This is a genomic window from Methylophilus sp. DMC18 (genome assembly GCF_056314005.1).
Map to the genome: position 1 here is coordinate 513,479 of NZ_JBQUZE010000001.1, position 219,691 is coordinate 733,169.

The 219,691-nt window shown below is 49.4% G+C and carries 192 protein-coding genes, 5 tRNA genes and 2 pseudogenes; 122 read left to right on the plus strand and 77 right to left on the minus strand.

Going from position 1 to position 219,691, the window contains the following annotated elements:
* On the plus strand, window positions 1-3,188 hold a 3,188-nt coding region (locus tag ACT53G_RS02305; RefSeq protein WP_476168588.1), incomplete at its 5' end, for a type I secretion C-terminal target domain-containing protein.
* 134 nt (window positions 3,189-3,322) lie between these two features.
* Here ACT53G_RS02305 and ACT53G_RS02310 read toward each other — a convergent pair.
* The 6 genes from ACT53G_RS02310 to ACT53G_RS02335 form a co-directional block, all read right to left on the minus strand.
* Window positions 3,323-4,783: a bifunctional 2-methylcitrate dehydratase/aconitate hydratase gene (locus tag ACT53G_RS02310; protein WP_476168589.1), complete on the minus strand. Its 1,461-nt coding sequence runs from the start codon at window positions 4,781-4,783 to the stop codon at window positions 3,323-3,325.
* A gap of 95 nt (window positions 4,784-4,878) precedes the next feature.
* Window positions 4,879-6,054, minus strand: a complete 1,176-nt coding sequence (gene prpC / locus ACT53G_RS02315) for a bifunctional 2-methylcitrate synthase/citrate synthase (protein ID WP_476168590.1) — start codon at window positions 6,052-6,054, stop codon at window positions 4,879-4,881.
* Window positions 6,055-6,086: 32 nt separating this feature from the next.
* A complete protein-coding gene (gene prpB, locus ACT53G_RS02320; protein WP_476168591.1) occupies window positions 6,087-6,965 on the minus strand; it encodes a methylisocitrate lyase in 879 nt (292 codons plus the stop codon).
* Window positions 6,966-7,100: 135 nt separating this feature from the next.
* On the minus strand, window positions 7,101-8,099 hold the full coding sequence (locus tag ACT53G_RS02325) for an HpcH/HpaI aldolase/citrate lyase family protein (RefSeq protein ID WP_476168592.1): 999 nt from the start codon (window positions 8,097-8,099) through the stop codon (window positions 7,101-7,103).
* 2 nt (window positions 8,100-8,101) lie between these two features.
* Entirely contained in the window at window positions 8,102-9,160 is a 1,059-nt protein-coding gene (locus ACT53G_RS02330) for a MaoC family dehydratase (protein WP_476168593.1), read from the minus strand.
* Between the two features lie 9 nt (window positions 9,161-9,169).
* Window positions 9,170-10,051: an HpcH/HpaI aldolase/citrate lyase family protein gene (locus ACT53G_RS02335; RefSeq protein ID WP_275354849.1), complete on the minus strand. Its 882-nt coding sequence runs from the start codon at window positions 10,049-10,051 to the stop codon at window positions 9,170-9,172.
* Window positions 10,052-10,232: 181 nt separating this feature from the next.
* Between ACT53G_RS02335 and ACT53G_RS02340 the strand changes: the two genes are divergently transcribed.
* The 13 genes from ACT53G_RS02340 (at window position 10,233) to ACT53G_RS02400 (ending at window position 24,918) form a co-directional block, all read left to right on the plus strand.
* Window positions 10,233-10,967: a GntR family transcriptional regulator gene (locus tag ACT53G_RS02340; protein ID WP_194746977.1), complete on the plus strand. Its 735-nt coding sequence runs from the start codon at window positions 10,233-10,235 to the stop codon at window positions 10,965-10,967.
* A gap of 192 nt (window positions 10,968-11,159) precedes the next feature.
* A complete protein-coding gene (locus tag ACT53G_RS02345) occupies window positions 11,160-12,362 on the plus strand; it encodes a malic enzyme-like NAD(P)-binding protein (RefSeq protein WP_313988722.1) in 1,203 nt (400 codons plus the stop codon).
* A 4-nt stretch (window positions 12,363-12,366) separates the two neighbouring features.
* Window positions 12,367-12,759, plus strand: a complete 393-nt coding sequence (gene sdhC / locus ACT53G_RS02350; protein ID WP_379077958.1) for a succinate dehydrogenase, cytochrome b556 subunit — start codon at window positions 12,367-12,369, stop codon at window positions 12,757-12,759.
* Window positions 12,760-12,765: 6 nt separating this feature from the next.
* A complete protein-coding gene (gene sdhD / locus ACT53G_RS02355; protein WP_379077956.1) occupies window positions 12,766-13,119 on the plus strand; it encodes a succinate dehydrogenase, hydrophobic membrane anchor protein in 354 nt (117 codons plus the stop codon).
* A gap of 10 nt (window positions 13,120-13,129) precedes the next feature.
* Window positions 13,130-14,917: a succinate dehydrogenase flavoprotein subunit gene (sdhA, locus tag ACT53G_RS02360; protein ID WP_338657417.1), complete on the plus strand. Its 1,788-nt coding sequence runs from the start codon at window positions 13,130-13,132 to the stop codon at window positions 14,915-14,917.
* A gap of 1 nt (window position 14,918) precedes the next feature.
* Complete coding sequence (locus ACT53G_RS02365) at window positions 14,919-15,665, plus strand: succinate dehydrogenase iron-sulfur subunit (protein ID WP_228518643.1); 747 nt, start codon at window positions 14,919-14,921, stop codon at window positions 15,663-15,665.
* Window positions 15,666-15,674: 9 nt separating this feature from the next.
* Complete coding sequence (locus tag ACT53G_RS02370) at window positions 15,675-15,965, plus strand: FAD assembly factor SdhE (protein WP_476168594.1); 291 nt, start codon at window positions 15,675-15,677, stop codon at window positions 15,963-15,965.
* Entirely contained in the window at window positions 15,962-17,092 is a 1,131-nt protein-coding gene (locus tag ACT53G_RS02375; RefSeq protein ID WP_194746971.1) for an HpcH/HpaI aldolase/citrate lyase family protein, read from the plus strand. The genes ACT53G_RS02370 and ACT53G_RS02375 overlap by 4 nt, the downstream gene beginning before the upstream one ends.
* Before the next feature lie 225 nt (window positions 17,093-17,317).
* Complete coding sequence (locus ACT53G_RS02380) at window positions 17,318-18,967, plus strand: acetate--CoA ligase (RefSeq protein ID WP_476168595.1); 1,650 nt, start codon at window positions 17,318-17,320, stop codon at window positions 18,965-18,967.
* Between the two features lie 24 nt (window positions 18,968-18,991).
* On the plus strand, window positions 18,992-20,497 hold the full coding sequence (locus tag ACT53G_RS02385) for a fumarate hydratase (RefSeq protein WP_476168596.1): 1,506 nt from the start codon (window positions 18,992-18,994) through the stop codon (window positions 20,495-20,497).
* A gap of 78 nt (window positions 20,498-20,575) precedes the next feature.
* Entirely contained in the window at window positions 20,576-20,908 is a 333-nt protein-coding gene (locus tag ACT53G_RS02390) for a hypothetical protein (protein WP_379077940.1), read from the plus strand.
* Between the two features lie 205 nt (window positions 20,909-21,113).
* Complete coding sequence (gene acnB, locus ACT53G_RS02395) at window positions 21,114-23,693, plus strand: bifunctional aconitate hydratase 2/2-methylisocitrate dehydratase (protein WP_476168597.1); 2,580 nt, start codon at window positions 21,114-21,116, stop codon at window positions 23,691-23,693.
* A 241-nt stretch (window positions 23,694-23,934) separates the two neighbouring features.
* Window positions 23,935-24,918, plus strand: a complete 984-nt coding sequence (locus ACT53G_RS02400) for a crotonase/enoyl-CoA hydratase family protein (protein WP_476168598.1) — start codon at window positions 23,935-23,937, stop codon at window positions 24,916-24,918.
* A gap of 41 nt (window positions 24,919-24,959) precedes the next feature.
* Here the strand turns inward: ACT53G_RS02400 and ACT53G_RS02405 are convergent, their stop codons facing one another.
* Window positions 24,960-27,152, minus strand: a complete 2,193-nt coding sequence (locus ACT53G_RS02405; RefSeq protein WP_476168599.1) for an ATP-binding protein — start codon at window positions 27,150-27,152, stop codon at window positions 24,960-24,962.
* A gap of 233 nt (window positions 27,153-27,385) precedes the next feature.
* Between ACT53G_RS02405 and ACT53G_RS02410 the strand changes: the two genes are divergently transcribed.
* Window positions 27,386-28,501 (plus strand): DUF2914 domain-containing protein, encoded by a 1,116-nt coding sequence (locus tag ACT53G_RS02410; protein WP_379077928.1) that lies wholly within the window; start codon window positions 27,386-27,388, stop codon window positions 28,499-28,501.
* A gap of 60 nt (window positions 28,502-28,561) precedes the next feature.
* On the opposite strand, the gene ACT53G_RS02415 is transcribed toward ACT53G_RS02410, so the two are convergent.
* On the minus strand, window positions 28,562-29,398 hold the full coding sequence (locus ACT53G_RS02415; RefSeq protein ID WP_476168600.1) for a 23S rRNA (adenine(2030)-N(6))-methyltransferase RlmJ: 837 nt from the start codon (window positions 29,396-29,398) through the stop codon (window positions 28,562-28,564).
* Window positions 29,399-29,710: 312 nt separating this feature from the next.
* Between ACT53G_RS02415 and ACT53G_RS02420 the strand changes: the two genes are divergently transcribed.
* The 14 genes from ACT53G_RS02420 (at window position 29,711) to ACT53G_RS02485 (ending at window position 38,394) form a co-directional block, all read left to right on the plus strand.
* Window positions 29,711-30,442, plus strand: a complete 732-nt coding sequence (locus tag ACT53G_RS02420; RefSeq protein WP_476168601.1) for a cation diffusion facilitator family transporter — start codon at window positions 29,711-29,713, stop codon at window positions 30,440-30,442.
* Window positions 30,443-30,481: 39 nt separating this feature from the next.
* A complete protein-coding gene (locus ACT53G_RS02425) occupies window positions 30,482-30,661 on the plus strand; it encodes a tautomerase family protein (RefSeq protein WP_018985002.1) in 180 nt (59 codons plus the stop codon).
* Window positions 30,662-31,403: 742 nt separating this feature from the next.
* On the plus strand, window positions 31,404-31,832 hold the full coding sequence (locus tag ACT53G_RS02430; protein WP_476168602.1) for a hypothetical protein: 429 nt from the start codon (window positions 31,404-31,406) through the stop codon (window positions 31,830-31,832).
* An 82-nt stretch (window positions 31,833-31,914) separates the two neighbouring features.
* Entirely contained in the window at window positions 31,915-32,283 is a 369-nt protein-coding gene (locus ACT53G_RS02435; RefSeq protein WP_476168603.1) for a transposase, read from the plus strand.
* Window positions 32,247-33,086, plus strand: coding sequence for an IS3 family transposase (locus ACT53G_RS02440; protein ID WP_476168765.1), 840 nt, complete (start codon window positions 32,247-32,249; stop codon window positions 33,084-33,086). Before ACT53G_RS02435 ends, ACT53G_RS02440 begins: the two co-directional genes overlap by 37 nt.
* Window positions 33,087-33,916: 830 nt before the next feature.
* Complete coding sequence (gene uvrC / locus ACT53G_RS02445) at window positions 33,917-35,716, plus strand: excinuclease ABC subunit UvrC (protein ID WP_476168604.1); 1,800 nt, start codon at window positions 33,917-33,919, stop codon at window positions 35,714-35,716.
* Between the two features lie 30 nt (window positions 35,717-35,746).
* Window positions 35,747-36,328, plus strand: a complete 582-nt coding sequence (gene pgsA, locus ACT53G_RS02450) for a CDP-diacylglycerol--glycerol-3-phosphate 3-phosphatidyltransferase (RefSeq protein WP_476168605.1) — start codon at window positions 35,747-35,749, stop codon at window positions 36,326-36,328.
* Between the two features lie 106 nt (window positions 36,329-36,434).
* A tRNA-Gly gene (locus ACT53G_RS02455) sits at window positions 36,435-36,510 on the plus strand.
* A 61-nt stretch (window positions 36,511-36,571) separates the two neighbouring features.
* Window positions 36,572-36,645 (plus strand) — tRNA-Cys (locus ACT53G_RS02460).
* 18 nt (window positions 36,646-36,663) lie between these two features.
* Window positions 36,664-36,739 (plus strand) — tRNA-Gly (locus ACT53G_RS02465).
* Between the two features lie 78 nt (window positions 36,740-36,817).
* Window positions 36,818-36,904 (plus strand) — tRNA-Leu (locus ACT53G_RS02470).
* Window positions 36,905-37,312: 408 nt separating this feature from the next.
* A complete protein-coding gene (locus tag ACT53G_RS02475) occupies window positions 37,313-37,654 on the plus strand; it encodes a hypothetical protein (protein ID WP_476168606.1) in 342 nt (113 codons plus the stop codon).
* Entirely contained in the window at window positions 37,651-38,025 is a 375-nt protein-coding gene (locus tag ACT53G_RS02480) for a hypothetical protein (RefSeq protein ID WP_476168607.1), read from the plus strand. The genes ACT53G_RS02475 and ACT53G_RS02480 overlap by 4 nt, the downstream gene beginning before the upstream one ends.
* A gap of 66 nt (window positions 38,026-38,091) precedes the next feature.
* Complete coding sequence (locus tag ACT53G_RS02485; RefSeq protein WP_476168608.1) at window positions 38,092-38,394, plus strand: hypothetical protein; 303 nt, start codon at window positions 38,092-38,094, stop codon at window positions 38,392-38,394.
* Between the two features lie 103 nt (window positions 38,395-38,497).
* Here the strand turns inward: ACT53G_RS02485 and ACT53G_RS02490 are convergent, their stop codons facing one another.
* Window positions 38,498-38,998: a hypothetical protein gene (locus ACT53G_RS02490; RefSeq protein ID WP_476168609.1), complete on the minus strand. Its 501-nt coding sequence runs from the start codon at window positions 38,996-38,998 to the stop codon at window positions 38,498-38,500.
* A 167-nt stretch (window positions 38,999-39,165) separates the two neighbouring features.
* Here ACT53G_RS02490 and ACT53G_RS02495 point away from each other — a divergent pair, with 167 nt between their 5' ends.
* On the plus strand, window positions 39,166-39,426 hold the full coding sequence (locus tag ACT53G_RS02495; RefSeq protein ID WP_476168610.1) for a hypothetical protein: 261 nt from the start codon (window positions 39,166-39,168) through the stop codon (window positions 39,424-39,426).
* Window positions 39,427-39,437: 11 nt separating this feature from the next.
* Window positions 39,438-40,433, plus strand: coding sequence for a hypothetical protein (locus tag ACT53G_RS02500; RefSeq protein ID WP_476168611.1), 996 nt, complete (start codon window positions 39,438-39,440; stop codon window positions 40,431-40,433).
* 17 nt (window positions 40,434-40,450) lie between these two features.
* Here ACT53G_RS02500 and ACT53G_RS02505 read toward each other — a convergent pair whose 3' ends face one another.
* The 4 genes and pseudogenes from ACT53G_RS02505 to ACT53G_RS02520 form a co-directional block, all read right to left on the minus strand.
* Window positions 40,451-40,627 carry a DUF4113 domain-containing protein gene (locus ACT53G_RS02505; RefSeq protein WP_476168766.1) on the minus strand — a complete coding sequence of 59 codons (177 nt, stop codon included), beginning with the start codon at window positions 40,625-40,627 and terminating at the stop codon, window positions 40,451-40,453.
* Between the two features lie 256 nt (window positions 40,628-40,883).
* Window positions 40,884-42,040: pseudogene (locus ACT53G_RS02510) on the minus strand (IS3 family transposase).
* 138 nt (window positions 42,041-42,178) lie between these two features.
* Window positions 42,179-42,637, minus strand: a complete 459-nt coding sequence (locus ACT53G_RS02515; protein ID WP_476168612.1) for an N-acetyltransferase family protein — start codon at window positions 42,635-42,637, stop codon at window positions 42,179-42,181.
* The gene (locus ACT53G_RS02520) at window positions 42,622-43,275 is read right to left on the minus strand and encodes a helix-turn-helix domain-containing protein (RefSeq protein WP_476168613.1); all 654 of its coding nucleotides are present in this window, start codon (window positions 43,273-43,275) and stop codon (window positions 42,622-42,624) included. Before ACT53G_RS02520 ends, ACT53G_RS02515 begins: the two co-directional genes overlap by 16 nt.
* Window positions 43,276-43,625: 350 nt before the next feature.
* On the opposite strand from ACT53G_RS02520, the gene ACT53G_RS02525 reads away from it, so the two are divergent.
* The 18 genes from ACT53G_RS02525 (at window position 43,626) to ACT53G_RS02610 (ending at window position 70,537) form a co-directional block, all read left to right on the plus strand.
* Window positions 43,626-44,867 carry an FAD-dependent oxidoreductase gene (locus ACT53G_RS02525; RefSeq protein ID WP_476168614.1) on the plus strand — a complete coding sequence of 414 codons (1,242 nt, stop codon included), beginning with the start codon at window positions 43,626-43,628 and terminating at the stop codon, window positions 44,865-44,867.
* An 18-nt stretch (window positions 44,868-44,885) separates the two neighbouring features.
* Complete coding sequence (locus ACT53G_RS02530; protein ID WP_275354890.1) at window positions 44,886-45,146, plus strand: sarcosine oxidase subunit delta; 261 nt, start codon at window positions 44,886-44,888, stop codon at window positions 45,144-45,146.
* The gene (locus tag ACT53G_RS02535) at window positions 45,143-48,037 is read left to right on the plus strand and encodes a 2Fe-2S iron-sulfur cluster-binding protein (RefSeq protein WP_476168615.1); all 2,895 of its coding nucleotides are present in this window, start codon (window positions 45,143-45,145) and stop codon (window positions 48,035-48,037) included. Before ACT53G_RS02530 ends, ACT53G_RS02535 begins: the two co-directional genes overlap by 4 nt.
* Before the next feature lie 2 nt (window positions 48,038-48,039).
* Window positions 48,040-48,714 carry a sarcosine oxidase subunit gamma gene (locus ACT53G_RS02540; RefSeq protein WP_476168616.1) on the plus strand — a complete coding sequence of 225 codons (675 nt, stop codon included), beginning with the start codon at window positions 48,040-48,042 and terminating at the stop codon, window positions 48,712-48,714.
* A gap of 42 nt (window positions 48,715-48,756) precedes the next feature.
* Entirely contained in the window at window positions 48,757-50,091 is a 1,335-nt protein-coding gene (gene glnT / locus ACT53G_RS02545; protein WP_476168617.1) for a type III glutamate--ammonia ligase, read from the plus strand.
* Window positions 50,092-50,149: 58 nt separating this feature from the next.
* Window positions 50,150-51,046, plus strand: coding sequence for a class II glutamine amidotransferase (locus ACT53G_RS02550; RefSeq protein WP_476168618.1), 897 nt, complete (start codon window positions 50,150-50,152; stop codon window positions 51,044-51,046).
* On the plus strand, window positions 51,034-51,726 hold the full coding sequence (locus tag ACT53G_RS02555) for a protein glxC (RefSeq protein ID WP_476168619.1): 693 nt from the start codon (window positions 51,034-51,036) through the stop codon (window positions 51,724-51,726). The genes ACT53G_RS02550 and ACT53G_RS02555 overlap by 13 nt, the downstream gene beginning before the upstream one ends.
* 2 nt (window positions 51,727-51,728) lie before the next feature.
* Window positions 51,729-53,066 carry an FMN-binding glutamate synthase family protein gene (locus tag ACT53G_RS02560; protein ID WP_476154932.1) on the plus strand — a complete coding sequence of 446 codons (1,338 nt, stop codon included), beginning with the start codon at window positions 51,729-51,731 and terminating at the stop codon, window positions 53,064-53,066.
* Between the two features lie 253 nt (window positions 53,067-53,319).
* Window positions 53,320-53,508: a hypothetical protein gene (locus ACT53G_RS02565; protein ID WP_194746949.1), complete on the plus strand. Its 189-nt coding sequence runs from the start codon at window positions 53,320-53,322 to the stop codon at window positions 53,506-53,508.
* Window positions 53,509-53,510: 2 nt separating this feature from the next.
* On the plus strand, window positions 53,511-54,290 hold the full coding sequence (locus ACT53G_RS02570) for a hypothetical protein (protein WP_476145936.1): 780 nt from the start codon (window positions 53,511-53,513) through the stop codon (window positions 54,288-54,290).
* A gap of 260 nt (window positions 54,291-54,550) precedes the next feature.
* On the plus strand, window positions 54,551-55,405 hold the full coding sequence (locus ACT53G_RS02575) for a YihY/virulence factor BrkB family protein (protein WP_476168620.1): 855 nt from the start codon (window positions 54,551-54,553) through the stop codon (window positions 55,403-55,405).
* 201 nt (window positions 55,406-55,606) lie between these two features.
* Window positions 55,607-55,855 (plus strand): helix-turn-helix domain-containing protein, encoded by a 249-nt coding sequence (locus ACT53G_RS02580; protein WP_194746946.1) that lies wholly within the window; start codon window positions 55,607-55,609, stop codon window positions 55,853-55,855.
* Window positions 55,856-56,206: 351 nt separating this feature from the next.
* Window positions 56,207-63,349 (plus strand): O-linked N-acetylglucosamine transferase family protein, encoded by a 7,143-nt coding sequence (locus tag ACT53G_RS02585; RefSeq protein ID WP_476168621.1) that lies wholly within the window; start codon window positions 56,207-56,209, stop codon window positions 63,347-63,349.
* Entirely contained in the window at window positions 63,346-66,798 is a 3,453-nt protein-coding gene (locus ACT53G_RS02590) for a tetratricopeptide repeat protein (protein WP_476168622.1), read from the plus strand. Before ACT53G_RS02585 ends, ACT53G_RS02590 begins: the two co-directional genes overlap by 4 nt.
* A 1-nt stretch (window position 66,799) precedes the next feature.
* Entirely contained in the window at window positions 66,800-67,729 is a 930-nt protein-coding gene (locus ACT53G_RS02595) for a GNAT family N-acetyltransferase (protein WP_476168623.1), read from the plus strand.
* Window positions 67,726-68,484: a class I SAM-dependent methyltransferase gene (locus ACT53G_RS02600; protein ID WP_275354908.1), complete on the plus strand. Its 759-nt coding sequence runs from the start codon at window positions 67,726-67,728 to the stop codon at window positions 68,482-68,484. The genes ACT53G_RS02595 and ACT53G_RS02600 overlap by 4 nt, the downstream gene beginning before the upstream one ends.
* Window positions 68,485-68,486: 2 nt before the next feature.
* Window positions 68,487-69,941, plus strand: coding sequence for an NAD(P)-binding protein (locus ACT53G_RS02605; RefSeq protein WP_476168624.1), 1,455 nt, complete (start codon window positions 68,487-68,489; stop codon window positions 69,939-69,941).
* A gap of 185 nt (window positions 69,942-70,126) precedes the next feature.
* The gene (locus ACT53G_RS02610; RefSeq protein WP_275354910.1) at window positions 70,127-70,537 is read left to right on the plus strand and encodes a sugar 3,4-ketoisomerase; all 411 of its coding nucleotides are present in this window, start codon (window positions 70,127-70,129) and stop codon (window positions 70,535-70,537) included.
* Window positions 70,538-70,624: 87 nt separating this feature from the next.
* On the opposite strand, the gene ACT53G_RS02615 is transcribed toward ACT53G_RS02610, so the two are convergent.
* Complete coding sequence (locus tag ACT53G_RS02615) at window positions 70,625-71,476, minus strand: 2OG-Fe(II) oxygenase (protein WP_476168625.1); 852 nt, start codon at window positions 71,474-71,476, stop codon at window positions 70,625-70,627.
* 413 nt (window positions 71,477-71,889) lie between these two features.
* Here ACT53G_RS02615 and ACT53G_RS02620 point away from each other — a divergent pair, with 413 nt between their 5' ends.
* The 10 genes from ACT53G_RS02620 (at window position 71,890) to ACT53G_RS02665 (ending at window position 81,083) form a co-directional block, all read left to right on the plus strand.
* The gene (locus tag ACT53G_RS02620; protein WP_313988799.1) at window positions 71,890-72,690 is read left to right on the plus strand and encodes a flagellin N-terminal helical domain-containing protein; all 801 of its coding nucleotides are present in this window, start codon (window positions 71,890-71,892) and stop codon (window positions 72,688-72,690) included.
* Between the two features lie 245 nt (window positions 72,691-72,935).
* Window positions 72,936-74,039: a DegT/DnrJ/EryC1/StrS family aminotransferase gene (locus tag ACT53G_RS02625; protein WP_476168626.1), complete on the plus strand. Its 1,104-nt coding sequence runs from the start codon at window positions 72,936-72,938 to the stop codon at window positions 74,037-74,039.
* A 235-nt stretch (window positions 74,040-74,274) separates the two neighbouring features.
* A complete protein-coding gene (locus ACT53G_RS02630) occupies window positions 74,275-75,075 on the plus strand; it encodes a flagellin N-terminal helical domain-containing protein (protein WP_313988804.1) in 801 nt (266 codons plus the stop codon).
* Between the two features lie 818 nt (window positions 75,076-75,893).
* Window positions 75,894-76,694, plus strand: coding sequence for a flagellin N-terminal helical domain-containing protein (locus ACT53G_RS02635; protein ID WP_275354917.1), 801 nt, complete (start codon window positions 75,894-75,896; stop codon window positions 76,692-76,694).
* Between the two features lie 73 nt (window positions 76,695-76,767).
* Window positions 76,768-77,115 carry a flagellar protein FlaG gene (locus ACT53G_RS02640; protein WP_194746937.1) on the plus strand — a complete coding sequence of 116 codons (348 nt, stop codon included), beginning with the start codon at window positions 76,768-76,770 and terminating at the stop codon, window positions 77,113-77,115.
* Window positions 77,116-77,145: 30 nt separating this feature from the next.
* Window positions 77,146-78,834, plus strand: a complete 1,689-nt coding sequence (gene fliD / locus ACT53G_RS02645) for a flagellar filament capping protein FliD (RefSeq protein WP_275354919.1) — start codon at window positions 77,146-77,148, stop codon at window positions 78,832-78,834.
* A 24-nt stretch (window positions 78,835-78,858) separates the two neighbouring features.
* Window positions 78,859-79,347 carry a flagellar export chaperone FliS gene (gene fliS, locus ACT53G_RS02650; protein ID WP_228518641.1) on the plus strand — a complete coding sequence of 163 codons (489 nt, stop codon included), beginning with the start codon at window positions 78,859-78,861 and terminating at the stop codon, window positions 79,345-79,347.
* Window position 79,348: 1 nt separating this feature from the next.
* Window positions 79,349-79,681: a flagellar protein FliT gene (locus ACT53G_RS02655; RefSeq protein WP_194746935.1), complete on the plus strand. Its 333-nt coding sequence runs from the start codon at window positions 79,349-79,351 to the stop codon at window positions 79,679-79,681.
* A complete protein-coding gene (gene fliK / locus ACT53G_RS02660) occupies window positions 79,682-80,818 on the plus strand; it encodes a flagellar hook-length control protein FliK (protein ID WP_194746934.1) in 1,137 nt (378 codons plus the stop codon). It abuts the gene before it with no gap.
* Window positions 80,805-81,083: an EscU/YscU/HrcU family type III secretion system export apparatus switch protein gene (locus ACT53G_RS02665; protein ID WP_194746933.1), complete on the plus strand. Its 279-nt coding sequence runs from the start codon at window positions 80,805-80,807 to the stop codon at window positions 81,081-81,083. Before fliK ends, ACT53G_RS02665 begins: the two co-directional genes overlap by 14 nt.
* Before the next feature lie 73 nt (window positions 81,084-81,156).
* Here the strand turns inward: ACT53G_RS02665 and ACT53G_RS02670 are convergent, their stop codons facing one another.
* Window positions 81,157-82,752 (minus strand): tetratricopeptide repeat protein, encoded by a 1,596-nt coding sequence (locus ACT53G_RS02670; protein ID WP_476168627.1) that lies wholly within the window; start codon window positions 82,750-82,752, stop codon window positions 81,157-81,159.
* Between the two features lie 64 nt (window positions 82,753-82,816).
* On the minus strand, window positions 82,817-83,182 hold the full coding sequence (fliE, locus tag ACT53G_RS02675; RefSeq protein ID WP_194746931.1) for a flagellar hook-basal body complex protein FliE: 366 nt from the start codon (window positions 83,180-83,182) through the stop codon (window positions 82,817-82,819).
* 277 nt (window positions 83,183-83,459) lie between these two features.
* On the opposite strand from fliE, the gene fliF reads away from it, so the two are divergent.
* From fliF to fliR, 13 genes are all read left to right on the plus strand, one after another.
* The gene (gene fliF, locus ACT53G_RS02680) at window positions 83,460-85,181 is read left to right on the plus strand and encodes a flagellar basal-body MS-ring/collar protein FliF (protein WP_476168628.1); all 1,722 of its coding nucleotides are present in this window, start codon (window positions 83,460-83,462) and stop codon (window positions 85,179-85,181) included.
* Window positions 85,182-85,184: 3 nt separating this feature from the next.
* Window positions 85,185-86,180, plus strand: a complete 996-nt coding sequence (gene fliG, locus ACT53G_RS02685) for a flagellar motor switch protein FliG (RefSeq protein ID WP_194746929.1) — start codon at window positions 85,185-85,187, stop codon at window positions 86,178-86,180.
* Window positions 86,181-86,204: 24 nt separating this feature from the next.
* Window positions 86,205-86,873: a flagellar assembly protein FliH gene (locus ACT53G_RS02690; protein ID WP_194746928.1), complete on the plus strand. Its 669-nt coding sequence runs from the start codon at window positions 86,205-86,207 to the stop codon at window positions 86,871-86,873.
* Window positions 86,874-86,903: 30 nt separating this feature from the next.
* Window positions 86,904-88,385, plus strand: coding sequence for a flagellar protein export ATPase FliI (gene fliI, locus ACT53G_RS02695; protein WP_476168629.1), 1,482 nt, complete (start codon window positions 86,904-86,906; stop codon window positions 88,383-88,385).
* An 18-nt stretch (window positions 88,386-88,403) separates the two neighbouring features.
* Window positions 88,404-88,850 (plus strand): flagellar export protein FliJ, encoded by a 447-nt coding sequence (fliJ, locus tag ACT53G_RS02700; RefSeq protein WP_194746927.1) that lies wholly within the window; start codon window positions 88,404-88,406, stop codon window positions 88,848-88,850.
* Between the two features lie 18 nt (window positions 88,851-88,868).
* Window positions 88,869-90,263 (plus strand): flagellar hook-length control protein FliK, encoded by a 1,395-nt coding sequence (locus ACT53G_RS02705; protein WP_476168630.1) that lies wholly within the window; start codon window positions 88,869-88,871, stop codon window positions 90,261-90,263.
* A gap of 150 nt (window positions 90,264-90,413) precedes the next feature.
* A complete protein-coding gene (locus tag ACT53G_RS02710; protein ID WP_275354932.1) occupies window positions 90,414-91,028 on the plus strand; it encodes a flagellar basal body-associated FliL family protein in 615 nt (204 codons plus the stop codon).
* Window positions 91,029-91,043: 15 nt separating this feature from the next.
* Window positions 91,044-92,048 carry a flagellar motor switch protein FliM gene (gene fliM / locus ACT53G_RS02715; RefSeq protein WP_194746924.1) on the plus strand — a complete coding sequence of 335 codons (1,005 nt, stop codon included), beginning with the start codon at window positions 91,044-91,046 and terminating at the stop codon, window positions 92,046-92,048.
* A 59-nt stretch (window positions 92,049-92,107) separates the two neighbouring features.
* Window positions 92,108-92,533, plus strand: a complete 426-nt coding sequence (fliN, locus tag ACT53G_RS02720) for a flagellar motor switch protein FliN (protein ID WP_194747501.1) — start codon at window positions 92,108-92,110, stop codon at window positions 92,531-92,533.
* 21 nt (window positions 92,534-92,554) lie between these two features.
* Entirely contained in the window at window positions 92,555-93,076 is a 522-nt protein-coding gene (gene fliO / locus ACT53G_RS02725; protein ID WP_476168631.1) for a flagellar biosynthetic protein FliO, read from the plus strand.
* A gap of 111 nt (window positions 93,077-93,187) precedes the next feature.
* The gene (gene fliP / locus ACT53G_RS02730; RefSeq protein WP_476168632.1) at window positions 93,188-93,952 is read left to right on the plus strand and encodes a flagellar type III secretion system pore protein FliP; all 765 of its coding nucleotides are present in this window, start codon (window positions 93,188-93,190) and stop codon (window positions 93,950-93,952) included.
* A gap of 23 nt (window positions 93,953-93,975) precedes the next feature.
* Window positions 93,976-94,245, plus strand: coding sequence for a flagellar biosynthesis protein FliQ (fliQ, locus tag ACT53G_RS02735; RefSeq protein ID WP_194746923.1), 270 nt, complete (start codon window positions 93,976-93,978; stop codon window positions 94,243-94,245).
* A gap of 18 nt (window positions 94,246-94,263) precedes the next feature.
* Window positions 94,264-95,031, plus strand: a complete 768-nt coding sequence (fliR, locus tag ACT53G_RS02740) for a flagellar biosynthetic protein FliR (RefSeq protein WP_194746922.1) — start codon at window positions 94,264-94,266, stop codon at window positions 95,029-95,031.
* A 108-nt stretch (window positions 95,032-95,139) separates the two neighbouring features.
* On the opposite strand, the gene flgL is transcribed toward fliR, so the two are convergent.
* The 11 genes from flgL to flgB all read right to left on the minus strand — a co-directional run bounded on the left by flgL (window position 95,140) and on the right by flgB (window position 105,228).
* Window positions 95,140-96,045 (minus strand): flagellar hook-associated protein FlgL, encoded by a 906-nt coding sequence (gene flgL, locus ACT53G_RS02745; RefSeq protein WP_194746921.1) that lies wholly within the window; start codon window positions 96,043-96,045, stop codon window positions 95,140-95,142.
* Window positions 96,046-96,085: 40 nt separating this feature from the next.
* Entirely contained in the window at window positions 96,086-97,729 is a 1,644-nt protein-coding gene (flgK, locus tag ACT53G_RS02750) for a flagellar hook-associated protein FlgK (protein ID WP_476168633.1), read from the minus strand.
* A 102-nt stretch (window positions 97,730-97,831) separates the two neighbouring features.
* Window positions 97,832-98,908 (minus strand): flagellar assembly peptidoglycan hydrolase FlgJ, encoded by a 1,077-nt coding sequence (gene flgJ, locus ACT53G_RS02755; RefSeq protein WP_476168634.1) that lies wholly within the window; start codon window positions 98,906-98,908, stop codon window positions 97,832-97,834.
* Window positions 98,909-98,921: 13 nt separating this feature from the next.
* Window positions 98,922-100,007: a flagellar basal body P-ring protein FlgI gene (locus tag ACT53G_RS02760; protein WP_476168767.1), complete on the minus strand. Its 1,086-nt coding sequence runs from the start codon at window positions 100,005-100,007 to the stop codon at window positions 98,922-98,924.
* An 87-nt stretch (window positions 100,008-100,094) separates the two neighbouring features.
* Window positions 100,095-100,745, minus strand: a complete 651-nt coding sequence (locus tag ACT53G_RS02765) for a flagellar basal body L-ring protein FlgH (protein ID WP_194746918.1) — start codon at window positions 100,743-100,745, stop codon at window positions 100,095-100,097.
* Window positions 100,746-100,785: 40 nt separating this feature from the next.
* Window positions 100,786-101,568: a flagellar basal-body rod protein FlgG gene (gene flgG / locus ACT53G_RS02770; protein ID WP_194746917.1), complete on the minus strand. Its 783-nt coding sequence runs from the start codon at window positions 101,566-101,568 to the stop codon at window positions 100,786-100,788.
* Between the two features lie 53 nt (window positions 101,569-101,621).
* Complete coding sequence (gene flgF, locus ACT53G_RS02775) at window positions 101,622-102,365, minus strand: flagellar basal-body rod protein FlgF (RefSeq protein WP_194746916.1); 744 nt, start codon at window positions 102,363-102,365, stop codon at window positions 101,622-101,624.
* Between the two features lie 44 nt (window positions 102,366-102,409).
* Window positions 102,410-103,648, minus strand: a complete 1,239-nt coding sequence (flgE, locus tag ACT53G_RS02780) for a flagellar hook protein FlgE (protein WP_275354942.1) — start codon at window positions 103,646-103,648, stop codon at window positions 102,410-102,412.
* Window positions 103,649-103,686: 38 nt separating this feature from the next.
* Window positions 103,687-104,358: a flagellar hook assembly protein FlgD gene (locus tag ACT53G_RS02785; RefSeq protein WP_194746914.1), complete on the minus strand. Its 672-nt coding sequence runs from the start codon at window positions 104,356-104,358 to the stop codon at window positions 103,687-103,689.
* A 20-nt stretch (window positions 104,359-104,378) separates the two neighbouring features.
* Complete coding sequence (gene flgC, locus ACT53G_RS02790; protein WP_194746913.1) at window positions 104,379-104,786, minus strand: flagellar basal body rod protein FlgC; 408 nt, start codon at window positions 104,784-104,786, stop codon at window positions 104,379-104,381.
* Window positions 104,787-104,805: 19 nt separating this feature from the next.
* The gene (flgB, locus tag ACT53G_RS02795; protein ID WP_476168635.1) at window positions 104,806-105,228 is read right to left on the minus strand and encodes a flagellar basal body rod protein FlgB; all 423 of its coding nucleotides are present in this window, start codon (window positions 105,226-105,228) and stop codon (window positions 104,806-104,808) included.
* 276 nt (window positions 105,229-105,504) lie between these two features.
* Between flgB and flgA the strand changes: the two genes are divergently transcribed.
* The 3 genes from flgA (at window position 105,505) to ACT53G_RS02810 (ending at window position 107,242) form a co-directional block, all read left to right on the plus strand.
* The gene (gene flgA / locus ACT53G_RS02800) at window positions 105,505-106,272 is read left to right on the plus strand and encodes a flagellar basal body P-ring formation chaperone FlgA (RefSeq protein WP_194746911.1); all 768 of its coding nucleotides are present in this window, start codon (window positions 105,505-105,507) and stop codon (window positions 106,270-106,272) included.
* Window positions 106,273-106,433: 161 nt separating this feature from the next.
* Window positions 106,434-106,754 (plus strand): flagellar biosynthesis anti-sigma factor FlgM, encoded by a 321-nt coding sequence (gene flgM, locus ACT53G_RS02805; RefSeq protein ID WP_275354946.1) that lies wholly within the window; start codon window positions 106,434-106,436, stop codon window positions 106,752-106,754.
* A 5-nt stretch (window positions 106,755-106,759) separates the two neighbouring features.
* Window positions 106,760-107,242, plus strand: coding sequence for a flagella synthesis protein FlgN (locus tag ACT53G_RS02810; protein ID WP_194746909.1), 483 nt, complete (start codon window positions 106,760-106,762; stop codon window positions 107,240-107,242).
* Window positions 107,243-107,314: 72 nt separating this feature from the next.
* Here ACT53G_RS02810 and ACT53G_RS02815 read toward each other — a convergent pair whose 3' ends face one another.
* Both ACT53G_RS02815 and ACT53G_RS02820 read right to left on the minus strand, forming a co-directional pair.
* Complete coding sequence (locus ACT53G_RS02815) at window positions 107,315-109,222, minus strand: ATP-binding cassette domain-containing protein (RefSeq protein ID WP_476168636.1); 1,908 nt, start codon at window positions 109,220-109,222, stop codon at window positions 107,315-107,317.
* 1 nt (window position 109,223) lies between these two features.
* Window positions 109,224-110,798 carry a polysaccharide biosynthesis protein gene (locus ACT53G_RS02820; protein WP_476168637.1) on the minus strand — a complete coding sequence of 525 codons (1,575 nt, stop codon included), beginning with the start codon at window positions 110,796-110,798 and terminating at the stop codon, window positions 109,224-109,226.
* Window positions 110,799-110,976: 178 nt separating this feature from the next.
* On the opposite strand from ACT53G_RS02820, the gene ACT53G_RS02825 reads away from it, so the two are divergent.
* Window positions 110,977-111,153: a hypothetical protein gene (locus tag ACT53G_RS02825; protein WP_476168638.1), complete on the plus strand. Its 177-nt coding sequence runs from the start codon at window positions 110,977-110,979 to the stop codon at window positions 111,151-111,153.
* 4 nt (window positions 111,154-111,157) lie between these two features.
* Here ACT53G_RS02825 and ACT53G_RS02830 read toward each other — a convergent pair whose 3' ends face one another.
* The 18 genes from ACT53G_RS02830 to ACT53G_RS02915 all read right to left on the minus strand — a co-directional run bounded on the left by ACT53G_RS02830 (window position 111,158) and on the right by ACT53G_RS02915 (window position 133,476).
* Complete coding sequence (locus ACT53G_RS02830; protein ID WP_476168639.1) at window positions 111,158-111,727, minus strand: sugar transferase; 570 nt, start codon at window positions 111,725-111,727, stop codon at window positions 111,158-111,160.
* Window positions 111,728-111,739: 12 nt separating this feature from the next.
* The gene (locus ACT53G_RS02835) at window positions 111,740-112,678 is read right to left on the minus strand and encodes a glycosyltransferase (protein ID WP_476168640.1); all 939 of its coding nucleotides are present in this window, start codon (window positions 112,676-112,678) and stop codon (window positions 111,740-111,742) included.
* A 23-nt stretch (window positions 112,679-112,701) separates the two neighbouring features.
* Window positions 112,702-113,748, minus strand: a complete 1,047-nt coding sequence (locus ACT53G_RS02840) for a glycosyltransferase family 2 protein (RefSeq protein WP_476168641.1) — start codon at window positions 113,746-113,748, stop codon at window positions 112,702-112,704.
* Window positions 113,745-115,076 (minus strand): lipopolysaccharide biosynthesis protein, encoded by a 1,332-nt coding sequence (locus ACT53G_RS02845; RefSeq protein ID WP_476168642.1) that lies wholly within the window; start codon window positions 115,074-115,076, stop codon window positions 113,745-113,747. Before ACT53G_RS02845 ends, ACT53G_RS02840 begins: the two co-directional genes overlap by 4 nt.
* Before the next feature lie 83 nt (window positions 115,077-115,159).
* Complete coding sequence (locus ACT53G_RS02850; protein ID WP_476168643.1) at window positions 115,160-117,127, minus strand: hypothetical protein; 1,968 nt, start codon at window positions 117,125-117,127, stop codon at window positions 115,160-115,162.
* Window positions 117,124-119,100 carry an ArnT family glycosyltransferase gene (locus ACT53G_RS02855; protein WP_476168644.1) on the minus strand — a complete coding sequence of 659 codons (1,977 nt, stop codon included), beginning with the start codon at window positions 119,098-119,100 and terminating at the stop codon, window positions 117,124-117,126. Before ACT53G_RS02855 ends, ACT53G_RS02850 begins: the two co-directional genes overlap by 4 nt.
* 29 nt (window positions 119,101-119,129) lie before the next feature.
* Window positions 119,130-121,547: a hypothetical protein gene (locus tag ACT53G_RS02860; RefSeq protein WP_476168645.1), complete on the minus strand. Its 2,418-nt coding sequence runs from the start codon at window positions 121,545-121,547 to the stop codon at window positions 119,130-119,132.
* Between the two features lie 29 nt (window positions 121,548-121,576).
* Complete coding sequence (locus ACT53G_RS02865) at window positions 121,577-122,515, minus strand: glycosyltransferase family 2 protein (protein ID WP_476168646.1); 939 nt, start codon at window positions 122,513-122,515, stop codon at window positions 121,577-121,579.
* A 4-nt stretch (window positions 122,516-122,519) separates the two neighbouring features.
* Window positions 122,520-123,443 carry a class I SAM-dependent methyltransferase gene (locus ACT53G_RS02870; protein WP_476168647.1) on the minus strand — a complete coding sequence of 308 codons (924 nt, stop codon included), beginning with the start codon at window positions 123,441-123,443 and terminating at the stop codon, window positions 122,520-122,522.
* On the minus strand, window positions 123,440-123,880 hold the full coding sequence (locus ACT53G_RS02875; RefSeq protein WP_476168648.1) for a GtrA family protein: 441 nt from the start codon (window positions 123,878-123,880) through the stop codon (window positions 123,440-123,442). The genes ACT53G_RS02870 and ACT53G_RS02875 overlap by 4 nt, the downstream gene beginning before the upstream one ends.
* A 5-nt stretch (window positions 123,881-123,885) precedes the next feature.
* A complete protein-coding gene (locus ACT53G_RS02880; protein WP_476168649.1) occupies window positions 123,886-125,688 on the minus strand; it encodes a thiamine pyrophosphate-binding protein in 1,803 nt (600 codons plus the stop codon).
* A complete protein-coding gene (locus ACT53G_RS02885) occupies window positions 125,685-126,734 on the minus strand; it encodes an NAD-dependent epimerase/dehydratase family protein (protein ID WP_476168650.1) in 1,050 nt (349 codons plus the stop codon). The genes ACT53G_RS02880 and ACT53G_RS02885 overlap by 4 nt, the downstream gene beginning before the upstream one ends.
* Before the next feature lie 55 nt (window positions 126,735-126,789).
* Complete coding sequence (locus ACT53G_RS02890; RefSeq protein ID WP_476168651.1) at window positions 126,790-127,902, minus strand: 3-dehydroquinate synthase; 1,113 nt, start codon at window positions 127,900-127,902, stop codon at window positions 126,790-126,792.
* Complete coding sequence (locus ACT53G_RS02895; RefSeq protein WP_476168652.1) at window positions 127,886-128,593, minus strand: SDR family NAD(P)-dependent oxidoreductase; 708 nt, start codon at window positions 128,591-128,593, stop codon at window positions 127,886-127,888. Before ACT53G_RS02895 ends, ACT53G_RS02890 begins: the two co-directional genes overlap by 17 nt.
* A 23-nt stretch (window positions 128,594-128,616) precedes the next feature.
* Window positions 128,617-129,429 carry an aldolase/citrate lyase family protein gene (locus ACT53G_RS02900; protein WP_476168653.1) on the minus strand — a complete coding sequence of 271 codons (813 nt, stop codon included), beginning with the start codon at window positions 129,427-129,429 and terminating at the stop codon, window positions 128,617-128,619.
* Between the two features lie 54 nt (window positions 129,430-129,483).
* Window positions 129,484-130,563: a CDP-glucose 4,6-dehydratase gene (rfbG, locus tag ACT53G_RS02905; RefSeq protein WP_476168654.1), complete on the minus strand. Its 1,080-nt coding sequence runs from the start codon at window positions 130,561-130,563 to the stop codon at window positions 129,484-129,486.
* Window positions 130,545-131,318, minus strand: coding sequence for a glucose-1-phosphate cytidylyltransferase (gene rfbF, locus ACT53G_RS02910; protein ID WP_476168655.1), 774 nt, complete (start codon window positions 131,316-131,318; stop codon window positions 130,545-130,547). Before rfbF ends, rfbG begins: the two co-directional genes overlap by 19 nt.
* Before the next feature lie 133 nt (window positions 131,319-131,451).
* Window positions 131,452-133,476, minus strand: coding sequence for a UvrD-helicase domain-containing protein (locus tag ACT53G_RS02915; protein WP_476168656.1), 2,025 nt, complete (start codon window positions 133,474-133,476; stop codon window positions 131,452-131,454).
* Window positions 133,477-133,701: 225 nt separating this feature from the next.
* Between ACT53G_RS02915 and ACT53G_RS02920 the strand changes: the two genes are divergently transcribed.
* The gene (locus ACT53G_RS02920; protein WP_228518704.1) at window positions 133,702-134,889 is read left to right on the plus strand and encodes a GGDEF domain-containing protein; all 1,188 of its coding nucleotides are present in this window, start codon (window positions 133,702-133,704) and stop codon (window positions 134,887-134,889) included.
* Window positions 134,890-134,920: 31 nt separating this feature from the next.
* Here the strand turns inward: ACT53G_RS02920 and ylqF are convergent, their stop codons facing one another.
* Together ylqF and ACT53G_RS02930 are read right to left on the minus strand one after the other, a co-directional pair.
* On the minus strand, window positions 134,921-135,856 hold the full coding sequence (gene ylqF, locus ACT53G_RS02925; RefSeq protein ID WP_313988877.1) for a ribosome biogenesis GTPase YlqF: 936 nt from the start codon (window positions 135,854-135,856) through the stop codon (window positions 134,921-134,923).
* 162 nt (window positions 135,857-136,018) lie between these two features.
* A complete protein-coding gene (locus ACT53G_RS02930; RefSeq protein WP_275354967.1) occupies window positions 136,019-137,017 on the minus strand; it encodes a DUF481 domain-containing protein in 999 nt (332 codons plus the stop codon).
* Window positions 137,018-137,377: 360 nt separating this feature from the next.
* Between ACT53G_RS02930 and ACT53G_RS02935 the strand changes: the two genes are divergently transcribed.
* Window positions 137,378-138,208 (plus strand): class I SAM-dependent methyltransferase, encoded by an 831-nt coding sequence (locus tag ACT53G_RS02935; RefSeq protein ID WP_476168657.1) that lies wholly within the window; start codon window positions 137,378-137,380, stop codon window positions 138,206-138,208.
* 118 nt (window positions 138,209-138,326) lie between these two features.
* Here ACT53G_RS02935 and ACT53G_RS02940 read toward each other — a convergent pair whose 3' ends face one another.
* The gene (locus ACT53G_RS02940; RefSeq protein ID WP_194746891.1) at window positions 138,327-139,028 is read right to left on the minus strand and encodes an OmpW/AlkL family protein; all 702 of its coding nucleotides are present in this window, start codon (window positions 139,026-139,028) and stop codon (window positions 138,327-138,329) included.
* A gap of 180 nt (window positions 139,029-139,208) precedes the next feature.
* Window positions 139,209-139,520: a hypothetical protein gene (locus ACT53G_RS02945; RefSeq protein WP_476168658.1), complete on the minus strand. Its 312-nt coding sequence runs from the start codon at window positions 139,518-139,520 to the stop codon at window positions 139,209-139,211.
* Between the two features lie 242 nt (window positions 139,521-139,762).
* Here ACT53G_RS02945 and ACT53G_RS02950 point away from each other — a divergent pair, with 242 nt between their 5' ends.
* On the plus strand, window positions 139,763-140,818 hold the full coding sequence (locus ACT53G_RS02950) for a M14 family metallopeptidase (protein ID WP_476168659.1): 1,056 nt from the start codon (window positions 139,763-139,765) through the stop codon (window positions 140,816-140,818).
* Here ACT53G_RS02950 and ACT53G_RS02955 read toward each other — a convergent pair.
* The 14 genes from ACT53G_RS02955 to ACT53G_RS03020 form a co-directional block, all read right to left on the minus strand.
* Window positions 140,815-142,110, minus strand: coding sequence for a DUF3526 domain-containing protein (locus ACT53G_RS02955; protein ID WP_476168660.1), 1,296 nt, complete (start codon window positions 142,108-142,110; stop codon window positions 140,815-140,817). The two genes, ACT53G_RS02950 and ACT53G_RS02955, sit on opposite strands and share 4 nt — an antisense overlap.
* A complete protein-coding gene (locus tag ACT53G_RS02960) occupies window positions 142,107-143,513 on the minus strand; it encodes a DUF3526 domain-containing protein (protein WP_476168661.1) in 1,407 nt (468 codons plus the stop codon). Before ACT53G_RS02960 ends, ACT53G_RS02955 begins: the two co-directional genes overlap by 4 nt.
* Entirely contained in the window at window positions 143,510-144,220 is a 711-nt protein-coding gene (locus ACT53G_RS02965; protein ID WP_313988897.1) for an ABC transporter ATP-binding protein, read from the minus strand. Before ACT53G_RS02965 ends, ACT53G_RS02960 begins: the two co-directional genes overlap by 4 nt.
* Complete coding sequence (locus tag ACT53G_RS02970; protein ID WP_476168662.1) at window positions 144,217-146,274, minus strand: TonB-dependent receptor; 2,058 nt, start codon at window positions 146,272-146,274, stop codon at window positions 144,217-144,219. The genes ACT53G_RS02965 and ACT53G_RS02970 overlap by 4 nt, the downstream gene beginning before the upstream one ends.
* Before the next feature lie 319 nt (window positions 146,275-146,593).
* Window positions 146,594-148,708 (minus strand): TonB-dependent receptor, encoded by a 2,115-nt coding sequence (locus ACT53G_RS02975; RefSeq protein WP_476168663.1) that lies wholly within the window; start codon window positions 148,706-148,708, stop codon window positions 146,594-146,596.
* Window positions 148,709-148,772: 64 nt separating this feature from the next.
* Entirely contained in the window at window positions 148,773-149,117 is a 345-nt protein-coding gene (locus ACT53G_RS02980) for a hypothetical protein (protein WP_194746885.1), read from the minus strand.
* A 101-nt stretch (window positions 149,118-149,218) separates the two neighbouring features.
* Complete coding sequence (locus tag ACT53G_RS02985; RefSeq protein WP_476168664.1) at window positions 149,219-149,923, minus strand: DUF1826 domain-containing protein; 705 nt, start codon at window positions 149,921-149,923, stop codon at window positions 149,219-149,221.
* 1 nt (window position 149,924) lies between these two features.
* Window positions 149,925-151,187, minus strand: a complete 1,263-nt coding sequence (gene zigA, locus ACT53G_RS02990; protein ID WP_476168665.1) for a zinc metallochaperone GTPase ZigA — start codon at window positions 151,185-151,187, stop codon at window positions 149,925-149,927.
* The gene (locus ACT53G_RS02995; protein ID WP_476168666.1) at window positions 151,175-152,155 is read right to left on the minus strand and encodes a CobW family GTP-binding protein; all 981 of its coding nucleotides are present in this window, start codon (window positions 152,153-152,155) and stop codon (window positions 151,175-151,177) included. Before ACT53G_RS02995 ends, zigA begins: the two co-directional genes overlap by 13 nt.
* On the minus strand, window positions 152,152-152,943 hold the full coding sequence (locus ACT53G_RS03000) for a ZIP family metal transporter (RefSeq protein WP_476168667.1): 792 nt from the start codon (window positions 152,941-152,943) through the stop codon (window positions 152,152-152,154). The genes ACT53G_RS02995 and ACT53G_RS03000 overlap by 4 nt, the downstream gene beginning before the upstream one ends.
* A gap of 200 nt (window positions 152,944-153,143) precedes the next feature.
* Window positions 153,144-154,253, minus strand: a complete 1,110-nt coding sequence (locus ACT53G_RS03005) for an aminomethyl transferase family protein (RefSeq protein WP_476168668.1) — start codon at window positions 154,251-154,253, stop codon at window positions 153,144-153,146.
* A gap of 206 nt (window positions 154,254-154,459) precedes the next feature.
* A complete protein-coding gene (locus ACT53G_RS03010) occupies window positions 154,460-156,148 on the minus strand; it encodes an APC family permease (RefSeq protein ID WP_379076939.1) in 1,689 nt (562 codons plus the stop codon).
* A gap of 348 nt (window positions 156,149-156,496) precedes the next feature.
* The gene (gene narL / locus ACT53G_RS03015) at window positions 156,497-157,138 is read right to left on the minus strand and encodes a two-component system response regulator NarL (protein WP_272227256.1); all 642 of its coding nucleotides are present in this window, start codon (window positions 157,136-157,138) and stop codon (window positions 156,497-156,499) included.
* A 14-nt stretch (window positions 157,139-157,152) separates the two neighbouring features.
* Entirely contained in the window at window positions 157,153-158,997 is a 1,845-nt protein-coding gene (locus ACT53G_RS03020; RefSeq protein WP_476168669.1) for a histidine kinase, read from the minus strand.
* Window positions 158,998-159,038: 41 nt separating this feature from the next.
* On the opposite strand from ACT53G_RS03020, the gene ACT53G_RS03025 reads away from it, so the two are divergent.
* Window positions 159,039-160,418, plus strand: a complete 1,380-nt coding sequence (locus ACT53G_RS03025) for a PAS domain-containing protein (RefSeq protein ID WP_476168670.1) — start codon at window positions 159,039-159,041, stop codon at window positions 160,416-160,418.
* Window positions 160,419-160,443: 25 nt separating this feature from the next.
* Here the strand turns inward: ACT53G_RS03025 and ACT53G_RS03030 are convergent, their stop codons facing one another.
* From ACT53G_RS03030 to ACT53G_RS03045, 4 genes are all read right to left on the minus strand, one after another.
* Window positions 160,444-161,481, minus strand: coding sequence for a heme-dependent oxidative N-demethylase family protein (locus tag ACT53G_RS03030; protein WP_476168671.1), 1,038 nt, complete (start codon window positions 161,479-161,481; stop codon window positions 160,444-160,446).
* Between the two features lie 11 nt (window positions 161,482-161,492).
* Entirely contained in the window at window positions 161,493-162,446 is a 954-nt protein-coding gene (locus tag ACT53G_RS03035; protein WP_476168672.1) for a PDR/VanB family oxidoreductase, read from the minus strand.
* Window positions 162,443-163,048 carry a dimethylamine monooxygenase subunit DmmA family protein gene (locus tag ACT53G_RS03040; RefSeq protein ID WP_476168673.1) on the minus strand — a complete coding sequence of 202 codons (606 nt, stop codon included), beginning with the start codon at window positions 163,046-163,048 and terminating at the stop codon, window positions 162,443-162,445. The genes ACT53G_RS03035 and ACT53G_RS03040 overlap by 4 nt, the downstream gene beginning before the upstream one ends.
* Window positions 163,049-163,149: 101 nt before the next feature.
* A complete protein-coding gene (locus ACT53G_RS03045) occupies window positions 163,150-164,616 on the minus strand; it encodes an NAD(P)-binding domain-containing protein (protein ID WP_476168768.1) in 1,467 nt (488 codons plus the stop codon).
* Between the two features lie 332 nt (window positions 164,617-164,948).
* On the opposite strand from ACT53G_RS03045, the gene ACT53G_RS03050 reads away from it, so the two are divergent.
* Complete coding sequence (locus ACT53G_RS03050) at window positions 164,949-167,273, plus strand: DUF1989 domain-containing protein (protein ID WP_476168674.1); 2,325 nt, start codon at window positions 164,949-164,951, stop codon at window positions 167,271-167,273.
* A 179-nt stretch (window positions 167,274-167,452) separates the two neighbouring features.
* Here ACT53G_RS03050 and ACT53G_RS03055 read toward each other — a convergent pair whose 3' ends face one another.
* The 3 genes from ACT53G_RS03055 to ACT53G_RS03065 form a co-directional block, all read right to left on the minus strand.
* The gene (locus ACT53G_RS03055) at window positions 167,453-167,869 is read right to left on the minus strand and encodes a thiol-disulfide oxidoreductase DCC family protein (RefSeq protein ID WP_313988935.1); all 417 of its coding nucleotides are present in this window, start codon (window positions 167,867-167,869) and stop codon (window positions 167,453-167,455) included.
* Between the two features lie 123 nt (window positions 167,870-167,992).
* Window positions 167,993-168,466 (minus strand): Fur family transcriptional regulator, encoded by a 474-nt coding sequence (locus ACT53G_RS03060; protein ID WP_476168675.1) that lies wholly within the window; start codon window positions 168,464-168,466, stop codon window positions 167,993-167,995.
* Window positions 168,467-168,474: 8 nt separating this feature from the next.
* On the minus strand, window positions 168,475-170,061 hold the full coding sequence (locus ACT53G_RS03065) for a protein adenylyltransferase SelO (RefSeq protein WP_476168676.1): 1,587 nt from the start codon (window positions 170,059-170,061) through the stop codon (window positions 168,475-168,477).
* A gap of 182 nt (window positions 170,062-170,243) precedes the next feature.
* Here ACT53G_RS03065 and ACT53G_RS03070 point away from each other — a divergent pair, with 182 nt between their 5' ends.
* The 9 genes from ACT53G_RS03070 (at window position 170,244) to ACT53G_RS03110 (ending at window position 181,102) form a co-directional block, all read left to right on the plus strand.
* Window positions 170,244-170,741, plus strand: coding sequence for a hypothetical protein (locus ACT53G_RS03070; RefSeq protein ID WP_476168677.1), 498 nt, complete (start codon window positions 170,244-170,246; stop codon window positions 170,739-170,741).
* Window positions 170,726-171,286: a hypothetical protein gene (locus tag ACT53G_RS03075; RefSeq protein ID WP_476168678.1), complete on the plus strand. Its 561-nt coding sequence runs from the start codon at window positions 170,726-170,728 to the stop codon at window positions 171,284-171,286. Before ACT53G_RS03070 ends, ACT53G_RS03075 begins: the two co-directional genes overlap by 16 nt.
* Before the next feature lie 139 nt (window positions 171,287-171,425).
* Window positions 171,426-173,549 (plus strand): IPTL-CTERM sorting domain-containing protein, encoded by a 2,124-nt coding sequence (locus tag ACT53G_RS03080; RefSeq protein WP_476168679.1) that lies wholly within the window; start codon window positions 171,426-171,428, stop codon window positions 173,547-173,549.
* Window positions 173,550-173,642: 93 nt separating this feature from the next.
* Window positions 173,643-175,544 carry a ribonuclease catalytic domain-containing protein gene (locus tag ACT53G_RS03085; protein WP_476168680.1) on the plus strand — a complete coding sequence of 634 codons (1,902 nt, stop codon included), beginning with the start codon at window positions 173,643-173,645 and terminating at the stop codon, window positions 175,542-175,544.
* Window positions 175,537-176,328, plus strand: a complete 792-nt coding sequence (locus ACT53G_RS03090; protein WP_476168681.1) for a polyamine aminopropyltransferase — start codon at window positions 175,537-175,539, stop codon at window positions 176,326-176,328. The genes ACT53G_RS03085 and ACT53G_RS03090 overlap by 8 nt, the downstream gene beginning before the upstream one ends.
* The gene (locus tag ACT53G_RS03095; RefSeq protein ID WP_476168682.1) at window positions 176,321-177,472 is read left to right on the plus strand and encodes a THUMP domain-containing class I SAM-dependent RNA methyltransferase; all 1,152 of its coding nucleotides are present in this window, start codon (window positions 176,321-176,323) and stop codon (window positions 177,470-177,472) included. Before ACT53G_RS03090 ends, ACT53G_RS03095 begins: the two co-directional genes overlap by 8 nt.
* A 291-nt stretch (window positions 177,473-177,763) precedes the next feature.
* Window positions 177,764-180,007 carry a putative bifunctional diguanylate cyclase/phosphodiesterase gene (locus tag ACT53G_RS03100; protein WP_476168683.1) on the plus strand — a complete coding sequence of 748 codons (2,244 nt, stop codon included), beginning with the start codon at window positions 177,764-177,766 and terminating at the stop codon, window positions 180,005-180,007.
* Between the two features lie 34 nt (window positions 180,008-180,041).
* The gene (locus ACT53G_RS03105; protein ID WP_476168684.1) at window positions 180,042-180,416 is read left to right on the plus strand and encodes a nucleotide pyrophosphohydrolase; all 375 of its coding nucleotides are present in this window, start codon (window positions 180,042-180,044) and stop codon (window positions 180,414-180,416) included.
* A 191-nt stretch (window positions 180,417-180,607) separates the two neighbouring features.
* The gene (locus ACT53G_RS03110; RefSeq protein WP_313988961.1) at window positions 180,608-181,102 is read left to right on the plus strand and encodes an aminoacyl-tRNA deacylase; all 495 of its coding nucleotides are present in this window, start codon (window positions 180,608-180,610) and stop codon (window positions 181,100-181,102) included.
* A 109-nt stretch (window positions 181,103-181,211) separates the two neighbouring features.
* Here the strand turns inward: ACT53G_RS03110 and ACT53G_RS03115 are convergent, their stop codons facing one another.
* A complete protein-coding gene (locus ACT53G_RS03115; RefSeq protein WP_476168685.1) occupies window positions 181,212-181,655 on the minus strand; it encodes a hypothetical protein in 444 nt (147 codons plus the stop codon).
* Here ACT53G_RS03115 and ACT53G_RS03120 point away from each other — a divergent pair.
* The 9 genes from ACT53G_RS03120 (at window position 181,654) to ACT53G_RS03160 (ending at window position 187,886) form a co-directional block, all read left to right on the plus strand.
* Entirely contained in the window at window positions 181,654-181,857 is a 204-nt protein-coding gene (locus tag ACT53G_RS03120) for a hypothetical protein (RefSeq protein ID WP_194746865.1), read from the plus strand. The two genes, ACT53G_RS03115 and ACT53G_RS03120, sit on opposite strands and share 2 nt — an antisense overlap.
* A 9-nt stretch (window positions 181,858-181,866) precedes the next feature.
* On the plus strand, window positions 181,867-182,706 hold the full coding sequence (pabC, locus tag ACT53G_RS03125; RefSeq protein ID WP_476168686.1) for an aminodeoxychorismate lyase: 840 nt from the start codon (window positions 181,867-181,869) through the stop codon (window positions 182,704-182,706).
* The gene (mltG, locus tag ACT53G_RS03130) at window positions 182,693-183,697 is read left to right on the plus strand and encodes an endolytic transglycosylase MltG (RefSeq protein ID WP_476145754.1); all 1,005 of its coding nucleotides are present in this window, start codon (window positions 182,693-182,695) and stop codon (window positions 183,695-183,697) included. Before pabC ends, mltG begins: the two co-directional genes overlap by 14 nt.
* Window positions 183,698-183,726: 29 nt before the next feature.
* Window positions 183,727-184,332, plus strand: coding sequence for a dTMP kinase (gene tmk, locus ACT53G_RS03135; RefSeq protein ID WP_476168687.1), 606 nt, complete (start codon window positions 183,727-183,729; stop codon window positions 184,330-184,332).
* Window positions 184,326-185,336 carry a DNA polymerase III subunit delta' gene (holB, locus tag ACT53G_RS03140; protein ID WP_476168688.1) on the plus strand — a complete coding sequence of 337 codons (1,011 nt, stop codon included), beginning with the start codon at window positions 184,326-184,328 and terminating at the stop codon, window positions 185,334-185,336. The genes tmk and holB overlap by 7 nt, the downstream gene beginning before the upstream one ends.
* Before the next feature lie 124 nt (window positions 185,337-185,460).
* Window positions 185,461-185,823, plus strand: coding sequence for a PilZ domain-containing protein (locus ACT53G_RS03145; protein WP_275355029.1), 363 nt, complete (start codon window positions 185,461-185,463; stop codon window positions 185,821-185,823).
* Between the two features lie 25 nt (window positions 185,824-185,848).
* Window positions 185,849-186,625, plus strand: coding sequence for a TatD family hydrolase (locus ACT53G_RS03150; protein ID WP_476168689.1), 777 nt, complete (start codon window positions 185,849-185,851; stop codon window positions 186,623-186,625).
* Window positions 186,616-187,380, plus strand: coding sequence for an MBL fold metallo-hydrolase (locus ACT53G_RS03155; RefSeq protein ID WP_275355034.1), 765 nt, complete (start codon window positions 186,616-186,618; stop codon window positions 187,378-187,380). The genes ACT53G_RS03150 and ACT53G_RS03155 overlap by 10 nt, the downstream gene beginning before the upstream one ends.
* A gap of 137 nt (window positions 187,381-187,517) precedes the next feature.
* Window positions 187,518-187,886: a hypothetical protein gene (locus ACT53G_RS03160; RefSeq protein WP_194746858.1), complete on the plus strand. Its 369-nt coding sequence runs from the start codon at window positions 187,518-187,520 to the stop codon at window positions 187,884-187,886.
* 592 nt (window positions 187,887-188,478) lie between these two features.
* Here the strand turns inward: ACT53G_RS03160 and ACT53G_RS03165 are convergent.
* A tRNA-Leu gene (locus tag ACT53G_RS03165) sits at window positions 188,479-188,563 on the minus strand.
* A 35-nt stretch (window positions 188,564-188,598) separates the two neighbouring features.
* Here ACT53G_RS03165 and rnr point away from each other — a divergent pair.
* From rnr to ACT53G_RS03180, 3 genes are all read left to right on the plus strand, one after another.
* Complete coding sequence (gene rnr, locus ACT53G_RS03170; RefSeq protein ID WP_476168690.1) at window positions 188,599-191,076, plus strand: ribonuclease R; 2,478 nt, start codon at window positions 188,599-188,601, stop codon at window positions 191,074-191,076.
* Between the two features lie 188 nt (window positions 191,077-191,264).
* On the plus strand, window positions 191,265-192,017 hold the full coding sequence (gene rlmB, locus ACT53G_RS03175; protein WP_476154768.1) for a 23S rRNA (guanosine(2251)-2'-O)-methyltransferase RlmB: 753 nt from the start codon (window positions 191,265-191,267) through the stop codon (window positions 192,015-192,017).
* An 18-nt stretch (window positions 192,018-192,035) separates the two neighbouring features.
* The gene (locus tag ACT53G_RS03180; RefSeq protein ID WP_476154766.1) at window positions 192,036-193,814 is read left to right on the plus strand and encodes an ABC transporter ATP-binding protein; all 1,779 of its coding nucleotides are present in this window, start codon (window positions 192,036-192,038) and stop codon (window positions 193,812-193,814) included.
* A gap of 47 nt (window positions 193,815-193,861) precedes the next feature.
* Here ACT53G_RS03180 and ACT53G_RS03185 read toward each other — a convergent pair whose 3' ends face one another.
* Complete coding sequence (locus ACT53G_RS03185; protein WP_476154764.1) at window positions 193,862-195,610, minus strand: adenylyl cyclase; 1,749 nt, start codon at window positions 195,608-195,610, stop codon at window positions 193,862-193,864.
* Window positions 195,611-195,751: 141 nt separating this feature from the next.
* A complete protein-coding gene (gene mqo, locus ACT53G_RS03190) occupies window positions 195,752-197,239 on the minus strand; it encodes a malate dehydrogenase (quinone) (RefSeq protein ID WP_476154762.1) in 1,488 nt (495 codons plus the stop codon).
* A gap of 535 nt (window positions 197,240-197,774) precedes the next feature.
* Between mqo and ACT53G_RS03195 the strand changes: the two genes are divergently transcribed.
* The 5 genes from ACT53G_RS03195 (at window position 197,775) to cimA (ending at window position 203,532) form a co-directional block, all read left to right on the plus strand.
* Window positions 197,775-198,266 carry a urate hydroxylase PuuD gene (locus tag ACT53G_RS03195; protein WP_275355042.1) on the plus strand — a complete coding sequence of 164 codons (492 nt, stop codon included), beginning with the start codon at window positions 197,775-197,777 and terminating at the stop codon, window positions 198,264-198,266.
* A 62-nt stretch (window positions 198,267-198,328) separates the two neighbouring features.
* On the plus strand, window positions 198,329-199,519 hold the full coding sequence (locus ACT53G_RS03200; protein WP_476168691.1) for an acetylornithine/succinylornithine family transaminase: 1,191 nt from the start codon (window positions 198,329-198,331) through the stop codon (window positions 199,517-199,519).
* Window positions 199,520-199,540: 21 nt separating this feature from the next.
* Window positions 199,541-200,455: an ornithine carbamoyltransferase gene (argF, locus tag ACT53G_RS03205; protein WP_476168692.1), complete on the plus strand. Its 915-nt coding sequence runs from the start codon at window positions 199,541-199,543 to the stop codon at window positions 200,453-200,455.
* Window positions 200,456-200,722: 267 nt separating this feature from the next.
* Window positions 200,723-201,946 carry an argininosuccinate synthase gene (locus tag ACT53G_RS03210; RefSeq protein WP_275355048.1) on the plus strand — a complete coding sequence of 408 codons (1,224 nt, stop codon included), beginning with the start codon at window positions 200,723-200,725 and terminating at the stop codon, window positions 201,944-201,946.
* Between the two features lie 5 nt (window positions 201,947-201,951).
* A complete protein-coding gene (gene cimA / locus ACT53G_RS03215) occupies window positions 201,952-203,532 on the plus strand; it encodes a citramalate synthase (RefSeq protein WP_476168693.1) in 1,581 nt (526 codons plus the stop codon).
* A 22-nt stretch (window positions 203,533-203,554) separates the two neighbouring features.
* Here cimA and ACT53G_RS03220 read toward each other — a convergent pair whose 3' ends face one another.
* Complete coding sequence (locus ACT53G_RS03220; RefSeq protein WP_194746848.1) at window positions 203,555-204,343, minus strand: helix-turn-helix transcriptional regulator; 789 nt, start codon at window positions 204,341-204,343, stop codon at window positions 203,555-203,557.
* 150 nt (window positions 204,344-204,493) lie between these two features.
* Here ACT53G_RS03220 and leuC point away from each other — a divergent pair, with 150 nt between their 5' ends.
* From leuC to ACT53G_RS03295, 15 genes and pseudogenes are all read left to right on the plus strand, one after another.
* Window positions 204,494-205,900 (plus strand): 3-isopropylmalate dehydratase large subunit, encoded by a 1,407-nt coding sequence (leuC, locus tag ACT53G_RS03225; RefSeq protein ID WP_476168694.1) that lies wholly within the window; start codon window positions 204,494-204,496, stop codon window positions 205,898-205,900.
* Between the two features lie 12 nt (window positions 205,901-205,912).
* A complete protein-coding gene (leuD, locus tag ACT53G_RS03230; protein WP_194746846.1) occupies window positions 205,913-206,551 on the plus strand; it encodes a 3-isopropylmalate dehydratase small subunit in 639 nt (212 codons plus the stop codon).
* A gap of 177 nt (window positions 206,552-206,728) precedes the next feature.
* Entirely contained in the window at window positions 206,729-207,793 is a 1,065-nt protein-coding gene (gene leuB, locus ACT53G_RS03235; RefSeq protein ID WP_476168769.1) for a 3-isopropylmalate dehydrogenase, read from the plus strand.
* 107 nt (window positions 207,794-207,900) lie between these two features.
* A complete protein-coding gene (gene ppnP / locus ACT53G_RS03240) occupies window positions 207,901-208,212 on the plus strand; it encodes a pyrimidine/purine nucleoside phosphorylase (protein WP_194746844.1) in 312 nt (103 codons plus the stop codon).
* 103 nt (window positions 208,213-208,315) lie between these two features.
* Window positions 208,316-208,810: a YajQ family cyclic di-GMP-binding protein gene (locus ACT53G_RS03245; RefSeq protein WP_194746843.1), complete on the plus strand. Its 495-nt coding sequence runs from the start codon at window positions 208,316-208,318 to the stop codon at window positions 208,808-208,810.
* Window positions 208,811-208,844: 34 nt separating this feature from the next.
* Window positions 208,845-208,967 carry an entericidin A/B family lipoprotein gene (locus ACT53G_RS03250; protein WP_313989020.1) on the plus strand — a complete coding sequence of 41 codons (123 nt, stop codon included), beginning with the start codon at window positions 208,845-208,847 and terminating at the stop codon, window positions 208,965-208,967.
* 63 nt (window positions 208,968-209,030) lie between these two features.
* Window positions 209,031-210,143 (plus strand): aspartate-semialdehyde dehydrogenase, encoded by a 1,113-nt coding sequence (asd, locus tag ACT53G_RS03255; protein WP_476168695.1) that lies wholly within the window; start codon window positions 209,031-209,033, stop codon window positions 210,141-210,143.
* A gap of 209 nt (window positions 210,144-210,352) precedes the next feature.
* Window positions 210,353-213,325 carry a motility hub landmark protein FimV gene (locus tag ACT53G_RS03260; protein WP_476168696.1) on the plus strand — a complete coding sequence of 991 codons (2,973 nt, stop codon included), beginning with the start codon at window positions 210,353-210,355 and terminating at the stop codon, window positions 213,323-213,325.
* 77 nt (window positions 213,326-213,402) lie between these two features.
* On the plus strand, window positions 213,403-214,191 hold the full coding sequence (gene truA, locus ACT53G_RS03265; protein ID WP_476168697.1) for a tRNA pseudouridine(38-40) synthase TruA: 789 nt from the start codon (window positions 213,403-213,405) through the stop codon (window positions 214,189-214,191).
* Between the two features lie 16 nt (window positions 214,192-214,207).
* Window positions 214,208-214,855 (plus strand): phosphoribosylanthranilate isomerase, encoded by a 648-nt coding sequence (locus ACT53G_RS03270; RefSeq protein ID WP_476168698.1) that lies wholly within the window; start codon window positions 214,208-214,210, stop codon window positions 214,853-214,855.
* A 22-nt stretch (window positions 214,856-214,877) separates the two neighbouring features.
* Window positions 214,878-216,080, plus strand: a complete 1,203-nt coding sequence (trpB, locus tag ACT53G_RS03275; protein WP_338657548.1) for a tryptophan synthase subunit beta — start codon at window positions 214,878-214,880, stop codon at window positions 216,078-216,080.
* Window positions 216,081-216,159: 79 nt separating this feature from the next.
* A complete protein-coding gene (trpA, locus tag ACT53G_RS03280) occupies window positions 216,160-216,960 on the plus strand; it encodes a tryptophan synthase subunit alpha (protein WP_313989032.1) in 801 nt (266 codons plus the stop codon).
* A 50-nt stretch (window positions 216,961-217,010) separates the two neighbouring features.
* Window positions 217,011-217,877, plus strand: a complete 867-nt coding sequence (accD, locus tag ACT53G_RS03285) for an acetyl-CoA carboxylase, carboxyltransferase subunit beta (RefSeq protein WP_476168699.1) — start codon at window positions 217,011-217,013, stop codon at window positions 217,875-217,877.
* On the plus strand, window positions 217,877-219,172 hold the full coding sequence (folC, locus tag ACT53G_RS03290; RefSeq protein WP_476168700.1) for a bifunctional tetrahydrofolate synthase/dihydrofolate synthase: 1,296 nt from the start codon (window positions 217,877-217,879) through the stop codon (window positions 219,170-219,172). Before accD ends, folC begins: the two co-directional genes overlap by 1 nt.
* 62 nt (window positions 219,173-219,234) lie before the next feature.
* Window positions 219,235-219,691: pseudogene (locus ACT53G_RS03295) on the plus strand (SPOR domain-containing protein); the annotation flags it as partial.

Here is a 219,691-nt window from a genome sequence, read left to right on the forward strand (position 1 = left end):
ATGGTGGCGTAGCAGATGACCCAACCCCAACTTTGAGTGGTAAGGCTGAAGCAGGTAGCACTGTGACTGTTTATGACGGCAAAAATGCGATTGGTACAGCTATCGCCGACAAAAACGGTAACTGGACATTCACACCATCGACTGATATTGCTAAAGGCTTGCATAACTACACGGTGACTGCAACAGACAACGCTGGCAACACCAGTGTGCCAAGCGATAACTATGCTTACACTTTGAACCAGTCACCAGTTTTTGTGACTTTAGATGGCAGTGCCTCTGTGTCTGAAGATGGATTACCAAGTGGTATTCTGGATCCAGGTGAGCCTTCAAACATTATTGCTTCTGGTGATTTAGGTATCTCAGATCCAAATGGTGACTTGCAGAGTGTGACATTGACTGCACCAACTCAAACCTATACGTCTGGTGGCGTGGCAATTACCTGGGCTGGAAGCAACACCGGGACGCTGATCGGTTCTGCTAATGGTCAGGAAATCTTGCGCATATCCATTGATAACTCAGGCAAGTACGCTGTCAAGCTGTCTGGTCCGCTGGATCACCCTGCTCAAGGTGAGGATACGCTTGCCCTGAAGTTTGGTGTAAATGCTAAAGACTCTGATACCACAACTACTGGTTCTATCACTGTTAATGTGGTTGATGATGCGCCGATTGCTACCAATCAGACGGTCACTGCTCAGGGCGACAAAGGCACAAACATCATGTTTACCATTGATGTCTCTGGCAGTATGGCGACATTGGATGGTATCAATGGTACCTCACGTCTTGCTAGTGAAGTGAAGTCCATCAATACCTTGTTGGATCAATATGCTTCATTGGGCGGTGATGTCCGCGTCATGATCGTGACTTTCTCTGATGGCTATTATCAGAAAACACCAACTTGGGTGACCATCTCAGAGGCAAAACAAGTGCTTGCTTCACTGCAAACGTTATCTGGCACCAATTATGATGCGGCGCTGGATGGAAGCAAAACAGCCTTTAACTCTGTCGGTAAGATCTCAGGCGGACAGAACATTGGTTACTTCTTCTCTGATGGCGAGCCAAATAGTGGCCGTGAAGTAGGGGATAGCGATAGACAGGCATGGGAGGCCTTCCTGAAAGCCAATAACATCAATGAATATGCAATTGGTGTGGGTAGCAGTGTTTCTGCAACGCAGGTGGCAAACAGCATGAACCAGGTTGCGTACAATGGCTCAACTGGCACGGATACAAATGCAATTCAGGTATCTAACTTTGCGCAATTGGATGCTGTACTGAGCCAGACTGTACCAACCCCTGTTGTTGGCAGTTTGACCAGTGGCGGTGGCTTCGGCGCAGATGGTGGCTATGTCAAATCGGTGGCGATTGAGGGGACCACTTACACCTTTGATGCTAAAACAGGTTCAATTGCCGTCGCTGGGACGAATAATAGCTCTTACAATGCGACGACTCATCAGCTGACAGTGGTTACCAAAGCTGGCACATTTGTTGTAGACATGGACGATGGTAAATATGCCTTCACCCCAGGACAGACAAAAGTAACTCTCATCAACACCACTTTTGATGCCAATGGCAGTAGTCAGCAAACGCCAGTGCCTTTAGGCTGGTACACAGACAACAAGAGTGGCACGATTGAGATTATGCCAAGTACTATTTATGGCTTGTCTGCAAGTTACGGCAATGTGCTTGAGATTGAAAACTATAACGGTGATGGAAATCTATACACTTATATCAATCCAAGCAAAGATGCAGTGGTGACATTAAGTTTTGATTATGCGGCACGTGCTGGTCATACATCAGGCGTTGACTCTGCAATTCAAGTAATTGTGAATGGTAAAGTCATTGATACGGTCAATACTGGAAGCTTGAACATGAGTACATTCTCATACAGCTTCACAGGGACTGGTAGCCAGATGCGCGTGGAGTTTAAATCAGTGGATACGAACAGTACCGGTGGTTTGCTTGATAACATTAAAATCACGACGTCAAGCACTACCCAGCCTGCAGACAGCACTAAAGTTACTTATACATTAAGTGACAAAGATGGTGACACCAGCACTGCTGATTTGACGGTGAATGTGGCGAAAAATAATACCTATACACCTACACCGCAGGTGGCGCCTGATGTCTCTACGGCTGTCGGTGCGGCTGGCTTGATTACCTTGCCTGGCCTGTTGAATGTTGATTTGCTGGATTTCTCTAGCCGCCAGAGCTTCACTGCAAGTGATGCCAATAACAACATTACTAACGTCAATATTGCTTTCAATGCTGGGATTGGTGTGATCATCGGCTCTACACTGATGAGTTACTCGCAAGCGGTAGCGAATGAGTTAGGCTTAAAAGTAAGCTATACAGAAAGTAGCGGCTTCCTTGGCTTAATCGGTGCAAATGGCAAACTGGTGGTTACAGCTGCTGACGGTGGCACGATCGACAACCTTGCTCTGAATGAATTCCTGTCAACGGTGAAGGTGAATCCGCAGCTTCTTGGCGTCAATGTGTTGGAAAACTTTACGATCACTGCAACTGACAGTACTGGCCTGCAAGATAGCGCAAGTGCAAGCAATCTGCTCAATCTCAGCTTGTTGAGTAGCAATAACACTACGCCAATTATCGGTGGTGATGCAGGTGACAACGTTGTTAACGGTACCTCCGGCAATGACATTATCTACGGCTACGCTGGCAACGATACCTTGAATGGTGGCGATGGTAATGACATCCTGCGTGGTGGTGCTGGTAATGACACCTTGAACGGCGGTAATGGCAATGACATACTGATCGGCGGTAAAGGCAACGATACCCTGACCGGCGGCGCGGGTGTGGATGTGTTCAAGTGGGATCAAGGCGATGATGGCTCTGCTGGCGCGCCTGCACGTGACACGATCACAGATTTCAACAAAGCGCCTGTCAACCAAGGCGGTGATGTATTGGATATCCGTGATTTGTTGCAAGGTGAAAATCCAAACAACTTAGTCAACTACATGCACTTCGAGAAATCAGGCAGCGATACCATTATTCATATCAGTTCGAATGGTGGCTTTGCTAATGATGCACACAATGTTTCAGGTGCATTCAATAGTGGTCAAGAAACGCAGACCATTGTGGTGGCTGGTGTCGATTTAACCAACGGCCAAACCAGCGATGCAGCCGTGATCGCAAACTTGCTGACACAGCAAAATATTGTTGTGGATCACTAATCGCAGCAGTATTGCTAATAGCAGTTCAAGAGCGACCCTTGTGGTCGCTCTTTTTTATTCAGCGTTTGGGTTTGATACAGGTAATAAAAAAGAGCGCTGCTTGAGCGCTCTTTTTAGAGACTGAGTTTGCGTTGTTAGAGCGCCAGCATATCCACAAACGCATTCACAGCAGTGGCTTCCAGCTTGGCCTGATCCTGACACAAGGCCAAAATGTCGGCTTGTCTTGATGTGTCAAAGCGACGCGCCAGATTGGTTTTGAATTTCTTCACCAGTTCCGGGATGCCTTCGCCACGGCGGCGGCGATGGCCAATCGGGTATTCCACCGCAATGTTGCTGGATTGCGTGCCATCCTTAAAGAAAATCTGAATGGCATTGGCAATGGAACGTTTTTCCGGATCCAGATAGTCATGCGTATATTCTGCTTTTTCGACGCAAGTCATCTTGTCACGCAGTGCATCTATGCGTGGATCAGCGGCTGCGGCATCTTCGTAATCCTGTGCAGTTAAACTTCCTTTGAGCAAACCAACGGCTGCCATATATTGAATACAATGGTCGCGGTCAGCAGGGTTATCCAACGGGCCGGTTTTATCGATGATGCGAATGGCGGACTCGTGTGTGGTGATAATAATCTTGTCGATGTTGGCAATGTCTTCCATGGTTTGCAGACGGCTGCCCACTTCCTTGTTGAGCTGGAAAGCGCACTCCACCGCTGTTTGCGCGTGAAATTCGGCCGGGAACGAGATTTTGAACAATACCTGCTCCATCACATAGCTGCCGTAAGGGCGCTGGAACTTGAAGGCATTACCTTTGAACAAGACGTCATAAAAGCCCCAGGTTTTCGCCGTGAGTGCACTTGGGTAGCCCATTTCGCCTTGCAAGGTCATCCAGGCCAGGCGCACCGCCCGCGAGGTGGCATCACCTGCTGCCCAGGATTTACGTGAACCGGTGTTTGGACTATGACGGTAGGTACGCAAGCTTTGACCATCAACAAAGGCGTTAGACACAGCATTGATAATATCCTGCTTGTTGCCCCCCAGTAATTTGGTCACGACAGCGGTAGAGGCAATTTTAACCAGAATGACGTGGTCCAGACCCACTCTGTTAAAGCTGTTTTCCAGCGCCAGTACGCCCTGAATTTCATGTGCCTTGATCATGGCGGTAAGTACGTCTTTCATGGTCAATGGCGCTTTGCCTTCGGCCACATTTTTGCGCGACATGTAATCCGCTGAAGCCAGAATCCCGCCCAGGTTGTCAGATGGATGTCCCCATTCTGCAGCTAGCCAGGTGTCATTAAAGTCCAGCCAGCGGATCATGGCGCCAATATTGAAAGCGGCCAGGATAGGGTCCAGCTGATAAGGGGTGCCGGGAACTTTGGCGCCATTCGGCACAACCGTACCGGCAATCACGGGGCCTAGTAATTTGGTACAGGCTGGATAATCCAGTGCCTCGAAACCACAGCCCAGCGTATCCATCAGGCAGTTGCGGGCGGTATCGTAAGCTTCATGAGAGTTGATTTCAAAATCTGCCACGTAGTTGGCGATATCTACAATGACTTGATCGGGATCGGGACGTACATTAGAAATATGGGCGGACATAAGAGATTCTTTCAAGTAAAAATTTAAGCAACAGAGGCTACAGCAGAGTTTTCTCTGTGCTCTCTGAGTCCTCTGTGGCTAAAAAATGGGTAAGACTAACGTTTGTCTAAAGGCACAAACGCTCTGTTATCCGGGCCGTTATACTCTGCATTCGGGCGAATAATCTTGTTATCGATACGCTGTTCTATGGCATGCGCGACCCAGCCGGTGGTGCGTGAAATCACAAAAATGGGTGTGAACATGCCAGTCGGGATGCCCATCATGTGATAGCTGGAGGCACTGTACCAATCCAGGTTAGGGAACATCTTTTTCTCGGTCCACATGATTTCTTCAATACGGGCCGAGATATCAAACAATTTCATATTGCCGGCATCTTCACAAAGGGATTTGCTTACGCCCTTGATGGATTCATTACGTGGATCGGCAATGGTATACACGGGATGGCCAAAGCCAATAATGATTTCTTTGCGCGCCATACGAGCCTTGATATCTGCTTCAGCTTCATCTGGTGTTTGGTAACGCTCAATAATCTCCATGGCGGCTTCATTGGCGCCGCCATGTTTGGGCCCCCGTAGCGCGCCAATGGCACCGGTGACGCAAGAATACAAGTCGGAGAGGGTGCCAGCGATCACGCGTGAGGTGAAAGTGGAGGCGTTAAATTCATGTTCGGCATAGAGCACCAGTGAGGTGTTCATGGCTTTGATATGCAGCTCGGATGGTTTTTTGCCATGCAGGAGATGCAGGAAGTGCGCCGCGATAGAGTCGTCATCAGTTTCTACCTCAATACGTACACCGCGATGGCTAAAGTGGTACCAGTAAATGAGGATAGAGCCGAAACAGGCAATCAAGCGGTCCCCCAGAGCTTGTGCGCCAGCAGTATTGCGGTCGGTAGCTTCTGGTTCCAGTGTCCCCAGCATCGAGCAGCCTGTGCGCATCACATCCATTGGATGCGCATTGGCTGGAATCTGTTCCAGTACGGCTTTAAGTGCACTGGGCAGGCCGCGTAGCTTTTTGAGCTTTTGATGATAAGCAGTGAGTTGTGGTTGGGTGGGCAGCTCACCGTGAATCAGCAAATAAGCGACTTCTTCAAACGTGGCATGTTTAGCCAGTTCGATGATATCGTAACCGCGGTAATGCAGGTCATTACCGCTATGGCCCACGGTACAAATGGCCGTGGTGCCCGCAGCCACACCCGCCAGCGCGACGCCTTTTTTACGCTTGGGTGCTTCACTAGCGGGAGCCGTGTTGATAGGATCAGTGGTGGTGTTCATAACTAACCTCCTTTATCTCTGGTCGCGTGCGCTTATTTTTTATAAAGCGCGTCTAGTTTCTGTTCAAAAGCGTGATAGCCAAGATGCTCGTACAGGTCCGCACGTGTCTGCATCAAATCCAACACATGTTTCTGTGTGCCATCCTTGCGTACGCGCTGGTACACCTGAAGCGCCGCCTGGTTCATCGCGCGGAAGGCTGACAGTGGGTACAAGACCATGCCAACGCCTGCCGTGGCCAGTTCCTCTACGGTGAATAAAGGGGTAGAGCCAAATTCGGTGATATTGGCCAGTACCGGCACCTTGACGGCCTCGACAAACTGCTGATACATCCCCAGCTCAGTCATCGCTTCCGGAAAAATCATGTCCGCACCTGCTTCTACGCAAGCACAGGCGCGGTCTATGGCAGATTGCAATCCTTCCACCGCCAGCGCATCCGTGCGCGCCATGACCACGAAGTCATCATAGGGCTTGGCATCGACGGCGGCTTTTACCCGGTCTACCATTTCCTCCAGGCTCACAATCGCCTTGTTAGGCCGGTGGCCGCAGCGTTTGGCACTGACCTGGTCTTCAATATGCACGGCGGCTGCGCCTGCCTTGGCGACACTTTTAATCGTACGTGCAATGTTGAATGCGCCGCCAAACCCGGTATCAATATCGACCAGTAATGGCGTATCCACGGCATCGGTAATCCGGCGGACATCTACTAGCACGTCTTCCAGGCCAGAAATGCCAAGATCGGGCAGGCCTAAAGAACCTGCCGCCACGCCGCCACCAGACAGGTAGATGGCTTTAAACCCGGATTGGGTGGCCAGCATGGCGTGGTAGGCATTAATCGCACCGATAATTTGTAATGGTTTTTCGGCTGCCAGTGTGGCGCGGAAGCGTCCGCCAGGGGTATTGGATTGCTGCATGATGAACCTTTGTAAAATTAAACTCTATTTAACCGCCGATAAACGCAGATGCACGCCGATAAGCTTTAAAAGTGAATTGGCTAACAATCTTTAGTATCGGCGTTAATCTGCGTTTATCGGCGGTCGTCAAACATCTCAAAAGAATGCGTGCTCTGCATCTTCCGGCATGGCCACCCCGGTTTGCTTGGCTTTTTGCAACACTTCCCAGAAATAACGGTAGGTGGCGCGGTCATGCAATTCACCTGCGTACTGAATCGGCCCCCAGTCAGCTGCCTGCGCGGCCAGTAAAATGCTGGCCGCATCCGTTACTTCGTCATAGTTGGGCTTCATGGCGTCGACGATGGCCTGAATCTGGGTCGGATAAATACTCCACATACGCATAAAACCAAACTCGTTACGGGCGCGGGAGGCGTCGCTGAACGTGACCTCCACATTTTTGAGGTCCAGTGTCACGTTATGAGCAGGTACCACACCATTGGCCAGCGCGGCAGAAACCACTTCTGTTTTGGCGCGCGCCAGCAAGCGATGATCAAACTGGCCAGGGCTACGCATGGCGCTGGCAGGAATCGCGCCATGGTGGGCGCTGACAAAGTCCATCAGGCCAAAATCCAACACTTGTAACCAGGGAAGCTGTGCAATTTCATGAACCTGACGCAGTGCGCCATGGGTTTCAATCAGGATATGTACCGGGATTTCACGGCGGATGTCATGCTGTTTGGCCACAGTCTGGATGTAGCTGATCATTTCACGCGCTTGCGCAATGTCAGTACATTTGGGAATGGTAAGGTAACTCAGCACTTCACCGGCCCCACCGACCAGAATGTCGATATCCTTTTTCCAATGCGGATGGGTGTAGTCGTGAATGCGTGCCCCGGCCATTTTGTATTTGTTGGCGTCAGAATTAAGGACACGCACAATCATCTCGGCATGTGCCTGTTCCTGCCCGCTGGCGGCCCCATCTTCACAGTCGCAGGTGATATCAAACACAGGACCCACAGCATTCGGATTGGCCGGATCTTGTAAGGATAAGGCTTTCAGGATCAGTTTTTCACTGCCTGCAAAGTGCTCACAAGCCGGGATCACCGGAAAGGGTTTTTCGCCACCAAAGAGCGCCTGGTTAGGATGAACGGCCATGGTTAGTTTCCTTTTCGTGGAATTAAAACGGTGTAATCGAGGTCGAGCACCACATTCGGGTGATAGCCCTGGGTGGTCTTGATGTTTTCAACATGATCCGGCGGAATATTCTTCAGGCCGATCATGCGTAATCTGAGTGCCCCCAGTTGTGGATGGGGGAGGGTCCATTGATCCAATACTTCTGTCATGCAATAAATCGTGTCGCCTGCATAACTTGGATTGGCGTGGGTGCCACCATTAATCGCAGCGATGGATAAGGCATTTTCCAAGCCCTCATAGCTCAATGCGCGGCAGGCTGAAATCACCACACCTCCATACACTAGGCGCTGTCCCTGCGGGGTGGATTGCATCATGTGTGCATCAAAATGCAGCCTGGCGTTGTTCTGATAAAGGTGGGTTGCCAGCGTGTGGTCGCTGTCGTTAATCGTGAGCCCGGAAGGATGGCGCAATCGCTCACCCACGGCATAGTCTTCCCAGAAATAGTGGCCGCCAGTGGCAACGGCGATTTCCTGGTGCACATTAAACGGTGCAGGCAGGCGCAGATTCTCGGCTGCGACAAATGCCGGTAATTCGGGGATCACCGTTTCCGGGGCTGGCGCCTCCAGATTTTTCTTGTGCACCATGACCCAGCGTACCCAGCTTAAAACTGTCTGCTGGTCTTGATTGACCGAGGTTGAGCGCACCCAAACCACGCCATTTTTGCCACTGGAGTTTTGCTTGAGACCAATCACTTCGCTGGAGGTGGTCAAGGTATCACCCACAAATACTGGCTGGATAAAACGCACATCGGCATAGCCAAGGTTAGCCACAGCATTCACGGAGATATCCGGCACGGTTTTGCCAAATGCAATATGAAAGGCAAGCAAGTCATCAATCGGCATCTGCGCGTAACCCAAGGACAAGGCAAACGGCGCGCTGCAATGCAGCGGGTTGCGGGCGCCTGTCAAGGCGATATACAGCGCGGTATCGCCGCTGGTGATGGTACGGGGCGTCGCATGCTGGATGACTTCACCCAGCTGGAAGTCTTCAAAAAAACGCCCGGCGTTGATTTTGCCTGTCATGTTGATTCCTTAAATGAATTCTTCTTCTAGCTCTGCAATCGCTTCTGATAACTTGATGAGTCGTTGCGCAGCTTTAATATGGTGGTGTTCCACCAGTTTGTCGTTGACCACGACCGTCCCTTTACCGCCTTCGTTAGCCTCTTTCAGGGCTTTAATGATCAACCTTGCATGTTCGACCTCAGACCTTTGCGGGGTATACGCATCATTGCAATAAGCAATTTGTGCCGGATGCACCAGTGACTTGCCATCCATGCCTATGTCGCGCCCCAGGCGGCAGGCATATTCAAACGAATGCATGTTCTTAAAATCAGACGTAATGCCATCAATCACGCCTTTGCCATACGCACGCGCCGCCAGAATGACCAGCGATAAGGAGGTGAGGATGGCAGAGCGTTCATGCGTCACACGTGCATGCAGTTGCGAAATGAGGTCAGAGGTGGCCATTACCATGCAGATCACGCGCTCAGAGGCGGCCGCAATTTCCTTGGCGTTTAATACTGCCAGCGGGCTCTCTATCATCACCATCATCGGCACATCCTTGCCGCCGGCATCGTCCAGCAGCTGTTGTGCCTGCAACACGTCTTCGCGAGACTCGATATTGGGGAACAGAATGGCATCTGCGCCAATATTGGCCACTGCCTTGATATCGTCATGCCCCCAAATCGAGTGCAGATCATTGACGCGCACCACCACTTCACGTTTGCCATAGCCACCTTGCTTGACAGCATTGACAACGTTATCCCGTGATTGCACTTTGACATCCACCAGAATCGGGTCTCCCAGATCCAGAATGACGGAATCGGCCGCTAATGTGCGCGCACGCTCCAAATAGTGCTGATTACAGCCAGGGACATATAGCATCGAGCGTCGTGGTCTGAGTGCATATGACATGGGTTTTCCTTTGTTGCAGCGAGAATTGAATTCATTATTCATGAATAAAAAAACTCTGTCAACAAATATCTTATGTCTTATATAAGATATAAAATAGTAGACAACAAAAAAGCGCTGTGATATAAATTGAATAACTAATTTTTTGGCGTCTTGTGATGCCTGCAAGTGTGGAGTCAAGGATATGGATAAACAAGTCGGATCAGCCAGTTACAGGCCGTTATATGACCAGATTAAGGTGTTGATCACCCAGAGCCTGATTGGTGGGGAGTGGCGCCCGGGTGACATGATCCCGAGTGAGATTGATCTGGCTCAGCGTTACAAGGTCAGTCAGGGCACGGTGCGTAAGGCAATAGATAGTCTGGCTACTGAAAATATCCTGATTCGTCGTCAGGGCAAGGGTACGTTTGTCGCGACCCACAATCAGGATGATGTGAAGTTGCGCTTTTTGCGTCTGACTGCTGAAACCGGCCAAAAAGAATTGTTACAGAATGAGTTTATCTCCTGTGTCAAAAGCAAAGCCAGTGTGCATATCGGCAAGGTGCTGGAAATGAAGGCGGGCGCGACCACCATAGAGGTTAAGCGCTTGCTGACTTTTTCCGGACGGCCTCTGATTTATGACCACATTATTGTGCCCGCTGCGCCATTCAAAGGCTTGAATCGCGCCAAGGTGGAAGAAAGCAATGGCTCCATGTACAGCATGTATGAGTCGCAGTTTGGCATACGCATGATCCGTGCTGAAGAGCGGATCAAAGCGGTGGCCGCAGATGCTGAAGTGGCGAAAGCCCTGGGGCTGAAAGAGGGATATCCGCTGCTGAGCATAGAGCGCGTGTCGTTCACCTATGGTGATAAGCCAATGGAGTGGCGGTTAGGTTTGTGCCTGACCGATGACCACCACTACATGAGTGAATTGGAATGATTGAAAAATCTTCATCAGCGGCGTTGAGCTGCGCTTGTCCGTCTGGCTGCTGAAGTTTTTGAATTATTCGGGATAAAAGAAATGACTTTTGAAAACACATTTTCGCGTTGTTGGGCTTTGCTTGCCTAGCCAACATGTATTTTGAAAAGTCTTGGTCGACGCAAAGACTGGTGAATAGAAAGAGGTTAATGAATGGATGACTTGAAAAAACGCGCGCTGGACTACCACCAGTTTCCCAAGCCGGGCAAGCTGAGCGTGGAGTCGTCCAAGCCATGCGCAACGCAACAGGATTTATCCCTGGCCTACACGCCAGGGGTGGCCGCGCCAGTGCTCGAAATAGAGGCGGATCCTGCCAATGCCTACAAGTATACCAACAAGGGAAATTTGGTGGCGGTGATCACTGATGGAACAGCCGTGCTCGGACTGGGCAACGTCGGTGCTTTGGCCGGCAAGCCGGTGATGGAAGGCAAGGGCGTGCTGTTTAAACGCTTTGCAGATATTGATGTGTTTGATATCGAAGTCAATGCCGCCACGCCTGACGAGTTTATCCAGACTGTCGTCAATATCGCGCCGACTTTTGGCGGGATCAATCTGGAAGATATCGCTGCCCCGCACTGTTTTTATATTGAATCCGAACTGAAAAAACGCCTGGATATTCCGGTGTTTCATGATGACCAGCATGGTACGGCCGTGATTGTGGCAGCAGCCTTGTTAAATGCGCTTGAGCTCCAAGGCAAAACCTTGCCCCGCGCCAAAATTGTGTTTTTAGGTGCGGGTGCGGCGGGTTGCTCATGTGCCAAGTTGCTTAAGCTGATGGGTGCCACCGATATCACCATGGTGGATCGCAAAGGCGTGCTCGATTTGGCGCGGGATGACTTGCATGACAACAACCGTGCGTTGGCGATTGCGGCTGGCAAGGTGAGCTCGCTGGCCGAGGCCATGCAGGGCGCAGATGTATTTATCGGGGTGTCGGCCAAGAATGGCTTGCCAGCAGAGCTGGTGGCCAGTATGGCGGCCAAACCGGTGATTTTTGCACTGGCCAATCCAGATCCTGAAATTTTACCCAGCCAGGTTTTCGCAGTGCGTGATGACGTGATTATGGCCACTGGCCGCAGTGATTTCCCGAATCAGGTCAACAACGCCTTGTGTTTCCCTTATTTGTTCCGTGGTGCGCTGGATGCCAAGGCCAAACAGATTACCGAGCAGATGAAAGTGGCGGCAGCAAAAGCGCTCAGTCAACTTGCGCGCGAGCCTGTGCCGCAGCAAGTGCTGGAGGCGTACCAGTTAACGTCTTTATCGTTTGGCAAGGAATACATTATTCCCAAGCCGTTTGATCCACGCTTGATGGAATACGTGGCCGGTGCAGTGGCACGTGCAGCGCAGGCAGACGAGTAGCAGCATGATTGTTAAAAAGCAGAAAAAACAGCGGCCCAAGAATCTGGATTTATTTACGATCCGGCTGCCGGTCAATGCCGTGGTGTCTATCATGCATCGGGCCAGTGGCGTCGCACTGTTTTTGATTCAGCCATTGCTTTTATGGACCTTGTATCTGTCATTGTCTAGCGCTGCTGGCTATCAAAGCGTGGCCGGCCAATTGCAAACATGGCCAGTCAAGTGTCTGGTCACGGGCTTGGCCTGGGCGTTTTTTCATCATTTTTATGCAGGTATTCGTCATCTGGCGATGGATGTGCATTGGATGACCACCCTGCAAAAGGCAAGGTTCTCCAGCCGCGTTGTGCTGGGACTGGTGGCATTCACCATGTTGTGGATGTTATGGGCGATTTGGGGCTGAGTCAGCATGCTATTTGAACTGCTTACGGCGAAATACCCTGGCATGCGTCGCTGGCTCACGCAGCGGCTGTGTGCCTTGTCCATGGCCTTTGGGCTGTTGTTATTCTGCATGCGGCTGCTGTGGTTGTCGCCAGCAAGTTATCACGACTGGGTGGCCTTGTTTGCGCCCTGGTGGTGGCGCCTGCTGACACTGTGGTTTTTTATCTGCATGTTACTGCATGCGTGGCTGGGTGTGCGTGATGTGCTGCGGGATTACGTGCCGCATCTGGGCGTACGGTCCGTGCTGCAACGATTGGTAGATATTGCGGTGTGGGGAAATGCACTCGCAGTATTGTGGATTTTATTTGGAATGAAGATTTAAGGTGAATGGCATGACCAAGACAGCGCAGGGGACAGGTGCAAGCAAACTACAGCATCATCAGGTAGATGCAGTCATCGTCGGCGGTGGTGGGGCTGGCTTGCGTGCGGCATTGCAGCTGGCGGAATCCGGCGCCGATGTCGCTGTGCTGTCCAAAGTGTTCCCCACCCGTTCACATACCGTGGCGGCACAAGGCGGCATTGCCGCCGCGCTCGGTAATGTGTCTGATGACAACTGGTTGTGGCATATGTATGACACCATCAAGGGTTCGGACTACCTGGGCGACCAGGATGCGATTGAGTTTATGTGCCGCAATGCGGCCAAGGCCATTATTGAACTGGAGCACTTTGGCATGCCGTTCGACCGCCTCGAAAATGGCCGCATCTTTCAGCGTCCGTTTGGCGGCATGACCCGCAATTTTGGCGAGCAAGCCATTTCGCGGACCTGTGCTGTGGCGGACCGCACCGGCCATGCCATGCTGCATACGCTGTATCAGCGCAACGTCAAGGCCAACACTCAATTCCTGATTGAGTGGTTTGCCCTGGACCTGATTCGGGATGCCGATGGGGATATCTTGGGCGTGATTGCGCTCGAAATCGAAACCGGCGACATTCATGTGATTCATGCCAAAGCCACCATGCTGGCCACGGGTGGCGGTGGCCGCATCTTCCAGGCCAGTACCAATGCCTATATCAATACGGGGGATGGCTTGGGCATGGCCGCGCGCGCAGGCCTGCCGTTGCAGGATATGGAGTTCTGGCAGTTTCACCCCACCGGGGTATTGAATGCCGGCGTATTGATTACCGAAGGCGTGCGTGGCGAGGGCGGTTATTTGGTGAATAGCGAGGGCGAGCGTTTTATGGAGCGCTATGCTCCGAACGCAAAAGATTTAGCCAGCCGCGATGTGGTGTCGCGCGCCATGGCGACCGAGATTAAAGAAGGCCGCGGCGTTGGCAAGCATAAAGACGCGGTGTACCTCAAACTAGATCATTTAGGGGAAGACATCATCAGCAAACGCTTGCCTGGCATCCGCGAGATTGCCAAAACCTTTGCCGGTGTAGACCCAACCCAGGCGCCTATCCCGGTGGTGCCGACCGCGCATTACATGATGGGTGGCGTGCCCACCAATCTGGATGGTCAGGTTGTGGTACATGACGGCCAGTCTGAGCGTGTCGTCAATGGTTTGTATGCGGTGGGCGAATGTGCCTGCGTCTCTGTGCATGGCGCCAATCGTCTGGGCTCTAACTCTTTACTGGATCTGGTGGTGTTTGGCAAAGCGGCAGGTGACAAAATGGCGGCGGAGATTGCTGCCAACCGTGCGCACAAGCCGCTGCCAGCGAATGTCGCGGATGCAACGCTGGCGCGTGTTAACCGCCTTGAAAATGGCGGGGGCGAGAAAGTGGCTGAGGTGGGCTTGGCGATGCGCCAGACCATGCAAAAACATTGCGGGGTATTCCGTTTTCCTGATTTATTGGCCGACGGCGTAGACGCCATCAAGCAGGTGGCCCAGCGTGCCGGGCAGTTAAGAATTGCTGATACGAGCAAGGTGTTTAACACGGCCAGGGTCGAAGCACTGGAGTTGGATAACCTGATGGAGGTGGCGCTGGCAACCATGCAAGCGGCCCATGCGCGTCAGGAAAGCCGCGGCGCCCATGCCCGTGAGGATTATCCCGAGCGTGACGATACGCATTGGCTCAGTCATTCGCTGTATTTTGCCCGCGAGCAAAAGCTGGTGTACAAGCCGGTGCGCCTCAAACCATTGACCGTAGAACCATTCGAGTTGAAGAAAAGGGTGTATTGATATGCGTTTCTCTATTTACCGGTTTAATCCCGACGTAGACAAAAAACCCTATATGCAGGACTACGAGGTCACGCTGGAAGACAGTGACCAGATGTTATTGGACGCGCTGATGCGGATTAAAGAACTGGACGAAACGCTCAGTATGCGCAAGTCCTGCCGTGAAGGTGTGTGTGGCAGTGATGCCATGAATATCAACGGCAAAAATGGCCTGGCCTGCATTACCAAACTCAGTGATCTGCAAGAACCTGTGGTATTGCGTCCCATGCCTGGCTTGCCTGTGATTCGCGATCTGGTCGTGGATATGACGCAATTCTTTGATAACTATCATTCGGTGATGCCTTATTTGCAAAACCACGACACGCCGCCGGAAACCGAGCGCCTGCAAAGCCCGGAAGACCGTGCCAAGCTGGATGGCTTGTATGAGTGCATTTTGTGTGGGGCTTGTACAACCTCTTGCCCCAGCTTCTGGTGGAACCCCGACAAATTTGTCGGTCCGGCAGGGCTGATGCAGGCTTACCGCTTTATTGCCGACAGCCGTGACCAGGAACAGGATGCGCGGTTGGAGAATCTGGAAGACCCTTACCGTTTGTATCGTTGCCACAACATCATGAACTGTACCGATGTCTGTCCGAAAAAGCTGAATCCAAACGCTGCCATTGCAGCGATTAAAGACCTCAAGATCGAAAAAGCCAAGGCCCATCAAGACAGCAAGCCGGGTAAGAAGATCTTTGGTATCAAAGTGTTATAGGGGGAATTTATGCTAAATGCTGAGATTTTACGTGACGCCGAGCAGCGGCGACTGACCTGGCGCTGCCGCCGCGGCATGCTGGAACTCGATATCGTATTGCAACGCTTTGTCAGTGAGCAATTTGGCAACCTGACACTGGCAGAAATGGAGCAACTGGATGCCTTGCTGGAACTGCCAGATAACGTGTTTTGGGACTTGATTCAGGGCGTAAAAGCCCCGACCGGAGACCTCAAGCCTATGGCAGCCCTTCTTCAAAAATTGAGTGCGAGCCGGCCGACGGCAGAACAGGAGACCAGATGATTCAGCATATGGGAGAAGAGCCGATTGCACTGGATGCCAGTGCCTTGGGGGATTACTGGCCAGGCATACAGTTGTATTACCCGCCAGTGAAATATGCGCCCAGCTTGGGCATTTATGAAGACATGGAGCAGGCGGCCAACCGCATGGTCAAGCATGCGCACTTTACCAATGCGCATACGCTGATTTTTGACCTGGAAGATGGTTGTCGGCAGAAAGAAATGAGCCGCACCTTGCTGCGGCAGGAGCTGCCCAAACTGCGCAAGGTCAATGAGCGCGTCACCATTGCCATCCGCGCCAACTCCTTCCGTACCGATGAGTACGAAGAAGACATGAAGCTGGTACGCGACATGGGCGAATTTATTGATGTCGTCATGCTGGCCAAGGCGGGTGAATCCTACGGTGCCGCCGAGGTGCGTGATCTGTCTAGCTTTTTGTTGAGTATTAACCCGCAAATCACCATACAGCCGATTATCGAACACCCTAAATCGCTCAAGATTGCACCTGAACTGATGCAATACGACACCGTGAAACATGTGGTGTTCGGTATCCATGACTTCTCTAAAGCTTTGGGGATCCACATCACGCCCGAGCATTGGATAGAAGAGCTGTTCTATTTTATCAACCAGCTGATTTTTGAAGCCAGGATCGCCGGTAAAGGTGTGATTGGCGGTGTGGAAACGCTGATTGGCAGCAACATCATGCCGGACAAATTTGTGGAACCGCACGACGTGCGTCGCTGGCTGGATTTGCATGGCGATAACGAGTCGCGCGTGGTGTACAAACACGCTTGCCAGGAAGCGGCCATGGGCCTGACCGGCAAGCAGGTGATCCATCCCGGGCATATTCATTTGTGTAAAACCGCTTACACGCCATCGCCGACCGAGATCAACCAGAAGGTGGCGATTTTGAAAGCGGCGATTGAAGCCGATGCCTTGTTGGGTGGGGCGATCAAGTTTGAAGGCGAGATGTTGGACCCGCCCATGTTTGGGAAGGCGTTGCAGACGCTGCTGAGAGCGCATGCCTTACGCGCGCTCAAGGTCAGCGATATGGAGTTTGCCTTGCATGTGCTGCAGTTGATGCCGGCGCAGGTAGTACGCCAAAACTGGCCCTACGGCATTCTGCTTTAAATCAATGGCTGCGCGGGCGAATCACGGCGTTGCGCGGTACTCGAAATCCTCATGTACTTTTAGTACATTCCGGTTTCTGTGTTCCGTGCGCCTTGTGCTTCATCCCGCTCGCTCATTGATGAGCGTTTAAGCGTCATTGAAGATTTAAAAAGCATTTTCAAAAGAAATGCCTATAACAGCATCGCATCAACCGTGCGTGCATAGAGTGATTGGAAAGGTTTGAACATGACACAGTTAGCCCCTTATCCACAATGGCAATGGGACATCCCTGAGTTTTTCAATATCGGGGTGGCTTGTAGTGACCGGCACTTGGGCACACCGACAGCCGATGAAATTGCCATGATTGTGGAGGATGACAGTTTTGGTACCAGCATTATCACCTTTGCCGAACTGGCGGCTAGGACAGACCGTTTTGCGCAGGTGTTGCGTGAATTGGCTGTCAAGCCAGGGGATAGGGTGCTGATTCGCCTGCCGAACAGCCTGGATTACCCGACGGCCTTTCTCGGCACCATGAAAACCGGGGCGATTTCCGTGCCGACGTCTACTTTGCTCACTGCAGAAGAAGTGGCTTATCTGGCCAAGGATTCCGGCGCCGTGGTCCTGGTAACTGACGCGGCCGCCTGGCAGGCGATGTCTGCCAAAATGCAGCAGAATATCGCGCAAACACCCCATCTGAAGCATGTCTTGCTGACACAGTTATCCGGGGAGGTCTCACCCGTGGATGGGTTTAATGTGGTGTCGCTGGAGGCAGCCCTGGCGAATGTGACTGACGCAGCGCCCGCCTATGCCACGCGGGCAGAGGATCCGGCTTATTTGGTCTATACCTCAGGTACGACTGGTTATCCTAAAGGCGTGCTGCATGCGCATCGTGCCTTGTTGGGGCGCCAGCCAGCCGCCCAATACTGGTTTAACTACAGCGACACGGTGCAAGACCGCATCATGCACTCCGGTAAGTTTAACTGGACCTATGTGCTGGGCACTGGGCTGATGGACCCGTTATACCTGGGTAAAACCGTGATTGTGCATGAAGGCAAAAATGATGCGCAAAAGTGGCTGGATTTGATTGCCAAACACAAAGCCACCATCTTTATTGGTGTCCCGACCATTTACCGCCAGTTATTGCAAAAAACCACCGCTATACAGGCAGATATCCCCAGTGTGCGTCACTATATGAGTGCGGGCGAGCATTTGTCGGATGAGGTGTTGACCCAATGGCGTGAGCGTTTTGGGTTGGATATTTATGAAGCGGTAGGCATGAGTGAGTTTTCCTACTATCTTTCACAAAGTGTGTATCGGCCGATTCGTGCGGGCTCTGCCGGTTTTCCGCAACCTGGGCACCAGATTGTATTGCTCAATCCCGACACCCGTGAGCCGGTGGCCGAAGGCGAGGAGGGCATGATCAGCGTGCCGGATAATGATCCTGGCTTATTCCTGAACTATTGGAACTTGCCGGAAGAAACAACCAAATACAAGCATGATGGCTATTTCTTTACCGGCGATTACGCCAAGTATGATGCCGATGGCTATCTCTGGTTTTTGGGCCGTAAGGATGACATTATCAAGAGCTTTGGCTACCGGGTGTCGCCATATGAAATCGAGCGCGTCTACAAAGGCCATCCGGCCGTGGCAGATTGCGCGGCCGTCGGCGAAGAGATTGAAAAAGACAAATTGCTGGTGGTGATTTATGTGATCCCCAAACCGGATGCCGAGATTGCCCCAGAAGAACTGATGGTGTTTGGCAAGCAGCATCTGGCGGCGTATAAAGCACCGAAAACAGTCTACCTGGCCAAGGAGTTTCCACGCACCAAAAATGGTAAAATCTTGCGTAAAGATGTGAGTCCTGCCATTGCGTATCAGAAAAGCAATGCGCGCTAAAACGCCCGCCTGAAAGACCAAAACATGGCCCTGATTAAAACCCAAGACTTTATCGAGAGCATTGCAGATGCCTTGCAATATATCTCCTACTATCATCCTGAAGATTATATCCAGGCTCTGGCGGCGGCTTATGCCCGTGAGGAATCGGCAGCGGCCAAAGATGCGATTGCCCAGATTTTGACCAACTCACGCATGTGTGCAGAAGGCAAGCGTCCGCTCTGCCAGGATACAGGCATTGTGGTGGCATTTATCAAGGTTGGCATGCATGCCAGATTTGAAGGCGACATGACGCTGGAAGCCATGGTCAATGAAGGCGTACGCCGGGCCTATCTGCATCCTGACAATACCCTGCGGGCTTCTATCGTCAACGATCCGGCTGGGGCACGCAAAAACACCAAAGATAATACGCCAGCGATTACCCACGTGGAAATGGTCGCAGGGGATAAGGTCGACGTGCAGGTGGCAGCCAAGGGTGGCGGCTCCGAGAACAAGTCCAAACTGGCGATGCTGAACCCGAATGAAAGCATTGTCGATTGGGTGCTTGAAGTGGTGCCGGAAATGGGCGCAGGTTGGTGTCCGCCAGGCATGCTGGGCATAGGCATAGGCGGTAGCGCTGAAAAAGCCATGTTGTTAGCTAAAGAGTCACTGATGGCGCCGATTGATATTCAGGCGCTGCAGGCACGAGGCGCGCAAAACCGTATTGAAGAACTGCGTTTGGAGCTCTACGAGAAGGTCAATCGCTTAGGCATAGGCGCACAGGGTCTGGGTGGCTTAACCACGGTACTCGATGTGAAAATTCTCGATTACCCCACCCATGCAGCCAGTTTGCCGGTGGCGATTATCCCCAACTGTGCCGCCACCAGACATGTGCACTTCACGCTGGATGGCTCAGGGGTGGCGGTGCTGACTCCGCCCAGCCCTGAGGTTTACCCGGATGTGCATTGGGCACCTAGTCCGCAAGCCAAGCGCGTGAATCTGGAGACGGTGACGCGCGAAGAAACCCAGCGCTGGAAAACCGGCGACACGCTGTTGCTGACCGGCAAGATTCTGACCGGTCGTGATGCCGCGCATAAACGGATTCAAACCATGCTGGCCAAGGGCGAGCCCTTGCCGGTGGATTTCACCAACAAGTTTATCTACTACGTCGGCCCGGTGGATGCCGTGCGCGATGAGGCGGTAGGCCCTGCTGGCCCGACCACCGCCACTCGGATGGATAGCTATACCGACATGATGCTGAACACCGGCTTGCTTGGCTCCATCGGTAAAGCTGAACGCGGTGACGAAGCGCTGACTGAGATTGCCAGACACAAGTCGGTCTACCTGATGGCGGTTGGTGGTGCGGCTTACCTGGTCAGCAAGGCTATTAAACATGCGCGCATGCTGGCATTTGAAGATTTAGGCATGGAGGCCATCTATGAGTTTGAAGTGGAAAACATGCCGGTGACGGTGGCAGTGAGTGCCGATGGCGATTCTGCGCACAAGAGCGGCCCAGCCCTCTGGCGCAAGAAGATTGCGCTCAAAGCGGTTTAATGTGCTTTCAATCACAGAACATGCGCACGATTTGCTAAACACTACGTCATACTACTAAGCGTCAGAATGGGGGTAAGTATGATAAAAGGATTAAAAGCAAATACAGGTGTCAGCATGTGTTGCGCCGTTGCGCTGATGATGTTGACTGTGCAAGCGCACGCAGAGTCTGCCCTGGAGTATTTTACGGATAGCACTGGCAAATATGCCGGACCGAGTCTGGAAGACCAGGTGGCGTTAATGGACACCGACCATAATGGTTTTGCCGATGTGTTTGAGGTACGTGCCTACCTGGAAAAGCAACATGGCAAGGGCTATCAGAAAGAGCTGCTCGATAAATGGGAGTCCTCTGCTGCTGGCAAAAGCTGCAGTACCCCGTTTGCCAAGCAACTTTACGGAGACAGTACACGCTGACAGCGTTCGCAGTGTTGTTTTGATGCTGACAACGGCTGTCATTTTGATCAATTGTCAGAATGTTACAAGCAGTTAACATTCTGGCGAAGGGAGTGCATTATAATCAAATCAAAAGAATGCCTCGCGGCCAGTGGTTAATACCGGCCCATTCCCCGATTTTCGTTTTATTGCCCAAATTTGATTTATTAAATAGAGCCTACACATCATGTTAGAAGCATACGACACCCACGTAAAAGAGCGCGCTGCGCAAAACCTTCCTCCCTTACCCCTGAACGCTGAGCAAGTGGCCGCCCTGGTTGAGTTACTCAAGTCTCCTCCAGCCGGGCAGGAAGCCTTGCTGGTGCATCTGCTTGAGAACCGCATTCCGGCCGGTGTAGACCAGGCGGCGTACGTCAAAGCGGCCTTTTTGGCCGATATTGCCAATGGCAAGGCCAGCTCACCCTTGGTCAGCGCTGAAAAAGCCGTTGAACTGCTGGGAACCATGCTGGGTGGCTATAACGTGCAGGCGCTGGTGGCTTTACTGGATACGCCCATGGCGGCGCATGCCGTGAAGGCCTTGTCCACGACCATCCTCATGTTTGATGCCTTCCACGATGTGGATGCCAAAATGAAGGCCGGTAACACGCATGCCAAAACATTGATGCAAGCCTGGGCAGAGGCACAATGGTTTACCAGCAAACCAGCGCTCAAAGATGAGATCAAAGTGGTGGTGTTCAAGCTGGATGGTGAAACCAACACCGATGACTTAAGCCCGGCGCAAGATGCCTGGAGCCGTCCCGATATCCCGTTACACGCCAAGGCGATGCTGGTCAACCGTATGTCTGATGGCCTCAAAGTGATTGAGGACCTGAAGCAAAAAGGCCTGCCATTGGCTTATGTAGGCGATGTGGTCGGGACAGGTTCTTCACGTAAATCTGCCATCAACTCAGTGCAATGGTGGATGGGCGACGATATTCCATTTATCCCGAACAAACGCACGGGCGGCGTGGTCATTGGCAGCAAGATTGCGCCTATCTTCTTTAACACGGCTGAGGACTCTGGTGCCTTGCCGATTCAATGTGATGTCTCCAAACTGAATACGGGTGATGTGATTGTGATTAAGCCGTTTGAAGGCAAAGTGTTGTCTGAAGCGGGCGAGGTTCTGGCCACATTTGAAATGAACCCGGTTACCCTGGCGGATGAAGTGCGCGCCGGTGGCCGCATTCCGCTGATTATTGGCCGCGGCCTGACTTCAAATGCCCGCAAAGCGCTGGGCTTGGGTGAGACCGATCTCTTTATTAAAGCGGTGCCTGCCAAAGATACTGGCAAAGGCTATACTCTGGCGCAAAAAATGGTGGGCCGTGCGTGTGGCCTGCCTGAAGGCATGGGTGTGCGACCAGGTACCTATTGCGAACCTAAAGCCACCACCGTCGGCTCTCAGGATACCACAGGCGGCATGACGCGTGACGAGCTCAAAGAGCTGGCGTGTCTGGGCTTTAGCGCCGATCTGGTGATGCAGAGCTTCTGCCATACCGCGGCCTATCCAAAGCCGGTTGATATCAAGTTGCAGCACGAGCTGCCAGAGTTTATGTCCAGCCGTGGCGGTGTCAGTTTGCGTGCCGGTGATGGTGTGATCCACTCCTGGCTCAACCGCATGATTCTGCCGGATACCGTGGGTACGGGCGGTGATTCGCATACCCGTTTCCCGATTGGCATCAGCTTCCCGGCTGGGTCTGGTCTGGTGGCTTTTGCCGCAGCAACCGGGGCGATGCCACTGGATATGCCTGAGTCGGTCTTGGTGCGCTTTAAAGGTGAAATGCAACCAGGCATCACCTTGCGTGACCTGGTGAACGCGATTCCTTATGCGGCCATTCAGGAAGGAACCTTGACCGTCGGCAAGCAGGGCAAGAAAAACGTGTTTAACGGCCGCGTGCTTGAAATTGAAGGCTTGCCTGACCTCAAGGTCGAGCAAGCGTTTGAATTGGCGGATGCCTCGGCGGAGCGTTCCGCCAACGGTTGCACGGTGCTGCTGAACAAAGAGCCGGTGATCGAATTCCTCAATTCCAATATCGTGCTGATGCAGAACATGATCGAAAACGGGTATGCCGACGCACGCACGCTGGAGCGCCGGATTGCCAGCATGAAGGCCTGGCTGGAAAAACCGGAGCTGTTGCAGCCTGACAGTGATGCCGAATACGCCCATGTGATTGAGATTGATCTTAACGAAATCAAAGAGCCATTGGTGGCCTGCCCGAATGACCCGGATGACATCAAGCCCTTGTCAGCCGTAGTGGGGGACAAGATTGATGAGGTGTTTATCGGTAGCTGCATGACCAATATCGGCCATTACCGTGCTGCTGGCAAGGTGCTTGAAGGCGCAGGTGGCATCCCAACCCGCTTGTGGATTGCTCCACCGACCCGCATGGACGAAGCACAACTGCGTGCCGAGGGCGTTTATTCCACCTTTGGGGTGGCAGGAGCCCGTACCGAAGTGCCAGGCTGCTCGCTTTGCATGGGTAACCAGGCACGCGTGGCGGACAAGGCCACCGTGTTCTCGACCTCTACCCGTAACTTTGATAACCGTATGGGCAAGGATGCTCGCGTCTATCTGGGCTCTGCCGAGCTGGCGGCGGTCTGCGCCAAGCTGGGGCGCATGCCGACCATGCAGGAGTATATGGACACCTTGGGCAGCAAGCTGACCAATACTGCCGAGATATACAAATATCTCAACTTCAATCAGATGACGCAGTATGCCGCCTCTCTGGAAAACAGTAAAAAGATTATTCCGATCAAAGAAACGGCATAAGGGCTTAATCTTCAAGTACAACAAGGGGGCGCAAGCCCCCTTTGTTTTTTATCAGCATCGTTATTTTGTTTTCTGCTGTTGTTTTTCAAGCCGCACATTTGCTTGCAACTGTAAAAGCGGTAACGGCGATATTCGCAGGTGATCTGTTTTGATTATGATGTATTGGCTGTAAGCAATGATGGCTGCGGCTAGCACAGCCATTCATTGGTTTAACAGGTTGCCAATATCCAAGGAGAAACCCATGAAATCGTGCGAACAAACACTGCCTTACCTCCCTCAACAACGCTTGCTTGCTCATGATTACGGCCAGGTGTACTGTCGTTATGATGAAGAATCGCAGGCACTGTGGACTTATCTTTCTCAGCCGCAACGGATTCCGTGCATCAATCACGCCTTGTTGCTGGACTTGCATGCGCACCACCATGATATCGAACTGAGTGGCGGTTATGTTGAGACCGCGAACGGGGCGTCATTGCCGATCCGCTATTCGGTATTCGCCTCTGCCACGCCCGGCTATTTTAATATGGGTGGCGATCTGCAAAAGATGGCTGCGGCCATCCGCCAACAGGACAGGGCGCAACTGGAGGCCTATGCCAGACTCAGTATAGATGTGGTGGCACAACGCGCTTTCCGCTTTCAACTGGGCAATGTCACCAAAATTTCACTGCTGCAAGGTGAGGTGTTGGGGGCAGGCATAGAAGCGGCTTTAACCAGTGATGTGTTGATCGCAGAGCGACAGGCTGTGTTTTGCTTTCCCGAGCTATTCTTCAACATGATTCCAGGCATGGGCGCTTACAGCCTCATTGCACGCAAAGCAGGCATGGCAGTGGCTGACAAGATGATTTTGGGGTGCGAGCGCTATAGCGCGGAAGAGTGTCTGCAAATGGGGTTGATCGATATGGTGGTCGAGCAAGGGGAAGGCGAGCAGGCCGTACGCACCTTTATCGATAAAAACAATAAACACGCCGCAGGGTTTTTATCCGCACAAAAAGCCAAGGAAAAAATTCATCCGCTAAGCTATGATGAATTGACGGCGATTGTGCAGCTTTGGGTTGAAAATGCCTTGCAACTCAGTGAGCGCGACTTGAAAGTGATGGACCGTTTTTATCGTGCGCAGTCACGCTTGTTTCAGCCTGTGCCTGCAGATCAGCAGAGAGAAGCTGTGCTGACACCGTCTACTGAAAGTGAGGCGTTCTTCGTGCATGACCGCGTTGTGAACCAATAAGCGTGTGCTTGATATTTGGGGATGCCAGGCGCTTGCACTAGCTATTTTTTTGACCGCTTGGATGAAAGCTTGTCTCGCTGTTGCATGAGCTGGCCACGGGTTTCTTCGTAGCAGTCTGCAACTGCCTGATATAGCAGGGAAATGGTCGAGGCATCCTTCATGTTTAAGCCCAGCAGGCGACGACTGTGCTTGCTCAATGGAATCAGACCCATGTTGGCGGATTCCCCAGCCAGGCTGTGCGCCAGTGTATGAACTTGTGCAAAGTTGAGGTCCATGCATTGCTTGCCTAAGTCGCGGACTAGGTCATCTGTTGTCTCGATAAACTCGCGGATAAGTTTGTTTAAAAACGCCTCGCTGCCACCGAGCTTGAGCAAGTGCGCCATACGGTCTTGATCCAGCAGCGGCTCGGTCATCGGTGCAATGGTCGGGATACTTTCTGCGGTTGCCGAGGGATGCGCATCTGCTGGCGATTGCGCTTTGCCACGTTTTTTCGAAGCGGCTGTGGTGACGGCAAGCGCCTCTGCGCCTGCTTGCGTGTCCAGCGTGCTTGTAATGGCTTCCACCAGTGTTTGAATCTGGCGCGACACCACTGGCTTGGTCAATACCTGATAGACCCCGGCGCGCAAACAGCGATCCTGTGTGGCTTTGGTGGCATCGGCGGTGAGGATCACGGTACGGATAGGCTGACTGCCCGGCAAGGCATGATAGATCCTGAACACCTCCAGGCCATTCATTTCCGGCATGTTGTAATCCAGGATCATCAGGTCAAACTGATGCTGCTCCAGCATATCAAGCGCGGCATCACCGTTGTCTACGGATTTCACCACACAGTGCATTCTTTGCAGGGTCTCATTCAGGATCATCCGGTTGACCACATTATCATCTGCAATCAGCACACGGATTTTTTTGCGGAATCGGGTGTGGCTACTTAATGGCACCACATTGGAGGCGTTATCCAGGTTGATTTCGGTGCTCCGGTCAACACTGGGCGCGATTGCGTGGGTCAGTGGCAAGCTGACCTCAAATACCGTCCCTACATTTTCCTTGCTGCTCACGCTAATGCTGCCACCCATGACCTCAACCAGTTGCTTGGCAATCGTCGTACCCAAGCCTGTGCCGCCATAACGCCGGGTGATGCTGCTATCTGCCTGGGTGAAACTGTCAAAAATAAAAGGCAAGGCCTCTGCCTTGATGCCGATGCCGCTATCCTGGATGCGGAAACATAACAGGCTGCGGTTGGCATACTGTTCCAGGACACTGACCGTGATCTCGACGCCACCGTGCTGCGTGAATTTAATCGCGTTGGCGATCAAATTGGTCAATATCTGCTCCAGATGGTGCATGCTGCCAGAAAAGTGCCGTTCCGCTTCATTGGCGAGATTGAACTTCAACCAGAGTTGCTTGCGTTCCACTTCAAGTTGAAACACGAGGTGCAAGCGGTTGATCAAGTCGGGCAGGTAAAAAGCAATCTCTTCGAGATCGACTTTACCTTTTTCAATCTTGCTGATATCAAGCACGTCATTGATGAGCTTTTTCAGGCTGCTGGCTGAGGCCCCAACCATATTCAAGAGTTCGGCTTGTTTGCGGTCAAGCTTGGTCTGGGCCAGCAGTTCACTGGCGCCAATAATGCCATTGAGCGGTGTGCGCATTTCATGGCTGATATTCGACAGAAAGTTTGTCTTTGCCTCGCTGGCCTGGTCAGCCTCTTTGGTAGCTTTTTCCAGGCTCACCAGCAACCGTAGGGCATGCGGTGGAATCAGTAACAGCGTCAGCAAAAAGCCATAAGCCAGATGCTGGTGTTCTATCCAATAAGGGTTTAAATACAAGGTTAGACTAAAGCCCACCAGACTTAGCATATAGCAGCCTTTGAAAAACTTGGTGCCATAACGCAAGCCATAGCCAATAATCAGCCACAGATAAATGCCGATAAATACGCCGGCCATCGCCCCCGAGATCATTTGCTCTAGCGAGGTGGCAGTGATGTCCATCACCATGGCGGTCCATTGCCGTTTTTCGTTTTTGGCCGGGTTGCGCAAGATGTTATACAACATCAGAAAACCAAAGCCCAGATAAATCAGACACAACAATACGGGTTCATAGCTGCTGCGATTAATCAGCAAGTAAAGCGTAATCATGCTGACAAAAAGCACGCGGATCAGTGCCTGCTCAGTTTCATAACTGACAGATTTGATCTCGCTTACTTTGTACACCAACTGCTTTACTAGGGTTCGCATGTTTGATGGGATATCAGGGTATTAGCCAATGATTAGTGAGAGAAAAACTTAACTTTATTGATAGTTAACGGCTTTTTCTTAAGATAACTTAAAGTTTAACAGGCAAGGTTTGATTATCAAAGTAAGTTTACTTTTCAAACGCGCAAAATAAGATTGTGTTTCGTGCAGCGCATGCGCAAAATACCGCCCTGATACAAAACGCTGCCTGATGACAGATGTGGAAAGTGTAATGAATGATGACTGATCAAGCGCCAGCCCTTTCAAGATGGTCACGTTGGCTCGCCCGTAGCCGCATGGCGCTGCCGATCGTGTTTTTTATCGGCGGCTTTGTCTGGGACGCGATTACCATAGGCAAAAAAGTCGCCATGTCCGACATGATCATTTTTGCCTTGTATTTGCTGGTGGCCGCTATTCTCATGTACCAGTTGGCCGAACCTTCTTCTTCCATCCGGCGGCTAGGCGAGCGGCTGTTGAGCTTCCAATGGGTACAGCACAAAGTCACGCGCTGGCCAGTGCACGATTGGCCATACTGGGTATTACAATTTTTGTTTGGCAGCCTGTTAAGCGCTCTGTTTATTCTGTACTTCAAAAGCTCCAGCGAGGGCGTGGCCTGGATTATTACCCTGGTGTTGGGCGCGTTGCTGGTCGCCAACGAGTTTCTTGAGAGTGAATACCGGCGCCTGAGCTTGTGCTGGAGCATGTTCGGCCTGTGTTCCATCCTCTGGTGTAACTTTGCCTTTCCCTTTTTGTTTGGCAGCGTGCATGCGGCTTGGTTTTACCTGAGTACCTTGCTCGGGGCGACCATCACTTATGTGCTTTACCAGCGCGCGCCGCATCATAGAGGCCGAATCTGGCCAGTGTGGGCAATCGCCGGGTTACTCATGCTGGCTTACCAGCAAGACATGATTCCGCCTGTGCCGTTGGTCAAGCAAGCCGTGGTGGTAGCCTACGATCTGGAAAAGTCACCACAAGGCTACTGGATGACGGTGGAAAAGTCGCCCTGGTGGCAGTTTTGGCGGGTGGATACCGACCATTTTTACTTGCAGCCCGGTCAACGGCTGGTATGCTTTTCTGCCATTTTTGCGCCACAAGGCCTCAAAACCCATCTGCTGCATGATTGGCAGAAAAAACAGGGCGACCAGTGGGTGAGTGTCTCTACCCCGGGGTTTTCATTGACAGGCGGACGTGACAGCGGTTATCGCGGCTATACCTATAAAACCAATCTCACGCCAGGCGAGTGGCGGGTGCGTATCCAGACTGGCAACCGGCAAACCATCGCCAGCCATCAATTTACCGTCACGCTTGGGCAGGGCAGGGATACGCATAAACGCATCCGTATCCGCTATTAGTGGCATGGCTGTTTGCCCATTCCAGCTCGCCTAATCAAGACTAGTTGAATCAAGCCCAGTCTAGCGCTGTTTGCCTTCGCAACTGGCATGCGCGCCTGCATCTTGCGCTAACACTTGTGCCAGCCACGGCAGGTGTGGCTCTACCGATTGCCGCAAGGTCCACGGCGGGTTAATCACCCACATGCCACTGCCATACATGCCAAAGCCGTCGGCTGAAGGTTGTTCTACATCTAGCGTCACATGCAAAAAGTCCGTCTCCAGGCGGCGCAGCTTGTCTATCATTTGCTGCGGTTCTGGGCGTTGCAAGCGCGGGTACCAGATTAAATAAGTGCCTGTGGCAAAGCGCTTCAGGCTGTCTTTAATGCAATCCACCACGCGCGCATAATCGTCTTTAACTTCATAAGGCGGATCAATCAGCACGATGCCACGTTTGGTCGGTGGCGGCAGGCAAGCCTTGATGCCCTCAAAGCCATCTTTTTGCTGAATCGCGATTTGCCGTTTTTGTGATGCAAATTGCTGTTCCAGCAAAGCCGCATCGGCCGGGTGTAGCTCAAACAAGCGTAATTTATCCACCGGGTTGATTAAGTGGCTGGCCAGCCAGGGTGAGCCCGGGTAAAGCATGGGCTGATCTTTATTTGCTGCGGCAACAGCCTCCAGATAGATTTGAAACGGCTCAGGCGCCTGGCTTTGCTGCAAACGCTGAATGCCATCCACGTATTCTGCTGTTTTATTCGCCACGCTACTGTCCAGGCGATACAGTCCGGCCCCCGCATGGGTATCAACCACCCAATAAGGCTTATCCTTCTGATTAAAATAATCCAGCACCAGGCTGAATATCCAGTGTTTTAAAACGTCGGCATGGTTGCCAGCATGAAAGGCGTGTCGGTAACTTAACATGATGATTTTCTCTACAAGCCAGCATTATCCCAGATTTTTCAATAGAGACCGTTTTCTGTCAGAAAGTCGATAGGGTGCTTTTATAAAATCAAGTGACTTATGTTTAGAATGCATGGGCTAGACAAGGCGCGATTAAAAAAATCTGACGCAGCATATAAGTAATATGTTTTGTAAGGAAGCGTTTTTTGCGAGCATTCGCTTTGCGAATTGCCTGCTTAACCCACTATATGAGCAACGCCGTATCGCGACGTAAATTGAATTTATAGAAGTGCCCTATTGTGAAAAACAGCTAATTTGCATTAGCATGCCATCATGAAGCCTAGCCATACACCTCACGAACATTCTCACTCTACTGGCCGCTGCCCCTATGGTCACGATCACGCAGATCATCACGGGCATGATCACAATCATGAACACGCACATAGCCATGATGATCACGAGCACGGTAACCCGTTTTGGCTGCCATTTCTCGCCATTTCCGTCTTTACCGTGGTCGAGTTTGTCGGTGGCTGGTGGACACAATCCCTCGCCTTGCTCAGTGACGCCTGGCACATGCTGTTTGACGTGCTGGCACTCGGCCTTGCGATGTGGGCAGCACAGCAGGCGCGCAGTGGGCATCCTGCCTCAAAACACACCGAGCGTCGGGTCTCCATGATCAACGCCGTCTCCATGCTGCTAGTCACCGGCTGGATTGTCTACGAAGCCATCGAGCGCTTGCAAAATCCGCGGCCAGTCGCAGGCGGCTATGTCAGCATTATTGCCCTGGTAGGCTTATTGGTTAACATCGTTGTTGCCAAACACATGCATCATCAGCAACACCATCACGGCGGTGATGAAAACTTAAACCACCGTGCCGCATTCCTGCATGTGTTAGGCGACTTACTCGGCTCGGTTACCGCCGTGGTCGCCGGGGTGGTCATCTACTTTACCGGCTGGATGAGCATAGACCCCATCCTCTCTATCCTGATTTCAGTACTGCTGCTGGTGGTCACGCTCAACCTCATCCGCGATATTCTCCGCGGTGGTGCAGGCCATCATCACTAGTTTAAAGATCATTTAACCAACCACAGAAGGAGCGTCAATATGCCTTATGTCAATGTGAAACTAGCAGGCTCAGTCACCAAAGAGCAGAAAAAACAAATCGCCAAAGAGATTACCGAAACGCTGCAAAAGCATGCGCACAAGCCAGCGAATTACACATATATAGTGTTTGAAGAGGTTGAGTATGAGGACTGGGCGATAGGTGGAGAGCTTTTAGGGTAGCTAGTGTTAGTGATCAGGTGTGTTTTGTTATTGATTTAATAAAAAGGTTTTTACTTATGATTATTAAATTGATTAATATAAACAAAGGGTTATTTAAAATTATGGTTGATTGTATCAATAGCTCTGCCTCAGGATATACACCGATTTCGGTGTCTACATTACGTTAGGCATAAAAATAGGCTGAATATGATAAAAGAATTCCTTAAGCTTCCTTGGCATACGACTCTACTAATTTTTATTGTTGGAATATGGGGAATTTATTCATATGTGGGTATAGGATTCGTTTTGTACACAGCGCCCCCTCTTGTAAATTTAAGTTTATTTGAATATTACCTATTTTTCTCTAGTCCTACTCTAATGTTACTTTCAGGCATTCTTCTCTACAAAAGAAGCAAAAAAACCATTATTCCTTTTGCATTACTACCATTTTCATTTTATTTTACCGCCTTCAATTTATACCCCGAACAGCTTAGCCTTAGTTTTAACTACCGACCATTTGATATTAATTACTTTTCAGGCATTCCATTAACTTTTCGCATTCCTATGATATTTTTCTTTCTGTGCTGCGTTTACTATTTCTTTCTGAGAAAACATGGGTTGTTAAATAATGCCTAACCTATCCATCAAGCGGGACTGGCGAAAGCGCACTTCGATGATACAATTTTCAGTAACTAGAGTTGAGCCACCGATGTCGCCAGCCCCTTATGTCAAACGTTATGCATAATCTTTGGAAAGAGTAATTATGTTTAGTTTCCTTAAAAAGAATAAGCCGAGCACTATTGATGAGTTTATGGTTCTTGAAGCTGCAAAGTTAGTCAAGCTATTAAAAAAGGCGGGAAATTTAGATTTCAGGGAGGCATCCTTAGATTTAGTTGATGCTGATCTTCACGACTATCATTTAAGGCTTGGCGAATTTTCAGAAGAGCTACATATAATGTTCTCCGCATATATCTTTGAGTGCGCCAAAAAACAATTTGGTGGTCGGTATCTTAATGGGAACGAGAGAAATCCTTATATTCTAGTTATTGGGGAGCCTGATTTTCAAATTGGCTTTAGTGCAATGGAGAAGGTTATCATGCGCATTGATAATGGTTCGGACGACAACATACGCTTTTTCTATCAAGGTATTGCCCCGTTATTTAATGCAAAAAAGTCAGCCACTTTAATTTAATGCATAACCCATCATTCAAGCGGGACTGTGGACTTGCCTTAGAAAAGTAGACACATCGACCTAACTTTTTAGGAGATGTTAAATGGCAAGAACAATCAAACGGATATACGCACGATATTCGGAATCATTTAAAGCTGAGGCACTTCGATTAGCCTCCCAACCTGGTGTATTGGTGCAAGACGTAGCCCATTCTCTAGACATTCATCCCTTTATGCTGTCACGATGGAAAAAACAATCTCGTGAAGGGCTGATTATGGCAAATCCACCAAGCGATAAACCTGAGCTGGTTAATGAAGCAGAGCTACTGCGCCTTCGCGAGGTAGAAAAAGCCTACGCCCAGCTGAAGCTGGAGCATGACCTTTTAAAAAAAGCCATCAAATTCACTTCAGAGGCAAAACGGACATCTTCCGTTTCATTGCCCAAAATAGCCAAGATTTCTCGATCCAAATGATGTGCGAGAAATACAAGGTATCGCGCAGTGGATTCTACGCATGGCAGAGGCGTCCAGTATCAGCACGTACAGTGTCAGATGGGCAATTGTGTGAACAGATTAAAGCAATACACAAAAGCAGCCACGAAGCTTATGGCAGCCCGCGTATCTATGCCGCGCTTAGGCAACAAGGGCTCCACTGTGGGCGTAACAAGGTTGCACAGTTGATGCGCCAGATGGGCCTTGCAGGCAGAGCAAGTCGACTGTACTGGCGGAATGCAGGGAGTCACGCATTCTTTCAGCGTCATGGTAATGAGAAGCTTGGCATGACAGAACCTACCAGCATCAATCAATTGTGGGTGGGCGATGTGACCTTTATTAAAACGGGCAATGGTTGGCAATTTTTAGCCGTGGTAATGGATATGTTCTCACGTCGCATTGTTGGCTGGGCATTGGACAATCATCGTAAGGCGAGCTTAACCTGTACGGCACTGAAGATGGCCATCAAGCAAAGAAAACCTACAGCTGGCCTATGGTTTCATTCAGACCGAGGGATTGAGTATGCCGCGCTTGAATATCAGGCCTTGTTAAGGCAACATGGCATTCAGCCAAGTATGAACCGACCAAGGCAGTGTACCGATAATGCACACATGGAGTCATTCTTCCATTCGTTTAAAAGTGAGTGGATACATGGCAATCGTTTTAAAGGGGGCGAGGATTTGAAAGTGGCAATTAAGCAATATATTGATGACTTTTATAACCCGGTACGGTTGCATTCGGGTATTGGGTATCAATCACCGATTTCGGTGGAAATGATCGGTTAGATGATGTCCACTTTTTACAGGCAAGATCACTGGCTAAAGCCAGCCCCTTAATTCAAACGTTGGGCAACTTGATCGCAATATGCCTACTCACCTAATTCTCATTGTTGCATTCTGCCTTGCGACACCGCCTACACTAGCGGCTAACGTAATGGAGTGCTCAAAGAATACAGAAACCAAAGTTATGCGCCTTCTTCAGTCAAAAATTCGTTCCAACGTTCTCTATCGCTGGACGAAAGAACAATGCCTGTTGATCATTACCGAAGCTTGTGACAGCCGTACTGCCGAAATTGCAGTTCGAGAAAATCACACAGCCGCATGCGGTGGCGATCCCGCGACTATACCGATAGTTGATCGATTTAGAGTTCATATTCGCTCTCAAAAAATAGAGTGGTATTACGCTGCCGATGGTAAGTACGTAAACTTCTCAAAGGTGCATTCACTTGGCCACCGCTAATTTTCCAATCCATCCATCAAGCGGGACGCAATAAAGCGAGCCGCTTACTTAAAACTACAAGGGCTTCCCCATTTTAGAAATAGTTATCTGCAATATTTTTGTGTGTATTTAAGTTTTTTAGCGCATCTGTATCCTTTGCTGAAGTCAGTGTTAAGCGAGAAGGTGAAGGACCGCGGTACTACAAACCGGCTATATTGGGCATTGTCGGCTCGGACCCTGATGAAAGACGCGTTTAGGGGCCTTATTCGTTAGTCGGGTATAAAACTCCCCTAGAGTTAAACAGACACTCCCATCGCGGGTCCAACCCGCTACACATCAACGCTGGCAGTTCAGCTGTGATTCACCCACGCAAATGGCTAAATGCTAAAATGTTGCTATGTTTGACCCCAAACCCATCCTCAAAAACCTTCCAAACCTGCCAGGCGTTTACCGCATGCTCAATGCGGAAAATACTGTGATCTATGTCGGCAAGGCCAAAGATTTAAAAAAGCGGGTTTCGAGTTACTTTAATAAAAATCTCGCCAGTCCGCGTACCAAAATGATGGTGTCGCAGATTACCAATATCGAGACCACGGTCACGCGCTCTGAGGCTGAAGCGTTGCTGCTTGAGAATAACCTTATCAAGAGCATCATGCCGCGTTATAACGTGTTGTTTCGCGACGATAAGTCTTATCCCTATATTAGCCTGACGGGCGATGCGTTTCCGCGGCTGGCGTTCCATCGTGGCACCCAGCGTAAAGGACATCAGTATTTTGGGCCTTTCCCCAGCTCGCCAGCGGTGCGTGAGAGCATACAGTTGCTGCAAAAGGTGTTTAAGCTGCGCACCTGTGAAAACACGGTATTTGCCAATCGGTCACGGCCTTGTTTGCAGTATCAGATTGCACGGTGTACTGCACCGTGTGTGAACCTGATTTCGCAGGAAGATTATGCGAGTGATGTGCGTCACGCAGCGCTGTTTTTGCTCGGCAAAACCAGTGAAGTGATGGATTCATTGGCGGATGGGATGAATGCTGCAGCCGAGGCGATGGAATACGAGCAGGCGGCGGTGTTGCGTGACCGGATTCAGGCCTTGCGTCAGGTGCAGGCCAAGCAGTTTGTCAGTGACTTTAGCGTGAGTGATGCGGATGTGATTGCTTGCGCGGAGATTGAGGGCCAGCACTGCATTAACCTGGTGATGATCCGTGGTGGGCGCCATTTGGGTGACAAGAGCTTTTTCCCCAAGAATGCGCAGGATGCTGAGCTGGTAGAAACGGTAGAGGCGTTTATTACCCAGTATTATGTGGCGCAAAACACGCCGCCTTTGCTGGTGTGCGGGGCGGAGATCGACAAAACAGAGTTCGAAACCATGCTTAGCGAGCAGGCCGAGCGCAAAATCCGCGTGCTGACCAATGCCATTGGCGATAAAAAGGTCTGGCTCAAGATGGCGCAGACCAATGCAGAACTGGCGTTGCAACAACGGCAGGCGACTTCGGCCAACCAGCAGGCGCGTTTGCTCTCGTTGCGTGAGGCGCTTAACCTTGCCGAGAACACCGAGCGCATTGAGTGCTTTGATATCAGCCATACCATGGGTGAAGCCACGGTAGGCAGTTGCGTGGTGTTTGACCGTGGTGATATGCAAAACAGTGAATACCGCCGCTATAACGTCACAGGCATCACGCCAGGCGATGATTATGCGGCGATGCGGGATGTGCTGACCCGTCGCTATAAAAAAGTCGCGGCGGGCGAGGGCAAGCGCCCAGACCTGATTTTTATTGATGGTGGCAAGGGCCAGTTGGGCGTGGCGATGGAGGTCATGCAGGAGGTCGGTTTAGACGATATCCTGCTGATTGGTATTGCCAAGGGTGAAGAGCGCAAACCGGGCCTCGAAACCATGATTTTCTCCGACACCGGCGAAATGCTGAATTTACCCGTGGATAATCCCGGCTTGCACCTGCTGCAACAAATCCGCGACGAAGCGCATCGGTTTGCCATTACCGGCCACCGGGCCAAGCGCGCCAAAGCGCGCATCACCTCTAGCCTGGAAGAGATTGAAGGGGTAGGGGCCAAGCGCCGCAAAGCCTTGTTGACGCGATTTGGTGGCCTGGATGCGATAAAAAGTGCTAGCATAGACGAGATTGCACAAGTCGAAGGCATTAGCCTAGCACTGGCGCAAACCATATACGAACGATTGCATTAAGCCATTGCAACAGCCCTGAGCAAAATAACCATGTGGAATGTCCCCAATATACTCACCCTGCTACGCATCGCGATGATCCCGGTGTTTGTTGGAATCTTCTTTTTGCCCGCGAATGCCGTCGCTAGCGACGGGCTACCAGCACACTGGGTGAACCTCACCGCTGCCAGTGTGTTTATTCTGGCCTCATTCACCGACTGGCTGGATGGCTACTGGGCCCGCAAATATCACCAAATGTCCAAGTTTGGCGCGTTTCTTGACCCAGTGGCTGACAAGCTGATGGTGGCCGCCGCCTTGATTGTGCTGGTGGAGTTGCACCGGGTCGGCGCTGTCGTTGCATTGATTATCATCGGCCGCGAAATTGCCATCAGTGCCTTGCGCGAGTGGATGGCCAGCATAGGCAAAAGCGCCAATGTTGCGGTCGCCATGGTTGGGAAAATCAAAACGGCGGCACAAATGGTCGCCATCATCCTGCTACTTTGGTTTGATCCGCTGCTTGGCATCAACATCCAGTGGCTGGGTGAATGGCTCATTGTCATTGCCGCATTGCTGACCCTGATCTCCATGGGTTACTACCTGCGCGCGGCGTGGCCGGCGATACGCGAAACCATCTAAAAAAGCAAGGCGAAAAAAGACATATTATTTTCAAAATCTTCCTTGACACCGGTCTCAAAATCATTAAAATGCCAGCTTCTTTACGACACATGACGTAAGGAAATACGCGGGAATAGCTCAGTTGGTAGAGCGCAACCTTGCCAAGGTTGAGGTCGCGAGTTCGAGACTCGTTTCCCGCTCCAAATTCTGGGGAAAGCGCGGCTTTCCCTTTTTAACATAAGTTGTTTTTATGTTGTTGGTTCTGGCGCGATAGCAAAGCGGTTATGCCGCGGCCTGCAAAGCCGTTTAGGCCGGTTCGACTCCGGCTCGCGCCTCCAGTCTCATGTAGTAAATATGCGGGAATAGCTCAGTTGGTAGAGCGCAACCTTGCCAAGGTTGAGGTCGCGAGTTCGAGACTCGTTTCCCGCTCCAAATTTCTCTCAAGCACACATTCTGGCCGCTATGCAAAATAGACGACAGTGCTAGAATACAAAGCTTGCTAGACCTACCGCCCGGATGGTGAAACTGGTAGACACAAGGGACTTAAAATCCCTCGGCTTAACGGCTGTGCCGGTTCGATTCCGGCTCCGGGCACCATTTTTTATAAAATAAAACCAGCAACTTAGCTGGTTTTTTTTGTTTCTTTTTATTTCTTTATATTTTTCTAAATATTGCCAGAAAAAATAACCACTGTGGCAAATTTGTGTCAAAAAACAATTTCATATGCATTATTTAATCTGTTGACACTAAAAAATTAAAAGTAACCTATAAAAACAGTAAGGGTACCGCTGCCCATGGTGTTGTATGTAATTCCGAAATTCAGCGCGATTTCAAAAGACCTTATAGGTTGTAGACAGGTGTCCCGTGGTTAGATAGTTAAGCCAATCTAACCTTCACTGATTCTTCAGAGCAAAGTTGCGCAGGAGTTGCGCAGCCGGCCTTCCAAGTCGCTGTCACCAATGAGTGATAGATCCTCATGGCTTTTTCCTTAAACAAGGAAAAATCATGTCTAGTGACGATTATGAACGTTCAGCTTTAGCAGACCTTCCTGATTTTGTTGATGTAACTCTGTTATCCAAGATCACTGGAATTACTGAGCAAAGAATTTACGCTCGCAGGGTAATCCAGAAGTCAAATAAAGAAAAGGCAGACGTATTGCCGCTTCCGTTCTTAGTACCTCATTCCAAAGCCCTTTTATTTACTAAAGCGGCTGTGATCGATTGGTTTGTACTAAAGAACACCACTCAAGAACAGATTAAGTCCGTAAGTGGAGGTCGGGGACGCCCACCGGGTAGTAAAAACCGTAAAGGAATTGGGCGTAATGCTCTAGAAAGTGCCACATCATGAGTCGTCAAAGAGTCATCGATGAGTACTTTTGGGACGATCCTGATATGGCCGAATATACTGTCGAGACCCGTTTAACCCTTCTTATCTTCCTTACCAATAGGTTCAGTAACATCATTGGTATATATCGCGTCAACTGGCGAACACTGGGCGCTTCCTTTGGTTGGAGCCCTAAGCAGACGATCAATGCTGCTTTGCTTGTCGAAACGCTAGGTGGAATGCGTATAGATGCGGATTCAGGATGGGTTTGGGTGTTGGATTGGTGGAAACATAATTCCATCAAAGGAGCACTCACGGGTAATGTTGCTAAAAAAGCATGTGCAGAGTTACAGGCCGTACCTGAGGCCTGGCGTAATGATGTCTCCATTGGTTGACGCAATGTGACTCTGAAGGGGCTTATAAGGGGCTTGCAAGGGCCAGACGCAACCAATAATTTGATAATGAGTGATTTATATGTTACTGTAACTTTAATTTTTGATGAAAGGAAAAGCATGAAATCAATTTTGTCTGTTTTATTATTGTCATTCGCAATCAATGCTGCTGCTGGGAAAGCGACAGACATTGAAAATCACTTTAATCTGATTAATCAGTGTAAGTTTGATGCCTATCAAAACATTAAAAAAGACGCTGAGAACCAACGCTTGAAAATTAAAGTAGATGCTAAAGTAAGTAATGCTTTAAACCGAAAAAATTTCGGGATAGAAAACGCAGAGGACAAAACCAACAATTACGAATGCCTTTGAAAACTCTCAAAATACAAATAGCTTAAACTTACCCACAGCCCGCTAGCGATAGAAGCGCGCGGGCTATGGATAAGGTTTACAATATACCATCAAGCTCCTGCTTTTAATCTTCCTGGAATTTGTCTTTGTTTGATTCGATGATGTTTATAACTTCTTTGTAAGCACTCAACTCGAGTCTATGATTTGATCGTGCGACAAATACCCATACAATCAAACAGGTAGTGAGAAAAACTAAACTCCAATTTGCATTCTCTTCAAATTTTTCATTGAATAAAAGTAGCATAGCTATAGTGAAGGCTAAAAATGTATGAAGGTAATTAAGGAAGTCGATCTGATAACCAAAAACTTCAGTTTTGTTTTTGTAAAACAATAAAGCTTTCATCCATTTGGTTTTGTAATCTGCATGTTTCTTCAACTCAGTAACAACATACTTTGAGAAATTATTCTGAAAAGCCAGTTGCTTGCCGGCCCAAGATAGCTTGGATTGTTGACGCATGTTGCTACAAAGAAACTCATACCATTTTTTGCTTCGTAAATGCTCAGTTTCGAGCTTAAGTTTCCTTTGTCTGTAAACAGCAATAATTCTGTCGACGGTGTATTCCATGTGAGTAAGTTATCCTCTTTGGGGACACTCTTGATATTTTCGAATGCCCCTTATTTAAGTTTTAATAATTCAACAATTTTTTTAGGTAAATTTGTTGACCTTAATCGCTATTTTAGTTGTTTGATTTAAAAACTAGCTTCATTTAAAAATATGTTACAGTAACTTCCATGGATGAAGTAATAGTTGAAAAGAAAAAAAGAGGTCGACCCAAAGCTGATACACAGTTGACATCTGCGCAACGACAGGCACAGACACGAGGTAAAGCTCATTCTGCTCTAATGGTCGTTGAGTTAGGGCTGGCAAAACAGTTGATATCCGAAATGTCTACAAGCAATCTTATTTCAGCTTTGCCAAAACTCATGGCAGACAAGCAAAAAATGTTGGTTCCCGTAGTCTGCAATGAGTTAATAAAACGTGTTGGAAAGTAACTGCGCTCTACATGAGCTGGGAGAATGTTACAAAATTGCAGCACTTTGTCTCTCAGGCAGAGCAGAGATTAAATGCAATAAACCCTAAAGCGTTACAGCAAAACCAGAAGATATACGAATTCGAAATTATTGATCGAGAGGCTCTCGAAATTCGCTTGGTAAATCCTAATGGGCGTAATATTTCAAATTCACTTGCTTACCTAGATCTATTCAGTTTTGATGTGGGGCAAGATAAATTGCTTCGTAATAACTTTGAGTCTTCTTTCAATCGTTATGAAGCCAGCATAAGGATGTTTACAGAAAGTTTAATTCAGAAACTCAGTATTGGAAAACAAGACGTCAATATCAAAGACGAAATAGTCAATATTTTCTTAGCTAAACTACTTAATTTGACCAGAAATCCTTTTTCCATTCATAAAGCGCTCAACACTTTTGGGATTTTGACCAACTATTTGCCCGCATTGCCAGAGCATCAAGCTGCATTTGATCGAATCCTTAATGGGCGCAAGCCTCACCAGAAGAGATTATGTCAGGAATTTGGTATTAGCGATCTGGAGTATCAACAATGGCTGCATATGTTATTCATGCTGTTTGTTCCCACTGGCGAAAGTGGCCTTAATATGCTCGAGAGCGTTGTAAGAAAATGTTTCATTGACAGCAAGTTTGCAATCCAAGTGTTGGTAAGTTCTTATACCTCTCCACAATGTTTGTTGTCTGACCGCTCATTTAGTACCAATATAAATCAAAAGGGCTACGATGGTTTTGACTTTAATCTAACCTCACATGCATTTATTAGATATATATTCGCTGACATTGATCAATTTCAACTACCTGAAATGCCGATAGAAATACTAAATTCTACAAAGGAAAGGTATAAGGCGCTTCCTCGTCAAATTAATGTTATGCATGATATTGATAATATGGATCTACTGAGGGGGTTTAACACTAACGTGATTTATCAAAGTAACGACCACGTTTATTGTGCCTCCAAAAATCCTCTTATCTAAGTCCCTGTAAAAACCTTTCAGCAATATGCGATAGGGATCTCATTCCATGAGCCTGAATAGTCTAGGCTTTTAAGCTCTCGCCTCGTTGCCCAAGACTTACTTATTCCTTCAGATGCTAACTTGATAGTGCCGTATTTGATGGAAAGAGCACTTAGAAAGGTAGCAATAATTATTTCTAGAGGCGGTGCAGACACGAATGCTAGCAAGATGATCCAAGGTGCTATGCGAGTGCAGGGTAAGTTAATCCTTGTTTTGAACGATGAAGATCTTGCGCAACTGGTAAAGTTGAAGATGGGAGGCAGTGATCCTAGTGACCATTTATTTGAAAAAACAGACGAGTTCTTGTTAACTCTTCCGAGATAGCAGTATTACAACTCTTAGATGTTAATCGAAAAACATGCAATTAATCCTTTGGTTTAGTTTTGGATTTATGCATCTTGTGAATCGCCACTAATTTTGTAGACACTGTTCAGCCGATTGATTGAACTGCTTTTCAAAGTCTATCGGAGATAGCAAGTTATTGGAATTGTGTCTTCGTTTTGAGTTGTAAAAGAACTCGATGTAATCGAAGATATCCCGCTTTGCTTCATCCCGGTCGTTGTATATTTTGCGCTTGATTCTCTCCCGCTTTAGTAGTTGAAAGAAGCTTTCAGCCACAGCATTATCATGGCAGTTACCTCTGCGGCTCATGCTAGATTCAAGATTGTGCGCTTTTAGAAACAGCATCCAATCTTCACTGGTGTATTGGCTACCCTGATCTGAGTGAATCAGCACATTTTGTTTAGGCTTCCTGCGCCACACAGCCATCAGCAACGCATCTAATACCAGCTCTTTGGTAATCCGGGATTGCATAGACCAACCCACAATACGTCGGGAGAATAAGTCCATGACAGCCGCCAGATATAACCAACCCTCATGCGTACGAATGTAGGTAATGTCGGTCACCCATGATTGATTTGGCATCACTGGATTGAATTCACGGTTCAGCGTGTTAGGCGCTACCACATGGGGCTTGCCACTATAATGGCGTGGCTTGCGGTAGCCGACCAAGGCTTTGAGTCCATGCTGATGCATCAGCTTATAAACGCGGTTGATCCCAATGTGCTCACCCCAAGCGCGCAAATCACTATGCACTTTGCGATAACCATACACACCACCAGACTCCAACCAACTTTGCTTGATAAGGCCGGATTGCCGCTGGCTGGTTTGATAAGCCTTGGAATGCGGTTGATTTAGCCAAGCATAAAACCCACTCGGATGAACATTCAACACCTTGCATAGCCACCGTATCGGCCAGCAGTCCTGATGCTGTTGTATAAAGGCATACCTCAACCTGACTGCTTCGCGAAGTATGCCGCGGCTTTTTTTAAGATATCTCGCTCTTCAGTGACACGTTTGAGTTCTTTACGCAGACGTTGCAACTCGGCCTGCTCAGCTGTTTTTGCTTGATGCTCTGCTGCATCCGGGCCGTATTTCCTGACCCAGGCCTACAGACTATCGACAGTGACATCTAACCTGCGCGCCATTTCAGAGACAGCATACCCGCCTTCTGTGATTTGACGGACTGCTGCTATTTTGAATTCTTCTGGATAACGTTTACCACTCATACTGCACCTTTCTTTTATTGCCATTATTACGGCTTAAAGGTGTCTAGTAAATTAGTGGCGATTCAAACGGTAGTTTGTGAATGAGCATACTTTCTCACCTTAGCGGGTAAGTTATGACTAGTTAAAAATGTACAAAAATTATAAAAATAATCTTCTCGCATTTAACTGAGTGCTTTCCCAACCCAGGTGCCGGTAATACCCTATCGCAGGTTCATTTTCAATATCGACCAATAGCTGGGCACGAGTCGCTCCTTTTTCTTTTGCCCAATCTAATGCCGACTGCAGTAGTTTTTTACCAATTCCTTGTTGTCTAAATTCTGCATGAACGACCATGTCTTCTACCCAAACAGAGCTTGCTCCTTGTGCCGTGGAGATGACAAGTTGCGCGCTAACCATCCCAATCAGTTTCCCATCTTCTGTAAATGCAGCTTTGATTACCCCATGTTCTGGTTGTGATATCAGCATACTTAAACCGGCTTTTTGTTTCTCCATGTCCGGTTTGAAATCAGCTTCTATACTAAATAGCACATATAGAAGGTTGGCTAGTTGAACGGCATCTTTTTCTTGTGCATCTCGAATACTTATGACTGCGTCCATTCACTGCCTCCTGTATGATCAGCTGGATCGTGATGAATAATGGCCAGGAAACGGATGGGGACCTCTATGAGCTTGGCTGGCTGATGCGGCTGGTCTCCTCTAAAGGTCAGTGAGTCGCCTGGCTCAAGTAAGAAAGTCTCCAACCCTACCTTGTACTCTAATACCCCCTCCAGCATATGAATAAATTCAGTGCCGCCATGTTCAAAAGGGGGGAATTCTTCTGCCTGATCTTCAAGCGTGATCAAGAACGGCTCAAAAGTCTTTTGAGGCCCTTGATCATAGGCTAATAAATGATATGTGTGGCCGAGCTTTGTGCCGCGGCGTACTACTTCCATACCATGCCCTTTTTTAACGAATTGTGCATTTCCTGAGGGAGCGTTGTAGTCGCGGAACAGTCTTGAAAGCGTTACGCCAAGCGCGTTGGCTACTTGTTCCAATGTTTCAAGACTGGTTGATACATGACCATTCTCAATTTTACTGAACATTCCAACACTAATATTCGCTCTCTCAGCGACATCGGCAATGGTCAGGCCATGTTGTTTTCTGACCTCTTTGATGACATTCCCCAAGTGTTTACCCAAAGGTTTGGATTCTGTTTCAGTCATAGGGACAACATTTTTTTTCAAATCAGAGGTCATTGGCGGCTAAAACTCCCATATCCATACTTCTCGTTTAATTATCACAAGCCCAATAAATCAAGTGACGGCAAATCAAGCTCCTGCTGGTGAATTAATTGACTAACTCTTTCTTAGTCATTAACCCATCCTCAGCCACTTTTTTAAGCATATTCAGATGCTCTAAATGGGTTCATCAGTCCAAATTATGCACCAAATCATTGCAAAATAGGTAAATTTATTCCTGGTAGGAAAAAAATATTCATAAAGACGTTGACAGCGGTTTTTGCAATGCGTATAAATGGAACTGTTGTTTCCTGATGGGAATAAAATTTTCATGTCGAGATTGATGTTGGATCGTTGCGGAGCGTTGAATGCCTCTAAGATTGCTTAAATATGCGTTGAGTAAAGAGTACAAAGAGACTCGGTTTTTTAGGGAGAATGTAACCCCTAAAAAAAGTTACGACGCTGTCATTATTGGTGGGGGCGGGCACGGTTTGGCTGCTGCCTACTATCTGGCTAAAGACCATGGCATGACTAATATTGCCGTGCTTGAAAAGGGTTATTTGGGTGGCGGCAACACTGGCCGCAATACCACCATTGTCAGGTCTAATTACCTGACCCCAGAGGGCGTGAACTTCTATGATGCCAGCGTCAAAATATACGAAGGTTTGTCCGAAGAGTTAGATATCAATCTATTCTATTCAACGCGCGGCCATTTCACATTGGCGCATACAGAATCAGCGATGCGGACAATGCGTTGGCGCGCTGAGGTCAATAAACATGTGGGCGTGGATAGTTATGTCGTTGGTCCGGATGAGATCTCAAAAGCCTGTCCTCAGCTAGACATCAGCTGCAGTGGCCATGCGCCCATTTTAGGGGCTTTGTATCATGGGCCAGGTTCTGTGGCTCGGCATGATGCTGTCGCTTGGGGTTACGCCCGCGGCGCCGATAGGTTAGGTGTCGATATATTTCAGAGTACAGAAGTGACTGGCATCGATATCAAGAGCGGTAAGGTTCAAGGGGTACAAACGAGCCGAGGTTATATCTCTACCCCCAGAGTGCTTTCAGCGGTGGCAGGGTTCACTCCCCGCATTTGCAAAATGGCTGGCATTGATACGCCTATTGTCATTCATCCCTTGCAAGCCTGTGTGACTGAGCCAATGAAGCCCTGGCTGGATTCAATCCTGGTTTCCGGTAGCTTGCATGTCTACGTCAGTCAATCTTCCCGTGGCGAATTGGTCATGGGGTCTTCGTTGGATCCCTATGAGGTTCATTCGACCAGGTCTTCTTTAGACTTTGTGGAGGGACTGACGTCTCACATGTTAGACATGTTCCCATTCCTCTCCAATGTGAAGATCGTCAGGCAGTGGGGCGGGATGGCAGACATGACCCCAGACTTCTCTCCCATTATGGGCAAGACACCGGTGGAAGGTTTTTATCTCGATGCCGGGTGGGGAACGTGGGGATTCAAGGCCACACCGATCAGCGGGAAAACGATGGCTGCCACGATTGCTAATGATATGGCGCCAGATCTCATCAAGCCTTTCAGGCTTTCAAGATTTGAAGAGTACGAATTGACTGGCGAAAAAGGTGCGGCTTCGGTCGGTCACTAAGCATCAGGAAGATTAGAAATGAAATTACTTACTTGCCCGATTAATGGCGTGAGACCGCTAAGCGAATTTGTCTTTGGTGGTGAACTTCGTGATATGCCCGAAGCTGAATGCAGCGACAAAGAGTGGGCCGATTATGTTTATAACCGCAATGGCGCGCCAGGGCTAAAAAAAGAATGGTGGTATCACTCTCCTAGCGGAACCTGGTTTGTTGCAGAAAGAGACACCTTAACCGACAACGTAGCACGTACCTACTTATATGAACAGGAAGGTGCTCAATGAGCATGAGGTTACAAAATACTTCCGGTGAGTGGATCAATCGGAACAACAAAATTAAATTCTCATTTGAAGGTAAAGATTATGAGGGCTTTGAAGGGGATACGATTAGCAGCGCCTTGTGGGCTGCGGGCGAGAAAGTATTAGGCCGTAGTTTTAAATACCATCGCCCCAGAGGCATTTTTACCTTGGCAAATCATGACGTCAACATCATGGTGACAGATGGTGTCGATACCAATATCCGAGCCGATGTTGTTCAGGTTAAAGCGGGGATGAAACTCCAAGTAGTGAATGTTGACGGCGGGGTGATGGCGGATAAGAAGCGCTTTCTTGATTCGATATCGGCGCTCTTACCCGTTGGTTTTTATTACAAAGCATTTCATACCCCACGTGGTTTGTTTCCGTTTTGGGAGCGCATCATTCGCAATGCAGCTGGTTTGGGCGTGGTGAACTTTAACTATCCGCGGCTCTTAAAAAAGAAACAGCATTCGCATTACGATCTCCTGGTGGTTGGCGCTGGCCCTTCAGGGATATCTGCTGCTTTGACTGCAGCCCGTGAAGGCTTAGAGGTTCTTTTGGTGGATGAAAATGCCAACCCCGGCGGAAGTTTTGCTTACGACAATGCAGGCAATTCAGAGCATCACGAACAGTTAGCAAACATGTTGAGTGAAGCACAAAGCCTGCGTAATTTAAAAGTGAAAACTAATGCTTATGCAGCCGGATATTATGCTGATCATCTGATCCCGATCGTAGACGAATCTGGAATCACAAAAGTACGTGCTAAAGCAGTGATTGTTGCCAGTGGCGCCTTTGAGCAACCTCCCGTGTTCAGAAACAACGATCTCCCGGGAGTCATGCTTGGTTCCGCTGCGCAACGTCTCATGGCACGATATGCCGTTAAGCCATTCTTGAAGGGCGTAGTCGTCACCGCTAATAGCCATGGTTACCGGGTGGCGCTTGATCTGATTGCCTCTGGGGTAGAGGTCGCGGCGATTGTTGATATGCGGGCGGGTGGCGAGACGGATGCCATTGCCAGTGTGGTCGCAAATAAAGGCATCCCAATCCATAACGGTGCCTGCATCTATGAAGCTGTGCCGGTATCCGGCAAGTTAGGCGTCAAAGGCGCGATTGTTGCGGATTACGATGAAGCCTCTGCGCAGGCCGATATTCGGAAATCCTTACAGATTGACTGTGACGGTATCGTCATGTGTGCAGGCTGGGCGCCTGCTGCTGCATTGCTCTATCAGGCTGGCACCGGCATGCGTTATGACGATCAAATACACCAATTCGTACCGTCAAGACTGCCCAATGGCATTTTCGCTGCAGGTAAGGTCAACGGTGTTTTTGGCTTGAATCAACGCATCCAGGATGGCGCCCGTGCTGCCTCTGATGCCCTCAAATATTTGGGATATGTTGGAAACGACGCCACCGTAGACAGTTTTGCCGGCTCATCGCCTAGCCATCCTTATCCGATTGTGATGCATCCCAAAGGTAAAAACTTTGTGGATTTCGACGAAGATATCAGCGTAAAAGATTTCATCCATGCGGCTCAGGAAGGCTTCGATAACATCGAATTAATGAAGCGTTTCACGACAGTTGGCATGGGGCCCAGCCAGGGCAAGCATTCAAACATGAATGCGATTCGTATTCTGGCGCGCATCAGAAGTCTTCCAGTCAATAAAATTGGCACGACGACTGCACGGCCCTTCTTTCATCCAACACCAATAGGCCATTTGGCAGGCAGGGGGTTACATCCTCATCGAGATACCCCGCTGCATCAGTGGCACGCAGAACACGGTGCAGTGTTCACGGACGTAGGCGCATGGAAACGTCCAGCCTACTACAACGTGGATGGACAAACCAAAGAGCAGTCTATCCAGAACGAAGCAAAAGCCGTCAGAAGTGCAGCCGGCATCATTGATGTCAGTACCTTGGGCAAGATTGAGATTCATGGCGCCAATGCCGCTGAATTTTTGGAACGTTTCTATACTGGTAATTTTAAAGATCAAAGGGTTGGGCGCTCCCGATATGCCTTAATGCTGGACGAATCAGGGGTAATGGTAGATGACGGTGTCGCGTGCCGGATCGCAGAAAATTTCTTCTATGTGACCGCAAGTACCAGCAATGCCGCCGCGGTTTACCGTGAGATGCAGCGGTGGAATCAGATTTGGGGCCTGAATGTGACCTTCATCAATGTCACGGGCGCATATGGCGCGGTGAACATTGCCGGGCCATTGGCCAGAAAGGTGCTTCAGAAGATCACCCTGTTGGATCTCTCTGAAGACCAGTTTTTATTAGGTGCAGTAGCCGATACGTCCATAGGAGAAATAAAGGCACGTGTGATTCGCGTTGGATTTGTCTCTAACCAGGCCTATGAGATTCATGTGCCTGCCTCAGCTGTGCTTAAGTTGTGGAATTTGCTGCTAGACAGTGGAAGCGTTGATGAACGTGTTAAACCATTTGGGACAGAGGCACAAAGATTGCTTCGATTGGAAATGGGCCACCCATTAGTGGGGCATGATACCGATGGTCTTACCAATCCCTTTGAGCTTGGTGCTGATTGGGCCATCAACCTCAATAAACCTTTCTTTATCGGTAAACGCAGTTTGCAAATTATCCGCAAACGTCCTCTGCTAAAAAAACTGGTGGCTTTTTCGTTTAAGCCAGATTTCCAGGGCCCTGTGCCATGTGAATGTAATTTAGTGATCAGCAAGAGTGGCCAGATTGAGGGCAGGGTCACCAGTCTATCGTTGAGTCCTACACTGCAAAGATTCATCGGGTTTGCATATGTATCCCCAGCGAATACAACGTTGGGTGACGTCTTGAGTATTAGAACCGACAGCGGCCAGATGGTGGAGGCCTATGTTGTCCAGTCACCATTTATTGAAGGGGATTAAATATGGAAATGGTATTTGACCGACTCTCCCCCGTCAGTTTTGCGCAGTCAGGGTTAACGATGAAGAAAGCAATCTTGAACGGGATGGAAATCGTTCTAAGTTATGAAAATACGGATATCGAGATGCAACGGATGAAGAAGCTCGGTATTTGTGATGTGAGCGCATTTTCCAGAGCAGGCATTAAAGGAGCAAAGGCCGTTGAGTGGCTTGAATCCCAAGGCTTTACCGTGCCAGAAGCACCCAATACATGGCGTAAAGATCACGCTGGAGGATTGGTGTTAAGACTTGGGCGGAGTGAATTTTTATTGGAAGGTTTCCACCAAGGGCAGATTGCAATCAATGCAAATGATGCACCAGAGCATCTTTATGAAGTGGCGCGTTATGACGCTTCGTTCATTCTGAGCGGCGTGCATTTCCACAGTGCATTCAGTGAAATATGTGCACTAGACCTGAGTGAAGGCGCGTTTGCTGCGGATGCTGTGTTGATGACCAGTGTGGCTGGCGTGTCTGTGACTTTAATCCGCCAATTGCTGAATGGGGAGCTGGTCTACCGCTTATGGTGCGATGGTAGCTATGGTAACTATATATGGAGCACGCTCACCGAAATCGCCGGGGAGTTTGGCGGAGGCGCTGTTGGCCTGGATGTTCACTTCAAACAGATGATAACTAGTTCTTGATCGTTTCGAATTTTAATTAATAAATTTTAGGTGAGGCACTCAATGAAGTCTTTGCAGGAAGCACAAAAGTTTTTGCAGGAAAACAAGGTCAAGTACGTCCTTGCTCAATTCGTCGATATTCATGGGGTAGCTAAGGTCAAGTCCGTGCCGGCTGAGCATCTCAACGATATCCTGACGAAAGGCGCAGGTTTTGCTGGTGGTGCAATTTGGGGGACAGGCATTGCACCCAATGGCCCTGATTACATGGCGGTTGGTGAGCTGAGCACCATTGGCTTGGTGCCTTGGCAACCTGGTTATGCGCGACTGGTGTGCGATGGGCATGTTAACAATAAACCGCATGAATATGATGCACGCGTCGTTCTTAAGAAGCAGATTGCCCGGTTATCCGAACGTGGATGGACCTTCTACACAGGATTAGAGCCAGAGTTTTCATTACTGCGTCGTGACGAACAGGGTCAGATTCTGCCGTTTGATGAAACTGATACGTTGCAAAAACCATGTTACGACTATAAAGGGATCACAAGACACTCTGAGTATCTGGGTAAGTTAACTGAGTCGCTGATTGCGGCAGGGATGGATGTTTATCAAATTGATCATGAGGATGCGAATGGTCAGTTTGAAATTAACTACACCTATTCTGAATGCCTCAAAAGTGCAGACGATTACATTTTATTCAAGATGGCTGCGAGTGAAATAGCCAATGAGATGGGCATGATCTGCTCGTTCATGCCTAAGCCATTTAGCAATCGGCCAGGCAATGGTATGCACATGCATATGTCCATAGGTGATGGAGAAAAAAGCCTGTTCCAAGACGACAATGATCCCTCTGGCCTAGGGTTGTCTAGCCTGGCCTATCATTTCCTGGGCGGGATTCTTACGCATGCCCCGGCACTGACCGCCTTATGTAATCCGACCGTAAATTCGTACAAAAGACTGGTCGTAGGGCGCTCATTAACCGGTTCAACGTGGGCGCCAGCGTATATCAGTTACGGTAACAATAACCGTTCGACATTGGTGCGTATTCCTTATGGCCGCTTAGAACTGCGGCTCCCTGACGGCAGCTGTAATCCATATCTTGCAACCGCAGCCGTGATCGCAGCGGGCTTGGATGGCGTTGCCCGTCAGTTAAACCCAGGCAAGGGACATGATGAGAATCTCTACGATTACAGCCCCGAGCAACTTCAAGCCTTAAAGATTGGCATCCTTCCCCAGAATCTGGGTGAGGCATTGGATGCGCTTGAGAGTGATGCGGTCATCATGGATGCGCTGGGGGCAAATCTTGCCCAAGAGTTTTTAAAGATCAAACGCATGGAGTGGATAGATTATCAACGGCATGTCTCCCAGTGGGAAATTGATAGGTATGTTGAGTTCTTTTAATTGTTTGATGTGAGTGACGCATTGGTCATCGAACATGAAGTATTGATAGGAGAAAATGATGTGTGGGATTGTAGGATTACTGGTTAAAAACCAGAGTATGCGCGCAAATATCGGCCAATTGATGATGCCGATGCTGATTGGGATGACAGAGCGAGGGCCGGACTCTGCTGGCATGGCTGTGTTTACATCTCCAGTGGATGCAAATGCGTTGAAATATAGCCTATATGCACCGACGGCAGATTTTAGCTGGAAGGCATTGGAGCAAGCGTTTAATTCAGAGCACTCAGATCAGGTCACTCTCGCGGTGAAGGGGAATCATGCGATTCTCACCTCCGCAGTTGACACCATGAAAGTAAAAAACTGGATCAAGCAAGCCTATCCGCAGATTCATATCCTTTCTGTGGGTCAATCGATCGACGTGTACAAAGATACCGGCCTGCCTGCCGATGTGGCTGCGCGTTACGATTTGCCAGCGTTGAGTGGCACGCATTTGGTCGGACATACACGGATGGCGACTGAATCTGCCATTACGCCAGCCCATGCGCACCCTTTTACAGCAGGCACAGATTGGTGCCTGGTGCACAATGGATCCCTTTCTAACCCCAACAGCCTCCGTCGCAAGCTGCAACATGAAGGGATCAATTTTGAAACCGACAATGACACTGAAGCAGCCTGCCGTTTCCTTGAGTGGCGTATGCGTGAAGGTGACGATTTGAAAACCGCCCTGGAACATGGTTTCGACGAGCTGGATGGTTTCTATACATTGCTGATGGGTACCAAAGATCAATTGGCCTTGGTGAGGGATCCATTTGCATGTAAGCCTGCAGTGGTCGCGGAGCATGATGATTATGTCGCGATCGCTTCAGAGTTCCGCTCTTTAGCCCACCTTCCTGATGTGAAGAATGCTCACGTTTTTGAACCTTCACCAAAGGAGATGTACGTATGGAAAGTCTAAAATTTGACTTGGAAAATACCGAGTTGCGAACCGTGAATCAATATCTGCATCGTCCTGCAGCAGAGTTGAGTGGTAAAAACGTGGTCATTAGCAACCCCAATGGGGCTCACAACATCGCAGTCGGCCTGAATGCTGAGGTGAATGTCACAATTGATGGTCACGCTGGATATTACGCCGCAGGCATGAATCAACTGGCGACAGTCACTGTGACCGGCAGTGCCTCCACTGGCGTGGCGGAGAATATGATGTCCGGCGTGGTGCGTGTGAAAGGCTTCGCTTCTAACGCTGCTGGTGCAACGGCGCAAGGTGGTTTGTTAATCATTGACGGTGACGCCGGGCTTCGCTGCGGCATTTCGCTCAAAGGGGCTGATATTGTGGTTGGCGGTTCTGTGGGCAGCTTTTCCGCATTCATGGCACAAGCTGGCAATTTGGTGGTGCTTGGAGACGCAGGTGAGGCATTAGGCGACTCATTATACGAAGCTCGGCTCTTTGTGCGCGGTAACGTCAAGAGCTTGGGGGCCGATTGTGAAGAGAAGGAGATGGATCAGGAGTCACGCAATATTTTAGTGGATCTTCTGGCCAAATCCGGGCACGCAGAGGTGGATCCGGATAGCTTCAAATTATTTGGCTCTGCACGCACTCTCTATAACTTCCATGTTGATAACGCAGGAGCATATTAATCATGAGCGATACCTCTAAAAAAACTCCGCAAACAGAACCGCGTTTTTCTGCGACGTTCGATCCGGGAACGATGTCAGAAATTCGCCGTGCAGCAGCCACCGGCATTTATGATATTCGTGGCGCGGGTGCTAAACGAAAATTGCCACATTTCGATGACCTATTATTCTTGGGGGCTTCTGTCAGTAGATACCCACTGGAAGGCTATCGTGAGAAATGTGGCACAGATGTGGTGCTCGGAACACGTTATGCCAAAAAACCTATTCATCTCAAAACACCAGTGACGATTGCTGGTATGAGCTTTGGTGCGCTGTCTGGGCCAGCAAAAGAGGCGCTGGGCCGTGGAGCAAGCGCAGTCGGTACCAGTACAACCACTGGGGATGGCGGTATGACACCTGAGGAGCGTGGTCAGTCTTCGATTCTGGTCTATCAATACTTGCCTTCCCGGTATGGCATGAATCCAGATGATCTGCGGAAAGCGGATGCCATTGAAGTGGTGATTGGCCAAGGCGCGAAGCCTGGTGGCGGGGGGATGTTGCTGGGCCAGAAAATTAGTGACCGTGTCGCGAAAATGCGTTGTTTGCCTAAAGGCGTTGATCAACGTTCTGCATGTCGCCATCCAGACTGGACTGGTCCAGATGACTTGGAAATTAAGATTGCTGAACTGCGTGAGATCACAGATTGGGAAAAACCAATTTATGTGAAGGTGGGGGCGACGCGTCCATATTTTGATGTCACACTCGCTGTTAAAGCGGGCGCCGATGTTGTGGTACTCGATGGTATGCAAGGTGGGACCGCTGCCACACAAGAGGTGTTTATTGAACATGTGGGCATCCCGATTCTAGCGGCAATTCGACCAGCTGTACAGGCGCTGCAAGATATGGGTATGCACCGTAAAGTTCAGCTGATTGTTTCGGGGGGTATCAGAAATGGTGCTGATGTCGCTAAAGCCTTGGCGTTGGGCGCAGACGCTGTCGCTATCGGCACCGCTGCATTAATTGCGTTGGGTGATAACGATCCACATCTGGAAGAGGAATACCAAAAACTTGGGACCACTGCCGGCGCTTATGATGATTGGCATGAAGGTAAGGACCCTGCAGGGATTACTACTCAAGATCCAGAGTTGATGAAGCGTTTAGATCCGGTGAAAGCTGGCCGTCGTCTTGCAAACTATCTCTCTGTGCTGACGATGGAGGCTCAGGTGATTGCTAGAGCATGCGGTAAATCTCATTTGCATAATTTGGAGCCTGAGGATTTGGTGGCACTCACGATTGAATCCGCTGCGATGGCCAAGGTTCCGCTCGCAGGCACTAACTGGATTCCAGGCGCGTCTTCGTTCTGACATAAAGCGACTATCAATGCTAAGGGGCAAGACTGAGAAATCTTGCCCCTTGACGTTTAGTAGATGATCTGTGGTGTTATCTTTTGGTCTTTACTCGATCCAATGTGGCAGTAGGGGAGAGCTGTTCGCTTTCGAAAGTTAATATTATCCCATTCAAGGTTTAATATTTCAGACTGTCGCAAAAATAGCCTTAGCCACCTCATAGTTGACAAGGCTGCGAGATTGCGACATTCTTAGCCCAACGGAGGTCGAAATGCTATTCCTAAAGATGAGCGCCAATAGTAAGTTGCTGGCAGAGCAGGTCAAAAATGCCAAGAAAAAATACCCGACATTAAAAGTGGTCGGTCGTGGCACGGTGACAATTAACCCGGCCAGCATTGTCAATTCAGCCAGTTTTCAGGCAGATGCTTCAAAGATTGCGAATCTTCCCCTGCAAAAATAGCCATGGGGGTGTTATTTGTTCTGCTGATATTGGTTTCAGGGTTTCTTGTTTGTCATTACCATCCCCAGTACTTCTTTAAGCTGCATCGATACGAAGGCCAGTATCTTTACCTGCAAGCGGCCTATCTCGGTATTCTCTGCCTGATTTCGGCGGCCATTTTTCATGTTTTGTTGATCAATCTGTCAGCGATCCCGATGGTTGAGGGCGTGCGTACTCTTGGCATCGATTATGTCGATTTGCTGGCCCGTTATCTGCCAGATAGCCTTGGGCTGACCACGGTGGATAAAAAGCGCTATGTGCTGTTAGGTGTGATTGCCCTGACGACATTGTTGATGCCGTTATTGATTTCAAAGTGGGTATATTGGCGGCTTAAACATTATTTGCAGCTCGATAGTGATGAAGAAGTGGATATTGTCATTATGTCAGAGTTGTTTTCTGACAGTCCTTTGGACCAGTTGCTGTTTTCGGCGATGATTAACGACCGCAACCTGATGCTGGTGCTGGATGACCGCAAGGTGTATGTGGGGCGGGTGGCCACCATGGGCGAGCCCAACGAGAATGAGGGTGCGGATCAGGAAATCAGTTTTCTGCCTTTTGTGAGCGGTTATCGCGACAAAGACTCGTTGCAGGTGATGTTTACTACCGATTACAAAAAAGTCGGCGACAATTTGCCGCTGGTGATCCGGCAAGAGTCGATTGTCAGTGCGCGTGAGTTTGATTTTTCTGTGTATGATACCTTTCAGGAGACTGGAAGACCTTCAGCAGGTCTAGCCACTACCTAATCTGCAAGCGGATCCCAAACGGTTGGGTGATGCCTTACAAATCCTTGAATACAAATCCCGCATGCTTCGCCGTAACCCTGTTGCGGTCAGGCGCCGCGCAGTCCGTCGGCCATTTCTGACAGCGAGATACCCCTTTGACCGATAGGGCGTAGCCGTGCCCTTGGGTATGCTGGTGTCAGGTTTTGCTGCGTTTACCGTTGGCAAAGCTCCCCCTTGCTGCTAAACGGCAAGTCTTTATAGTCTATGCATGGATAATCTGGATGAAACAAGTCTGGCTACTGGTGAAAACGGCCTTTATCGGTTGGCGGGATGATTACGCACAAAGCATGGGTGCCGCCCTGGCTTACTACACGTTGTTCTCGATTGCACCGCTTTTATTGATAGTGATTTCAATTGCGGGGCTGATATTTGGGCAGGAGGCTGCGCGCGGCGAAATTATTGGCCAGTTGAATAGCTTGATGGGGCAACGTGGCGCGGTGGCAATACAAACACTGCTAGAAAGCGTGAGCCGACCGTCCGAAGGCATTGCTGCCACTGCCATTGGGGTGGTGCTATTGCTGGTAGGGGCGACTTCTGTGTTTGGCGAGTTGCAGGACTCGCTGGATCGTATCTGGAAAGCACCGATGCGGGAAGGCAGCGGCTTGTGGCACTTGCTGCGGGTGCGCTTGTTATCGTTTGGCATGATCTTGGGCATCGGCTTTTTGCTCATGGTCTCACTGGTGTTTAGCGCCGGGCTGGCGGCGATCAGCAAATGGTGGTCGCCGGTGTTTTCTGGCTGGATACTGATTGCGGGGATACTGAATACCGTGTTCAGTTTTGCATTGACGACTGGTATGTTCGCCATGATTTACAAGACCATGCCACGTGCACAAATTCAATGGGATGAGGTCTGGATAGGCGCCATTATCACGGCAGTCTTATTCACCATCGGCAAGTGGCTGATTGGCATTTATATCGGCAACAGTGCATTTTCCAGTGCCTATGGGGCAGCTGGGTCCATTTTGGTGTTATTGATCTGGGTTTATTACTCCGCGCAGATATTCCTGATGGGCGCCGAATTGACGCGTGCCTATTCGCATGTGATGGGCACGGCAAAGCGTATTGACGTTGATTGAACCAAGTCAGCCTAGCATGCGTCTTTTCACGTATCGCAAACACTTTATAAAATTGTATAATGTTTTGTGTCCTCAGGCAGTCGCGTAGTTGAGGAGGATTGATATCGATCAAGCCCAGGCATTCATGTGCAGACTACACTTTATCCAAGTGTGGCATCGCGCTTGAAACACGCGAACAATCAAAAGTTGTCAGGAAGTTGTGTGATTTACGTAGAGTTAAAGACCGTTATTTTAAAAAAACAATTAGAGTGGGGCAGAACCATCACCATCACCGAAATTGCAGATGCAAGCGGGATTAGCCGCATGACTTTGCACAGAATGCTCAAAGACCGGACCTATAATGCCAGTACCGAGCACTTGAACAAGCTATGTGCTTACCTGCAGTGCGATTTATTTACCCTGATCCGTTGGGAGCCTGATCTGCCAGTCGCGCAGGTACATGTTGCCTGAGCATCGCCTTGTACTTGATCACAGGTCGTCCTCGCCAGGCTTCTTCCCTGGCCAGACTGTCCTTTCCGCTATATTTGTTATCCCACCTGGTTTTCTTGCCGGTCATGTCTCATGAGCGGGGCATGTTTACGGCAGCCCTGATCTTTTCTTTAATGGTTGCGCGTGTTGGTATGCTTCTGACATAAAACGATATTTTCTCCTCAATCCAGAGCTGGTGCGGCTTGGCAAGCATTTCGTCTGGGCTGTCACCATGCTGAACACATAAGCTGGCTGGTGTTTTCCGCTTTTTTTAAGCGATGCCTTTGCACAGGAGTTTTCAATAATAAGAGAAAATTTTTGGAACTCTCTGTTATGAACAAGCTTGCTGTCACCCCGTTTGCCCAGGATAGCCAAACACATGGCAGCGCACCTGGCCGCCAGCAACTGTTGCAGCAGCTGGCACAGCTTTGGCAGCAAGGGGCCACTGAAGCCTGCTTTAGCATTGCCCGGCAGTTAACAAGTGAGTTTCCAAAAGAGGGGATTGCCTGGAAAATTTTGGGCGGTTTACTGCAACAGCGCGGTGACCTGCAAGGCGCCGGCGAGGCCCTTGCGCAAGCCGTCAAGCTGCTTAAAAAAGATGCAGAGGTATTCTTGAATGCCGCGAACGTAGCCGCGCAACTGGGGGATGTGACCCTGGCCACCAAGCATTATCGTCAGGCGATCCGTTTGAATCCATCCATGACCCGCGCTTATGCCAATCTGGCCAGCTTGCTCAAAGAAGCCGGGCAGCAGAAAGAAGCCGAGAAACTGTTGCGTACCGCTTTGCAGCTTAACAAGCACGATGCACTGGTATTGTTTGACCTGGCAGCGTTGCTGCATGAATCCGGCAAGTCACTTGAGGCTGTGCAATATTATCGTCAGGCGCTAGAGATTGAGCCTGACAATGCCGTGCTGGCCTACAACATGGCACAAGTCTTGTTTGTCCTGGGTAACCTGGATGAGGCGCTGGTACATTTTCAGCGCGCCATTGATCTGAACCAGACCTATTTTGATGCACTGCACCAGTACGGGCATTGTCTGCGGCAAAAAAACCGTTTTAAGGAAGCCGAACAAGTGTGGTTGCAAGCCAGGGTGCTCAATCCTGAGAGCTGGCAGTTGCTCAATGACCTGGCTCAACTGTATAAACAGTTACAACAACCGTTGGAATATGAAGCTTGCGCCAAGGCCATCATGCAGGTCAAAGCGCCAGAGATCGAAGAACTCAATAACTTTACCTCTACCCTGATTAACCAGCAGTTGCTCACTGAAGCAGAACGTTATTGCAAGCAAGCGATGAGCCTGGGGATCGAAGATCCGTTTACCTATTGCAATATGGCTTTGCTGCTGTATTACAAACAAGAGTATGCACAATCTCTGGAGTATTATGAAAAAGCGTTGCAGCTCAAGCCGGACTGCGCCGCTTTTTGGAGTAACTACAGTGTTTCGCTGCGTTTGGTTGGTGAGGTGGAGCGTGCCCGGCAAGCCCTGGAAAAGGCGATTGCGCTGGATCCTGAGTATCTGGACTCTTATATCAATCTGGGCAGTGCCTATCTGGAGCAGGGCGATGTCAAGCTGGCGGTGGAGACTTATGTCAAGCTCATCGCACGCGCACCCCATTTGGATAAAGCTTACCGTAACCTGTTATATACCAACAGTTTTGCCAATGAGCTGAGCCCGAAAGAGCATTTAAAGTATGCACGTGCCTGTGGTGAGCAGTTTATGGCCAAGGCTGCACCTTTCAAAAACTGGTTGGTCAACGCGCAAGATCAGCGTTTGCGCATTGGTCTGGTCTCTGCAGATTTGCGCAGTCATCCGGTAGGCTATTTTCTTGAGCATTGGTTAAAACATATCGATGCCGGTAAAACAGAAATCTATGCTTACTCAGCCGATGGGCGTGAGGACAATTACAGCCAGGTCTTGAAAAAACACTGCACGCAATGGCGTTCATTAGCAGGCATGAATGATGCCCGTGCTGCCAGCCTGATCCGTGAAGATGGTATTCATATTTTGCTTGACCTCTCTGGCTATACGGCAGACAGCCGCGTGTCATTATTTGCCTGGCGTCCGGCACCCGTGCAGGCCTCCTGGCTGGGCTACTGGGACACCACAGGACTGCCCACCATGGATGCGGTGATTGCTGACCCGGTCAGCGTGCCTGCGGGTAGTGAAGGGCAATTTACCGAAAGCGTTGTCAAACTGCCGCATACCCGGTTGTGTTTCTCAGCACCTGACTCCAATGAGCAGGTGAATGCGTTACCTGCCTTGCAAAATGGCTATGTGACCTTTGGCTGCTTTCAAAAATACAGCAAGGTCAGCGACGAGGTATTGGCGGTTTGGGCACAAGTGTTTCTTGCGCTGCCAGAGGCCAAACTTTACTGGCAGTGCAAGGCCTTTCAAGATGATCAGATACAAGCTGAAGCCCTGGCCAGATTGCAACAAGCGGGTATCCAGCCTGAACAATGTGTCTTGATGCGTCCCACAGCGCGAGATGCCTATTTCAAAAACTATCATGCCGTGGACATGATTCTGGACAGTTTCCCCTTTAACGGCGGGACAACGACCTGCGAAGCCTTGTGGATGGGCGTACCTACGCTAACCATGCCGGGCGAGACCATGATCTCCCGCCAAGGCGCCAGCATGATGACCAGCGCTGGCTTGCCAGAGTGGGTTGCCGAAGATAAGAAAGCTTTTGTACAAAAAGCAATCCAATTCGCTGCGGATTTACCTGCTCTTGCCAATCTGCGGGCAGGCTTACGTGCGCAAGTGATGCGCTCTCCATTGATGGATGGCGAGCGTTTTGCACGCGATATGGAACAGTTGCTGTGGAATGTCTGGAGCGAGCGGGTGACGGGTGTTGCCGACGCGCTGGTGACTAAAACACGCATTCAGGATGCTTATGCCGGTGAGGATCCGGTCTGGATCATTAGCGCCACCCGGGCCAGTGAAGAGGCCTTCTGGGCTTCTTCTGCACTCGGCGTATCGCTCAAGCGTCATATGCAGCAAGATGCCAGAATCGTTCCCTATGTGTATTACGAAAATACACGCGGCTTGTCCGAAGTTTTTAATGAGGCCGTTGCCATCGCGCCTGACAATGCGCTGGTCATTTTTGCCCATGACGATATCTGGCTGGACCAGAACCCTTTTGTGCAAACTGTGATGGATGGCCTGGCGGCCTATGATGTGATTGGCGTCGCCGGCACTGCGCGCATGTTGCCGAAGCAACCGGCATGGTTATTTACCGATCTTGCCTTTACCTGGGAGCAGTCTGCGTTCTTGCGTGGCAAGGTTGCGCACAGCGAACACCCGTTTGGGCACAACACTTATTTTGGTGCTGAACAAGGCGATTGCGTCTTGATGGATGGTGTCTTCATGGCTGCCTACAAACGCACGCTGACGCAAGCCAATGTGCGCCATGACCCGCAATTTGATTTTGAATTTTATGACCTGGATTTTTGCCGTACAGCGACTCAGGCAGGGCTCAAGCTCGGTATTTGGCCGATCAGCCTGACGCACCAGAGCATGGGCAATTTTGGCAAGCAGCGCTGGCGTGACAAATATCAGATGTATCTGCGTAAATGGGGCGAGGGTGAGGCTGCAGTTGGCACGCCAATGACGGCTGAACTTGGCGCGGCGCTTGAAGAAGTGTTTACACTGGCTCTGCAGCATCAGCAAGCGGGTGATCTGCAAACTGCGACACAGTTATATCAAGAGATTCTGGCGGTTGCCCCGCAATCCGCCCCTGCCTGGTTTAATCTGGGACTCATCGCCTGGGCGCAGGGGCATCAGCAAGAGGCCGTGGCCTGTTTTGCGCAAGCCCATGCTGCACAGCCGGCTGAATGGGAGTATCTGCAACATTATTTGGTGGCCATGCATGCCACGGCGAGTGCGGATATTTTGGCTGCCACCTTTGAGCAAGCCATGGCATTGCCGCAGCATGCGGAGGCGGTGCACCAGCTTGCCGAAGCGTTAAAGATGCCTGGGTTCACTCGCCAATCCGTGCAACATGCACAAGCTTCGTCGCAAGACGCAGCCATGCAACCGGATGCCTCCCAGCAACAAGCCTTGCTTACAGCGTTTGAGCAGCAACAATATGGACAAATGGAACAGGCCCTGCACACCTATTTGGGGCAATATCCGCAGTGGCTGGCGGGCTGGAAAATGCTGGCGGATGTCTTGATGCTGCAAAAAAAGGATGCCAGCGCTGCGGCCAAACAGGCCCTGACATTGAATGCGCAAGATCCACAAGAACATTGCTATTACGGCATCGTCCTCAAGGCCAAGGGAGATCTGCCTGGAGCGGCAACTGCCTTTCAACAAGCGATTGCGCTCAAGTCGGACTACGCTGCGGCTTACAATAATCTGGGGACAGTCCTCAAGGATCTGGGTCAGGTAGAAACGGCCATCGAGCACTTTAAATGCGCATTGGCCTTGCAACCCAACTATGCCGATTGCTTCAGCAACTTGCTGTTTTGCATGACCCACGCAGAACACATAGACAATGCCGCACTCATGCAAGCACATCAAGCCTATGCCGACTTGTATGAAGCGCCGCTCAAAGCAGCCTGGCTGCCACATCAGAATACACGTGACGTGCACAGGCCACTTAATATCGGCTGGGTCTCTGCAGATTTCAGGGCCCATTCGGTCGCGCACTTTATGCTGCCTTTACTTAATGAGCTGGCCAAAGAAACCTCTCTGCGCTTGGTTGCCTATGCCAATCAACCGCTGGTGGATAATGTCACCACCCAGATGCAGGGCTATTTTTCAACATGGTACGAAGTCTCATCCTGGTCAGACCAGGCACTGGCCGAGCAAATCCGGGATGACGGCATTGACATCCTGATTGATTTATCCGGCCATACCTCAGGCAACCGCTTGCTGACATTTGCGCGCAAGCCTGCACCTGTTCAGGTGAGCTGGCTAGGCTACCTCAACACCACCGGCTTGAGCAGCATGGATTATTACCTGGCAGACCCTTATCTGTTGCCAGCTGGCCAGTTTGATGACCAGTTTACTGAAAAGCTGGTGCAGCTGCCGGTGAATGCTACCTTTATCCCATATGAGCAAGCGCCAGAGGTGAATGCCTTGCCTGCACTGAACAACGGCTATGTCACGTTTGCTTGCTTTAACCGGGTCCTCAAAATCACCCAGGCTACCGTGCAACAATGGGCCGCGTTGATGCAAGCCTTGCCTGACAGCCGCCTGGTGATTGGTGGGGTGGGAGAGGGCGAAAGCACGCAGCATTTGCAAACCTGGTTTGCCGAAGCTGGCATTGCCGCTAACCGCATCCGCTATTACGCACGCACTGACATGGCAAGCTATTTAGGCTATTACCACGAGGTCGATATTTGCCTGGATACCTTCCCCTCCAACGGCGTCACTACCACTGCACATGCGCTGTGGATGGGCGTGCCCACGTTATGTGTTGCCGGTGACCGCTTAGCAAGCCGTGGCGCCATGGCATTGATGCAGCATCTGGGGTTGATGCAGTTTATTGCCTCAGACCATGACAGCCTGATCAAGCAGACCCTGGACCTGTGTGCTGACTTTACAAAGTTGGCAGCGTGTCGCGCCCACATGCGTGAACACTTTTCTAACAGTTTGCTCGCCAAACCTGGCTTGCAAGCAGAGGCGTTACGCCAGATGTTATTCCAGATGTGGCAACGCTGGTGTGCGCAACAGGCCCCAGCTTCAATTCAAAGCAGATGGGTGGATGCCGACCTATCTCACCCCACTCTACATATGGAGCCAGAGATGCTTGTGGAAGAAATTGATACTGTAGAAGCCGTAAATACACTTTCTCCTGTCACGCCTAGTAGTGATTTAATGGCTGCCGCCCAGAAATTACAGGCAGAAGGAGAGATTACGCAGGCGGCTGAACTTTATCTTGCCTTGCTTAAGGCAGAACCCCAACATGCGGAAGCCAATTTCCAGTTGGGATGGATTGAAACACATACCCGCGGTGTCACATTCGCTTTGCCAAGACTGGAGCAAGCAGTCATGCAGCAGCCAGAAGTAGAGCAATATTGGGTCACCTATATTGATGCATTGATGATGCAAGACAACATTCGAGCAGCGCTCTTGGCTATTCAGCAAGGGCAGCAACATGGGTTAACCGCTGCGTCAGCAGCCATGCTGATGAATGATTGCATGCAAGCGGCGAGCCAACAGTTTGCTGAGAAAAATACGCCTGATTCAGCCCTGGTTTCTGTCGAGCAATTACAACAACAGCTATTTGCTGAAAGCAAGATGCAGACGACTGTTAGCAATGACGTGCCAGTGTCCGTTGTCCCTCAGCAGCCTCTGTTAGCGCAACCTGTTCAGTGGTTTAACAAGACAAAACCACTTGCGGATCAGACAGTTTTCCCTGAAAGCTGGTTAAAGGCTTATCCTCAGGCATTGATGATTGAGTACACTTCCCGTTGTAATTTGCGCTGCAAGTATTGCTCCAAGAGTAATCCCGGCGACGACCAAATTCCTGGGCGTAATATGGATATGACGACCACAACCGTGGATGCGGTCATTCATTTAATCGAGCAATCTTCTTATAGCGAGTTGTTGCTGGCAGGAACCGGGGAGTCCACTTTTCATCCGCATTGGCGTGAAGACTTTCCACGCATGATACAAGCTGGCAAGTCTCGTAATCCGTCATGTTATATCCATGTCAACAGCAACTTTGCGGCCAAATATGAGGATGAGGATTGGGCGGTCTTTGCCCAGCTAGATGGCATCGTGATTTCAATTGACACCGCTGATCGGCAATTGACACGTGAGGTACGCGCCAAGTCCGACCTCGGTTTGATTATTTACAATATTACCCGTTTGCAGACCTACTGCCAGTTTCACGGCCTCAAATTGCCCAAACTGACGGTGAACGTTACTTTATATCATGAGGCGGCTGCCGGCCTGCCTGAATTGATGGCGATGCTGTCTAATTTGCCGATCACGTCGGTGACGATTTCAGATTTGTTTGAGCGTGAAGCCACTGACAAACATGCGATTCGTCCTTTGCATAATGATGATCCGGTGTCATTCAAGCAAGCTGTTGAGCATTTAAAGCATGCCATGGAAATTGCAGATAAGCAGCAGGGCTTTCGCGTCACCATACAGCCACATTTGATGGAGAGAATCGAAGCGATGGCAAAAAGTATCAATGCTGCTGCCACTGATACAGGCGCTGCGCAGGCCGATCCGCAACTTACCACCAAGCTTTGTTTGCAGCCATGGACACGCTTTACACTGGCTGCAGATGCCGCGATCTTCCCTTGCTGCATGACTGAAATGGATCCGGTGGGCAATATTGATAGTGGCAAAGAAGAGGAGGGGTTGAACGGTGAAGGGATACGTGCCTTCCGTCATGCATTGCTGCGAGGTGATATGCCAAGCTCCTGCAAGCATTGCACGAATGCACCGGATGTCAGCCCACAAACCCTGCAGACAGCAATCCATGAACTTTCAAGAAAGGCCAATGCATGAGCCAGGACACTATCAATCAGATGAATGCCACGCCGGAGCAACTGATGGCTGAGGCCAATGCGCTGGCAGATCAACCGGAACAAGTGCTAAGACACTATCAGGCTATGTTGCAGCAATATCCTCGCTATGCGCCTGCTTATCACCAGTTTGGATTGGTTTTGCGCTCACAAGGGGATGCTGGTGCAATCGGCAAACTTGAACAGGCTGTTCAGCTGGATGCCGGGAATGAGCAATATTGGGTCAGCTACATTGAGGCCTTGATGTTTTGCGCGCAATTGCAAAAAGCTGCTGCGGCAATTCAATTAGGGTTGCAGTATGGTTTAGGACTGTCAAAAGCACACGTACTGGCCCAGACATGTGTAGACATGATGGAAGCGACCGGATCTTCAGTCATGACCACTGCAAGTGAAGTGCCTGCTTCATTTGTCAAATCAGGCAACGTTGCTAAGGTTAAAATTTACCAGGCTTATTATTCCGAACAAAGTCGCCTCGAGTTGGATAAAGGATTTATTCCGTTTGATAACCTGGCCAATCCCCGACCAGATTGGCGTGAGTATTGGTTTATGCGTCAATACTTTTTAAATGAGGCGCTAGATGAAGAGACCTTCTATGGCTTCTTCTCGCCAAAGTTTTCTGAAAAAACCGGGTTAAGTTCTGCAGAGGTTTACCGTTTTATCGAGGCCAATGCTGATCAGTCAGACGTGATTCTTTTTTCACCTTTTTTTGACCAGACCGCGTTTTTCCTGAATCAATTCCATCAAGGTATCCTGGCCCATCAAGGCATTGCACCTTGCTTTGAATTGGTGATCAATAAAATTGCGCCTCAAGCCGAGATGGACACACTCATCATGCACAGCGAAAACTCTGTGTATTCTAATTTCTTTGTGGCAAAACCTAGCTTCTGGCGAACATGGCTGGCAGCTTGTGAAGATTTGTTTCATGAAGCTGAAGAGGGTAAAACGCTGCTCGCAAAATGTTTGAATGCCGATACTACCCATGAACATAAACTTTTGCCGTGTAAGTCATTTGTGTTTGAACGTATTGTTTCCTTGATGTTGGTGACACAACCGCAATGGCGGGTCAAAGCTTATGATTCAAGTTTAATGCCACTGGTCAATTCGACATTGGCTGAATTTGTGACCATGGATGAATTCAAGGCATTGGATGAAATGAAAAAACAGGCCTGTAAGCAGCACTGTGACGTGGATAGTTTGGGCTACACTGCTTTGAAAGATAAGATCGTTGATCGGATTAAGCGCCATCGGTTAAATCAGCTCGAGCAAGCGATTGAGGAAGTGTATGCGCAGGCCGAGCAATTACAAGCCGCAGGTGAGCTTCAAAAGGCGATGGCTTTGTATGAGGATATTCTCAAGAATCAGCCACAACATGCCGGGGCCAATCACAATCTGGGCTTTATTGAAACGCATACGCGGGGTGTTGAAGCCGCCTTACCCAAGTTTGAAGCAGCAGTCATGGCCAGGCCTGAGGTTGAACAATATTGGGTGAGCCTGATTGATGCTTATATCTTAGCGCAAGACTTTCCTGCAGCTTATGAGGCGATCAAGCAAGGCCAGAAACATGCATTGACTGCACAAATGGCTCAGCTATTAAATCAGGAGTGTCTAGAGAAAACCGATAGTGCCTGGCGCTTGCAAAAAGAAACAGAGACCGCATCGCTTGTAGAGTCAAACTTGATAACGCATGCAGCAATAGAGGCTTTGTTGACGCAAGCACAAGCTTTACAGGCAGAAGGTAATTATCAGTCTGCCAAGGCGCAGTTACAACAGGTGTTACAAGCTGATCCCAAACATGCCAGGGCTAATCATGACTATGGACGATTGCTCGCAGAAACAGAGGCATTAGATGCCGCGTTACCATATTTGGAAGCAGCGATTGCGAATGCCCCTCAAATTGAGCAGTACTGGGTCACCATTATTGATGCCTATACCCAGTTACATGCCTTTAAAACCGTGTTTATGGCAATCAGCGAGGCTAAGAAGTATGCCTTGTCTGAGGCAATGCATGACATGCTATATGAGGAAGTTGTCAATTACGCGATTGGTCTCATTGGCAATCCTCAAGTTCAACAAAGTCCGGTCATGGAGGGGTTGATAGACGCTACCGGCCTGCTGCAGGAGATTGTGACAGCCAATGTAGCCGATATTCAAAGAGGCCAGTCTAGCGGAGCGTTGATTTCTGGCAATATGGATTTAAGCGCTTGTGAGGCCTTTATGCAACGCTTTCCAGCTTTGATGGAGACCGATAAACTGATTAATTTTGTGCGTGCAGTGGTCTTGAAGCTGATGTGGCTGCCAGAATTTACTGGTCATAAAATATTTGCACCATATTTTGATCAGTTACTTGCCAACATAGACTTGGGTATTCCAGCCGTTGTACCACGCAATGCCAAACTGGCAAACATTGTTGTTGCAACAGAAGTCTATGACTTTGGCGGACATACCAAGGATATTATTACCATGCTGCATCAGCTTGAGAATCCCATGCTGGTGATCACCGATGTTTATGCAAGATTTGCAACACAATCGTTTTACAAGAATATTCAAAGCGCGCTGCCACAGTGCCCTGTTTTAGTCCTGCCACAAGAAAGTTTGCTGGCCAAAGGCCAACGTTTGGCCAGCCTGATTAATACCTATGCCCGCAATGTGTTTTTGTTGACGCATCAGGATGATGTCGCTGCGGTCGTGGCTTGTCAGCCTAATTTTGAGACGGATTACTACTTTATTCACCATGCGGATCACAATTTGTCAGTAGGAAGCGGCGTCCCCCATTTGAAACATGTCGATTTGTATGGGCAGCGAGCCATCAACTGTCATGAAGATTTGGATCGCGAAACATTGTTTTTACCAACGACGGCTGTTGACCAAGGGATTAAAACTTTTGACTATACCTCTGGCAAGTTGAATACAGTCACGGCTGGCACCTTTGCCAAGTTTAAAACCGAGGGTGCGATTGCTTTTCAGGAGTTGGTCTGCCAGGCATTGTATCTAGGCGAAGGTCAGCATTATCATTTTGGTGAGATTCAGGCCCCTGTGCTGCAACAAGTGCGGGACTACCTAACGCAAAAAGGCTTGGATGTAGCTCGTTTTGTGTATATGGGCAACGTGCCCTCCTTATGGCAAGCCTTGCTCGAGATTGATGCACATGTGTTTATTGGCTCTGCCCCTATTATGGGCGCTAAGTCGGATATTGAGGCGCAGGGAGCCGGCTATCCTTTACTGGCGTTTAAAGCCCTAGATTGCCCGCGTCATCTTAACGTTGGCAGCCATGCCCCTGAGACGATTTACTGGCATGACATGGAGACGTTTATCGCCGGTTTAAAAGCACTGAATGCTGATCATTCGAAGTATGCAAAAGCGGCACGTACCTACTATGAACAGGCTTGTTCCATGAACGCTTATCAAGAGGTATTGGGGAAAATGAGTCACTAGTATGGATATTCGGACTTATCAGCAACAGCATGTGGCATGGGACCAGTTTTTGGCACAGAGCCGGAATGGGGCCTTCTTTTTCAAAAGAGGCTACATGGATTATCACGCTGACCGTTTTCAGGATGCTTCTTTGTGGATAGAGAAGGAAGGGCAAGTACTTGCCATGTTGCCGGCGAGCCGCGACGGTGACACCATCGTCAGCCATGGCGGTTTGAGTTTTGGCGGTTTGGTCATGAGTGCACGTCTGGGGGCGGCAGATGTAAAAGCCCTGTTTGAGCAGTTACGTGATTACTGGGCGGCCATGGGGATTAAAAAGCTTATTTATAAGCCTATTCCACATATTTATCACAGCATGCCCAGTGAAGAGGATTTGTATGCCTTGTTTAGATTAGGTGCCAGGACCATGCGAGTGGATGTATCAACCACCATTATGCAGGAGTCACGTTTGCGCTTATCAAAAGGTCGTAAGCATGCATTGTCCAAAGCGGCTAAAGCAGGGGTCACGATTAGAAAAAGTGATGACTATGCCAGTTGTTGGCAGATACTCACTGATAATTTGCAAGCGCGACATGGCACCAGTCCCACGCACAGCCTGCAAGAGATCTCGCTGCTAGCCAGCCGCTGTCCTGAAATCAGCTTGTATATGGCCTATCTAGATGAGCAGCCGATTGCCGGAGTTGTCATGTTTGATTTTGGCCGGGTTGCGCACACGCAATACATTGCGCCTAGTCCGGTGGCAAGAGAAGTGGGGGCGGTAGATTTACTACTGGAAACGCTCATCAGCGAAGTCTACGCAGATAAGCTCTATTTTAATTTTGGCATTTCTACCTGCCACAATGGCTTAAGTTTTAATGAAGGCTTATGTGCGCAAAAGGAAATGTTTGGTGGCCGCACGACAACCTTGCAATGGCTGGAAATGGATTGTATATGATGCATGATGACCAACGTAAACAAGCGATCTCGGCTTATGAGCAAGCGTACAGCGCCAGCGATTTTGAAGTGATTCAGGCGCGCTATCGTAAAAAACTCTTGCTAGAGTTGTTTGAAAAATATCAACCCAAACATGTGCTGGAGGTAGGCTGCGGTTGGGATACGATTGCGAATCACTGGCAAGGCTTTGAAAGCCTGACCGTCGTTGAGCCTGGCCCGCAGTTTGCAGAAAAAGCCAGAAAAGATACTGCCCAATTAGCAGGTGCACAAGTGATCGAGGCGTTTCTTGAAAGTAGCCATCTCGGTAAACCTGACCCGGCATATGATTTGATCCTGCTGAGCAGCCTGTTGCATGAGGTGCCAGATGCGAAGGCATTATTGGCTAGTGCCAAAGCATTGGCAGGTCAAAATACAGTGATTCATATCAATGTGCCGAATGCGTTGTCTATGCACCGCCTGCTAGCTGTGGAGATGGGGTTGATGGATAGCGTCTATGCCCAGTCTGCACTGCAAAAATCATTTAATCAGCCACGTATTTTTGATTTAAAACAATTAAAAGTATTGGCGAAAGAACTAGGATTACAAGTGCTTGAGGCAGGTTCTTTTTTGGTGAAGCCATTTACCCATCACCAAATGATGACGCTGATGCAACAAGGCTTGCTGACGCAGGAAATGCTGGATGGCTTGTGGCAATTGGCCCGGCATTTTCCTGAAAACGGCTCTGAAATTTATGTCAATCTCAAACTTGAGGACTGAAAATGGATACTAAAACAACGGTGATTGTAGGGAATGCTTTAGCTGGAATGGTCGCGGCATTAGAGTTGGCGCGCCAAGGCAAAAAGGTGACCTTGGTCAATCCTGGTGGACCATTGGGCGGTTACTTTGCCGGACTGGAGATTGATGGCGTGATGTTTGATGCGGGTCTAGTCAAGTTTGAGCTGGATGGCTATCTTTCGCAAAAAAGTACCTTAGCCAGCTATAACCCCAAGCTACGTAATGATGTGGGCCGCTTTATGAATATCGTGCATGCCTGGGCCCTGCAGTATGCGCCATTACATCAGTTTGACATGCCAAAAATGTGGTTGCAGAACAAGGCTTACGATGATGTGGTATTGAGTAATAGCTACCATACCTTTAGTCAATTGCCTTTTGCCCAGCAAAGTATTCAAGAGTTGCAGCAATTACCTGCTGCAGAGATTCATGCGCGCGAAAAATCCAATGGTGCCCGTTACCATACGCTGGATTACCTGACCGCTTCCCTTGCCAATCATGGTAAAGCCATGCATGACCATATCATTGCTCCTTACCTGATGAAGGCACAAGGCGTGACAGCCGACAAAATGCTGGCACGTTATCATCGTGTCGCCTGGTTACCACTCTTCTACCCCGAGACATTGCTGGCTAGTTTTCAGGGAAAAGCGGTGCCCCTGCAACCCACCGTATTTCACTATCCCAAGCAAGGGGCGGTCGGTGGCATCTGCCGTCAAGTCAAACAACAAGTACTCAGTCATCCCAATATCACCTATGTGCAACAAGCGATCCAAACGGTAGAAAAAAATGACAGTGGATGGCGGTTACAGTTGGGTGAGGGGGCCGTGAGTGGTCCTATTGAAGGTGGCCATTTGGTCTGGACCGGTGCGCCAGCAGCTTTGCTCAAGGCGCTGGGGAAACAGCCTACCATAGTGCAAGAGATTAAATCGCCGATTGCAGTGCTATTTCTGCGCATTAAAAAAGCGGACATCCGTGATGTGTATACGATTTTGCATGTTCTGGATATGGATAAATGCGCTTATCGGATTACAAATCAGACGGCATGTGCTGATCAACAAGACGAAGATATGAATATTGTGGTTGAGTTTAACCAGAATTATTTCAAACAGTTGTACGGTGAGAATGATTCGGACGCATTCATCGTTGAGAAATTACTGGCCGAACTGGCGGCCATGAACATGATTGCGGCAGATGCCCAACCTCTGATTGCTGCCATCAAACGTATCCCGGGTGGATTTTTGGTACCAGATCAGGCGGCACGGGATGCTTGGGAGCAAGATCAGCAAACCGTGGCAGCACTGCATCCTGAGATTGCTTTACTCGCAATGTCGAGCGGCTTTTTTGCCACCTCACTTAACGATCAGGTGATTCAAGGGTTGTACTATGCAGAAACCCGCCAGGACGCAGAAGTTGAAACAGTCAAGGAAACACTGCCTGCCTGAATCTCAAGTCACTGACTCGCCACAGATTCTGGTGGCGAGCAATTTGATATGCCTTATTTTGCTGTGAGGCGAACCTGTCACCTTACTGATGATAAATGCTGCCTTTTACAGGCTTTATTAGTTGAATTAATTCGTGCATGCCTATCGTATAGTGGCTTGAGTTACGAGATAGAGCAGGTGTGTGTATGCCACTAGAACATTGCAGAATTATTGAGTTGCCTAAAATCCATGACCCGCATGGCAACCTCACATTTATTGAAAGTGATAATCAAATCCCATTCGCGATTCAGCGCGTCTACCATGTGTATGATGTGCCGGGCGGGGCCGAGCGCGGCGGGCATGCGCACAAGAATCTGCATCAGTTTATTGTCGCCATGTCTGGTAGTTTTGATATCACCTTGGATGATGGCAAGGATAAGAAAAAATTTCATTTAGCCCGTTCTTATTATGGCTTGTATATCTGTCCTATGATTTGGCGTGAAATTGATAATTTTTCTTCAGGTTCAGTTTTAATGTGCCTGGCCTCAGAAAAATATGACGAAACTGATTATTTCCGGCGTTATGATGAGTTTATGCGCGCGCGTTGGGCTGCTTGAGATCACCGTTTAATCCCGTTTTTGAAGTGGGCATATAAAAAGGCGCATCATTGATCTGATGCGCCTTTGTTTTTGATACGTGAATCACTATGTGCCCGAGTGGCTCACAGTGGTTGCGGTCGTGACAGGCTGTACTGGTTGTTTGGCCGGCTTTTTGTTTTGGCGGTAGACCTGGCCAGAGGTCGATACATTGGCACGCATTCTAATCAGCTCAGCAATCTCTGCATTTTCCTTCTGCTCTTCTCTAGGGGCAAATAAAGCTCTGCCTCTAGGGTCAGCATCGACAGGGGGTTCGCACAGGTAATAGACGGCCAGGCTCTTGCGATAGATACCATAAGGCTGCGTCAGGGGGCGGCTCATGCCATGCCAGGAGTTCTGGGTGGTATCAAAAATCACGGCCCGGTTAAATTTGGGGCAGACTTCTTTGATCAGTTCACCCGGCTGGTTTTGTTCAGCGTCGTGACTCCACAAACCCAAATGGCCGCCATGGTAAGCCTTCAGTTGTTCAGAGACGTAGATAATGATGTTGATTTTGCGTTGCAAGCCCAGTTTGGGGTGAATGGAGTAATCCAGGTGCGGATTCAGGTTGCCTCCGGTGCCGTGAATATGCCAGCCGCCACCATGCAACCCGTTATCAGCATACAACTGGGTGCCGACAATTTCGGACAGTTTGTCTATCACGGGTGCTGAGTTCAGGGTTTGAAACAGGGCATAGGTCAGAGCAGGGAAGGCATTCCAGTCATTTAAGGCCTTTTTATCTTCAATCTGGTTTTGGTAACAAAACCAGCGCGAAGAATCATACTCGGGAAACTCACGTGCAACCTTTTTCACCAGGTCAGGATTCAGGAAGTTATCGATCACGGCATGACGAAAGGGCTTTGCATCCTCAAAATGTTGCATTCCTTTAGTCAGTTGATTCAAATCCAGAAACGATTGCATGAAAATCCCCCTTCGCATTCATTGAGCGTGTTATGTATTTATATCGGACACGCAAGCAATTTATTAAGGCGAATACGCATGTATTTATGCGCTAATTTTTGTAGATGCTGTAACGACCTTGGGTGGTGGCGCAGTGCGACAAGGTCCAAGCGTTTTAGCGCATGAATCAGCGCGCAGGGATATCTCTAGAAATAGTGGCAAAACCACGTTCTATTCAATGAAATCAAATATGCGGGGCTGCGATAAAGTGATTCTTAACTTGACGCAACGTTCTTACTATAACGGTCAGCATTTGCTTAACTTGAGTAATAACGTGCGAAATCAGATTAATTTAAAACAGATTTGAAGAGCTTGAGTGTGGCATGGATACTTAACATGAAGCTCGATATTTTTGTACATTAAGGAGGCTTAACATGGCTGCAGTCATTAATACCAATATTTCATCATTAAATGCCCAGCGCAATTTAAATGCATCTCAAGCTGGTTTGAATCAATCCATACAGCGTTTGTCTTCAGGGCTGCGCGTTAACAGTGCCAAAGATGATGCGGCCGGGTTGGCGATTGCAACACGCATGGACTCTCAAGTCCGTGGTAATGATGTGGCAATTCGTAACTCCAATGATGCAATTTCATATCTGCAAGTGACCGAAGGTGGCTTGTCGAAAGCGACTGATGTGCTGCAGCGTATGCGTGAGTTGGCGGTGCAGGCAGCCAACGGCAGCTACGGCAGTGGTGATCGTGCCAATCTGGACACGGAATTTACGCAATTGACTGCGGAGCTAACCCGCTTGAGCACCTCCACCCAGTTTAACGGTTTGAATGTATTTGGCGGTCCAGGCTATACCTTCCAGATTGGTTCTGGCTCTGCGGATACTTTGCAAGTCAGTTCCGTGACCGCAGCTTCCATCACTGGTAATGTGCAAACCGCCTCAGCAGCAACGGCTGCGATTACAGCCATTGATGCGCAACTGGATTCAGTGAATACGTCACGTGCGAGTCTGGGTGCGTACCAGAACCGCTTTGAAGCGGTAATCAGCAGCTTGCAAGTGAATATCGAAAATGTGTCCGCGGCGAAATCCCGGATTATGGATGCAGACTTTGCGTCAGAAACTGCGAAGATGACCCGTAACCAGATTCTGCAACAAGCTGGCACGGCGATGCTGGCCCAGGCCAACCAGTTGCCTAACAGCGTCATGTCACTGATTAAAGGGTAGTCTTTCAGCAGCTTTCTTGGTGTATATGTTTACAGGTCGTGGGCTTTTGTCTAGGCAAAAGCTCACGACCTCTTCATTTCTGGATCATCTCATCAACACACCAGTTCTCTATCGTTGAGGATAGGCCGGTAAAACCGGTTTTGTTTTTTTCAATTTAAAGTTTCCAGATGCGCTATAGTTAACGCAATCTTTGCGGTAACACGCGCGATCCCTGTTGCTGGGATGTTGATAATTGGATGCCAAACATGATTCCTTTCCTTGATCTCAAAGCCGCTTATGACGAATTGTCGCCTGACCTTGAGACTGCCCTGTTAAGGGCTACCCGTTCTGGCTGGTATATCGGTGGCGAAGAAGTGGAGGCCTTTGAAGCCCAGTTTGCCGCATATACTGGTGCACCATATTGTGTCGGCGTGGGCAATGGCCTCGATGCACTGACCTTAGCCTTGCGCGCTATGGATGTGGGGGTGGGGGATGAGGTGATTGTCCCCTCCCATACTTATATTGCGACCTGGTTGGCGGTGAGCGCGGTCGGTGCCACTGTGGTCCCTGTCGAGCCTACTGAGGGGCAGTTCAATATTGATGTTGCCGCCATTCAGGCAAAAATCACAGCTAAAACCAAAGTTATTTTGCCGGTGCATTTATATGGTATCCCGGCAGACATGGAAGCCATTTGTGCATTAGCCAAACAGCATGGCTTGCTGGTGTTGGAGGATGCTGCGCAAGCGCATGGCGCTGCCGTCAGGGGTAAACGGATAGGTACGCATGGGGATGCGGTCGCATGGAGCTTTTACCCGGGCAAGAATTTGGGGGCTTTGGGCGATGGTGGGGCAGTCACCACAAGGCATGAGCATCTCGCCCAACGTATACGCGCGCTTGGCAATTATGGCTCAGCCGTCAAATATTACAATCTGGAGCCTGGCGTGAATAGTCGCCTGGATCCCTTGCAAGCCGCCGTGCTGTCAGTCAAGCTGGCTGCGCTGGATGAGTGGAATACACGCAGGCAGGCATTGGCGCAGCGCTATCTTGAGTGTTTGCAAGGCCTGCCTTTGCAATTGCCCGTTTCTCCAGCCTGGGCCAATACTATCTGGCATTTGTTTGTGATCGCAACGCCACAACGCGATGCCTTGCAAACCTGGTTGCAGGCGCATGGGGTGCAAACCCTGATTCATTATCCCGTCCCGCCACATTTGCAACAGGCTTATCAGTCGCTCGGTTGGCAAGCAGGTGATTTTCCGTGTGCCGAGCGTTATGCCAATCAAGTACTGAGTTTGCCCATGGGCCCGCAACTCTCAGTCACGGCTGTTGACCAGGTGATTGAGCTGGTACAGCAGTTTTTCAGAGCGCAGTGAGGCTGTCTCACGCATCGCCACGTTTAAAGTTTTTCCGAGTAGGGTCGTAAAGAGTGTCAAGTGCATGATCTTCCCAACAGAAATTTAAAGTGCATGATTAAAGAAATTTCTGGCGAAGTCGATAAAAGTAATAACAACGCTGAATAGCAAACACGAAGTCAAAAAGTGGATCAACGTTGATATGACATGCCGATTTGACACTAACTACACATAGGACTCTGAAGGAGACTAAAACATGGCTTCTGTAATTAATACCAACATTGCATCCCTGAATGCACAGCGTAACCTGAATGCTTCACAAACAGGCTTGAATCAATCGATTCAGCGTTTATCTTCCGGCTTGCGTATCAATAGCGCCAAAGATGATGCAGCGGGCATGGCGATTGCCACTCGCATGGACTCACAAATTCGTGGCAATGAAGTTGCGATTCGTAACTCAAACGACGCGATTTCTTACCTGCAAGTGACAGAAGGTGGTTTGTCCAAAGCGACAGACGCCCTGCAACGTATGCGTGAACTGGCCGTACAGGCAGCCAACGGTAGCTATGGTTCTGGCGACCGTACTAACCTGAACACAGAGTTTACACAACTGACTTCAGAATTAACCCGCTTGAGTACTTCTACCCAGTTTAACGGTTTGAATGTATTTGGCGGTTCAGGTTACACCTTCCAGATTGGTTCTGGTTCTGCAGACACCTTGCAAGTGAGTGCAGTGACTGCGGCTTCTGTGACTGGCAGTGTTGCCACCGTTTCAGATGCGACTGCAGCGATTACCGCGATTGATGCGCAACTGGATGCGGTGAACACTTCACGTGCCAGCCTGGGTGCCTACCAAAACCGTTTTGATGCCGTTGTGAGCAGCCTGCAAGTGAACGTGGAAAACATTTCTGCAGCGAAATCCCGGATTACGGATGCAGACTTCGCGTCAGAAACTGCGAAGATGACCCGTAACCAGATTCTGCAACAGGCAGGCACAGCAATGCTGGCCCAAGCCAACCAGTTGCCTAACAGTGTCATGAGCTTGCTGAGAGGCTAAGTTTTCTCGAGGCTTTCAAACCATGGCGAGCATTTGTTTAGACAAGTGCTCGCTTTTCTTTTTTTAGTCGCCAGCATTGTCAGTCAGCACCTGGCTATGCATCCTGATCTGCCGGTCTAACAGAACAGCATCAACCCTTGCACTGGCGTGTCAAAACATGGGCATTGCAGGTTTGTCCTGCGGATGCAACATTGCGCCTGATCTACAGCCGAATGGCTTTCATTTCCCTTCTTCGTTTCATGATCCACAATACGTCAACCAATTCGATAAGTTCATGAAAATAAAAAGAATACCTTTATTTTCACCTCTGATTTCAACGTACTCCATCTCTCAGTGAGCGTCTGTGCGACTTTGAAGATAAGCAGGTAAAAACGTCGTTGTTTAGCCAAATTATGCTGGCTTGGTTACGGTAAAGTAGGCATGTTGGTGTACCGCTAACTCACTTGAGTGCAGCGGGCACAAAATGAGTTCATGGAGACTGCAGGACTGAAGGAAATTACACGGGATTTTTCGCAAGAATAGACCAAGTCGTGCTGACGCGATGACCATGCTGACACCGGCATGGTAGCCATGTTGCACGGCTTGAATTTGCCATGAATGATTTGATATTAAAGTTTTTCCGAGAGGAGTCGTAAATAGTTTCAAGTGCATGATCTACCCAACAGAAATTTAAAGTGCAGCATTAAAGAAATTTCTGGCGAGGTCGATAAAAGTAATAACAACGCTGAATAGCAAACACGTAGTCGCAAGTGAATCAACGTTGATATGACATGCCCATTTGACACTCATTGGATATACGACTCTAAAGGAGATTTAACATGGCTTCTGTAATTAATACCAATATTGCATCTCTGAATGCACAGCGTAACCTGAATGCTTCACAAACAGGCTTGAATCAATCGATTCAGCGTTTGTCTTCTGGCTTGCGTATCAATAGCGCCAAAGATGATGCAGCGGGGATGGCGATTGCCACTCGCATGGACTCCCAAATTCGTGGTAGTGATGTTGCGATTCGTAACTCAAACGACGCGATTTCTTACCTGCAAGTGACAGAAGGTGGTTTGTCCAAAGCGACAGACGCCCTGCAACGTATGCGTGAACTGGCCGTACAGGCAGCCAACGGCAGCTATGGTTCTGGTGACCGTGCCAACCTGAACACAGAGTTTACACAGCTGACTTCAGAATTATCCCGCTTGAGTACTTCTACCCAGTTTAACGGTTTGAATGTATTTGGCGGTTCAGGTTACACCTTCCAGATTGGTTCTGGTTCTGCAGATACCTTGCAGGTGAGCGCAGTGACTGCGGCATCTATTAGCGGCAACGTGTCCACCGTTTCAGACGCGACTGCAGCGATTACCGCGATTGATGCACAACTGGATGCGGTGAACACTTCACGTGCCAGCCTGGGTGCCTACCAAAACCGTTTTGAAGCCGTTGTGAGCAGCCTGCAAGTGAACGTGGAAAACATTTCTGCAGCGAAATCCCGGATTACGGATGCAGACTTCGCGTCAGAAACTGCGAAGATGACCCGTAACCAGATTCTGCAACAAGCAGGCACAGCAATGCTGGCCCAAGCCAACCAGTTGCCTAACAGTGTCATGAGCTTGCTGAGAGGTTAATTGTTCAGACACTTGAATCATATCCACAGAGGCATCCCTCTGTGGATTTTAGGCTAAGCAGAGGAGCAGCATCATGACTCAATCTATGGATGGTGTTGGCGGTAACCGCACATTAACAGGTGTGCCTGCAGTAAATAGCTTGAAGCTGGTGAAGTATGCAGAAGCCAGTGGCGAGCAAAAACCTGTCGAAGCGATGGATAAAGCCACTTTGACCGGGGCGGTAAAAAAACTGAATGACTATGTGGCGCCTGCGCTGCAAACCATACAGTTTTCGATTGATGATGACACAGACCGTATCGTCGTGAAAGTGGTCGACACCGAGACACAGAAGGTGCTCAGGCAAATCCCAAATGAGGAGGTGCTGGCCATTAGCAAGACGCTGGACAAATTAAGAGGCCTAGTCATTCGTCAAACGGTGTGATGAATTGTGATTGTATTTGGAGACTAGATTATGGCATCAATTGTAAGCTCAACGGGCTCATCAGGGTTACCTATTGACTCTCTTGTCAGTGCCATGATGACGTCTGCCCAGCAGCCGATTACCCAGATCAAGACGCAAGTCTCTACTTACAATGCCAAACTCTCTGCGTACGGTACGTTGAAAAGTGGATTGAGTACCTTCCAAACAGCTTTGGATGGTCTGTCCAGTGCCGGCAAGTTTAATGCGCAATCCGTGACGCTCACCGATTCAAACAGTATCAGCGCGACTGCAAATGGTAGCGCTACCAATGGCAACCACAGCATTTCGGTGAGCCAGCTGGCGACTTCACAACGTATTACCACGTCTGCCTATAGCGATGCCAGTACCACTTTTGGTACCGGGAGCCTGAAGATTTCCTTTGGTACTTATACCCCAGCCAACGGTAGTACGGCAGCTTCTTTTACTGCGAATAGCAGCAAAAATGCGATTACGGTCAATATCGACAGTAGCAACAATACCCTGTCCGGTATCCGTGATGCCATTAACGCACAAAATGCTTCTGTCACGGCTTCTATTGTCAATGACGGTACTGGTAACCGCCTGGTGATCACTTCCATGGACACTGGTGCAGCCAATAGTCTGAAGATTGATGTCACGGATAACGATGGCAACAATACCGACGGTAGCGGCTTGTCCACCTTTGCTTATGACCCGACTGCCTCCAGCGGCAGTGGTAAAAACTTAAGTGAGCTTCAGGCTGCACAAAATGCGTTATTGACTGTTGATGGGTTGAGCATCAGTAAGGCGAGTAACACCATTACTGATGTGATTGAGGGTGTGACCTTAAACCTGAAGGCGGTCACCAGCACGCCTAACGCAATGACGATTGCGACGGACAATAGCGCGATTAAAAGTTCTGTACAGAGCTTTGTCGATGCCTACAACAAACTGAATACCAGTCTGCGTAGCCTGACAAAGTTCGTTGATGGCGGATCTTCTGCCAATGGCCCTTTGCTGGGTGACTCGGTGGCCCGTGACGTGTCAGTGAAACTCGGATTAATGATGTCCCGCATTTCACCTACGGCCAGTACCTACCGTACCTTGAGTGACATTGGCGTCACCGTGGGTGATGGCGGAGTCATGACGCTGGACGATACCAAGTTTCAGAAAGCGATGGCGAATAGCCCTTCCGATGTGGCGAAAATCTTTTCACCTTCGGCAAGCAGTACCGATCCATTGGTCAGCTTCGTCAGCAGTGGGGATAAAACAGTTTCTGGCACCTATGCCGTCAATATCTCACAAGCGGGGAGCAGCTCACAAGATGTGGCTGGTACCCTGAATGGTGTGAATGCGATTGGCAGTGGTAATACCCTGACCGGCGCATTTGGTCAGAATAGCGCAGGTTTGAAACTCAGTATTTTAGGCGCTGCGACTGGAGACCGTGGCACGGTGACTTTCAACCGCGGCCTAATCGGGGAGTTTAGTAGCATGCTTGATAGCTGGCTGGACTCCGATGCTGCGTTGGCCACCAGGACAGACGGTTTGCAGTCGTCTATTAAATCATTGAATAAAAAAGCCGATGACTTGAGCGCCAAGCTGCCAAGCCTTGAAGCAAGTTATCGTGCCCAGTACGCAAAACTGGACGCATTACTCAGCAGCATGCAAACCCAGAGCAGTGCGTTGACACAACAATTGAGTGCAATAAGCAAAAATAGCTAATCGCGGAATATTATCAGGAGAATCATGATGTTTGGATCGAAACAATCTGGCATTAATGCCTACGCCAAAGTAGGTTTGGAAACCGGCGTCGTGGATGCCAGTCCGCTCAAGCTGACGATCATGCTTTACGAAGGCGCTGTAACTGCCTGCATCCGCGCGCAGCAAGCGATTCAAAAGCAGGATATTCCGCAAAAAGGTGAATATATTTCCAAAGCCATTTCCATCATTGAAAGCGGTTTGCGTACCAGCTTGAACAAACGTGCAGGGGGCGAGGTTGCCCTCAATCTGGACCAGCTGTATGAATACATGATCCGTACACTCATGCAAGCGAGCCTGCGTCAGGATAGTACTAAAGTTTATGAAGTTCAGCAGTTGCTCATGGAGTTGAAAGGCGCCTGGGAAACGCTGGAAAAATCGGGGATGAGCCGCCTTGCACAACAGAATGCCTTGGAAAACTCGGCGATCGCAGAAAAAGCACAGGCGTATCAACATTTGGCCATGGCCGGGGCCTGATATGTCCAAGGCGCTGATTAATACTTATGAGTCTGCTGCCAAAATCATGGCGCAGATGCTGCTGGCCGCTCAGCAAAATGCCTGGGAAAAAGTGACAGAGCTGGAGCAGTCTTACATGCTCAAGATCGAAGTGATCAAAGCGCTGGAACAAACCTTGCGTTTACAATCCGAGCAACTGACACAGGCGCAGCATTTGCGCAAACAGGAGTTGGTGCAGAAAATTTTGGCCGATGATGGCGAGATCCGTAATTTGCTCTATCCCGTCATGCATCGCATTACCGATATGATTTTTGATGCGCAGCTACATGCACGCACCCCACCGGATGTGATTTAGATGATTCCTATCCCGCAAGTCCTCTCACAACGTTTCATTACCAGTGAAACTGAGAACTTGCGTGCGGTCACTTCCATCATGCCGGTGGAAGGTACCCAGGCCGAAGCTCCTTTATGGGAGCGCATGCGTCCAGGCATGCAGTTTACCGGACTGATTTTGCAAAAAGACAACGCTCAAAAAGGCGCAGGCAATGCCGACCTGGCTGCTTTTAAAGTGCAAATCCAGTTACCCAACCAGCCACCCATGGTGGTGCAGATGCAATTACCCGCTTACTTGTCGCAACAGCAAACACTGAACATGCAGTTTATGGGGCTGGCACAAGGCCAGGGCAAAGACGCCGAGGGTTATCCGCAAGTGCGCTGGGGTGTGCAGTCTTCCGCGGCGGGCACGTCACGGCTGTCGACAGCTGGGTTGCTGGCAGAGACGCCACATGCAGACAACCCCGCTACTATGCAAAGTCTGGTACAGAATGCGGCCGGGCAATCGAGTCTGGTCGAGTTAAGCTCTCCCGCCAGAAATCTACAGCGCTGGCTGGATGCCAGCCCGTTTCAGTCGCAATCTGCCGTCTTGCAGGCACAAACCGTGGTCAGCAACAGCCCGCAAAAGCCGCAAGTGCTGGCGCAAGATCTCAAGCATGCGCTGGATAGCTCGGGCTTGTTCTATGAGTCTCACCTGAAAGAGGCGACGCTGGGCACCCGGCCCTGGCATCAGCTACTGCAAGAGCCGCAAAACAAACCTCACTTTGTACCGCCGGAGATGGTGTCGCAACAGTTACAGGTGCTGGAACAACAGCGTGTGATTTGGCATGGTGAAGTCTGGCCCGGCCAGATGATGGAGTGGCAGGTCAGTGAGCGCAAAAATTCCCAGCAGTCTAGCGAAGACCCGACCTTAAACAGTTTGTTTAGCAATTTGAAGTTGCAGCTGCCAAGGCTGGGCGAGGTGGCTGTAAGAATCACGCTGGCTAACGGGCGCTTCAGTGTCCGTGTGCAGCCCACGGATGCAGCGAGCCTCAAGGAAATGCAATCTGGCCGCAGTACGCTGGCCATGAATTTGCAAGCTTCCGGCGTGAAGCTGGATTCCTTGCAAATCGTGCGTGAAGAAATCGCGCAGCACAGGCCGCAATATGCAGCAGGATAAGCCTTATACCCAATCTGCCGTGGCCCTGGCTTACGAAGCTGGGGATTTGGCGCCACGCGTGGTGGCCAAAGGCAATGGTCTGCTCGCACAACGCATCATTGCTCTGGCGCAAGAACACGAAGTCTATGTGCATGAGTCACAAGCCATGCTCAACCTGCTCATGCAGGTCGAACTCGATGCCCATATTCCCCCACAGTTGTACCAGGCGATTGCTGAAATTCTGGCTTGGTTATACAAGCTGGAACAAGGGCAGGCCGACCATTAAACTGGCCAGTCTCAGATAGAGACTTTGTCGCAGTAACATTGCCGCCTCTTGTTTTGCCAGAGAGTTACCGCGTCTACGCTTTTTCTGAAATCACTTCTGCCAGCGCCTGTTTGACGTCTGTAATGACGCTTGTCCAATCATGCTCATGGGCTCTGAACAGTCTGGCCGAGGGATACCACGGACTGTCTTCGCGTGCGAGCAGCCAGCGGAAGTCTGGTGGGTCAGGTAACAATATCCATACCGGTTTGTGCATGGCGCCAGCCAGATGTGCGACTGAAGTATCCACTGAAATAATCAGATCCATGCGTGCAATGAGCGCAGCTGTATCGCTAAAATCCTCTAGTTCGGCCTGGTGCTGCGTGAGTTGTGGCAGCTCGCTTAACGCAGGCAGGTCAGTGTCGCGGACTTCTTTTTGCAGGCTATGAAAACTCGCATCCAGTGCCAGCAACGGCGCCAGCTGCGCTAGCGGAATGCTGCGGTAACGATCTTTCTGATGCGTGGTGGACCCTGACCAGACCAGGCCTATCCGTAATCTGTTCTGATCTGTCATCTGCAGACGGCTTACCTTGTCTGGTGAAGCAAATAGGTACGGGGTATGCCGGGGCAGATTGCCGAGTTCTGTCTTGAAGATATATGGCAAGCTCATAAGCGAACAATGGTAATCATAGTCCTGATAAGCGGTGCCCGCGGCAATCAGTAAATAGTCTGGCCCCAGTGAGCGCAACAAGGGAATCAGGCTCGTTTGCGCTTCAATAATCACCTGTGCGCCCAAGGCTGAGACCTGTTTGGCATAGCGTATAAACTGGATGGTATCGCCCAGCCCCTGTTCGGCGTAAAGCAAGATACGCTTGCCTTGCAGGGATTGTTCGCCGGTCCACATCGGTTGCACACAGGCTGCACGGCGTCCCCTGGGCAGATGTGGCGCATGTTTGCCACTTTCGTACATGGCCCAGCCTTGCGCATAATCGCCGGTGAGCAACTGGAATAACGCCAGATTCCAGTGCAACGTCGGGTTGTGTGGCTCCAGTGCCAGCGCCTGACGATAACAGTCGCTGGCCATGTCAATGTCCAGCATATCCAGATACAGGTTGGCCAGATTAAGATAAAACAACGCGTTCTGCTGATCGGCTAGCGGGATTTGCTGGTAGCTGGCCAAGGCCTCATGATGGCGGCCAAGCACGTGTAAGATGCTGCCTCGGCATAATAAAGCCGGTGCCAGCGTGGGTGCATAGCCGACCAGGTGGTCTGCACTGAGCAAGGCTTCTTCATAGCGGCCGAGCCGACTCAGGATCAGGCTTTTGCTGTGTAAGGCGGCAACGCAAGCCGGGTTTAACTGTAAAGCAAATTCATGATGGGCGAGCGAAAACTCAAATTGCTCTAATTCAAACAGCAAGTTGCCGCATTCGATAAGTGTGGGTTCATGCTCAGGCGCAAGATGCAGGGCCTGGTTAAAACAGTGCAGGGCCTGCGGGGCGTTTTTTTGCTGCTTGAACAGCATCCCCTTTTGAAACCAGGCTTGAACACCCGCGGGGTTGCTGGCTAACACGCCGTCAGGTGACTCGTGGCTGGCGGTGCTACCTGATGGCCGCAATACTGGCGTGCCATTGAGTCGCATCAGCGGGGCAGAGGGGGTGTGTTGTATCAAGCCAGCCACGTGTTGAGCCTGCATTGTTCTTTTCTCACTGTTAAAACGGACTGATGGTCTGGCCCAGTCGCCAGCTGGCTAGTTAAGCCTAGACTTGCATATTCATCATGTCCTGATAGGCGGTGACCAGTTTGTTGCGGACTTGTACTGTGGCCTGAAAGGCGATATTCGCTTTTTGCCCGGAGATCATGACATCAGACAGGCTGACGTTGTCATTTCCCATGGCAAAATCCTTGCCCATTTGTTCGGCCTGCAATTGCATATTGTTGACCTGGTCCAGAGAGGATTTCAGTGCATCACTAAAGCTCACTTGTGTCGTCGGGCTTGCCTGGGGCGGCTTGGCGACCGGATTGGCAATGGCACTGTTGCCCAGACCTTCTGGTTTTTGAGCCGCCGCCCGTAATTGCGCCAGCATGGAGGAGATGCGTTGTGCATCAATACCGCCTGCGTTCATAGGTGTCTCCTTTCATCCTGTACTCATTTGGTGGGGGAGGCCATCGCCTCTTAATCTCATGGTGAGCACTGTAACATTGCGCCAGCTGGACTGCTTTGCAAAATAGGCAACATTAATCCGTCTTATTTGCTGATTTGAATAGGCAGGGTCAGCGCATAATGTGATCCATGTGAAAGTGTCCTGACAGGATATTGAAGTTCAAAAGAGGTGGCAGCATGACCGGCAATCAACAGGCCGGGAGGCAGGTCACTGCAAGTAGGTAATATTGGAGGTTCAGATGGCTGCTGATGCTGCCTTATTAACAACAAGCAATGAGTCTGGCGGAGCGTCCAACATGTTTGGGCAGCTCGGACAAAAGTTAATGCTGGTCGCCGGGATTGCTGCCGTGGTCGCGGTGATGGTGGTGTTCTGGCTGTGGAGTCAGAAGCCGGATTACCGGGTGTTGTTCTCCAACTTTGCTGACAAGGATGGCGGTGCCATCGTCGCCGAGTTGGATAAATTGAATATCCCTTATCAATTTGCCGATGGTGGTGGTGCCATTCTGGTGCCTGCTGACATGGTGCATCAGGCACGTTTGAAACTGGCGGCACAAGGTCTGCCCAAAGGCGGCAACATCGGCTTTGAACTGCTGGAAAACCAGAAATTTGGCGTGTCTCAGTTTGTTGAGCAGGTAAACTTTCAACGCGGCCTTGAGGGCGAGCTGGAACGCAGTATCCAGTCTATCTCTGCCGTGCAGGCTGCTCGTATCCATCTGGCGATTCCCAAGCCCAGCGTGTTTGTGCGCGAGCAACAATACCCAACCGCTTCTGTGCTGCTCAATCTGCACAATGGCCGCCGGTTAGACGCACAACAAGTGGGTGCCGTCGTGCATCTGGTGGCAAGCAGTGTGCCTAACCTGTCTGCCGATCACGTCACCGTGGTCGATCAAAACGGCAATTTGCTGTCTGACAACGCCAATAAGCTCAAGCAAAGTGGCCTAGACCCAGAGCAGATGGCCTACGTGGAGAATATGCAAAACAGCATTGCTCGCCGCGTGGAATCCATTATTACGCCTATCGTCGGTGCGAAAAATGTGCACGCCGAAACCAGCGCCGAGATTGACTTCTCGATGACAGAACAGGCCAACGAGTCCTATAAACCCAACACCAAGCCGGATGACATGGCAATTCGCAGTGCGCAAAGCCATGAGACGCAAAATACCGGCGCCAACAACGGCGCGGTACCTGGTGCTTTGTCTAACCAGCCGCCTGCAGATGCAAATGCTCCGATCAATGCCCCTGGTGCGCAGGGTCAAGGGGAAAATGCTGCGCCTGCTGCTGCCCCAACCCCGCCACAAAATACGCAAAAAGATACCACTACCAACTACGAGCTGGACAAGACTGTGAGCTATATCCAGCAGGCCAAGGGCGGCATCAAGCGCCTGCATGTGGCGGTGGTGGTCAATCACATCCCAGTCGTGGATAGCACCGGTAAAACGACTTACCGTGCACTGACAGCAGCCGAGAAGCAGCAGGTAAGCGACCTGGCAATGCAGGCCATGGGCTACAACAAAGAGCGTGGCGATACTATCTCTGTGGTGAATACCCCGTTTGTGGCCGAAGCACAGGAAAAACTGGTTGAGCCACCGCTGTGGAAGGACCCTGTCATGATTGAGTATGGTAAAGATGCCTTGCGCTTCCTGGCTGGCGTGGTGGTGTTGATGATGATTTATAAAAAATTGCTCAAGCCGATGGCCACCAAACTGACTGGCGCGGATAAAAAACAACTGGCTGTGACTGCGGCACAAAACGCGGCAGCAGGCGGTGAAGCGGTTGCCGGCGCGGCAGGCAGTGCAGCTGAAGGTGAAGATGCACTGGTCACCTTGAGTGGCGATCCTCCTGCGTTAACGGGCGATGATGGCCGGATGGATCAAACCTTGCTGGCCGTGAAGCAGGTGGCCAAAGAAAACCCACGCATGGTCGCGAATGTGGTTTCCAGCTGGGCGACTGCGGAGAAATAAACCATGACTGAAGGCTTGACTAAAAGCGCGATTTTGATGCTTGCCCTCGGTGAAGACGAAGCGGCGGAGGTGATGAAGTATTTGTCACCCAAAGAGGTACAGCGGCTGGGCATTGTCATGGCCTCAATGAAGCCGGTGCCACGTGAAGAGGTAACTGCAGTGCTGGAGTCCTTTATGGTCGACTTTGCCGGCAGCAGTGACTTCGGTCTGGATTCGGACGCCTATATCCGCTCGGTTCTGATCAAAGCTTTTGGCGATGACAAAGCCTCCAATCTGTTAAGCCGGATTCCGCAATCGCAAGATGCCGCGGGTATTGAAAGCCTGAAGTGGATGGATGCCTTCAGCGTGTCCGAGTTTATCAAGAATGAGCATCCACAGATTATCGCGACCATCTTGTCACATCTGGAGGCAGACCAGGCCGCAGAAATTCTGGGGCATTTTACTGACCGTTTACGTCAGGATGTGATTTTGCGGATTGCCACGCTCGACAGCATTAAACCGGCCGCGCTCAAAGAGCTCAATGAAGGCATGATGAAAATGCTGTCAGGCAATGAAAACCTGAAGCGTCAGCCGATAGGTGGCGTAAAAACCGCGGCTGAAATCATGAACTACCTGAGTGGCGACAACGAGGCCAAATTGATGGAAGGCCTCAAAAGCTATGATGACAATATGGCGCAGGAGATCATGGACCAGATGTTTGTGTTTGACAATATTCTGGAAATTGACGACAAAGGCATTCAAACGCTGCTGCGTGAGGTGCAATCTGATATGTTGATTGTGGCTTTGAAGGGAACCTCTGATGAAATGAAAGAGAAGTTCCTGCGAAATATGTCTTCGCGTGCAGCCGATATGATGCGTGAAGACATGGAAAGCCGTGGTCCGGTCAAGCTGTCTGAGGTTGAAGCACAGCAAAAACAAATTCTGCAAATTGTGCGCAGGCTGGCCGATGAAGGCCAGATCATGCTGGCTGCCAAAGGCGATGGCGAGCAATATGTTTAAATCCAGTCAGTGTAAGGAAGCATAATGGTGGCTGCAGCAATCCCAAAAGAACAAATGAGTGCCTATCAGCGCTGGGAGATGGCCAGTTTTGATGATGCTAATAGCAGTGAGAGCGTGCGTCGCAAACAGGCACAGGCCGATGAAGCCGCGCGCACGGTCACTGAAATTCTCAAGCAAGTCCGCCAGGAAGCCTATGAAGAAGGGTTCAAGATTGGTTATGGCGATGGCATGCAGCACGCGCAGGCACAACTGGAAAACGAACGTGGTCAGTTGTTGCAAATGGCGCAGAGTTTCCAGCAGGCGCTGGCGTTTCAGGATAGCCATGTTGCCGAGTCTGTTTTGAGCCTGGCGCTGGATCTGGCCAAAGCCATGATGAAAACCAAGCTGCAGGCTGATCCGCAGGCGGTGCTCCCGGTCGTGCTGGATGCCATGCACTATTTGCCCCAAGTCAGACAGCCCGCGCGCCTGATTGTGCACCCGGATGATGCGCAGGTGCTACGCAGTCATATCGGCGACACACTCAAAGAGCAAGGCTGGCAAATTGTGGAAGAGTTGCAAGTCGAACGTGGCGGTTGCCTGGTTGAAACGGCAGATAACCAGATTGATGCCAGCAATGAGGTCCGCTGGAAACGTCTGGTACAAGGGCTGTCACGCTATGATGACTGGCATAAACCTGCCTCCACCCACGAATAAGTTTTTCACTTTCTAGTTTAAGCCTACGTCATGACAATTTCAGATTCAGGGCTGCCGACGTTAGACGCGGTTGCTGACAATAGCCCCCAAGTCACCAATGAGCCTGCCAAGCAGCCCAATGTGCATGAGCAGCGCTGGCAAAGTTATTTGCGCGATTGCAGTGAACTGATCAATATGGTCGACCCGCTTGAAGTCGCAGGTCGTATCGTCAAGGTGACTGGCCTGGTGATGGTCGCTACCGGTATCAAAATGCCAATAGGCGGTGCCTGTTTTATCCCGTTACAGGATGGAGGCCGGGTAGAAGCCGAGGTGGTGGGATTCGATGGCGAGAATTTGCTGCTCATGCCGCAAACCGCGTTGGAGGGGGTCACCCCGGGCGCCAAGGTGTTCAGCATGGAAATTGCTGAAACCGTGCCAAAACCACAAATTGGCCGCCCGCCACGTCGACGTGCACAGGATAGAGCGCGCCATTTTCCGGTAGGGGATGGCTTGCTCGGACGCGTGGTCGATGCAGCCGGTAATCCGCTGGATGGTCTGGGCCCAATTCCGGGGGATGTGACCGCGCCGCTTAATGGCCGCGTGATCAACCCATTGCAACGGGCACCGATTGAAGACACCCTTGATGTAGGGGTGCGTGCGATCAACGCCATGCTCACCGTGGGCAGGGGACAGCGCATGGGCCTGTTCGCCGGTTCTGGTGTGGGTAAGAGTGTGCTGCTGGGCATGATGGCCCGTTACACCACTGCGGATGTGATCGTGGTCGGCCTGATTGGTGAACGGGGCCGCGAGGTACAGGAATTTATCGAGCAGATTCTGGGGCCGGAGGGGCTGGCACGCTCTGTGGTGGTCGCTGCACCTGCCGACGTCTCGGCGTTGATGCGCTTGCAAGGCGCGAGTTATGCCACGGCCATTGCCGAGCGTTTCCGCCAGCAAGGCAAAAATGTGTTGCTGATTATGGATTCACTCACGCGTTATGCCATGGCGCAACGCGAAATTGCCCTGGCCATTGGTGAGCCACCGGCAACCAAGGGCTATCCGCCTTCTGTGTTTGCCAAATTGCCGGCACTGGTCGAGCGTACCGGCAACGGCGCCAGAGGCGAGGGCTCGATTACAGCGTTTTATACCGTGTTGACCGAAGGCGATGACCAGCAGGATCCGATTGCGGACTCTGCGCGCGCGATTCTGGACGGACACATCGTGTTGAACCGCAGCCTGGCCGAGAGCGGACATTACCCCGCCATTGATATCGAGCAGTCGATCAGTCGCGCCATGCACAACATTACCAGCAAAGAACATCAACAGGCCGCCCGCATGCTCAAGCAGTGGTACTCACGCTACCTGCGGAATCAGGACTTGATCGCGGTAGGGGCTTATCAGCCAGGATCAGACCCCATGCTGGATATCGCGATTAGAAAACGTGACGACATCAATGCCTTTTTACAACAAGACATTGATGAGTGTGCGGATATGCAGCATAGCCTGCAGCAATTAGCCAACACGCTAACCTTATAGCCCCTTTAAAGCGAGCCCATGGCCAAACAATCCACCCAAACCCTGACCTTGCTTAATCAGTTGGCTGCCGATGAAGTGGAAGCGGCGATGCAGGCGCTGGCCCAGGCCATGCAACAGCTGGAACAGGCGCAACAGCAGCAAGTCATGCTGGCGCAATATCAGCAGGAATATGAGCAGCAATGGCAGCAGGTAGTGCAAAACGGCCTTAAAGCCGATTTATACCGTAATTTTCAGGGCTTTTTCTCGCAATTGGAATTGGCGGTACGCACGCAAAATGCTCAAATCGAACAATGTCAGGCGATTGTCCAGCAGCAGCGGTTGCGGTTGCAGGAAAAACAGCGCAAGCAAAAGTCTTATGAAGTTTTGATTACGCGGGCTCAAACCTCACAGGCCAAGGCTGAAAACAAGCGTGATCAGAAAATGATGGACGAATTTGCCAGCCGCGCCAGACGAGCACGTTGGTAAATAGCCGGGAGTAATGTGATGGCCTTGATTAATTCACCAGTACTGCCTACCCAGGCGTCAGAGGCGCTTAAAGTGCCCATGACGTCGTCAGGCGGCCAGGAGCCGGTGTCACCCGATGCGTTTTCACAAACCTTGCGCCAGCAAATGGCCCAAGCCCAACCTGCTGCGCCTAAAGATAAGCCTACTGCGCCCAAAGCGGAGAGCAACACTGAGCAAGGTGCTGTGTCGAATAAGGCGAGCGAACCGACTGAACCGGCTGACAAAGCCACTGCCGCCACGGGGACAGAAGTCGCCCCAACTGAAAAAAATATTCCCCACCGCACAGTCAAAACCACGGCCAAATCCAAAGCAGACGAGAACGCCAGTCAGGCAAACAATGTCGCCAAAGAGGCTTCTAGCGTGGTCTCTCCTGTTGTGGGGTTAATTGACCCTGCCAGTTTGACCGATGCCAAACCTGACCAGAAAAAAACTGGTGTTGTCACGACTGAGGATACCAGTGCTGCGGCTGCCGGCATCATGCCATGGATGCAGACCATGCTTGCGATGCGGGCCAATCAGCCCGCAGAGGCTGCAAAAGGTGGCGCCGAAGGCGGCGCATTGACCCTTAGTAACGGTCGCTTTGCAGCCGCTGGCTTCGATAAAGCCTCTAGCCAACACGGAATAACGAATGAGTTGCAGATCACGCCAGCCACCGACAAAGACACGCTGACAGCAGCGACCGCGGTTGTGCCAGACGGTAAGCAGCTCTCAAGCCTATCCACCAAATCAGAAAAGACGGCGGAAGGTTTTACAGCGCTGTTGAATAACGCCAAATCGACCAGCGCGGAGATTGCCTTGCCGAAAGTCATGGAGCAGGCCGTGCGTGCGCATGAAACGACGCAGGGCGCCAGTACATTGACCACGCTGCCCATGATAGAGGCCATGCCGCAGACGCCCTGGTTGCAATCGGCTGGCGTGACCGATTTGAGCCAGGTGGTCACCACCCAGATTACGACGCCGTTTACCGATGACCGTTGGCAAGCCGCAATTAACCAGCATGTGATGCAGATGGCTAGCCAGAGCGACGAAGTGGCCAGCCTGACATTGTCGCCCCCGGATTTGGGGCCCATCCAGGTGGTGTTAAAGGTCGATAACCAGTCAGTGAATCCCAGTTTTATCACGGATAACCCTCTGGTGCGCCAGGCGCTGGAAGATGGCATGCAGGATCTGCGTGATCGCATGCAGTCCCAGGGCTTGCAACTGGGCCAGACCTTTGTTGGCAACGGGCAGCAGGCACAACAGCATTTTGAACAGCAATCCAGCCGTGATTCTGCAAGGACTGCAGCCCCTGGGGCTGAGTCAGACACGGCGAGCGCACCGCAAACGGCAGTCCAGCCACGTGTGGTACGTGGCCTGGTGGATACCTTTGTATAAGCATTGCTCCATGCTGGCTAGCATGCCTCAACCAGCATAAAGGTCGATTTAACGCTGATTTTCCCCTTTTATCCGGCAATGTTTTGCTGGGCGCTCTCCGCATAATGACACCATATATCGTCAAGGTTTTACAGTAAGAAAGGTAGTGTCATGGCTCAAGAACCAGCAAAAGCAGACGGTGCAGCAGAGGCCGCCCCCAAATCCAAGAAAAAACTGATTGTGATCCTGGCCGTGGTGCTGGCGTTAGCCGCTGGCGGCGGCGCAGCAGCCTTCTTCCTGATGAAAAAACCTGAGGCGCATCAGGCCAAAGATAAGCACGGTAGCAAGGCCGAGAAGGAAGATGGCCACGAAGAAGGTGCTGCTGAGGGCGAAGAGGAAGAGGCCGCAGCCGATGAAGAAGAGGAAGAGCATGAAAGCGGTGGTGGCGGTGGCCATGGTGAAGCGGGTGCGGGCCCGGCCTATTTGCAATTTGAAACGTTTACCGTGAACTTGCTGCCTGATCCCGATGAAAAGTTTTTGCAACTGGACCTGACCATTGAGGCCAAAGACACTGCGCTGGCCGACAAAATGAAGGCACAAATGCCGCTTATGCGTAACCGTGTATTGATGTTGCTCACCAGTAAAAAAGCATCGGATATTGCGACCCCTGAGGGCAAAGCTCAGCTCAGCGAAGAACTGCTGACAGAACTGAAAAAACCATTGAAAAAGGGGGGTAAACAACTCAAGATCAAACAGGTGTTGTTTACTTCATTTGTCATCCAGTAATGCCTGAGAGTAACCATGTCTGCAGATAAATTTTTATCACAAGACGAAATCGACGCCTTACTCAAGGGTGTCGAGGGCGACGATGACAGTGATGCCTCCAGCAAGGATGAGTCTGGTGTTCGCAACTATAACCTGGCCACGCAAGAGCGCATCGTGCGCGGGCGCATGGCCACGCTTGAGATCATTAATGAGCGTTTTGCCCGGCTGCTGCGTATTGAGTTGTTCAATTTTCTGCGGCGTACAGTCGAAATCTCGGTAGGGCCGGTCAGGATCATCAAGTACACGGACTTTATCCGTAATCTGGTGGTCCCCACCAACCTCAATTTGATCCATATGAATCCCTTGCGCGGCACGGGTGTGCTGGTGCTGGATCCTACCTTGGTCTTTTTGCTGGTGGATAATATGTTTGGCGGCGATGGCCGCTTTCATACCCGGGTGGAGGGGCGTGATTTCACCGAAACCGAGCAGCGGATTATTCAACGCGTGCTGAATATCTTGTTTGACGCCTACCAGAAAGCCTGGGCGCCTATTTATCCGGTGCAGTTTGAGTATCTGCGCTCGGAGATGAATACCCAGTTTGCCAGCATTGCCACGCCGAATGAAGTGGTGGTGGCGATTACGTTTAATGTGGAGCTGGGACCTAACAGTGGTGAAATTCATTTCTGTGTGCCTTATGCCATGGTGGAGCCGATCAAGGACTTGTTGACCTCGTCCCTGCAAGGCGAGAACCTTGGCGGTGACAAACGCTGGGTAAAAATGATGACCCAGCAAATCCAGGCGGCAGAAGTCGAAATTGTGGCCAATCTGACCACACGCAAGATGATGGTGGCAGACCTGCTTGCGTTAAAAGTGGGGGATGTCATTCCTGTGAATATTCAGGATACGGTAGAAGGACAAATCGATAACGTGCCCATTATGGAGTGTCGTTATGGCGTGTTTAACGGGCAATATGCGCTCAAGGTGGAAAAAATGATACGTGCTGACGGTAGTAGTCAGGAACAATTGCAAGGAGAGTCATAATGGCAATGGATCCCGCGACAAGTAGTAATGAAGAGGAATTGGATGCCGCACTGGCCAGCATGGGGATGCCTGAGTCGGAAGGGGTGCAAACCATTGCCGAGGATGACTGGGGCGCGGCCCTGGCCGAGCAAACCAAAGCCGAGTCCTCTGCATTGCAAGAGCCGATAGGCAAGGCCGCCGTCTTCAACGAGTTTAGCAGCAGCAACAAACTCGAAGGCACCCAGAACGATATTGATTTTATTCTGGATATTCCGGTACAGCTGACTGTAGAGCTGGGCCGCACCAAGATTTCGATCAAGAACCTGCTGCAATTGGCGCAAGGTTCTGTGGTTGAGCTGGATGGCATGGCGGGTGAACCCATGGACGTATTAGTGAATGGCTGCCTGATTGCACAAGGTGAGGTGGTGGTGGTGAACGACAAGTTTGGTATCCGCCTGACCGACATCATTACCCCCGCAGAACGTATCCGTAAACTGAACCGCTAACTTTCCGGGATACTGATGCGTATGATGCATGCATGCAAATGGCTGCTGGCCGCCGTGGCTAGCTGGAGTGTTTCGCCGCTCGCCCTGGCTGCCGCGACAACAACGGCTGCCACGGTAGCCCCTAGCACCGGCGATACCTTGGGCCGTATGGTGTGGGGCACGGTGATCGTCTTGCTGGCGATTGCGGCGGTTGCCTGGTTCTTGCGCCGCGTCCTGCCTGGGCAAGGCTATTCAAAAGCTGGTGTGATCAGGCAGGTTGGCGGCTTGCAATTGAGCCCACGCGAGCGGGTGGTGGTGCTTGAAGTGGGTGGCCGTTGGCTGGTGGTGGGGCTGCATGGTGGGCAAATGACCGCGTTGGGTGAGGTGAGTCCGAGTGCCACTGAATCGGCTGTAGCCGACAGCATGCAGGCGGCAGAGCCTTCTGCCCAGGCGATCTCTGCTCAAGCGATTGTTGATCCGCAAGCTTCTTTTGCCGTGCGTTTGCAACAGGCGATGCAGGCCACCTTGCAAGACAAAGTCAAATCTTTCAAAAACAAGCCTTGAGTGGCTTATTTCCAGCCTTTGATTGGGCTGTCCCCAGCGTAGACTATCCCTAACTTATTTTAGAGCTTGTGCTGTCCAAAGATGGCGCAAGTCAGTGACGGGTATTGTTGCATGCGTTTACATTCCATCCTCAAGTCTTTGCAAGTCATGCTGCCAATCGGACTGCTGCTATTGTGGTCATCAGGCAGTCTGGCGGCAGAGGGCTTGCCCATCGGCACGGTGACGCCGGCGCCAGGGGGGGGCCAGGACTATACACTGAGCCTGCAAACGCTCATTCTGCTGACTGCACTCACGTTTATTCCAGCCGCCTTGCTCATGATGACCGGTTTTACGCGCATTGTGATTGTGCTGTCGCTGTTACGTCAGGCGTTGGGGACACAATCTGCACCGTCTAACCAGGTATTGATAGGCCTGGCCTTGTTTATTACCTTTTTTGTCATGGGGCCGGTATTTGACAAGATTTATACCGATGCCTACCAGCCGCTTTCCGAAAGTAAAATCACCATGCAGGAAGCGCTGCAACGCGGTGTCTTGCCGCTTAAAACCTTTATGCTCAAGCAAACGCGCGAGACCGACCTGGCCATGTTTGCCAATATGGCCCATAGTGAGTCCATCAATACGCCAGAAGAAGTCCCGCTCAGAATTCTGGTGCCTGCATTTATGACCAGTGAGCTGAAAACGGCGTTTCAGATTGGTTTTGCCATTTATATCCCGTTTCTGATTATTGATATGGTGGTGGCCAGTATCTTGATGGCCATGGGCATGATGATGATGTCACCGGCCGTGGTCTCTTTGCCTTTCAAGCTGATGCTGTTTGTGCTGGTAGACGGCTGGCAATTGATCCTGGGGTCTTTGGCGCAAAGCTTTGTCCTCTAACTCGTTTCTTTTTGGAGTATTGTATGAGTCCAGAACAAGTCCTGACCTTGGGCAGTGAAGCCATGCAGACCACCTTGCTGGTGGCAGCGCCGGTATTGGGCACTGCGCTGATCATTGGTCTGGTGGTCAGTATTTTTCAGGCGGCCACACAAATCAACGAGCAGACCTTGTCTTTTATCCCCAAGCTGGTAGGGGTGATGGCGATCTTGCTATTGGCCGGGCACTGGATGCTGATGACGCTGGTGGACTACATGCACCATATCTTCACCATGATTCCACAGCTGGTCAATTAACGACGGCTGCCTCGCCACATGCTGACGATTCATGACTCAGACCTGCAGCAATGGGTGGTACAGTTTCTCTGGCCGCTGACACGTATCCTCGGCTGCATTGCCGTGGTGCCGTTGTTTAGTCATCCCTCCATTCCCAACCGCATTAAACTCACAATCGGCTTTATCATTACGCTGGCACTGGTGCCTGGCATCCAGGTGCCTAATATTGCCGTGCTGTCATGGCAAGGCTTGTTCTCATTACTGGCGCAGTTTTTGATCGGCATCAGCATGGGCTTTGTCATGCGGCTCATGTTCACTGCCGTTGAGCTGGCTGGCTTTATGATGGGGATGAGCATGGGGCTGGGCTTTGCCAGTTTTTATGACCCGCATACCGAAGGGCAAACCATCGCCGTCGCCCAGATGCTGACCATGCTGACCTTAATGGTGTTTATGAGCCTGGACGGGCACTTGATTGTCATTGCGGTGATGATGCAGAGTTTTGAAACCATGCCGATAGGCATGACGCACTGGCAACTGAATAGCCAGGCGATTGCAAGCATTGGAGGTCATATTTTCTCGCAAGGCTTGCTGATGTCTTTGCCCGTGATTGCCAGTCTGCTGATTACCAACATGGCGCTGGGCGTATTAACCAAAGCTGCCCCTCAACTCAACCTGTTTGCCATGGGTTTTCCAATCACCATCGCGGTCGGGTTTATCATGATTTTGCTCGGATTACCTTCCCTGATTCATCCGGTCGAGGACTGGATGATCGATGCGCAGCAATACATGCTGCAAGTGCTGCATTAGTCTCACTGATTTACCAATCGCGCTTTAGACGTATTGTTTGGATTGATCCATGAAAAAGCCGATCGCTGGTAAGCGATCGGCTAAAAATCAGTGCGATACCGGTCTGAATTAAATAAACTGGAACAGTGACAATTTAGAGGTCGAAACAAACGACTTCTGAGCGGCTTCCATAATGGTATTCTTTTTAGCCAGGTCAGACAGTGCTTGCGTGTAGTCCAGGTCTTGCAAGTCGGAAAGTACCTTAGAGTATTGCAGGGATATATCATCGCCTGTGTCATCCAGAATCTGGATTTCATTGAGTTGGCTACCAATTTGCGCTCTGGTATCAAGAATGCTGTCCAGGGATTTGTCTGTATTCTGCAGAGCAGTTGCCAGGCCATTGGTGAAGTTGGTGCGCGATGTTGCATCAGTAATCGGTGTATTGAGCAACGTAATTGCCTGTTGCATGTTGGCAAATAAATTATTGCCATTGGCATTGAACACGCTATCACCTGTAAACGTGGTCGGCATGGTCCGGTTATCGTCAATCTGCAAATTCATGCGCGAGGTCTCCCCCTGGAAAACACCCGCACTGGTAAATGCCGCCTTATCTGTAGTAAATCCTGAGTAGATAAAATTACCCATGGAGTCTTTGGCGTTGGCCAGACTGATCAGGCTATCCAGGCGGCCTTGCAACTCAGTCGCAATACTTTGGCGCTGTGAATCGTTATAGGTGGCGTTACCCGCGGCCGTCAGTGAACTCTTGATATTCAACACCAGGTCAGTCACGGACGATAAATTGGTTTCATAGTTTTCGAGCATGCTGCTGGCCGTTTTTCGCGTCTCAGCAAAAGTGTCCTTCATGCTCTTGTTATTGTTGATCTCGATAATCCTGGCAGAGGCAACCGGGTCATCCGCTGGCGAGCGGACTTTCTTGCCTGAAGAAATTTTTTCATTCAGATCATTCACGTCACTTTGTAGGCCCATGAGGCGGTTGGTGCCATTGGCATAGATCGTATTTGTACTTAATCTCATAGTGACATCCTTACTCGATGTGATTTACCCAGTTCTGAATTTATCTGCCCAGACTTAGCAGGGTATCGAACATATTACTGGCGATTTGCATCATTTTGCCTGCCGCTTGATACGCTTGCTGATAGCGTAGCAGGTTGGCAGCCTCTTCATCCAGGTTGACCCCTGATTGTGACTGCATGGCCGAGGTGGCATTATCCAGCGCAGTTTTGTCGGCCTGGTTAATGATGCTCATCTGGTTGGCTTTAATCCCCACCGCACTGGTGGTGAGGGCATAAGCCTGTGCAAAGGTTCTGTTGGTAGAGCTGGCATTCACCCTGACGAAGTTCTGATTCTGTAAATCAGCCAGTTTTAGCGCATTGGTGTTGTCGCTTTCCCCTTTAGAAGGGTTGTCGGCCAATGCCAGCTTTTCCACATCCGTTACCGCCAGGGTCAATCCGCTGGCAGCATACTGGGTAGGCTTAATCAGGTAAGAGTCGCCATTGGTCGGTGAACTGGTATTCGTGTTAATGGTGATGCCATCCTGATTGAATGGCAAGGTTACATTTGTCCAGACGTACTTATCATTTTGGCGCGTGATATTGTACTGACCATTCACATACTCCAGGGTGTAGTTACTGCTGGTCAGTTGTGAAGGGTCCGTGATCGCGACAGAGGCCTGTTTGCTCTGGTCAGTATTATTGCGGTTGCTGATCGCGACCGGGCCAGCAATATTAAACATATTCTGGCCAACGGTGCCGGTCAGGTCTGTGCCCTGTTTGTGCTGGTTGTTAAACGCCGTGGCAAAGGTAATCGCCAGTTGTCCCAGCTGGTTTTGTACCGTGTCTAGCGTTTCATCCCTGAATTGCAATGCGCCGCCCAATGCGCCGCCCGTCAGAGAGCCGCTTATCGGTTTAGGCGAGCCAGAAGCACCATAACCGACTTCAAGTCGGGTGCTATCCGTGTCATTGGGTACCGCATACAGGTCTTGGGATTGATTGCCCAGTACAATCGGGATGCCATTGCCGATGGAAACGTTGTAAGTGTTATCTTGCTGTGGCAGGACTGTCGTTTTGATCTGTTCACTGATTTTTGCGACGAGCAAGTCACGCTGGTCCATCAGGTCATTGGGTGGATTACCAGTTGAACTAAACGCTTGCTTGATTTTTTCATTCAGATCCGCAATAGAGCTGGCATAGCTGTTAATGGTTGCCACACTGGTTGAAACTTGCGTATTGATATTGGAACGCATTTCATCCAGACGCGAATTGACTGCGGTAAAGCGGCTCACCAAGGATTGCGCATTGGAAATGACCGTTTGCCGGGTGGCAATATCCGAAGGGTTCGCAGCCGCTGCGCTGACAGATCTGAAAAAGTTGGTCATCACCGCGCTCACGCCGGCTTTGTCATCAGACAGCAGGCTATTAACTTCATTAATGCCTTGTAAATATACCGAGCTTGAACTTTGGTTACTGGTTGTATTAATCACTTGTTTGGCCAGCACGTCATCGTAGGAGCGCACGATAGTTCCAACCTCGGCGCCTTGACCAAGGTAACCGTTACCAAAACTTTGTGCGGCTGCTGCCTTTTGAACAATCGTCTGCCTGTTGTATCCAGGCGTGGATGCATTGGCAATGTTATGTCCCGTGGTTGCAATGCCTAGCTGAGCGACGGTCAGCGCACTTTTCCCAACGTTTAATACATTCATATGCTATAGACCTTTCGGGCAAGCGGATGGATGACCGCTTAAAAACGGTCATCAACATCACGATTAAGTTGCCTAACGGCAATGTTTTCAAATACTTTAATTTCAACTTCGCAAATGATTAATCACTTGCGTCAGTTTTTTGCCATATTGCGGATCAGTCGCATAGCCTGCACGCTGCAGCGCATGGGCATAAGCGCTGGCATCATGCGTGTTATTCATGGCTTGTTGATAGCGCGGATTTTGCGAAATCATTTTGGCGTAATCCTTGAATGCATCACTGTAGCTGTCGTAGGCACGGAATTTTTCCACTTTGGTTTGCTTGACGCCATTCATGTACTCGGTGGTGGTACTACTGACGACTTTGCCTTTCCAGCTGGCATCAGCCTTGATGCCGAACAGGTTATGGCTGTTGACGCCATTCTCTGTTTTAATTTCATGTTTACCCCAGCCGCTTTCCAGTGCAGCCTGGCCGATCATAAATTTGGCAGGAATGCCAGATGCGTTACTGGCTGCCTGCGCATGTGGCAGCATGCTTTGAATGAATTGCTGGGTTTTGCCAGCGACTTCACGCATCGCGGTCGCCAACGGCGCCTGGGGCAGGGTAAAGCCTTGCACATTGGCTTGTGTTTCTTCAATCAAAGGCGGCAATTCCGGGATGCCACGTGCCCAGGCGGTATCGCTGGCTGGCGCTGTGGACTGAGTATCAGCAGCTTCCCATTGTTGATACGCTTCACGGATTTTTTGTGTTGCTTGTGCCAGCACGGCTTGGGCATGGGAGGGAGCTGCGCTCTGCACCGTTGCACTGCTGACTTTGTCAGTGGCTTTATTTGCCTTGCCCGATTCGTTACCGCTTGCGGGCGTGTTGGTATCCACGGGATGTCCGTTGAGTTTACTCAATTGCCTGACCAACACATCAGTGAGCCCCAGGCCTTTCTGGCTCAAATGGGTACTCAGTTGTTGATCAAGCATGCCGGTAAACATTTTGCTTTGTTCGTTATCGGCAAAGCCTTCTTGCGGGACGGTATCGCGCATGCTTTTGAGCATCATGTTCATCAAAATACCTTCAAACTGACGTGCCACTGCACGAATGGTTTCAGGCGAGTCATTTTTGGCTCGCTTGAGACTATTCAGCGCACTGCCGTCTATGGCCAGGCTATTTGGATCGACACGTGGTTGCATGAGCGCCTCCCGTTTAAATCACCTCAAGCTCGGCATTCAATGCACCGGCCGCTTTCATGGCCTGCAGAATTGCCAGCAAGTCCTGCGGCGTCGTGCCAATGGCGTTGAGTGCTTTGACCACATCTGCCAGGTTGGCCCCATTGTTGAGCTTGAGCACTTTGCCAGGCTCTTTGTTAATATTGATCTCAGACACTGCAGTAGACACCGTTTGGCCGTTAGAGAAAGGGCCAGGCTGGCTGATGACCGGAGAGGTATTGATGACCACTGACAGGTTGCCATGCGAGACGGCGCAACTATCCAGCGTCACAGCCTTGTTCATAACCACGGAGCCGGTGCGTGCATTGAGAATAATTTTGGCAGGCGTTGCCGCCAGCGCCACATTAATGGTTTCAAGGTTGGCCAGAAATGAGACACGGCTCATGCTTTCAGGTGGGCGAACCTGGATCACGCGGCCGCTCTCGGCTTGCGCAGTCATCGGGCCAAACTTTTTATTGATGGCTTCCACGACGTTATTGGCGGTTGAAAAATCACTTTCTTTAAGCTCGAGCCTGACAATATCCTGGCTGAGCAGGGTGTTTGGCAACGCGCGTTCTACGGTCGCCCCTTCAGAAATCCGGCCCACGCTCAGATGGTTAATCTGGGCCTGGCTGCCATTGGCTGAAGCGCCGACCCCGCCGACCACCAGGTTACCCTGCGCCATGGCATAAATCTGGCCATCTGCACCTTTGAGCGGTGTCATCAGCAAGGTGCCACCCCGCAAGCTTTTGGCGTTGCCCATGGAGGAAACGGTCACATCCAGTGTTTGTCCTGGTTGCGCAAAAGGGGGCAGGGCACTGGTGACCATGACGGCGGCAATATTTTTCAGCATCAGGTTGGTCCCGGGTGGAATCGTCACACCGAGCTGGTTCATCATGCTGATGATACTTTGGACGGTAAACGGGGTTTGTACTGTCATGTCACCAGTGCCATCGAGACCGACGACCAGACCATAGCCAATTAACTGGTTGCTACGCACGCCCTGGATGTTGCTGATGTCTTTGATCCGTTCTGCGTGGGCATTATCGGTGTTGACAATGGTCACGCTGAGCAATAACAGCATGCACAACAGTTCTTTTCTGTAGTCATAAAAAGACCGTAACAGGGTGCGTGCGTTGCGGGGGCGTGTTTGTTTCATCATGTGTGCCCCTTACAACGGAATCATGCTAAGAAAGAAGCGGGAAAACATCGATAGCACTTCTGCCGCATCCATTTTGCTATTGGTGCGGTATTCGATACGCGCATCGGCCACCTTGGTAGAGACCACCTGGTTACCAATGGTAATCATGTCCGGGTTGACCACGCCAGAGAAGCGCACATACTCTGTGCCTTTGTCAAAGCCGATCTGTTTTTCGCCGCTGATCACGAGATAGCCATTGGGCAGCACATCGACCACGGTTGCCGTGACAGAGCCGCTAAAGGTGTTGCTGGCATCCGCAGTTGCCTTGTCTTTGAAGGAGAGGGCAGAGCTGGCATTGAATGAGGCTTTAGGCACGTTGTGACCAAATAAACCGGTGACGCCAGCCGTAGTTGCACCGTCTTTGGTTTGTTCATTGTCAGTGGCTTTGTTGGCGGTGGTGTTCTCTGTAATCAGCACGGTGACCATGTCGCCGACATAGCGTGGACGACGATCCTCAAACAGTGGACGGTAGGCACCGCTGTTAAAAATAGCCCCTTCGCTGCGCGTATCCGGGCGGGCTGCTGCAACGCGCGGTGTTTCAGGCTTTTGAACAATCGTAGACGGCGTGATGGAACAGCCATTCAGTAATTGGGAGAATGCCAGACAAAGTAATAAGCTCATGATCGTTCTATTCATCATTTGAATGCCCCTCAACCAGGGATTAAAGCTGCGCTAGTTTTTGCAGCATCTGATCCGAGGTCGTGATTGCTTTGCTATTAATTTCATAGGCGCGCTGCGTCTGAATCATGCTAACCAGTTCTTCCACCACATTGACGTTGGACGTTTCAACATAGCCAGAATTCAACAGCCCCGCGCCATTAGTGCCTGGTGTGTTCACACCAGGGTTACCAGAGGCCGTGGTTTCGACATACAGGTTTTCGCCTTTGCCCTGCAAGCCGGCCGGGTTAATAAATGTTGCCAGCTGGATCTGTCCAATCTGTGTAGTGGCGGTAGAACCTGGAGTGGTGATCGAGACCACGCCATCACGGCCTATGGTCAGGCTTTGCGCGTTGGCCGGAATACTGATTGCCGGTTGTACAGGATAGCCGCTAGCGGTGACCAGCTGGCCCTGGCTGTCAACCTGGAAAGAGCCGTCACGGGTATAAGCGGTGGTGCCATCTGGCAGCAAAATCTGGAAGAAGCCTTGGCCCTGGATCGCGACATCCTTGTCGTTACCGGTTTGCTGCAGGTTGCCTTGGGTGAAAATACGCTCGGTCGCGACCGGTTTGACCCCGGTACCCAACTGCAAGCCGCTGGGTGACTGACTTTGCTGAGAAGTCTGGGCACCGACCTGGCGCAGGTTTTGGTATAACAGGTCTTCAAATACGGCACGCGATTTTTTAAAGCCACTGGTACTGACGTTGGCCAGGTTGTTTGAAATCACGTCCATCTGCATTTGCTGTGCATCCAGACCGGTTTTGGAAATCCATAATGAGCGTATCATCGTTCACTCCTTGGGCATTGAGCCATGTTCATAGTGTCATCTTAGTCCTGGCCTTAGCCATTCAAACCAAAGAGTTGATCAGCTTTTCCGGCGTTGTTTTGGGCGTTATCAAGCATTTTCATTTGCATCTCAAACTGGCGCGCCAGGCTGATCATGTTGACCATGGTATCGACGACATTCACGTTACTACTTTCCAATGCACCACCGACCACCGTGACATTGGCATCTGCCGGTGCCGGTTGTCCATTCGAAGTCACAAACAAGCCATCTGCAGCCCGTTTCAGACTGGATTCTGGCGGGTTTGCCAGTTTGATACGGCCGATAATATTGGTTGCACCGGGCGCCGTCAGGTTGTTCACGCTGGAGACCGTGCCGTCCTTGGCAATCGTCACCGAGACATCCGGTGGAATGCTGATCGGACCACCATCGCCCATCACATTCAAGCCGGATTCGGTTTGTAACTGCCCATTCTGGTTAATCTTGAGTGAACCGTTACGCGTATAGCCCTCAGAGCCATCGGCGCGCTGGACGGCAATCCAGCCTTCGCCTTGCACGGCAATGTCCAGGTCGCGTCCGGTTTGCTGAATGCTGCCTGCGGCATAATTGGTACCCATGGTGGCGTCAACCACAAAGGCGCGGGTCGGCAGGCCATCGCCTAAAATCGGCACCGCCCGGAAGCTGTCTATCTGCGCTTTGAAGCCTGTTGTCGTTGCGTTGGCCAGGTTGTGTGCAGTGGTAGCCTGTTGCTCCAGGATATGTTTGGCGCCGGTCATGGCGGTATAAATCAGACGGTCCATTGCGACTCCTTCAATCAGTCAACATTCAGCGTTTAACGACTCAATTAACGCATGTTCACCAGTGTTTGCAGCACCTGGTCTTGCGTTTTGATGGTTTGTGAGTTGGCCTGGTAAACACGCTGCGCCATAATCATGTTCACCAGTTCTGCAGTCAGGTCGACGTTGGAGTCTTCCACTGCCGAAGATTGCAATACCCCCAGCGTGCTGCTGCCTGGTGCGCCAATCAAGGCTTCGCCTGAATCGAACGAGGATTGCCACTGATTGCCGCCCAGCGAGCGCAAGCCGTTAGGGTTGACAAAGTTGGCCAAAACCACACGGCCCAGCGCCTGTGATTGACCATTACTGTAACGTCCCACAATAATGCCGTCGCTACCGATGCTGAAGTTGGCAATCCGGCCAGAGGTATAGCCGTCCTGGGCTAACTTGTTCACACTGAAGCCAGAGCCATATTGCGTACTGGCGGTGTAATCCAGTTTGAGGTTGACGGCAGCTGCACCGCTTGAAGGTGTAAAGCTGACATTCAGGGCTGTAGAGTTGGTGGTGTCATACGCGCCAGAGGTCGTGAATTTAATCGTGCCTGTTGCTGTATATGGATCTGAAGCATTCGCTTTCGGTGGGACCACACTGCCGTCAGCAGTGGTATATGTTTGCCAGGTGTTTGCAGCGGTTTTGACAAAGTAATTCTGCACCGTATGGCTATTGCCCAAGGCATCATACACGGTAATCGAAGTCGAGTTGGTGTAGGTAGTGGCATCAGAAGGGTTAAATGGTTTAACCGATTGATCGATGACTGGGCTATCCGAGTTCAGATTGAGCTTGCCGGTGACCTGGGTGGATGTTTTTGGGGGCAGGTCGCTGGTGTTAATTTGAATATCTACTGGCGAGGAGCCTTCCAGGTTGTCAGCACTGTTGCCTCTGAGGCGTTTGCCTTCACTATTCACAATATAACCATCTTTATCCATCTCAAACTGGCCGTTACGCGTGTAGGTGACGACACCGTTCTGGCTCATAATGAAAAAGCCATTGCCATTGATAGCTACATCCAGTGTATTGTTGGTATTGGTGATGTTGCCTTGAGTGAACTCTTGCGAGACCTTGGCCAGCTTGGTACCAATCCCGATTTGTGTGGCACCCCCGCCGTTCAATGAGGCGGCATACACATCAGAAAATTTGGAGGTTGATTGCTTAAAACCCACAGTGTTGGCGTTGGCGACGTTGTTGCCAATCACAGACAATTGTTGAGAGGTGGCATTTAAACCGCTAAGACCTTGTTGAAAACTCATGCTATTTCTCCTTGCGTAAGATTACATTCTGTGGGGCTTTAGAATACTTCCAGGACATCGGCCAGTGCCACGTCCTTGCCTGTACTCAAATTCAGTCTGGACGAGCCGTTCATTTGTGAAACACTTTGCACCTGGGCCAGGCTTAATGCGGTGCTGGTTGTTTTTGCATCCCCCAGTGTTGCGGTCGTTTCAAAGGTATAAGTGCCAGTCGGTGCCGGTTGGCCGCTCGCATCTTTTCCATCCCAAGACAGGGCATTGATTCCGGTGGCCTGCTTGCCTAGCGTCAGTGTTTGAATGACGGTACCTGCGCCATTTTTAATGGTGACGGTCAGGTTGTCGGCTCCGTTCGGGATGTTGACACCGAACAGTGCGCCTTTTTCACCCAGCTCCATGGTATTGCCGGCAGACAATATATTGCGGCCTATCATGCTGGTCGCCTGGTAGGACTGGCCCATCTGCACGTTGTTGATGAGGCTGGTCATGGAGTCATTCAGTTTGTTGATCCCGGTTACCGTGTTCAGTTGCGCCATCTGGCTAGTCACCTGGGCATTGTCCATCGGGTTGAGCGGGTCCTGGTTTTTCATTTGCGTCACCAGAAGCTTCATGAACCTATCTTGGGCATCATCGGTACTGGTTGTACTTGATGAGCGATTGTTCACTGTATTGAGCAAGTCTTGAGGGACCTGATTGTTTGTATTCACCGTGGTCATATGAGATTCCTTTCTGCAGGTTATTGACCAATATTGAGTGTTTTAAGCAACATGGTCTTGGCCGCATTCATGGTTTCCACGTTGTTTTGATAAGCTCGGGAGGCAGAGATCATATTCACCATCTCTTCAGTAACGTTGACGTTAGGCATGGTGATATAGCCTTCACTGTTGGCCATCGGGTGTTTGGGGTCGTAGACCACTTTGCCGGGGCGGTTATCTTCAATCACGCCGTCAACCGCAACCGTGCTGGCGTTTTGATTCGCCGCATCTTGCACGGCCTTGAACACGACCTGTTTGGCTTGATAGGGTTTGCCGTCAGAGCTGACCACGCTGTCCGCGTTGGCCAGGTTGCTGGCTACGGTATTCAGACGCATGGATTGTGCGCTCATCGCAGAGCCGGAAATCTTGAATACATTAAACAAAGACATGTCAGTACTCCTTACTCAATTACTGGCCGTTGATTGCGGTCAGCATTTTTTTGATCTGGCCGGTGATCATGGTTAAGCTTGCTTCATAACGGATGCCGTTATCGACATAGGCATTACGTTCTGCATCCATGTCTACCGTATTGCCGTCTACAGAGGCTTGCGTCACCGTACGGAACAATGGATCACCCGGGCCTGCGTAACCCTGATTCGGCTGACCTTGCATGTGGCCCGAGTCGGTTTTTTGCAAACCACCTGTCGCTCTACCCGTGCTACTGGCTGGATGCATGGCGGCCTGCATGGCGGCTTTAAAGTCGATATCGCGTGCCTTGTATTGCGGTGTATCCGCATTGGCGATATTGGATGCCAACAGCTCTTGACGTTCATTGCGTACACGCAATGCCGTCTGATGAAAATTCAGTGCGGCGTCTAATTTGTTGATCATCATTGATTCCTTTCACTTGCCTGAATCTCTGGCTTTAATCTTTGGTTAGCGATTGTTGTAGCCTCGTCGCCAAAGCACCTTTGTTCAAAAACATCCTAAAGGTTTGCCAGACACTGCCGTTAATCCTGATAACTCGTTACCTCTTATTGCTCGAGTCACTTTTACTAGCTATGCCTAGTGTACGCCGCACGTTTATGAACAATTTCTGAATTAAATGCGGTAAATCCCCTTTATTTGAGCATTTAGCGCCAGCGGTTGTGCGTAGAATGAATGCTCATGAAACCTCGTCTGCTTACAATTTTTTGTGCGATGCTGATTGCCCTGACCGGGTTCTTCAGTCATTTATTGCACGCAGCTGACCGTACGGCGACAACCGCTACGCTGGCCAATCAGCGTGTCGCTGAGCCGGCGGTCGCAGACATGCACAGCCGCGTATATCAAACCGCTGTGCAATATGTGCAGAGCCAGACGCAAGGTTATCCAGGCAAAGTCAATGTCGACATTCAGCCACTAGACAGCCGTGTTCGTATTGCTGCCTGCGACATGATGGAAGGATTTACCGTACCAGGCTCACGGTTGTGGGGTAAAACACATATAGGTGTCCGTTGCCTGCAAGCCGAGACCAAGTTATGGACGCTGTATGTGCAGGCAGACGTGCAAGTGTGGGCTGAATATGCAGTGACGGCAGTGCCAGTCAGTCAGGGTGCACTACTCAGCCCGAACGATGTGGTGTTGCAATCAGGGGATTTAAGCAAGTTACCGGCTGGCATTATCACGGACTTGTCCATGCTTGAAGGCAAACAAGCCGCCTTGAATATGCCGCTGGGCACGGTGTTGCGCCCAGAGTTGCTTAAGTCCAGACCTGTGATCATGCAGGGTCAGACTGTACAGTTAAATAGCCGTGGCGAAGGATTTGTGGTCAGTGCAGATGGGACTGCACTGCAAACAGCCAATGCAGGGCAGGTGGTGGATGTCAAAGTCAGTAGCGGCCAGGTGATTAAAGGGGTTGCACTGTCGAGTGGAAAAGTCGATGTAAGATATTAGGCAGACTCACCACGACATCCATGAAAAAATACTTCTCGATCAGAATCTTGAGATAAAAACTATATTAACAACTAAAGTTCGCTTAAACTATGCCGATAGAACTGTTAATCAATGAGGGTTTAGTCACCCGACAAACTCAGACATCAAGGCAGAGGGATAGCATGAATATTTCAGATTCGATCAAGAAACTTGGGATTGGTGTAGATAAACCAGTATTAGATAAAGGTACCAGCAGCAAAAGTACCGAAAAAACAAGCACATCGGCAACGCCAGCCAGCAAAGACAATGTGACATTGTCCGCGGCATCGGTGCAGATGCAGTCCATTGAAGCGGGGATCGCCTCGTCAGAGGTGTTTGATACGCACAAAGTGGACGAAATTAAAAGTGCTATTGCGCGTGGAGACTTTACTGTCGACACGGGTAAAGTGGCTGACGGCTTATTGCAAACCGTTAAGGATTTGATACATTCGAAAAAAGGATGATGTTTATGACAACTGCAAATCGCAACGCTATCCCTGAGATCAGTTTTGAAGCGGATGCCAATCTGGTTGAAGCGCTCATTGAAGATTTGCAGAATGAACAAAAAGCTTTGGTCAAAGCTGATCTGGACACCATAGAACGGATTATTGATCAGCGTGTAGAGTTACTACAGGCGCTGGGTGAAGCCGCAAAACAGCGTTACGCTGCCTTGTCGGCCGCCGGCTTCGAAGCCAATGAAAAAGGCATGGCTAAATGGCTGGAGTTAGGTCATGGCAAAGTGATGGATACTGCATGGATGGAGTTCCAGAAAAAGCTGGCGCAGGCAAAAGAGCTTAACCGCATCAACGGCATCCTGATCAACAAGCATTTTCAACGTAACCAGGAAAAACTGGATGCGATTCAAGGCAAAGCAACCAATGCCACGCAGTTCTATGGCAAAAATGGCCAAACTCACGGTGCCCACAGCTCTCGCACCAGTTTTGCGGTATAACTCGCATTAAAATCAAACGATCACAACCGTAAATGGCAATTCATCATTGCCATTTTCAAGCTTGAGCGTTGCTTACTGGCTTTCCAGCCATTCCCAGCGCTCCAGTTTCTGCAAGATTAACGCTTCAATTTCATCCAGTCTCTCTTGTCGTTGCTTGACCTGCTCAGGCGCTTGCTTGTAAATGTCGCCTTGTGCAAACTGTGCCTGGATATCAGCTTGCTCTTGCTCTAATTGTTCAATTTCTGCAGGCAGCGCTTCAAGCTCACGCTGTTCCTTAAAGCTCAACTTTTTTCGGGTTGAGGTGTTGGATGAGGCGTTCGTGCTGGCGGTGGACGGGGCGGCAGGCACCGGTTTTTCGACAGGTTTATTTGCAGCTTCGCGCTGCTGGCTAAAGCGCAGCCAGTCATCATAACCACCGCTAAATTCGGTGAGTTTGCCCTGGCCTTCAAAAGCAATGACTTGTGTCACCGTATTTTCCAGGAATGCCCGGTCATGACTCACCAGGAACAGGGTGCCCGCATAATCCTGCAGCAGGTTTTCCAGCAGTTCCAGCGTGTCGATATCCAGATCGTTGGTGGGTTCGTCTAGCACCAATACATTGGCCGGACGCGCAAATAATCGGGCCAGTAACAGACGATTGCGTTCACCGCCAGACAGAGATTTGACCGGGGAGCGTGCACGTTGCGGTGCAAACAAAAAATCCTCAAGATAACCAATGACATGGGTGCGTGTTTCACCGATTTGCACATACTCCGAGCCCGGACTGATCGTGTCCATCAGGGTTGCTTCCGGGTTGAGCTGTTCGCGCATCTGGTCAAAGTAGGCCACCTGGATATTCGTCCCCAGTTGTACCTTGCCCGCGCTAGGCGCCAACTCGCCCAAGAGCAGCTTGAGCAGCGTGGATTTACCGACTCCGTTCGGGCCTAGCAGTCCGATGCGGTCCCCCCGCATGATGCGCGTACTAAAGCGATTAATCAGCACTTTGTCACCAAACGCCATGCGCACTTCTTGCAGTTCTGCAATCAGCTTGCCTGAGCGCTCGCCCGCATCCAGTTGCAAGTGCACCTGACCTTGACGATCACGGCGTGCAGCGCGGTCAAGCCGCAGTTGTTCCAGTCTTCTGACGCGACCTTCATTGCGCGTACGCCTGGCTTCAACCCCTTTGCGGATCCAGACTTCTTCCTGCGCTAGAAACTTGTCAAATTTGGCCTGGTGTTGTGCTTCTACGGTCAGTAATTCAGCCTTTTTCAGTTGGTACTGGCTATAGTTGCCTGTAAATTCGGTTAAATGACCGCGGTCAAGTTCGACAATACGGGTAGACAGGCGGTCCAGAAAGCGACGATCATGCGTAATCAGCATCACGCTGCCTTGAAAGCCCAAGAGCAGCTCCTCCAGCCAGACGATTGCTTCCAGATCCAGATGGTTCGTCGGTTCATCGAGCAACAAGACATCGGGGGCTTGCACTAATGCCTGTGCCAGGGCCACGCGTTTGCGCCAGCCACCTGACAAGGTGGCAATTGGGGTGTCTGCCTGTAGCCCAAGTTTGGACAACACAGACGCAATGCGGGATTGTAGCGCCCAGCCGTTTTCAGCTTCCAGGCTGTGCTGTAATACTTGCATGCGATCGAGCAAAGCTTCAGTCTCTTGCGTCTGCGACAACTGCAGTGACAGGTCATGATATTCTTTAAGTTGTGTGACGACATTCCCCAAGCCTTGGGCGACGGCAGTAAACACATCATGCGCTGCATCCAGCTCGGGCTCTTGCGGTACGTAGGCAATCTTGATGCCAGGGTCGCGCCAATATTCGCCATCATCCAGTTTGATCAGCCCGGCGACCACTTTAAGCATGCTGGATTTACCGGTACCGTTACGGCCAATGATGCCGACACACTCCTTGTTATCCAGCTGAAAGTTGACTTGGTCCAGCAATGGCACATGACCAAAGGCCAGGCTGGCCTGTTTGAGTGTGATTAAAGGCATATCAGTGTATCTGTTGTGAAGGCGAGGGGAGGGTCTCTAATGGCGCCAGAGTGGCACGTAAAGAGACAGAGGGTGCGGGCCGGGTATCTGGCTGATACTCCTCGACCCAGCGCTGCAAGTCTTGCTTGATTTGAGACTCTGGCAAATGCGGTATGGTCGCCAACCACTCGAGCAACTGCGTCAGCCAAAGGCTATCTGCACTGCGCGCTTGGGCAATTCGTAGTTTTTCATGGCTCGTCGGCAAGGTGTTTTCATCATCTGCCAGCAACTCTTCATAAAGCTTTTCACCCGGACGCAGGCCGGTAAACTCAATGCGTATTTCTTGCTCTTGCAGACCGGATAGTTTAATCATGTCACGTGCCAGATCAATGATTTTGACCGGTGTGCCCATATCCATTACAAAGACTTCACCGCCGTTGCCCATGGTCGCTGCCTGTAATACCAGTTGCGCGGCCTCAGGGATGGACATAAAGTAGCGTGTGATCTCCGGGTGTGTAATTGTGATTGGGCCGCCGTGCGCAATTTGCTCGCGGAATTTTGGAATCACGCTGCCACTGCTTCCCAGCACGTTGCCAAAACGCACCGTGATAAAACGGGTGTGATTTTGCTTGTTTTGCAAGCCCTGACAAATGAGTTCGGCCAGACGCTTGCTGGCGCCCATGACATTGGTCGGATTCACTGCTTTATCAGTGGAGACCAGCACAAAAGTGGGCACATTAGCCGCCTGGCACGCCGCTGCAATCTGGTAGGTGCCGTAGGCATTGTTCTGCAAGGCCTCTACCACGTTAAAATGCTCCATCATAGGCACATGCTTATAAGCCCCGGCATGTAACACAACCTCCGGCTGATGATTTTGCAAGATGCGTTGCATCCTGGCCTGATTCTTCACATCCGCCACCAGATAGACCAGCTCTGCATTGGTGACGGACTGATTAAATTCTTGCTGCAAGGTATACAACGCATATTCCGAGATATCCAGACAGATTAATTGTGCCGGGTGAAAACTCAGTATTTGTCTGCACAGTTCCGAGCCAATGGAGCCCGCAGCCCCCGAGACCAGCACTACTTTATTAGCCAGCATCAAGCTCAAACCATGGGTGTCCAGCTGCACCACATCGCGGCCCAGCAAGTCTTCCACATCAATTTTGCGAATTTGAGAAAGGCTCACCCGGCCACTAATCAGGTCAGACATAGCGGGCAGGGTTAATACCTCCATCGAAGGCACTTTTCGCGCGGCTTCTACGGCCAATCTACGCTTCTGGTGCCGGCTACTTGGCATTGCAATCATGCAGTGCTGGCAGCTGTAACGTGCAGCAATCGCCGGAATATCTTCCAAGCCTCCCTCGACCTTGGTATGCATAATTTCCCGGCCAATCAGCTTGTTCGCAGGATCTATCATCGCCACCACACGCCATTCCGGATTCTTACTGAGCTCTTTGATCAGGTTAAAAGAGGCATCTTCAACCCCGATCACAATCACGGGCTTACCTTGCAGTGCAACCGCATTAAATAAGCGCCGCTCTTTCCAGGCACGATATAAAAAACGGCTCCCACCCATCGCTAAAATGAGTAACATAGGATTCATTATCAGCACAGATCGAGGGATGATGATGCTAGGGTGTATCAAAAGGGCATAGGCTGCACTCAGTAAGGTTGCAAAACCAACTGCGCGCATAATCCGTTTTAAGTCAGGCAGACTGGCAAATCGCCAAAGTCCTTTATATAGCCCAAAGCTATGAAAGGAGATAGCATAAATGGCAAAAATCACTGGTAATGTCTGCCAGATATACTGTATAAAGATTGAAGGTATCTGGAAGTTAAAGCGTAACAAGAAGGCAAATACCCATGTCGCGATCACGACAACCGCATCATGGATAAACGCAAAAAAAGATAAAACGCGTGCTGGTAGCCTGAGCATAACAATCAAATAATCAATCAATGCGTGATGTTATCACGCCGGATGACCTTGATCACTGTCATGCAGATAATCTTAATATCTAACCAGATTGATTGATGCTTTAAATAGTATTCGTCCAGCGACACTTTTTCTGAAATTGGAATTTCATCGCGCCCATTCACTTGCGCCCACCCTGTGATACCAGGTTTCAACGTATGCACGTTTTTTTCAGTACGCAATGCGATCAAATCGTCTTGATTAAACAGCGCAGGGCGTGGACCAACGATAGACATATCTCCTTTAATTACACTCCATAATTGGGGTAGCTCATCTAGGCTTGATTTGCGAATAAAGCTGCCCACTGGGGTTAGAAATGTATCATGATTAGTATGCTGGTTCATCAGGTGAGTTGCTATTTGCGGAGTGCCTAAGCGCATGGATCTAAACTTTGGCATACTGAAAATCCTGTTATTGCTACCAACCCGCGATGACCAGTAGAGGATTGGGCCACGAGAAGTGGTAGATACCAGCATTGCTGTGATTGCTATTGGGATTAAAAGAAGAATCAAGGCGCAAAAAGAAAAAATGAGATCAAGTAGTCTTTTCATAATCAAAGTCGTTCATTTGTGACGGTTTCGATTTTTTTGCATCAAAAATACTAAAAAAACAAAAGCAATCTGGTCTAACCATTTGCGTCTGAATTTTGTGACATTAACTGCAAGCACCAATCTATCAATTAAGCTAAGTCTTTTCAGGCGTTTTATAACCCAGTTATTTGCGTATCCAATTGCATAAGCAGTTAATATAATCTGATCTCTATACCAACCCTCACGAATCAGTCTAAGTCTAGCAAGAAACGAACTGAGTCCTACATTCGCCCCAATGGCATTATTCACATGTTGCCGATAGAGCATTGTTTGATGATTGTCGATGAACCAATGATAGCCGGCATTTCTTGCAAATGCATAAATGAACCAGTCATGCATAACGATGTTTTTGCATGCCTCTTGGTTCGCTAAGATAAATCTCTTTAGTTCGCAAGCAAAGTGTTGCGACATTACAAAAGTACAGCCAGGCCCAGCAGATTCAAACATGTAGTCGAATACTTTTTGTGGCTGCGCTTTGTTAATTAGTTTAAGTTTACCCTCTGGCCAAAATGCTATTACATTACTTGAGTAAACGGCTGCATTTTTATTTTTTAATGACTGAATCGCTAAGTTAACTTTTTCTTTTTCCCAAACATCGTCTTGATCTGAAAATGCAATATATTTATATTCTGATAAATCTACATCCAATAATAACCTGAAAAAATTCTGTGCAGCATTGCCAAATTTTTTACTGACTTTTAATAAGAAAATATTAGTGTGCTGTCTTCTGTAAGTGTCAATAACTGATAGTGTTTTATCCGCCGAATGGTCGTCTGAAATGTATATATCAATATGTTGATAAGATTGATTTAAAAGTGTATCGAGTTGTTCTCCTAGCCACTTTTCACCATTAAATGTAGCTAACAAAATGCAAACTTTATAATTGTCTTGTTGCTCATTTAAAAAACGCATATTTGAATCGTAATAGTTATTCACTATCTAAACTGAGCAGCGATCAATCTAACTCTTCTTTTTAACGCGATATATAAACGACCAAATTCCATTGTTAAAAATCTTGACACCAATACACACATGACGGCCCAAGTCTTGGCCAGTAATTTGGGGAGTTTTATAATTGGATATAAACATATCCAAAACAATACGTTATTGCCATAAAGCTTCTTAAGAGTCTTGTATGAGTCATCAATTATATGAATGTTATGGTGTTCATTTAAACGTAGTTGCATAATAAAAAAAGGAAAAAAGTACCAAATAAGTTTGTTGTTAATTTTATTTACTGTACGTCTATTCAGTCCTTTTGACATAAAGTATTCAAAAGCATCATTCAGACCGGATGCGAACACCTGAGTTACATCATAATCTCTTTTCTCAATTCTCTTTGCAGCTATCAAATACTCATCAACAAAAAGATTTGTTGACGCAACACTTGCAGACTCGTAGAAAAGATATGTTTGTACTAGGGCAGTATTAATAAACTGATTTGCATTGATTCTTTTAATTCTTTCTTTATTTATTATCAAAGAAGAAATAAATGCCATACCGCTACCACACCGGTACATAAACTTGTCGATGTCCCAATAAACTTTTGTTGCAGAATAGAACTGAAACGGTAATTCACTTGTGAATTCATCGTCATATCCATAAGCTTTTACATAAACAACCCCGTGCTCAAATTGAGGCTCTTTTAAAAGGTGTATTATTTTTTTCAGCCCACCCTGAACAACTACATCATCATCACCCAATATCAAAACGTATTTTCCGCAAGCATTATTAAAGCATTGGGCAATGTTTCTATCAGAGCCAATATTTTCTTTGTTTCTGATATATGTGAGGGGTAAGTTAGGCTGTAGGAAAGGCTGTACTATCTCTCCAGTATGGTCAGGTGAGGCATTATCATAAACAGTCACTTCAACATCAGCAGAATACTCTTTTAGTTGAGGGATTAAATTATCAAGACATAAGTTTAACCACTCAGCTCGGTTGTAAGTTGGGATGGCAATAGAGAGTAGGGGAGTCTTCATAAATCTATTATAGCTTCATTTGAGTGCCATTCTTTTCTGAATTTATGCCATAACCATAAACTACTCGGTAAGCCATAGATTAAGTTAACAAGCAAAAAAGAAATTGCCATTCCTAGGTCTGCATATATACGACCTGAAAAGAATATACCTATTGATAACAATACTGCTCCTACTATTGAAAGGATCATAAAAGGTTCTTTTTTATGCAATCTCATGTAATAAGCAAGCATGCTAATTACATGAGAAATCAAAAAACCAGAAAATAAAATTAAGATGACTCTGAATTCAACAAGACGTTGAATTATCGGTAAACCTTTAAATAAATAAATGAAAACAACAATCATTGAATATCCAAAAAATACCAAATATAAGGATTGCTTAAAAAATCTGAAAAACTGGTGATCAAATTCAATCCAACTCTTTCGAGCTGCAAGTTTAGTAAGTATGGGGCCATTTGCTTGAAGCAACACAAATCCAAAACTATTAACCATTGTTGCTAAAGATAAACTCATTCCCATTTTTCCAGCTAAAACAGGACCATGAAAATGAAATAATATCGGAGTAAATAATTGAAATATAAAATAGCCAGAAATCCAGCTCACTGCAATCTTCCACTGCATGGGCCAGACTTCAGCTTTCCAAGAAAACCGATCCTCAGTGATTACTCTTTTAACTGAAATCAATGTCTTGATGGATGGTGAGTAATATTTATGAAGCCAGAATACAGAGCAGATTAAGCTCACCAAAGGTAGGGAGACTACCATCCACAGGCCAAAACCACAAAAAAGCAAAAGCCAAGCTAAGCCGCTACCTATCAACCCTTGGACAAGCCTTAATTGATTAACCTCAATTACTTTTCCACTGCCTTCTATCGCCGACAATACTGGAATAATAATGAGATTAAGTGAGGTAATAATAACTAATGTAATCCATGGCCATAACCATACGTCTGGCGATAAACCATATTTGTTATGAAAAAATAAAATGCCTGCAGGTAACAAAAAGATAAGTAAAGCTACCGCTGCAAAAAAATACCAAGTGAATGCACTTCGTAAAAGCAAAAAGAATCTTAGTCTAGCGCTATGATCACCAGCCACATCGCCATCTGATAGCCAGTTCAATTGAGAAAACAGATGACCTGCATGCTGAAAAATGACAAAAGATAGTCCCATTTCAAAAACAACTTGCAAGCCTAGTACGCTACTAAATGTATAAAAATAGCCTTGTTGCTCCTTAGAAAATAAATGCGCAATCAGAATAATAGTAAGCGCGCTTGAAGCTGCTTGCCAGATTTTTGCGCCAAGTGATACAGATACTGAACTGCTCAAGCCTAACCAGCTTTGAAGCTTTGAATAATTATTCCTCACAAGTTAACTCATAAATGTTGACATTATTTTGACTAGTAGCTAAATCAGCTTTGGAGTTTAATAGCTGAAATCTTAGGAGGCGATTTATCAGATTTCTGAGTCTTGTAAATTCGATAGTTTTTTGACTCTGCAACCTTGTCCACAGAGTAGCTCTTTTCTAGCAATGAAATCCAATCCTGAAATCTATCTTCATTCTCTTCTTTTCGTTGAATTAGCCATCCTCCATTTCCATTTCTCGTAATGTATCGCTTCAAAATCAATGCGCGTGTTTCTGCTGAGATTGGGTACTCCAAAAGCTGGAGAGGGCTAGGTAGCCAAGTATGCTCACGTGATTTCCATATCCCATTTTCAAATATTGCAGGAGGCATTGCTTGGTAACCATAGTAGACAACTGGTGATTCTGCCTCCACATGAGATTCATTAAGCAATGCTCCTAACTCAGTATCGGGGCGCCACAAATCGTTACTGATGGTCCTTGGACTAAACGAAAGATGAGATGGAAAGGGTATGGCCGCTGAGTTCATCCAGATTGATGAAAGCGCAAGCACTAATATTGGGCAACATACTAAAGTAGTGACCATTCTATCCGTTGTGCTAGTGCGAATGACCAATAAAATTGAAAAAACCAATAAGGGGTATAAGGCAACAATGTTGTTGGGGACTGCTCGGCCTAAGTAATAGCTGCTTGTGGACCAGATACAACCTATCGCAGCTATTAATAGAGCGCTCCTGCCATCATACTTGAAATCACTGCTCAATAAATTAAACAGACCGGTTAGTGGTAACGCTAATAACACGACAAAAAACCAGATTGCACTTTTTGTCGTGATGGAAACCGCACCAAACCCAGAGGCATATGCATTGCCATAAAGTGTAAACATCTTTTTATCAGGTAAGTGTCCTAATTTAAGCCAATAAAAAAATGAAATCAGAGACAGTATGAGAATGAATGCAATTGCAGGCTTTCTAATTAACCTTATGTACTCTTTAGCATTTAAATTACCTGAAAGGATACCAATATAAATATACAAAGCTATTGGGGCTAAAAATATAGTAGAGGAATATATCGCACTTTCTGCTGACCAGAGAACCGCAAAGATCCATATATACGTTCCCTTGCTAATATATTTCTGAATTGACTCTTTTTGATAGATAAAGATATAGGAGGCCCAACATAATAGCGCGTAGCAACCTACGAATCTCATTCCACTGGATGATGGGTAAGATCCAGGGCCGACTAGTGAGGTGTCAGAAAAGAAAAAGGCTGAGATTACCAGTAACGTAGCAAGGATTTTTCTTAAGTTACAAACTGTTGTAATGGCGAAGTAAAAAAAGCTAGCACAGGCAAAGAGGATAAAAGCCTGGAAAAAATAGAACGCCTCTAATGCTGAATTTACTGGTATGAGTGAGGGTAGTAAAACAGACAAAAATCCGTACTGAGACGGTGTATCCCATAGCAGCCAACCGCCATCTCTTAACGTTCGGATTGGGCCAACATAATATTCCCAATGGTATGCAATACCTCGGTCAATACCAAAGTAGTCAGAGCGGGCAGATAAAATTAGAAAGATTGCGTATGGAATGTAACTTAGATAAGAATTGGTCTCATTCGCTTTTGATGGGGAAGTTCGTAGAATATCCTTAACTATCACTAGGGATACAATAGCAATTAGTATTAAACCAAAAACTGTATAAACAGGATGCAGATCCAGGACCGACTTCAAGTCAATGAATTTAGGAAGAGTACGCAGCGAATATAGAGTAAGCATCGCGGCTATTAGGCTCTCATAGTTAGCTTTCAAAGCATCTTTTAAAGCACATACACCTCTCAAAATGAAATTTGAAATCTGTTGATTCTTCAGATAAGCAACTGCTGGGATTAACAAGAAAGCAATAGCCCAAACCAACAAAAACATCCATTTGCCAATGCTTGGTGCAAATGCAGATAGCTTGAATCCAATTAAAGTGAATATAATTAGTACTATGAATGTTTTCATGATTTGTAATTTCAAGTGGATTTTTTAACTGACTCGCAGTAATTTTTCACATCTTTGTCTGTGGTCTTTTCTGTTCTGATATATAGGTCTATATCTAATCCATTCAAATTCTTAATTTTGCGAAGTCGACATATAGTCCGATCAGCTACTAATTTATGAATTGATGCGATGATATCTCTCTGACCAGATAGGCGCCCACCACGGAATAATTGTTCGTGTGCCGTAGCCACTTCATCAGGAAGATCGGCAATGATTAACATTGATGGCGGTTTCTCCAAAAGTTCATGCGCTAAAACTTTTGCTTGGTCGTCGCTCATAAAGTCAAACCAACTAACAACTGCTCCTCGATATGGTATTTTTTCTGTCATTTCATAAAAAATTGGCATGTGTGGGTAAACATATATTTCATTTTCAGAACTGTGTTTTCTAACCTCATTGGCTATTTGTTCCATTTTTTTGTATTGGTCTGCTGGAACACAAATCCCCTTGAATAAGCCCTCGCTATTAGCGCAGTTTAAAGCTCTTATATCTGGTGTGATAACACTCCACCAATAGTATGGCGATGAAAATTTGCTACTTATTTGGACTGATGCTATAGAAAAAGAGATGAACAGTGGTACCAGGAGGCCAAACCTAACTTTAGTAAAAAGTGTAAAAAGAATACCAATTGATACACCGTAGCCTAAAAATGCGCTGATTTCAGATAGCCCTGCAGAACTCCCATTTCCAAAGCTAAGCCCTAAACCAAATATAGATAATAAAAATAAATATACATGAAAACTAGTTGGGTTAATGATTAGCAAAACACAAGCTATTATTGAACCTAATATATAGACTCTTAGCGAGTTAGTAATATTAGTTACCAAAATAGTTTGACCTATTTTAGTAACTATATTTAAACCAGTATATTCAGATCCGGCTAAGTAAATATAGGCCATAATCAACAAAAGTATTAATGTAAAGATGGTCGCATACAAAATTGAGTTATGAACTGTTTTGTTTAAGAAAAAACACTCTTTGCTGGTAATCCTAAACAATGTACAGGTAGAGATTTTCTTTAAAAGGATCCATACAAAGGCCGCATATAAAAATAATTTAGTACAACTTATTATGTGCAGGTCTGCAGTCGATAATGTTTTTATGACGGAATTATAGAAAATTACGTTACTTCCACCTTTAGCTTGTTGAGCATTTATAAAAATATCTTGAATTAGCGCATTTAATACCCCATGAGCCCCTAACCAAATAAACATAATTGTTAATGGAACTATAAATCCAGTACTAATCTGAAGTAATAACTTAAAGGATCTGTAAAAGCCTAAATAGATAAAAGACAAAGGCATGGTGACTAAAAACATAGTTAAAATCACGATACCTGCATTAGAGTGTTTTGTTAAAAGTGCTAAAGAAAAAAACAGTCCACTAAAAAACAAACTATAGCTTTTTGTTTCAACCTTAGTGGCGGTGTCAAACTCTGCACTCATTGTCTCAATTAGAAACATTGCACCTAATAGAAGATAAAGAGTTAAGAATTGGGTGAAATCATATCCTATATAAGCATTGCCTGATTGGTAGTAGATCGTTGCCATTACACTTGCTATAACAGCTATCGATCTGGTAAACAATCGTTTAAGAATTAAATACGTAGAAATAGCAATTGAAACGGTTATAACCATTCCAATTAATCTCAGGATAATTAAATGCTCCCCAAATATAGTCTGTATCAACGCCAGTGTTAATGGGTATAACGGGCTGATTAAAAGATGAAAGTCTTTGTATGGAATGTAACCTGCTCTAATAAGATGAGCAAACTCGGAGAACCAACCTTCAGTGATGGGGTAGTATGAAATAACATAAAATAGTTGATATGAAATCAAGCTCAGTGAGATAAGCGCAAAATACTTAAAATCACTGCGTATATCTAATAGTTGATAAGGTTTATCCTTTTTAAATATAAAGCTAGGCAGCAAAGAGCGAGCTAACTGCATCAGGGTTTCCACTAGATTTGATTGAGATTCTAATTTTTTGCTGTTTCTTTTGAGCACAATACAACGAAGTCCTTATTCTCATTGCACTCCACATAGCCCTTTTGCTTTAATTTTTCATAGATTATTTTGAATCGCGCGTTGTTTGAATAATAATCCTGAATGGCGCTGTCGGTTTTTTCATTGATTCCTTGGAAATTATATTTAATGTTCATAATTGTGCTGTCATCGACAATAGCCTTATCTACTATTATTCTCTGATGACTATTTACATAGGCTTTTACGATTAAGCTTATATCCTTAGGCGTGTTCAAATTAGTTGAAACATCTGGGAAGGGGCCAGTAATAGAGTCACCCACAAACATTGCTAGTGCGTTATCTGTTTGACTTAAAACTAAATCATGTTTTTGATACAAAAGCTTAAAGCTTTGAATTTTATCTATGAAGGTTGTAGGTGCGCTGAAGAAGCGACTGATTTCTGTCCTCGTATATTTAACACCACTAAATTTATTGTTCAAATAGTATGATTGCCAACTAACAGTGGCTATTAAAAGTATGAGTATGGAAAGAAATAAGTTGGTTCTCTTGTATATGGAATATCCAATACTTCCATTCCCTCGATCATCATTAAACGTGGAGGCTAGGGACATTAATAAAAATAATGGGCCAATATGATTGCCCCCACCATTCCAAACAACCTTAAAGCTAAGCGTTATTATGATAGCGGTTAGCACTGCCTCTTCAAAACTGTGATTTGATTTTGGGGCGAAAATTAGCTTGTGATTTCTCACTATCAAACTAACCAACATCACAATATAGAGTACGGTAATGAAATTGAACGTACCGGACATCCCGACACCCGCAATATATGAAATGTAATTTTGTTCGCCATTCCCAACGGATGGTAGATATAGCTTTGGAATTATTGCAACACATAAGCCCACGGAGCTTAACGCAAAAATACTCCACTTACGCCAGTACCAAGATACAACACAGAGTGACGATAAGGTAAGTAATGCGTATTCAAAATTATAAATAGAAATGGCAAAGATAAAAAAAGACCAAACTAATAGATTGATGTTTTTATGAGAAATTTGTTGATCGCCATGTCTAGAATACAAATACAAGCAAAAAATAATAGTGGGTAGGTATCTTATAAAGAAAAGAAATGGAGCTAAGACATTTGATACCGCATAAGTTACATAGATAGACAGTATAAAGCCAATCCAGACTGTCAAGCTTACACTTCTGAACCTCATTGTAAGTAGCAAGATAGCAGCGATAGCTATATTAAAAATAACTACAGAAATGAATAAAGAGTCAAATAAACTCAGTCCAGAGATACTTGAAATGATGCTGACAAATGCTAAAGGCCCTAATCCATATTGATTACTGAAAAAATCAGTTACGCTATTTGCTGAATTGATTGTCTGGGCGATGGAGTTATAGTGATGTAAGACTCCGCCTCTAAGTAATTGCACATATAAATGTTTTAAATCTTGATTGTCTTGTTTTGTAAATCGGTCATTTAAGTTTTGCGTGGCAAGTATTTTAAAAATGGATGCTGAGATATCATGATTTAAAAATTTAATCTGCTCTAAAACTTTAATTGATTTAAATTTGTCATCATTAATCTCATCTATGCAATTAACAACACTGTTTTCAGTATTACTTTTATTTTGACTAAAATCGCCTAAAAGACATAGAGCCGAGAGGTTGCCGAAAGTCGACTCCCACTCAAATGTATTTCCATTGAAATTATAATATCCTGCATGCCCCTCTCTTTTTGCTAATCTCATTCTTTGGATATTTATGCTAACTACCTTAGCTTCATCAGGTGTTAGAAGAAATGATTTGAATACATTGTCTAATGTCGATTCATTAACGATTCTGGTCTTGATAAAGTTAATCTCTGCAAGGTTAGGGTAGCTTTCAGAGTTAATATGAGGTGAAGAGCATAAGGGTAAAAAAACAACGAAGAGTGATAGTGAGGCTACTAAAGCAGCAAGGTATTTGGTTTTCACTCTCAGCAAAAGCGATATATTAAATAACCCCCAAATATGAATCATCAAGTACAAAGAGCCTAATGCTACAAATAGCTCATGAATCATCTTATCTGTTAAGGATTTCTTATAAAAAATCATTAAGCATAAGCCAACCGAACACAGTATGAAGCTAAGAGAAGCAAGTGAGGTTAAGTATGGATTTTTATTCAAGTTATAACTTATTCCGATTTTCTGCACATACTTGAATGTTACCAAGCAAGCTACTAAAACCAAAAAACTAACAGTTCTGGAAAGTATATAAAGATTTGCTCCATCCCACCTATCAACCAGTACTTCTGGAGATACAATAAGTGCATTGGGAAGCAATACCATTAGCATAGCAATGAATTCAAGAGCGTAAGAAATGGGTTGGTATTTTAGGTATTGAACTAATTTGTTATTCATTGTTTTACTTATAAATTGATTTCTAATACTTAAAAATTGATTCGCTCACGCTCTACCACGACGGGTCTTCTCTGCACATAATTATGTATAGAGCCTATATATTCACCTAGTATTCCTATAAAAAACATTAATATGCCAAACATAAAAAACATACCGATTACAATCGGTGCGGTGCCCATTGCAAAGGAGTTCCAAAAAACTATCTTTAATATTAGATAAATTAACCCCATCAGAAAGCTTAATGTACCAACTAGGAACCCAGTGATTGCAGCAATACGGATTGGTACTTTTGAGTGGCTAACTATCCCAAGCATCGCAATGTCCCAAAGGGTATAAAAGTTGTTTTTTGAGATACCTTTAATTCTTCTTGGTTGCGTAAAGTTTATCGTTTTAATTTCATATCCAAGTTCACAAATGAGACCTCGCAAAAAAGGATAAGGATCATCAATTTTACGAATCTGGTCTAATACCTTTTTGTCATATAATCCAAAACCAGTTGAGTCTGCGACTAAAGAGATATCAGATATTCCATCTAGAAAACGATAGTAGGCTTTTCTCAAGCTATGAATAAAAACGGAGCTTTTGCTTACAGGCTTAGTCGCCATCACTAATTTATATCCGCTTTCCCAATGGTTAATGAAATCAGGAATCATCTCAGGAGGGTCTTGTAAGTCGGACGCGAGGTAGATCGTAGCAGCTCCGCTGGATTGAAGGATGCCATAGTAGGGTGATCGTATATGGCCAAAATTACGCGTATTGACAATAATTTTGACCATAGGGTCAATTAATGCAAGTTGTTTGAGTTTCTCAACAGTATTATCTACAGAGTGATTGTCAATAAAAATTAACTCGAACTGATACTGTGTCAGTGGGGCAATAGCGGCTTTGATTCTTATGTATAGCTCATCTACATTTTCTTCTTCATTGTAGGTGGGTGTGACGATGCTAAGTAATGTACGTTCAGTCACGGTTTTATTTACCTCTTGGAGTAGCTATAGTAATAAAGTTGCCTAATTTTAGGCCTAAAGAAAGTCCGCCAAAACTTGGCATAGATTTCACATTAAATCCAAATGCCCACAACAAATGTTTAAGTAGGAAACGAATCTCAAAGTAGTTTACAGTTTTGCTTTGCTCTATCACTTCAAAGCCAGCTTTCTCTAGAAGGGTGCGCATGGTCTGAGGGTTGTAAATTTGGGGGTGCTGTAAGCAGAAAGCAGGCCATTTCCAGCCGACTATCTTACGTAACAATGAGGACTCATCGTGAGTAACTAGAAGCAGTCTTGCATCTGGTGTTAGTTTGTTTCTGAGCTCATTTAGAGTGGCCACTGGATCAAGCAAGTGGTCTAATACATGAATAATTACAGCTGTTGATGCCGAGTGGTCAGGCACATGTGAGAACCCAAACATTTCATGAATAACGTGATATTTTTTGCCAGTGACAACTTTTTCAAGTGTGTTTTCTACACTGCGATTTGGTTCAAACAGCCAGTACTCTGAGAAGGCACCTTCATTTGCACAGTTCTCAGTAAATAAGCCAATATCCGGGCCTACTTCAATGAAACCTCCAGCGAGATTGGAGTGTTTTTTTAGGGTATTAAAATATCCTCTCTGGGTTTTTTTTAATGCAGTTAGAGGTACTTCATCCATATTAGGGGGCATCTGACCATATAGACTTTCCAACTGAAGCTCATTAAAAAATACTGGTGCGTACAACATATTGCAATTGGCACAGCGCTTATAAGAGAAAAATAATTTTTCTTTGAAAAATCCGTTCCAATAAGATTCTAATTGCTCATACGTATGGTCCTCTGCCAACTTTTCAGAGGAGATAACTTCGGAGGTATGTGTGTCGCCACAGGCGGGACACGGTCTTTTTATGAATGAGGTCTTGTTCACAATTTTAACTTTTTTGAAATGAATGTAACTTTGCTATACCAGAAATAACTACTAATGATCACTAAAATTGCAAAAGTACTTTGAGCAATGACAGGGTGAATCCCCACCACTTCAACAAGTAATGGCAAGGTTGCAAGATTTAATAAAAAATACGAAAAATGAAAGGTTAAAAACTTTAGGTATTCTTTAATGTTATTGCCTTTTGTGCGAAACACGATATGTTTGTTTGTGAAAAACGCCAGTGTTACGCAAAAAGCCTGACTGATTACCAAAATTTGCAAATATTTAATACCATGCTTTGTCAACAAAAAATATAGCGCAGGAAAAGTAACGAGTCCTACCACTGTATTTAAGCCACCAACTAACAAGAAACGTATTTTTGTTTCATGTTGTGTCCACTTTTGAACCAACAATTGGCAAAGCGTTTGGTAGTTCACTGTGGCTAGTCCTCAACCATTCTGATTATCATATTCTCACGCAACTCTTCTCTAGGAAGAAATGGTGAAAGATCCTCTAATGGAGGTGAAATAATGCGGCCGTCTGGTAAAGGTTTTGACCCTAATTTTGGTGCAAAAGAAAGATTCTCATCAATCATAATTTCACATATGGCAGGACCATTAACTTTCATAGTGGCGTCAATCACTTGAGCCATGTCTGAATGTTGGTCGCATCTCACGTATGGCAAATCAAAAGCCGCACTCAATTTTGAAAAGTCAGGGAAAGTTACTCCACTCTTTGGACCACCACCAACCTCTACTCCATTAAAGAAGTTCCGGTGTGTTTGAAAAATTGATACATATCCACTGTTATTCAGGATAAAAATTTTAATCGGCAACTGACTACCTACAATCGTTTGAAGCTCTTGAAGGTTCATCATAATGCTGCCATCCCCAGCTAAGCATACAATTGTTTTTCCACCAGAGGCTTTGCAAGCTCCTATTGAGCCAGGAAGATCGTATCCCATCGTTGCGCATCCAGAATTGGTCCAAAGGCGCTGACCTTTTTTGAGGTTCGCAGCCTGAAAACTAACAACGCACGCGCTTCCATTTCCGGTCACTACAATTTGATTTTCTTCCAATTTTTCAAAGAGCGACTCCATGAAGCAATAGGGGTTGATTCGGGGGTGTTCCCAATATTCAGGTAAAACGGCAGGATATTTTGCTTGTCTAGCTTTAGCCCAGTTGAGCCAGTTTAGATGATCTTTAGTAGGGCCTGAGTACGACTGATTCGCCAAAATTGGCAAAAAGTCAGTCAGGCTCGCATGAATAGGCATGTCTGCTTTAACTGTTGGTTTTTTAAGTTCATTTTCATCGATATCAACCCATATTTTATAGGCTTCTCTGGCAAATGAGCCCCAGTTGTAGCTGACTTGACGGATATTTAGACGGCTACCAAGAATTACAAGTAAGTCTGAATTTTGGACTACGAAGTTACCAGCTCTATCACCTATTGTACCTGGACGACCTGCATATAAAGGATGCTCGTTCCAGATAACATCATGGGCGTTCCAGCCAGTAACTACGGGTATACCTAATTTTTCAACAATTTTAATAAACGTATCATGTTGACCACTCAACCTGACCCCACCACCAGCAAAGATTACTGGACGTTTGGCTCCTAAAATTTTTTCAAGAACCGCCTTGCTAGCTTGTGTTAGATCCATTTTTTTCCATGGCTCGTCTAACTCTGCAGGGTCGAAACCTTTTAAACTGTCTGGGTCAATTTGAGCGCCTTGAACATTCAAAGGGATATCAAGCCAGCAAGGTCCAGGCCGTCCAGAGGTGGCAAGATAGATTGCTTTTTCAAGATGATAACGAATGCTATTTGGGTCAGTCACCATTACGCAATATTTTGTTATCGGTCTGACTAACTCTTCAATATCAAGCTCTTGGTCGCCATATTGGCGGAGTGGAAGTCCAGTGCTTCTTACGGTTGTCTCCCATTTAACTTGACCTGAAAGTACCAGCATTCCAATAGAATCAACGAAAGCGCCATAAACGCCAGTAATCGCATTGGTGCCGCCGGGCCCAGATGTTACATTCACTACTGGTAGGCGGTTTGTCAGTCTGTAATATGCTTCAGCGCCAATTGCGCATGCCTGTTCATGATGATTAAAAATGCATTCGAGGTCTTTATGAGTTCCAAATGAATGATTTAGGTGCATGGCGCCACCGCCTGTCACCATAAAAACATGCTGAATGTCATGCTCGACAATTTTCTGTGCAACGTAATCTGACAGTTTCATTTATTTCCTTCTTTCCAGCCATTCCACATGGCGGTCCTAAGTATTGCATCATCCAGTGACACAGTGCGTTTTAAACCTAAGTCTTGATTAATTAAATTTGTATCTGGAACATACCGTCCCAAGTTCCAGCCTTTATCCGCTGCCCCCAGAATTTCATATTGGCCGTTTCCAATAAGTTTGGAAATTTTTTCAGCCAGAGAAGCAATCGATACTGATTCATCTGAGCCTAAGTTGTAAGGCTTAATGGATTCGCCTCTTATCAACATGTGCAAAAGCCAAATTGTCAGATCAGAGGCATATAGATATGAACGACATGGTAAACCGTTACCTTTGACGATCACAGGTTTTCCTTGCATTGCATCTTTTATAAAATTGCCAGCTGCAAAGTGGATTCCTAGATCCAAGTATGGCCCTAGCAACGCAAAAATTCTGGCAATACTAATATGAAGTCCGAACTGTTTGGCATAAATTGAACACAGCATTTCAGCTGCGCGCTTACCTTCAGCGTATGCTGCTTTTGGATCTACGGAGTTCGGAGCCCCAGTCCAATCTTCTCGAACATGCTCAATTTCCCATGGCTGTTGACCATAGACTGCCCCTGAGCTTAAAAATAGTGTCCGTGGAATTTTTTTCTCGAGCGCAAAATCTAATACACGTCGTGTACCTGTAAGAATCGTATCGAACATACATCTCGGGTCATTTTCATTCAGTGCAGCACTGGCATCAGTCGCGGCATGAATGATGTGTGTAAACTCACCGTCAGGAAAACTAAAGTTGGCGACATCGCCCGCGAGAAATGTATATTCTGAATAGAGAGCCAAATGCGGTGCTTTAACTGAAAATGCTTCAGGGCGACGAGTTAGTACTGTCACGCGAATATTTAACTCAAGTTTTAGATTTGCTGCACGAATAGCTTCAAGAAGCCAACAACCAATAAACCCAGTTCCTCCAGTCAAGAATATTCGGGAATTACGCAGTGACTCCCAATTTATACCGACGGCATTTATTATATTTGTAATGTCGTTATCGATAGACCAATTACTCATTTTAACATTTCCTCACGACAGCTCTATGCATGATGAGCGCTACAGTTTTCTCAACCTATGCTCTAGTTTTCAATTCAACATCATGCCAGCCTATGTCTTTAAATACGTTCAAATAGGCATTTACAATTTGTCTGAGGGTTGTTTCGTTTTTTTCTACCGATACTAACTTCAATGCACCGTCTGCGTTTGGTATTACGATACGATATGAATTGGTTATATGTTTTTTATCGTTGTTGAATTTTTCAATAATTAAATCTAAATCCAGTCTAGGTAATGTTTTGATTACGCTTTCAGTGCCATAGCCAAGCAATGATTTAACATGGTTCATGAGATGATCAGCAACTTTTAATCCGACCTCAGATAGAGCGCTTTTGGATTTCGCATATTCGATAGAAACTAAAATACCAACACCGACTGCAATTCCATGAGATACGAAAAAGTCTGTACCTGCCTCAATGGCATGTCCGAATGTATGTCCATAGTTCAGTAGTAAGCGTTCCCTTTGGTCAAACTCATCAATTTCAATAAACCATTTTTTTGTTTTGAGTGCGTGCAGAATAACTGCCTGAGCATTCGCTTGGCTGATTTCTGCGCTGGGTGAGTTAAGTAAATATTCTTGAAAGTGGTCATAACTGCGAGCAAAGCATATTTTTGCAGCTTCATATAAGCCACCTACGATTTGTTCATCACTTAAGGTTTCAATAAAGCTCACATCAATCACTACATCTTCAGGAGGATAAAAATTACCTACTAGGTTTTTGTAGCCCAAGACGTTGACAGAGGACTTGCCACCTATGCACGAATCAGCCATCCCTAAAAAGGTTGTTGGCATATAAGTCCAGCTCAACCCTCTCATGAAGATTGAAGCACAAAAAGTACCAATATCCTGAAGTATGCCACCCCCAATGACAACCAGATGGGTCGTCCTGTTGGCACCTAAAGCCCGCATCTGATCAATGATTTGTGGCATCGCTTCGAGCGATTTATTGTTCTCATTTGCAACTACTACGATTCGTTTATTGATGCTTATTGGCAGTCTATTTTCAAGGCAGGCATCAATTATGTAGATTGCCTCAGGATTGCAACTTATTACTTCATTTAATAAATTCTCACCAACTGTTACTTTATAGGCACCAGATGATGAGGTTACTTCAAATGATTCTTGCATGCGAAAATCCTCTATCGGCCTTTATGAATTGGCCAGTGATACCTGTATTTGAACTTGAACACAAAAACTTGATTAATCCACAAATGTCTTCAAGCGTAGGTAGTGAGCCAGTTGGGGTTAGCTCTTCTAACCTTGTAATTTGTCCTGCACTTAAGTTATTTCGTGTCATTGGGGTATCAAGTGCGCCTGGAAGCACAGCATTCACTAGTACCCCATTTTTTCCTAAATCAATTGCTAGTGATTGAACTAATCCTTGCAAAGCTGATTTTGTAACACAATATGAAAGCTTATTTTGTCTGGCTAAATTCTGCCAAATTGAGCTAATAATACATAGGCGAGCATTAGGGGCTAATAAATTTTTGCTAACTAGTGTCTCTAAACTAACTATGATAGACGCAACATTTGCTTCGTACATCTGCATGTGATGGCTTAAGTTGAAATCAAGAATGCTGTCATTCATATTCATTCCGTGCGCCCATACCACTGAGTCAACGCTTTGGTCAGGAATTCCGAAAAATGCATATTCTTTTTCAGTGTTTATATCCCATTCAAGCCAATTGCATTTGTCCGAAATGTTTTCTTCGATTGGTCTGCGACTTACAGCTGTGACTTGATACCCATCAGCGACAAATGATTTGCAAATTGCAGTTCCTATCGAGCCAGTGGCGCCAAAAACTAGGATATGACCCATAGGCGTTATGTTTTCTGATGCTATCACCCAACTAATCTCATTTCTTTTAAATCATCCCAACGCTTTTCAAGCATCTCGATTCTATCAGCGTCTTCTTTATGAATGTCACCATAATAGTCACGTTTATTTCTGAGCCACAATAACTCAAAAAACACAGTTTCTTTTAATCCGTCTGACATATTGGGATTATCAAGTGCGGCTGCTGAAAATATTACTTTTCTAGTTTCAAACCGTGTCAGTTTTACTTGATTAATAATATTTAATTCGCGTAATGAGTCTATTGATACAGCACCACCTACCACTAAATCCAAATTATTGTTTTTGCAAGCTTCCGCCGTGGCAACAATGTAGTTTGTAATGTCTGAACTATCTATAGCTTTGCGCCCCAAACCTAAAGAGCCTGCAAAATCAACTCGACCAAAAACAATGCCTTTAACTCCGCCTTCTGCTTTCGCTACTTTAACCATTTCATCAAGGGAGTCAAAGGTGGTTTTTGTCTCTAAATTAAACAGAAAGTCTGTGTATTCCTGTTGGTCCGGAGCGTAGACCTTGTTCTTAGCCTCAACGAATTTTTTAAGTGCATAAGGAGTTTCAACCATTGGTGCAATAATATATTCCACTCCAAATTGCTTGCTTTCAAACAAGTCTCTTACTGCTTCACACCCGCCAATTTTCAGACCAACACTTAAATCAGCACGTCTAGCTAGATCGATAAGCCTTAACAACTCATCTGTCCTAGTTCCTTCTGCTTCAAACTCAGCTTTGACCGAAACCGCTCCGTATTCTTGTTTCAGTTTTTTTAAAATATCCAGCATTTGCTTTTCACAACGATTCATATCTTTTACACCTTTAGTTTAATTCTTAATTAAATACCTTAATTTATATGATTATTAACTTTGGTAATCGGCGATTTCATTTAAACAATATGCGTGCATGTTTTCGTTGTTGAGGTGTGCTTGATGCCAGCCAACAATTCTTGATATGGCAATTTCTGAACTCCATTTGGGATACCAATTAAGCTTTGCTTTCGCTTTTGAGCAATCAAGCTTGAGATAATTGGCCTCATGTATTGAACTGTCTTCTTGGATGATGAAGCTTGCCCCTTGCCCCCATTTGTCGACCAATAATTGAGTTATCCAAGCAACATTTCTTGCATCGTTGTCATCAGGTCCGAAATTCCATGCTTCTGCATATAGCCCGTTAGATTCATACAGCTTTTGAGCCAAAAGCATGTATCCATTAAGTGGTTCGAGTACATGCTGCCATGGCCTAATGGCGTGGGGGCTTCGTATTTTTACAGACTCACTTTTAATAATGGCACGTAAAATGTCTGGCACTAGTCTGTCTTCGGACCAATCTCCTCCTCCAATCACATTCCCAGCTCTTGCAGTGGCTAAAGAAATACCATGAGATTTATAGTTATCAGGATTCATGAAGGAAGATCTGTATGCGGCACTAACTAACTCAGCACAACCTTTACTATTGCTGTATGGATCATAGCCACCCATGGCCTCATTCTCACGATAGCCCCAATGCCACTCTTTATTTTCATAACATTTGTCACTGGTTACACATACAATAGATTTTAATGATTTTTGTGTTCTAGCTGCTTCAAGAACATGTACCGTCCCCATCACATTTGTTTCATAGGTTTCTACTGGGTTACGATATGAATATCGCACTAAGGGTTGGGCGGCAAGATGTAAAATTATTTCTGGATCTGCGGCATCCATTGCATTCTTAACATCATCAAAATTTCTTATGTCGCCAAAAACGGAACTCATATTTTTGACCACATCTGCCACAGTAAACAAATTTGGGGTGGTATTCGGAGGAAGTGCAAACCCTGTAACCTCAGCTCCCAGAGATTGGAGCCATAGACATAACCAGCTCCCCTTAAAACCTGTATGGCCAGTGACAAAAACTCGTTTACCTCGCCAAAAATTTAGATTCATTTCCAAATCTTCCATGGTGCTTGACCTGTTTGCCACAAATCTTCTAAAAGTTGTTTGTCTCTTAAGGTGTCCATTGGTTGCCAAAAACCGGAGTGTTCAAAAGCAGCAAGTTCGCCCGCTGCAGCTAGCTTCTCTAAAGGCTCCTTCTCCCAGATCGTATTGTCATCATCAATATATTCGAGCACTTGCGGTGAAAGCACAAAAAAGCCACCATTGATTAAGGCACCATCACCCTTAGGTTTCTCTCTGAAGCTTTTTACTTCTTGATTATGAATTTCCAGCGCCCCAAACCTACCAGGTGGATAGGTGGCCGTAATTGTGGCTTTTTTACCCATTTGATTATGAAAGTTAATCAAATGGGTAATGTTTATATTGGACACACCATCACCATAGGTCATGCAGAACGCATCTTCATCTTGCACATAAGAGAGTACTCTTTTTAATCGCCCACCAGTCATGCTGGCATCACCGGTATCTACCAGTGTGACTTTCCAAGGCTCAGCATAGCGTTGGTGAACCTCCATTGTGTTATGCTCCATATCGATGGTTACATCTGACATGTGTAAAAAGTAATTGGCAAAATACTCTTTAATTACATAGCCTTTATACCCACAACAAATAACAAAATCATTGATGCCATATGCTGAATATAACTTCATGATGTGCCAAAGTATTGGTTTTCCGCCAATCTCAACCATTGGTTTCGGTTTGATTGATGTCTCTTCACTAATTCTAGTGCCTAGGCCGCCCGCTAATATGACTGCTTTCATTTTGTTTTATAGGGATATTAAAAATCACCGATTATAAACAAAATCTGAACTTTTTTAGATCCCTTTAACTGATTGGAGTTAATTAATTTTCTTGACTTCTTTATTCTGGACGACTATCAGGTTCGTTCCAACCCTAAAGTTTAGATGCCAACATCGCCTTAATATTTGCCATCTTACTCTTGCCATAATCTTTACTCAGTACCTGATCTGGCCCATTAAACGGATTACCGAAGTGTTTCACATCGTCTTTGGGCAATTCAGCGATGAATCTGCTAGGCTCGCAGGCTTGCATCTCCCCCGCGCGTTTGCGCTTTTTGCACCAGGTGATGTTGAGTGATTTTTGGGCGCGGGTGATGCCTACATACATGAGTCGGCGTTCTTCTTCAATCTGGTCAGCGTCGATGGAGTTGGTGTGTGGCAGGATGCCTTCTTCACAGCCGATCAGAAACACATGGCCGTATTCCAGTCCTTTTGAGGCGTGCAGGGTAGAGAGTTTGACGGCATCCGGTTCGCCGTCTTCGCGGCCTTCTAGCATGGTGATGAGCGAAACCAGTTGTGTCAGTTCGATGAGGTTTTTACCGTCCGATTCATGGCCGAACTCGGTCGAGGCTTCGCCTTTTTTGCTGAGCCAGGCGACGAATTCTTGTACATTTCCCCAGCGCGTCTCGGCAGATCTGGCTTCTTCACCGTCGTACAGATAGCTTTCATACTGGATGGCGGTGAGTAAATCGCTGAGCACTTCGTTAGCAGGGTCTTTGACAGCACGGCCTTGCAGTGTTTGGATAAAGCGGCAGAAGGTTAGCAGGTCATCGAGCTGTTTGGCGCCGACCTCATGCTGAAAGCCACCTTCAAAGGCGGCGGCAAACAATGACATCTTGTGTGCGCTGGCGTATTCGCCCAATCGCTCCAGCGTGGTGTTGCCTATGCCTTTTTTCGGCGTGGTGGCGGCACGGATAAAGGCAGGATCATCATCTTCGTTCATGATCAGGCGCAGATAGCTGATGATGTCTTTGATCTCAGCCTTGTCAAAAAATGATTGGCCCCCCGAAATTGTGTAGGGGATTTTGTGGTTACGCAGAAACTGCTCGATGATGCGTGCCTGATGGTTGCTGCGGTAGAGAATGGCGTAGTCTTTGTAAGTCGTACGATGCTCGAATTTGTGTGCTTGCAGCTTCATCACCACGGTTTCTGCTTCGTGCTCTTCACTTTGCGTCGCCGTGACGTGGATCAGGTCGCCGGTGCCGAGTTCGCTCCATAGTTTTTTCTCAAACAGTTTGGGGTTGTTGGCAATGACGTGGTTGGCCGCGCGCAAAATCCGCACGGTAGAGCGGTAGTTTTGTTCGAGCTTGATCACCTTGAGTTTGGAAAAGTCTGTGGTCAACTGACGCAAGTTTTCCACGTCGGCACCACGCCAGCCATAAATCGCCTGGTCATCGTCGCCTACGGCGGTGAATTGTGCTCTCAGGCCGGTTAGCTGTTTAATCAGCTTGTACTGGCAAGCATTGGTATCCTGATATTCATCCACGAGTAGGTAGTGCAACTTGCGTTGCCATTTTTCCAGCATTTCACTGTGCTGATCAAACAGCTCCACCGGCACCTTGATCAGGTCATCAAAGTCTACCGCCTGATATGCGCGCAGGGTTTGCTGATAAAGCTGATACACCCGGGCTGCGGCATGGGTGAGCTCTTCATCGGCTTGTGATTTGGCCTGATCCGGGCTGATAAAGTCATTCTTCCAACTGGAGATTTGCCATTGTGTTTTGCGCAAGAGTTGCTTGTCGGTGGTCGCTAAAATATCACTGAGGATTTTAAAGCTGTCCGAGGCGTCCAGAATGGAGAATTGCGGTTTATAGCCGAGCAGCGCCGCTTCCTGGCGCAAAATCTGCAAGCCTAGCGAGTGAAAAGTGGTGACGGTAAGTCCCTTGCCACTTTTGCCTTCCAGCAAGGGGGTCACGCGTTCCTGCATCTCACGCGCGGCCTTGTTGGTAAAGGTGATCGCTGCGATTTGATGACCCTGGTAACCCGCCTGGTTGATCAGGTAGGCAATTTTCTGGGTAATGACGCGGGTTTTACCACTGCCAGCGCCTGCCAGTACCAGCAATGGGCCGTCAAGATAGTGAATCGCTTCACGCTGGGGAGGATTTAACAGATGCTGCATGAGCGGATTGATAAAACGTGTTTCAGTACAAAGTGGAGAATAATGGGAAAGCAGACAATTATTAGCCTAGATGGACTATTCAACCCTTTCATTTATATGGGTATAGTCCTGTAACCATAGTATGATGTTTCTTCAGGTTAACTAACTTTGTCCGTCCCTGTGTTTGATCTCAATAGCGCCATTCTATCATCAATTGGACTCACCCTAACGCTGGTTCTGGTCTTGATGATTTCTGGGGCCTATCAGCAGCGCCGCCTGATCATGGGTTGGGTGCGAGGCTTGCTCATTTTTGCCTGTGGACTGGCCGTGTATTTCTTTTCTCAAACTAGCCTCATCATCGGACCACAAAGTATCTATATTGCGGCGGCGGTGACTCTGGTGGCACAAGGCTTGAGTCAGCTCGTCAATGGGATACGCATGTTCAGGGGGTATCGCGTTTACCGCTATTGGACCTTGCTCGTGATTACAACCTTGCTGGCCTGCAATGCCGTGATGTTGAACATGCATATTTCCAATCGCTGGCTGCTACTGAGTAATTTAGCCGTTTTGCTCTGGATATTTGCCTACGGCAGCCGCAGTTTAGTGGGGCATGGAAAAGATTTTGTCGCCAATATCTTTTGGCTGTGTTGTAGTCTGTTTGCCATGGTTGGCTTGATCCTGGCCATTGTCGCAGTCAAGGTTGGCCTGGCGGATCAGGCGAGTCTCGATGGTTTTGGCGACTGGAGTATCCATGCTTATCTGGTGTCCTTTTTCATGCTGGTCATCACGGCGGTGGTGAGCTTGCTGTTGTTGGTTATGCATGTCAAGGCACAAGCCGGTTTGCAGGCGATTGCGACGCTGGATGGCCTGACTGGGGTGCTGAATCGGCGTGGCCTGCAAGAAGCCGCCAGTCGCATGCAGGCGGTTTCGCAACGCATTCAGCTCCCCATGGGCATGCTGATTGTCGACCTGGATTATTTTAAAAAGGTGAATGATGTGTATGGTCACCTGGTGGGCGATGTGGTGCTTAAGTCTTGCGCCGAGACCATACGTGCCGCCTTGCGTGGCGGCGATGTCATCGGGCGCTATGGTGGTGAGGAGTTCTGCATCCTGATGCCCAACACCGGTGAGCAGGAGGCCATGGTGCTGGCAGAGCGCATCCGCCGGATTATTGAGGTGACGCCCGTGAGCATTGCCGGCGTGGAGAGCATGAGTCGTGAGACCCAGGCGATTAAATGTACGGTCAGTGTGGGGGCAGTGAGTTCAGAAACCATGGGCTATGTGATTGATGCCTTGTTTGCAGCGGCAGACCAGAATCTCTACCGTGCCAAGCAAAACGGCCGCAACCGTATTGTGAGCAATATAGAGCAATTGCTTGATAAGTCCCCAGTGAAAGGTAAACCTGCGAAACGGCATGCCAGCGTGATTGCCTAACTTCAGAGCGCTCCTGCCGTTGACGTAGACTTTACGCTTGGTCTGATTCAGAGGCGGGTATTTCTTCCTGAACCGGACTACTTTGTTGCTCAGCCGCTTGTGCCAGCATTTCGGCTCGGCTTTGCGGGGACTCCAGGCTGACGCGGCCAATGGCGCCACTTCGATAGTCTGTGAGCAAGGCCATCGCTGTGCGCTCCATATCCCACTCTCCATCATTGCGTTTGTAGCTTCTGCGTTTGGCAATGGCTTGCAATAAGTCGATGCCATCTATTTCAGCCACATTCAGCTTCATCACGTCCAGCTTGTAGCGTGTATTCATGAGCGCTGGATATTGCTTCAACAACACATTGCCCAAAAACTCAGCCACATCCTCATCAATTACTGCATTGCGGCCAATCGCATGGCTGGCGGCCAGCATATAACCGTCTGAGGCGTGTTCGATTTTGGGCCACATCATGCCCGGCGTATCCGTGATGTTGAGGCTGTCGCTCAGTTCGAAACGTTGCTGGCTTTTGGTCACGGCCGGTTCATCGCCGACCTTGGCTGCACGCCGGTTGAGCAGGGCATTCATCAAGGTGGATTTGCCGACGTTGGGAATCCCCATAATCATCATGCGTAAAGGTTTCAGCGGCGTGCCGCGATGCGGGGCCAGTTGGCGGCATAGACCTGGGATTTTTTTTGCATCACCGGGCTTTTTGCAGGAGAGGGCAACCGCTTTCGTATTGGGCTGGCTGTTAAAGTAATTCAACCAGGCTTGCGTCACATTCGGATCAGCCAGATCGGCTTTGTTGAGGATTTTGAGGTTAGGGCGCTGGCGGAAGTTACGCATTTCCTCAATCATGGGGTTGTGGCTGGCGGCGGGTACGCGGGCGTCCAGCACTTCAATGACGACATCAATGTGTTCCAGTGTCTCTTCTGCTTTTTTGCGGGCAGAAGTCATGTGCCCCGGAAACCATTGTATCGCCATATTTTTGCTCCATGCTTAACTCAAAAAATACGGGTTCAATGTCTTTGCCGTACCCGGTTGTGTGAGGGAACTCTATGCCGTTATCAGCTGCGCACCTCACCATCAAGCGCGTATTTTAACATTTAAGCGGCCAGCCACTAAATACGATTGTCTTTTTAGCGATTACTTCCAGCTGTAACCCAGCGTAAACAGCGCGCGCGTATCGCCTTTACGCCGTTCATCGACAGGGCGGCTGTCATAGTTATAGTCAACTTGTGTAGAGGCACTCAAGCCGAAAATAAACGGAAAACGCAAGCCGGTGGAGCTGTAAAGCAGGATTTGTGACGGCGAGTTCGGCGTGTAAGTGACTTCATGCCGGTGGAATGCTTGCACAAATGAATCAAACAGGTATTGGTTATAGTTGACCGCCCAACGCAAGGCCGCATGATTCTCGTTACTTTCCTCGTAATAATCCTGGGTGATGTATGACAGACCACCTTCCAGTGAAAGATTGCGTTTTTCGCTTTCAAAAAACTGGTAACCCGTACCCACACTGTAGGTGCTACGCAAGCGAATGTCGCGGAAGCGGTCTTTTTCCTGAATCGTGTTCAAGTAGCCGTACCATTTTTTTGTGAAAAAGTGATCGTACTGACCACGGACTCGCCCATTATTCTGAGTCTGGCGATCTTTATCTGCAGCCCAATAGTAGTAGCCCTGTACGGTATAGCGCGTATCAAAGCCGCGCAAAATCGACTCGCCATTAAACTGCATGTTGCGGTTTTTACTGTTACCGTTGTTAAAGGCACCACCCAGGCTCATGTTCCCGGTCCAGACATAGCCTTCGCCAATCAGATCCAGGGTCGGATTGATGTAATGAATTTCGCCGAGTTCAGTGTCCACCAGCCGTGTATTCGTTTCCTCATCCAGAATGACCTGCCCCTCAGTACTGTGTATCAAACGTCCGGTAACGATACTGCCATCTGATAGCTGCATCAGGATAGACTTTTCCGCATCAATGCTGTGGATGTCATCCCAGTTGATTTTAATCTCGTCTGCATAGCTGGTTTTAAAGGTGAGCTTGTTTGAGATTTTGACGCCTAGCGTCCCGGTGATTTTGTCCCCGTTTTTGAGCCATACCGTATCTGCTTGCGCCAGATGCGTCGTTAGCAGGAGCAGTAACAAGGCCCATTGCAACCATCGCCACGGTTGTGATGGCGCGGTGTAGGATAGATATCGGCGTGCCTGAAGCATGGATTGTTGCGGCATAGGTACTACTCCCTGATTCGATTGAACAACAGCGCTGCGTGGCAGCGGATTGAATGCAGCGGTTGCGCTGCAAAGGCGGGTGTTTTTTATAAAACTGACCACCCTGTCTCTTACATGATTGCAAAACCAGCCTGAGAGTTCCCGCTAAAATGGGACTCAAAGACTGTAGCAGACGCACTTAGGCACATGCCGTTCATCTCATGCGATTAAACTCACGTGCCGTCAAACAATTGTGCTGTTAAACTGGCGTATTAGCATTTTAAAGTAGTCCGCAACATGGTCCAAACATTATTGCCCCCCGAGGTCAGGCCTGGCCAATCCTTGCCCTTATTGCAGGCTTTACATATCCTCACCCGCGACGGTAAGCTCAATCAGGATAGCCGCCGCAAACTCAAGCAGGTCTATCATCTGGTCAACTTTATCGAACCGCTGATGCAGGCGGTGATGGAAAAACAACCTTCGCCCGTCTTGGTTGATCACGGCGCCGGCAAATCTTACCTGGGCTTTATTTTGTATGACTTGTTGCTGAAACAGCATCAGGCAGGCCAGGTGATTGGCATTGAGAGCCGCGGTGAATTGATTGAAAAGTCGCGCCAACTGGCGCAAGCATGCGACTTTAGCCGCATGCAGTTTGAGCATTTGACAGTAGCAGAAGCCATGCAGTCCGCGCAACTGCCAGAACAGGTTGATATTGTGACGGCCTTGCATGCCTGCAACACCGCCACCGATGATGCGATTGCGTTTGGCTTGCAAAAGCAGGCACAGTTTATGGTATTGGTGCCTTGTTGTCAGGCGGAGGTGGCTGAAGCGCTACGGCAACATAAAGCTGAGGCCTTATCAAAAACTTTTTTAAGTGAGTTGTGGCGTCATCCTATCCATACGCGTGAGTTCGGCAGCCAGGTGACCAATGTGCTGCGCTGCCTTGCGCTGGAAGCGCATGGCTATCAGGTGACCGTGACCGAGCTGGTAGGCTGGGAGCATTCTATGAAAAATGAACTGATCATTGCCAAGTATACTGGCCAGCGTAAACGCAGCGCGCGTGAGCGCGGCTTGCAATTGCTGGAGCAGTTACATTTGTCTGGCCTTGCGCCAAGGTTTCACTTTTAGCATTTGTTTTTAGGCTACGCTCAGTCAGGCGCAGATAAAAAAACCTCTGACACTGGGAGAGTATCAGAGGTGAATGGAGCTAATGCTTTGCCCCAGGGAAGAGACGTTATGCGCCTAACTAGAAGCGCTTGCCGAAACCCAGGCTGATCACCCATGGATCGATATCCAGGTCATCAATTTTTGTCCAGGCGTTGCCATTGAGCGGGTTTTGCATTTTTACGGTGGTATTCATCCAGATGTATTTCACATCCGCGTTCAGCAGCCAGCCATCCTTAAGGTTAACATCCAGACCAGCCTGCAAGGCAGGACCAAAGCTGTCACGGTCAATTTTGATTTTTTGACCTGCTAATGGGCCTTGACGCAGGTCGAGGCGGCGGTCCAGCATAAAGGTTGCGTTAATCCCGGCGCCGACATAGGGGTCAAAGGTTTGGTCGGGGTTAAAGTGCCATTGTGCGGTTAAGGTTGGCGGTAAAGCATCAATGCTACCCAGTAATTGATTGGTGACGGTAGTGCCTGAGTCTTTGGTGATGCTGACATCGTGCTTGGAGCCCAGCGCCAGAATCAGTTCTGTCGCAATGTTTTTGGTCCAGTAGTAGCTAATGTCCAGCTCAGGAATAGTATTGCTGTCCGCTTTTAATTCTGCACCGCTAGACATCGCGCCTGCCGCAATATTTTTGTTTACATATTTGCCCAGATCGCTACTTTCGTTCGGGCTGATATTGGTGGCGCGCAGGCGGATAACCCAGTCGCCTTGTTCTGCCTGAACATTGAGGGCTGGCAATAAAGCAGCCAACATTAAACTGATTGCGGTTTTTTTCATTGTGATCACTCCATTAGTGCATTGAACTTGAATGCATTGTAGGTCAGCAAGTCAGGCCGTATATTGATGCAGGTCAACTGGATTGGATTTGCCTAAAACGCCGTGCAAAAAGCAAAGCGCACGCATGGAGTGATAAAAAAACCAGTCCTCAGACTGGTTTTGGGTGGCTGGATTGTTGGATCAGTAGTCGTTGCGTTGTTTCCAGGCTTCATCCAGTGCTTTGGACTTTTGTTCAAAGATGGCTTTTTTGGCATCGAGGTCTTTTTCAATCTGGGCTTTTTCCGCCTGATATTGTTTAAGCGTTTCTTGTGCTTGCGTCAGCACGGATTGCTGGCGTTGAATTTTTTGCTCGATATCGCTGAGTTTGCTCATGGCGTCGCCTACGGCATCGCGGGCACTGGCGGCTTCAGATTGTTCGACGCTGATATTGCGCGCAAAAACTGGTTCGCTGAAGGTCAAGATCAAAAGAGCGGTGAGGGTCAGTATACGCATGCGGGACTCCATTAAAAAAGCGGTATAACAACAAGCCATGAATTAAAAAGCAGATCATAGGCGTTTAAATCATGTGCATCAATCTTTTAGTAAGGCATGTACGCGATTAGTTTCTTTAGTTCATCCGTTTAGCCATTCAATGGCTCGCTCAATCGTCGCCGTTGGCGAGCTCACTGCTGGTTTAACGCTTTACATATACATCATATTCCGCAACAATGTTGCATATCATTGAGGAGGAAAAAATGCGCTTCTGCTGGCTTTGCATGCTGTTGTTGTCTTGGGGAAGTTTGCATGCAAGGGAGGCCTTTGATTTGGCGGGCAAGCAGATTGCGTCAGGCACTGTCTCTTCATGGATGATGGCCGTGTCGTCAACGGCGATTCCGGTGACGGTGATTCATGGGCAAACTTCAGGACCGGTATTGACCCTGACAGCAGGTATCCATGGCGATGAATTTCCTTCGATACTGGCCTTGCAGCAGTTGCGCAAGCAGATACAGCCTGAACACTTGAAAGGGACCTTGATTCTAATTCATCTGGCGAATCTTGAAGGTTTTCATGCACGTCGCATTGCACTGAGTCCGGTCGATGAGAAAAACCTGAACCGGGTGTTTCCTGGTAGCGCACAAGGCACCCTGACTGAGCAGATCGCCGATTTTTTAACGGCGCAAGTCATCAGCAAAACGGATTACCTGATTGACATCCATTCTGGCAGTGCCAACCAGCATTTATGGCCACATGCGTATTCCCCGGTGTTGCACGTGCCAGCGCTGGATGCCAGAACACAGCATTTTGCTGATCTTTTAGGATTGCCAGATATTGTGCTCTATGACGGCAGGCCCAATGATCCTGATCATTCCATCTCATATCCGAATACGGCACAGACCAGGGGCAAGCCTGCATTGACGCTGGAAGTCGGCCAGTTTGCACAGCGCGATGCCGCTTTTGTGGCCATGATCACGCAAGCTTGTGCACAGGCCATGAGTGGCTTGGGCATGATAGATGCGCCTGAAACGATAGATGTCAGCACGCAACACACGACAAAGGTAGCCTCGCCAATTCATTATTACAGCAAAATGGTTGAGATACGCAGCCAGCAAACCGGCTTGTTTACGGCCAAATCCAGCATTGGCGATTGGGTGACAGCAGGGCAGGTCGTAGGTGAAGTGACGGATTATTTTGGCGAGAAGATTGAAACTTTGCGTGCGCCTGTGGCCGGGCGCATCCTGATTCAAAATGCCACGCCACCGATACGCGCGGGCGAAGTCACATTATCTATTGGTGTGGTGAAGGCCCCTTAGCTGTTGCCATCAGGATGCGGACCTTGCGCGCACGGCTCGTTTGCGTCAAAGACTGGCATGGATTCAATCTCTTTGCGATGTAGTGCCCGCTCCTCAAACAAAAAAGGGTAGATGGCTTCACGCAGGCGGGTGTGAAACTTCTCTATCCGCTGTCTGTGTACTAGCAAATGGCTAATATCGCTGCATCCGACCGCTTCCAGTTGTGTTTGTGCCCAGACCGTGGGTAACCACCGCCCCATCTTTGTTGCGGCATCCGCCCTCATTTGTAAGGTTCGTGTCCGGGCAGCCACTTGTGCTTGCAAGTGGACGTCGCCCATATGCTGAAAGGCAAAGTACCATTTCCAGTGAAAGCGGCCTGTGACGGGCGGAGTATCTTTCCATTGCGGATACAAGGCATAGAAGGGTTTCAGCGTATCCTCTTTTGGTAAATCCCAGGCGCCATGTACCAATTGCCGATGCTGCATGGCAAGCTGGCTACCGTCTTGCAAGGGATAACGGGCGTGCAGCCATAGCTGGCAAAGATTCGGTAAGACCACGCATAACATGACCCAAATGCTGCTCAGCAACATGGCATTGAAGTTGGCGTTGAGCGCTCGTTTGCGCAGGCTGACAGCACTACACAATGCAGACCATATAAACGTATATAAGGCTGTAATTGTCAAAATCTGTAACAGGGGTGACAAGGAAAGCGAGTGCATCCCGGCAAACAGTAATAACGGGAGTACGAAGACAAGCGTGACAAGCACCCAGCGGGATAACACCCGTTTAAACCAGAAATGACCTGGTTCTTTTACCAGGCTATGCAAAAACAGTAAACGTTGCGCCTGTTGCTCGCTGGCTTTCAGGTCATGCATCAGGGCGATACAGAGCAAAGGCGCAAAAAATACCAGCAAAAAAGCATAGTCAAAGGTACCCAGCATCACGTATTCAGGGTGATGCGACTCACCATCATAAAGCTGGCTTTGCAAGCCGAGTAAACGTATCCGTTGCACGTACGGCACCACCAGCCGGTTGCCCAGGGCAATAAAGCTCCATTCGCCAGGGCGGTAATAGACGTTGTGGAACAGGTAATAGCCGACTTCTCCTGCCTCAAGTGCCCCGTCATGACTGTTGTGCTGGATAAAGTCCTGCTTGCGCAGGGTCTCTTCCTGTTGCGCATGCTGGATCTGGGACTGGATATGACGGATATTTTGCCAGCCGTTTAACAAGCTAAAACTAACCAGTACCAGGCTGAGCAAAAGCAATAGGGTCAGGCTGCGTTGCTTGAGCAGCAGAGTGAATTCATGTTTCATAGTCGGTGCGAAACCCTAACAAGCAAGGAGCCAGGCAATAACAGCCAGCCAATCAACACCAGAAAGGCAGCTGTCAGACTGGCGTGGCTGACTACCATCGGTGGCAGATTCACCGGGGGACGGGGCGCGTTCTTCCAAAAATCGGCAGAAACACGCGTGTTCTTATCGTCATGCTGGTCCACTTTGTAAGTGTGGATCTGGTTCAGATATTGGATTAATTGATACCGCCGGGCTTCCGACTGCCGGATAAACGCCTGGTGGTGCGGCAGGTCATTGCCGCTAGCCGCCATCTGTATATATTGCAGCGCCAATGCCGGTGTCAGCCATAACCAGTGCCGGATACTTTCATTCTGTTTTGCCAGCTGTGCGTCATGCAATGACTGTTGTTCGCGGTAGACGGCCGTGGTCAGGCGCTCGCCTTCCTGCATCAGCAGTCCCTGGTAGTTTACTGGCAGGTCTTCGATCCGGCTTACCTGGTATTTGTTGAGTATGCTCTGTTTAAAGGCCTGAAAATGCGGATCGTCAGGGTTATGGCTGTCACCTATGCTTTGCAGCTTGCTTTCTGCATGGTATTCAGCCTCTGCGCGAGGCTGTGTTGGATAGGCGATCTGGGCCAGATTCGCCAGCCCGCGCGGAAAAATGATGCAGACACAGACCCAGCACAGCAATAACGTCAGCAAGGCACTATGCAGTTGCCGGCTGTACCAGGACACGGTGACGACCAGCAGGCACCAGCCGGCAATGTAAAGCGCTTGGGCCAGCAACATGAGCGCCAGCCTGGCCAATAACTGATCGCTCTGCCAGCTCCATGCCAGCGTCAACAGTGCTTGCAGGCACAAAAGGAGCAGCAATGGTAAAAACAATGCCAGCCATTTTCCGGCGGCAATCACCCAGCCAGGGGTGCCATTGCCGCGCATGAAAGCCAGGATGCCGGTGATTTTATCGGCAGTGACGGTGGCATAGGCAATCATGATCAAAAACAGTGGCATCCACCATTGCACGATCATGGCTGGTGTAATTAATGAAAAGCGGCCCAGCGTAGTGGCTTCAGTCGCCGGGTTGAAGTTGGCACTGTTCAGACGATGTGCTTCCAGATACACCAGATGGCCAGACTGGTCGAGGATGCCGGGCTCGATCACACTGAGCGGATGGACCGGCTTGGCGACGAAATCGCCAAAATGCGAGACCCGGTGCGGATGACGGTCGGGTTGCGATTGCCAGTCATGCTGGCTGCGCGCTGTCACCTTAGCTACCGTCTGTGCATGATCTTGCCAGTGGTGATGGGCGGCAAGGGCGGCAATGCCCCATAATGTCACCAGCACTATCATTAACAATGCCGGAACCCGCGCATGCCATAACCTGCGCCATTCATTGCAGGCGATTTTCCAGATCAATGCGCTCATGCCTGCCCCTGATACAGTTTTTTCAGGCTATCCAGTGTCAGTGCTGACTGGTCCAGCATTACCGGTTGCAACTGCCCATTGGTCAGCATCAGCAAGCGGTCAGAAAAACCAATGGCGGACAACACATCATGCGTGACCACCAGCACGCCCATGCCACTTTCTTTGCATTGCACAATCAGCTGGTTTAAGTCTTCGGTAGCCTGTGGATCCAGCCCTGAATTAGGCTCATCAAGCAATAGCAGCGTGGCCCGTTTGGCAAGTGCAAACGCCAGCATCACCTTTTGCTTCATGCCTTTGGAGTATTCGCTGCAAGGCCGGTGCCAAGCTGTTTCCGGCAGGCCGGCCATGGTCAGGCAGCTGTTAATATCCTTTTCTTCACCTATGTTGGCCAGGCTTAAAAAGTAACGGATATTTGCTATCGCAGAGAGATGTCCATACACGGCAGGTTGCTCCGGCACATAGGCAAGGTGCGATAGCGCCCGCTGGCGGTCCTGCGCGATATCAATACCGGCAATCAGGATATTGCCTGTTTGTTCGGCCGTGTCATGTAAGCCTAAAATACTTTTCAGCAGCGTTGATTTACCGGCGCCATTGCTGCCCAGCACAGAGACGACTTCACCTGCCTGTAAGTTGAGCTCAAGCTGATTTAGAATTTTCCGCTTGGAAAACCCCAGGCTGAGCTGTTGAATCGATAGCAATGCAGTCATAAAAAATCCACCGTTGCTGTGAGCATAAAGTTACGGCCAGTACCTGGAGCGAAGTTAAGCTGGTTGGTCGCACCTGTGGATGAAAAGTCATACACATACTCATAGTAGCGATCAAAAATATTATTGGCTAACAAGCTGACGCGTCCCCAGCTGGTTTTATAGTCAATATTGGCATTGGTCAGCGTATAGCCGCCGTATTTTCCGCCCTGGTTACTCTCATTGACGTAGTAGTCGCCTTGGCTATCCACGTGAACACGTGCAATCCAGTTTGCATTGGGCGCATATTGCAAGCCCAGCGAGGCGGTGTAAGAGGGGATGCTGCGGACCGAGTTATCCTTGAATTGCGGATGTAATGCATCCGGTTTCACGATAATGGCCTCTACCCGTGACACATTGCCCCAAAAGTGCCATTGCTCGTCTAACGCATAGTCAAAACTGGCATCTATCCCTTGCCTGCGGGTGGTACCTATGAGTTGGTTAATGTTGTCAATATTAATAAATTCGTTTTCGGCTTTTTGTTGCCAATAAGAAAGACGCGTATTCAAATCAGGATGCCACTGGCTCTTGATTCCTAATTCCCAGCCATCGTTGATCGCAACCTTTACGTTGGTCGGGCCATTGGTACTATAAAGATTAAGGTTAACGCCAGTGGGTGTTTGAAAACTGCGCCCGGCATTTACAAATAAAGTTTGCTGCGCATTCAGGTTGGCAAACAAGTTGAATTTGGGTTGTACGATGGTCTGGTTATCCAGCATGCGTGTCCTGAGCGTATTCCCATTAATCACAAACTGGTTTCTAGGGTCGCTGTTCAAATAATCCACCCGATAGGCCAGGTTCCAGCGTAGCCAGTCCAGCGGCGTGTTTTCAAATTTGGCGTAAATGCCTTGTGCGGTGAAGTCGTATTGGGCATTGCGCCGGATAGTGGTCAACCGTTGACGGAATTCATCGACATGCTGGCGTTCAATATCGTAGCCGGTTTCAAAAGCCCAGCTGGGATTGATTCTCCAGTTTAACTTGCTCACAAAGCCAATCGAGGTTTCGTCTTCCAAGCGATGTTCCAGGCCTGGCGATCCAAAAAAACGTACATTGCGTTCACGATCAAAATTCTGCCAATAGGCTTTCAGACTTAAATCCAGATCGTTATTAAAAAAGTAATCGTAATGCAGGCTCAAATGCTTGAATTCTTTTTCACCGCTATCGTTGAGTGCATTGGGGGCTACGCCTCTGCGATCATCCCGCGCCTGTTGTTTGGACATAAAACCCGGTGCTTCAGGCGAATTGTATTTGCCATACTTGGCGCTCAATGCCAGGCTGGACTGCTCAAAATCTAGCTGCCAACGGCCGGACAAGGCAATTTTTTCATTTTCGGTATGGGCACGGAAGCCATTGCCTTTACGGTAGCCGATTGCATAGTTTTGGGTGAAATCACCTTGTTTTTCACCATAGTAGCCTTGCATTTCGCGCGTTTGAAAGCTGCCATAACCAAATTGCAATTGCTTGCCGACGTCTTTACGAGTTTCTACCTTGTAGTTGCCTGCGGTGGCAAAAAGGCCGGTCGAAGCGTCGCTGGTGCCTTTAAATACTTGGGCACTCTGAATGTTGGTGGGGAACAGATAATCCAGCTCACTGAGACCTGAGAACAAGTTAGACGGAATGCCATCTACCAGCACTTTGGCATTGGGCGTTTCGCCATCGCCACTAAAACCGCGGATAGACACTTCGGTATTGACAATGCCCTGACTAAAGCGAGACAGCACCACGCCTGGTGTTTTGCTAAACAATTCCAGGGTATCGGTGACGTGTTCGTACTCGAGTTCTTGACGCGTAATGACATCTACCGAGCCAGCCAGGCCTTTATCAGTGGCTGAGACTTGCTCTTTTTTGCCAAGCACCACGACGCTATCCAGCTCGACACTGGTGACCGGTGCTTCATTTTTCTTGGCTTTACTGCTTTGTTTGGAGGGGTCCAGTTCTACCGAGTCTTCAGCATAAACCGTTACCGCCGGGAACAACATGACTGCCAGCAGGCTGGCAATCGTTTTTGGGTACATCATGATTTATCTTCCCTATAAGTCTGCGTATTCATCAATCTGGTTCAGTGTGTTCTCTTTGTGCCTCATCTCACCCGGTGGCTGAAGCAATATGTTTTATTTTTATTGGGTTAAAGCTGTTAAATAAGAATGATTGTAAAGTGATCTATGCGACTTCTCCTTAAAAAACAATGTCTGGTGTAGAAAAAAAACACAGCAGCCTCGTTGTGGGCGCTTGTTGTGATGGACTGTCACTTTTTTGATCATTCAATCGGGGGATGGACCGCCGATTAACCGATGATCAGAGGTCCTTGGTCCATCACATGATTAGCGGTGCAGCAGATTAAAAGTATTTATTCAGACCAATAAACACCCCTCTGCGTGGCCCAAATTGTGGCGCATCAATGCCAATGCCCGAGCCATCCCGTAATTCATACTTTTTATCAAACAGGTTGATGATGGCCAGCCTGGTTTCCAGCTTGCCGAGGGTGCCTGCGTTGATCATGGTGCTGGCCCCCAGATTGACCTGCGTGTAGGCGGGCATGTGTTCGGTATTGGCGAAGCCACGGCGCAGGCCGCTGCCAAAGAACGCATCGGCGCTGAGTTGATAGCCTTGCCATAAATAACCGACGCCGGCGGATGCGGTGTAGCGCTGGTCATGGTCGGTATGCACCCAATGATTGGCGGTATAGTCCAGCTCATCTTGCTCAAAGTTATATTGTGCAGAGACGACTTTCTTGGCCAGGCTCATGGAGCGTGAGAGGTTGGCATAAGCTGAGAAGGCTTCGTCTTTATAGCTCGCGGTCAATTCAAAGCCATAAATTCTGCCTTTGTCATAGTTAAAAGGCGTGTAGACCAAGGCTTCACCAAAGCGACCCTCATCAATCAGGTCTTGTACAATTTTGTAGTAGCTGTCGAAGCCCACGGTGAGTTTGGGCGTTAATTGATGACTGACGCCGACGTCAAAATAATGTGAGCGCTCGGGTTTGACTGCGCCATTGAGGTCACTGGACGCAGCATTGGTGGTATTGCTGAATAAGGCCAGTGTTTTAGTGCCGACCAACTCCGTCGGAGGCGGTGTAAAGTATCTTGAGTAGGCCGCATGGAAGGTGGTTTCAGGCGTGGCATTCCATACCAGGCCCAGGCGTGGGCTGAGTTGGCCGCCGCTGACATAGGCATTCATTTTGTCAGCTCGCACGCCATAGTTCATCACCAGGCTGTTGTTGATTTTCCATTCGTCCTGCAAGTAAAGCGCCAGTAAGGTGTTGCCGTTTTTGTGATTGTTATCAACAATGGTGGCCTGGGTGTTGGTCGTCGTGCCGCCCGAGGTCAGGAACACATTGGCGGTATTGTTACTGGTGATATCTTCGGTGCTGGTAAACATCCCCATGCGGATGGTGTGGCTATCTCCCCAGTGATAGCTGCCATCGGCTTGCAAGCCATTGCTCATGCTGTCTCTAAACACGCGCGAGGCCACGCCATTAAAGGCCAAGCCCCCCGTGATATCCGGCGTATAAGTGGTGCTGGTATAGCGTGTGAACAGCGAAACCTGGTAATCGAAATCAGCGCCAATGGAGCTCTGCACGGCCAGTATGCCGTACTGGTTACGTTCGTTCTGGTGATCTCTCAGGCTGGAGGAATTATAGCCAGACAAACCTAAGGCCGAGAGATAGTCGCTGTTGGCCGCCTGCGCCGGGTTATTAGGGATTTGAAAATTGCCATAGTAAGAGCCCAGCATCGCCACAATTTGCGTTTCCGGATTCAGCAAGTACGACATGTAGGCGAAGCCTTTGGTTTGCTGGGTATTATCATGAATCGGGTTGTAGCTATCGGTGGTATTTTCGATGCCGCGATTATTGGAGAGATAAGAACCCGTGACATAGTAACTGAAGTCACCCGTGGAATTGTGCATTTGAATACTGGGGTTGACGGTGTCGCTGGTGCCACCATAAAAACCAACATTACCGCCTGGTTTAAAATTTTTCTTGGTCTCAATCTCAATTACCCCGGCCGATCTGTAGCCATACTGCGCAGGCAAAGCGCCGGTGAGCAGATTGATTTTATCGGCAAAGCGCGTATCCAGAATCTGACCAAAACCATTGATACCCTCCGGCAGAATGACGCCGTTAATCCTGTATTGGATATTACCGTGATCGCCGCGGATATGCAGTTGCCCATAAGAGTCATTAGCGACGCCAGGGGCGCGTAACAAAATCTGGTTAAAGCTGTTGTTTTCACCGCCTGGAATGTTGCTGATATCTTTCTGGTCAAAGCGGTATACGCTGCCGCCCGTGGCGGGTGACAGGCTATTACGGATTTTGCTGAACCGTTCTGCAGTCACTTGCACGCTATCGAGCTCGAGTGCGCTTTCATCCACCGGTTCTGCCAGTACTGAGATTGCAGGGTAGCTGGCAAACAGGCCGCCCACCGCTACAGAAATGATGCGTTTGATCTTCATAAAGTTGTCCTCTTGGCCTCACGCTGAGGCCTTTTTCGTCTGGTTGTGTTGGGGTTATCAGGGCTCAAACGAAAAGAGGTGGTGCGCGCGCAGCGTAGCGGCGATAGGACGGTTTGGTATGTAAAACGGTATGGCTGGTTTGGGCTGATGTGACGAGGTCTGGTGCATGTAGCAGTAGCAGACGCCCTGGCAGTAGCGTGTCAGGGAGATTGTCCAGGCACAGGCATTCTTCACACAGATTGTCCTGGCTGGTTTTATCATGCTTGAGGGTGTGATTAATCTCTTCAGACAGGTGAGAGATGGCGTGCGCAATCGCATGCTGCTGCGCAAATACAAAAAACAGCAAGACTGCCAGCAGGGCGCCTAGCAGCCATTGATTGAGTCGGGTCCGTATGTAGTGATTTAGCATGCAGTCTGGCGATTAAAAAACCTGCGATGAGCGCGTCCGCTATCTAGCCATGTTCTGATGACACACTCATGAATCGGGCAAGTTATTTTCATCACAGCGCGTTAATCCCTGATGGCATCCAGCGCGAGTACGACGCGTGTCTGCCCCTCTGACACCACAGGCGAACGATGAATGGCGCCGCCTACGGTGTTCCCTTGCCACTGACTACCTTTGAGCAATACGATATCAAAGGCGTCTGCCTGTCTGATGCCACGCGCATCGAGTACCACGCCTGCACGCTGTTGGTTGTTGAGTCCAGGCGGGTTTAAGTGACTGCGGTGCTTTAAATAACTGCGGTCGGCAAATGCTTCCTCCAGCCATTCGGTGCCTGGCCCCATGTAGGTACACAGCAGCCGAATTCCGGTATGGTCAACATGAAATTGCGGGCACATGGCTTTTTGCAATACTTCCAGTCGCAGGCCCACGGTCTGGCAATCCAGCAGCTCGGCAAACACCGTCACCAATTGTGCCAGCTCTTGAATAAACGCTTCGCGGCCCGGCTGTGCAGGCAACGGCAAAGCACGCAACTGTGGCGCAAGTGCGGGCTGCAATGAAATCACGTTGCGCAGTCCAGGCGCCAAGCTGCGCGCTGCCAGCTGCAGGTAGTCGCTGATTGCAGTTTGCGCCTCCCGGCGTACAAGACAGACTTGCTGCTCGGGCTCAAAGATCGGCAGCATTTGCAGTGGGTTAAAGGTCAAGGGCTCCATTGCTGGTGTCAGCGCAGGCGCAAGTGAAGCAGTTTGAGGGGAGCTGGCAACCGACAACATGCTAGACACTTTCCAATATCTGCATATCGTTGTTGGTTTCAACGGTTTCTTCTACCGCCCAGCGGGGGAATGGGTCCTCAAACTTGCGCCAGGTCTCCATGCCCAATGCCAGCTCGCTTTCTGTCAGCAGGCAGGCATCAAATTTTGCCGTTAGCGCCGCTTTATCCATCTCCATGCCGATGATGACCAGTTCCTGCTGGCGATCGCCGTATGGCGCTTGCATGCGTGAACGGATATGTTGCAGGCTGTCTGCATCCTGCGGCCAATACTTGGCCGGCGTCGCCGCCCACCAGATGCCCGCCAGCTCGGTGCGCGTGACCGCACCCGCTTGCGACCACATGGCACAAAACTCGGGACGCGAGGCGATCCAGTAGCGGCCTTTGGAGCGGATCACGCCTGGCCATTCGCTATTGAGCCATTGCCACAAGCGTTGTGGATGAAACGGCGTGCGTGAACGGTAAACAAAGCTAGAAATACCGTATTCCTCGGTTTCTGGCACATGTTCGCCACGCAGCTCCTGCAGCCAGCCAGGCGCTTCTGCAGCCTGGTCAAAGTCGAACAGGCCAGTATGCATGATGCGGTCTAACGGCACCTTGCCAAAGCTGCTGTGCAGGATGTGTGCACGCGGGTTCAGCGTTTTGAGGATGCCTTCCAGCCGGGCGATTTCCTCCAGCGTCATCAGGTCAGTTTTATTCAACACCAGCACATCGCAAAATTCAATCTGGTCGACCAGCAGGTCAACCACGGTACGTTCATCGTCCTCGCCCAGGGATTCTCCTCTGTCGGTCAGGCTTTCCTGTGAGCTGTAGTCCTTGAGGAAATTGTAGCCATCCACCACCGTGACCATGGTATCGAGTTGTGCCACGTCAGCTAGTGACACACCTTCCTCATCGGCAAACGTGAAGGTTTCGGCAATCGGTAAAGGCTCCGAGATACCGGTGGTTTCAATCAGCAGGTAATCAAAGCGGTTTTCTTTGGCCAGGCGGGTGATCTCGACCAGCAAGTCTTCTCGCAAAGTGCAGCAGATGCAGCCATTGCTCATTTCCACCAGTTTTTCTTCCTGACGTGATAGCTCGGCCCCGCCGTCACGTACCAGCTGGGCATCGATATTGACTTCAGACATGTCGTTGACGATGACGGCAACCCGCTTGCCTTCGCGGTTATTGAGTACATGATTCAACAGCGTGGTTTTCCCCGCGCCCAAAAAGCCGGAGAGTACGGTGACAGGGAGTTTTTTGAGGTGAGACGCGCTTAAACCAGACATAAATTGAGTCCTTGCATGAAAAATTCTTTAGGGAGGTCGGTACCGATGAATACCAGCGTAGACACTTTGCGCTCATCAGGCTGCCATTGCGTGGTATGGTCACCACTCATGAGCATGTGTACGCCTTGAAAAACAATGCGTTGTGGATCGTTGTAGGCATGCACAATGCCTTTGTAACGCAGTAGCTGCGGGCCGTAATCATGGATGATGGTTTCGAGAAAGATTTCCAGTTTTTGCAGGTCAAACTGCCGCTCGCTACTAAACACAAACGAGGTGACGTCGTCGTCATGCGCATGACTCACATCACGCAAAAAGTCTGGTTCGATTTCCAGGATGGCATCCAGTGAAAAACCATCAATATCCAGAATCTGCCTGAGGTCGGTTTGGCCAAAGTGCACGCTGTGAATGGTGGCCCGGGAGTTGATGTTATGCAGCCTTGCCGAGAGCGCGCTCACTGCTTCTGGCGTGACCAGATCCGTTTTTGACAGCAGAATACGGTCAGCAAACCCGACCTGCTCTTGCGCTTCATGGTGCGCATCCAGTTGCTGCATGGCATGCACCGCATCCACCACCGTGATAATCGCATCCAGGTGATAGCTGGCATAGACGTCATCTTCGACAAAAAAAGTTTGTGCAACAGGCGCCGGGTCGGCCAGGCCCGTGGTTTCGATCATCACGCGGTCAAAGCTAATTTCCTGCGCGGCACGTTTTTGCGCCAGATCACCGAGAATACGCACCAGGTCGCCACGCACGGTGCAGCAAATGCAGCCGTTGTTCATTTCCACGATTTGCTCGTCCCCATGAAGCAGCAGCTCACCATCGATACCGGCCTCGCCAAATTCATTTTCAATCACGGCTATGCGCTGGCCGTGTTGCTCCTGCAGTATGCGGTTGAGCAGGGTGGTTTTACCCGCGCCGAGAAAGCCAGTTAAAATCGTCACCGGGATTTTTGCGTTGCCTGCTGTCATGTGCTGCTCCAAACATCGACAATCTGTTGCTGGATAAAGGGTGAAAGCCAAGCCACGCCAAGGCCACAAGCAATCAACAGGCATTGCACTAGTAAATCCTGCGGGCGATATTGCGTTTGCAGCGTTGGCACTAAGTCTGCCAGGGCGATGTAGATAAAACTGGCGGCGGCCAGTAACAAGGCGTACGGAATCAGCGGCGCAATATGCGTAAAACTCAACCAGCCGACCAAGCCGCCCACAATCATGGCCGAGCCCGAGAGCATATTTAGCAGGAGCGCACGGGGTTTACTCAAGCCAGCATTAATCAACACCATAAAGTCTGAAATCTCTTGCGGGATTTCATGCGCGACAATCGCAAACGCCGTCACCCAGCCCAACTTGATATCTGTCAGAAAACTGGCTGCCAGCAAGATGCCATCGACAAAATTATGGATACCGTCGCCCAGCAAAATAATGGCCACCTGGCCGCCAGACTGCTTTTCTACAGGATGAGTAGCAACAGGTGCAGCGTCCGCATGATGGAAATGCCGCCACAATGCCAGCTTCTCCAGAATGAAAAATAGCAACATGCCTGCAACTAGCATCCAGCCCGCGTTGGTGAGGTTAATGCCTTGATTCAAGGCTTCCGGTAATAAATCCGTGAAAGCAAACCCGAGCAGTACACCCACGGCAAATGCCACCATGCGCCGCGCATGATTGGCGAACAGGGTATTTGATAACCAGCCGGCGATCAGTACCGAAACCACACCACCTACGGTACAGGCCAGCATTAAACTGGGGAATAACATGCTTGAACTTTAAAATGCAATTTTGTTGCATTTTAAAGGGTGGGGGATTTAATTGCAACAATGTTGCAATTTTGTGTGTAAAAAAAGCAGGCATCCCATTCATAGGCGCCTGCTACTTACGCAATACGTATTTTTACGATCTCATCATCGTTAGATGCGCATGCAACATCGCCAGCCTGATATTGCATGCATTATCGTCATCAAGCGTGCGTCCGTCGTCTCAAGGGATCGTAAAAGGGGGTAGGGGCCACATATGCTGACACTCTTTGATGGCTGCACACCACTTCTACTGCCGTTCCAATCGCTGTGTATTCTGGCTTTAAATGCACCATGGCTAAAGACTGCATTAAATAATTGCTAAAGGAGGCGCTGGTGACGACACCGATCTCTATCCCATCTTTGACTATTTTTGCGCCAGCCTCAACACTCGTTGGTGATTTGCAGATTAAACCAGCTTGTTTTACCCGCTCTTTGCCTTTAGACGCCAATACAGCCGCTTTGCCGATGTAGTCTCCCTTTTTATCCCGGTCCACGCCCCAGCCCATATTGATTTCCCATGGTGTGGTATCACCTTCAGGCATTTCAAATGGAAAAAACAAGAGCGCTGCTTCAATGCGCGTTAACTCTAGCGAGTTCCAGGAGGCTGGGATCGCGCCCAAAGGCTTGCCAACCTCTAAAATCTTATCCCATATTTCAATGGCATCTTGCCCTTTACAATAGACTTCGTATCCACGCTCTCCTGAATAACCACCGCGGGCAATGACAACATTTTTACCAAATAGGCTGGTGGGCTTGTGCTGAAAATAATCCAAGCTTGCCAGGTCAAAGTCGATGACATGCGGCGCTAATATCGCTAAGGATTGAGGGCCTTGTAAAGATAAAATATGCGCATCAAGATCGGGCGCGATGGTCACGTCTTTGCCAGCCGCAAGCATTTTTAAGTTTTCCGGTGTTTTGCCTGAGCCGTGGGAGAGTCGAAAGCTGTTTGTATTGTCTCTGATAATCATGATGTCATCACAAATTGCACCGGATTCATCCGTTTCTGCAGCCAGGACACTGTGGCCGGGTTCGAGTTTGGTGATGTCCTTAGCCACCAGCCTATCAAGGACCTTTTCTGCATCTGGGCCATCCACATTGATGATGTTTAAGCCAGACACGTCGTATAAGCCGGCACGACTCCTCACCGCGACCACTTCATCATGGACATCCGTGTGATAGCTCCAAGGAATAGGCATATCATTCCATGTGTCGCCATCTAAATTTGACCCTAATTCCCGGTGTCGAATATTGAGTATTGAGTTTCTAGACATGATGACTTTTCTCCCATTAAATTGATGATTCCGAATACTATAAAATTAAAGATTTGTTCAACACTCTCTTTAGGATGTACTACTTAAGAAGTAAAGTTGTCTTCAAGTGACACCTTCAAAAAGTTGAGCTCACCAGAGCAAGGATTAAAAAAGGGTGAGCAATCAAACTTGCTCACCCTTGGTTAGGCCACGCATTCCAATTTGAACTAAATGCTATGCAGCCAGAAGACAATGAAGACGCCCACCAGCAACGCTATGTAAGGGAGCACGCCAGCGCGGTTCATGACGCCATCCTTCGCATTGTCTAGTTGCATATCTTCTAGCATGGCTGATGGAAATACACCTTTATCCTGGATGAAGTGTCTGTAAATAAAAACCGGCACAATCAAGGTTGCAAAAAACAGTCCGGCATTGAGGGTGCCTGCCCCCCAGACGTCAGCGCCTAATCCCATCAATCCCAGGTTAACAAAACCGAGCAAGCCGCCTAAAAGCAGTAGGATAGTAGGTGCTTTGTATGGGCGGTCCCAGTTCGGTCTGTCCATGCGGTGTATCCAGCCGGAATTCAGATTGAGGAAATTAAAAATGATGTAACCAACATTGGAGGCAGCCAATACAAACACATAGTCTGACATCAGCAATAACAGCAGGTTGAAACACAAATCTGTCCACATCGCTTTGGTAGGCGCGCCATGCTCATTGACTTGAGACAAGTATTTGGGCAGCCAGCCATCGACAGAGGCTTGATAAAGCGTACGAGAAGAACCGGCCATGGAGGTCATGATCGAGAGCAAAAGCGCCAAAACCAGCATGATTACCAATACTGTCACAATCAGCTTGGAGCCGCCCAACATACTCGACAACACTCCGGCAACGCCCATGCCACTGTAAATGTCTGGTGCCAACATCCCATCGTATACCGCGCCAGTCGTTACGTTACCTGCGGCATCTGTCACCGCTGGCGTCACCAAATGGCCTAAGCCTAAATGCGCCTGAAAAGCGATGGGCACTAGTGTGTACACCGCAATACACAGCAGACCTGAGTAGAAAATGGCCTTAAAAGTATCTGTTTTAGGGTTCTTGAATTCTCGTGTGTAACAGACGGCGGTTTCAAAGGCATACGTTGACCAGGCAGCAATAAACAAGCCAGCCGCCATTAATTTCCAGCCTTCAATATTCCAAATACCATCAATCACATTCCCGGCTGTGTCATAACTTAAAGGCGCCAAGGGAAAGAAATTCGCCATAGGCATGTCGCCGGTGAGGATAGGCACCAAGCCGATGAGCATGAGTGGAATTAAAGCGGTGACACCCAGGATCATGGTTGCTTTGGCAGAACGTAAAATACCACCGTGCTGTATTGAAAACACTGTCAGTAAAACAGCAGCCCCGAGAATAAACGTTGCGTTAATTCTTAAGCTTAAGCCAGCTTTAATGCTACTCAAATCCATGAGAGTAATTTGCCAGGTGTTGATGGCGGCATCTGGGGAAAATAAGGCACTTAAAATGTAGCCTGCAGCCAATCCAGAACCGATAGCCAATACTGGAGACCATGCGAACCAGTTACACCACACTGACACTGGCGCGATAAACTTGCTATATCTTACCCATGCAACCGCGCCATATACCGAAGCACCGCCAGACTTATGTGGAAACAAGCCTGCAATTTCTGCATACGTAAATGCTTGAATAAAACCAAATGTGATAGAAATAGCCCATACCAACCAAGCTGGTTTGCCTACCGTTGCCGAAATGGCGCCCATAGAAAACAATACAAGCGCTGGCACGCCACTAGCAACCCAAAAGGCACCTTGCCAACCAATCTTGCGATGCAGCGTGTGTTTGCTTTCAGCACCACCTGCGAAGCCGGCTTGAGATATATCAATCGAAGAATTTATACTCACCTTATTTTCCCTTCCCTAAAAGCCTTCTTTTTTTCACCTATCTACTGATTTCAAGAAAGGCTAATAAGAAGATCAACGTTCAATGACAATCAGATATCAACTGCACATGGGATTAAGTCAATACATCCACAATGGAATCTATTTTGATGATTTGCAGCTGTTTACTAAATTCTCACTACGGATTACTCCTTAAGGGGTAGCTGGTGAAGATTTCAAAGGAGCGTTGGAAGGGGAGCGTTAGAACGTGTTGATAGGTGCGTATGCGTAACTTTGCGCCTACGCACGATGTGAAAGACCTTTTTGCCGAGCGTTAAAAAGGCACGAGGTCTGCGCTAGTAGACCTTATTTTTGATTGTGTGCCCAGACTGCGGCTTCTAAGCGGCTACTTAGTTTAAGTTTGCTCAGTAAATGTTTGATATGCACTTTCACGGTGGTGTCGCTAATGCCAAGTTTGCGGGCAATGGTTTTGTTATTGAGCCCGTCACTGAGACATTGCAATATTTCTCTTTCACGCTCAGTGAGCGAAGCCTGCTCATCTTTACGTTGAGGTTTCGGCTCTAACAGGGCTGTTCTAAGCACTTCAGTGAGTGTGTCTTGAATAATCGTCATGCCATTAGCGACTTTTTTTAAGTTGGCACAGAGGTCTTCTGGCTCCATGTCTTTTAACAAGTAGCCATCAGCACCTGCGCGCAAGGCCTCTAATAAATCGTCTTCAGCATCTGACACCGTCAGCACCACATATTTGGCAGTGAGATCTAACGCTTTAAATTGGCGTAAGGTCTCTATGCCATTCATTCCTTTCATGTTGAGGTCTATCAACACAATGTCTGGTTTAAAGCCAATGGCAGTATCCAAACCCTCTTGCCCTGAGGCGGCTTCACCGATCACTTTGAATGCAGGGTCTGCATCTATGATTTGCCCAACCCCTTTGCGGAAGAGGGCATGATCATCGATCAAGAACACTTTGTATTGGGTCTGCATCATTTTTAAATGTCTTTCTATGATTGAGGCAACTGTGGCGTGAAAATCAAGCGCACTCGCGTGCCCCCTTGTTTGCGTCTGAGAACCGCAACATTTCCCCCCAGGCTTTCTGCCCGCTCTTGCATAATGCTCTGTCCATAATGGCCAGACGCTTCAGTGGCGGTGTAGCCAATACCATCATCATCAACGATGACAATGATGGTTCCACTGCTTTGAAAATTAAGTGAGATTTCCACTCTACTTGCGTTTGCATGGCGCACTACGTTGGAGAGTGCCTCACGCAATACATGTAAAATATGAAACTCTTCATTGACAGTCAAGCGACAGTTTATCAGACGATTATCCAGAGAAATGGATAGGTTGGAGCGTTGGCTAAACTCATCAATGGCAGTTTGAATTGCCGAGTTTAATCCCCGCACATCCATATGTACGCGGAAGGTTGCCAATAACTCGCGTAGCTCACGATAAGCCGTATTCAAGCCATCGCGCAATTCGTTGACAATGCCGCGAAATTCATTTGTCTCTAATTGGTTGTTGCTTGCACTTTGCAGCCGCGAAATTTGAATTTTCATGAACGACAATGATTGCGCCAAAGAGTCGTGCAATTCACGGGCAATGGCCGCACGCTCTTCTAACAATGCCAGACGCCGACCCTCTTGCTCCCGTCCTTGGAAACCCATCACCATAGAAAGTAAATGGGCCGTCAGTTCGATCAACTGCGTTTCTGTTTCATCAAACACATGCTCAAGTTCCGCCTCGACTTGTAACACGCCCAATGCCCCCGTGGGGGTGACGAAGCCGACTGCAATACATTGAAAGCCATTACCATGTGGCGAATTGTCATTGGTACAGAATCTCACCAGATTGGTTGTGGTGAGGTCTTCTAAAATGGCGTCACTGAGTTTTTCTGGTTTGTGATTGGAAAATAAAACGCGCTCTGTTGAAATGCCCAAGTCATTTTCGGTAAAAATGAGAGAGACATTTAAAATGTTTAAGGCCTTTTCCAGCGAGAATAAACTTTTGCGTAAGACTGTTTCGCTTAATAAAGTGTTGTTGATAGATTCTACAAATTCATGCAGAAAGTCTTGTGATCTAATTAATCGACGCAGGCGTTCACTGCTATTTTGATTGAACCATTCGTTTTCTGCTTTAAACCCTTCTAGTCTTGCCGAGGTTTCGTAAACCAGGCGTTCAATTTTGACAAACTCATCTTCATCCTGCTCGCGCTGTTCATTTTGCGCGTCTTGGCCAGCAAAGCTGACTAGTGTATCCAGGCGATGAACCAGGAGCTTTCTCGCTCTAAACGCGATGGTGATCAAGCAACTGATGGCTAAATAAATGCTCAGCAGCTGCAGCAGTGAAATCACTGATTGCTTTGCCTCGACCTCTTGCAACAATAGCGCGACCAATTGCTCATAGCTTGAGATTAAGGTCTGAACCGTAAGTCGTTGCGATGTGATGGACGCTTGTTGAAAGTGGCTGTCACTGATTTTTTCTCTTGCTTCTCTGAGTTTCTGCAACAGTTGGTTGACTTGCGTGGCATCATGACTGTTAATCTGTGCCACCTTTTTGCCTAGGTCAAAGCGTAAATGGGGATCGGCCTTAAGGATTGCTTCGGTCAATTGCTCGGGCGCTTCTCCGATGGCGGTGTCTGAAAAATGTTGCCAGAAAATCTGCTCTTTGGTGATGTGTTGAATGACGTTTTGATTATTCGCAGTGTAGTCGAGCAAAAAAAGAGAGCCAGCCTGCATGAGTATCAAGCTGGAAGTAATACAAAAAATTAATATGATAAGCTTTGCATACAATGTGTGTATTGTCAGATCTTTGATGCTTTTGATCAGGCTTGCAAATTTAATGCTCAAGGATGACTCCGGAATTGAAATTTCCCGCGAAAGGCGCTTAGATGAGTTTGTTTGTTTTTAGCACACTAATATTGAGTGTCATTTTTTTTATCGTCTTTAACGCATGGTGGGTGTCTGGCGCCTCATTTAACACGCATTTATCTGCATTGATGATCGCTGCAACCACTGCATTGACTTCCTTGTTGTTGATTGCAATCTACCCCATCTTTCGTAAACATTATACGCGTCATCCCAAGCCATCGATGGATCATAGCGTGACTTGGGCCAACGATGTGTCTAGCAATCTTTCTACGCCTGCCGCAGTCATTGATGGCTACATTGTTAAGTTTGCGAACAAAGCATTTCTGATGGAAATTGGCATGTTAAGCATGCAGGAGCAAGTGGTCGGGATGCCGTTGACCAATATTATTCATCCTGGCGACCATCAGCTGCTGGCTTCTCTATTTGCAAAGACAACGGCGACACAAGATAAAAAGAATCACTTACGCATTCGTATGCTCTGCCTGGATGGCAGCATTTTACCGACACACGTCTCCGTTTCACCCATACAAGAAGACAGTCGATCTGTGGTCAATTTACTCCAATTCTCTTCAAGCCTTTCACAAAAGATGGTGGAATCCAGTGAGTTTGAAAACGCAATACATGAGCAACTCATCAATCACATAGAACAAATTGTGTTTTATCTTAAAGTGAATCAAGAAATCATATACTTAAACCATTCTTGGGAATCAATGTTAGGTTACAAAGTACAAGAATGTCTCAATAAAACCTTACTTACTTTTGTGCATCCAGAAGATAAACCGTTGGCTGAGGCGAGAATTACTTCTCTGATTCAAGGAAAGCGCAATAAAACCGTTGTCGAGTTTCGTCTGATTGCCAGAAATGGCGATTCTCATTGGGTGGAGTTGCGTGCGAAAAACACCACCGCATACAAAGGCGAACGATCCAGCATCATCGGCACCCTGACCGATATCAGCCAAATGAAGCTCACGGAGTCTACCAAAAGAAGCCATCGGCATCTGCTTAATGCGCTCATCAACAATACGCCTGGCATGATTTATCGTTGTAAAAATGATAAAAACTGGAGCTTTGAATTTGTCAGTGAAGGCGCGGTTGACATTACGGGTTACGAGCCGTATGAAATGATAGGCAACCCCAACTTTTCCTATGCCCAGATTATTCATCCTGAGGACCGCAATATCGCCTGGGATCATGTGCAAGAGAAAATCAGGCATCAACAAAAATTCCAATTACTTTATCGTATTTATACGCGTTCTGGCGCGGTTAAATGGGTACTAGAGCAGGGTAAAGGGGTATTTTCAAGTGCTGGAGAGTTGTTAGCACTTGAAGGCTTCATTACCGACGTGGCTCAAGAGGATGGGTCGCAGGCCATACAGCGCTTACAAAAGTATTTCATGTGATTTTCAAGATAGAGGGTATCCAGCGTTATGGGTGCGTCCCTAACGCCACTTCTGCGCCATCATCTTTTTTAGACAGCCATTGCACCGTTAAATCTTTAAACTTGGTTAAGCCTTTGTACTCCACCAAATCCGGATGTAATGACTTCAGCACCCGATGAAAGCGTTTTGCCCAGCGTGCGGAAGTGCTTAACTCATTCATATTGATTAAATAGCAGCGGATACTGAACAGTATGGCATTGCTGCGTGGCAATCTGAATAGGCTTTGTAACTCAACACGTAAATGTACCAGCTCGCCCACATTGTCGATGGTGACTTTATTGCGGTCGCCGCCCCACAAGGGATAGTTTTCTGGCGAAGTGTCTAGCCTTGGGTTAATCGTCATGGTCCAATTTAAACGCCGTACGGGTGCACCCAATTGCAAGGCCATGAGGAATTTTAAAGCGCGATCCATCACACCTAGTTTCGTCACTTGCGGGACAGGGCCGTGCCACTCATGCCACGCCATGCCCACATCAAAGGCCAGCGACCAATCTGCTTGGCTGGTGATAAAGCCAGCATCAGCATACAACGTGCCGTTGCGTTGATCCAACAGCACAAAGTCACCTTGCACCTGTCTCCCCATATACTCCATTGGATCCATATCAAATGAGGTGCTATCGCCAAATGTAAACGTGTTTTTAATCCCAAGCGGTTTATTTTCCCAGGTCCACAATAGACCGTCTTTTTTGAGCGAAAATAGCTCAGGATAGTCGTTCGATAAACTTTCCATCGTCAGTTCTAGAAAATCCCATTGCGCCTCCGCCATGTGTGGCAAGGCCTGATATCGTCCCGCATCTAGCGCTAATGTTTTGGCTTTATCCTCGCATTCAGCGACGTAGTGCTCATCAATATCAAAGGCAAATTCAGTCACAGCGCCCACCGGCCCCTTGGTGTGGGGCTCAATATTCACTGAATACATGTAGGTGTCTTCTGCAAACGGAAATGGAAACCGCTTGATGGCCTCGGGTGAGTTTTGGTAAGTATAGTCATCGCGAAAGGTTTCTTTTTTAAAAGCTAAGCTCATAGCGTTTCCTGTTAAAGATTGATTTCTAAGGAGTGGCATTTTGCGCGCGAGACGCAAGGCATAATCTTTTTGCCAGCTGCCTTGTCTGCTTCTGATAAATAGTGATCTTGATGCACCAGCACGCCATCAGCACGGATGACTTCCAGCTCACAGCGGCCACATGCACCGCCACGGCAAGAGTAGGGCGCATCCACCCCTGCCGCTTCAATGGCTTCCAACATGCTCATTTCTTCGGGGACATGAACTTCAATGTTAGATTTTGCCAATTTCACTTTGAATGGTTCACCTGAAGGGGGTGCTAAAAATTGTTCGCTATGGATATGATTTTCTGGCCAACCCAGTGATCGCGCCGTTTCAATTAAAGCCACCACCATCGCATTCGGTCCACACACATAGACGTGGGTGCCCAGGGGTTGTTTGCTTAATAGCGCTTTGAGATCAATGCTGAGCCCTTCGCTCTCGACATACACATGGACTCTTTCAGCGCATTTTTCTTTCAGGGCAGAGGTGAATGCCGCGTGATCCTGAGAGCGATAGGCGTAATGCAATTCGTAATGGGCTTTGGTCCTGATTAAATCTTCAATCTGCGACATGAATGGGGTGATGCCAATGCCACCAGCGACAAGGAGATGTTTACGCGCTCTTTTATCCAACGCGAATAAGTTGTTTGGATACGTGATTTCTAATTGAGAGCCAACGTTGACCTCATGATGGAGGTAAGCCGAGCCACCGCGTGAGTGTTCTTGTAGACGCACGGCAATGTGATAAGTATCAGGCGCCTGCGGAGAGCCCATCAGTGAGTAAGGGTTGCGATGGAGTCGACCATTGATGTTCATCGCAACCACCACATGACTCCCCCCTGAAAATGGAGGCAAACTTGCGCCATCCTCCCTGATAAAAGAGAACTGCTTAATCAGCGGAGTGATTTGCTGAATATTTGAAACAACAACTTTAAATGTACTCAAGGATAAATCTCCTCAATGCTTGGAATCTGCCCTGGGTCTTCAGCGTCCACCATCAGCCCCATATAAGCACCAAGGCGTCTAGAAAAGTGGTCTCTGACAAACAGTTGTTTGCCGCAGCCATCACATTTTGTGATATTGGTATGCGCTTCATAAGAGATGGTCTTGCAATGAACGCAATAGATAGGCCGAGCTAAGGTGCCAACGAGCTCTTTGACGATGTCACTGTCATCAATGCCATACTTGTCAGCCATTTGAGCCACCTGCCAGATAAAGCGCTCAGAGCCTGCCACGTAGATTCGTAAGCCCATGCATGCACTGGATAAATGGGCCTCAAATGCAACGAGAGACTCCTCTGTCGTTTCAAACATCAACAGCGCATCCGGCACGACCTTGCTTAAGGGGATGCTGAGATCCTGTTGCACCACTGGGTTTCTCGCATAGAGTACTTTGGTAGGGTGCTCTGGATGCATTTGCTGGAATAACTTCATTGCCGCCAGGCCCCCAGCGCTGCCTTCAACCAGCACAATATGTGCGTTTGCTTGTTGTTGCCAGACTAAGGTTGAATAGACCGGCTTACTTCGAATCCAATATCCGCGTTCCATGGTATTTTTCCGTTAAATCATGTGCTTAATAAGGGTGCTTCTTGCATAGGATGAAGTGAGCACCCTAAAGCATATATTTTTTAGCTAATATATCCTTTAACTTAAGCCTCTTTCACCGCAGGCAATTCGCTTTTATCGGAGAGATAGGCTTCCAAGGAGTCGTCCAACGCTTCTAACCAAGGTGTGTGATGCGGTGGGGACATGGTGCCCGTCATCAAGGAGCGATAAGAGTGATCACGGAAAGTCATGATGTTTTGCTTTTTATGATACTTCCATTCCAGGAAGGTCTTGTTGACCGCAGGAATATCAAATGACGGATAGTCGGTGGCATCTATCAGTTCCTGAATATAGTCGCCTTGGTAGGTGTACATTTCTTCCGCTGTTTGTAGCGCCAGTTCTTTTTCACGCCACATCATGCTATGCGCTTTCATCTCGGCTTTTGCCGGTAATTCAATACGTCCCAAAATAATGTCTCGCACGTACCAAGCCTGCGCATCAAACATATTGAAGGAATACCACTGATCCTGCATGCCGATATAGAAGAATTTTGGATTGTCTTCCCATGCAACGCCTTTATACAGATTAAGTGGCCAAAGCCGATTGTTGGTTTTTAGGCGTAAATCATCTGCGAGGAATGGAAAGTGATGTAAATAGCCGGTGCACAGAATAATTGCATCCACTTTTCGCGAGCTGCCATCGAGAAAATAAGCAGTATCCGTATCGACTCTGACCAGATTGGGTTTTTCTTCCCAATTTTTTGGCCATTTATAATTCATCGGTGCGGTGCGGTAACAGCTGATGATGCTGCGTGCCCCATATTTGTAACATTGCGAGCCTATATCTTCTGCGGAATAACTACTGCCAACCAATAGAATGTCTTTGTCTTTAAACTCCAGGGCATCCCGGAAATCATGGGCATGCAAGATGCGGCCGCCAAACTTGTCAAAGCCTTCAAAACTTGGGATTTTTGGGGTAGAGAAATGCCCTGTTGCGCAGACCACGTAATCAAATTCCTCTGCGTAAATGGTATCCGTGGTGTGATCTTGCACCGTCACGGTGAACTTCTGAGTCACCTCACTAAAGACGACATTGCGCACAGCCGTATTAAAGCGAATATAATCGCGCACACCTGCTTTCTCTACGCGACCTTTGATGTAATCAAACAATACTTCGCGTGGTGGGTATGAGGCGATCGGCCTGCCAAAATGTTCTTCAAAGGTGTAGTCGGCAAATTCCAGACACTCTTTGGGACCGTTAGACCAAAGATAACGATACATACTGCCATGGACAGGCTCGCCATGTTCATCTGTTCCTGTACGCCAGGTGTAATTCCACAACCCACCCCAGTCGCTTTGCTTTTCAAAGCACACAATTTCTGGAATTTGAGCGCCTTTTGCCTGGGCTGATTGAAAGGCTCTAAGCTGTGCGAGGCCGCTTGGACCCGCGCCGAGTATGGCTATTCGCGTTGACATTAGGATTCTCCATAAATCTGATTGATTAGTTTGCGCCGCGTTTAGAAGCGCGATGTCGCTAAAGTAACCTGCTTCACCAAGATGAAAAATCCTCATCAAGAAGTACTCCAAATTGGGTAAGTGATGGTGAGGTCATCCCGTTGATGAGGCCGTAGCTGGAGATGTGTTGGGTCTGTTTTGATAACCGCGCATAGGCCAAACCTTGTTAATACACCGGAATCGCTGGCGCTTATGCATTGTTGACATGGCTGAGTGAAGCCGAAGCCTAATACCAAAGTGGTACGCCATGAGGGTAATTGAATCTCATGCCGTCAAAGTCAATATTAGTGCATTGGATAACGGCCTATTGGTGAATATCAACCTATTAATAGATATCCATAGGATAGGCAAGCTTTTAACTTGGACACTTCGTAAGACATGGTGAATCGATGCAAGCAATCAAAGAACAGCAGTGGGGGGAGGACTATTATTTTGGCGCTTCCTTCACCAAGCCTATTAGCAAGTACCGTCTGGATGGACAACATGCCATTCAATTATCCCTGAGTGCGGGCGACCGGCTTGAAATTCTAAGTCCAGACCAAGCGCAAAGCACCGAGCTGATTGTATTGGACGCACATGGCACATTGGCACCTGCGTTACTCGACAAGCGTCCGCCAGTCGTCGCGGTAGGTATTCAACAGCAACTTCAGCAGCGTGGTGCGGCCTCCCAAAGGCTGCGTAATCAATTAAAAACTTGGCAGCTGGATGCGTCTTCTTTGCAGCAAGCAATCAAAGTGTCAGGTGCAGAGCATGCCAAATTTACAGTGGCAAATGATTTGACTGTCGTGATTGTCGCGGCTGGTCCAAACATGTCTGTTGAAGCGCACACGCCAGTCACCGAAGTGGACATTACCGTGACTTACGCCAATCTGGCAGAACCACCCTTGCCAGCACCATTGGCGCCAATCAAGCACGAGTTGAGGGTTAGTCGCGCCACGGCACAGACCTATGAAGTCAAAAAAGGCGAATGGATTCAGATTATTGATGTGTCTGGCAAGCAATGCTCGGATTTTATTGCGTTTGATAAACAGGCGTTGGCACAAGGCAGCGTGTTGGGACTGGATGCGACAGCGACCAGAACGGTGATGGGCTTGAGCAATCCTGTACCCGGATTGCACTCACGATACCTTGGTTCGGATCTGAAACCCATGATAGAAGTGGTGCAGGATACCGTGGGTCGGCACGATAGTTTTCTACTGGCTTGTACCCCCAAATATTACGAGGACAGTGGCTATTTCGGCCATGCCAGTTGCACCGACAACTTTAACCAACGATTGGCTCACTATGGCATTGCACCACGGGCTGGCTGGCCAGCGATTAATCTGTTTTTTAACACCTTTATTGACGCCTCGGGCGCCGTGCTGATGGATGAACCGTGGTCACGGGCGGGAGATTATATTTTAATGCGTGCTGAGCGAAACCTTGTCTGCGCCTCTTCCGCTTGTCCTGACGATATAGACCCAGCCAATGGCTGGCATCCGACCGATATTCATGTACGTATTTACGATGCTGCACAAGACTTTCCCCGCGCCATTGCCTATCGCAACACTTCTGAGGAGCTGCCTCGCATGACCAAATCTTCTGGTTTTCACCCCCGAACTTCCGCAATGACCAAAAAGTTTATCGACTATGCAGGCTATTGGGTGGCCACTGAATACGATGGCTGGGGGACGAATGCAGAATATCTCGCCTGTCGTGAGCGCGTGGCACTGCTAGATTTGTCGGTGATACGCAAATTTGAAATCGTCGGCCCTGATGTGGTGGCTTTTTTGCAGTATGTATTAACGCAGAACATCAGCCGCATGGCCATCGGTGAAATTGCGCACTCGGCGATTTGTCTTGAAACCGGCGGCATGATCGATGATGGCACCATATTTCGTATGGGAGAACAGGCTTTTCGCTGGTGTTGTGGTGCGGAATACACCGGTATCTGGATGAGGGAAAAAGCCCAAGAAAAAGGCTTTAAAGTCAGCATCCGCAACGCCAGCGCACAGCTAGACAATCTTGCTGTGCAGGGCCCGAACAGCCGCGAGTTGTTAAGCAAGCTGATTTGGACCCCGGAGAGTCAGCCCTCGGTTGAAAAGCTCAAATGGTTTCACTTTGCGATTGGCCGCCTAGGAGGGGCTGCAGGGGTACCCTTGATGGTTTCCAGAACCGGATACACAGGCGAACTGGGCTATGAAGTCTGGTGTCACCCCGATGATAGCGAAGCATTATGGGATGCTGTGTGGCAAGCGGGTCAGCGCTTTCAGATTGCCCCGATGGGTTTGAATGCGCTTGACATCTTGCGCATTGAAGCCGGCTTGAGCATGGCTGAGCACGAGTTTGACCACAGCACCACTCCATTTGAAGCAGGCACTGGCTTCAGTGTGCCTTTAAATAGCAAACAGGAAAACTTTATCGGCCGTGAAGCCTTGTCGCGGCAAGCGCCCGAGAGCCGACATCGTTTAGTCGGCATGATTCTGCAAGGTGGCGACCCTGCCAGTCATGGCGATCATGTTTATCATGGGCGTTTCCCGGTTGGCATCGTCACCAGCGCTACTTATTCGCCATTGATGGGAAAACAGATTGCCATCGTGCGCGTGGCACCCGATTTTTCCAGCATAGGCACGCGCCTGGAAATAGGTAAGCTGGATGGGCAACAGAAACGTTTGGCGGGAGAGGTCGTGAAGTTGCCTTTTTATGACCCTAAGCGCGAGAAACTACTCGCATGAGGCTGATGAGACATATAGATCCTGTGTCGTACATGGTCTTAATGCCTTTGTGTTGCTGGGGGGCGTTTCTCCGCGCTGAATTGTGATGCATACACTGAGTCAGTGCATCCAGCATGGCAAAGATTTAGAGTGTAAGGGTCTTTGCCAGACCAATCACTAAGGTCATTGTGATGAGCCAACTAGCGCGGCTTGGCGTTTTTTGAGATGAGCTTATGCAACAACCACGGCAAGGGTGTTTTGCTGAGCCACTGACGATGGTCGGCCACCCACGGATATGCCCGGCTAAGCAAGGGCCTTAGTATTCGACTGGACCAGAATTTGCCCATCTTTGTGAAGCCTGTCACGGTGTATGCCGCGGCAAAGACATCGACACCATTGATCCAGCGTCCCATGGCGTCTTGCGCATGAATCCTGTTCATCAGGGCGTCACGCGTGACCGGGCAACTGTCGGGTAACTGCATTGCAGTTTGTGAACAGTCGACCAGTATAAGCTGATTGGCAGCATCGGCTTGCTTCAGCGTCTCCATTTCAGTCCGACACAAGGGACAGGAGGCATCGTAATAAATGGTCAGCGGAAAGGTAATTTGTGAGCGCATGATTTAGTTCTCAAAAGGTTTTTGCTAGATTAAAGCGCTGGTTTTAGGCCTTGAATCCACTCACTTATGAGCATCAAAAATCACGCAAGTTCGCGTGCTCATTGCGTCTACAACACCAGCAGGTTAAGCGTGCGCGACTGCAGCCGCTTTCTGGCAATCCGGACACAATCCCTTCAAGCTAATCTCAATATTTGACACCTGATAAGTATCAAAAATCGCTTGTGGAATATGCGCAGCGAGTTCGTGTATGCATAACACGGTGCCGCAGGACTGGCAGAGCAGGTGGGCGTGACCGTGGTTGTTAAGCATGCCAGGGGACGTGCTGTTCGGCGTTTTAAAGCTGCGTTTAGGGCTGTTTAACTGGTATTTCCAGGCGCGGTCCTCGGTGGAGATTTTGTGGATGAGGGCGTTTTCCTGTAACCAGTCGAGGACGCGATACACCGTGACCCGGTCAATTTCTTTCACGCCTTGTAAGGCGTTAAGGATTTCAGGCTGACTCAAGGCGGTATGCGAGTTGATCAGCGTTGTGAGTACGGCCGTTCGTGCTTGTGTCGGGCGTAACCCGGCTTCTATTATCAATTGTTCAGCGGTAACCATGGCTAAAATTATGAACTACACGACAGCATGGAGCAACCCGCCTTTTGTCTTGCCCAGTCCGGGCGCTTTTGCGCAAAGTGCTCTTTGCCAGGCTGCAGGGTATAAGGGTGGCGTAATACTTCCAGTAATTCCAGCAGTCGACTATTGTCGCCAGTCATCGCTAAATCAATGGCTTCTTGAGCCAGGTAATTGCGCAGCACATAGACCGGATTGGCAGCAGCCATGCGGTGCTGCCGTTGCTCTATTGTTTGCTGGGATTGCGCCAGGCGCTGGCAATAATTCATCAGCCAGGCCTGAATATCCTGATTAAAATCCTGCCAGCCTTTTTGCGTGTAAAAAGCGTTTTGCAGGGTGCTGACTTGCGGTTGTTGCAGGTCAATTTGCGCAAGCTGGGTGAAAAACAGTGTCTGGTCAATTTCGGCACGGGTCATGAACTCAAAAATCTGGTTGATGAGCTCGCCATCCCCCTCTTGCCAGCGCTCAAACCCAAACTTGTCAGCGAGGCTGCTGGTGAGGGCGCGGAAGTAAGTTTGGTCATAGGTGGCGATTCCGTCCGCCAGGCCTTGTGTGGATGGTAACAGCGTACCCAAGGCTTCTGCCAGCCTTTCCAGGTTCCAGCGGGCAATATCGGGTTGGCGGCCAAAGCAATAACGGCGCCCTTGTGCGTCGGTGGTGTTGGGTGTCCAGCCAGGGTCAAAATTATCTATCCAGCCATAAGGGCCATAGTCTATGGTCAGGCCGAGGATAGACATATTGTCGGTATTCATCACGCCATGCACAAAGCCCACACGCATCCAGTGCGCGATCATGACTGCCGTACGGGCACACACTTCTTCAAACCAGGCTTCAATCAGCTCTGGGGCTGGGTCATTCACATCCAGCGTCAGTCCGGTTGACGGCAACCAGTCGGCAAAGTCCCGGTCCAGGGTAAAGCCAATCAGGCGTTTTAACAGCGCGAATTCTTCACGGCTGGCCAGCAGCTCAAAATGCCCAAAACGCGTAAATGAAGGGGCCACGCGGCAGACAATGGCGCCGGGTTCCAGTTGCGGATGCCCATCGTAAAACATGTCACGCACCACCTGGTCACCGGTCTTGACCAGGCTTAAGGCGCGCGTGGTTGGCACGCCTAGATGGTACATGGCTTCCGAGCATAAAAATTCGCGCAGGCTGGAGCGTAATACGGCGCGGCCATCGGCTGAACGTGAGTAGGGGGTCTCGCCTGCGCCTTTAAGTTGCAATTCAAAACGTTTTCCGCCGTGCACCAGTTCGCCGAGGTAAATCGCTCGCCCATCCCCTAGTTGACCGGCCCAGTGCCCAAACTGGTGGCCGCCATAGCGGGTGGCATAGGTAAACATGCCGTCCAGCATGCCATTGCCACCCAGCGTTTGTATCAGTTCGCGGTCTTGCATGTCGGTGGCTGTGAGTCCCAGCATCTCGGCCACTTCTGCGCTATAGGCGATCAGTTGCGGATCTTTGACCGGGGTGGGTTGTACGGCAGACCACAGGCAGTCACTGACTTGTCTGGTGTAGTTGTGGCGGATCGGGTCGCCCGGTAGTTCTCGGACAAAACGGTTATCAAAAGTTAAAGGGCGCATATGAAATGGACAATGCCGTGCATCAATAGTGCTTTAATCATAACATTTTCATCCATGCTAAACTCTGGCGCATCAAATCCCGTGCCTTTGCAGTGTTCGCACAAAACTGTTTTTGAAAGTCGTTTTCCCCTATGAACCATCTGCAAGGTTTAAGTTTTCAAGACGTCAAAAAGTTGAAAGGCGTGTTGATATTTTTTTGTCTGTTTATCGTTATGCAGCAAATGTGGTTGAGTGTTGCCGATACCGGCGTAGGGGCATGGTGGATCAACAAGGTCATTACCCGGACATTGGCTTTTACGATAGGCTGGCTGGCGGACGAACAAGTGACGGTGGCAGGCAGCCTGCTGACAGGCGCACATGCCAGCATGAATATTGCCAATGGCTGTGATGGGGTGGAAATGATGCTAATGTTGATCGCTGCACTGTTAAGCTCAACATTAAGCCTGCGGCAAAAGCTGCTGGGCGCCATGTATGGGTTACTGTTTTTATTTTTAATCAATCAACTACGGTTGCTGCTGTTGTTTGAAGTATTGCAGCACGATCGCCAGCACTTTACCTTTACCCACGGTATTCTTGCGCCTTTTTTAATGTTGGGCGCCACCGGAATATTTTATGCATGGTGGCTGGCCGCCTCTACCCAACCTCTGGCGGATGATGGGTCCACATGCGCTTTGCAATAATGTTTTTCTGTTATGTCTTGGGCATTGGGCTGGCGCTCAATGCCTTTTTCAGTCCCTGTATCCAGGCACTTTTGCCACTTTTTAAAGGCCTGTTGACTTTGATTGATGGTCGTTTCGAGGTGATCTCTGCCCAGGTGATGACAGTAGGCGATGCGCAAGTCATTGATTTTAAGGTGAGATTGGCAAAGTCTTTCTGGTTGGGAAAGCATTTTATTGAAGTGGACCCCAGCGGCGTTGCGCATGCCAGTACGACGCTGGTGCATCTTTGGCAAAGCCTGGCGGTATGCCTAGCGCTGATCTTGTCCTGGCCAGAGATCTTTATGCGTAAACGCTTGCTGGCCCTTGCTTACGGGCTGTTAGGTACGCTGCTGGTGTGGTGCATCGATGTGCCATTCGTCTTGCTGGCTGCCTTGTGGCAAATGATTGATGCGCACTATGGCATTGCAGACTTTTCAATCTTGACTGCTTGGCAACAGATACTTGAAAACGGTGGCCGGTTAATATTGGGGTTGATGATCGGCTGTTTGGCCATTTTCTTGGCTTAGCTGCTTGAGAGTACAGCGGGGGCTTGCCATGGTCCCTCAATACCCGCATCTTGCCGGGCATGGTTCTGCCTTCATCAAGCCTTCATAAATAAAAATTAGCATCTGTAAGCTACTGACAATTCATTATTGATAGCGCACGATGCCTATTTTACTGCTGTATTTCCTCATCATTTTTTCTACCTGTTCTCATGCAGCAGACATTGAGCAAGAAATCCTGACCCGTTTTAATCAGGGCGAGACACAGGATTTAATTGTTGAATATGATGATGCATCTGTGAATAAAAGCCTGATCGCAACCCGCTTGAATAAGCGGCTCAAGACCGATAATGACGATGTGTTGGCAATCAAGCGCAAGGCGTATGCTTCACTTAAAAGCCAAATGAAATCGCTAGAGCTGCAGCAGGGCATCCAGGGAGTTAAAGACTATCCATACTTGCCACTGAGCTTAAAGCGTTTTAAATCGCTCAGGTCGCTCAAAACCTTCATGGCCAATGGCAACATCAAGGCCGTGTATGTTGACCGGATCATGCACAAGGTACTCACGCAGAGCTTGCCTTTGATCAATCAGCCTGTCGTCAGCCAGGTCAACTACAAGGGGGCAGGGGCCACCGTGGTCGTGATTGATGATGGCATCGACTTTACAAAATCGGCGTTTGGTCCTTGTACTGCTGTGGCGACGCCCTCGGCGACGTGTCGCGTGGTGGTGGCTAACACCATCGTCAATTCTGGCACAGCCAATGCCAGCCCAAATCATGGTAGCAATGTGGCGGCGACGGTATTGGGGGTGGCGCCAGAGGCCAAAATTGCAGCAATCAATGTCTTCAATAATAGTGGCGGCGCTTATACAAGCGATATTTTAAGTGCGATCAACTGGGCGGTTGCCAATCGATCCACATACAACATTGTGGCCATTAACATGAGCTTGGGGGCGTCGGATAAAAATACCAGTCCCTGCCAGTCTAATCCTTTTACCAGCCCGATACAACGGGCAAAGGATGCCGGCATTAATGTGGTGGTTGCCGCAGGCAATGATGGATATCTGGATGGCATCAGCACACCTGCTTGCGCGCCAGCGGCCATTTCAGTCGGGGCGGTGTACGACAGTAATGTTGGAGGCTTGGCCTATAGTAACTGTACCGATACGGCTTCGGCCGCGGATAAAGTCACTTGTTTTTCAAACAGTGCCAATTATTTAACCCTGCTGGCGCCGGGTGCTTTAATCACCGCAGCAGGGATCACGATGGCAGGCACTTCTCAAGCGTCTCCGCATGTGGCTGGTGCGGTCGCCGTGTTAAGGTCAGCGTTTGTTAATGAAACAGCTGATCAAATTCAAGCGCGATTGACCAGCTTTGGCAAACCTGTCACAGACAGTCGTAACAGTCTTGTCAAACCCAGGCTAGATTTAAGCGCTGCAGCCCGTCCGCAAAATGATTCATTTTCTAACCCCGCCTTGATGAGTGGCGACTCTGGCAGTGTCAGTGGCACCAATCAGCTCGCGACGGCAGAAGTGAGCGAGCCAGCCCATGCCGACCTGGCAGCGCAAAATACGGTCTGGTTGCAGTGGACGGCACCAGCTTCTGGCCAAGTAACGCTTACCGTCAATGGCAGCGTTGCGAACCCCAGACTTGCGGTGTATACCGGGACAGCAATCAGCGCATTAACGCCTAAAGCAGGAATTGATAATGCGAATTCCCCCCTGTATTTTCAAGCTAGCGCAAATACCCAATACCATATCGCCCTCAACACCAATCAAACGGATGCCGGTAGTTATCAACTGTCATGGCAATTGAACACGCAGGCAAATGCCAATTTATCCGTTACTTTTAGTGGCCCTAACCAACAACTTGCGGTGGCCACGCCTTATCTTTACACCTTAACTGTTGCCAATGGCGGGCCCTCGAATGCCACCAATGTTGCCGTACAACTGAATTTGCCAACGGGGGCGGATCTGGTCAGTGCAGACCAACGATGCCAATTGCAGGGCAGAACACTGACTTGCCGCGTTGCACAGTTGAATGCAGGGAGTTCAAGCAGTTTTAATGTACAACTGTCGTGGACCAATACGCAGGATGTCCCACCGTTGGTCATCTCTGTGAATTCTGACTTGGCGGATGCTGACACTGGCAATAACTCGACAACATTTTCGTTACCAGCCACTCAGGCCTCCACAGTGACTGATGTGCCGACGCTGCCTGAGTGGGGTCTCATTCTCCTGGCTTGTATGTTGATTTTTTTGAACCGCAGAAACCTCCAGAGAGTTTAGCGCTCCCTTTTCTTTTTTCATCTCGGCATTTCTTGCACGCTGAATCAAACGCGCTAAGGTATCATTACGGCTGTATTTTAAAGAATCAGTTGAATGAACGTATTTTATGAAGAGGATGGCGGCTTTAAAGTCGCCTCCATCATGTCCGAGGCCGATAGCAGCATGCAGGTCGAAGCGAGCTCGGGCAAGCGCAGCAAAATCAAAACCGCCAATGTCTTGATGCGGTTCGAGGGGAGTTTGTCCGGTTTTCTGGAGGCCGCCCAGGCCGAAGCCGAGACCCTGGATACCGATTTTTTATGGGAATGCTGTGGCGAGGACGAGTTTGGTTTTGAAAGCCTGGCCGAGGAATACTATGGCGGCAAACCCAGTCATCAGCAAGCTGCTGCCATTGCCATTAAATTGCATGGCGCGCCCATGTACTTTTACCGCAAAGGCAAAGGACGCTACAAGGCTGCGCCTGAGGACACGCTGAAAGCGGCATTGGCGGGGATGGAGAAAAAGCGCCAGCAAGCTGAGCTGTTGGCACAGATGGTTGCACAACTCAAAGTGCACAGTCTGCCAGACGGCTTTGCCAGTAAACTGGACCAATTGCTCTACGCGCCGGATAAAAACAGCCTGGAATGGAAAGCGCTGGATCAGGCGGCCAGCGAACTCAAGCAACTGCCGGTGCAAGTGCTACATGCCAGTGGCGCCATTGCCTCGATTCATGATTACCACCTGGGGGCGTTTTTACGCGAATATTTTGCCAATGGCACGGAGTTCCCGCCGTTTACACTGGCCGATCTCCCCGAGGCGCTGCCTTTGTCAGCGGTGCAGGCCTTTAGTATTGATGACAGCACCACCACCGAAATTGATGATGCCTTATCGGTGACCGCGCTGCCTAATGGCAACACGCAGGTCGGCATCCATATTGCCGCGCCAGCCTTGGGAGTATCGCCGCATGCGTCGCTGGATAATGAGGTCATGAAGCGGCTGTCTACGGTCTATATGCCCGGGCATAAAATCACCATGTTGCCAGAAGCGGCCATCCGTCCGTTTAGCCTGGATGCCGGCCAAGTAAAGCCAGCTTTGTCCCTGTATCTTGAAGTGGCACCTGATTTCAGCATTGTTAGCCATCAAAGCCGTCTGGAGCAGGTAACCATCATCGAAAACCTGCGCCACGACACGCTGGAGCCTTATTTTAACGAGCAGACGCTGACCGAGGACAGTGGCCATCCGCTATGGCAACCGTTGGTGTTTTTGTTCCGCTTTGCCGAGAGCCTGGAAAAAGCGCGCGGTAAATATGACCCGACCCGGCCACAACCGGTGGATTACAATTTTTATGTGAGCGAGGGTAAGGTCAGCATTATCAACCGCCAGCGCGGCTCTCCCATGGATAAACTGGTGGCCGAGCTCATGATTGCCGCCAATAGCCAATGGGGCCTGTTACTGGCGCAAAACGAAGTGCCCGGTATTTATCGCGCACAAAATGGTGGCAAAGTGTACATGACCACCAAAGCCGAAGGCCATCAGGGCCTGGGCGTGGCGCAATATGCCTGGTGTACCTCGCCGTTGCGCCGCGCGGTGGATTTGATCAACCAGCGGCAACTGATCAGTGTGTTGACCCTGACACCGCCAGTCTACCCGGCCAACAGTGATGAAATTGTCGGCCATATGCGCAACTTTGATCAAACTTATAATGCCTACAACGAGTTCCAGACGCGGATGGAGCGCTACTGGTGCTTGCAGTACCTGATCCAGGAACACATCACTGAAATCGACGCAACGGTCTGGCGTGAGAATTTGGTGCGCCTGCAAAACTTGCCCTATATGACCAAGGTACACAGTTTGCCAGCGACCAAGCCCGGCAGCAAAGTTCGGCTGGCGGTACAAAAAGTCGATACTTTACTGATGGAGCTGGACTGTAAATTCCTGCACCTGATCGAAGAGACCACAGAACCCTCAACGGAAGCCGAGGCTGTGGTGGAAGCAAGCATGGAGGCGCCTAATGTTTAAATTTAACCGTAAAGTGCACAAAGCCGTCTCCGACTTTGAAATGGTGGAAGTCACCGAAATGGATGGCGTGCGCTCCATGCACTTGGGCTCGCCGACCATACAGAGCAGTATGAGCGTGAAAGACCCGTTTGCGCTGGTCTTGGCCTACTCCTGGGGCGCCATGAGCAGCTTGTTGTTCAAGCCGGACGCGCGCAAACTGTTGCTGGTTGGGCTGGGAGGTGGTTCGATTGCCAAATATGTATGGAAATATTGTCCGCAGATTAAGCAAACGGTGGTGGAACTGAATCCGCAAGTGATCCAGGTCGCCCGCAGCCATTTTTTTGTGCCGGATGACGATGCGCGATTACAGATCATCGAAGGCGATGGTGTTGCCTATCTGCAGCAGCATCCTGGCAGTGTCGACTGGCTGATGATGGATGCCTTTGGCAGCAACGGCTTACCGCCAGACTTTTGCACCCAGGCTTTTTTTGACGACTGTGCCGATGCACTGACGCCGGATGGCTTGTTTACGATTAACCTGTGGGGCTCGGACAAAAAGTTTGATATCTACATGCAGCGCATGGAGCAGACGTTTGACCAGCGCGTACTCATGATGCCTACCGGCAAGCCCGGTAACATCATCGTGTTCGGCTTTAAAGCCGAACTGCCCATCCCGGATCTGGCGACGTTGCGCAAACGTTCGCAAGACGCTATGCAGACGCATCGTATCAACTTTCCCGACCTCATAGACCGCCTGCAAGGCGCAAACCCCAATAACGGCAAGGAGTTTCAACTCGGTGGCTAATTTTCTGAATCATTTTTTCGCAACCTGCCCACGTGGCCTGGAAGCCATTCTCGTCGACGAACTCAAGCAGAGCGGGGCGCGCGACATTAAAGCCACCGATGGCGGTGCCAGTTTTAGCGGCGAGTTGTCGGCGTGCTATCACGCCAACCTGCATTCGCGTGTCGCCACGCGCATTCTCATGCAAGTGGGGCGGGGCCAGTATCTGAAAGAAGACGATATTTACCAGGGCGCGCTCAAAATTAACTGGCCTAACTGGTTTGATGTCAAACACAGCATGATGGTCAAGGTCACGGCCGTGCGCAGCCCGCTTAAAAGCCTGGAATTTATTACCCTGCGCGTCAAAGATGCCATCTGTGATAAATTCCGACAGGCCGTCGGCAGCCGCCCGAACATTGATACACGCGAACCCGCGGTGCGTGTCCACGTCTACCTGACCAGCGACAGCTACCAACTGTATGTCGATACTTCAGGCAACCCGCTGTACCAGCGCGGCAACCGCAAAAACAGCATAGAAGCGCCGTTGCGTGAAAACCTGGCCGCGGGCATTCTCAAGCTCACCGGCTGGCAGCCGGGCCAGGCCTTGCTGGATCCCATGTGTGGCAGTGGCACCTTTTTGCTTGAGGCGGTGATGATAGCTCTCAATATTGCGCCTGGTTTAAATCGCAATTTCGGCTTTGAAAAACTCAAAAACTTTGAATCTGATACTTTCCGTAAAATCCGCAATGCCGCGGCCAAAGCTGCCAAGCCGGTCAGTTTCCAGAGCATTTACGGCTCGGATATGGATTTACGTGCCGTACGCGTCACCAAGCAGAACCTGGAAATGGCGGGCTGGCTGGACGCCGTACAACTAACACACTGGGAATTCACGCAAGTGGTGCCGCCCGCTGACAGCGGTGTCCTGGTCGCCAACCCGCCTTATGGCGTGCGTATTGGTGAAGATGAGACCTTGGCCGCCTTGTACCCCGAAATGGCCGCTGCGCTCAAACAGAAGTTCTCTGGCTGGAATACCTATTTCCTGACCAACGACTTGCGCTTGCCCAAGCTCATGCGTCTGAGCCCCAGCAAGAAAACACCACTGTATAACGGCCCATTGGAATGCCGGTTGTTTGAAATCAAGATGGTGGCAGGAAGTAACCGTAAATAGGGCAGTTGTATTCTTATCCGTCGATGCCTTATGCATCAATGTAGGTCGCATGTATTCATCCGCTGCAATCTCTAGTGTCTGTGAAGGACGACAGATGCTGGCAGATTGCATTGCAGTCTCAAAGTGCACGCTTGGATCAAATGTTAATGATTGTTTTATCTGAACCGCATTTCTATTGTTTAGTATAAATTATAGTGGCAAATATTATCGTTAGCATTTCTTATGCTGAACGTGATTAAGCAGATTTAAGTCGTCACATTTCAACAATGAAGAATCAACTAAGAGGCTGCTATGGATGCTTTGTTGAGTTTGTTGGTCCCTGATAACTTCATGCCCCATGGCCATTGCTATTTATGGACGCCCGTCCTGTTGTGGATGTATGTTGTTTCTGACACTGTCATTGCGATTTCTTACTATACGATTCCGATGGCATTGCTTTACCTGGTTAAAAAACGCGCGGACTTGGAGTTTAACTGGGTATTTTTCATGTTTTCCCTGTTTATCTTTGCCTGTGGAACAACGCATTTGATTGCAATTGCAACCATTTGGGAGCCAGCTTATTGGCTTGATGCCACAATGAAATGCTTAACAGCAGTGGCTTCAGGGATCACGGCAGTGATGCTGTGGCGCTTGATGCCAGTTGCGTTGACGATTACCAGTACCAAGCAGCTAAAAACAACCATTGCCAGGCTAGAGTCCGAAGTGCAGAAACGATTGCTCGCAGAACAGGCCTTGGCAAAATTGAATTTGAATCTTGAGTATCTGGTCAAGGCGCGTACAGAAGATCTGAGCAATATCAATGCGAGTTTAAGACAGGAGATCGAACAAAGAAAACGCACAGAACTTGAGCTGTTTAACCAGAAACAATTGGCAATTGTCACGCTGGAGTCCATCGGCGATGCGGTGATCACCACCAATATGCAGTCCGAGGTGACTTATCTGAATCCAGTGGCCGAAAAAATGACAGGCTGGAGCAAAGCCGAGGCAATGGGGCGGCCGATTCTGGAGGTGTTCAGGATTTTGAATGAAAGCACCCGCAAGCTGGCTGCTAACCCAGTGGATGTGGTGCTGGCGCACAACAAGGTCTGCGGACTGGCCAATCATACCTTGCTGATCGCCAAATCTGGCGCTGAATACGCGATTGAAGATTCTGCGGCGCCGATTCGTGATCAGGATGGCAACATTCTAGGGGTCGTGCTGGTGTTTCATGATGTGAGTGATGCACGTCAGATGGCACAAAAAATGACCTACCTTGCCGAGCATGATTATCTGACCGACTTACCGAATCGACTGTTACTGACAGACCGTATTACGCAAGCGATCAGTGCAGCGAAAAGAAGAGGTTCCAAGCTTGCCATTCTGTTTTTTGACATAGATCACTTCAAGCGGGTGAATGATACCCTGGGCCATGAAGTGGGCGATCAATTGCTCAAAGTATTGAGCAAAAAGCTGCAAATGTGCATTCGTGCCTCTGACACGCTCAGTCGCCAGGGCGGGGATGAGTTTGTAGTGTTGTTGCCAGAGTTAACAGATGATGCCGTCCCAGCCGAAATTGCACAAAAAATACTGTTTTCCATCAAGGACCCGATCAGCATCGCAAATCACGAGTTGTTTATCACGGCCAGTATTGGGATTGCCGTATATCCTGATGATGGCGACAATGTCGATGTGCTGACAAGACATGCGGATGCGGCAATGTATCATGCCAAAAATTCAGGTAGAAATAATTACCAGTTTTTTACCAAGGAAATGAGTGCACGTGTCGCGGCTCAGCTTACGATGGAAAACAGTTTGCAAAAAGCAATATCAAACAATGAGTTACTGCTTTTTTATCAGCCAAAAGTCAGCATCAAAACCGGCAAGATCATCGGCGCTGAGGCTCTGATCCGATGGGTGCATCCGCAATGGGGAATGATGATGCCAGATCGTTTTATCAAGATTGCCGAAGACTCTGGCTTGATCAGAGGCATTGGTCATTGGGTATTGCGCGAGGCGTGTACGCAAAATAAAAAGTGGCAAGACTCCGGTTTGCCCGAGATTCCCATCGCGATTAATGTTTCGGTGGTTGAGTTGCACCATGCGCACTTTACACAAGAAGTGACTAAAGTGTTATTACAAACAGGTCTGCAACCCTATCATCTCGAACTGGAGGTGACTGAAAGCGTTGCGATTCAGACTGAGGTGACCGTGATTAACGATTTGAACAAGCTCAAAGAGATGGGTGTCCGGTTATCAGTAGATGATTTTGGGACAGGATATTCCAGTCTGTCATATCTCAAGCTATTGCCGGTAAATACCATTAAAATCGATAAAAGCTTTATTCGTGATATACAAGTGGATGCCAACGATGCGGCAATTGTCACTGCGATTATCAAAATGTCACAAAGTCTGGGATTAACAGTGATCGCAGAAGGGGTAGAAACCCAGGCACAGCTCGAATTTCTGCAATCGCATGACTGTGACGAGATGCAAGGTTATCTATTTAGCCGACCCTTGCCTGCCGATGAATTTGCAGCGTTGCTTGCGCAGCAATAAAGCTTCCCATCTTATTGTTTTATTGAGTTTATTTATGACTGAACACCAACACCAAACGACTGACTCTTTACTGAATTTGCGTGAGCGCATTAATGCATTTGTGCAGGTACGTGACTGGGCGCAGTTCCATTCCCCAAAAAATCTGGCCATGGCCATGATAGTTGAGGCGGCAGAAGTGGTAGAGCATTTTCAATGGATGACTGAGGATAACAGCCGCCAGTTGGATGCCGCCACGCGCGAAAAAGTTGGGCAAGAGCTGGCCGACACCTTTGTTTATCTGCTGCGGATTGCCGAGGTGTGTGGCATAGACTTGATTGCGGCCACCAACGCCAAGATTGAGTTGAATGCGCAAAAATACCCGGTTGAAAAATGCAAGGGGAGCAATGCTAAATATACAGAATATCAATAGGGCACTTCTATAAACTCAATTTCCGTCGCTATACTGCGTTGCGCATAAAAAATGTCTCCTTACACATCCGCTATATGCGACGTCAAAACTTTTTAGTCGCGTCTTGTCTGACTTAGCAACTTGAATTGATAGAAGCACCCGCGCATTTAAATGTTGAATTTAATGTAGTTTGTTATATTGAAGGAATAGCCATGCGTGTAACTTTAGATTCCCCGGTAACCCGTTTGCTCGAGCAGCAACACATCGCGTTCGAGGTCATCGAAATCCCGCTCAGTGAAGACAAAAAACCAATTCGCAGCCTAGAAGAGCTGCTAACAGCACAAGGCCTGGATCCACAATCGGTCGTGCGTAGTGTCGTGTTTAAAGGGGAGCATACTGGCTTTAGTCTGCTCGCGGTGGCGGGCGCTGGCCGTGCCGATTGGGCCTTGTTGCGCGCGCACTTGAGTGAGCGTAAGTGCCGTATGGCAGAATATGACGAAGTACCTGAGGCCACCGGCTATGTGGTTGGTGCAGTGCCGCCGATTGCTTTGCCCGCTGGCTTGCGCGTGCTGGTTGACCAAAGCGTTTTGAGTTACGATCGGGTGGTGATTGGTAGTGGTGTGCTGGGCTATGCACTGGCGCTGAGTGGCAGTGATTTGCAAGCCTTGTTGAGCGCATACCCGGTTGGGCAGTTTGTGAAGGTTTAACTTCAGCTTAGAAGCGCGCAGCATGTAAGTGCCTGGCGTCGCAGGGACGTTAAGACTCGCCCACTGCGTGGTGAGTCCGGTCGTCAGTCAAGCTGAACGACTTGCCGACTTATTTGTTGTTGAAGATCGTATTCAGGGAGTTACTTTTACTGCGCTCGACCATCACGGCTGCCTGACCTGGGTTCTTGCTGATGGTGCTAGCCCAGTCCTGACTGCTGCTGTCTGACTCCTCAGCGTTATTGCCAAGCATACCAGGCAGTGCATCCTGATTGGCGTCGTCGCTGTTGTCCCCAAACATTACTGTAGCGTTGTCGAGCTGGTACTGGCGTAATTGTTGCATCAAGCCTTGCGCTGTGTAGGTTTGTGGCGCCTGTTGGCCCCCAAGAATCACTTTGGCGCTTTCAACAGCGGCTTCTGCCGCAGTTTGCGGCGTCTCATCAGCCTGTTTGCTGTCCGTGGTTTGCACCTTGCCGGTCGCAGCACTGTTATCCGTGTTGTAAGCCTTGTTCAATAACGACGACACATTGCTGTTTTGTATACTTGAAATAGACATGATCGAAGCCCTTAATCATTATTTCGCTCACATTACCGCGTATCTTGTTAACGGCATGCCAGAAAAAAACTTTAGAACACCCTTTAATTCTTTTAATTTGCCGCATTTTTCCAGTGTGCTGGCCTGCATTTTTGGCCAGCCACCCGTCAGTGCCAGCAGATTTATGGTAAGGTTCAGCCTTGTTAGAAACACAGATATTTAATGGCGAAACATGAGTTTGGTGCGTTACTGCGTGAATGGGAGACTGGTGAGCGGCGTGAGCCCGACCAACCGCGGTTTTGCTTATGGCGATGGCATATTTCGCACCATGCGCCTGCTAGATGGTGAACTGCAAGACTGGCCCCTGCATTATCAAACCCTAGTTGCGGATTGCAGCAAAATCCTGATGGTCTGTCCGTCGGCTGAATTGCTGATGCAAGAATTCAAAAGCCTGATGTCTGCCGGTGAGGATGAGACCAAATTATCCGGCGTGGTCAAAATCATGATTACGCGTGGCGACGGCGCCCGCGGCTATGCGCCACCCGCCATTGCCGAACCTACCCGCGTGTTTGTCTGGAGCCCTTTGCCAGTCTATCCTGAGGCCATATATACTGAGGGCGTCGCGCTCTATCAGTGCCAGACACGTCTGGCCAGCCAGCCTTTGTTAGCAGGCATCAAGCACTTAAACCGGCTAGAAAATGTCTTGGCCCGAGCCGAGCTGAAAGACCCCCGTTTTTTTGACGGTTTGATGCTGGATTACCAAGATCAGGTGGTCGAAGCGGTGAGCGGCAATCTTTTTATTCGCAAGGCCGGGCAGGTCATGACCCCGATATTGGACCAGTGTGGCGTGGCCGGGGTCATGCGGCAAAAAATTCTGGACTGGTATAAAACGCAAGGCCAGCCGGTCAGCTTGACCCGGTTGACCGTACAAGATGTGCTCACTGCCGATGCCGTGATTATCACCAACAGTGTCTATGGCGTGTTACAGGTGACGCAGCTTGATGCGCAACCATTGGCACACAATGATTGGGCACACACCCTCAGAACCCAGTTGCATTATGTTGTTCATTAAACGTTTTTTTCAATACAGTCTGGCCTTGTTGGGCCTGACGACACTGGCATTAGCCATCTGGATCGTGATCTTTTTGATCCGCCCGCTGCCCATGGCCTCAGAAACCATAGGCATGCAAATTCCTGCCGGGGCCAGTGTGCGTGCGATTGCCGACCAGTTGGTGGCTTCAGGCGTGCTCACCGAGCCGTACAGTTTTTTGCTGGTGGTGAAACTCACGGGTAGTGCCAACAAGTTGCAGGCGGGCGATTATGCCTTTAATACGCCCTTGCAAGTGATGGGCCTCATTGATGTGCTCAAGCATGGCACGTTTGACCAGTTCAAACTGCAATTGACCGAGGGTAAAACCTTTGCCGATTTCAGGCAAAAGCTGGCGCAAATGCCGGGTATCCGCCACGATACGCTCATGTTGTCCGACCAGGAACTGATGCAACAGGTGAGCGGCCAGAACGATGCCCCCGAAGGCTGGTTTTTCCCGGATACGTATTTTCTGGATGCGCAAAGCAGTGACCTAGATTTGTATAAGCGCGCTTATCAAAAAATGGTGCAGCACTTGAATCAGGCGTGGGAGCAACGCGCATCGGGCCTGCCTTACCGCACCATGTATGAGGCCTTAATCATGGCCTCGATTGTAGAGAAAGAAACCGGTGTGGAAGAAGAACGGCCGCAGATTGCCGGTGTGTTTGTGAACCGCCTGCGCAAAGGCATGCGCCTGCAAACTGACCCCACCGTGATTTATGGCATGGGCACACGTTACCAGGGCAATATCCGGAAAAAGGATTTGTTGGCTGATACCCCGTATAACACTTATACGCGCAGCGGCTTGCCGCCAACGCCGATTGCGTTGCCAGGGCTGGCTTCAATTCAGGCCGCATTGCATCCGGCTAATACCAACGCCTTGTATTTTGTTGCCAACGGCCAAGGCAGGCATGTGTTTACCGCGACGCTCGAAGCGCATAACCAGGCGGTGCGGGCGTATCAGTTAAAAAAATAGTTGTCGTAAATTTAAAGGGAAATCGGGACATGGCAGGGTTGTTTATTACGCTGGAAGGCATGGATGGCGCGGGTAAAAGTACGCATATCCCCACTATTCTGAAGTTGCTGCAAGCGACCGGCAGAGAAGTGGTGTCTACGCGCGAACCCGGCGGCACGCCTTTGGGCGAAGAGTTGCGTGCCTTGCTCTTGCACCGTGAGATGCATGTGGAGACTGAGTCGCTGCTGATGTTTGCAGCGCGTGCCGAGCATTTGCAGCAAGTCATTTTGCCCGCCTTGCAGCGTGACGCGATTGTGCTGTCAGACCGTTTTACCGATGCTTCTTATGCGTATCAATGTGGCGCACGTGGCCTGGCCATGGAAAAAATGCAGCAGCTTGAGCAGTGGGTGCAGGGCGATTTGCAACCAGACCTGACCTTGCTGTTTGATGTGCCGGTAGAGGTGAGTCTGCAACGGTTGGCGGGCGCACGCACCCCGGATAAATTTGAAGCGCAGGGCGCGGCGTTTTTTGAGCTGTTGCGCGCGCAATATCTTGCGCGGGCTGCCCAATATCCGCAACGCTTCAGAGTCATAGATGCCAATCGCCCCCTGCTTGACGTGCAGCAGAGTGTTGCAGAAATCATCCGCCAATGTTGATGACCCAAGAGTACCCATGGCAGGCCACGTTATTTGCACAATGGATGCAAGCAGGCCAGTCACGCCACCATGCGCTGTTGTTGCATGGCAAAACTGGCATCGGCAAACTGGCTTTTGCGCGCGCGATGGCCGCTGCCTTGCTGTGCTTGCAGCCTGAACACGGCCATGCTTGCGGTCAGTGTCAGTCCTGTCACTGGCTATCCGAAGGCGCGCACCCTGATTTTAGGGAGATCACGCCAGAAGATGAAGACAGCGCTGAGGGCAGCAAAAAGAAAACCCGCAAGCGGCAGCAAATCCTCATCGACCAGATTCGCGCCTTGCATGATTATTTATCGCTGAGCAGTCACCGTGTTGAAGGCATGCGCGTGGTGTTGATTCACCCGCTGGAAGCCATGAATGTCGCGGCGTCCAATGCCTTGCTCAAGTTGCTGGAAGAACCGCCGCAGCGCACGCAGTTTTTGCTGGTCTCACATCAAAGACAAGCGTTGCTGCCGACCATCCTGAGCCGCTGCATGCAGGTGGAGATGCCGGTGCCCAGTGAATCACAAGGCTTGCAATGGATGCAGTCACAAGGCATTGCTCAACCTGAATGGCTTTGGCACTACAGTGGCGGGGCGCCGATTACCGTGCTGCAAGACGACCTGGACTGGTATGCCTGGTATCAGCAGTTTCAACCGCACTTACGCCGCGGTGCCGAGATTGACGTGGTCGCTGCGGTGCCGGTGCTGATCAAGCAAGGTATGGAAGCGGCGATACAAGTGCTGCAAAAGTGGTTGCTGGACGTTTGGTTGTCCTGCCATCAGCAACCTTTGCGCTACCATCCCTCAGAAGCAGCTGCTTTGCAGGGGCTGGCCGGGCGTGTGCAATTATCGCGGCTGCTGGCGTTTCAGCAACAGCTAAATCGTTTTAAAATGACCGCACAACATCCGCTCAATCAGGAGTTGCAGTTGGAGCAGTTGTTGTTGCAATACAAAAAAATATTTGAGGATAGACCGAATAAATGAGTGCGCGAGATCAGGTGCAAGGCGCGTGGTGTTAGAAACAACAACGTGCAACGCAGTATTGTGCTCAAGTAGTCACTATCCCTGTATCCTTCATTAACCGCTCACGTACTCTGGAGCTGATGTCATGACCGAGATGCAACCTTCTGCAGCGGCAAAACCTGGTGTGTTGTCGCTGGCGATTCGTGAAAAAGCCGCCCTGTTTGCGGCATATATGCCTTTTGTCAAAGGCGGGGGCTTGTTTATCCCCACCAGCAAGTCTTTTAAAATGGGCGAAGAAGTGTTTATGTTGCTCACTTTGCTCAATGATCCAAACAAGCTCAAGGTGGTTGGTAAGGTGATCTGGATCACGCCGCAGGCGGTCAACAACAAGCCGCAAGGCATAGGCATTCAGTTTAGCGATAAAGATGGCGGTGCCGAAGCCAAAAAACGGATTGAATCTATCTTGGGTGCCGCACTCAAATCTAGCCGACCGTCGAATACCATTTAGTGATTAGCACGCAGACAGAAAGAATATGTTAGTAGATTCCCATTGCCACCTGAATTTCCCCGAGCTGGTCCAGAACATGGATCAAGTATTGGAGAGCATGCGCAGCAACCAGGTGGGGCATGCCTTGTGCGTCTCGGTCACGCTGGATAAATTCCCCGAAGTACTTGCGATTGCCGAGCAGTATCCCAACATTTTTGCCTCAGTCGGCGTGCATCCAGATTACGAAGACATCACCGAGCCTACCGTACAAGGCCTGGTTGAACTGGCCAATCATCCACGCGTGGTGGCGATTGGCGAAACCGGACTGGATTACTTCCGTTTAACTGGCGATTTGTCCTGGCAGCGCGAGCGCTTCAGAACGCATATCCGGGCGGCAAGGCAGACGGGTAAACCCTTGATCATCCATACCCGTAATGCGGCCGAGGATACGATCAAGATTATGCAGGAGGAGGGCGCGGCCGAGGTCGGGGGCGTCATGCACTGCTTTACAGAAAGCTGGGAGGTGGCCCAGGCCGCGATTGCCATGGGTTTCTATATCTCGTTTTCCGGCATCGTGACTTTTAAAAATGCCCAGGCGCTCAAAGAGGTCGCGCAAAAGGTGCCGCTGGCATCCATGTTGGTAGAAACCGACTCCCCCTATCTAGCACCTATCCCATTCCGTGGCAAAACCAATCAGCCCGCTTATGTGCGGCATGTGGCAGAAGAAATTGCGCGTCTGCGCGAGCAGCCATTACAGCAGATCATGGACGCAACTACCGCTAACTTTTTTAAACTGTTCAAGCACGCCCAGCCATGCAACTGACCATACTAGGCGTAGGCTCCAGCGCTGGCACGCCCGCGATCGGCTGCCAATGCGCCACCTGCAGCTCGACCGATACGCGCAACAAGCGCACACGTTGCTCCAGTATGGTCACACTGGATGACGGCCGGGTGATCCTCATAGACACCTCGCCAGACTTGCGCCTGCAAGCTTTGCGCCAACAGATGCGCAGGGTGGATGCCGTGCTGTACACTCACACCCATGCAGATCACCTGCACGGCATTGATGATTTACGCGCATTTTGCCAGATCAACCGCTGCCAGATTCCGCTCTACAGTTATCCCGAGGCGATTACCCATATTCAGGAAAAGTTTGGCTACACGCTGCGTGACCCCATCCCCACCTACTGGGACTTGCCCGTTTTGGCTGCACATACCGTCGAGGGCCCGTTTGAAGCGGCTGGTCAGCAGATTATTCCCATCCCCATCATGCACGGCAAAATCCGCATCTACGCCTACCGTATCGCTAACTTTGTCTACATGACCGATGTCTCCGAGATCCCGGAAAGCGCGTATGCCTTGCTGCAAGGGGTAGACCTGTTGCTCATAGATTGCCTGCGCGAAAAACCGCACCCCACGCATGTCAATGTTGAGCAATCACTGGCCTTGATTGAACGCATAGGCGCCAAGCGCAATGTGCTCATTCATATGACCCATGAGCTTGAATACCAGGCCCTGCAAGCCAGGGTGCCTGCCAATGTTCAGGTCGGTTATGACGGCATGCAACTTGATTTTTAAACGGTGCACCAAGGGCTTTAAATCTTGCCCTGAAGCCAACTGGCCGATTAGCCAGGTCAACCAAAGCCAGACATAAACAGTTATACTTGCACAAAACAATAATTCAGTAATTTGATTTTGGATAACAGGAAGTAAACATGAAGGTATACACCCATCTTATGACCGCCTTGGTCACCGCCACACTTGCTCTGGCTGCAACCAGCGCACTGGCAGGCAAAACCTACGATGAAAACGACTTTATCAACGGCTTTAGCGGCAAATCCAAAAAAGTGGTGCTCGAAAAACTCGGCCAACCCTTTAAAAAACAGCAATCCGTCAAGCCCACCAACGCCAACAGCATGATCGCAGGCATCGGCAAACAACAAGACAGCTCAAAACCTGTACAGGTTGAGATGTGGTACTACAAAAACCTGGTGAAATACGACAAAAAGAACACCTACAAAGAAACCGAAGTCACGTTTGTGAATGACAGAGTGATGAATATTGGGTTCTTTAATAATCGCTAGGCAAACTTTTGTTAGAACATACTCATAAGCCTCAGGTCTCTGGGGTTTTGCGTTTTTGTTCACTGACTTTGCTAACTGCTTATAGAATTAGTGCTATTCAATTGAACGAATTTTAATCGTTCAAATTTTGCTAAACAAATTTGACGAAGGGAAAAACAAATGAAAAGTATCATGACGGCCATAGTCGTACTGACCCTTTTATTACCCGGCTGTGTCGTTCTAAGAGATCACTGCCCGCCTGGACAAGCCAAAAAAGGGAACTGCTTGTAGTTTTTCTGAAAAGATCAACTCAATCATGGTTTGGATCAAAGGCTCAGCGAAACAAGTCTGCGCCTTTGATCTAGAAAAAGTCACCTGAAAAGAGTTGATAGTTATCGAATTTTTAGTGCTCATCAAAATAACAATCTCAGCTTAGGCAGAGTCTATTTTGATGAAATTGAATGTTAAACCCAGATCAAAGAGTAAAGGGTGTTAAACTGCCCCTATGTTGATTTACAAAACATGCAAAGAAAATAATACAAAGTACCAATCAGTACTAAAAATAAATTCGATGCTTTGGAGTCTAAATTTGGCATGGCTGAAAAGCCATTGTTGGTGCCCAGAAGAGGACTCGAACCTCCACGTCGTTAAACACTAGTACCTGAAACTAGCGCGTCTACCAATTTCGCCATCTGGGCTAAAGAAGCTGTGCATTTTAAAGGAAGAATAAATATTGTCAACCAGAAAAACTAAAAAATCCCTGCGTGCTAATGACCCGCAGGCCCAGCGAGAAGCTGAGTTGTATCAAACACCGCTGCCTAGTCGCGAGTTGGTGTTGCAGTTGTTGTCAGACCAGGGAATTCCCCTGAGTGCTGAGCAGATTTATGTGATGCTCGATATCAGCCATGATGAGCGTGACATTTTTAACCGCCGGTTGGGCGCGATGGAGCGCGATGGCCAGTTGATGCGTAACCGCAAGGGTGCGTTTTGTTTGCCGGATAAAATCCATTTGATTGCGGGGACCGTATTCGGACATACCGATGGTTATGGTTTCCTGGTCCCCGATGATAAAACCAAAAATCCTGAAGATATCTTTTTAGGCCCCAAGGAAATGACCTTGGTCATGCATGGCGACCGCGCCATGGTGCGGTTGGCCGGGATGGATCGCAGAGGTCGGCCTGAGGGCAAGCTGGTTGAGGTGCTTGAGCGGGCGAATAAGACCCTGGTGGGGCGTGTGATTCGCGCCCAGGGCGTGACCATCGTTGCGGCTGAAGACAAGCGTATCAGTCAGGATATCCTGATTCCTTACCATCTGGATATGGATGCGCAAGTGGGGCAGGTGGTGACGGTTGAGTTAACCGAATATCCTTCTTCGCACTCTAACCCCATGGGCAAGATTGTCGAGATTTTGGGCAATTATGCGGATAGCGGTATGGAGATTGAGATTGCCTTGCGCAAGCATCATTTGCCGCACCAGTTCAATCCTGCGGCGCTCAAGCAGGCAGAAGACTTTCCTAAAACCGTACAAGCCAAAGATTATAAAGGCCGCAAGGATTTGCGTGATTTGGCTTTGATTACGATTGATGGTGAAACCGCACGTGACTTTGACGATGCTGTGTTTGCTGAGCCGCAAGGCAAAGGTTGGCGCCTGGTTGTGGCGATTGCGGACGTGAGCTTTTATGTGCAGCCTGGGGACGCGCTTGATAAAGAGGCGTTTGATAGGGGTAACTCGGTGTATTTTCCGCGTCGTGTGATCCCGATGTTGCCAGAGGCCTTGTCTAACGGGCTGTGTTCGTTGAACCCGGATGTTGAGCGATTGTGCATGGTGTGCGATATGCAGGTGGACGGGCAGGGCGTGGTCAAGCAATACCAGTTTTACCCGTCGGTGATGCGGTCTAAAGCGCGCATGACGTATACCAAAGTCGCTGCCTTATTGCAGGGCGAAGATGCTGCGTTGAGTGAGGAATATACCTGGCTGTTACCGCATTTGCAGAACTTGAATAGCGTATTCAGACTCATGCTCACGCAACGCGAAAAACGCGGTGCGGTGGAGTTTGAATCCACTGAAACCATGATGGTGTTTAACGATAATGGCAAAATCGACAAGATTGTGCCTGTGGTGCGCAATGATGCGCATAAACTGATTGAAGAGTGCATGCTGGCGGCCAACGTCTGTGCCGCTGACTTTTTGCTCAAAAACGAGCAGACCTGCCTGTTCCGTATCCATGAAGGGCCTACGCCAGAAAAACTGGAGGCCTTGCGCCTGTTTATGGGCGAATTTGGTTTTGGTGTGGGTGGGGGCGAGAGCCCGCATGCCAAAGACTACGCCAAACTCATGCAGCGTATCAAAGAACGTCCGGATGCGCAGTTATTACAGACGGTCTTGTTACGCTCGATGCAGCAGGCGGTGTACAGCCCGGATAACGTCGGCCACTTTGGTCTGGCGTATGAGGCGTATACGCATTTCACTTCGCCGATCCGCCGCTATCCTGACTTGCTGGTGCATAGAGCGATCAAGGCGGTGGTGGAAGGTAAGCGATATCAGGCCAAAGACTGGCATCACCTTGGCGTGCACTGTTCCATGACCGAGCGCCGTGCCGACGACGCAACCCGCGATGTGACGAACTGGCTCAAATGCTTTTACATGCAGGATAAAGTGGGTGAGGTGTTCAGTGGTACGGTGGCAGGTGTCACCAGCTTTGGTTTGTTTGTGGCGCTGGATGAGGTTTATGTGGAAGGCTTGCTGCATGTCACCGACCTTGGCAATGACTACTTCATCCATGACAAAGCCCGTCATGAGATGGTGGGCGAGCGCACCGGCGTGCGCTATCGTTTAGGCGACCGCTTAACCGTGAAGGTGGTGCGTGTGGATCTTGAAACCACGCGTATTGACTTTACACTGGTCGGCAAGTCAGAGGGCGTGGTTGATCCGGCAGATGGTACTGTCGCTGAATCGTTGGCCGTGTCCAGCGTGAAAAAGACACGGTCTGCCAAGCCGGTTGAAAAGGTGGTGCCCGCAGTGTGGGAAGCACCCAAAACGGCTAAACAACCAGCCAAAAAATCAACCAGATCCGGCACCAGCACGCCTCGCAGCGCCGCAGACAAGCCCGCTGCGAGCAAACCTGCTCCGGCCAGAAGCCGCTCAGCCAAAGACAAGGGCCGCCATTCTGCGCAAAAAAATAAAGGCAAACCCAAGGCGAAAGCCCGATAATCCCAGCCGTGCAATCAGATTGAAAAATCGCTTTATGAAAAATCTGGGATAATAGCGGTTAATGCAATATTGCCCTGCTTGGGGCATCTCGTCGCGCACGGGGCAGTGAATGTAGCTGCCTCTGCGCGATTCGTATTTTCACTTTTGCCAAAGCATAGGCAAAAGAGATCAAAAATTTAGGAGTGATTATGTCGGAAGCCCGCATTTTGTTTGGTTTTCATGCGGTGTTGAGTCGCATGCGTCAGCATGGTAGCAGCATTCAGGAAATTATTATTGACCAGGACCGGGTAGACGCGCGGATGCGTGATTTGCTTGAGATGGCTAAAGGGCAGAATATCCGCGTGATTCAGGCGGATCGCCAGCGCCTGGATGGCTTTATCGGTGCGCATGGCCGCCATCAGGGCGTGATTGCGCGCGTGATAGAAACGCCCATGCCTTACAAGGATATCCACGATGTGCTGGAGTCTGATCTGGACGAACCGCCGTTCTTCCTGGTGCTGGATGGTGTGCAAGACCCGCATAACCTCGGGGCATGTTTGCGTGTGGCCGATGCCATGGGCGTGCATGCGATTATTGCACCCAAAGACCGCTCTGTTGGCCTGAATGGCACGGTGCGTAAGGTTGCTAGTGGCGCGGCCGAAACGGTGCCATTTATTGCCGTGACCAATCTGGCGCGCACCTTACGCGAGCTGAAAGAAGCGGGGGTGTTTATTGTTGGCACCACCATGGATGCGCCGAGCTCGCTGCACAATACCAAGCTGCAAGGCCCTATCGCCCTGGTGATGGGGGCTGAGGGCGATGGCATGCGTCGATTGACCGAGGAAACGTGTGATGCCTTGATTACCATCCCCATGTTTGGCACGGTACAAAGCCTGAATGTGAGTGTGGCCAGTGGCATTGCGTTATACGAGATTCGCCGTCAGCGCGTCTTGGCCGTCTAACTAAAGACCTCAATCCTCATGACCCTAAGCTTGCAGGATTTGTGGCAGCAACTCCGCCAGCAGACCCGCCGTTTGTGGTTGGGGCAATGCCTGGCTTTTTGCGGGGCGATGGTGGCGGTGCCGATTCCGCTATTGATGCCCTTGCTGGTGGATGAGGTATTACTGCACCAACCGGGCAAACTCACGAAATTAATGACGGCGCTGCTCCCCGCCGAATGGCTGGGGCCGATTGCCATTATCGTGGTGGTGACGGTGTTCACGATCAGCTTGCGCTTAAGTAGTGTTTTGCTCGGCGTGGCGACCACCCGTATTTTTGTCGGCTTATCCAAACAGGTGACGCTGGGAGTAAGGCAAATGCTGCTGGATAAACTGGGCAGGATACGCATGCAAGTCTATGAAAGCCTGGGTGCAGGGCAAGTCACTGCCAGGCTGCTCACCGATATTGAGACGCTGGACAAGTTTTTAGGTGAAACCATCGCCAAAGTGCTGGTCGCGGTCTTAAGCGTGGTTGGCGTGGCTGGTGTCTTGCTCTGGATGCATTGGCAACTGGCGTTGATTATCCTGTTCTTGAATCCGTTTGTGATCGCGCTGACCATGGTCTTGGGCAAAAAAGTCAAAGCCTGGAAGCAGCGTGAGAATGGCGCCTTTGAGGTTTTGTCGCAATCGGTGAACGAGACGCTGGAAGTGATGCAGCAACTGCGGGCCAGCAATAGCGACCGCCGCTTTCTGGATAAAGCCAAGCAGGCGGCAGAGGCAGTTAGAGCCGCCGCCACGGCTTCCGGCTGGAAGTCTGATGCTTTGGCGCGTTTGTCATTCGGCGTGTTTTTATTTGGCTTTGAGATTTTTCGTGCCGTCGCCATGTTGATGGTGGTGTTTTCCAACTTGTCTGTCGGCCAGATGATCGCCGTGTTTGGCTACTTGTGGTTCATGATGGGCCCGGTGCAAGAGCTGTTGTCGGTACAAGTGTCTTATTACGCGGCCAAGGCGGCGCTGGGTCGGATCAACCAGGTATTGGCGGCGGATGAAGAACCCCATTATCCTGCCACCGTACAAGCCCTGGATGCACATTCGCCTGCAGCAATCCGCCTGCAAAACGTGACCTTTGCTTACGGCGAAGGCGATCCTATTCTGGCCGACGTGACGCTGGATATTGCACCGGGTGAGCAAGTGGCGCTGGTCGGCGTCTCAGGCGCGGGCAAGTCCACCCTGGTGCAACTGTTGCTGGGCTTATATGCCCCCACTCAGGGCCAGATCTTGTTCAACGGCCAGCCGATTGAGCAGTTGGGCTATGCACAGGTGCGCGAACACTTGGGCGTGGTGCTGCAACAACCCATGTTGTTTAATGACAGCGTGCGCCAAAACCTGAGTCTGGAAACCGCTTATTCGGATGATGCCTTATGGCAGGCGCTTGAAATTGCGCAGCTGGCGCAATTTGTGCGCGATTTGCCACAAGGACTGGCGTCGCAGCTTGGACGCAGTGGGGTGCGCTTGTCCGGTGGCCAACGTCAACGGCTGGCGATTGCTCGCATGATGCTGAAACAGCCGCAAATCGTCATCTTGGATGAGGCGACCTCCATGCTGGATACGCATACGGAAGCTTTGCTGCATCAGGCAATGCGCACTTTTTTGCGTGGGCGCACGACTATCATCATTGCTCACAGATTATCTGCCGTGAAAGAGGCTGACCGCGTGCTGGTGTTTGATGGTGGCCGCATCATTGAGGAAGGACAGCATGACACGCTGGTGCAGCAGGCCGGCAGTGTCTATCAACGCTTGTATGGCCAGCAGGCCAGCTAAGATTTGAGCCGCCTGCAGCTAAATGCAGGCGCTCACAAGGTAGTACGTTAAGGCTTCAACAGACGAGACACTTCACTGCCTGGTTTGGCAGCGTCGCCGCTGGTGTTGATCACATGGGTGATTTCGCCCGTCCCGCCCAGCGAAACGCTGGTCATGCGCTCAAACTGGATATGTTCGCCCAGCGGTGCCTCAATCGCGCTGCTTAGTTTGACTTCCGGGTTGTCATTAAAAAAGCAGTACACGCCCATGCCGATGGCCCTGTGCTGTGTGACGTGATCAGCCACCTTGTAAGAGGCAAAGCCGTTGCTGCTGCCATTCATCCAGCTGGCCTGGTTGGGGACATCATAGGGCGCTTCACTCTGGTAAAAGTACACGGCGCCATTTTCGCCATTCCACACGGTTTGGTAGTCGTGGAAGTGCTCGACAAACAAGCCATACATGGTGACATCATCGCCATTCACGACAATGCCATGCTTGGTTTTATTGGTGGCCCAGCCTATGCCATTGCCATGGTCGCCACGCCAAACCCACAAGTTGTCGCCAATGACGTGATTGCTATTGATCATGACACTCTGCGTCGCATTGCCCACACTGGCGCCGCCTACCCGGAAAAACACGTCATGCAAGCTGATTGGGTTTTGAACATGCGAGATGGTCGTTTTGCTTTGTCCCACTTGCAATAACACCTCGCTGTTTTTTTCGCCTGCATCAAACAGCACACCGCCCAGAATCACGCCATCGACATCTTGCACCGTCATGGCAGGATTTCCCTGCGTCGGCAGCAGGGTGGCAATACCCAGGCCAAGCACGACGGTATTGGCATGTGAAATGTTGAGGGCTTTGTCTAGTTGGTAAATGCCAGGCGTCAGCAATAGATGCTGGCCTTTGGCGAGCGCTGCATTGAGGCTGTCAGCGTTATCTGTTGCCGCTTTGGCGATATAAAAACGGCTCAAGGGAATCGTCGTGCCGTTCAGGTGGGCGTCTTGCCAACTGATGCCTTGCGTCTGCTGACGCAAGGGAGGGACGTAAACCTGGTATTCACCAGCCGCGGTCACTGTCAAAAACGGCTTCTCGCGTACGATAGGCGTTTGCGGGACGTCGGTATAGGGTGGGTTAGGCCAATGCGACGCATCCGGGGCATGCTTGACGCCAACAAAGACCATATTCCAGTTGGCATTGGTCCAGCTGCCAATGTTGCTGTTTCGGGTTAACCACTGCTGCTGGGTACCCGAATTGACTTGCTGGTCAATCAGGCTGTCGGCGATAAAACCGCCACTGGACCAGCCGCCATTATCATCCAGCAACATATTGCCACGCACATGCAGACGGCGTAGCGGTGAAGCTTGCGACACCGCCCATTGCATGGTGCCATTATCCGGTGTCACCGACAGGTTCTCTACGCTACGCCAGAAATTTTGTGTGGCATCTTCTTCGTGCCAGGTGGCCTTGACCTCAATCCCGCCCTGCAACATGACCTCATCAGGGTAGCGGCCCAGACCCATGAGTTGGGTATAAAAGCCCAACTTGATCTTGTTATGGTAGACGCCCGGTTTGAACAATACCGCGTAGCGTTCAGGCCCAAACTGGTTACTTTCTTGTTGTTTGAACAGGGCATCCAGCCTAGCCTGCACTTCTTCCGTCGGCATTTGTGGGTCGAGCACAAACACGTTCTCGCCAAAGTCGGGGGCACTGGCTTGCACTTTATGGGCATCCGCCTGGCATCCGGCTAAAAACAAAGCGGTGAGGCCCGCGCCAAATAGGGTAAACAGTGTTTTGTCGGCAATCCCGGAATACATAAACAGTTCGCTTTCTCTTACAAGTCCTCTAGTCAGGACCACGCTATTGTCCAGAAAATTCAAATTTTGTTGGCTTGCATGGCCGTCAGCAATGGGTGGTGCGATCCCGGGTTGCCAGACCTGCTGAGCTAGTTCACCAAACTAACCCAGTTGCAAGGTACTCAAGGTTTCGCTACGCACACGTGCCAGCAGTTGCGCATCGTCAATCAATGATTCGCCATAGGAGGGAATCATGGACTTGAGCGTGTCTTGCCAGCCCTCGCTTTGCATGCGTTTGGCAAAACAGCGCTGTAATACATCCAGCATGGCCTGGACGCTCACCGATGCGCCAGGCGAAGCGCCGAGCAAGGCCGCCAGGCTACCATCGGCGCTGGCCACAATCTCAGTGCCAAATTCGAGTTTGCCCCAATGCTGATGGCAGCGCTTGATGATTTGTACCCGCTGCCCGGCGTGCGCCAATTGCCAGTGCTGGCTATCGGCCGCAGGCAGAAATACGCGCAAGGCAGACATGCGCTGCTCATGCGTTTGAAACACTTCCTTGATCAGGTATTTGGTCAGGTCCAGATTGTGTCGGCCCGCACCGAGCAGGCTCTTGATGTTTCTGACTTTGACAGATTTGGCCAAGTCGAAACGCGAGCCTTGCTTGAGAAAGCGCGTGGTGAATCCGGCATAGGGCCCAAATAGCAGCGCAGGCTTGCCTTGTATCATGCGCGTATCCAGATGCGGCACCGACATGGGTGGTGCGCCGACCGCAGCCTGGCTGTAAACCTTGGCATGATGGGTGTTGATCAGCGAGGGTTCATTACAAATCAACCATTGGCCACTGACCGGAAAACCGCCATAGCCATTCGCTTCAGGGATCCCCGACTGCTGCAACAAGGGCAAGGCGCCGCCGCCGGCACCTAAAAACACAAACTGGGCTTCCAGAGTTTGCTTTTTACCGGTGACCAGATCCTGCACTTGAACTTGCCAGGGATGTTTTTCGCGCTTGTTCACTTGCTTGAGCTTGGTGACGCGGGATTGGGTGAGCAAGGTAAAGTTGGCTTGCGTCTTGAGGTGAGACACCAACTGCCTTGTCAGTGCGCCAAAATTGACATCCGAGCCATGGGCGACGCGTGTGGCAGACATGTGCGCGCCGCTTTCACGGCCACGCATCATCAGGGGCATCCACTCGTTCAGGGTTTCCGGCTGGTTGCTCCACTGCATCTCGGCGAATAAAGGATGCGCTTGTAATAACTCAAATCGCTGACGCAAAAAAGCACCGTCTTCAGCACCCCAAACCGCACTCAGGTGCGGGACGCGCTGGATAAATGCTGCCGCTTGCAGTGCCCCTTCTTTTGTCAGGGTAGACCAATATTGCAGAGACACCTCAAAGGCGGCGTTGATCTCCAGCGCGCGCCGAATCTGAATGTCTCCCTGCCGGTTTTTGGGGGTGTAGTTGAGCTCACAATACCCCGCATGGCCAGTGCCTGCATTATTCAGTGCATCAGAACTTTCAAGCGCAACGTCTTCGAGTTGCTCCACCATGCATATGCTTAAGGTCGGGTCGAGTCTATGCAATAGAGACGCCAGCGTTGCGCTCATAATGCCGCCGCCAACCAGCACGACATCGATGTCTGTTGTTGCCATGGTGCGAGTGTCCCCTCATTGTCGCGCCTGCAGATTGGGCGCAAATTATATTGACGCCGCGCATTATAAATCGAAAAACCACGCGTATCATCTAAACTTGATGCTTTCGTGACGCATGCCAATAAGCCTGGGGCTAACTTGTCAATAAATTGCTTTTACGGTAAGCTTAAGGATGAAATTAAAAAGGTTCAAAACCACAAAAAAATCAAGCCTGGCTTGGGTTTATCTTCAACCGGATTTGACTGGAACAAGATTTACTGGGTCGTTGATCTGAATTTCCGATTTGGTGTTGTCTCATGGCAGTCGTTATGCTCTTGAGACACCTAAATTTAGGCGCATGAAAATGTTTGCGAGTGGCTAGCCGGCATAGCCACCATGCGGATCTAGTCCGATCAGGCTTAAAAACACAAAAGGGTTGGGGTGTATATGAAAAATCCGTTGGAATCTGTTGCAGGATCCGTTCTCTCTGGTGTGTTGCTCACGCTGGCGCTGGTTTTTTTCCTCAAAAATTTTGTGGTTGCAGGAGGCTGATACGATGGAACTGGTTCCGGCACTCGCAAGATGGTTTCATGTATTGGCAGGCATTACCTGGGTGGGCCTGCTTTATTATTTTAATCTGGTGCAAATGGCAGGCTTGAAAGCGGCCGCAGCAGACGGTACGGCTGCGGGTATTAACAAACATATCGCGCCACGTGCCTTGCTGTGGTTTCGTTGGTCTGCTGTGGTGACCTGGCTGGCGGGTGCGGCATTGTTGGGCCCACATTTTACCGATGCGTTCGCCTTGCGAGGCGGGTTTGAATTGATTGGTGTGGGTGCCTGGCTGGGGACCATTATGCTGTTTAATGTTTGGGTGCTGATTTGGCCCAATCAGAAAAAAATACTTGGCATGGTGGCAGCCGATGAACAGGCGAAAAACAATGCAAGACGTGTTGCCATGCTGGCCTCACGCACGAACTTGATGCTTTCATTGCCCATGCTGTTTTTTATGGCCAATGGGTTGAGTCATCGAGCCGTATTAGGGTTTTAGCGGGTTTAAGACGTTTACGGCGGCTTAAGCCGCCGTTTTTGTTTTTTGAAAAAGGGTTTGAAATGCATTCGGAACATTTAATGAGCACCTATGGCAGACAGCCAGTGACCTTTGTTAAAGGTGAGGGCGTCTGGCTCACAGACACTGCCGGTGATCGCTATCTGGATGCGCTGTCTGGCGTGGCGGTGAATGGTTTGGGGCATACCCATCCCAAATTTGTAGCGGCGCTCAATGCACAAATCGCCAAACTGATCCATGTCTCCAATATTTACCAGATTGCAGAACAAGCTGCGTTGGCCGACAAAGTGGCCGAGTTGTCTGGCATGGATCGCGTATTTTTCTGTAACTCAGGTTGTGAAGCCAATGAGGCCGCGATTAAATTGGCGCGTTTGTACGGACACAACAAAGGCATAGACCATCCTGAAATCATCGTCATGGATCAAAGCTTTCATGGCAGGACCATGGCTACTTTGTCAGCGACCGGTAACCGTAAGGTGCAAGCCGGTTTTGAGCCCTTGGTAAGTGGGTTTGTCCGCGTGCCTTTTGATGATATTGAAGCCGTCAAAGCAATTGCAGCCCATAAAAACAATGTGGTGGCTATTCTGGTTGAGCCAGTGCAAGGCGAGGGCGGGATTCATATTCCAGCCAGTTTGAAAGCCTATTTGCAAGGCTTGCGTGCGCTGTGCGATGCCAATGGCTGGTTGCTGATGCTGGATGAAGTCCAGTCAGGCATTGCCAGAACCGGCACCTGGTTTGCTTTTCAGCATAGTGGCATCCTGCCGGACGTGATGACATTGGCCAAAGGCCTGGGTTCAGGCGTGCCGATTGGGGCTTGTGTCGCGCGTGGCGTGGCTGCAGAAACCTTTACGCCTGGTAAGCATGGGTCAACCTTTGGTGGGAACCCGCTGGCCACGGCTGCTGGTCTGGCCACATTAAATATCATTGCCGAAGAACAATTACGTGAAAACGCACAGACGGTTGGCGACTATATTCGCGAACAGTTTACACTTGCGCTCAAAGGCGAAGCCGGAGTCGTCAATGTACGCAATGCCGGCATGATGATAGGCATTGAACTCGACAAACCATGTGCCGAGCTGGTCAAGCAGGCGTTGGCAGCAAAACTGTTGATTAACGTCACTTCAGAAAAAGTGATTCGTTTGTTACCACCGCTGATCATGAATAAGCAGGAAGCAGATGAGTTGGTAAGCAGGTTAACGCCCCTGATTTTAAATTTCTTAAAGGCAAATGCTTGATTACGCAAGCGTCTACACATCATGAGTATTAAACATTTTTTGCAATTTAATGACCTGACACGCGACGAGATAGAGCACATCTTTACCCGTGCCAAATGGATTAAATCGCAATTCAAGGATTACAAGCAATATTGGCCGCTGGTCGATCGCACGCTGGTCATGATTTTTGAAAAAGCCAGTACACGTACCCGCTTGTCTTTTGAAGCTGGCATGCAGCAACTGGGCGGCTCAGCCATCTATCTCAACACCCGTGATTCGCAACTGGGGCGTGGCGAGCCGGTAGAAGATGCGGCACAGGTGATTTCGCGCATGAGTGACATCGTCATGATCCGCACGTTTGAGCAAAGCATCATTGAGCGTTTTGCGCAAAACTCGCGCGTGCCGGTGATCAATGGTCTGACCAACGAATATCACCCATGCCAGATCCTGGCGGATATTTTTACCTTTATCGAGCACAGAGGTTTGATCCAGGGTAAAACCGTGGCCTGGATTGGCGACAGCAATAACGTCTGTAACACCTGGTTGCAGGCGGCAGAAGTGCTGGACTTTAATGTGCATGTGTCGACCCCGCCTGGCTATGAAGTCGAACCAGAGCGCGCTAACTTGTACGGCACGGATCATTTTGAGTCATTTGCTGACCCGATGGAGGCAGCTCTCGGCGCGGATCTGGTCACGACCGATGTCTGGACCAGCATGGGCTTTGAGGCCGAAAACGAAGAGCGCCGCAAAGACTTCGCTGATTGGCAAGTCGACGCTGACATGATGAAGGTCGCAAAAGCCGATGCCTTGTTTATGCACTGCTTGCCTGCGCACCGTGGTGAAGAAGTTTCGGCCGAGGTCATTGATGGCGCGCAAAGCGTGGTCTGGGACGAAGCCGAGAACAGACTGCACACGCAAAAAGCGCTGATGGAATATTTGTTGTTGGGCAAAGTTTGATTTTTCACCACAGAAACCCAGAGTGTTTCAAGGTGGTTTTCTCCTTGCCCTCTGTGATCTCTGTGGCAAAAAATTGTTTTTTATAGGTTCACTCTGACACGACGTTGAAATTAAGCGTGCCAGACTGGCGTGACAACAAATGTGACGCCAAAAACATGTGTTAGCCACAGAGAACAAAGAGGTCACAGAGAACAAGTGCTTTTACAGATTTTCTCTTTATCTCGTTAGCTGTGAGGTAAAAATATTTTTTATGGAAATACAACTTCAATGAGCGATATTAAAAAAGCCGTATTGGCCTATTCTGGCGGCCTGGACACTTCCGTGATTCTGAAATGGTTGCAGGACACTTATCAATGTGAGGTGGTCACGTTTACTGCTGACCTTGGTCAGGGTGAAGAGCTGGAGCCCGCGCGCGAAAAAGCCAAAAAATTTGGCGTAAACGAAATCTATATTGATGACCTGCGTGAAGAGTTTGTGCGTGACTTTGTGTTCCCGATGTTCCGTGCCAACACTGTTTACGAAGGTGAGTATTTGCTTGGCACCTCGATTGCGCGTCCGCTGATTGCCAAGCGCCTGATTGAAATTGCCAACGAAACTAAAGCGGATGCTATTTCGCATGGTGCCACCGGCAAGGGTAACGACCAGGTGCGTTTTGAGCTGGGTGCCTATGCCTTGAATCCCAACATCAAAATTATCGCCCCATGGCGTGAATGGGATCTGTTGTCCCGTGAAAAACTGCTGGCCTATGCTGAAAAACATGGCATTCCGGTCGAGATGAAGCACAAACAAGGGGGCAGCCCTTATTCAATGGATGCTAACCTGTTGCATATTTCCTACGAAGGCCGCCACCTGGAAGACCCGGCAGCGGAAGCCGAGGAAGACATGTGGCGCTGGACCGTATCCCCTGAAAAAGCCCCAGACGCGGCCGAGTATCTGGACCTTGAGTTCAAACAGGGTGACATTGTTGCGCTTAATGGCAAATCCATGAAAGCACACGAGATTCTGGCTGAGCTGAACCGCTTGGGTGGCAAACATGGTGTGGGTCGTCTGGACCTGGTGGAAAACCGCTATGTAGGTATGAAGTCCCGTGGTTGCTACGAAACTCCGGGCGGCACCATTATTCTAAAAGCGCACCGTGCGATTGAAAGCATTACGCTGGACCGCGAAGTGGCGCACTTGAAGGATGATTTGATGCCACGTTACGCCAGCCTGATCTATAACGGCTACTGGTGGAGCCCAGAGCGTGTTGCTTTGCAAACTTTAATCGACCATACCCAGGCGACGGTGAATGGCTGGGTGCGCGTGAAGTTGTACAAAGGCAACGTGATTGTGGTTGGCCGTGACAGCAAAACTGACTCGTTATTTGACTCGACCATTGCGACGTTTGAGGATGACAAAGGCGCTTACGACCAGAAAGATGCGGGCGGGTTTATCAAGTTGAATGCTTTGCGCATGCGTATTGCAGCCAACTTGCACAGCCGTAAAAAATAATTCTTATGGCTCATCGACGCGTCATTGCCTATGACTCTACCTTGCGCGATGGCGCGCAAGCGCAGGGAGTGTCTTTTTCGGTTGAGGATAAACTCAAGGTGGTTCAGCGTCTGGATCAGTTGGGAATCGGCTACATTGAGGCCGGTAATCCTGGCTCTAACCCGAAAGACCTCGAGTTTTTTGCACGCGTCGGCGAGCTCCATCTGCAGCATGCCAAAATTATTGCGTTTGGCAGTACACGCCGGATTGGCATTACCGCAGCAGAAGACAAGAATTTGCAGTCGCTGTTATCAGCCAACACAACGGCGGTGGCCATTTTTGGCAAGAGTTGGGATTACCAGGTCACTGACATTCTGCGTACGACGCTAGACGAAAACCTGGCCATGATTGCCGATACCATTGCCTACCTCAAGGCGCAAGGCAAAGAGGTGGTGTTTGACGCTGAGCATTTTTACGATGGCTATCAAGCCAATGCCGACTATGCCATGCAGACATTGCAAGCCGCGGTAGACGCTGGGGCGGATGTGTTGGCCTTATGTGATACCAATGGCGGCACTTTCCCGAACGAGGTATTCAGCATCACGCAAACAGTGGTGAACCGTTTCCCGGCAGTGCAGATTGGCATTCATTGCCATAACGACTGTGAAATGGCGGTGGCCAACTCGGTGGCCGCCGTACAGGCTGGCGCCATGCAGGTGCAAGGCACCATCAACGGTATCGGTGAGCGCTGTGGTAACGCCAACCTGGTGTCGATTATCCCCAATGTGCAGCTAAAACTGGGTTTGGCCTGTATTTCAGAGTCGCAATTATCCGAGTTGACGGCCGCCGCACGCTTTGTCAGTGAAGTCGCCAATGTTGCGTTTAACGACAAGGCACCTTATGTCGGGCAGGATGCCTTTGCGCACAAGGGCGGCATGCATATTGATGCAGTGAATAAGAATCCGAAATCTTATGAGCACATCAACCCTGGCATGGTTGGCAATGAGAGACATATTCTGGTCTCTGAAGTCGCGGGGCGCGGGGCGATTTTGCGCAAGTTGCAACAAATTGATCCTAGCCTGACCAAAGAGTCTCAAGCGGCAGTGAATATCCTGGAACAGCTGAAAGCACTGGAGCATGAAGGGTATCAGTTTGAAAATGCCGAGAGCTCGTTTGACTTGCTGATGCAGAAATTGCTGGGCAAATTCAAGCCGTTTTTCAGCCTCAAGCAATACCATGTCAATATTTACGAACCGTCAGCAGATGGGTTGAATTCCTCGGTGACGATACACGTCAGCGTGAATGGCCAGGAAACCAGCGCAACCGCTCAGGGTGATGGTCCCGTGAATGCCCTGGACAAGGCCATGCGTAAGGCGCTGCAGCCGTTTTATCCGGCCATCAATGAAATCAAGCTGGTGGATTACAAAGTGCGGGTGCTGGATTCCAATCTGGCCACGGCAGCGAAGGTACGCGTGCTGATTGAGTCTACCGATCAGCAAAGCAACTGGACGACCATCGGTGTTTCTTCTGACATCATCCAGGCATCCTGGCTGGCCTTGAAGGATGCGATTGAATACAAGTTGTCGCAATCGCGGACAAGCCCATAAGCGCAGCAAACCCGAACGCTGATTAGTCTGCAGGTTGCAGCAACACCAGTTTCAGGTGTTCCTGTTCTACCGGACGTAGCGTCACCTGCTGATATTGAATCAAGCCTTGCGTCGGATGTTGAAAGGCGCGCTGTCCGCCTTGTCTTTCCAGCACATCATGCTGTTTCCAGAATGCTGCAAACTCTGCACTGGCATTGCTCAGTTCGTCGATGAGTTTCTTGATTTCAGGCTCTTCCAGCCGTGTGCGGCTGTCCGCTCTGAATTCTGCCACCAGTCTGCGCGCGCGCATGTCCCAGTTCACTACAAACTGTTTTGCCGCCGGATGCGCAAACACAAAGCGTAGCAGGTTAGGGTGTTCGCCAGCAGGCCACTCAATATCCAGTAGTCCGCTAAACAAATCACTTGCTGCGGTATTCCAGGCCAACATGTCCCAGGTGCGGCCCATGATGTACGCCGGAATCTGGATGTGTTTCAGCATGGTCACCAGGGTTTCCGGCGCCGTATCAACTTGGTTCTGGTGTGCATGCGGGTCACGGCGGTCAGCCATGTCAAACAGATAGCTACGTTCAGACTTGCTCAGTTTGAGTGCATTGGCCAGGCGGTCCAGGGCTTCGGCCGACACATTGACTTCGCGCGCTTGCTCTATCCAGGTGTACCAGGTAGCGCTGATCCCTGCCAATTGAGCCACTTCTTCGCGTCGTAGCCCTTGGGTGCGACGGCGAACGCCTGACGGAAAACCAAAGGCTTCCGGGCTGCCACGCTGGCGCATGGCTTGTAAAAATTCTGCGAGTTCCTGGCGTCTTGAATCCATCTTTTCCTGTTGAGCATCAATTGCTTGCGTGTGCAGCGGCTGTTTAAAGTGGTAGTTTCAATACTAGTATAAATCATATTCTTGTAAGGGTATTGAAACTTAGGTATTCTGCGCAGGTTATTTATTTTGTGTGGTTTGAAAGGAACTGTCATGGCAGGTAAAACGCTGTACGACAAATTATGGGATTCGCATGTGGTGCGTGAAGAAGCAGACGGCACCTGTCTGATTTACATTGACCGCCATCTGGTGCATGAAGTGACCAGCCCACAGGCTTTTGAAGGCTTGCGTTTGGCCGGGCGTAAACCATGGCGTAATTCCAGCATTGTGGCTAACCCTGACCACAATACACCGACCAAAGACTGGGACAAAGGCATTGAAGATCCAGTGTCCCGTTTGCAGGTGGAAACGCTGGATAACAACATCAAAGAGTTTGGTGCCTTGGTGTATTTTCCTTTTAAAAACAAAGACCAAGGCATTATTCATGTGATTGGGCCTGAAAATGGCACGACCTTGCCTGGTATGACCGTGGTCTGTGGCGATAGCCATACCTCAACTCATGGTGCCTTTGGCGCGTTGGCGCACGGCATCGGTACCTCAGAGGTTGAGCATGTCTTGGCTACACAAACCCTGGTCGCGAAAAAATCCAGGCGCATGCTGGTGAAAGTCGATGGCCAATTGGGCAAAGGCGTGACGGCCAAAGACGTGGCGCTGGCGATTATCGGCAAAATCGGAACCGCTGGCGGTACGGGTTACGCGATTGAGTTTGGCGGCGAAGTGATCCGTGGCTTGTCCATGGAAGGCCGCATGACGCTGTGTAACATGGCGATTGAAGCCGGCGCTCGTGCGGGCCTGGTGGCCCCGGATGAGAAAACATCGGCTTACCTTGAAGGTCGCCTGCATGCGCCTAAAGGCGTGCATTGGGCGCAAGCTGTGGCTTACTGGAGCACCCTCAAGTCCGACGCCGATGCCGAGTTTGATACCATCGTAACATTGAACGGTGCAGAGATTGCCCCGCAAGTGACCTGGGGGACATCGCCTGAGCAAGTGCTGCCCATCGGCTCCACTGTGCCTGATCCTGCCCAGGAAGCCGATGCAACCAAACGTACCAGTATTGAAAATGCGCTTAAATACATGGGCTTGACTGCCAATACCCCGATTGAGCAAATTCAGCTCGATAAAATCTTTATTGGTTCCTGCACCAACTCGCGTATTGAGGACTTGCGTGCCGCTGCCAGCGTCGCCAAAGGTAAAAAAGTGGCCAGCAATATCAAACTGGCGATGGTGGTGCCGGGCTCTGGTCAGGTGAAACGTCAGGCCGAAGCTGAAGGCTTGGACAAGATTTTTATTGAGGCTGGTTTTGAGTGGCGTGAGCCTGGCTGCTCCATGTGTCTGGCCATGAACTCAGACCGCTTGAGCCCTGGTGAGCGTTGCGCTTCAACCTCTAACCGTAACTTTGAAGGCCGTCAGGGTCCGGGCGGACGTACGCATTTGGTCAGCCCTGAAATGGCGGCAGCTGCTGCGATTGCCGGTCATTTTGTTGACGTGCGTAGCGCCTAAGAGGAGAACATTATGAAAGCATTTACTACCTTGAATGGGCTGGTTTGTCCGCTGGATCGAGCCAACGTGGACACTGACGCGATTATTCCCAAGCAGTTCTTAAAATCAATCAAACGCTCTGGCTTTGGCCCGTATTTGTTTGACGAGTGGCGCTATACCAACTATGGCGAGCCTGGTATGGATTGCAGTACGCGTCCATTAAATCCGGACTTTGTCTTGAACCAGCCGCGTTACCAAGGTGCACAAGTCCTGCTCGCGCGTGACAACTTTGGCTGCGGTTCTTCACGTGAGCATGCGCCATGGGCGATTGAAGACCAAGGCTTCCGCGTCATTATTGCGCCCAGCTTTGCCGATATTTTCTTTAATAACTGCTATAAAAACGGTATTTTGCCCATCGTGGCTGCTGCCGAGCAGGTAGATCAGTTATTCAAAGAATGCTTTGCCAATGAAGGGTATACGCTGAATGTCGATCTGGTAGCGCAAACCGTGACCACGCCTTCTGGCCAGTCATTCAGCTTTGAGATTACACCGACACGCAAGCACAATTTGCTCAATGGCCTGGATGAGATCGGCCTGACCTTGCAGCATGCAGATGAAATCAAAACGTTTGAAGAGAAACATAAGGCTGCACAACCCTGGTTGTTCGCATAAAAACGTAATTCATCTGCGACAAAATGAATTGGCGTTGTTGCGCGGTGCTCGAAATCCTTATGTAATCAGTGTACATTCCGGTTTCTGCGCTCCGAGCGCCTAGCCACGCCATCGCTCGCGACGGTTTTTCATCGTTTTTATTGAGATTGTATATATAGTTAGGAAAAAATAATGGCATTGAATATTGCAGTGTTGCCAGGCGATGGCATCGGCCCGGAAATTATTAAACAAGCCCTGCGCGTACTGGATGTGTTGCACAAAGAAGGTCTCGAAATGACCTTCACCGAGGCACCGTTGGGTGGTCAGGCGTATGACCAGTTCGGTCATCCCTATCCAGAGTTTACGCAAAAAGTTTGCCGTGCAGCGGATGCTGTTTTGTTGGGCGCGGTAGGCGGCCCACAGTATGACACCCTGGACCGTCCATTGCGTCCAGAGCGCGGTTTACTGGCGATTCGTAAAGACTTGGGTCTGTTTGCCAACTTGCGTCCAGCGGTGCTGTTCCCAGAGTTGGCCAACGCTTCTACGCTGAAACCTGAAGTGGTGGCTGGTCTGGATATCATGATTGTGCGTGAACTGACCGGTGACGTCTATTTTGGTCAGCCACGCGGCATGCGCACCAACGAGCAGGGCGTGCGCGAAGGTTTTAATACCATGATTTACAGTGAGCCAGAAGTCCGCCGTATTGCGCACGTCGCTTTCCAGATTGCGATGAAGCGCCAGAAAAAACTGTGTTCAGTAGACAAGGCCAATGTGCTGGAAACCACCGAGTTCTGGAAAGAAATCGTGATCGATGTAGCGAAAGAATATCCGGAAGTCGAGTTGAGCCATATGTATGTGGACAATGCCGCCATGCAGCTGATTCGCAACCCGAAACAGTTTGACGTGATGGTGACTGGTAACATTTTTGGTGACATCCTGTCTGATGAAGCCTCCATGCTGACTGGTTCAATTGGTATGCTGGCTTCTGCATCCTTGAACGAGAGCAAAAAAGGCCTGTATGAGCCATCACACGGTTCTGCACCGGATATCGCCGGCAAGAACCTGGCTAACCCGATTGCGACCATTTTGTCTGCGGCCATGATGTTGCGCTACAGCTTTGATAATGAAGCTGCCGCCACCCGCATTGAAAATGCGGTGAAAAAGGTCCTGGCAGCGGGCTACCGTACCGGAGACATCTACGAAGAAGGCACCAAACGCGTGTCATGCTCCGAGATGGGCGACCAAATCGTAGCGGCCATGTAACACGGGTTGCGCGGGCGGATGTAATTTCATCACGCTCGCGCAGATTTAGCTGTGATATAGTCCTTTGCTTGTTTTGCAGCGTATTGAAATTAAACAGGAATTTAAAAATGGCGCAATTTGATAATGTCAGTGTAAAAAAGAAAGCTAATGTCTATTTTGATGGCAAATGTGTGAGTCACACCGTGCTGTTCCCGAATGGCACGCGGTGTACCGTAGGCGTAATTTTTCCGAGTACATTGACCTTTAATACAGGCTCCCCGGAGTTGATGGAAATCAACGATGGTGTTTGCAAGGTACGCCTGAAAGGCGAGGAAAACTGGACTACCTACAAGGGCGGTGAGAAATTCACGGTACCGGGTAATTCCAGTTTTGAGATTGAAACAGTAGAGACCGTAGACTACGTCTGCCACTTCGAATAATTGCGATTGCTCGGCATGACTGCGTTGGTCGCGCTGGTCGTACTAAATGTACTGCCTGCGCGCTTCCGCCTTGTCCTGCCATCGCTTGTGAGGTTTTAAAAAAATGCCTAGCTTTGATATTACATCCGAAGTCGATATGGTTAATTTGAAGAATTCGATTGATGCTGCCAGCAAGCAGATTACCAATCGCTATGACTTTAAAGGCACTTCGGCCAACATCGAGTTTAACGAGAAAGACAAAGTGATCACTTTGTTTGGGGATAATGATTTTCAGCTGGATCAGGTGAAAGATATTTTGCTGCCAGCTATGGAAAAAAAAGAGCCAGAGTCTTCCAAGCGACTGGAGCACAAGGATGTGCAAAAGGTGTCTGGTAACAAGGTCAAGCAGGAGTTGATTGTGCGTGATGGCATTGATAGCGACCTGGCCAAAAAAATCACCAAGCTGATTAAAGACAGTGGCATGAAAGTCCAGGCCACCATTCAGGGCGACACCGTGCGCGTGAATGGGGCGAAGCGAGACGTCCTGCAAGAGGCGATTGCATTTGTGAAAAAGAGTATTACTGATTTTCCGTTGAAATTTGGTAACTTTAGAGACTGATGACGATAAGCATCAGTCATTTGAGGAGAGGATGATGTTTAAAACGTTAATTTTGGGTGTAATCACTGCATTGACCTTGGCGGCCTGTAATACCATTGACGGCATGGGCAAGGATCTGGAAAAGGCTGGCGAAGCCGTGCAAAAGTCAACCAAATAAGGGTTGAATCAAAATTATCTGCGTTTATCCGCACGGCTGTGCGGTTAACAATAAAGGTTGAATATGTTGAAGGTAGGGTTTGTAGGCTGGCGTGGCATGGTGGGTTCTGTGCTGATGCAACGCATGCGTCAGGAAAATGATTTTGCGGATATCGAACCGCAGTTTTTCACCACCTCGCAAGCAGGCGGTGCAGCACCCAATGTGGGTAAATCATCTCCCGCGCTTAAAGATGCGAAAAATATAGACGCATTGAAGCAGATGGAGGTGATTGTCACCTGCCAGGGCGGCGATTACACCAGTGAAGTGTTCCCGCAATTGCGCGCTGCCGGCTGGAACGGTCACTGGATTGATGCTGCCTCGACCTTGCGTATGGAAGACGATGCCGTGATTATTCTTGATCCGGTCAATATGCATGTCATTAAAGATGCGCTCGCGAATGGCGGAAACAACTGGATAGGCGGCAATTGCACGGTTTCGTTGATGTTGATGGCGCTCAATGGCTTGTTCAAGGCCGATCTGGTTGAGTGGGCAACGTCCATGACCTACCAGGCTGCGTCTGGTGCCGGTGCACAAAATATGCGTGAATTGATTACGCAAATGGGCGTGGTCAATGCCTCTGTGGCTGACTTGCTGGCCGATCCTGCTTCTGCGATTCTGGATATCGACAAACAGGTGGCCGATACCATCCGCAGTGAGGCGCTACCGCAATCCAACTTTGGCGTGCCGCTTGCCGGTAGCCTGATTCCCTGGATAGACAAGGATTTGGGCAATGGTCAAAGCAAGGAAGAGTGGAAGGGGGGCGTTGAGACCAACAAGATTCTGGGGCGCTCGGCAAATCCGATTGTGATTGATGGTTTGTGTGTGCGCATTGGCGCCATGCGTTGCCATTCACAGGCTTTGACGCTCAAACTGCGCAAAGATGTGCCGCTCGATGAGATCAACCAGATGCTGGCGGAAGCCAACCCCTGGGCAAAGGTGATTCCCAACGAACGCGAAGTGAGTATGCGTGAGTTAACGCCAGCGGCGATTACCGGCACGTTGACCACGCCGGTGGGGCGTTTGCGCAAACTGGCAATGGGTGGCGAATATCTGTCCGCGTTTACAGTCGGCGACCAGTTATTGTGGGGTGCCGCCGAGCCATTGCGACGCATGTTAAGAATTTTGGTAGAAGCTTAAGTAGTTTGTGAAGTAGCAGCCCGTAAAGCTATGATTTATCAATGAAATCATAGTCTTTTCGGGCTTTTGCTTTTTTGGGGCTAGTGTTTAATGGATGCGAGATACTAAAAACAGTGTATTTATTGCCTGCAAGCCGTCTGCACGCGCTTGCGTGGCTGTCTGAATGATGCTATTTTGACAAAAGCCATGAATGAAAAAAGGGTGAATCGGTGCGTAAAATTCAATTAAAAAAAATAGCCTTTGCCTTGAGTCTGGGTGCTGCCATGTCAGCGCATGCTGCCGGATTGGGTACCATCACGTCCAGCTCAAAACTGGGGGAACCACTCAATGCTGAAATCGAGCTGTTGGCCGTCACGCCTGCAGAGTTGAGCAGCATTCAAGCTGCGCTTGCCAGTGAGCAGGTATATCAGGATCAAATGCTGGAAAAGCCTGCGGCTTATCCATTCATCAAAATTGAGGTTGGCAATAATACAAAAGGCCTGCCTATCCTCAAGTTGAGCAGTACACAACCGATTACAGAAGCCTTCCTGGACATGCTGATCCAGGTAGACTGGCCGACCGGTCGCCTGGTAAAAGAGTACACCTTACTGTTAGACCCGCCCGGTTTTAACTCTAATTATGCTGCCGAAGCTGCGGCGACGCCCACGGTGAAACAGCCAGAAGCTCAACCTGCGCCAGCCGTGGCCGCTGAGAGCCGTCCTGCAGAAAACAGGAGTGCGAAGGCGCCGACTGCAGCCAAGCCAGCGGTCAAAAAAGTCGAGCCTAAATCACCGGCTCAAGACACTGCCTCTGAGGCGCAAGCGTTGACGACAGAGCGTGGTGATACGCTATATGCCATCGCGCGCCAGATGAAGCCAGAAAATGTCAGCATGGATCAAATGCTGGCTGCGCTTTATCAATCCAATCAGGACGCTTTTGACGGTAAAAACATGAACCGTCTCAAGGTAGGTAAAATCATTCGTCTGCCTGACCAGGCAAGCCTGGAGCGTCTGAGTCGCAAGCAAGCGCAGCAAGTGGTGGCTGAGCATACGGCCAACTGGCTAGCTTATAAAAATACGCTGGGCAAAGTGGTTAAGGAAAGTGCGCCTGCCCAGACCGGTGGCAACACTCAACAATCTGCAGGCAAGATTGGCAGTGCGGGTGACAAACCATTGCCACAGTCCAAGCCAGCCAAGGATGTGTTAAAGCTTTCGGCAGGTGACGAAAAATCGACTTCGTTGACTGACAAGGCCAACAGTAAGGCCTCCGCGACTGCTGCACAAGAGGACGCGACCGCCAAAGCGAATGCGATCAAAGAAGAGCAAGCACGTGCTGCAGCGCTTGAGAAACAAGTGGCCGACATGAAAAAGCTCGTGGAAATGAAAAGCAATGCCATGGCACAGGCTGAAAAAAATGCTGCGCAGGCAGCGTCTGCATCCAACGCTGAACAGAATAAAACGGCTACCGAGCCAGTTAAGCCTGAACCAGCCAAGTCAGAATCTACAACCTCTGCCCCGGCTAAAGCAGAAGCAGATAAGGCCGCTGGTGAGAAAACTGAGCCGGCTAAAACCGAGTCACCCAGCACTGTTGCAGAAAACAAGCCAGCGGCACCACCGGTTGAGCCTGCGCCTGAAGTTGCGACCACCCAACCCTCATTTATGCACGTGTTGCTTGAGCGTCTGAAGTCAATTAACCCTGTCTTGCCATTTGCCTTGATTGGATTGCCTATCTTGCTTTGCATTTGGGCTGTGATCCGTATTCGTCGTAAAAAGCAGATTGATAACTTTGAAGACGTGATTGTGACCTCGCCGGCCACTGAAATGCAAAACAATACAGTGTTCGGGGATACACAAGCGGCTGCTTCGGGCGACACTTCATTTCTGACCGACTTCTCGCAGAGTGGGGTAGGCGGCATGATTGACTCTCATGATGTTGATCCGATTGCCGAGGCTGAGGTGTATATGGCCTATGGCCGCGATGCGCAGGCCGAAGAAATCCTCAAAGATGCCATTCAAAAAGATCCTGACCGCCATGAGCTCAAACTTAAACTGCTGGAAATTTATCAGGCAAGCGCGAATAAAGGCGCATTTGAGTCGTTGGCCAGTGATCTTTATGCCAAGCTGGGGCCGGCTGACAGTACCTGGGCAAAAGTGACGGCCATGGGACAGAAGCTGGACCCTGAAAACAGCCTATATCAGGTCAGTGCAGAGCCCGTCAGTGCACCGGAGGATAGCAATGCCAATGCTGCCAGTGCAATTGAACCCTCTGCTCCCGCCCAAAATGAAGAAGGCTACCATTTCAATTTTGAGGCTCCCGCTTTAGAGTTTGAGTCTGCAAATGCAGCGGTCTCGGCTTCAGGCGAGCCTGTTGAAACGTCTCAGAATAATGAGGTCGCCGAAACTGAGAAAAATGAGGCTGAGGCTGCCATTGGTATGAGCCAACAAGCGGAGGACGAGCCATTGGTTTTTGAGCCAGCTGCGTTGGCTGAAACTGATGTTGCAAAAGAAACCCTTGCACAGCCTGGCGCAACAGCATTAACGCTCGAGGATGAGCCGTTGTCATTCACCGCGCCCGAGCGTGTTGCAGCTGAACCGGAAGTGTCAACTCTCAACAGCACTGGGCTTGAAGATGTGGCAGATTCTGTAAATGAGGCAGCCGCTACCGACCCTGCGCTGCAGGTCGCCAGTGCCGAGGCTGAGTTGACCCCAAAATCACTGGATTTGCCATCACTCAATCTGGATGATGCTGAACAGACTGCGGCGCCATTTGCCGCGCCTGCTAATTCAGTCAGTGGCGAGCCTGCATTGTCCAATGAAGACGCTGTATTCGAGTCGCTGCCGGAGCTCTCTCTGGAATTGGGTGGGCCTAACGATGCAGCCGGAAATGATCCTGAGGACTTGTCATTGGACGATCTGGATATGGAAGCTCCGGTGGCCTCATTGAATGAGCCCGTTGCGCCAGAGGCTGCTGCTCCTGAAGCTGAGTTTCCTGAGATTTCCCTGGATGTGAGCGAAGCAGTGCCTGCGCCAGCCGAAGATCCGGTCGACGAGCCCGAAGAGGTCAATACCAAGCTGGATTTGATTCAGGCCTATATTGATATGGAAGATGTCATTGGTGCCAGAGAACTGATCGAAGAGGTGATGGCAGAAGGTGGTGAACGCCAGCGGCAACGCGCCAGTGAGTTACTCGAGAAAATTGCATAATCAAAGGCCGGGTTTCCGGCCTTGTTTTTGTGTGCCTTGATTAGGCGTTATCGCACTCAGCCCTTATACTAGGCGCCATGAAAATTGCGATTGGCATAGAATATCATGGCGCTCACTTTCAGGGCTGGCAAAGTCAGCCCAATGGTGCCGGGGTACAGGATGCATTAGAGCGCGCAATTGCGCTGGTTGCAGGCGAACAGGTGCGTTTGCATGCGGCGGGACGGACGGATAGCGGGGTGCATGCATTGATGCAAGTGGCCCACTTTGAGACTGCTGTGGCCAGGCCCTTGAGTGCCTGGGTGCGTGGCAGTAATGCACATTTGCCGCCTTGGGTACGTGTATTGTGGGCAAGCGAAGTCGCTAATGATTTTCATGCCAGGTTTAGTGCACGGGCACGCAGTTATCAGTATGTGCTATATAACCACCCGGTTGCGCCTGCGAGTCAGCATGGAAGAGTAGGCTGGTATCATCGGCCACTGGCGGTTGCCGCCATGCAGCAGGCTATGCAAACCCTGCTTGGCGAGCATGATTTCAGTGCGTTTAGGGCCAGTGAGTGTCAGGCCAGTAGCCCGGTGCGCACCCTCTCTCAGGCAGCGCTTAAGGCGCAGGGGCGTTACCTGATTTTTCACTTTCAGGCCAATGCTTTTTTGCAGCATCAAATCCGTAATATGGTCGGCGCCTTGATCTATGTTGGACAAGGGAAGCTGGATGTCTCAGCGTTTGCCGAGCTGCTGCAACATCGGGATAGACGGCTTGCTCCGCCCACCTTCATGCCCGATGGTCTGTATTTTACCGGCGTTCAATATGAGGCCGCCTGGCAATTGCCGCCATGCAGTGCCGATTGGGATGCATTCAACACGGATTGAAACCTGACTGAACAACATGAGAAGAACCAGAGTTAAGATTTGCGGGATTACCCGGTTAGAGGATGCGCTGGCGGCGATCGCTGCTGGCGCAGATGCGTTGGGGTTTGTATTTTACGCGCCCAGTCCGCGTGCGGTGAGCGCTGAGCAGGCAAGGGCGATTGTGGCTGCGTTGCCTCCATTTGTCAGTAAAGTGGGATTGTTTGTCAATGCGCCAGCCGACGAGGTGCGCCAGGTGATTGTCACGACCGGTCTGGATTGTTTGCAGTTTCATGGCGATGAGTCTGCGCAGGATTGCGCGCAATTTAATCTGCCATATTACAAGGCAATCCGCGTCAAACCAGGGGTAAATTTGATACAATGCGAGTCTGATTTTGCTTCTGCGAACGCTTTGCTACTGGATACCTATTCTGAAAAGGCTGTGGGCGGAACCGGCGAAACCTTCGACTGGTCACTGATCCCGTTGCAGATGCAAAAGCCCTTGATTCTCGCTGGCGGATTGCAAGTAGAGAATGTGGCGCAAGCTGTTGAGCAGGTTCAACCCTATGCCGTGGATATTAGCGGCGGTGTGGAAGTACAAAAAGGGATAAAGTCCCCACAAAAAATAGCTGCATTCATGCGGCAGGTCGTGCAGGCAGATGCTGTACATAATGGGCGGTTTGAGTAACGAGATAGATACGGAGTAATACATGCAAGTCTATGATATGCCAGATGCGCGTGGCCATTTTGGTCCTTTTGGTGGGGTTTTTGTAGCTGAAACCTTGGTCGAGGCGTTGGAAGAACTGCGCCTGATGTATGAAAAATACCGTCACGACCCTGAATTTCTGGCTGAGTTTGCTTATGATCTCAAGCATTTCGTCGGTCGCCCCAGCCCGATTTATCATGCCAAGCGTTTGTCCGACAAAGTCGGTGGCGCTCAAATTTACCTCAAGCGCGAAGACCTGAATCACACGGGCGCGCATAAAATCAATAACACGATAGGTCAAGCCTTGTTGGCTAAACGTATGGGTAAGCCACGCGTGATTGCCGAAACCGGGGCCGGTCAACACGGCGTGGCTACAGCTACGATTGCAGCCCGTTTGGGCCTGGAATGTGTGGTCTACATGGGCTCGGAAGATGTGAAGCGCCAGGCGCCTAACGTGTTCCGCATGAAGCTGCTGGGAGCGACCGTTGTGCCGGTTGAAAGTGGCTCAAAGACGCTCAAAGATGCCTTAAACGAAGCCATGCGTGACTGGGTGACCAATATCTCGGATACGTTTTACATCATTGGTACCGTTGCCGGCCCGCATCCTTACCCGATGATGGTCAGGGACTTTCAGGCTGTGATCGGCATGGAAGCCAAACAGCAGATGCAGGAAATGCTGGGTCGCCAGCCCGATGCTGTGGTGGCCTGTGTTGGTGGTGGTTCCAACGCGATGGGGATCTTCTATCCCTATATTGATGTAGAAGGCGTACGCCTGATTGGCGTAGAGGCGGGTGGTCATGGCTTGACCACTGGCCAGCATGCCGCACCTTTGACTGCAAACAGCCCAATCGGTGTCTTACATGGCAACCGTACGTATCTGATGCAGGATGAAGACGGCAACATCATAGAAACGCATTCGATTTCTGCCGGCCTGGATTATCCCGGTGTGGGTCCTGAGCATGCCTGGTTGAAAGACATCAAGCGCGCCGAGTATGTGGCCATTACGGATGATGAAGCCATGGCTGCCTTCCATAACTTGTGCCGTACCGAAGGCATTATCCCCGCGCTGGAGTCCAGTCATGCCTTGGCTTATGCTGAAAAGTTAGCCAAAACCATGTCACCAGATCAGGTTGTGTTAGTGAACTTGTCTGGACGCGGCGACAAAGATATCAACACCGTCGCAAGCTTGGCCAATATTACATTGTGATGCGCAGCCGCCAGGGAGAAAGACCTCTCTGGCGCATGTGCATCTTTCATTTTCTGAACCCTTAAAAACACAGATTCTTATGTCCCGTATTCAATCGGTTTTTGCCTCGCTCAAGGCGCAAAACAAAAAAGCATTGATCCCCTATATCACAGCAGGTGACCCGCACCCCGATCAGACCGTGCCTTTAATGCATGCGATGGTTGCTGCTGGCGCAGACATGATCGAGCTTGGCGTCCCTTTTTCTGATCCGATGGCGGATGGCCCCGTCATTCAGCGTGCCAGTGAGCGCGCGTTGGTGCACAAAATGGGCTTGCGTAAAGTGCTGGGCATGGTGAAGACCTTCAGGGAAACCAATCAGCAGACGCCGATTATCCTGATGGGTTACGCTAACCCCATTGAAGCCATGGGCGCTGCAGAATTTGTTGCATTGGCGCAAGCCTCAGGTGTCGATGGCGTGTTGACTGTGGATTATCCGCCTGAAGAGTGTGATACGTTCAATCAAACGCTCGCAGCTGCAGAGATAGACAGCATTTTCCTGTTGTCTCCGACGACAGAGCCTTCACGTACCGAGCTGATTGTGAAACAGGCGACTGGATTTCTTTACTACGTTTCGCTGAAGGGCGTAACTGGTGCGGCCAACCTGGATATCACTGAAGTGAAAAAACGCGTGGCTGAAATTCGTCAACAGACAAGTTTGCCCATAGGTGTAGGCTTTGGTGTGAAAGATGCGGCCACCGCGCGTGAAGTGGCCGCGATTGCCGATGCGGTGGTTGTCGGTAGCCGGATGGTGTTGGCGATTGAACAATCCGATGCGGCAAACTTGCAGGCAAATGTACAAGCCTTGGTAAAAGAATTACGTACTGCGATTGACTCTGTTTAAGCTGTGATGAACAGGTATTCAGAGATCGTCATCTATCAGTAGGAGAAGTTATGAGTTGGTTAGACAAGATTCCCCAAAAGATTAAACGTGCGGTAGGCTCGGTACAGAAGCGTAACGTGCCCGAGGGCTTGTGGCATAAATGTGATGCCTGCCAGACCGTGTTATACCGGACCGATCTGGACGCGAACTTGGAAGTCTGTCCGCAATGTGGACATCATCATCGTCTGGGCGCGCGTGATCGTTTGAACGTCTTGCTGGATGAAGCGGGGCGCGTTGAAATTGGTGCCGATGTCACCCCCGTGGACGCACTCAAGTTTAAGGATAGTAAAACCTACGCCGAGCGGATGAAGACTGCCCAGCGTGATGTCAAAGAAAAAGATGCACTGATTGTGATGCGCGGAACGATTGAAGGCGTGCCTGTCGTTGCTGCCGTGTTTGAATTTAAATTCATGGGCGGCTCTATGGGCTCCGTTGTTGGTGAGCGTTTTGTGCGTGGGGTACAAGCAGCCATCGAGCAGAAGTGTGCCTTTATCTGTATCTCTGCCAGTGGCGGTGCGCGCATGCAAGAGGGCTTGCTCTCATTGATGCAAATGGCCAAAACCAGTGCGGCATTGACCAAGTTGTCCGAAGCAGGCTTGCCTTACGTGTCGGTGTTGACTGATCCGACCATGGGTGGGGTTTCTGCCAGTTTTGCCATGCTCGGGGATGTGGTTATCGCCGAACCGAATGCCTTGATCGGCTTTGCAGGCCCGCGTGTGATCGAACAAACAGTACGTGAAACCTTGCCAGAGGGCTTTCAGCGTGCAGAATTTTTGCTGACGCATGGTGCGATTGACATGATCGTCGACCGTCGTGAAATGCGTGGCAAATTAAGCCAGGTGTTATCCAGCTTGTTGAACATTGCCAAAGCTGCCTGATGTCCACTGTGATACCCGAGCATCCGCAAACGGTTGAGGATTGGCTCGGTTATATTGAGTCATTGCATCCCAAGTCTATTGAGATGGGCTTGGGCAGGGTGCAAGCCGTTGCGCAGCGATTACAGCTCACTTTTCCATTCACCGTCATTACGGTGGGTGGCACCAACGGCAAAGGCTCGACCTGTGCCATGCTGGAGCACATTTATACTGCGGCCGGTTATCAGGTCGGCTGCTATACTTCCCCACACCTTGTGCACTATCAGGAGCGCGTTCGCTTCAACGGGCAAGTCATTGCTGATGATTGCTTATGCCAGGCCTTTTCCGCCGTCGAGCAGGCGCGGGGCGATATCACGCTCACCTATTTTGAAATGGGGACGCTGGCGGCCTTATGGGCGTTTGAACAACAGGCGCTGGATGTCGTGGTGCTGGAAGTCGGCTTGGGCGGACGCCTGGATGCCGTGAATATCGTCGATGCCGCCTGTGCCATTGTCACCAATGTAGACCTGGACCATATGGAGTATCTAGGGGATACGCGTGAATTGATTGGCCGCGAGAAGGCTGGCATCTACCGGGCTCAGCAGATCGCCATCTGCGGCGACGCCGAACCGCCGCTGTCCTTGCTTGCCTATGCAGAACAATTGGGCGTTAAGTTATACCGCTACGGTAGTGACTACCAGATAGACATCCGCGAGTCACAATTCGCGCATTATGAAGATGCGTTCGGCGTGTTGGATATTGCCAGTTTGCGTTTGTATGGCCGCTACCAATGGAATAATGCCGCCAATGTAATTTTTGCCGTACGTGCATTGCAATCACAGTTGCCAGTAACTTCTTCGGTCATGTTACAGGCGCTAATAGACACCGAAGTGACCGGGCGTTTTCAGTATTGGCAACGCTCCCCCGACATTATTCTGGATGTCGCCCATAATCCACATGCTGCGCGTGCCTTGCGTGATAATCTCCAGCAGCTTAGTACCGGTGGTGGACGCGTCATCGCGGTGTTTTCCATGTTGTCTGACAAAGACATCGCCAGTGTTGTCGATATCCTGCACGATGTCTTTGACGAATGGCATATTGCCCCGATTGCGCATCCGCGCGCGGCAGACATTCAAGAGTTAAACACATATCTGGCCCATCAGGTTGCGCCTGATCGGCTGCATACATATGCCACGTTGCCAGATGCCTTGCGAAGCGCCTATAAGAAAGCAGCGAAAAATGATAAAATTATCGTATTCGGTTCCTTTTTTACCGTGGCCGCAATCCTTGAATTAACGCCTGATCAGTGGGGCTGCTAGAGAGCGTCCTGCACTTGAAATCTGCTGAGTGAGAACTTCAACACATTATGGCGAGAGATGCTTTGACTGAAAATGAGCTGTTGCTCAAGAAAACTGCCCGCAGGCGGTTAGTGGGTGCGGTCACCCTGGTAATTCTGATGCTGATTATCCTGCCGTTCGTGCTCAAGGACAGAGTCGTGGATACCAGCCAGGAAAATGTCGAAATCACTGTGGTAAACCGCCAGGCGACCCGGGAACCGATTTTAGAGCTGCCAGAAGATGAAGTTGTGCTTGATAATGAAGCCGCGCCTGCAGGCAATGAACCCACTCCCACTCAAGGTGTAAAACCCGTTGCGACCGAGTCCGCAGCGTCTGCCCCTGTTGTAGCAGAAACACCAAAGCCTGCGAAAGTCGAAGCGGCGCCTGTTGTGACTGCCGAGCCTGTCGTTGCCAAAGTTGAACCCAAAGTTGAACCCAAAGTTGAACCCAAAGTTGAACCCAAAGTTGAACCCAAAGTTGAACCCAAAGTTGAACCCAAAG

Excerpts from the sequence above, each read along its gene's own strand:
- narL (WP_272227256.1), bottom strand. The coding sequence starts at position 157,138 with ATGATGCAGACCCAATACAAAGTGTTCTTGATCGATGATCATGCCCTC.
- ACT53G_RS03155 (WP_275355034.1), top strand. The coding sequence starts at position 186,616 with ATGCAACTGACCATACTAGGCGTAGGCTCCAGCGCTGGCACGCCCGCG.
- ACT53G_RS02325 (WP_476168592.1), bottom strand. The coding sequence starts at position 8,099 with ATGGCCGTTCATCCTAACCAGGCGCTCTTTGGTGGCGAAAAACCCTTT.
- ACT53G_RS02390 (WP_379077940.1), top strand. The coding sequence starts at position 20,576 with ATGATAAAAGGATTAAAAGCAAATACAGGTGTCAGCATGTGTTGCGCC.
- ACT53G_RS02310 (WP_476168589.1), bottom strand. The coding sequence starts at position 4,783 with ATGTCCGCCCATATTTCTAATGTACGTCCCGATCCCGATCAAGTCATT.
- trpA (WP_313989032.1), top strand. The coding sequence starts at position 216,160 with ATGTCCCGTATTCAATCGGTTTTTGCCTCGCTCAAGGCGCAAAACAAA.
- cimA (WP_476168693.1), top strand. The coding sequence starts at position 201,952 with ATGGCTCATCGACGCGTCATTGCCTATGACTCTACCTTGCGCGATGGC.
- ACT53G_RS02885 (WP_476168650.1), bottom strand. The coding sequence starts at position 126,734 with ATGAGTAATTGGTCTATCGATAACGACATTACAAATATAATAAATGCC.
- asd (WP_476168695.1), top strand. The coding sequence starts at position 209,031 with ATGTTGAAGGTAGGGTTTGTAGGCTGGCGTGGCATGGTGGGTTCTGTG.
- ACT53G_RS03025 (WP_476168670.1), top strand. The coding sequence starts at position 159,039 with ATGAGTTTGTTTGTTTTTAGCACACTAATATTGAGTGTCATTTTTTTT.
- ACT53G_RS02900 (WP_476168653.1), bottom strand. The coding sequence starts at position 129,429 with ATGAATCGTTGTGAAAAGCAAATGCTGGATATTTTAAAAAAACTGAAA.
- ACT53G_RS02520 (WP_476168613.1), bottom strand. The coding sequence starts at position 43,275 with ATGACCTCTGATTTGAAAAAAAATGTTGTCCCTATGACTGAAACAGAA.
- rfbG (WP_476168654.1), bottom strand. The coding sequence starts at position 130,563 with ATGGAAGATTTGGAAATGAATCTAAATTTTTGGCGAGGTAAACGAGTT.
- leuD (WP_194746846.1), top strand. The coding sequence starts at position 205,913 with ATGAAAGCATTTACTACCTTGAATGGGCTGGTTTGTCCGCTGGATCGA.
- fliM (WP_194746924.1), top strand. The coding sequence starts at position 91,044 with ATGTCTGCAGATAAATTTTTATCACAAGACGAAATCGACGCCTTACTC.
- flgM (WP_275354946.1), top strand. The coding sequence starts at position 106,434 with ATGAATATTTCAGATTCGATCAAGAAACTTGGGATTGGTGTAGATAAA.
- ACT53G_RS03250 (WP_313989020.1), top strand. The coding sequence starts at position 208,845 with ATGTTTAAAACGTTAATTTTGGGTGTAATCACTGCATTGACCTTGGCG.
- ACT53G_RS02410 (WP_379077928.1), top strand. The coding sequence starts at position 27,386 with ATGATGACTGATCAAGCGCCAGCCCTTTCAAGATGGTCACGTTGGCTC.
- sdhD (WP_379077956.1), top strand. The coding sequence starts at position 12,766 with ATGCTATTTGAACTGCTTACGGCGAAATACCCTGGCATGCGTCGCTGG.
- ACT53G_RS02915 (WP_476168656.1), bottom strand. The coding sequence starts at position 133,476 with ATGCAGCATCTGTTAAATCCTCCCCAGCGTGAAGCGATTCACTATCTT.
- ACT53G_RS02485 (WP_476168608.1), top strand. The coding sequence starts at position 38,092 with ATGAGTGATTTATATGTTACTGTAACTTTAATTTTTGATGAAAGGAAA.
- ACT53G_RS02965 (WP_313988897.1), bottom strand. The coding sequence starts at position 144,220 with ATGACTGCATTGCTATCGATTCAACAGCTCAGCCTGGGGTTTTCCAAG.
- ACT53G_RS03200 (WP_476168691.1), top strand. The coding sequence starts at position 198,329 with ATGCATTCGGAACATTTAATGAGCACCTATGGCAGACAGCCAGTGACC.
- ACT53G_RS03115 (WP_476168685.1), bottom strand. The coding sequence starts at position 181,655 with ATGTCTATTTCAAGTATACAAAACAGCAATGTGTCGTCGTTATTGAAC.
- ACT53G_RS02855 (WP_476168644.1), bottom strand. The coding sequence starts at position 119,100 with ATGCAGTTAGCTCGCTCTTTGCTGCCTAGCTTTATATTTAAAAAGGAT.
- ACT53G_RS03060 (WP_476168675.1), bottom strand. The coding sequence starts at position 168,466 with ATGGTTACCGCTGAACAATTGATAATAGAAGCCGGGTTACGCCCGACA.
- ACT53G_RS03185 (WP_476154764.1), bottom strand. The coding sequence starts at position 195,610 with ATGTATTCCGGGATTGCCGACAAAACACTGTTTACCCTATTTGGCGCG.
- uvrC (WP_476168604.1), top strand. The coding sequence starts at position 33,917 with ATGTTTGACCCCAAACCCATCCTCAAAAACCTTCCAAACCTGCCAGGC.
- ACT53G_RS02530 (WP_275354890.1), top strand. The coding sequence starts at position 44,886 with ATGAAATTACTTACTTGCCCGATTAATGGCGTGAGACCGCTAAGCGAA.
- ACT53G_RS02415 (WP_476168600.1), bottom strand. The coding sequence starts at position 29,398 with ATGTTAAGTTACCGACACGCCTTTCATGCTGGCAACCATGCCGACGTT.
- ACT53G_RS02335 (WP_275354849.1), bottom strand. The coding sequence starts at position 10,051 with ATGTCATATGCACTCAGACCACGACGCTCGATGCTATATGTCCCTGGC.
- fliG (WP_194746929.1), top strand. The coding sequence starts at position 85,185 with ATGACTGAAGGCTTGACTAAAAGCGCGATTTTGATGCTTGCCCTCGGT.
- flgK (WP_476168633.1), bottom strand. The coding sequence starts at position 97,729 with ATGAATGTATTAAACGTTGGGAAAAGTGCGCTGACCGTCGCTCAGCTA.
- ACT53G_RS02540 (WP_476168616.1), top strand. The coding sequence starts at position 48,040 with ATGGAAATGGTATTTGACCGACTCTCCCCCGTCAGTTTTGCGCAGTCA.
- trpB (WP_338657548.1), top strand. The coding sequence starts at position 214,878 with ATGCAAGTCTATGATATGCCAGATGCGCGTGGCCATTTTGGTCCTTTT.
- fliJ (WP_194746927.1), top strand. The coding sequence starts at position 88,404 with ATGGCCAAACAATCCACCCAAACCCTGACCTTGCTTAATCAGTTGGCT.
- ACT53G_RS03080 (WP_476168679.1), top strand. The coding sequence starts at position 171,426 with ATGCCTATTTTACTGCTGTATTTCCTCATCATTTTTTCTACCTGTTCT.
- fliF (WP_476168628.1), top strand. The coding sequence starts at position 83,460 with ATGGCTGCTGATGCTGCCTTATTAACAACAAGCAATGAGTCTGGCGGA.
- ACT53G_RS02380 (WP_476168595.1), top strand. The coding sequence starts at position 17,318 with ATGACACAGTTAGCCCCTTATCCACAATGGCAATGGGACATCCCTGAG.
- ACT53G_RS03085 (WP_476168680.1), top strand. The coding sequence starts at position 173,643 with ATGAACGTATTTTATGAAGAGGATGGCGGCTTTAAAGTCGCCTCCATC.
- ACT53G_RS02895 (WP_476168652.1), bottom strand. The coding sequence starts at position 128,593 with ATGGGTCATATCCTAGTTTTTGGCGCCACTGGCTCGATAGGAACTGCA.
- fliI (WP_476168629.1), top strand. The coding sequence starts at position 86,904 with ATGACAATTTCAGATTCAGGGCTGCCGACGTTAGACGCGGTTGCTGAC.
- leuC (WP_476168694.1), top strand. The coding sequence starts at position 204,494 with ATGGCAGGTAAAACGCTGTACGACAAATTATGGGATTCGCATGTGGTG.
- ACT53G_RS03145 (WP_275355029.1), top strand. The coding sequence starts at position 185,461 with ATGACCGAGATGCAACCTTCTGCAGCGGCAAAACCTGGTGTGTTGTCG.
- fliS (WP_228518641.1), top strand. The coding sequence starts at position 78,859 with ATGATGTTTGGATCGAAACAATCTGGCATTAATGCCTACGCCAAAGTA.
- ACT53G_RS02970 (WP_476168662.1), bottom strand. The coding sequence starts at position 146,274 with ATGATGTACCCAAAAACGATTGCCAGCCTGCTGGCAGTCATGTTGTTC.
- ACT53G_RS02840 (WP_476168641.1), bottom strand. The coding sequence starts at position 113,748 with ATGAAGACTCCCCTACTCTCTATTGCCATCCCAACTTACAACCGAGCT.
- flgG (WP_194746917.1), bottom strand. The coding sequence starts at position 101,568 with ATGATACGCTCATTATGGATTTCCAAAACCGGTCTGGATGCACAGCAA.
- flgC (WP_194746913.1), bottom strand. The coding sequence starts at position 104,786 with ATGTCTTTGTTTAATGTATTCAAGATTTCCGGCTCTGCGATGAGCGCA.
- accD (WP_476168699.1), top strand. The coding sequence starts at position 217,011 with ATGAGTTGGTTAGACAAGATTCCCCAAAAGATTAAACGTGCGGTAGGC.
- ACT53G_RS02565 (WP_194746949.1), top strand. The coding sequence starts at position 53,320 with ATGCTATTCCTAAAGATGAGCGCCAATAGTAAGTTGCTGGCAGAGCAG.
- ACT53G_RS02760 (WP_476168767.1), bottom strand. The coding sequence starts at position 100,007 with ATGCTGTTATTGCTCAGCGTGACCATTGTCAACACCGATAATGCCCAC.
- flgE (WP_275354942.1), bottom strand. The coding sequence starts at position 103,648 with ATGAGTTTTCAACAAGGTCTTAGCGGTTTAAATGCCACCTCTCAACAA.
- ACT53G_RS02820 (WP_476168637.1), bottom strand. The coding sequence starts at position 110,798 with ATGTTACTCATTTTAGCGATGGGTGGGAGCCGTTTTTTATATCGTGCC.
- fliQ (WP_194746923.1), top strand. The coding sequence starts at position 93,976 with ATGAGTCCAGAACAAGTCCTGACCTTGGGCAGTGAAGCCATGCAGACC.
- ACT53G_RS03160 (WP_194746858.1), top strand. The coding sequence starts at position 187,518 with ATGAAGGTATACACCCATCTTATGACCGCCTTGGTCACCGCCACACTT.
- ACT53G_RS03110 (WP_313988961.1), top strand. The coding sequence starts at position 180,608 with ATGCGTGTAACTTTAGATTCCCCGGTAACCCGTTTGCTCGAGCAGCAA.
- ACT53G_RS02490 (WP_476168609.1), bottom strand. The coding sequence starts at position 38,998 with ATGGAATACACCGTCGACAGAATTATTGCTGTTTACAGACAAAGGAAA.
- ACT53G_RS02595 (WP_476168623.1), top strand. The coding sequence starts at position 66,800 with ATGGATATTCGGACTTATCAGCAACAGCATGTGGCATGGGACCAGTTT.
- ACT53G_RS02960 (WP_476168661.1), bottom strand. The coding sequence starts at position 143,513 with ATGAGCGCATTGATCTGGAAAATCGCCTGCAATGAATGGCGCAGGTTA.
- fliE (WP_194746931.1), bottom strand. The coding sequence starts at position 83,182 with ATGAACGCAGGCGGTATTGATGCACAACGCATCTCCTCCATGCTGGCG.
- zigA (WP_476168665.1), bottom strand. The coding sequence starts at position 151,187 with ATGTCTGGTTTAAGCGCGTCTCACCTCAAAAAACTCCCTGTCACCGTA.
- flgF (WP_194746916.1), bottom strand. The coding sequence starts at position 102,365 with ATGGACCGTCTGATTTATACCGCCATGACCGGCGCCAAACATATCCTG.
- ACT53G_RS02950 (WP_476168659.1), top strand. The coding sequence starts at position 139,763 with ATGCGCTTCTGCTGGCTTTGCATGCTGTTGTTGTCTTGGGGAAGTTTG.
- ACT53G_RS02425 (WP_018985002.1), top strand. The coding sequence starts at position 30,482 with ATGCCTTATGTCAATGTGAAACTAGCAGGCTCAGTCACCAAAGAGCAG.
- ACT53G_RS02575 (WP_476168620.1), top strand. The coding sequence starts at position 54,551 with ATGAAACAAGTCTGGCTACTGGTGAAAACGGCCTTTATCGGTTGGCGG.
- fliO (WP_476168631.1), top strand. The coding sequence starts at position 92,555 with ATGATGCATGCATGCAAATGGCTGCTGGCCGCCGTGGCTAGCTGGAGT.
- fliN (WP_194747501.1), top strand. The coding sequence starts at position 92,108 with ATGGGGATGCCTGAGTCGGAAGGGGTGCAAACCATTGCCGAGGATGAC.
- ACT53G_RS03055 (WP_313988935.1), bottom strand. The coding sequence starts at position 167,869 with ATGCGCTCACAAATTACCTTTCCGCTGACCATTTATTACGATGCCTCC.
- ACT53G_RS02500 (WP_476168611.1), top strand. The coding sequence starts at position 39,438 with ATGAGCTGGGAGAATGTTACAAAATTGCAGCACTTTGTCTCTCAGGCA.
- ACT53G_RS02550 (WP_476168618.1), top strand. The coding sequence starts at position 50,150 with ATGTGTGGGATTGTAGGATTACTGGTTAAAAACCAGAGTATGCGCGCA.
- ACT53G_RS03100 (WP_476168683.1), top strand. The coding sequence starts at position 177,764 with ATGGATGCTTTGTTGAGTTTGTTGGTCCCTGATAACTTCATGCCCCAT.
- folC (WP_476168700.1), top strand. The coding sequence starts at position 217,877 with ATGTCCACTGTGATACCCGAGCATCCGCAAACGGTTGAGGATTGGCTC.
- ACT53G_RS02435 (WP_476168603.1), top strand. The coding sequence starts at position 31,915 with ATGGCAAGAACAATCAAACGGATATACGCACGATATTCGGAATCATTT.
- rfbF (WP_476168655.1), bottom strand. The coding sequence starts at position 131,318 with ATGAAAGCAGTCATATTAGCGGGCGGCCTAGGCACTAGAATTAGTGAA.
- ACT53G_RS02920 (WP_228518704.1), top strand. The coding sequence starts at position 133,702 with ATGATTTCTGGGGCCTATCAGCAGCGCCGCCTGATCATGGGTTGGGTG.
- ACT53G_RS03040 (WP_476168673.1), bottom strand. The coding sequence starts at position 163,048 with ATGGAACGCGGATATTGGATTCGAAGTAAGCCGGTCTATTCAACCTTA.
- ACT53G_RS02615 (WP_476168625.1), bottom strand. The coding sequence starts at position 71,476 with ATGCAATCGTTTCTGGATTTGAATCAACTGACTAAAGGAATGCAACAT.
- ACT53G_RS02690 (WP_194746928.1), top strand. The coding sequence starts at position 86,205 with ATGGTGGCTGCAGCAATCCCAAAAGAACAAATGAGTGCCTATCAGCGC.
- ACT53G_RS02535 (WP_476168615.1), top strand. The coding sequence starts at position 45,143 with ATGAGCATGAGGTTACAAAATACTTCCGGTGAGTGGATCAATCGGAAC.
- prpB (WP_476168591.1), bottom strand. The coding sequence starts at position 6,965 with ATGCAGCAATCCAATACCCCTGGCGGACGCTTCCGCGCCACACTGGCA.
- flgB (WP_476168635.1), bottom strand. The coding sequence starts at position 105,228 with ATGATCAACAAATTAGACGCCGCACTGAATTTTCATCAGACGGCATTG.
- ACT53G_RS02655 (WP_194746935.1), top strand. The coding sequence starts at position 79,349 with ATGTCCAAGGCGCTGATTAATACTTATGAGTCTGCTGCCAAAATCATG.
- ACT53G_RS02980 (WP_194746885.1), bottom strand. The coding sequence starts at position 149,117 with ATGCTAAATCACTACATACGGACCCGACTCAATCAATGGCTGCTAGGC.
- ACT53G_RS02480 (WP_476168607.1), top strand. The coding sequence starts at position 37,651 with ATGAGTCGTCAAAGAGTCATCGATGAGTACTTTTGGGACGATCCTGAT.
- ACT53G_RS02940 (WP_194746891.1), bottom strand. The coding sequence starts at position 139,028 with ATGAAAAAAACCGCAATCAGTTTAATGTTGGCTGCTTTATTGCCAGCC.
- ACT53G_RS02635 (WP_275354917.1), top strand. The coding sequence starts at position 75,894 with ATGGCTTCTGTAATTAATACCAATATTGCATCTCTGAATGCACAGCGT.
- ACT53G_RS02890 (WP_476168651.1), bottom strand. The coding sequence starts at position 127,902 with ATGCAAGAATCATTTGAAGTAACCTCATCATCTGGTGCCTATAAAGTA.
- ACT53G_RS03180 (WP_476154766.1), top strand. The coding sequence starts at position 192,036 with ATGACCCTAAGCTTGCAGGATTTGTGGCAGCAACTCCGCCAGCAGACC.
- ACT53G_RS02765 (WP_194746918.1), bottom strand. The coding sequence starts at position 100,745 with ATGAGCTTATTACTTTGTCTGGCATTCTCCCAATTACTGAATGGCTGT.
- ACT53G_RS03120 (WP_194746865.1), top strand. The coding sequence starts at position 181,654 with ATGATCGAAGCCCTTAATCATTATTTCGCTCACATTACCGCGTATCTT.
- holB (WP_476168688.1), top strand. The coding sequence starts at position 184,326 with ATGTTGATGACCCAAGAGTACCCATGGCAGGCCACGTTATTTGCACAA.
- ACT53G_RS02620 (WP_313988799.1), top strand. The coding sequence starts at position 71,890 with ATGGCTGCAGTCATTAATACCAATATTTCATCATTAAATGCCCAGCGC.
- ACT53G_RS02370 (WP_476168594.1), top strand. The coding sequence starts at position 15,675 with ATGCTAAATGCTGAGATTTTACGTGACGCCGAGCAGCGGCGACTGACC.
- ACT53G_RS03075 (WP_476168678.1), top strand. The coding sequence starts at position 170,726 with ATGCGCTTTGCAATAATGTTTTTCTGTTATGTCTTGGGCATTGGGCTG.
- prpC (WP_476168590.1), bottom strand. The coding sequence starts at position 6,054 with ATGAACACCACCACTGATCCTATCAACACGGCTCCCGCTAGTGAAGCA.
- ACT53G_RS02375 (WP_194746971.1), top strand. The coding sequence starts at position 15,962 with ATGATTCAGCATATGGGAGAAGAGCCGATTGCACTGGATGCCAGTGCC.
- ACT53G_RS03270 (WP_476168698.1), top strand. The coding sequence starts at position 214,208 with ATGAGAAGAACCAGAGTTAAGATTTGCGGGATTACCCGGTTAGAGGAT.
- fliK (WP_194746934.1), top strand. The coding sequence starts at position 79,682 with ATGATTCCTATCCCGCAAGTCCTCTCACAACGTTTCATTACCAGTGAA.
- ACT53G_RS02995 (WP_476168666.1), bottom strand. The coding sequence starts at position 152,155 with ATGACAGCAGGCAACGCAAAAATCCCGGTGACGATTTTAACTGGCTTT.
- ACT53G_RS03245 (WP_194746843.1), top strand. The coding sequence starts at position 208,316 with ATGCCTAGCTTTGATATTACATCCGAAGTCGATATGGTTAATTTGAAG.
- ACT53G_RS02670 (WP_476168627.1), bottom strand. The coding sequence starts at position 82,752 with ATGCAGGCTCAACACGTGGCTGGCTTGATACAACACACCCCCTCTGCC.
- flgL (WP_194746921.1), bottom strand. The coding sequence starts at position 96,045 with ATGAGATTAAGTACAAATACGATCTATGCCAATGGCACCAACCGCCTC.
- ppnP (WP_194746844.1), top strand. The coding sequence starts at position 207,901 with ATGGCGCAATTTGATAATGTCAGTGTAAAAAAGAAAGCTAATGTCTAT.
- ACT53G_RS02400 (WP_476168598.1), top strand. The coding sequence starts at position 23,935 with ATGAAATCGTGCGAACAAACACTGCCTTACCTCCCTCAACAACGCTTG.
- ACT53G_RS03000 (WP_476168667.1), bottom strand. The coding sequence starts at position 152,943 with ATGTTATTCCCCAGTTTAATGCTGGCCTGTACCGTAGGTGGTGTGGTT.
- ACT53G_RS03045 (WP_476168768.1), bottom strand. The coding sequence starts at position 164,616 with ATGAGGATTTTTCATCTTGGTGAAGCAGGTTACTTTAGCGACATCGCG.
- ACT53G_RS02830 (WP_476168639.1), bottom strand. The coding sequence starts at position 111,727 with ATGAAAAGACTACTTGATCTCATTTTTTCTTTTTGCGCCTTGATTCTT.
- ACT53G_RS02985 (WP_476168664.1), bottom strand. The coding sequence starts at position 149,923 with ATGTTGTCGGTTGCCAGCTCCCCTCAAACTGCTTCACTTGCGCCTGCG.
- fliD (WP_275354919.1), top strand. The coding sequence starts at position 77,146 with ATGGCATCAATTGTAAGCTCAACGGGCTCATCAGGGTTACCTATTGAC.
- ACT53G_RS02835 (WP_476168640.1), bottom strand. The coding sequence starts at position 112,678 with ATGCGTTTTTTAAATGAGCAACAAGACAATTATAAAGTTTGCATTTTG.
- fliR (WP_194746922.1), top strand. The coding sequence starts at position 94,264 with ATGCTGACGATTCATGACTCAGACCTGCAGCAATGGGTGGTACAGTTT.
- ACT53G_RS03065 (WP_476168676.1), bottom strand. The coding sequence starts at position 170,061 with ATGCGCCCTTTAACTTTTGATAACCGTTTTGTCCGAGAACTACCGGGC.
- acnB (WP_476168597.1), top strand. The coding sequence starts at position 21,114 with ATGTTAGAAGCATACGACACCCACGTAAAAGAGCGCGCTGCGCAAAAC.
- ACT53G_RS02710 (WP_275354932.1), top strand. The coding sequence starts at position 90,414 with ATGGCTCAAGAACCAGCAAAAGCAGACGGTGCAGCAGAGGCCGCCCCC.
- ACT53G_RS02420 (WP_476168601.1), top strand. The coding sequence starts at position 29,711 with ATGAAGCCTAGCCATACACCTCACGAACATTCTCACTCTACTGGCCGC.
- ACT53G_RS03220 (WP_194746848.1), bottom strand. The coding sequence starts at position 204,343 with ATGGATTCAAGACGCCAGGAACTCGCAGAATTTTTACAAGCCATGCGC.
- flgJ (WP_476168634.1), bottom strand. The coding sequence starts at position 98,908 with ATGCAACCACGTGTCGATCCAAATAGCCTGGCCATAGACGGCAGTGCG.
- ACT53G_RS02560 (WP_476154932.1), top strand. The coding sequence starts at position 51,729 with ATGAGCGATACCTCTAAAAAAACTCCGCAAACAGAACCGCGTTTTTCT.
- rlmB (WP_476154768.1), top strand. The coding sequence starts at position 191,265 with ATGTCGGAAGCCCGCATTTTGTTTGGTTTTCATGCGGTGTTGAGTCGC.
- tmk (WP_476168687.1), top strand. The coding sequence starts at position 183,727 with ATGGCAGGGTTGTTTATTACGCTGGAAGGCATGGATGGCGCGGGTAAA.
- ACT53G_RS03005 (WP_476168668.1), bottom strand. The coding sequence starts at position 154,253 with ATGTCTAGAAACTCAATACTCAATATTCGACACCGGGAATTAGGGTCA.
- pabC (WP_476168686.1), top strand. The coding sequence starts at position 181,867 with ATGAGTTTGGTGCGTTACTGCGTGAATGGGAGACTGGTGAGCGGCGTG.
- ACT53G_RS02625 (WP_476168626.1), top strand. The coding sequence starts at position 72,936 with ATGATTCCTTTCCTTGATCTCAAAGCCGCTTATGACGAATTGTCGCCT.
- ACT53G_RS02570 (WP_476145936.1), top strand. The coding sequence starts at position 53,511 with ATGGGGGTGTTATTTGTTCTGCTGATATTGGTTTCAGGGTTTCTTGTT.
- ACT53G_RS02515 (WP_476168612.1), bottom strand. The coding sequence starts at position 42,637 with ATGGACGCAGTCATAAGTATTCGAGATGCACAAGAAAAAGATGCCGTT.
- ACT53G_RS02815 (WP_476168636.1), bottom strand. The coding sequence starts at position 109,222 with ATGCCTTTAATCACACTCAAACAGGCCAGCCTGGCCTTTGGTCATGTG.
- ACT53G_RS02330 (WP_476168593.1), bottom strand. The coding sequence starts at position 9,160 with ATGACAGGCAAAATCAACGCCGGGCGTTTTTTTGAAGACTTCCAGCTG.
- glnT (WP_476168617.1), top strand. The coding sequence starts at position 48,757 with ATGAAGTCTTTGCAGGAAGCACAAAAGTTTTTGCAGGAAAACAAGGTC.
- ACT53G_RS03105 (WP_476168684.1), top strand. The coding sequence starts at position 180,042 with ATGACTGAACACCAACACCAAACGACTGACTCTTTACTGAATTTGCGT.
- ACT53G_RS03030 (WP_476168671.1), bottom strand. The coding sequence starts at position 161,481 with ATGAGCTTAGCTTTTAAAAAAGAAACCTTTCGCGATGACTATACTTAC.
- ACT53G_RS02810 (WP_194746909.1), top strand. The coding sequence starts at position 106,760 with ATGACAACTGCAAATCGCAACGCTATCCCTGAGATCAGTTTTGAAGCG.
- flgA (WP_194746911.1), top strand. The coding sequence starts at position 105,505 with ATGAAACCTCGTCTGCTTACAATTTTTTGTGCGATGCTGATTGCCCTG.
- ACT53G_RS02610 (WP_275354910.1), top strand. The coding sequence starts at position 70,127 with ATGCCACTAGAACATTGCAGAATTATTGAGTTGCCTAAAATCCATGAC.
- ACT53G_RS02340 (WP_194746977.1), top strand. The coding sequence starts at position 10,233 with ATGGATAAACAAGTCGGATCAGCCAGTTACAGGCCGTTATATGACCAG.
- ACT53G_RS02705 (WP_476168630.1), top strand. The coding sequence starts at position 88,869 with ATGGCCTTGATTAATTCACCAGTACTGCCTACCCAGGCGTCAGAGGCG.
- fliP (WP_476168632.1), top strand. The coding sequence starts at position 93,188 with ATGCGTTTACATTCCATCCTCAAGTCTTTGCAAGTCATGCTGCCAATC.
- ylqF (WP_313988877.1), bottom strand. The coding sequence starts at position 135,856 with ATGGCGATACAATGGTTTCCGGGGCACATGACTTCTGCCCGCAAAAAA.
- ACT53G_RS02365 (WP_228518643.1), top strand. The coding sequence starts at position 14,919 with ATGCGTTTCTCTATTTACCGGTTTAATCCCGACGTAGACAAAAAACCC.
- ACT53G_RS02585 (WP_476168621.1), top strand. The coding sequence starts at position 56,207 with ATGAACAAGCTTGCTGTCACCCCGTTTGCCCAGGATAGCCAAACACAT.
- sdhC (WP_379077958.1), top strand. The coding sequence starts at position 12,367 with ATGATTGTTAAAAAGCAGAAAAAACAGCGGCCCAAGAATCTGGATTTA.
- ACT53G_RS02605 (WP_476168624.1), top strand. The coding sequence starts at position 68,487 with ATGGATACTAAAACAACGGTGATTGTAGGGAATGCTTTAGCTGGAATG.
- ACT53G_RS02405 (WP_476168599.1), bottom strand. The coding sequence starts at position 27,152 with ATGCGAACCCTAGTAAAGCAGTTGGTGTACAAAGTAAGCGAGATCAAA.
- ACT53G_RS02860 (WP_476168645.1), bottom strand. The coding sequence starts at position 121,547 with ATGAATAACAAATTAGTTCAATACCTAAAATACCAACCCATTTCTTAC.
- ACT53G_RS02630 (WP_313988804.1), top strand. The coding sequence starts at position 74,275 with ATGGCTTCTGTAATTAATACCAACATTGCATCCCTGAATGCACAGCGT.
- ACT53G_RS02590 (WP_476168622.1), top strand. The coding sequence starts at position 63,346 with ATGAGCCAGGACACTATCAATCAGATGAATGCCACGCCGGAGCAACTG.
- ACT53G_RS03050 (WP_476168674.1), top strand. The coding sequence starts at position 164,949 with ATGCAAGCAATCAAAGAACAGCAGTGGGGGGAGGACTATTATTTTGGC.
- sdhA (WP_338657417.1), top strand. The coding sequence starts at position 13,130 with ATGACCAAGACAGCGCAGGGGACAGGTGCAAGCAAACTACAGCATCAT.
- ACT53G_RS02525 (WP_476168614.1), top strand. The coding sequence starts at position 43,626 with ATGCCTCTAAGATTGCTTAAATATGCGTTGAGTAAAGAGTACAAAGAG.
- ACT53G_RS03210 (WP_275355048.1), top strand. The coding sequence starts at position 200,723 with ATGAGCGATATTAAAAAAGCCGTATTGGCCTATTCTGGCGGCCTGGAC.
- argF (WP_476168692.1), top strand. The coding sequence starts at position 199,541 with ATGAGTATTAAACATTTTTTGCAATTTAATGACCTGACACGCGACGAG.
- ACT53G_RS03090 (WP_476168681.1), top strand. The coding sequence starts at position 175,537 with ATGTTTAAATTTAACCGTAAAGTGCACAAAGCCGTCTCCGACTTTGAA.
- ACT53G_RS02475 (WP_476168606.1), top strand. The coding sequence starts at position 37,313 with ATGTCTAGTGACGATTATGAACGTTCAGCTTTAGCAGACCTTCCTGAT.
- ACT53G_RS02825 (WP_476168638.1), top strand. The coding sequence starts at position 110,977 with ATGGCAAAAATCACTGGTAATGTCTGCCAGATATACTGTATAAAGATT.
- ACT53G_RS02385 (WP_476168596.1), top strand. The coding sequence starts at position 18,992 with ATGGCCCTGATTAAAACCCAAGACTTTATCGAGAGCATTGCAGATGCC.
- ACT53G_RS02955 (WP_476168660.1), bottom strand. The coding sequence starts at position 142,110 with ATGAAACATGAATTCACTCTGCTGCTCAAGCAACGCAGCCTGACCCTA.
- ACT53G_RS02785 (WP_194746914.1), bottom strand. The coding sequence starts at position 104,358 with ATGACCACGGTGAATACAAACAATCAGGTCCCTCAAGACTTGCTCAAT.
- ACT53G_RS02880 (WP_476168649.1), bottom strand. The coding sequence starts at position 125,688 with ATGAAACTGTCAGATTACGTTGCACAGAAAATTGTCGAGCATGACATT.
- ACT53G_RS02555 (WP_476168619.1), top strand. The coding sequence starts at position 51,034 with ATGGAAAGTCTAAAATTTGACTTGGAAAATACCGAGTTGCGAACCGTG.
- ACT53G_RS02975 (WP_476168663.1), bottom strand. The coding sequence starts at position 148,708 with ATGAAGATCAAACGCATCATTTCTGTAGCGGTGGGCGGCCTGTTTGCC.
- ACT53G_RS02495 (WP_476168610.1), top strand. The coding sequence starts at position 39,166 with ATGGATGAAGTAATAGTTGAAAAGAAAAAAAGAGGTCGACCCAAAGCT.
- ACT53G_RS02640 (WP_194746937.1), top strand. The coding sequence starts at position 76,768 with ATGACTCAATCTATGGATGGTGTTGGCGGTAACCGCACATTAACAGGT.
- ACT53G_RS02935 (WP_476168657.1), top strand. The coding sequence starts at position 137,378 with ATGGTCCAAACATTATTGCCCCCCGAGGTCAGGCCTGGCCAATCCTTG.
- pgsA (WP_476168605.1), top strand. The coding sequence starts at position 35,747 with ATGTGGAATGTCCCCAATATACTCACCCTGCTACGCATCGCGATGATC.
- mltG (WP_476145754.1), top strand. The coding sequence starts at position 182,693 with ATGTTGTTCATTAAACGTTTTTTTCAATACAGTCTGGCCTTGTTGGGC.
- ACT53G_RS02945 (WP_476168658.1), bottom strand. The coding sequence starts at position 139,520 with ATGCGTATACTGACCCTCACCGCTCTTTTGATCTTGACCTTCAGCGAA.
- mqo (WP_476154762.1), bottom strand. The coding sequence starts at position 197,239 with ATGGCAACAACAGACATCGATGTCGTGCTGGTTGGCGGCGGCATTATG.
- ACT53G_RS02665 (WP_194746933.1), top strand. The coding sequence starts at position 80,805 with ATGCAGCAGGATAAGCCTTATACCCAATCTGCCGTGGCCCTGGCTTAC.
- ACT53G_RS03150 (WP_476168689.1), top strand. The coding sequence starts at position 185,849 with ATGTTAGTAGATTCCCATTGCCACCTGAATTTCCCCGAGCTGGTCCAG.
- truA (WP_476168697.1), top strand. The coding sequence starts at position 213,403 with ATGAAAATTGCGATTGGCATAGAATATCATGGCGCTCACTTTCAGGGC.
- ACT53G_RS02345 (WP_313988722.1), top strand. The coding sequence starts at position 11,160 with ATGGATGACTTGAAAAAACGCGCGCTGGACTACCACCAGTTTCCCAAG.
- ACT53G_RS02600 (WP_275354908.1), top strand. The coding sequence starts at position 67,726 with ATGATGCATGATGACCAACGTAAACAAGCGATCTCGGCTTATGAGCAA.
- ACT53G_RS02430 (WP_476168602.1), top strand. The coding sequence starts at position 31,404 with ATGTTTAGTTTCCTTAAAAAGAATAAGCCGAGCACTATTGATGAGTTT.
- ACT53G_RS03195 (WP_275355042.1), top strand. The coding sequence starts at position 197,775 with ATGGAACTGGTTCCGGCACTCGCAAGATGGTTTCATGTATTGGCAGGC.